At 60.9% G+C, this 229,495-nt stretch carries 215 protein-coding genes, 3 tRNA genes, 4 pseudogenes and 1 riboswitch (2 of these 223 cut by a window edge); of the genes and pseudogenes, 110 read left to right on the plus strand and 112 right to left on the minus strand.

What is annotated here, in order from left to right; genetic code table 11:
* Together ABH944_RS01600 and ABH944_RS01605 are read right to left on the minus strand one after the other, a co-directional pair.
* A protein-coding gene (locus ABH944_RS01600; RefSeq protein WP_404604069.1) for an ammonium transporter crosses the window boundary here: on the minus strand, positions 1–629 show its beginning. 850 nt of this gene lie to the left of the window's left edge; the window shows 629 of its 1,479 coding nt (coding positions 1–629); it begins with the start codon at positions 627–629; the stop codon falls past the left edge of the window.
* Positions 630–661: 32 nt separating this feature from the next.
* Positions 662–1,000 carry a P-II family nitrogen regulator gene (locus ABH944_RS01605; protein WP_062091092.1) on the minus strand — a complete coding sequence of 113 codons (339 nt, stop codon included), beginning with the start codon at positions 998–1,000 and terminating at the stop codon, positions 662–664.
* A gap of 464 nt (positions 1,001–1,464) precedes the next feature.
* Between ABH944_RS01605 and ABH944_RS01610 the strand changes: the two genes are divergently transcribed.
* The 3 genes and pseudogenes from ABH944_RS01610 to ABH944_RS01620 all read left to right on the plus strand — a co-directional run.
* Positions 1,465–1,731, plus strand: a complete 267-nt coding sequence (locus tag ABH944_RS01610; protein ID WP_062091091.1) for an accessory factor UbiK family protein — start codon at positions 1,465–1,467, stop codon at positions 1,729–1,731.
* Positions 1,732–1,834: 103 nt separating this feature from the next.
* Positions 1,835–2,395: pseudogene (locus ABH944_RS01615) on the plus strand (magnesium chelatase domain-containing protein); the annotation flags it as partial.
* 57 nt (positions 2,396–2,452) lie between these two features.
* Positions 2,453–3,359 (plus strand): annotated as a pseudogene (locus ABH944_RS01620) (YifB family Mg chelatase-like AAA ATPase); the annotation flags it as partial.
* Between the two features lie 387 nt (positions 3,360–3,746).
* On the opposite strand, the gene ABH944_RS01625 reads toward ABH944_RS01620, so the two are convergent.
* Positions 3,747–4,361, minus strand: coding sequence for a hypothetical protein (locus ABH944_RS01625; protein WP_404604070.1), 615 nt, complete (start codon positions 4,359–4,361; stop codon positions 3,747–3,749).
* A 240-nt stretch (positions 4,362–4,601) separates the two neighbouring features.
* On the opposite strand from ABH944_RS01625, the gene ABH944_RS01630 reads away from it, so the two are divergent.
* Positions 4,602–5,138: a peroxiredoxin family protein gene (locus ABH944_RS01630; RefSeq protein ID WP_404604071.1), complete on the plus strand. Its 537-nt coding sequence runs from the start codon at positions 4,602–4,604 to the stop codon at positions 5,136–5,138.
* 110 nt (positions 5,139–5,248) lie between these two features.
* On the opposite strand, the gene ABH944_RS01635 is transcribed toward ABH944_RS01630, so the two are convergent.
* The 6 genes from ABH944_RS01635 to ABH944_RS01660 all read right to left on the minus strand — a co-directional run bounded on the left by ABH944_RS01635 (position 5,249) and on the right by ABH944_RS01660 (position 12,862).
* Positions 5,249–6,589, minus strand: a complete 1,341-nt coding sequence (locus tag ABH944_RS01635) for a sigma-54-dependent transcriptional regulator (RefSeq protein WP_404604072.1) — start codon at positions 6,587–6,589, stop codon at positions 5,249–5,251.
* Between the two features lie 156 nt (positions 6,590–6,745).
* Positions 6,746–8,770 carry a sensor histidine kinase gene (locus ABH944_RS01640; protein ID WP_404604073.1) on the minus strand — a complete coding sequence of 675 codons (2,025 nt, stop codon included), beginning with the start codon at positions 8,768–8,770 and terminating at the stop codon, positions 6,746–6,748.
* 66 nt (positions 8,771–8,836) lie between these two features.
* Positions 8,837–10,144 (minus strand): dicarboxylate/amino acid:cation symporter, encoded by a 1,308-nt coding sequence (locus ABH944_RS01645; RefSeq protein WP_404604074.1) that lies wholly within the window; start codon positions 10,142–10,144, stop codon positions 8,837–8,839.
* A 453-nt stretch (positions 10,145–10,597) separates the two neighbouring features.
* Positions 10,598–11,608, minus strand: a complete 1,011-nt coding sequence (gene lipA, locus ABH944_RS01650; protein ID WP_404604075.1) for a lipoyl synthase — start codon at positions 11,606–11,608, stop codon at positions 10,598–10,600.
* A gap of 13 nt (positions 11,609–11,621) precedes the next feature.
* Entirely contained in the window at positions 11,622–12,380 is a 759-nt protein-coding gene (lipB, locus tag ABH944_RS01655; protein WP_404604076.1) for a lipoyl(octanoyl) transferase LipB, read from the minus strand.
* A gap of 155 nt (positions 12,381–12,535) precedes the next feature.
* A complete protein-coding gene (locus ABH944_RS01660; RefSeq protein ID WP_097260680.1) occupies positions 12,536–12,862 on the minus strand; it encodes a DUF2917 domain-containing protein in 327 nt (108 codons plus the stop codon).
* A gap of 122 nt (positions 12,863–12,984) precedes the next feature.
* On the opposite strand from ABH944_RS01660, the gene ABH944_RS01665 reads away from it, so the two are divergent.
* Complete coding sequence (locus ABH944_RS01665) at positions 12,985–13,965, plus strand: transcriptional regulator GcvA (protein WP_404604077.1); 981 nt, start codon at positions 12,985–12,987, stop codon at positions 13,963–13,965.
* Here ABH944_RS01665 and ABH944_RS01670 read toward each other — a convergent pair.
* The 9 genes from ABH944_RS01670 to ABH944_RS01710 form a co-directional block, all read right to left on the minus strand.
* Positions 13,949–14,221, minus strand: coding sequence for a DUF493 family protein (locus ABH944_RS01670; RefSeq protein WP_047895688.1), 273 nt, complete (start codon positions 14,219–14,221; stop codon positions 13,949–13,951). The genes ABH944_RS01665 and ABH944_RS01670 overlap by 17 nt on opposite strands.
* Before the next feature lie 100 nt (positions 14,222–14,321).
* Positions 14,322–15,533: a D-alanyl-D-alanine carboxypeptidase family protein gene (locus ABH944_RS01675; protein ID WP_404604078.1), complete on the minus strand. Its 1,212-nt coding sequence runs from the start codon at positions 15,531–15,533 to the stop codon at positions 14,322–14,324.
* A gap of 635 nt (positions 15,534–16,168) precedes the next feature.
* Positions 16,169–16,801 (minus strand): alpha/beta hydrolase, encoded by a 633-nt coding sequence (locus ABH944_RS01680; protein WP_404604079.1) that lies wholly within the window; start codon positions 16,799–16,801, stop codon positions 16,169–16,171.
* Between the two features lie 11 nt (positions 16,802–16,812).
* On the minus strand, positions 16,813–17,145 hold the full coding sequence (locus tag ABH944_RS01685; RefSeq protein WP_404604080.1) for a (2Fe-2S) ferredoxin domain-containing protein: 333 nt from the start codon (positions 17,143–17,145) through the stop codon (positions 16,813–16,815).
* Positions 17,146–17,199: 54 nt separating this feature from the next.
* Entirely contained in the window at positions 17,200–18,375 is a 1,176-nt protein-coding gene (locus ABH944_RS01690; protein WP_404604081.1) for a VanZ family protein, read from the minus strand.
* A gap of 93 nt (positions 18,376–18,468) precedes the next feature.
* Positions 18,469–19,137 carry an ABC-type transport auxiliary lipoprotein family protein gene (locus ABH944_RS01695; RefSeq protein WP_404604082.1) on the minus strand — a complete coding sequence of 223 codons (669 nt, stop codon included), beginning with the start codon at positions 19,135–19,137 and terminating at the stop codon, positions 18,469–18,471.
* 111 nt (positions 19,138–19,248) lie between these two features.
* Positions 19,249–20,208 (minus strand): MlaD family protein, encoded by a 960-nt coding sequence (locus ABH944_RS01700; RefSeq protein ID WP_404604083.1) that lies wholly within the window; start codon positions 20,206–20,208, stop codon positions 19,249–19,251.
* 84 nt (positions 20,209–20,292) lie between these two features.
* Positions 20,293–21,171 (minus strand): ABC transporter ATP-binding protein, encoded by an 879-nt coding sequence (locus tag ABH944_RS01705; RefSeq protein WP_404604084.1) that lies wholly within the window; start codon positions 21,169–21,171, stop codon positions 20,293–20,295.
* Positions 21,171–22,304, minus strand: a complete 1,134-nt coding sequence (locus ABH944_RS01710) for an MlaE family ABC transporter permease (RefSeq protein ID WP_404604085.1) — start codon at positions 22,302–22,304, stop codon at positions 21,171–21,173. The genes ABH944_RS01705 and ABH944_RS01710 overlap by 1 nt, the downstream gene beginning before the upstream one ends.
* Positions 22,305–22,489: 185 nt before the next feature.
* On the opposite strand from ABH944_RS01710, the gene ABH944_RS01715 reads away from it, so the two are divergent.
* Genes ABH944_RS01715 through ABH944_RS01725 form a run of 3 tightly spaced genes read left to right on the plus strand, consistent with a single transcriptional unit; the run spans position 22,490 to position 24,517 of the window.
* On the plus strand, positions 22,490–23,437 hold the full coding sequence (locus tag ABH944_RS01715; protein WP_404604086.1) for a biotin--[acetyl-CoA-carboxylase] ligase: 948 nt from the start codon (positions 22,490–22,492) through the stop codon (positions 23,435–23,437).
* Positions 23,434–24,264 (plus strand): type III pantothenate kinase, encoded by an 831-nt coding sequence (locus tag ABH944_RS01720; protein WP_404604087.1) that lies wholly within the window; start codon positions 23,434–23,436, stop codon positions 24,262–24,264. The genes ABH944_RS01715 and ABH944_RS01720 overlap by 4 nt, the downstream gene beginning before the upstream one ends.
* A 13-nt stretch (positions 24,265–24,277) precedes the next feature.
* On the plus strand, positions 24,278–24,517 hold the full coding sequence (locus ABH944_RS01725) for a hypothetical protein (RefSeq protein ID WP_062082005.1): 240 nt from the start codon (positions 24,278–24,280) through the stop codon (positions 24,515–24,517).
* 20 nt (positions 24,518–24,537) lie between these two features.
* On the opposite strand, the gene rfaE2 is transcribed toward ABH944_RS01725, so the two are convergent.
* Positions 24,538–25,020, minus strand: a complete 483-nt coding sequence (rfaE2, locus tag ABH944_RS01730; protein ID WP_404604088.1) for a D-glycero-beta-D-manno-heptose 1-phosphate adenylyltransferase — start codon at positions 25,018–25,020, stop codon at positions 24,538–24,540.
* Positions 25,021–25,184: 164 nt separating this feature from the next.
* Entirely contained in the window at positions 25,185–26,057 is an 873-nt protein-coding gene (locus ABH944_RS01735) for a ferritin family protein (protein WP_062082008.1), read from the minus strand.
* A gap of 890 nt (positions 26,058–26,947) precedes the next feature.
* Here ABH944_RS01735 and ABH944_RS01740 point away from each other — a divergent pair.
* The 4 genes from ABH944_RS01740 (at position 26,948) to ABH944_RS01755 (ending at position 30,918) form a co-directional block, all read left to right on the plus strand.
* Positions 26,948–28,243 carry an NAD(P)/FAD-dependent oxidoreductase gene (locus ABH944_RS01740; RefSeq protein ID WP_404604089.1) on the plus strand — a complete coding sequence of 432 codons (1,296 nt, stop codon included), beginning with the start codon at positions 26,948–26,950 and terminating at the stop codon, positions 28,241–28,243.
* Positions 28,240–29,067 carry a DUF1365 domain-containing protein gene (locus ABH944_RS01745; RefSeq protein WP_404604090.1) on the plus strand — a complete coding sequence of 276 codons (828 nt, stop codon included), beginning with the start codon at positions 28,240–28,242 and terminating at the stop codon, positions 29,065–29,067. Before ABH944_RS01740 ends, ABH944_RS01745 begins: the two co-directional genes overlap by 4 nt.
* A 133-nt stretch (positions 29,068–29,200) precedes the next feature.
* Positions 29,201–30,373, plus strand: a complete 1,173-nt coding sequence (locus ABH944_RS01750; protein WP_404604091.1) for a class I SAM-dependent methyltransferase — start codon at positions 29,201–29,203, stop codon at positions 30,371–30,373.
* 35 nt (positions 30,374–30,408) lie between these two features.
* A complete protein-coding gene (locus ABH944_RS01755) occupies positions 30,409–30,918 on the plus strand; it encodes a chalcone isomerase family protein (RefSeq protein ID WP_404604092.1) in 510 nt (169 codons plus the stop codon).
* 50 nt (positions 30,919–30,968) lie between these two features.
* Here the strand turns inward: ABH944_RS01755 and ABH944_RS01760 are convergent, their stop codons facing one another.
* The 4 genes from ABH944_RS01760 to ABH944_RS01775 all read right to left on the minus strand — a co-directional run bounded on the left by ABH944_RS01760 (position 30,969) and on the right by ABH944_RS01775 (position 34,948).
* Complete coding sequence (locus tag ABH944_RS01760; protein ID WP_404604093.1) at positions 30,969–31,703, minus strand: PhaM family polyhydroxyalkanoate granule multifunctional regulatory protein; 735 nt, start codon at positions 31,701–31,703, stop codon at positions 30,969–30,971.
* Positions 31,704–31,765: 62 nt separating this feature from the next.
* A complete protein-coding gene (locus ABH944_RS01765; RefSeq protein WP_062082020.1) occupies positions 31,766–32,593 on the minus strand; it encodes an enoyl-CoA hydratase/isomerase family protein in 828 nt (275 codons plus the stop codon).
* A gap of 24 nt (positions 32,594–32,617) precedes the next feature.
* Positions 32,618–33,802 (minus strand): ABC transporter substrate-binding protein, encoded by a 1,185-nt coding sequence (locus ABH944_RS01770; protein WP_404604094.1) that lies wholly within the window; start codon positions 33,800–33,802, stop codon positions 32,618–32,620.
* A 159-nt stretch (positions 33,803–33,961) separates the two neighbouring features.
* Positions 33,962–34,948: a fumarylacetoacetate hydrolase family protein gene (locus ABH944_RS01775; RefSeq protein WP_404604095.1), complete on the minus strand. Its 987-nt coding sequence runs from the start codon at positions 34,946–34,948 to the stop codon at positions 33,962–33,964.
* A 279-nt stretch (positions 34,949–35,227) separates the two neighbouring features.
* On the opposite strand from ABH944_RS01775, the gene ABH944_RS01780 reads away from it, so the two are divergent.
* The 6 genes and pseudogenes from ABH944_RS01780 (at position 35,228) to ABH944_RS01805 (ending at position 42,930) form a co-directional block, all read left to right on the plus strand.
* Positions 35,228–36,100 carry an IclR family transcriptional regulator gene (locus tag ABH944_RS01780; RefSeq protein ID WP_404604096.1) on the plus strand — a complete coding sequence of 291 codons (873 nt, stop codon included), beginning with the start codon at positions 35,228–35,230 and terminating at the stop codon, positions 36,098–36,100.
* Positions 36,101–36,283: 183 nt separating this feature from the next.
* Positions 36,284–37,534 carry a DUF3108 domain-containing protein gene (locus tag ABH944_RS01785; protein WP_404604097.1) on the plus strand — a complete coding sequence of 417 codons (1,251 nt, stop codon included), beginning with the start codon at positions 36,284–36,286 and terminating at the stop codon, positions 37,532–37,534.
* 701 nt (positions 37,535–38,235) lie between these two features.
* Positions 38,236–38,493 carry a BTH_I0359 family protein gene (locus ABH944_RS01790; protein WP_056358215.1) on the plus strand — a complete coding sequence of 86 codons (258 nt, stop codon included), beginning with the start codon at positions 38,236–38,238 and terminating at the stop codon, positions 38,491–38,493.
* 200 nt (positions 38,494–38,693) lie between these two features.
* On the plus strand, positions 38,694–39,770 hold the full coding sequence (locus ABH944_RS01795) for a homocysteine S-methyltransferase family protein (RefSeq protein ID WP_404604098.1): 1,077 nt from the start codon (positions 38,694–38,696) through the stop codon (positions 39,768–39,770).
* Positions 39,771–39,807: 37 nt separating this feature from the next.
* Positions 39,808–42,549 (plus strand): annotated as a pseudogene (gene metH / locus ABH944_RS01800) (methionine synthase); the annotation flags it as partial.
* Positions 42,550–42,705: 156 nt separating this feature from the next.
* A complete protein-coding gene (locus tag ABH944_RS01805; protein WP_404604099.1) occupies positions 42,706–42,930 on the plus strand; it encodes an acid-shock protein in 225 nt (74 codons plus the stop codon).
* Between the two features lie 147 nt (positions 42,931–43,077).
* Here ABH944_RS01805 and ABH944_RS01810 read toward each other — a convergent pair whose 3' ends face one another.
* A complete protein-coding gene (locus tag ABH944_RS01810; RefSeq protein WP_062082031.1) occupies positions 43,078–43,404 on the minus strand; it encodes a DUF1840 domain-containing protein in 327 nt (108 codons plus the stop codon).
* 481 nt (positions 43,405–43,885) lie between these two features.
* Here ABH944_RS01810 and argS point away from each other — a divergent pair, with 481 nt between their 5' ends.
* From argS to ABH944_RS01830, 4 genes are all read left to right on the plus strand, one after another.
* The gene (gene argS, locus ABH944_RS01815; RefSeq protein ID WP_404604100.1) at positions 43,886–45,670 is read left to right on the plus strand and encodes an arginine--tRNA ligase; all 1,785 of its coding nucleotides are present in this window, start codon (positions 43,886–43,888) and stop codon (positions 45,668–45,670) included.
* 210 nt (positions 45,671–45,880) lie between these two features.
* A complete protein-coding gene (locus ABH944_RS01820) occupies positions 45,881–46,645 on the plus strand; it encodes an SPOR domain-containing protein (protein ID WP_404604101.1) in 765 nt (254 codons plus the stop codon).
* Between the two features lie 199 nt (positions 46,646–46,844).
* Positions 46,845–47,498, plus strand: coding sequence for a thiol:disulfide interchange protein DsbA/DsbL (locus ABH944_RS01825; RefSeq protein ID WP_062082039.1), 654 nt, complete (start codon positions 46,845–46,847; stop codon positions 47,496–47,498).
* Positions 47,499–47,514: 16 nt separating this feature from the next.
* On the plus strand, positions 47,515–48,312 hold the full coding sequence (locus ABH944_RS01830) for an SDR family oxidoreductase (protein WP_404604274.1): 798 nt from the start codon (positions 47,515–47,517) through the stop codon (positions 48,310–48,312).
* Between the two features lie 145 nt (positions 48,313–48,457).
* On the opposite strand, the gene ABH944_RS01835 is transcribed toward ABH944_RS01830, so the two are convergent.
* From ABH944_RS01835 to motA, 13 genes are all read right to left on the minus strand, one after another.
* Positions 48,458–49,765 carry a DUF3443 domain-containing protein gene (locus tag ABH944_RS01835; RefSeq protein ID WP_404604102.1) on the minus strand — a complete coding sequence of 436 codons (1,308 nt, stop codon included), beginning with the start codon at positions 49,763–49,765 and terminating at the stop codon, positions 48,458–48,460.
* An 18-nt stretch (positions 49,766–49,783) separates the two neighbouring features.
* Positions 49,784–50,311: a DUF2844 domain-containing protein gene (locus tag ABH944_RS01840; RefSeq protein WP_404604103.1), complete on the minus strand. Its 528-nt coding sequence runs from the start codon at positions 50,309–50,311 to the stop codon at positions 49,784–49,786.
* A 288-nt stretch (positions 50,312–50,599) separates the two neighbouring features.
* Positions 50,600–51,292 (minus strand): protein phosphatase CheZ, encoded by a 693-nt coding sequence (gene cheZ / locus ABH944_RS01845; RefSeq protein ID WP_404604275.1) that lies wholly within the window; start codon positions 51,290–51,292, stop codon positions 50,600–50,602.
* 11 nt (positions 51,293–51,303) lie between these two features.
* Positions 51,304–51,699, minus strand: coding sequence for a chemotaxis response regulator CheY (gene cheY, locus ABH944_RS01850; RefSeq protein ID WP_062082045.1), 396 nt, complete (start codon positions 51,697–51,699; stop codon positions 51,304–51,306).
* Positions 51,700–51,778: 79 nt separating this feature from the next.
* Positions 51,779–52,888, minus strand: a complete 1,110-nt coding sequence (locus tag ABH944_RS01855; protein WP_404604276.1) for a protein-glutamate methylesterase/protein-glutamine glutaminase — start codon at positions 52,886–52,888, stop codon at positions 51,779–51,781.
* 2 nt (positions 52,889–52,890) lie between these two features.
* Positions 52,891–53,610: a chemoreceptor glutamine deamidase CheD gene (cheD, locus tag ABH944_RS01860; RefSeq protein ID WP_404604104.1), complete on the minus strand. Its 720-nt coding sequence runs from the start codon at positions 53,608–53,610 to the stop codon at positions 52,891–52,893.
* Entirely contained in the window at positions 53,607–54,554 is a 948-nt protein-coding gene (locus ABH944_RS01865) for a CheR family methyltransferase (protein ID WP_404604105.1), read from the minus strand. The genes cheD and ABH944_RS01865 overlap by 4 nt, the downstream gene beginning before the upstream one ends.
* Before the next feature lie 169 nt (positions 54,555–54,723).
* Entirely contained in the window at positions 54,724–56,517 is a 1,794-nt protein-coding gene (locus ABH944_RS01870; RefSeq protein WP_404604106.1) for a methyl-accepting chemotaxis protein, read from the minus strand.
* 66 nt (positions 56,518–56,583) lie between these two features.
* Positions 56,584–57,117 carry a chemotaxis protein CheW gene (cheW, locus tag ABH944_RS01875; RefSeq protein ID WP_404604107.1) on the minus strand — a complete coding sequence of 178 codons (534 nt, stop codon included), beginning with the start codon at positions 57,115–57,117 and terminating at the stop codon, positions 56,584–56,586.
* A gap of 47 nt (positions 57,118–57,164) precedes the next feature.
* Positions 57,165–59,444 carry a chemotaxis protein CheA gene (gene cheA / locus ABH944_RS01880; protein ID WP_404604108.1) on the minus strand — a complete coding sequence of 760 codons (2,280 nt, stop codon included), beginning with the start codon at positions 59,442–59,444 and terminating at the stop codon, positions 57,165–57,167.
* Between the two features lie 120 nt (positions 59,445–59,564).
* A complete protein-coding gene (locus ABH944_RS01885; RefSeq protein WP_404604109.1) occupies positions 59,565–59,945 on the minus strand; it encodes a response regulator in 381 nt (126 codons plus the stop codon).
* A gap of 74 nt (positions 59,946–60,019) precedes the next feature.
* Complete coding sequence (gene motB, locus ABH944_RS01890) at positions 60,020–61,015, minus strand: flagellar motor protein MotB (protein ID WP_404604110.1); 996 nt, start codon at positions 61,013–61,015, stop codon at positions 60,020–60,022.
* Positions 61,016–61,048: 33 nt separating this feature from the next.
* Complete coding sequence (motA, locus tag ABH944_RS01895) at positions 61,049–61,909, minus strand: flagellar motor stator protein MotA (RefSeq protein ID WP_404604111.1); 861 nt, start codon at positions 61,907–61,909, stop codon at positions 61,049–61,051.
* 768 nt (positions 61,910–62,677) lie between these two features.
* On the opposite strand from motA, the gene ABH944_RS01900 reads away from it, so the two are divergent.
* Entirely contained in the window at positions 62,678–63,748 is a 1,071-nt protein-coding gene (locus tag ABH944_RS01900) for a glycosyltransferase family 4 protein (RefSeq protein ID WP_404604112.1), read from the plus strand.
* A 194-nt stretch (positions 63,749–63,942) separates the two neighbouring features.
* Here the strand turns inward: ABH944_RS01900 and ABH944_RS01905 are convergent, their stop codons facing one another.
* On the minus strand, positions 63,943–64,248 hold the full coding sequence (locus ABH944_RS01905) for an H-NS histone family protein (protein WP_062082068.1): 306 nt from the start codon (positions 64,246–64,248) through the stop codon (positions 63,943–63,945).
* 295 nt (positions 64,249–64,543) lie between these two features.
* On the opposite strand from ABH944_RS01905, the gene aqpZ reads away from it, so the two are divergent.
* The gene (gene aqpZ, locus ABH944_RS01910) at positions 64,544–65,263 is read left to right on the plus strand and encodes an aquaporin Z (protein WP_404604113.1); all 720 of its coding nucleotides are present in this window, start codon (positions 64,544–64,546) and stop codon (positions 65,261–65,263) included.
* A gap of 347 nt (positions 65,264–65,610) precedes the next feature.
* Positions 65,611–65,895: a hypothetical protein gene (locus ABH944_RS01915; protein WP_404604114.1), complete on the plus strand. Its 285-nt coding sequence runs from the start codon at positions 65,611–65,613 to the stop codon at positions 65,893–65,895.
* Between the two features lie 137 nt (positions 65,896–66,032).
* Here the strand turns inward: ABH944_RS01915 and ABH944_RS01920 are convergent, their stop codons facing one another.
* Together ABH944_RS01920 and ABH944_RS01925 are read right to left on the minus strand one after the other, a co-directional pair.
* Positions 66,033–66,869 (minus strand): Cof-type HAD-IIB family hydrolase, encoded by an 837-nt coding sequence (locus ABH944_RS01920; RefSeq protein WP_404604115.1) that lies wholly within the window; start codon positions 66,867–66,869, stop codon positions 66,033–66,035.
* A gap of 39 nt (positions 66,870–66,908) precedes the next feature.
* A complete protein-coding gene (locus tag ABH944_RS01925; RefSeq protein WP_404604116.1) occupies positions 66,909–67,811 on the minus strand; it encodes a glucosamine kinase nucleotide-binding domain-containing protein in 903 nt (300 codons plus the stop codon).
* 263 nt (positions 67,812–68,074) lie between these two features.
* On the opposite strand from ABH944_RS01925, the gene ABH944_RS01930 reads away from it, so the two are divergent.
* The 3 genes from ABH944_RS01930 (at position 68,075) to ABH944_RS01940 (ending at position 70,145) form a co-directional block, all read left to right on the plus strand.
* Entirely contained in the window at positions 68,075–68,716 is a 642-nt protein-coding gene (locus tag ABH944_RS01930) for a DNA-3-methyladenine glycosylase I (protein WP_404604117.1), read from the plus strand.
* 482 nt (positions 68,717–69,198) lie between these two features.
* Complete coding sequence (locus tag ABH944_RS01935) at positions 69,199–69,624, plus strand: hypothetical protein (protein WP_404604118.1); 426 nt, start codon at positions 69,199–69,201, stop codon at positions 69,622–69,624.
* 161 nt (positions 69,625–69,785) lie between these two features.
* Positions 69,786–70,145, plus strand: a complete 360-nt coding sequence (locus tag ABH944_RS01940) for a phospholipase D-like domain-containing protein (protein ID WP_404604119.1) — start codon at positions 69,786–69,788, stop codon at positions 70,143–70,145.
* A 262-nt stretch (positions 70,146–70,407) separates the two neighbouring features.
* Here the strand turns inward: ABH944_RS01940 and rpsU are convergent, their stop codons facing one another.
* Complete coding sequence (rpsU, locus tag ABH944_RS01945; RefSeq protein ID WP_031357080.1) at positions 70,408–70,620, minus strand: 30S ribosomal protein S21; 213 nt, start codon at positions 70,618–70,620, stop codon at positions 70,408–70,410.
* A gap of 363 nt (positions 70,621–70,983) precedes the next feature.
* On the minus strand, positions 70,984–71,931 hold the full coding sequence (locus ABH944_RS01950; protein WP_404604120.1) for an aldo/keto reductase: 948 nt from the start codon (positions 71,929–71,931) through the stop codon (positions 70,984–70,986).
* A gap of 246 nt (positions 71,932–72,177) precedes the next feature.
* Between ABH944_RS01950 and ABH944_RS01955 the strand changes: the two genes are divergently transcribed.
* The 3 genes from ABH944_RS01955 (at position 72,178) to fliT (ending at position 75,698) form a co-directional block, all read left to right on the plus strand.
* Positions 72,178–73,692: a flagellin N-terminal helical domain-containing protein gene (locus ABH944_RS01955; RefSeq protein WP_404604121.1), complete on the plus strand. Its 1,515-nt coding sequence runs from the start codon at positions 72,178–72,180 to the stop codon at positions 73,690–73,692.
* Between the two features lie 138 nt (positions 73,693–73,830).
* Positions 73,831–75,378, plus strand: a complete 1,548-nt coding sequence (fliD, locus tag ABH944_RS01960) for a flagellar filament capping protein FliD (protein WP_404604122.1) — start codon at positions 73,831–73,833, stop codon at positions 75,376–75,378.
* A gap of 20 nt (positions 75,379–75,398) precedes the next feature.
* Entirely contained in the window at positions 75,399–75,698 is a 300-nt protein-coding gene (gene fliT, locus ABH944_RS01965) for a flagellar protein FliT (RefSeq protein WP_404604123.1), read from the plus strand.
* A gap of 118 nt (positions 75,699–75,816) precedes the next feature.
* Here fliT and ABH944_RS01970 read toward each other — a convergent pair whose 3' ends face one another.
* The gene (locus tag ABH944_RS01970; protein ID WP_404604124.1) at positions 75,817–76,827 is read right to left on the minus strand and encodes a sodium:calcium antiporter; all 1,011 of its coding nucleotides are present in this window, start codon (positions 76,825–76,827) and stop codon (positions 75,817–75,819) included.
* A 148-nt stretch (positions 76,828–76,975) separates the two neighbouring features.
* A riboswitch (yybP-ykoY riboswitch) is annotated at positions 76,976–77,153 on the minus strand.
* 244 nt (positions 77,154–77,397) lie between these two features.
* Between ABH944_RS01970 and ABH944_RS01975 the strand changes: the two genes are divergently transcribed.
* Positions 77,398–78,984, plus strand: coding sequence for an ABC transporter substrate-binding protein (locus ABH944_RS01975; protein ID WP_404604125.1), 1,587 nt, complete (start codon positions 77,398–77,400; stop codon positions 78,982–78,984).
* Positions 78,985–79,048: 64 nt separating this feature from the next.
* Here ABH944_RS01975 and ABH944_RS01980 read toward each other — a convergent pair whose 3' ends face one another.
* Positions 79,049–80,128: an MBL fold metallo-hydrolase gene (locus ABH944_RS01980; RefSeq protein ID WP_404604126.1), complete on the minus strand. Its 1,080-nt coding sequence runs from the start codon at positions 80,126–80,128 to the stop codon at positions 79,049–79,051.
* Positions 80,129–80,239: 111 nt separating this feature from the next.
* Here ABH944_RS01980 and ABH944_RS01985 point away from each other — a divergent pair, with 111 nt between their 5' ends.
* The 13 genes from ABH944_RS01985 (at position 80,240) to bioB (ending at position 93,656) form a co-directional block, all read left to right on the plus strand.
* On the plus strand, positions 80,240–80,704 hold the full coding sequence (locus tag ABH944_RS01985; protein ID WP_404604127.1) for a MerR family transcriptional regulator: 465 nt from the start codon (positions 80,240–80,242) through the stop codon (positions 80,702–80,704).
* Positions 80,705–80,866: 162 nt separating this feature from the next.
* On the plus strand, positions 80,867–82,666 hold the full coding sequence (gene aceK, locus ABH944_RS01990; protein ID WP_404604128.1) for a bifunctional isocitrate dehydrogenase kinase/phosphatase: 1,800 nt from the start codon (positions 80,867–80,869) through the stop codon (positions 82,664–82,666).
* Positions 82,667–82,687: 21 nt separating this feature from the next.
* Positions 82,688–83,482, plus strand: a complete 795-nt coding sequence (gene can, locus ABH944_RS01995; RefSeq protein ID WP_404604129.1) for a carbonate dehydratase — start codon at positions 82,688–82,690, stop codon at positions 83,480–83,482.
* Complete coding sequence (locus ABH944_RS02000; RefSeq protein ID WP_404604130.1) at positions 83,475–84,668, plus strand: acetyl-CoA C-acetyltransferase; 1,194 nt, start codon at positions 83,475–83,477, stop codon at positions 84,666–84,668. The genes can and ABH944_RS02000 overlap by 8 nt, the downstream gene beginning before the upstream one ends.
* A 21-nt stretch (positions 84,669–84,689) precedes the next feature.
* The gene (locus tag ABH944_RS02005; RefSeq protein ID WP_404604131.1) at positions 84,690–85,367 is read left to right on the plus strand and encodes an SDR family oxidoreductase; all 678 of its coding nucleotides are present in this window, start codon (positions 84,690–84,692) and stop codon (positions 85,365–85,367) included.
* Positions 85,368–85,427: 60 nt separating this feature from the next.
* Complete coding sequence (locus ABH944_RS02010) at positions 85,428–86,036, plus strand: glutathione S-transferase family protein (protein WP_404604132.1); 609 nt, start codon at positions 85,428–85,430, stop codon at positions 86,034–86,036.
* On the plus strand, positions 86,033–86,455 hold the full coding sequence (locus ABH944_RS02015; protein ID WP_404604133.1) for a YchJ family protein: 423 nt from the start codon (positions 86,033–86,035) through the stop codon (positions 86,453–86,455). The genes ABH944_RS02010 and ABH944_RS02015 overlap by 4 nt, the downstream gene beginning before the upstream one ends.
* 361 nt (positions 86,456–86,816) lie before the next feature.
* Positions 86,817–88,058: a dienelactone hydrolase family protein gene (locus tag ABH944_RS02020; protein WP_404604134.1), complete on the plus strand. Its 1,242-nt coding sequence runs from the start codon at positions 86,817–86,819 to the stop codon at positions 88,056–88,058.
* 362 nt (positions 88,059–88,420) lie between these two features.
* Entirely contained in the window at positions 88,421–89,206 is a 786-nt protein-coding gene (locus tag ABH944_RS02025) for an enoyl-CoA hydratase/isomerase family protein (protein WP_404604277.1), read from the plus strand.
* A 64-nt stretch (positions 89,207–89,270) separates the two neighbouring features.
* A complete protein-coding gene (gene bioA, locus ABH944_RS02030) occupies positions 89,271–90,632 on the plus strand; it encodes an adenosylmethionine--8-amino-7-oxononanoate transaminase (protein ID WP_404604135.1) in 1,362 nt (453 codons plus the stop codon).
* Positions 90,629–91,849, plus strand: a complete 1,221-nt coding sequence (bioF, locus tag ABH944_RS02035; RefSeq protein WP_404604136.1) for an 8-amino-7-oxononanoate synthase — start codon at positions 90,629–90,631, stop codon at positions 91,847–91,849. Before bioA ends, bioF begins: the two co-directional genes overlap by 4 nt.
* A complete protein-coding gene (bioD, locus tag ABH944_RS02040; protein WP_404604137.1) occupies positions 91,846–92,571 on the plus strand; it encodes a dethiobiotin synthase in 726 nt (241 codons plus the stop codon). Before bioF ends, bioD begins: the two co-directional genes overlap by 4 nt.
* Positions 92,572–92,606: 35 nt before the next feature.
* Entirely contained in the window at positions 92,607–93,656 is a 1,050-nt protein-coding gene (gene bioB / locus ABH944_RS02045; RefSeq protein WP_404604138.1) for a biotin synthase BioB, read from the plus strand.
* A gap of 217 nt (positions 93,657–93,873) precedes the next feature.
* Here bioB and ABH944_RS02050 read toward each other — a convergent pair whose 3' ends face one another.
* Together ABH944_RS02050 and ABH944_RS02055 are read right to left on the minus strand one after the other, a co-directional pair.
* On the minus strand, positions 93,874–94,881 hold the full coding sequence (locus ABH944_RS02050) for a sulfate ABC transporter substrate-binding protein (RefSeq protein WP_404604139.1): 1,008 nt from the start codon (positions 94,879–94,881) through the stop codon (positions 93,874–93,876).
* 84 nt (positions 94,882–94,965) lie between these two features.
* Positions 94,966–95,586, minus strand: a complete 621-nt coding sequence (locus ABH944_RS02055) for an RBBP9/YdeN family alpha/beta hydrolase (protein ID WP_404604140.1) — start codon at positions 95,584–95,586, stop codon at positions 94,966–94,968.
* 284 nt (positions 95,587–95,870) lie between these two features.
* Between ABH944_RS02055 and ABH944_RS02060 the strand changes: the two genes are divergently transcribed.
* Genes ABH944_RS02060 through ABH944_RS02080 form a run of 5 tightly spaced genes read left to right on the plus strand, consistent with a single transcriptional unit; the run spans position 95,871 to position 99,860 of the window.
* A complete protein-coding gene (locus ABH944_RS02060) occupies positions 95,871–96,812 on the plus strand; it encodes a 2-hydroxyacid dehydrogenase (RefSeq protein ID WP_404604141.1) in 942 nt (313 codons plus the stop codon).
* A gap of 46 nt (positions 96,813–96,858) precedes the next feature.
* A complete protein-coding gene (locus tag ABH944_RS02065; protein WP_404604142.1) occupies positions 96,859–97,782 on the plus strand; it encodes a hydroxymethylglutaryl-CoA lyase in 924 nt (307 codons plus the stop codon).
* 37 nt (positions 97,783–97,819) lie between these two features.
* Positions 97,820–98,320, plus strand: a complete 501-nt coding sequence (locus ABH944_RS02070; protein ID WP_404604143.1) for a YbaK/EbsC family protein — start codon at positions 97,820–97,822, stop codon at positions 98,318–98,320.
* A gap of 41 nt (positions 98,321–98,361) precedes the next feature.
* Positions 98,362–98,919 (plus strand): DUF1289 domain-containing protein, encoded by a 558-nt coding sequence (locus ABH944_RS02075; protein ID WP_404604144.1) that lies wholly within the window; start codon positions 98,362–98,364, stop codon positions 98,917–98,919.
* The gene (locus ABH944_RS02080; RefSeq protein ID WP_404604145.1) at positions 98,916–99,860 is read left to right on the plus strand and encodes an MBL fold metallo-hydrolase; all 945 of its coding nucleotides are present in this window, start codon (positions 98,916–98,918) and stop codon (positions 99,858–99,860) included. Before ABH944_RS02075 ends, ABH944_RS02080 begins: the two co-directional genes overlap by 4 nt.
* 230 nt (positions 99,861–100,090) lie before the next feature.
* Here the strand turns inward: ABH944_RS02080 and ABH944_RS02085 are convergent, their stop codons facing one another.
* Positions 100,091–100,984 (minus strand): alpha/beta fold hydrolase, encoded by an 894-nt coding sequence (locus ABH944_RS02085; RefSeq protein ID WP_404604146.1) that lies wholly within the window; start codon positions 100,982–100,984, stop codon positions 100,091–100,093.
* A 298-nt stretch (positions 100,985–101,282) separates the two neighbouring features.
* On the opposite strand from ABH944_RS02085, the gene ABH944_RS02090 reads away from it, so the two are divergent.
* On the plus strand, positions 101,283–102,248 hold the full coding sequence (locus ABH944_RS02090; protein ID WP_404604147.1) for an NAD(P)H-dependent flavin oxidoreductase: 966 nt from the start codon (positions 101,283–101,285) through the stop codon (positions 102,246–102,248).
* A 145-nt stretch (positions 102,249–102,393) separates the two neighbouring features.
* Here ABH944_RS02090 and ABH944_RS02095 read toward each other — a convergent pair whose 3' ends face one another.
* The 3 genes from ABH944_RS02095 to ABH944_RS02105 all read right to left on the minus strand — a co-directional run bounded on the left by ABH944_RS02095 (position 102,394) and on the right by ABH944_RS02105 (position 105,092).
* The gene (locus ABH944_RS02095) at positions 102,394–103,416 is read right to left on the minus strand and encodes a porin (protein WP_404604278.1); all 1,023 of its coding nucleotides are present in this window, start codon (positions 103,414–103,416) and stop codon (positions 102,394–102,396) included.
* Between the two features lie 798 nt (positions 103,417–104,214).
* Complete coding sequence (locus ABH944_RS02100; protein WP_404604148.1) at positions 104,215–104,610, minus strand: hypothetical protein; 396 nt, start codon at positions 104,608–104,610, stop codon at positions 104,215–104,217.
* A 272-nt stretch (positions 104,611–104,882) separates the two neighbouring features.
* Positions 104,883–105,092, minus strand: coding sequence for a hypothetical protein (locus tag ABH944_RS02105; protein WP_404604149.1), 210 nt, complete (start codon positions 105,090–105,092; stop codon positions 104,883–104,885).
* Positions 105,093–105,117: 25 nt separating this feature from the next.
* Here ABH944_RS02105 and ABH944_RS02110 point away from each other — a divergent pair, with 25 nt between their 5' ends.
* The 7 genes from ABH944_RS02110 to ABH944_RS02140 all read left to right on the plus strand — a co-directional run bounded on the left by ABH944_RS02110 (position 105,118) and on the right by ABH944_RS02140 (position 111,370).
* The gene (locus ABH944_RS02110) at positions 105,118–106,134 is read left to right on the plus strand and encodes a bile acid:sodium symporter family protein (protein WP_404604279.1); all 1,017 of its coding nucleotides are present in this window, start codon (positions 105,118–105,120) and stop codon (positions 106,132–106,134) included.
* A gap of 356 nt (positions 106,135–106,490) precedes the next feature.
* Positions 106,491–107,267 carry a PIG-L deacetylase family protein gene (locus ABH944_RS02115; RefSeq protein WP_404604150.1) on the plus strand — a complete coding sequence of 259 codons (777 nt, stop codon included), beginning with the start codon at positions 106,491–106,493 and terminating at the stop codon, positions 107,265–107,267.
* Positions 107,268–107,506: 239 nt separating this feature from the next.
* On the plus strand, positions 107,507–108,532 hold the full coding sequence (locus tag ABH944_RS02120; RefSeq protein WP_404604151.1) for a LacI family DNA-binding transcriptional regulator: 1,026 nt from the start codon (positions 107,507–107,509) through the stop codon (positions 108,530–108,532).
* Complete coding sequence (locus tag ABH944_RS02125) at positions 108,529–109,809, plus strand: AGE family epimerase/isomerase (protein WP_404604152.1); 1,281 nt, start codon at positions 108,529–108,531, stop codon at positions 109,807–109,809. The genes ABH944_RS02120 and ABH944_RS02125 overlap by 4 nt, the downstream gene beginning before the upstream one ends.
* A gap of 12 nt (positions 109,810–109,821) precedes the next feature.
* A complete protein-coding gene (locus ABH944_RS02130) occupies positions 109,822–110,733 on the plus strand; it encodes a carbohydrate kinase family protein (protein WP_404604153.1) in 912 nt (303 codons plus the stop codon).
* Positions 110,734–110,837: 104 nt separating this feature from the next.
* Positions 110,838–111,068, plus strand: a complete 231-nt coding sequence (locus ABH944_RS02135; RefSeq protein WP_062082158.1) for a hypothetical protein — start codon at positions 110,838–110,840, stop codon at positions 111,066–111,068.
* A 56-nt stretch (positions 111,069–111,124) separates the two neighbouring features.
* Positions 111,125–111,370 carry a hypothetical protein gene (locus ABH944_RS02140; protein ID WP_404604154.1) on the plus strand — a complete coding sequence of 82 codons (246 nt, stop codon included), beginning with the start codon at positions 111,125–111,127 and terminating at the stop codon, positions 111,368–111,370.
* A 32-nt stretch (positions 111,371–111,402) separates the two neighbouring features.
* Here the strand turns inward: ABH944_RS02140 and ABH944_RS02145 are convergent, their stop codons facing one another.
* Positions 111,403–112,053 carry a glutathione S-transferase family protein gene (locus ABH944_RS02145; RefSeq protein ID WP_404604155.1) on the minus strand — a complete coding sequence of 217 codons (651 nt, stop codon included), beginning with the start codon at positions 112,051–112,053 and terminating at the stop codon, positions 111,403–111,405.
* A 252-nt stretch (positions 112,054–112,305) separates the two neighbouring features.
* On the opposite strand from ABH944_RS02145, the gene ABH944_RS02150 reads away from it, so the two are divergent.
* The gene (locus ABH944_RS02150) at positions 112,306–115,875 is read left to right on the plus strand and encodes an indolepyruvate ferredoxin oxidoreductase family protein (RefSeq protein ID WP_404604156.1); all 3,570 of its coding nucleotides are present in this window, start codon (positions 112,306–112,308) and stop codon (positions 115,873–115,875) included.
* A gap of 113 nt (positions 115,876–115,988) precedes the next feature.
* Here the strand turns inward: ABH944_RS02150 and ABH944_RS02155 are convergent, their stop codons facing one another.
* Complete coding sequence (locus tag ABH944_RS02155) at positions 115,989–117,308, minus strand: sensor domain-containing phosphodiesterase (protein WP_062082168.1); 1,320 nt, start codon at positions 117,306–117,308, stop codon at positions 115,989–115,991.
* 428 nt (positions 117,309–117,736) lie between these two features.
* On the opposite strand from ABH944_RS02155, the gene ABH944_RS02160 reads away from it, so the two are divergent.
* From ABH944_RS02160 to ABH944_RS02195, 8 genes are all read left to right on the plus strand, one after another.
* A complete protein-coding gene (locus tag ABH944_RS02160; protein WP_404604157.1) occupies positions 117,737–119,416 on the plus strand; it encodes a Na+/H+ antiporter in 1,680 nt (559 codons plus the stop codon).
* 577 nt (positions 119,417–119,993) lie between these two features.
* Complete coding sequence (locus ABH944_RS02165) at positions 119,994–122,330, plus strand: tetratricopeptide repeat protein (RefSeq protein WP_404604158.1); 2,337 nt, start codon at positions 119,994–119,996, stop codon at positions 122,328–122,330.
* An 83-nt stretch (positions 122,331–122,413) separates the two neighbouring features.
* Positions 122,414–123,508 (plus strand): dTDP-4-amino-4,6-dideoxy-D-glucose aminotransferase VioA, encoded by a 1,095-nt coding sequence (gene vioA, locus ABH944_RS02170; RefSeq protein WP_404604280.1) that lies wholly within the window; start codon positions 122,414–122,416, stop codon positions 123,506–123,508.
* A 40-nt stretch (positions 123,509–123,548) separates the two neighbouring features.
* Entirely contained in the window at positions 123,549–124,517 is a 969-nt protein-coding gene (locus tag ABH944_RS02175) for a hypothetical protein (protein ID WP_404604159.1), read from the plus strand.
* Positions 124,514–125,080: a GNAT family N-acetyltransferase gene (locus ABH944_RS02180; protein ID WP_404604160.1), complete on the plus strand. Its 567-nt coding sequence runs from the start codon at positions 124,514–124,516 to the stop codon at positions 125,078–125,080. Before ABH944_RS02175 ends, ABH944_RS02180 begins: the two co-directional genes overlap by 4 nt.
* The gene (locus tag ABH944_RS02185) at positions 125,067–125,852 is read left to right on the plus strand and encodes a phytanoyl-CoA dioxygenase family protein (RefSeq protein WP_404604161.1); all 786 of its coding nucleotides are present in this window, start codon (positions 125,067–125,069) and stop codon (positions 125,850–125,852) included. Before ABH944_RS02180 ends, ABH944_RS02185 begins: the two co-directional genes overlap by 14 nt.
* A gap of 1 nt (position 125,853) precedes the next feature.
* On the plus strand, positions 125,854–126,594 hold the full coding sequence (locus tag ABH944_RS02190; RefSeq protein WP_404604162.1) for a class I SAM-dependent methyltransferase: 741 nt from the start codon (positions 125,854–125,856) through the stop codon (positions 126,592–126,594).
* Between the two features lie 9 nt (positions 126,595–126,603).
* A complete protein-coding gene (locus ABH944_RS02195; RefSeq protein WP_404604163.1) occupies positions 126,604–127,332 on the plus strand; it encodes a WbqC family protein in 729 nt (242 codons plus the stop codon).
* A 15-nt stretch (positions 127,333–127,347) separates the two neighbouring features.
* Here ABH944_RS02195 and ABH944_RS02200 read toward each other — a convergent pair whose 3' ends face one another.
* The 6 genes from ABH944_RS02200 to ABH944_RS02225 all read right to left on the minus strand — a co-directional run bounded on the left by ABH944_RS02200 (position 127,348) and on the right by ABH944_RS02225 (position 131,056).
* On the minus strand, positions 127,348–128,112 hold the full coding sequence (locus ABH944_RS02200; protein ID WP_404604164.1) for an LbetaH domain-containing protein: 765 nt from the start codon (positions 128,110–128,112) through the stop codon (positions 127,348–127,350).
* Between the two features lie 347 nt (positions 128,113–128,459).
* Positions 128,460–128,535: transfer RNA gene (locus ABH944_RS02205), tRNA-Ala, on the minus strand.
* A gap of 68 nt (positions 128,536–128,603) precedes the next feature.
* Complete coding sequence (locus ABH944_RS02210) at positions 128,604–128,939, minus strand: c-type cytochrome (RefSeq protein ID WP_404604165.1); 336 nt, start codon at positions 128,937–128,939, stop codon at positions 128,604–128,606.
* 14 nt (positions 128,940–128,953) lie between these two features.
* Entirely contained in the window at positions 128,954–129,757 is an 804-nt protein-coding gene (locus tag ABH944_RS02215; protein WP_404604166.1) for a BON domain-containing protein, read from the minus strand.
* A gap of 20 nt (positions 129,758–129,777) precedes the next feature.
* Positions 129,778–130,365 (minus strand): SIS domain-containing protein, encoded by a 588-nt coding sequence (locus ABH944_RS02220; RefSeq protein WP_404604281.1) that lies wholly within the window; start codon positions 130,363–130,365, stop codon positions 129,778–129,780.
* Between the two features lie 295 nt (positions 130,366–130,660).
* On the minus strand, positions 130,661–131,056 hold the full coding sequence (locus tag ABH944_RS02225) for a YraN family protein (RefSeq protein ID WP_404604167.1): 396 nt from the start codon (positions 131,054–131,056) through the stop codon (positions 130,661–130,663).
* Here ABH944_RS02225 and rsmI point away from each other — a divergent pair.
* Complete coding sequence (gene rsmI / locus ABH944_RS02230; RefSeq protein WP_404604168.1) at positions 131,055–131,948, plus strand: 16S rRNA (cytidine(1402)-2'-O)-methyltransferase; 894 nt, start codon at positions 131,055–131,057, stop codon at positions 131,946–131,948. The genes ABH944_RS02225 and rsmI overlap by 2 nt on opposite strands.
* Positions 131,949–132,032: 84 nt before the next feature.
* Here the strand turns inward: rsmI and ABH944_RS02235 are convergent, their stop codons facing one another.
* A complete protein-coding gene (locus tag ABH944_RS02235; RefSeq protein WP_404604169.1) occupies positions 132,033–132,671 on the minus strand; it encodes a septal ring lytic transglycosylase RlpA family protein in 639 nt (212 codons plus the stop codon).
* A gap of 678 nt (positions 132,672–133,349) precedes the next feature.
* Between ABH944_RS02235 and ABH944_RS02240 the strand changes: the two genes are divergently transcribed.
* From ABH944_RS02240 to ABH944_RS02250, 3 genes are all read left to right on the plus strand, one after another.
* A complete protein-coding gene (locus tag ABH944_RS02240) occupies positions 133,350–133,994 on the plus strand; it encodes an MBL fold metallo-hydrolase (RefSeq protein ID WP_404604170.1) in 645 nt (214 codons plus the stop codon).
* On the plus strand, positions 133,991–134,641 hold the full coding sequence (locus ABH944_RS02245; RefSeq protein WP_404604171.1) for a 3'-5' exonuclease family protein: 651 nt from the start codon (positions 133,991–133,993) through the stop codon (positions 134,639–134,641). The genes ABH944_RS02240 and ABH944_RS02245 overlap by 4 nt, the downstream gene beginning before the upstream one ends.
* A 94-nt stretch (positions 134,642–134,735) precedes the next feature.
* The gene (locus ABH944_RS02250; protein WP_031357026.1) at positions 134,736–135,194 is read left to right on the plus strand and encodes an Lrp/AsnC family transcriptional regulator; all 459 of its coding nucleotides are present in this window, start codon (positions 134,736–134,738) and stop codon (positions 135,192–135,194) included.
* 31 nt (positions 135,195–135,225) lie between these two features.
* Here the strand turns inward: ABH944_RS02250 and ABH944_RS02255 are convergent, their stop codons facing one another.
* From ABH944_RS02255 to ABH944_RS02265, 3 genes are all read right to left on the minus strand, one after another.
* Positions 135,226–136,419 carry a cation diffusion facilitator family transporter gene (locus ABH944_RS02255; RefSeq protein ID WP_404604172.1) on the minus strand — a complete coding sequence of 398 codons (1,194 nt, stop codon included), beginning with the start codon at positions 136,417–136,419 and terminating at the stop codon, positions 135,226–135,228.
* Between the two features lie 249 nt (positions 136,420–136,668).
* On the minus strand, positions 136,669–136,974 hold the full coding sequence (locus ABH944_RS02260; protein WP_062082271.1) for an H-NS histone family protein: 306 nt from the start codon (positions 136,972–136,974) through the stop codon (positions 136,669–136,671).
* A gap of 375 nt (positions 136,975–137,349) precedes the next feature.
* Complete coding sequence (locus ABH944_RS02265) at positions 137,350–138,015, minus strand: HugZ family pyridoxamine 5'-phosphate oxidase (RefSeq protein WP_404604282.1); 666 nt, start codon at positions 138,013–138,015, stop codon at positions 137,350–137,352.
* A 193-nt stretch (positions 138,016–138,208) separates the two neighbouring features.
* Between ABH944_RS02265 and ABH944_RS02270 the strand changes: the two genes are divergently transcribed.
* Positions 138,209–139,432 carry an MFS transporter gene (locus tag ABH944_RS02270; RefSeq protein ID WP_404604173.1) on the plus strand — a complete coding sequence of 408 codons (1,224 nt, stop codon included), beginning with the start codon at positions 138,209–138,211 and terminating at the stop codon, positions 139,430–139,432.
* A 157-nt stretch (positions 139,433–139,589) separates the two neighbouring features.
* Here ABH944_RS02270 and ABH944_RS02275 read toward each other — a convergent pair whose 3' ends face one another.
* Positions 139,590–140,735 carry a branched-chain amino acid ABC transporter substrate-binding protein gene (locus ABH944_RS02275; protein WP_404604174.1) on the minus strand — a complete coding sequence of 382 codons (1,146 nt, stop codon included), beginning with the start codon at positions 140,733–140,735 and terminating at the stop codon, positions 139,590–139,592.
* Positions 140,736–141,433: 698 nt separating this feature from the next.
* Between ABH944_RS02275 and ABH944_RS02280 the strand changes: the two genes are divergently transcribed.
* Complete coding sequence (locus ABH944_RS02280) at positions 141,434–142,129, plus strand: dienelactone hydrolase family protein (protein WP_404604175.1); 696 nt, start codon at positions 141,434–141,436, stop codon at positions 142,127–142,129.
* 78 nt (positions 142,130–142,207) lie between these two features.
* Positions 142,208–143,680 (plus strand): amidase, encoded by a 1,473-nt coding sequence (locus ABH944_RS02285; RefSeq protein WP_404604176.1) that lies wholly within the window; start codon positions 142,208–142,210, stop codon positions 143,678–143,680.
* 36 nt (positions 143,681–143,716) lie between these two features.
* Here ABH944_RS02285 and ABH944_RS02290 read toward each other — a convergent pair whose 3' ends face one another.
* From ABH944_RS02290 to ABH944_RS02305, 4 genes are all read right to left on the minus strand, one after another.
* Complete coding sequence (locus tag ABH944_RS02290; protein ID WP_404604177.1) at positions 143,717–144,802, minus strand: SAM-dependent methyltransferase; 1,086 nt, start codon at positions 144,800–144,802, stop codon at positions 143,717–143,719.
* 51 nt (positions 144,803–144,853) lie between these two features.
* Positions 144,854–145,636, minus strand: coding sequence for a DUF1295 domain-containing protein (locus tag ABH944_RS02295; RefSeq protein WP_404604178.1), 783 nt, complete (start codon positions 145,634–145,636; stop codon positions 144,854–144,856).
* A 329-nt stretch (positions 145,637–145,965) separates the two neighbouring features.
* A complete protein-coding gene (locus ABH944_RS02300) occupies positions 145,966–146,151 on the minus strand; it encodes a hypothetical protein (protein ID WP_062082288.1) in 186 nt (61 codons plus the stop codon).
* A 244-nt stretch (positions 146,152–146,395) separates the two neighbouring features.
* On the minus strand, positions 146,396–147,679 hold the full coding sequence (locus ABH944_RS02305) for an MFS transporter (RefSeq protein WP_404604179.1): 1,284 nt from the start codon (positions 147,677–147,679) through the stop codon (positions 146,396–146,398).
* Positions 147,680–147,982: 303 nt separating this feature from the next.
* Between ABH944_RS02305 and ABH944_RS02310 the strand changes: the two genes are divergently transcribed.
* From ABH944_RS02310 to ABH944_RS02325, 4 genes are all read left to right on the plus strand, one after another.
* The gene (locus ABH944_RS02310; RefSeq protein ID WP_047895387.1) at positions 147,983–148,195 is read left to right on the plus strand and encodes a hypothetical protein; all 213 of its coding nucleotides are present in this window, start codon (positions 147,983–147,985) and stop codon (positions 148,193–148,195) included.
* Positions 148,196–148,279: 84 nt separating this feature from the next.
* A complete protein-coding gene (locus tag ABH944_RS02315) occupies positions 148,280–149,344 on the plus strand; it encodes a serine/threonine protein kinase (protein WP_404604180.1) in 1,065 nt (354 codons plus the stop codon).
* A gap of 215 nt (positions 149,345–149,559) precedes the next feature.
* A complete protein-coding gene (locus ABH944_RS02320; protein WP_404604181.1) occupies positions 149,560–150,285 on the plus strand; it encodes a PepSY-associated TM helix domain-containing protein in 726 nt (241 codons plus the stop codon).
* A gap of 455 nt (positions 150,286–150,740) precedes the next feature.
* Positions 150,741–151,496, plus strand: coding sequence for a glycosyltransferase family 2 protein (locus ABH944_RS02325; protein WP_404604182.1), 756 nt, complete (start codon positions 150,741–150,743; stop codon positions 151,494–151,496).
* A gap of 60 nt (positions 151,497–151,556) precedes the next feature.
* On the opposite strand, the gene ABH944_RS02330 is transcribed toward ABH944_RS02325, so the two are convergent.
* The 10 genes from ABH944_RS02330 to mgrA form a co-directional block, all read right to left on the minus strand.
* Positions 151,557–152,576: an XdhC family protein gene (locus tag ABH944_RS02330; protein ID WP_404604183.1), complete on the minus strand. Its 1,020-nt coding sequence runs from the start codon at positions 152,574–152,576 to the stop codon at positions 151,557–151,559.
* A complete protein-coding gene (locus ABH944_RS02335) occupies positions 152,549–153,106 on the minus strand; it encodes an SRPBCC family protein (RefSeq protein WP_404604184.1) in 558 nt (185 codons plus the stop codon). Before ABH944_RS02335 ends, ABH944_RS02330 begins: the two co-directional genes overlap by 28 nt.
* Complete coding sequence (locus tag ABH944_RS02340) at positions 153,097–154,299, minus strand: vWA domain-containing protein (protein WP_404604185.1); 1,203 nt, start codon at positions 154,297–154,299, stop codon at positions 153,097–153,099. Before ABH944_RS02340 ends, ABH944_RS02335 begins: the two co-directional genes overlap by 10 nt.
* A gap of 6 nt (positions 154,300–154,305) precedes the next feature.
* Positions 154,306–155,193, minus strand: coding sequence for an AAA family ATPase (locus ABH944_RS02345; RefSeq protein ID WP_404604186.1), 888 nt, complete (start codon positions 155,191–155,193; stop codon positions 154,306–154,308).
* A 99-nt stretch (positions 155,194–155,292) separates the two neighbouring features.
* Positions 155,293–156,093, minus strand: a complete 801-nt coding sequence (locus ABH944_RS02350; protein WP_404604187.1) for an FAD binding domain-containing protein — start codon at positions 156,091–156,093, stop codon at positions 155,293–155,295.
* 12 nt (positions 156,094–156,105) lie between these two features.
* Positions 156,106–158,526 (minus strand): xanthine dehydrogenase family protein molybdopterin-binding subunit, encoded by a 2,421-nt coding sequence (locus ABH944_RS02355; RefSeq protein WP_404604188.1) that lies wholly within the window; start codon positions 158,524–158,526, stop codon positions 156,106–156,108.
* A 90-nt stretch (positions 158,527–158,616) separates the two neighbouring features.
* Complete coding sequence (locus tag ABH944_RS02360) at positions 158,617–159,093, minus strand: (2Fe-2S)-binding protein (RefSeq protein WP_404604189.1); 477 nt, start codon at positions 159,091–159,093, stop codon at positions 158,617–158,619.
* Positions 159,094–159,363: 270 nt separating this feature from the next.
* Entirely contained in the window at positions 159,364–160,761 is a 1,398-nt protein-coding gene (locus ABH944_RS02365) for a branched-chain amino acid transporter BcaP (RefSeq protein ID WP_404604190.1), read from the minus strand.
* Positions 160,762–161,122: 361 nt separating this feature from the next.
* Positions 161,123–161,893 carry a ferredoxin--NADP reductase gene (locus ABH944_RS02370; protein WP_089166527.1) on the minus strand — a complete coding sequence of 257 codons (771 nt, stop codon included), beginning with the start codon at positions 161,891–161,893 and terminating at the stop codon, positions 161,123–161,125.
* 598 nt (positions 161,894–162,491) lie between these two features.
* Complete coding sequence (gene mgrA / locus ABH944_RS02375) at positions 162,492–163,535, minus strand: L-glyceraldehyde 3-phosphate reductase (RefSeq protein WP_404604191.1); 1,044 nt, start codon at positions 163,533–163,535, stop codon at positions 162,492–162,494.
* Positions 163,536–163,795: 260 nt separating this feature from the next.
* Between mgrA and ABH944_RS02380 the strand changes: the two genes are divergently transcribed.
* A complete protein-coding gene (locus ABH944_RS02380) occupies positions 163,796–164,635 on the plus strand; it encodes a mechanosensitive ion channel family protein (RefSeq protein WP_404604192.1) in 840 nt (279 codons plus the stop codon).
* A 33-nt stretch (positions 164,636–164,668) separates the two neighbouring features.
* Complete coding sequence (locus tag ABH944_RS02385) at positions 164,669–164,872, plus strand: DUF3185 family protein (RefSeq protein WP_062082327.1); 204 nt, start codon at positions 164,669–164,671, stop codon at positions 164,870–164,872.
* A gap of 37 nt (positions 164,873–164,909) precedes the next feature.
* Here ABH944_RS02385 and ABH944_RS02390 read toward each other — a convergent pair whose 3' ends face one another.
* Positions 164,910–165,674, minus strand: a complete 765-nt coding sequence (locus ABH944_RS02390; protein WP_404604193.1) for a phytanoyl-CoA dioxygenase family protein — start codon at positions 165,672–165,674, stop codon at positions 164,910–164,912.
* 386 nt (positions 165,675–166,060) lie between these two features.
* Between ABH944_RS02390 and ABH944_RS02395 the strand changes: the two genes are divergently transcribed.
* Complete coding sequence (locus tag ABH944_RS02395) at positions 166,061–166,420, plus strand: hypothetical protein (RefSeq protein ID WP_404604194.1); 360 nt, start codon at positions 166,061–166,063, stop codon at positions 166,418–166,420.
* Positions 166,421–166,628: 208 nt separating this feature from the next.
* On the opposite strand, the gene metK is transcribed toward ABH944_RS02395, so the two are convergent.
* A complete protein-coding gene (gene metK / locus ABH944_RS02400) occupies positions 166,629–167,816 on the minus strand; it encodes a methionine adenosyltransferase (protein ID WP_404604195.1) in 1,188 nt (395 codons plus the stop codon).
* Positions 167,817–168,118: 302 nt separating this feature from the next.
* Between metK and ABH944_RS02405 the strand changes: the two genes are divergently transcribed.
* The 9 genes from ABH944_RS02405 (at position 168,119) to hslU (ending at position 177,846) form a co-directional block, all read left to right on the plus strand.
* Positions 168,119–169,003 carry a lipid A biosynthesis lauroyl acyltransferase gene (locus ABH944_RS02405; protein ID WP_404604196.1) on the plus strand — a complete coding sequence of 295 codons (885 nt, stop codon included), beginning with the start codon at positions 168,119–168,121 and terminating at the stop codon, positions 169,001–169,003.
* A 115-nt stretch (positions 169,004–169,118) separates the two neighbouring features.
* The gene (gene dapF, locus ABH944_RS02410) at positions 169,119–170,003 is read left to right on the plus strand and encodes a diaminopimelate epimerase (RefSeq protein ID WP_404604197.1); all 885 of its coding nucleotides are present in this window, start codon (positions 169,119–169,121) and stop codon (positions 170,001–170,003) included.
* Between the two features lie 29 nt (positions 170,004–170,032).
* Complete coding sequence (locus tag ABH944_RS02415; RefSeq protein WP_404604283.1) at positions 170,033–170,752, plus strand: DUF484 family protein; 720 nt, start codon at positions 170,033–170,035, stop codon at positions 170,750–170,752.
* 1 nt (position 170,753) lies between these two features.
* Positions 170,754–171,674 carry a tyrosine recombinase XerC gene (xerC, locus tag ABH944_RS02420; RefSeq protein WP_404604198.1) on the plus strand — a complete coding sequence of 307 codons (921 nt, stop codon included), beginning with the start codon at positions 170,754–170,756 and terminating at the stop codon, positions 171,672–171,674.
* Positions 171,675–171,850: 176 nt separating this feature from the next.
* Positions 171,851–173,053, plus strand: a complete 1,203-nt coding sequence (locus ABH944_RS02425) for a class I SAM-dependent rRNA methyltransferase (protein WP_404604199.1) — start codon at positions 171,851–171,853, stop codon at positions 173,051–173,053.
* Between the two features lie 185 nt (positions 173,054–173,238).
* The gene (locus ABH944_RS02430) at positions 173,239–174,318 is read left to right on the plus strand and encodes a CobW family GTP-binding protein (protein WP_062082340.1); all 1,080 of its coding nucleotides are present in this window, start codon (positions 173,239–173,241) and stop codon (positions 174,316–174,318) included.
* 781 nt (positions 174,319–175,099) lie between these two features.
* Positions 175,100–175,519, plus strand: coding sequence for an RNA polymerase-binding protein DksA (gene dksA, locus ABH944_RS02435; RefSeq protein WP_062082343.1), 420 nt, complete (start codon positions 175,100–175,102; stop codon positions 175,517–175,519).
* Between the two features lie 407 nt (positions 175,520–175,926).
* On the plus strand, positions 175,927–176,463 hold the full coding sequence (gene hslV, locus ABH944_RS02440) for an ATP-dependent protease subunit HslV (protein ID WP_404604200.1): 537 nt from the start codon (positions 175,927–175,929) through the stop codon (positions 176,461–176,463).
* 42 nt (positions 176,464–176,505) lie between these two features.
* On the plus strand, positions 176,506–177,846 hold the full coding sequence (gene hslU, locus ABH944_RS02445; RefSeq protein WP_404604201.1) for an ATP-dependent protease ATPase subunit HslU: 1,341 nt from the start codon (positions 176,506–176,508) through the stop codon (positions 177,844–177,846).
* A gap of 113 nt (positions 177,847–177,959) precedes the next feature.
* Here the strand turns inward: hslU and ABH944_RS02450 are convergent, their stop codons facing one another.
* Together ABH944_RS02450 and ABH944_RS02455 are read right to left on the minus strand one after the other, a co-directional pair.
* Positions 177,960–178,502, minus strand: a complete 543-nt coding sequence (locus tag ABH944_RS02450) for a response regulator transcription factor (RefSeq protein ID WP_047895363.1) — start codon at positions 178,500–178,502, stop codon at positions 177,960–177,962.
* Positions 178,499–179,833 (minus strand): ATP-binding protein, encoded by a 1,335-nt coding sequence (locus tag ABH944_RS02455; RefSeq protein WP_404604202.1) that lies wholly within the window; start codon positions 179,831–179,833, stop codon positions 178,499–178,501. Before ABH944_RS02455 ends, ABH944_RS02450 begins: the two co-directional genes overlap by 4 nt.
* Before the next feature lie 108 nt (positions 179,834–179,941).
* Here ABH944_RS02455 and ABH944_RS02460 point away from each other — a divergent pair, with 108 nt between their 5' ends.
* Entirely contained in the window at positions 179,942–181,651 is a 1,710-nt protein-coding gene (locus ABH944_RS02460) for a tetratricopeptide repeat protein (RefSeq protein WP_404604203.1), read from the plus strand.
* Positions 181,652–181,839: 188 nt separating this feature from the next.
* On the opposite strand, the gene ABH944_RS02465 is transcribed toward ABH944_RS02460, so the two are convergent.
* Positions 181,840–182,037, minus strand: coding sequence for a cysteine-rich CWC family protein (locus ABH944_RS02465; protein ID WP_404604204.1), 198 nt, complete (start codon positions 182,035–182,037; stop codon positions 181,840–181,842).
* 254 nt (positions 182,038–182,291) lie between these two features.
* Between ABH944_RS02465 and argB the strand changes: the two genes are divergently transcribed.
* The 6 genes from argB (at position 182,292) to ABH944_RS02495 (ending at position 188,254) form a co-directional block, all read left to right on the plus strand.
* Positions 182,292–183,191, plus strand: coding sequence for an acetylglutamate kinase (gene argB, locus ABH944_RS02470; protein ID WP_404604205.1), 900 nt, complete (start codon positions 182,292–182,294; stop codon positions 183,189–183,191).
* 53 nt (positions 183,192–183,244) lie between these two features.
* The gene (locus ABH944_RS02475) at positions 183,245–183,949 is read left to right on the plus strand and encodes a pyrimidine 5'-nucleotidase (protein ID WP_404604206.1); all 705 of its coding nucleotides are present in this window, start codon (positions 183,245–183,247) and stop codon (positions 183,947–183,949) included.
* A gap of 275 nt (positions 183,950–184,224) precedes the next feature.
* Positions 184,225–185,370 (plus strand): homoserine O-succinyltransferase MetX, encoded by a 1,146-nt coding sequence (gene metX, locus ABH944_RS02480; RefSeq protein WP_404604207.1) that lies wholly within the window; start codon positions 184,225–184,227, stop codon positions 185,368–185,370.
* Positions 185,367–185,975 carry a methionine biosynthesis protein MetW gene (gene metW, locus ABH944_RS02485; protein WP_404604208.1) on the plus strand — a complete coding sequence of 203 codons (609 nt, stop codon included), beginning with the start codon at positions 185,367–185,369 and terminating at the stop codon, positions 185,973–185,975. Before metX ends, metW begins: the two co-directional genes overlap by 4 nt.
* A 54-nt stretch (positions 185,976–186,029) precedes the next feature.
* A complete protein-coding gene (locus ABH944_RS02490; protein WP_404604209.1) occupies positions 186,030–187,316 on the plus strand; it encodes an AmpG family muropeptide MFS transporter in 1,287 nt (428 codons plus the stop codon).
* Complete coding sequence (locus ABH944_RS02495) at positions 187,313–188,254, plus strand: M48 family metallopeptidase (protein WP_404604210.1); 942 nt, start codon at positions 187,313–187,315, stop codon at positions 188,252–188,254. The genes ABH944_RS02490 and ABH944_RS02495 overlap by 4 nt, the downstream gene beginning before the upstream one ends.
* A gap of 5 nt (positions 188,255–188,259) precedes the next feature.
* Here ABH944_RS02495 and ABH944_RS02500 read toward each other — a convergent pair whose 3' ends face one another.
* The 5 genes from ABH944_RS02500 to gatC form a co-directional block, all read right to left on the minus strand.
* The gene (locus tag ABH944_RS02500; RefSeq protein WP_404604211.1) at positions 188,260–189,033 is read right to left on the minus strand and encodes an exodeoxyribonuclease III; all 774 of its coding nucleotides are present in this window, start codon (positions 189,031–189,033) and stop codon (positions 188,260–188,262) included.
* A gap of 24 nt (positions 189,034–189,057) precedes the next feature.
* Positions 189,058–189,894, minus strand: a complete 837-nt coding sequence (locus tag ABH944_RS02505) for a polyphosphate kinase 2 family protein (RefSeq protein WP_404604212.1) — start codon at positions 189,892–189,894, stop codon at positions 189,058–189,060.
* An 81-nt stretch (positions 189,895–189,975) separates the two neighbouring features.
* Positions 189,976–191,454 carry an Asp-tRNA(Asn)/Glu-tRNA(Gln) amidotransferase subunit GatB gene (gene gatB / locus ABH944_RS02510; protein ID WP_404604213.1) on the minus strand — a complete coding sequence of 493 codons (1,479 nt, stop codon included), beginning with the start codon at positions 191,452–191,454 and terminating at the stop codon, positions 189,976–189,978.
* A 2-nt stretch (positions 191,455–191,456) separates the two neighbouring features.
* Positions 191,457–192,950 (minus strand): Asp-tRNA(Asn)/Glu-tRNA(Gln) amidotransferase subunit GatA, encoded by a 1,494-nt coding sequence (gene gatA, locus ABH944_RS02515; RefSeq protein WP_404604214.1) that lies wholly within the window; start codon positions 192,948–192,950, stop codon positions 191,457–191,459.
* A 128-nt stretch (positions 192,951–193,078) separates the two neighbouring features.
* The gene (gene gatC / locus ABH944_RS02520) at positions 193,079–193,378 is read right to left on the minus strand and encodes an Asp-tRNA(Asn)/Glu-tRNA(Gln) amidotransferase subunit GatC (protein WP_404604215.1); all 300 of its coding nucleotides are present in this window, start codon (positions 193,376–193,378) and stop codon (positions 193,079–193,081) included.
* 380 nt (positions 193,379–193,758) lie between these two features.
* Between gatC and ABH944_RS02525 the strand changes: the two genes are divergently transcribed.
* From ABH944_RS02525 to rodA, 5 genes are all read left to right on the plus strand, one after another.
* Entirely contained in the window at positions 193,759–194,802 is a 1,044-nt protein-coding gene (locus ABH944_RS02525; protein WP_017772379.1) for a rod shape-determining protein, read from the plus strand.
* Between the two features lie 199 nt (positions 194,803–195,001).
* The gene (gene mreC, locus ABH944_RS02530; protein ID WP_404604216.1) at positions 195,002–196,105 is read left to right on the plus strand and encodes a rod shape-determining protein MreC; all 1,104 of its coding nucleotides are present in this window, start codon (positions 195,002–195,004) and stop codon (positions 196,103–196,105) included.
* The gene (gene mreD / locus ABH944_RS02535; RefSeq protein ID WP_089166503.1) at positions 196,102–196,614 is read left to right on the plus strand and encodes a rod shape-determining protein MreD; all 513 of its coding nucleotides are present in this window, start codon (positions 196,102–196,104) and stop codon (positions 196,612–196,614) included. Before mreC ends, mreD begins: the two co-directional genes overlap by 4 nt.
* A gap of 71 nt (positions 196,615–196,685) precedes the next feature.
* Positions 196,686–199,121 (plus strand): penicillin-binding protein 2, encoded by a 2,436-nt coding sequence (gene mrdA / locus ABH944_RS02540; protein ID WP_404604217.1) that lies wholly within the window; start codon positions 196,686–196,688, stop codon positions 199,119–199,121.
* A 21-nt stretch (positions 199,122–199,142) separates the two neighbouring features.
* Complete coding sequence (gene rodA, locus ABH944_RS02545; RefSeq protein ID WP_404604284.1) at positions 199,143–200,291, plus strand: rod shape-determining protein RodA; 1,149 nt, start codon at positions 199,143–199,145, stop codon at positions 200,289–200,291.
* Positions 200,292–200,357: 66 nt separating this feature from the next.
* On the opposite strand, the gene ABH944_RS02550 is transcribed toward rodA, so the two are convergent.
* The 14 genes from ABH944_RS02550 to def form a co-directional block, all read right to left on the minus strand.
* Positions 200,358–200,993 (minus strand): tetratricopeptide repeat protein, encoded by a 636-nt coding sequence (locus ABH944_RS02550; RefSeq protein ID WP_404604285.1) that lies wholly within the window; start codon positions 200,991–200,993, stop codon positions 200,358–200,360.
* Between the two features lie 35 nt (positions 200,994–201,028).
* Positions 201,029–201,811, minus strand: a complete 783-nt coding sequence (locus tag ABH944_RS02555) for an HpcH/HpaI aldolase family protein (protein WP_404604218.1) — start codon at positions 201,809–201,811, stop codon at positions 201,029–201,031.
* Positions 201,812–201,992: 181 nt separating this feature from the next.
* On the minus strand, positions 201,993–202,439 hold the full coding sequence (queD, locus tag ABH944_RS02560; RefSeq protein ID WP_062082379.1) for a 6-carboxytetrahydropterin synthase QueD: 447 nt from the start codon (positions 202,437–202,439) through the stop codon (positions 201,993–201,995).
* A 27-nt stretch (positions 202,440–202,466) separates the two neighbouring features.
* Positions 202,467–203,099, minus strand: coding sequence for a 7-carboxy-7-deazaguanine synthase (queE, locus tag ABH944_RS02565; protein WP_404604219.1), 633 nt, complete (start codon positions 203,097–203,099; stop codon positions 202,467–202,469).
* 2 nt (positions 203,100–203,101) lie between these two features.
* Positions 203,102–203,836, minus strand: a complete 735-nt coding sequence (gene queC / locus ABH944_RS02570) for a 7-cyano-7-deazaguanine synthase QueC (RefSeq protein ID WP_404604220.1) — start codon at positions 203,834–203,836, stop codon at positions 203,102–203,104.
* 269 nt (positions 203,837–204,105) lie between these two features.
* Positions 204,106–204,181, minus strand: a tRNA-Phe gene (locus tag ABH944_RS02575).
* Between the two features lie 89 nt (positions 204,182–204,270).
* Positions 204,271–204,987: a response regulator transcription factor EsaR gene (esaR, locus tag ABH944_RS02580; RefSeq protein WP_404604221.1), complete on the minus strand. Its 717-nt coding sequence runs from the start codon at positions 204,985–204,987 to the stop codon at positions 204,271–204,273.
* Positions 204,988–207,375 carry an ATP-binding protein gene (locus ABH944_RS02585; protein WP_404604286.1) on the minus strand — a complete coding sequence of 796 codons (2,388 nt, stop codon included), beginning with the start codon at positions 207,373–207,375 and terminating at the stop codon, positions 204,988–204,990.
* A gap of 31 nt (positions 207,376–207,406) precedes the next feature.
* Positions 207,407–208,015 carry a DUF4390 domain-containing protein gene (locus ABH944_RS02590; protein WP_404604222.1) on the minus strand — a complete coding sequence of 203 codons (609 nt, stop codon included), beginning with the start codon at positions 208,013–208,015 and terminating at the stop codon, positions 207,407–207,409.
* Complete coding sequence (gene rsmB, locus ABH944_RS02595; RefSeq protein ID WP_404604223.1) at positions 208,012–209,496, minus strand: 16S rRNA (cytosine(967)-C(5))-methyltransferase RsmB; 1,485 nt, start codon at positions 209,494–209,496, stop codon at positions 208,012–208,014. The genes ABH944_RS02590 and rsmB overlap by 4 nt, the downstream gene beginning before the upstream one ends.
* Before the next feature lie 216 nt (positions 209,497–209,712).
* The gene (gene htpX / locus ABH944_RS02600; RefSeq protein WP_062082392.1) at positions 209,713–210,570 is read right to left on the minus strand and encodes a zinc metalloprotease HtpX; all 858 of its coding nucleotides are present in this window, start codon (positions 210,568–210,570) and stop codon (positions 209,713–209,715) included.
* A 145-nt stretch (positions 210,571–210,715) separates the two neighbouring features.
* Positions 210,716–211,369: a LysE family translocator gene (locus ABH944_RS02605; RefSeq protein WP_404604224.1), complete on the minus strand. Its 654-nt coding sequence runs from the start codon at positions 211,367–211,369 to the stop codon at positions 210,716–210,718.
* 70 nt (positions 211,370–211,439) lie between these two features.
* Positions 211,440–212,432 (minus strand): methionyl-tRNA formyltransferase, encoded by a 993-nt coding sequence (fmt, locus tag ABH944_RS02610; RefSeq protein ID WP_404604225.1) that lies wholly within the window; start codon positions 212,430–212,432, stop codon positions 211,440–211,442.
* Positions 212,433–212,481: 49 nt separating this feature from the next.
* Positions 212,482–212,985, minus strand: a complete 504-nt coding sequence (gene def / locus ABH944_RS02615; protein WP_404604226.1) for a peptide deformylase — start codon at positions 212,983–212,985, stop codon at positions 212,482–212,484.
* Between the two features lie 212 nt (positions 212,986–213,197).
* Here def and dprA point away from each other — a divergent pair, with 212 nt between their 5' ends.
* From dprA to ABH944_RS02630, 3 genes are all read left to right on the plus strand, one after another.
* Positions 213,198–214,607: a DNA-processing protein DprA gene (gene dprA / locus ABH944_RS02620; RefSeq protein ID WP_404604227.1), complete on the plus strand. Its 1,410-nt coding sequence runs from the start codon at positions 213,198–213,200 to the stop codon at positions 214,605–214,607.
* Positions 214,595–214,972 (plus strand): thioredoxin family protein, encoded by a 378-nt coding sequence (locus ABH944_RS02625; RefSeq protein ID WP_062082401.1) that lies wholly within the window; start codon positions 214,595–214,597, stop codon positions 214,970–214,972. The genes dprA and ABH944_RS02625 overlap by 13 nt, the downstream gene beginning before the upstream one ends.
* Positions 214,973–215,207: 235 nt before the next feature.
* Positions 215,208–217,844 carry a DNA topoisomerase III gene (locus tag ABH944_RS02630; RefSeq protein WP_404604228.1) on the plus strand — a complete coding sequence of 879 codons (2,637 nt, stop codon included), beginning with the start codon at positions 215,208–215,210 and terminating at the stop codon, positions 217,842–217,844.
* A 141-nt stretch (positions 217,845–217,985) separates the two neighbouring features.
* Here the strand turns inward: ABH944_RS02630 and ABH944_RS02635 are convergent, their stop codons facing one another.
* Together ABH944_RS02635 and ABH944_RS02640 are read right to left on the minus strand one after the other, a co-directional pair.
* Positions 217,986–219,098 carry a LysR family transcriptional regulator gene (locus ABH944_RS02635; RefSeq protein WP_404604229.1) on the minus strand — a complete coding sequence of 371 codons (1,113 nt, stop codon included), beginning with the start codon at positions 219,096–219,098 and terminating at the stop codon, positions 217,986–217,988.
* A gap of 336 nt (positions 219,099–219,434) precedes the next feature.
* A complete protein-coding gene (locus ABH944_RS02640; RefSeq protein ID WP_404604230.1) occupies positions 219,435–221,288 on the minus strand; it encodes a phosphoenolpyruvate carboxykinase (GTP) in 1,854 nt (617 codons plus the stop codon).
* A 497-nt stretch (positions 221,289–221,785) separates the two neighbouring features.
* On the opposite strand from ABH944_RS02640, the gene ABH944_RS02645 reads away from it, so the two are divergent.
* Positions 221,786–222,799 carry a D-2-hydroxyacid dehydrogenase family protein gene (locus ABH944_RS02645; RefSeq protein ID WP_404604287.1) on the plus strand — a complete coding sequence of 338 codons (1,014 nt, stop codon included), beginning with the start codon at positions 221,786–221,788 and terminating at the stop codon, positions 222,797–222,799.
* Here ABH944_RS02645 and ABH944_RS02650 read toward each other — a convergent pair whose 3' ends face one another.
* The 3 genes from ABH944_RS02650 to ABH944_RS02660 are packed head-to-tail and all read right to left on the minus strand — an operon-like array spanning position 222,800 to position 224,585.
* Positions 222,800–223,276, minus strand: coding sequence for an OsmC family protein (locus tag ABH944_RS02650; RefSeq protein WP_404604231.1), 477 nt, complete (start codon positions 223,274–223,276; stop codon positions 222,800–222,802).
* 17 nt (positions 223,277–223,293) lie between these two features.
* On the minus strand, positions 223,294–224,169 hold the full coding sequence (locus ABH944_RS02655) for a patatin-like phospholipase family protein (RefSeq protein WP_404604232.1): 876 nt from the start codon (positions 224,167–224,169) through the stop codon (positions 223,294–223,296).
* Positions 224,170–224,180: 11 nt separating this feature from the next.
* Positions 224,181–224,585 (minus strand): PaaI family thioesterase, encoded by a 405-nt coding sequence (locus ABH944_RS02660; protein ID WP_404604233.1) that lies wholly within the window; start codon positions 224,583–224,585, stop codon positions 224,181–224,183.
* A 272-nt stretch (positions 224,586–224,857) separates the two neighbouring features.
* Between ABH944_RS02660 and ABH944_RS02665 the strand changes: the two genes are divergently transcribed.
* A tRNA-Lys gene (locus tag ABH944_RS02665) sits at positions 224,858–224,933 on the plus strand.
* A gap of 60 nt (positions 224,934–224,993) precedes the next feature.
* Here the strand turns inward: ABH944_RS02665 and ABH944_RS02670 are convergent.
* Positions 224,994–225,293 carry a hypothetical protein gene (locus tag ABH944_RS02670; RefSeq protein ID WP_404604289.1) on the minus strand — a complete coding sequence of 100 codons (300 nt, stop codon included), beginning with the start codon at positions 225,291–225,293 and terminating at the stop codon, positions 224,994–224,996.
* On the opposite strand from ABH944_RS02670, the gene ABH944_RS02675 reads away from it, so the two are divergent.
* Positions 225,217–225,384, plus strand: a complete 168-nt coding sequence (locus tag ABH944_RS02675) for a recombinase family protein (protein ID WP_404604288.1) — start codon at positions 225,217–225,219, stop codon at positions 225,382–225,384. The two genes, ABH944_RS02670 and ABH944_RS02675, sit on opposite strands and share 77 nt — an antisense overlap.
* A 746-nt stretch (positions 225,385–226,130) precedes the next feature.
* Here the strand turns inward: ABH944_RS02675 and ABH944_RS44620 are convergent.
* Both ABH944_RS44620 and ABH944_RS02685 read right to left on the minus strand, forming a co-directional pair.
* Positions 226,131–226,275: pseudogene (locus tag ABH944_RS44620) on the minus strand (transcriptional regulator); the annotation flags it as partial.
* Positions 226,276–226,486: 211 nt separating this feature from the next.
* Entirely contained in the window at positions 226,487–226,807 is a 321-nt protein-coding gene (locus tag ABH944_RS02685) for a helix-turn-helix domain-containing protein (protein WP_404604234.1), read from the minus strand.
* Positions 226,808–226,949: 142 nt separating this feature from the next.
* Here ABH944_RS02685 and ABH944_RS02690 point away from each other — a divergent pair, with 142 nt between their 5' ends.
* On the plus strand, positions 226,950–227,345 hold the full coding sequence (locus ABH944_RS02690; RefSeq protein WP_404604235.1) for a hypothetical protein: 396 nt from the start codon (positions 226,950–226,952) through the stop codon (positions 227,343–227,345).
* A 6-nt stretch (positions 227,346–227,351) separates the two neighbouring features.
* Positions 227,352–227,861 carry a hypothetical protein gene (locus tag ABH944_RS02695; protein ID WP_404604236.1) on the plus strand — a complete coding sequence of 170 codons (510 nt, stop codon included), beginning with the start codon at positions 227,352–227,354 and terminating at the stop codon, positions 227,859–227,861.
* A 187-nt stretch (positions 227,862–228,048) separates the two neighbouring features.
* Here ABH944_RS02695 and ABH944_RS02700 read toward each other — a convergent pair whose 3' ends face one another.
* Positions 228,049–228,204, minus strand: a complete 156-nt coding sequence (locus ABH944_RS02700; RefSeq protein WP_404604237.1) for a helix-turn-helix domain-containing protein — start codon at positions 228,202–228,204, stop codon at positions 228,049–228,051.
* Positions 228,205–228,510: 306 nt separating this feature from the next.
* Positions 228,511–229,495, minus strand: the 3' portion of a protein-coding gene (locus ABH944_RS02705) for an MFS transporter (protein WP_404604238.1). The gene runs 281 nt beyond the window's last position; the window shows 985 of its 1,266 coding nt (coding positions 282–1,266); the start codon falls outside the window, past its right edge; it ends in the stop codon at positions 228,511–228,513.

The raw sequence follows: 229,495 nt of genomic DNA on the forward strand, positions 1-229,495 counted from the left end.
ATCAGCGCCGGGGTGATGATCGCGAACGTCATCTGATAGACGAAGTAGACCGATTCCGGAATCGTCGGAGCCAGGTGGCTGACGGTCAGGGTGGTCGCCTTGTCGCCGTGGATGTAGTTCATGCCGTGCAGGAACACCCGCGAGAAACCACCGATGAACGCGTTACCCGGCGTGAACGCGAGGCTGTAGCCCACCACGGTCCAGAGGATCGTGACCAGGCAGCAGATCGCGAAGCTCTGCATCACGGTCGCGAGCACGTTCTTCTTGCGGACCATGCCCGCGTAGAAAAGCGCAAGCCCAGGGATCGTCATGAACAGCACGAGGGCGGTGGAAGTCAGCATCCAGGCGGTGTCGCCGGAATTGATCTTCGACGAATCAACAGAGAACGGTTCCGTCGGTGCGGCGGGTGCGGCCGCGGCATCGGATGCGCCGGAAGCCGGAGCGGCCGCCGCTGCTGCCGGCGCTGCCGCGCTGGCCGTATCTGGTGCGCTTGCAGGCGCCGCCGCAGTGGTGTCTGAAGCCGCGGCGGATGCAGCCGCTGGCGCGGATGCATCCTGCGCCATCACGGTGCCGACGCTGACTCCTAGCAGCGACCCCGCCATCAACAAGGACATCAATAATTTACGCATTCTTCTGTTTCCTCTTATCGCCGTGTCTTTTCTTAGAGAGCGTCCGCGCCGGTCTCACCGGTGCGAATGCGAATGACTTGTTCAATCTGGGTGACGAAAATCTTGCCGTCACCAATCTTGCCCGTGCGGGCCGCACGCTCGACCGCCTCGATCGCCTGGTCGACGATGTCGTCGGAAACCGCCGCTTCGATCTTCACTTTCGGCAGGAAATCGACCACGTATTCGGCGCCGCGATACAGCTCCGTGTGGCCCTTCTGGCGGCCGAAGCCTTTTACCTCGGTCACGGTAATACCCGAGACGCCAATAGCCGATAGCGCTTCGCGTGCTTCGTCGAGCTTGAACGGCTTGATGATTGCGGTAATGAGCTTCATGTATCCCTCGCTGTGGTGTCGAACAGAGTTGGCGCTTGAGCGCCTTAATCTGGTCCCATGCCTGATCCCTCGCTGCCTGATGTCCGTCGCGAGCGGCGTCTGATGCGCCACGCCGCATTGCCGACCGCCCGGAAAAGCGCGCACGGACAAGGCCCGGGGCACATATGCAACTCGTATGCCATGCGCGTGTCCTGGCCTGTCGAATTGCCTCCGAGGACCGGTATTGTGCGGACGTAGACCGGATGGCCAGCAACGCTTGCGTTCGCTGGCGCGCACCGTGGATCGTTGCTAGAGTGCTCGCAAGGTTCAAGCAGGCAGGGGTGTTCCACAGCGCAGGGGGTGCTGCGCCAAGCGTCTCGTGGTTCCGGCGGCACGTCAGAGTACGCACCAAAATGGATCATCCGGTTTGCCGGAGCACTGAGCTAACAATGAATGCACTTTTATGGTGCGCAAGAGGAAAACGTATGAAACAACCGAACGACGTATTCAATGACTTCCAGGCCAAGATGAGCGAGCTGCTCAAGAATTCGCCGGCAAAGGACATTGAACGAAATATGAAAGCCATGCTGTCCCAGGGTTTTTCGAAGCTAGACCTGGTGACGCGCGAAGAATTCGATACCCAGACGCAAGTGCTCGTGCGCACGCGCGCCCGGCTCGAGGAACTGGAGCAACGCGTCGCGCAACTGGAAGCGAAGCTGGGCGGCGGACCGTCGGCTAGCAACCAGGACTGAAGTCCTGATGTTCTAAAGCGTGTCATCGGCTAAGCGAGCCGTGATGTTGGATCATTAAGCCGATGGCTCGAATCAGCGAGGCAACGGCAGCGGGGAAAAAATCATGTCGCTTGCCGTGGTGCGCAGCCGCGCGCCCGCCCCTGGGCGCGCGCCCGAGGTGACCGTCGAGGTTCATCTCGCCAATGGATTACCTTCGTTTTCAATCGTCGGCCTGCCCGATCTCGAAGTTCGTGAAAGCCGCGAGCGGGTGCGCGCCGCACTCCAGAATTGTGGTTCCGATTTCCCCGTTCGCCGCACCGTCAATCTCGCTCCCGCCGACCTGCCGAAGGAATCCGGCCGCTTCGACCTGCCGATCGCATTGGGCATTCTTGCCGCGAGCGGCCAGATTCCCGCTGAGGCATTGCTGCATCGCGAATTCGCCGGGGAATTGTCATTGACCGGTGCGCTGCGTCCAATGCGTGGCGCATTTGCCATGGCCTGCGGCGCGGCGCGGCAGTACGCGGGAGCCGGGTCATCGCTGGACGGCGCAGCCATGCGCGATTCCGATCCTCGCATGCCCGAAATCTACCTGCCCCTGGGTAGCGCGGCGGAAGCGGCGCTGGTGCCGGGTATCGATGTATTCGGAGCCGCCGATCTGCCCGCTTTGTGTGCACACCTGAGCGGCTCGGTCGACGGTGCCTGACGCCCATTCGCGGCGCTGCGCCCGACTCTGCGCTGCGCAGGCGCGCGCCGGGCACTGGAGGTAGCGGCGGCGGGTGGACATCACCTGCTGATGGTCGGGCCGCCGGGCGCGGGCAAGTCCATGCTCGCCGCCCGGCGGCCCAGCCTTCTTCCGCCCATGACCGATGACGAAGCGTTGTCGTCAGCCGCCATTCTTTCCGCCAGCATGCTGGGATTCTCTCCCGCGCAGTGGCGCCAGCGACCGTTTCGCGCGCCCCATCATTCGTCGAGCTCCGTGGCGCTGGTAGGCGGACGCAATCCGCCGCAGCCCGGCGAGATCACGCTGGCTCATCTAGGCGTACTGTTCCTCGACGAACTGAATTCGACCGGAAAGTGCTGGAAACATTACGCGAACCGCTTGAGGCGGGGCGCATCACCATTTCACGCGCGGCGCATCAGGCGGACTTTCCGGCAGCGTGTCAATTGGTCGCAGCAATGAATCCCTGTCCGTGCGGCTGGCGCGGCGATCCGAACGGCCGCTGCCGATGCACACCGGACGTCGCCACCCGGCATCTGCGCAAGTTATCGGGGCCGCTGCTCGATCGCATCGACATCCAGATCGAATTGCCCGCGCTGTCGCCGGCGGAGTTGTCGGGGAGGAGTGCGTCGATTGGTGAAACGAGCGCAACCGTTGCGCGGCGCGTCGCAGACGCGCGCGACCGGCAACTTGAACGGCAGGGACGAATCGGGAACTGGACGGGCGCGAGGTGGACGCCGTCTGCCAGCTCGACGCCACCGGGGAAACGCTGCTTCGCGAAGCCGGAGAACGTTTCGGCTGGTCGGCACGGGCTTATTACCGCGTGTTGAGAGTGGCGCGCACGGTTGCCGATCTCGCTGCAGCCAATTCGCCAACGGCGACCCACCTCGCCGAAGCAATTCAGTATCGGCGGGCATTTTCGACCGCATAAACCACCACAGGAACGCCGGCGCCCGCAAAAAGAAAAATCGCCTGTCAAGACTTGACTTATGCACATTGCGTCGTTCTTGGTTTCTCTAACATCTGATCAAACACTTATTTTGGCAATGATCGGCAGCCCATTGATTTTATTGATTATTTTTGGCTGCACTGAATCAAGGCAAAGTAAGGAAAGCCGCGTCGGGCGGGCACTTGGCGAGGGTGCGGCGATGTTTTCCACAAAGTTATCCACAGCCTCTGTGGATAGTTTAAAAAACTGAGATAAATCCTAGTTTTAGCGGCAAATGCTTGTGCGATTTCTCATGCCCGAAACGTTTGCGAGATGTCGTTCGATTTGAGAAATATCCGCGAACGAATGGACTCACTTCAGGGCAAATACTTAAAAAAGTTTGAACGAGGAAAAAAACTGGTCGACTTGATCGGGCGGCGGCATCTTCGTCGAGACTATTGCAACTTGGTAGGCGTGGGTCCCTTTGGCGATAAAACGTGCCCGGATCTGACGGGTTTCGCTTTTCTGGCCATTGGGGCTTGTGCCGCGAACCACAATTTCCGAGCCGGACAAGCGGCCGCCTGCGGCCACTTCAATGTCAACCGGATGTGCGGCGGGTGCGGCGTTGAGATTGCGCGCGAGCCCCTGCTGGAGAAAATCGAGTGCCGCGCGCTGAGTCGCGAGGTCGGCATCCGGCAGGTCGACCGTACCGACGGCGAACACCGCGTCACCCGCCTCGGCCATCTGCATCCTCATATGCATCGGCTTCCCGGCGACGTCGATATCGCGGGCGTCGGAACGCGGCTTGGCCGGGAAGGTGACTTCGTAAGCGTCGTCGTTGTTCTGGATCGTGCGCCAGTCGTAGGCCGGCGTGCAGGCAAGCAGCGCCACGGTGGTGAACAGGAGTGCGGTGGTCGAAGCGGCCGATTTGAACAGTGTGCGCGGGTACAGCACGGCGGTACGAGAAAAATCGCGTTTCAAAGCACGTGGAAAAGATCTGATCATGGGAAAGCAGCGGGGAAAAACGTGATTATCCGCTGCCGGTGCTGAATACGTTGAAGGCACACGTTGACAGCAGGTTTCACTCGGGACAGCGCCCTGCCTTGCAAACGGCTCACAGCAAGCCGCACGCAGAACGCTTTCTCGAGATTGGGACTAAAATGCGGTCCAGGCTGGCGCTGTTGCGCGTTGTTGCAAATTTACCGGGTACGAACCCGTTACGAACCGAGCACGCTCGAGGTTTCCATGTCAGAAAATTCACAGGTTTCACCGGGGCGCAGCAAGAGCCCGCTGCGCTATATCTTGATGGCAGTGGTCGCAGGCGTGATCGCGTGCACCGGCTATTTCGCGTTCGGTGGCCAGCAACGTGTTCCGGATGCCACGTTCACGCTGCTGTCGGGGCAGAAAATCTCGACATCGACGGATCTCAAGGGCAAGGTCTACCTGATCAATTTCTGGGCGACCGACTGTGAAACCTGTATGAAAGAGATGCCGGCAATGGTCGACACGTACAACCGCTTCAAGGGCCGCGGCCTGGAATTCGTCGCCGTGGCAATGAAATACGACGCGCCCATGTACGTGACCAACTACGCGCAGACGCGCAACCTGCCGTTCAAGGTTGCCATGGATGACGGCAGCGCCGCGAAGCAGTTCGGCAATGTGCAATTGACGCCGACTACGTTTGTGGTGGACAAGGATGGCAAGATCCTGAAGCGTTACGTGGGCGAGCCGACGTTCTCGGAGCTCGACGCACTTCTCGACAAAGCGCTGAACGCAGCCTGAGGCAGCTTCGGCCTGACGCGGTACACGGTTAACAGCAAAATGCCCGCCGATTCATCGGTGGGCATTTTGCTTTTGGGGGCGGGAAGAATACGCAGAACACCAGACCTCGCCTAGCGCTCGACCTCCCCCTTCGCCGCGAGCCCATAGCGCTTGATCTTCTCGTAGAGCGTCGCCTTGCCGAGTTGCAGCCGGTCGGCTGCTGCAGCCACCACACCACCGCACTGCTCCAGCGCCTCCGCAATCACCGCGCGTTCGAACTGCTCCGTGCGCTCCTTGAGCGACTGTGTGGCGGCATCGAGGGGAACGCCGGTTTCATCGATGATTCCCAGCACCATCCGGTCGGCCGCGTTGCGCAGTTCGCGCGCATTGCCCGGCCAGTCGCGCTGCATCAGTTCGGCTCGCTGGCGATCGCTGAGCAGCGGCGCGGGGCGCTCGTATCGCACGGCGGCATCGAGCAAAAAGTGCTCGAACAGCGGCACCACGTCTTCGCGGCGCTCAGCCAGCGGCGGCAGCGTGATGGTCACCACGTTCAGCCGGTACATCAAGTCGCGCCGGAACGTACCCGCCGCAACGTGCTCCGCCATATCCCCCTTCACGGCCGCGATCACCCGGCAATTCGCGCGAATCGGCTGATTCGAGCCAAGCCGCTCCAGCACGCCGTCCTGCAGCACGCGCAGTAGTTTCACTTGCAGCGCGAGCGGCATGCTTTCGATCTCATCGAGGAACAGCGTGCCGCCCGACGCATGTTCGAGCTTGCCGATGCGGCGTTTCTGCGCACCGGTGAACGCACCGGCCTCGTAGCCGAACATCTCCGACTCGAACATCTGCTCGGGCAACGCGCCGCAATTCACCGCGATGAACGGTTTGTCCCGGCGCGGCGAGAGGTCATGCAGGCTCCGCGCGATCAGCTCCTTGCCCGCGCCGGTGTCGCCGTTGATCAGCACGGAGGCATCGGTGGGCGCGACGTTCGCAATCAGCTTGCGCACCTGTTCGATAGCCGGGCTGCGGCCAATGATTTTCGGCGCCACGCTGCTCTGGCCGGCTAGTTCACGCCGTAGCGCGCGGTTTTCGAGCACGAGCGTGCGACGCTCCAGCGCACGGCGAACCGCTTCGATCAAGCGCTCCGACGCGAACGGTTTCTCGATGAAATCGTAGGCACCGTCGCGCATGGCCTGGACCGCCATGGAGATGTCGCCGTGGCCTGTCACCAGGATGATCGGGACTTCAGGCGCCCGTTCGTGGCATTGGGCCAGAAGGTCGAGGCCGCTCGCGCCCGGCAGGCGGATGTCGCTCACGATCACGCCGGGGAAACTGGCGTCGATCAGGCGCGATGCGCCCTCCACGCTGCCGAATGCGGTTACGTCGAAGCCGGCGAGCTGGAGGCTTTGTACGCTTGCGCGGCGCACCAGTTCATCGTCTTCGATGAAGATCACCTGTAGGCCTGCGGTCATCGGTTTTTACTCCTGCGGGGTATTGCGGGGTATTGCTGTGTGTTGCCTGTTTTCAGCGCGAACTGCTGCGGATCGCTCGAACCGCTGTGGTCCGCTACGTATCCCGCATTTTCTCAGCATATGGAGCGTACTGCTGCAGCGCCGCTCACGCTCTTGTCACGCGCGATGCAGCGTAATCACGAATTCTGCGCCGTGCGAACGATCCGCATCCGCCTGCGTGCCGCCCTCGGGCCCATCCACTTCCATCTGCGGGATCAGATTGCGGGCGACCAGCGTGCCGCCATAGTCCCGCGCAATAGCCGATGAAATCGCCAACCCCAGGCCCAGTCCGTGGCCCATTTCCTTCGTCGTGAAAAACGGCTCGAACAGGCGCGGCAGGACATCGGACGGGATGCCCGGCCCGTTGTCCCGGACCACGATATCGACGGTCATTTCGTGCCTCACCAACTCGATCTCGATACGAGGCACATCGCACGCGACCACGGCATCCAGCGCATTGCCAATCAGGTTGATCAGGATCTGCTCGAGCCGCAAATCCTCGCAGCGCACATACAGCGGCGGCGGACTGGAGTCGGCGCGTTCGTTGGCATCGAAGGCGAGCACCACGTTTTTCATGCGCGGCTGCAACATCGCGAGCACGTTGCGCAACGCGCGGCCGACATCGGTGCGCGCGTTTTTCGGGCGGGCCTTCGCCACGAACAACTTCAACTGATTCGTGATCTTTCCCATCCGCTCGGTCAGCGCGGCAATTGCCTCGAGGTTCTCATGGGCCGCCACGTGATCGCCGCGTTCGATCAGCACGCGGGTGTTGTCGGAGAAACTGCGTAACGCGGCGAGCGGCTGGTTCAGCTCATGCGTAATGCCCGCCGCCATCTGACCGAGCGCGGCGAGTTTGCTCGCCTGGATCAGCTCGCCGTGCGCGGCGCGCAAGTCCTGTTCGGCCCGCGTGCGCTCGCTCACCTCCTTGGTGAGCAACGCATTCGCCTCCGATAAATCCGCCGTGCGCTCCGCGACGCGCTCGTTCAGCTCGGCATAGGCGGTCTGCAACAGCGCGCGGCTGCGGATCATTTCCCGCACACGGGCACGCCGCATACGCCAGTAAAACGCGAGCAGACACAGCGATACGAACAGCAGCGCCGTCACGATCGTCGCGCTCCACGCGGCATCGACCGCCGGATCGAGAGACACCATCGTCATCAAGTGCCAGTCGGGCTCGCCCAGTGCGCGCTGCGTAGCGAGAAAACTCGGCGCGTCGCGCCCGCCTCCCACGCGCACGATCTGCGCACCGCCCTCGAGCGTACGCACGATGGTGATCGGCAGTGCGGTGATCGGATGCTGCGCGTACTGCCGCGCGGAATACACCGACGCCTCGATATCCTTCGGCAACGGCCGAAGCGTGTGATATTTCCACGCCGGCACCGACGACAGGAAGATCACGCCGTGATCGTCGGTCACGAGCAGCGGCTCAGAGGCATCGGCGCCTTGCAGCCATTCGAGGTTCAGCTTGACCACCGCCACGCCGATAATGTCGCGCGTTCCCTCTTTGAATACCGGCTGCGAGATGAAATAACCTGGCTCGCGCGAGATGGTGCCGAGCCCGAAAAAGCGGCCGGTGCCGCCTTTGACGGCATCGACGAAATACGGCCGGAACAGATACTCCGCGCCGACGAAACTATCCGGGCCGTCCCAGTTGCTCGCCGCCACGCAGCGCCCGTTCGCCTGGATGATGTATGTTGCCGTGGCACGCGCGTGCGTGTTCAGGTCAGCGAGATATCGGTCTGCTCGTGCAGCGAATTGCGGGTTCGGATCGGCGAGGACTTCCTGCACGAACGGATGGCGCGAGAGCAGATAAGGCAGATATTCGTAACGGTCGAGCGTGCTTTTCAGCTCGGCCGTTGTGCGGTCGACACGTGCCGCCGCGTTTTGACGCAACGCGTCGAGGCCACGTTGCCACGCGATGCTCCACGTAAGCGCGCATACGCCGGCGAGCGCCGCGAAAAGAAGCAGGAATACGACCAAACGCCGCGTCACGTGAACGGGTTCCAGACGATGGGGACCCCCGATTGTGGCACGCGCCGCTTCGAACGAGGCTTCCGTCGACGCCTTCGCCGATGCACTCGCCGCCCCCGTCGTAAACGGACGCGGCGAAGCATCCGCAACGGAATGCTTCGCCGCTGTCATTGCTGTTGATTCCCTTTCGCGTGCACGTCGGTAAGCAGCACCTGGATTAGCCGCTGCTTCGCCCGATCACGACACGGTTTCGGCTTCGGTATCCACCGCGCCGTGCTTGAGCTGGTCGCGCAGCTTGTTGCGATCCAGTTCCTTTTCCCATGCCGACACAACTACCGTCGCCACGCCGTTGCCCACGATGTTCGTCAGCGCACGGCACTCGCTCATGAAGCGGTCGATGCCAAGGATCAGCACCATGCCCGAGAGCGGAATGGTCGGCACGACAGCGAGCGTTGCAGCCAGCGTGATGAACCCCGCGCCGGTCACGCCACTTGCGCCCTTCGACGTGAGCATGGTCACCGCGAGCAGCGTCAGTTGCTGCATCCACGTGAGGTCCGTGTTCGTCGCCTGGGCGATGAACAGCACGGCCATCGTCATGTAGATGTTGGTGCCGTCGAGGTTGAACGAATAACCGGTCGGCACCACGAGGCCGACGACCGAGCGCGAGCAGCCGAGCTTTTCAAGCTTGAGCATCAGTTGCGGCAAGGCAGCTTCCGACGAGCTCGTGCCCAGCACGATCAGCATTTCTTCCTTGATATATGCGACGAAGCGGAAGATGTTGAAGCCCACCATGCGTGCAATCGCGCCCAGCACGACGACCACGAACACGATCGACGTCAGGTAGAACGTGCCGATCAGCTTGAGCATGGGGATCAGCGAGCCGATGCCGTACTTGCCGATCGTGAACGCCATTGCCCCGAACGCACCGATCGGGGCGAGCTTGGTGATGATGCGCACGATGCCGAACAGGATGTGGGACAGCCCTTCGATAAACCCGGTCACCACGCGGCCCTTCTCGCCAGCCGTGGCCAGCACCGCGCCGAACAGCAGCGCGACCAACAGGATCTGCAGGATTTCGCCTTGCGCGAACGCCGACGAGATCGTGTCCGGGATGATATGCATCAGGAAGTCGGTGGTCGTCTGGCCGTGCGCCTTGGCGGCGTAGGAGGCAACCGCCTTGGCGTCGAGGGTGGCCGGATCGATGTTGAAGCCCACGCCCGGTTTCAGGATATGCGTGGCGGCGAGGCCGAGCACGAGCGCAAACGTCGAGACGATTTCGAAGTAGAGCAGCGCCTTGCCGCCCACGCGCCCCACCTTCTTCATGTCTTCCATCCCGGCAATGCCGGTCACCACCGTACAGAAGATGATCGGGCCGATCACCATCTTGATGAGCTTGATGAACCCATCGCCGAGCGGCTTCATCTCGGTGGCGAGCGCGGGGTAGAAGTGCCCGAGCGCAATGCCGATGGCAATCGCCAGCAGCACCTGCACGTAGAGGACTTTATAAAAGGGTTTCTTCACGGTTGTCACAGTTGTTCCGGGCATGGTCGGCGAGTAGCAAAGGGGTGAGACAAAAACGCGCCGGCGCTAGGCTGCGGCGATGCGCGTCTGGCGGTCGGCAAAATCAGGTGAAGCTGAATGGGATGGGTTGCATCGAATCGTCTCCCTGTCTTTTTTTGTGGCCTGTGCGGCCGCCCTTCATATTGCAAGGTCGATGCCAGTTTTTGACTCGCCTTGTACGTTGATTTTTAAGGGTTTTTTGTTGACTGGACGCCGTGAAAATCCGTGTTTCCGGAATTCGGGAATTGGACCGTCCGACCATCCGGACGGCATTCGGGTTATCCCTGAGCCGCTTTATCTACGGGCTTTCCCGAGGTTTTGGGACCATTGGGACGGGGTTCGGCAAAGGCGCTCGTTCCGGGCAATCAGAGGGGTTCCAAAACGAAAAAACCCACGTTTCCGCGGGTTTTTTTCGTAGCAGCCAAGTCAGCGGAAGGCTTACATCGCGCCAACCAGACCTGCGTCGTGAGCTTGTTGATCCGCGTGATAACTCGACCGCACCATGGCGCCGACAGCCGCGTGCGTGAAGCCCATCTTGTACGCTTCTTCCTCGTACATCTTGAACGTGTCCGGATGGACGTACGAACGCACCGGGAGATGGTGTTCGGAGGGCTGGAGGTACTGGCCGATCGTCAGCATGTCGACGTTGTGCGCGCGCAGGTCGCGCATGACCTGAAGAATTTCTTCTTCCGTTTCGCCCAGGCCGACCATCAGGCCGGACTTGGTCGCCACTTCCGGATGCAGCGCCTTGAAGTCCTTCAGCAGTTTCAGCGAATGCGCGTAGTCGGAACCCGGACGCGCTTCCTTGTACAGGCGCGGCACCGTTTCAAGGTTATGGTTCATCACGTCCGGCGGCGCGGCGGTCAGGATACCGATCGCGCGGTCCAGACGGCCGCGGAAGTCCGGCGTCAGGATTTCGATGCGCGTCATGGGCGAATGCTCACGCACCTGGCGGATACATTCCACGAAATGCGCTGCGCCGCCGTCACGCAGGTCGTCGCGGTCCACGCTCGTGATCACCACGTACTTGAGCTTCAGCGCGCCGATCGTGCGGGCGAGGTTCAGCGGTTCGTCGGCATCGAGCGGATCGGGGCGGCCGTGACCCACGTCGCAAAACGGGCAGCGACGCGTGCATTTGTCGCCCATGATCATGAAGGTCGCGGTGCCCTTGCCGAAACATTCACCAATGTTCGGGCAGCTTGCTTCTTCACAGACCGTATGCAGATTGTGTTCGCGCAGGATCTGCTTGATCTCGGTGAAACGCGAACTTCCCGTCGCGGCCTTCACGCGGATCCATTCCGGCTTTTTCAGCTTTTCGATCGGGATGATCTTGATCGGGATGCGCGCCGTCTTCGCTTGCGCTTTTTGCTTGGCGGTGGCGTCGTAGGGTGCGGCAGCGGGCGTCAATGCGTCAGTACTGCCAGCCAGATTTCCGGTTACGTCAGTCATTCGGTCGGTCCATTCAGACGGCCACGCCGTTCTGCGGTTGGGCGGCGGTCGCGCGATGGCCGCCGATATGGTGAGTGAGGTTTTCAGCCAGCGTTTGAGCCACGTTGTTCCAGTCTGCTGCCACGCCGAGTGTTGCCATGTCGACGGTTTCCAGTCCGGCGTAGCCGCACGGGTTGATCGCGAGGAACGGTTGCAAGTCCATTTTCACGTTGAGACTCACGCCGTGATAACTGCAGCCGTTGCGAATTTTCAGCCCGAGCGCTGCGATTTTTGCGCCCGCGTGGGCAAGCTGCAACGGCGTTGGCGCGACGTAGATGCCCGGCGCGCGCTCCTTGCGCTCTGTTGCGAGATTATACGATGCAAGCGTTTCGATCACGCCGGCCTCGATTCGCCGCACGAGTTCGCGCACCATCAGCTTGCGGCGGCGCAGGTCGAGCAGCAGGTACGCGACGACTTGTCCGGGGCCGTGATAAGTGATCTGGCCGCCGCGATCGACCTTGACGAGCGGAATGTTGCTGTTGGGGTTGAGCAGATGCGCGGGGTCGCCGGCCAGTCCCAGGGTGAAAACGGGTGGATGCTCGACGAGCCAGATTTCGTCCGTAGTCTCGGGCGTGCGCGTTTCCGTGAAGGCGCGCATGGCGTCAAAGCTTTCTGTGTAGGGCTCGAGGCCGCGCCAGCGGAAAATGACCGCGGGGGCCAAGGCGCCAGGGACCGCGCAATCCGCGCTATCTATTGACGCTGAGGGGGAAGTTATTACCGGCTGGGCGGACATAGTTCCGCTAGTTTACCGAAGTTCGGTCTCCCACGCCGGAGAGGGTACTTGTGCCAGTGGATCGGGGAATGACTGACGCCGGCGGGTTGGGGAGCGGGATCGCCGGCGATGACCCCGCCCCCTTCACACACGAGTGCTAACGAACAATAACGCTCTTAAACCGTCCTCCACCCCGACCTGAACCGACCGGCCAGCTTCTCGAAATTGCGCGCCAGCCATCCAATCGCCCGCTGATCCGGCCGCGGCGCCAACGTGAACACTACTTGTGCCGTGTGGCCCTTTTCCGTACTCAGCCACAGGCGCTCACGCTCACGCAGCTTCAGGCAATCGCCCGGCACAAGCCAGTAATCTTCCGTATCGTTGCTACGTGTAGCCCACACCGGCGCACCCTGAACGACCAACCGGACGCTGCGGCCAATCTTCATCGGCACAGTCTCACCATCGTTGATCTCAAACATGATGCTTGTGGATATTTCTCGCATGACAGCCTCCGCCAAAATTCGTATCGATGGCTAAAGCTTAGGCTCAGCATACGTTTCAGCAAAACGAGCAATTTTCTTCCGTTTGTGAGATAAATTCACATACGCAACCCGAGAGAACGCCCGTGGACCTCCGACAACTCCCCGCCCTTAACGCGCTGCGCGCCTTCGAAGCCGCCGCGCGCCACGAAAGCTTTTCACGCGCCGCCGACGAACTCTTCGTCACCCACGGCGCCGTCAGCCACCAGATTCGCGCGCTCGAAGCCGATCTCGGCGTCACGCTATTCGCTCGCGACGGCAAACGCGTCCGTCTGTCGGACATCGGCCGCCAATACGCCACCGAGGTTCGTGCGACGCTCTCCGCCCTCGCCGAAGCCACGCGCCGCCTGCGTTCAGGGGAGCGGGACCGGCGGCTGGTGGTGTCGATGCTCTCGTCGTTTTCAGCGCGGTGGGTGACGCCGCGGATTGGCGGGTTTATCGAGGAGCATCCGGAGATCAACCTGGAGTTGCTCTCCACCAACACACTGACCGATTTCACCCGCGACGACGTGGACGTCGCCATCCGTTTCAGCAGCCTGGGCAAATACGCCGGACTGCACGCGGAAGAATTGCTCGATGAAGTGTTTTTCCCGGCGTGCTCGCCGAACTTCAACGGCGGCAAGCTGCCGCGCACGCCAGCCGACATGGCCGATGTGCCGCTGCTGCGCTCGCATGACGAGCTCTGGAAACCCTGGTTCGATGCAGCCGGACTCGTGGACCTTCCTGAGCCCAAGCGCGGCGTTTTATACGAGGATTCGTCGAATTTGCTGCAGGCGGCCATTCAAGGCCAGGGGATCGCACTCGTGCGCCGGTCGCTTGCCATGCATGAAATCGTGGCGGGCCGGCTGGTGAGGCTGTTCAATGTGGATGGGCCGAGCCCGTGGAACTACTACTTTGTGTGCCCGCCCGCGTTGCTGGGGACGCAACGCGTGCAGGTCTTTCGCACTTGGCTCTTCGATGAAATCGCCCGCTTCAAGCAGCTCTACGAGTGCACGCCGGCGGCCTGCGATGCGCCTATGAAGTCACCGATGACCACGCCTGAACTCCGGCTCAAAGCACCACTTTGACCATCGGGTGGCCGGTCAGCGCACGATAGATATCGTCGAGATGCGCCCGGCTCTGCGCCCGTACGGTGACGGTCAGGCCGGTGTATTTGCCGCCCGACGACGGGCGCGTTTCAATGCGCTCGATGTCGAACTGGTCATCGAATTCGCGGATCACGGTCACGACGGCATCGCGGAATTCCGGATGCGTCGCGCCCATCACCTTGATCGGAAAATCGCAGGGGAAATCAAACAGGGCGTCGATATCGGGTGAGCTCATGGTGTTCTCCAGCACAGGACGCCCGGTCCACCCGGGCGTCGTACAGCAGGCATAGATGGAGCCGGATCACCTGAATCCAACTGCCGCCCTGCCTTGCCGCTTACTTCCTCTTTTGCCACATCATCAGCAGCGAGTCCCACGTCCGGCCGACAAAACCGGCTTGCGGCACGTCCTGCAGCGCGACCAGCGGAAACTGTGCAACTTCCTTGCCGTCCGCCATCATCTTCACCGTGCCGACCTCCTGACCCTTCTTGATCGGCGCGACGATGGTGTCGTTGTGCGTGACGGTCGGCTTCACCTTGTCGCCCATGCCCTTCGGCACGGTGATGTACTGATCCGTCTCCACACCCGCCTGCACCAAGTTCGTGGTGCCCTTGTAAACACGCGGCGACTCAATCACCTGACCGGCCTTGTACAGGCGCAATGCGTCATAGGCCGTATAGCCGTAGTTCAGCATCTTCAGGCTGTCCTGCACCCGGTTATGCTCTTTCGGCTCGCCCATCATGACGGCGACCAGGCGGCGGCTGGCGTCGGGTACGCCGTCCAGCGGACGTTTCGCCGTGGCGATCAGGCAATAACCGGCGGCCTGCGTGTGGCCGGTCTTCAAGCCGTCGACGGTGGAATCGATCCACAGCAGGCGGTTGCGGTTCGGCTGCTTGATCTTGTTATAGGTGAAATCCTTCACCGAGAAGATGCTGTAGTACTCGGGGAAATCGCGGATCAGGCGCGCGGACAGCACGGCCAGATCGCCCGCCGTGGTGTAGTGCTGCGGGTCGGGCATGCCGTTGACATCGGCGAAATGGGTATTCTTCATACCGATCTGCTTGGCCGCCGCGTTCATCAGCGAGACGAAGTTCGACTCGCTGCCGCCCACCAGTTCCGCCAGCGCAATAGCCGCGTCATTACCCGACTGGATGATCATGCCGTACACCAGGTCGTGCACGGTCACCGGCTTGTTCGCCTCGATGAACATGCGCGACTCGTCGGTGCCCACGCGGCGCACGGCCTCGCTCGGCATGACGGTCTGATCCATGTTGATCTTCTTCGACTTGAGCGCGTCGAAGACGAGATAAGCGGTCATCAGCTTGGTCAGCGACGCCGGCTCCGAGCGCTCGTCCGGGTTGCCGGAAGCGAGCACCTGGTTGCTGGTTGCATCGACGAGAACCCACGAGCGCGCGGTGACATCGGGCGGCGGCACTTGCGCAAATGCGCTCGCCGCGACAAGCGTCGCAGGCAGGACAATGGCGGCAGTGACAGCGCGGTGAATGGAGGAAGGAGCGACGAAGGACAAGCTCGAAGGGGAAAAGCGCATAGGTTCGGATCGGCAGAAAAAACATCGGCGAGTCAGGCGTTCCCTTCAAGGAAACACGCAACGCGCGGGTTGTACAGGCGGAGGGTCAGTCCAGTAGAGCGCTTGGGTGATGACGCCGTTGGACGTCGCGCAAAAAGCGATTAATTGGACTCGCCAGGACCGCCCGGGTTGCATCGGCTTACGTTTGACGGCTTCTTGATCGCGTTCGAACCACCGCTGAATGGCGGACAGTTTTAAACCACGGCATAAGGCGCGCAACACAGTAAAACCCAAGACAAACCCAACGCAGTCCGGTCGGATCCTTAATCCGCCGGCGCGGCATAAAACGCTCGCTGGACTGACCTCCGCGCGCTTCGATACTCGGGCGGCGCATGGGCTTTGCGTGCCCGCAAGACTCAATGCCGGACACGTGCCGCATGCGCTACGGCGAGCGCTGAACCGACAGGCGGTCGCGCAAAAGTCTGCGCCATTATACGCGTGCGCCAAACCGCTTTTGCCGCGAAAGTGGCTTGATGTGCCGGGGATTCGTGAATGAGGGGATAAAAACGGCAGCGGCGCAAAGCCTTTGAAAGCCTTGCGCCGCGCGTTTATTCAACAGAGGGTTTGTATCGGTGAAGCGAGAAACCGGAACGAACTCAACGCCATGCGTCGACGATAATCTTCTTCAGCACGTGCAGCTTGCGATGAAAGAAATGCTCGCCGCCGGGAATCACGACCACGGGTAATTCCTGTGGCCGCGCCCAATCGTAAACAGAGCCAATGGGTACGGTCTCGTCCACTTCACCGTGGATCACGAGCGTGTTGTCCGGTACTTCGGCAACCTGCCAGTTACTCGCCGCCGTGCCCGCGAATACCATCCGCTCAATGGCCTCGCCTGACTCGCGCAGATGCTTCGCCACATGCGACATCACGAAGGTGCCGAACGAGAAGCCGGCGAGCACCAGGGGGACATCAGCCTGCCCCGGTTGCGCTCGCATGTGCGCGACCACGGCCAGCAAGTCGTCACGTTCGCCCGTGCCGTTGTCGTGCTCGCCTTGCGTTTCACCCACGCCCCGGAAGTTCGAGCGATACGTGATGTACCCAAGTTGCACGAGCGTGCGCGCGAGAGTCTGCGCCACCTTGTTGTCCATCGTCCCGCCGTACAGCGGGTGCGGGTGAGCGACCAGCGCAATGCCCCGGGCGGGCGCACCGTCTGCGGGACGATCCAGCGCAACCTCAATCTTGCCCACCGGCCCGTCGATCAGAAACCTGTCGGTCTGTGCGTTCATTGCGTGAGCCCTCAGGCGACGGGCTGATCGATCAGCAAACGCTCGACGATCTTGCCGTTCACCAGATGCGAATCGACGATTTCATCGATATCCGCTTCATCCACATACGTGTACCAGGTCCCTTCGGGATACACGACCACGACTGGCCCCAGTTCGCAGCGCTCAAGGCAACCGGCCTTGTTGATGCGCACCTTGCCGTCGCCAGCGAGCCCGAGCTGTTTTACGCGCTTCTTGGCGTACTCCTGCATGGCCTGGGCATTGCAATTCGCGCAACTCGGACGCGCAGCGTCGGGGTCGCGCTGGTTGAGGCAGAAGAACACGTGATATTTGTAGAACGGGTCCATGGGCTTGGCCGGAAGATGTTCGATTCGTGGGGATTGTGTGTCGATTTTGGCCGATTATAACGACCGGCGCTTGTCGCCGCCGTCACGCCACCGGGCAAGAAACGCGCGCTCCGCAGTCGATGCCAGCCAGCCAAGTGCGGCATACGGCCACACCCACGCAAGCCACTGCGAAAGGCCGTTGAAATGCAGGTACCGCCCCTGGCGCCAGTCGGCGAGCACGATGTCGAAGTAGGGATTCACCGGCAACAGGTTCACCAGCACCAGCGCGACGATCAGCGCAAGACCAGCCAACGTCGCGCGCCACGGCCGTGAGCACCGGAGGGACAGCAAGCCCGCCAGCGCACCGCACGCAATGCCTGCTACTGCGCCGCCGGTGGCCCAGTCGAACGTGAGCCCGGAGCGTGACTGCAGGAACGTCGCCCCGGCCTTCGCGCCCAGTGTCGCGATCACCAGGCCGAACAGCAACCGCACGCGCGGCGCGCGGACGCGCATCGGCAAAGTGGCCAACACCAGCGCGGCAAACAGGTTGAGCGAAGTGATGAGCGTTTCCCACGCGTCGTCGGGGAGCATTGCGCCGAGATGCGCCGGCCATGCCGCGACGTTCCACGCCGCTGGGGTCCACGCGAGCAGTGCATCCTGCATGACCGGGTCGATGCGCAACCACAGCACGCGCGGCAAATCGCCGACAGCGAACAGGAACGGCGCGGGATACATGGTGGCAAATGGCCAGAGCCCGGACAAGCCGATCATGTACGCGGCATCGCGCTCGAACCACATGAAACGCATGCGCCGCAGCAGGCCGCGATCGAGCAGCATGCTGGTGGCGGGCGCAGTGAGCGCGGCGCCCAGCAATGCGCCAAGCGCATTGGCGGTCAAATCGAGATTCGATGCCACCCGCGTGGGCAAGTAGGTTTGCACGGCTTCCATCGTGCCGGACAGCATCGCCCCGCCGATAAACGCCACGCCCGCCGCGACCGCGCCGCGCCAGCGCGGATACAACGCGAGCACGGCCAGCGCGCCGAACGGCATATAACCGAGCACATTGGTGATGACGTCGAACGCGGTGAGATATTGCGGCAGCGGATCGGACAGATACGCGAACGGGCCAATCCCAAGCGTTCGCCAGCCGGAAAACGGATACAGAGAACCGTAGACCACCAGCATCGTATAAACCGCCAGCGCCTGCCGCGAAAGCGCAGACGGCCGACGCTGCCACTGCTTGACGATCATGCGCGCCGCCCTTGTCCTGTAGCGCGGCGCGCTTCGTCGACATGCATGGCAGTCACTGCACGGTCCCGGGCGCGTTCGCGGCTTTCAACGCTGTCACTGAGACGCGACCAGCGGCTGCACACCGAGCCATGCGGCCATCTGAGCGATCAGGTCGTCGGACGCGGCGGCAAGCGCACGCGCACCACCAGCGGCATCAGCCGTATACGAAGGCGCCCGCGCGATGAACGTGCGCTGACTGACCACCTGCCCGTGCTGCGACAACGTCACCCGCGCCGAAACCTCGCCGTGGCTTTGCTCGGGTGCATCGAAGACTTGCTCGAAGTCCGTCAGATCGACCTGCAACATGGGTGCGCGCACCGGGTCGGCGCCGGTCAGCACCGGCCCGCGCGAGGCGAGCGCCGCGCGCAGGCGCTGCGTAAGCAACTCCGCGGGCGACATGGTCCAGCGGCTGTCCGCATAACTGCCGGTGCGCTGCGCATCGGCATACTTCAGCCGATACACGAACGCGTCGGTATCCAGGTTCTTCGCTGCACTTACCGCCAGCACCTTTACCGGCGGCATGTTCATGGTGTTGGCCAGCGGCGCGGGTGCGCCCAAGTCATAGCGGATATTCGACACGGCCGCGGGCGGCCCTGACGCGCAACCCGCCAGTACGGCAACAATAGCTATGACAGCCGGACTGGTAAAACCGGAGCGCGCCCGCGGCAGCGGGCGCGCAGCGCGCTTGGATAAGCGCATCGCCTGCAAGATCGTGTTTGGCATCACAGTTCCCTATTTCAAGATCAAAAACGCCTGGACATCGAACTCTAGTCCGCCAAATTCCTGCGAGCAGCGGACCCGGTGCCGATGGTTCTTGCGCAATGTTTTACGACTTCATTTCGACGGTGCCGACGGCCACTGGAAACCCGGCTCGCCGGGCCCCGGCGCGGGCTGCGGCGCCCCAAACAGCACGCTGCGCGGGTTCCGGTTGAAAGTCTCCGCGGCGTGATCCACCGAACGCGCCGCACTGCCCACGTCGTCGGCCAGCGAATTCACGCGCGGCAATGTCTCGTAACCCACCCGCGCGGCCATTTCCTGCAACGACTCGTTGACTTCGTTCATCACGCGGCCTGCACGTTCGGCCGCGTCACCCGCCTTGTTCATGTTGGTGACAAACGGACCGTCCGCCCGGCTCAAACTGCTCGCGAGCGCATTGGTCGACGCGAGCGTCCGATCCAGTTGATCCAGCGTGCGCGGCAGTTGCTCCGCCACCGGGCCGACCTGCTTGCTCAGCACAGCAATACCGTCAGCGGCGCCTTGCAAGCTTTTCGCGGTCTGCAGCACCTGATCGCGCATGTCGTCGGACATGAATCTGTCTGCGTCGTCGGCAATCCGTTCAAACTTCTTGATCAGGATGTCGCCACGTTGCTGCAACTGGTCGAACAAACCCGGCCGCAGCGGCAGCGACGCGACCTTTTGCTTCGATGACGGCAGCGGCGCGGGATTCTTGCCGGTGTCGTCGAGTTGCACGAATGCAATCCCCGTCACGCCCTGAAAGCCGAGTGTGGCGAAAGTGGACTGCGTGATTGGCGCGTTCTTGTCGACCTCGATCCGGATGCGGATCTGCCCCGGATTTTCATGATCGAACTTGATGGACTCCACCTTGCCCACGCCAAGCCCGCGGTACCGGACGTCGGCGTCCGTGTACAAACCCGTCACATTGGTACGCGCGACGAGGTCGTACGGCACGCGCACAGTGCGGTCCACGTTGAAAAAGAACACCGCGATGCCGATAGCGGCCAACAGCCCGATAGTGAACAGACCGGCCCAGAACGCATGGGATTTGTTTTCCATCAGCAGGTTCCTTTTTTTACTACGACGTTCCAGAGCTTCCCCGAGAGCTGCCCGGAACAATTTCCACGAGACCGCCTGGAACGGTTAGAGCGCGGGACGGCATGGCGCGTCTTCCAGCGCGACCGCCGGCAATTTTGCGCGGCGCTCGGGCGGCAGCGCCTGCAGCGCGCGCCTGCCGCGCCGCCCGAGAAAATATTCGCGGATAAACGGATGATCCACGGCCACCGCTTCCTCCACGGGCGCCGCCACCAGCACGCGCCGCTCGGCCAGCACAGCCACCCGCGTGGACAGCGCGACCATGGTGTCAAGGTCATGGGTAACGAGAACCACGGTCAAGCCCAGCGCCCGGTGCAGCGTCGCGATCAGGTCCACGAATTCGTCCGACGCCTTCGGGTCAAGCCCCGCCGTGGGTTCATCAAGAAACAGCAGTTCAGGTTCAAGCGCGATGGCCCGCGCGATGCCCACACGCTTGATCATCCCGCCCGACAACGCCGACGGCATCTTGCTCATGTTCTTGCACGACAGCCCGACCATCTCGAGCTTGAGCATCACGAACTCGCGGATCAGCTCCTCCGGAATCTTGCCCAGTTCGCGAAACGGCTGCGCGATGTTGTCGTACACCGACAGCGACGAGAACAGCGCGCCCTGCTGGAACATCATGCCCGAGCGTGTGCGCAGGATGCGCGCGGTTTCGTCGTCCATGTTCGCCCACTCGTCGCCGAGCACGCGGATCGTGCCCGACGTGGGCGACTCCAGCCCAAGCATCTGCCGCACGAGCGTGGTCTTGCCGGAGCCCGATCCGCCGAGCAGCGCAAGGATCTCGCCGCGCCGCACTTCCAGGTTCAGATGCTCGTGAATCACCGTACGGCCGTAGCGCTTCGTCACGTCCACGACTTCGACCACCGGTTCAGCGGTGACAGGGGTAGGTTTGTTGCGAACGGCGGATGCAAGGGTAGCCGACATCAGATGCCCACCGACTGGAAGAGAATGGCGAACACCGCGTCAGCAAGAATCACGATGGTGATGGACGACACCACCGAGGTGGTGGTCCCCTCGCCCAGGCTCTGCGAATTCGCCTTGATGCGGAAGCCGAAATGGCACGCGGCCAGGCCAATCAGCATGCCGAATACCACGCCCTTGCCCAGCCCGATCCACAGGTTGGCGACCGGCACGACGGACGGCAGCGAGCGCACAAAAAAGGACAGGTCGATACCCAATACCAGCTTCGCCGCCAGCGCGCCGCCGAGGAGCGCCACCATGTTGGTCCACATGACCAGCAGCGGCATGGCAATGCCGAGCGCGAGCACGCGCGGCAGCACGATCCGCAGGCCGTGCGGGATACCCATGACCTGCATGGCGTCGAGCTCTTCCGTCACGCGCATCACGCCGATCTGCGCGGTGATGGCGGAGCCGGAGCGGCCGGCGACCAGGATGGCCGAGAGCACCGGCCCGAGCTCGCGGATCACCGAAAGCCCCAGGATATTCACGATGTACTGGTTCGCGCCGAACATGCGCAGTTGTTGCGCGGACAGATAACTCAGCACGATACCGATCAGGAACGCGACGAGCGCCGTAATGCCAAGCGCCTGCGTGCCCGCGGCATAGATGTTCGCGGAGATTTCAGTCCACGGAATGCGCTTCGGGCGCCGCACCAGCCCGATCAGGTCGAGCACGAAGCCGCCGAACATGGCGAGGCCGCCCTGCAGATGCTCGAAGAACGAGAACAGCATCAGGCCCAGGCGGGTGATGGGGTCGATACGATCAATCTGCTCAGGCTCTTCGCGATTCGCGTCCAGCAGCGCGACCCGTTCGAAGATTTCCCTTTGTGTGTCCGAGAGGGTGACACGCTCCGGCAGCTTCCTGCCCCACACACGCCACAGCGCCTGTCCACCGACGTGATCGAGCCGTTCGACAGGCAGCAGGTCCCACTGCCTGATTGCTTCCTGCCCGACGCTGCGCAGCCTGTCCACCACGCCACGCTTGGCGCTCGCGTGATCGCGCGCCAGTGCGAACGCCGTCCACTGGCCGGAAAGCCGGACAACCTTGCCCTGCTGACCGGACTCGACCTTCAGGCCGGGCGGAGTGTCGAAGTTCAAGGCTTGAAAACGCTCCAGGTAGGGTGACAAGGGAGAACCCATTGTAGCGAAGGTGCGTCATGGAATCTCGATCACGCGGGGCGTCGGCCGACCGGCCAGGGTTTCGGAGCCCAACCACCATGCAACGATCGGCGTGAGTGTTTCCCCGTCAAGGCTCCCGGGCGCCAGATCGCTACAATGCGGATATGAACTCATCCAACTCGTCTTTCCCGCTCGACGCCGCCTGGCGGATCGACCGCGACCGGCTGATGTCGCTCGCCGCGCGGCCGGTGCGCGACTGGCCGATCGAGATCGTCGATGAAACGGGCTCCACGAATGCCGACCTGATGGCGCAGCTCAAGGAGCAGCCCCGCAACAAGACATCGGCGTCGGCACCCGACTCGTTCTCGCCGCGCTCGACGCTGAAGGCCGCCGATGGCACGCCGTTCGTGCGAGTTGCGTACTTGCAGACAGCCGGCCGCGGCCGCCGGGGCCGCACGTGGGTTGCTCAGCCCGGCAACGCGCTGCTGTTTTCCACGGCCTGCGTGTTGCCCCGGCCGCTCGAAGGACTCGCGGGACTGAGCCTCGCGGTCGGCACGGCCGTGCTCGATGCGCTGAACAGCTTGCCGCTGACGGCATCGGCGAGACTGGCACTGAAATGGCCGAACGACATCCTGCTCGACGACGGCAAGCTCGCCGGCATCCTCATTGAAACCGCGTGGAACACGCCGCGGGCCAGCGCGGTCGTGATCGGCATTGGCATCAACCTGCACGGCGCGGCGGAATTGGCGGCCGAACTCGATGAAGCCCAGCGCCGGAACGCCCTTCCCGTGCCGGGCAATACGCCGGCGTCCTTGTCGCGCGCATGGCCCGAAGCGAATCTCACCGATACCCTCGCCGCCGTCCTGAACGCGCTGGACGCCACGCTGGCGCGTTTTGCCGCCGATGGCTTCCGCCCGTTCCGCCAGCAGTGGCTGGCGGCGCACGCCTACGCGGGACGCGAGGTGGTGCTGCTGGAACAGGGCGTGGAGGTGGCGCGCGGCCTGGCGGTGGGTATTGACGATAACGGCCAATTGCAGATCGATACGCCGACCGGCCTGAGGACCGCCACGACCGGCGACGTCTCGTTGCGGCTCGCGGAGCACCGGCCGTGAGTGGTGCACCGTTTCTGCTCATCGATGCAGGCAACAGCCGGATCAAATGGTCGCTGGTCAGCGCCACTCGGGAAACGCTGAATGGCGGTGCGTTTGAACATGTCGACGTTGAAACCGTGCTGGCGGATATAACCGATTGGTCCAGCTTGCCGCGCCCCGCAGGCGCATGGATTTCAAACGTCGCGGGCCCGCGCGTGGGCGAACGCATTGCGGCCCTTCTTGAGGCACGCTGGCCCGGCTTGCCCCGCACGATCGTGCGTGCACAGGCGCAACAATCGGGCGTGACGAACCGCTACACGGAACCGGCGGCGCTCGGCAGCGACCGGTGGTGCGGCATGATCGGCGCACACGCCGCGTACCCCGGCGAGAACCTGCTGATTGCCACTATCGGCACGGCAACGACGCTTGAAGCGCTATTGGCCGACGGCACCTTCACCGGCGGTCTGATCGCGCCCGGCTGGCTGCTGATGATGCAATCGCTCGGCACCCACACGGCGCAATTGCCCACGCTGCTCCCCGATACCGCTCGCCGCGCGATCAGTTCATCCAGCGACATTTTCGCGACGGACACGCGCACGGCGTTATCGACGGGATGCCTGCTCGCGCAGGCGGGTTTGATAGAGCGGGCGTGGCACGATCTGCGCGTCCAGTGGAACAACGACGTGCGCCTGATTCTCAGCGGTGGGGGCGCCAGCGAAGTGGCGGGCGCGCTAAAGGTGCCGCATACTCGCCACGACTCGCTAGTGCTCGCGGGGCTGGCGTTAATTGCCGATGAAGCCGCCCACGACGCTAGCCCCGAAGCTGCCGTTTCCCGTTCACCCGATTGATGGAGCGCTTTCCATGCTGCGCTGGCTGCTCGCCCTTTTATTTCTGGCAAATCTGTTGATGTTCGTTGTCGTGCAAGGCGTGTTCGGACCGCTGCCGTCGGCCGGTGGACGTGAGCCGCAGCATCTCGACCGCCAGGTGCACCCGGAACTGGTGAAAGTTCGCCCGATCAGTCCGGAAGAAGCCGCTGACCAGGCGGTGGTCGGCGGTCCCGCACCTTCGGCCGCAGTCCAGGCGGCCCCGCTCGCGCAATAAGCGGGTTTCCGGCTGCGCCCTTATCCCTGCGTGCGCACTTTCTTGAGCAATGCGGTCGTCGAGCGATCGTGCTCGAACGCAATCGCCAGCGCCTTGCCGCCCCAGCTCCGCACCAGCGCCGATTCCGCCAGCTTGTCCATGTCGTAATCGCCGCCTTTCACCAGCACGTCGGGATGCAGTTCGCCGATCAGTTCCAGCGGCGTCGATTCCTCGAATTTCACCACCCAATCCACGCTTTCCAGCGCGGCGAGCAGCGCCATCCGGTCATCTTCGCGATTGATCGGCCGGTCGTCGCCCTTGCCGAGCATGCGCACAGATGCGTCGCTGTTCACGCCGACGATCAGCGTTGCACCCAGCGTTTTGGCATCGGCGAGATAGGTCACATGACCGCGATGCAGGATATCGAAGACGCCGTTCGTGAAAACCACCGGCGACGTAAATTGCGGGCGTAAAGCGGCAAGCGCGTTGCGCGTCATGATCTTGCGTTCGAAAGGAGCGGGCATGGCGGTAAGCGATGAGAGATTCGGAAGGACCGTAGTGTGCCATGCATGGCGGCGCGCGCTGTGACGTTCAAGCGCGTCTGCGCCTGGGGAGCGCCCTTCAAAAACAAAACAGCCCGCCGGTCATCAACCAGCGGGCTGTCCAGGACGACATGCCGGGTTTGCGGTCAGGCCGGCTGTTGCGACGCCCCTTGCGCAGCCTGCAGACGCAGCACCACTTCCTTGCGATACCGGTTCAATTCCTGTGCCGTGGCAAATGAGCGCTCGAACAAAATGGACAGGTTATGCAAGATCCGTTCGACGACCTTCTTTTCCCAGCTGTCGTCAAAGCGAATTTGTTCGTCGAGCCAATGTTCGAGCCATTCCGGATCCGGCAAGCGCGACTGAATGGTGTCGCGCGGAAACAGCGCCTGATTCACGTGAAGATTGGTCGGATGCAGCGGCTTTTCCGTGCGCCGTGCCGATGCCATCAGGACACCGATCTTCGCGAATGCGGCCCGCGCGATATCGCCGGTTTGCGTCATCGCTTTCTTCATGTAGCGCAGATACGCACCGCCATGCCGTGCTTCGTCACGCGAAATGGTTTCGTAGATGTGCTTGATCACCGGTTCCGTGTGCCATTCGGCTGCGCGCCGGTACCAGTGGTTCAGGCGGATCTCGCCGCAGAAGTGCAGCATCAGTGTTTCGAGCGGGGGAGCGGGATCGAATTCGAAGCGGACAGCGTCCAGTTCTGCTTCGGTCGGCACCATTTCGGGCTTGAAGCGGCGCAGGTATTCCATCAGCACGAGCGAGTGTTTCTGCTCTTCGAAGAACCACACGCTGATGAACGCCGAAAAATCGCTGTCGTTGTGGTTGTCGCGCAGGAACATTTCCGTGGCGGGCAACGCGGACCATTCGGTGATCGCGTTCATCTTGATGGTCTTGGCTTGTTCGTCGGTCAGCAGCGCCGAGTCGAATTTGTCCCAGGGAATATCTTTCTCCATGTCCCAACGAACCGATTCCAGCGATTTATACAGTTCCGGATAAAGCATCGTGTTCATAGTCCACCCCTGGTTTGCAACGTAGTGCGACAGTTCTGTCTGTTGTAACTTTAGCCGGCTACGCGCGGGAACCCGCGCCGCCGGCAGCGAAGCTTTCAATTTTACGCGGGAATCAGGCGTTCAGATGCAAAAACGGTAAAGAAGCGCCTGTCGCGTCCTTCTGCGACTTTTTGCCCGTTGCAAACGTGCAGCCCAAGCCGCGTTGCAATGTCTACCGTGGGTGAGGAGCGAACCCTGTGCCTGAGGTAAGTACGAAGCACGAACTTTGATGAAGCTCGTTTAAAGCCTTTTTTGATACTTTGTAAAACCCTGTTGCTCGGCGAGGCGTTTGTTACCACCTTGCCAGACCTCAGCGGCTGAGCTGCTGCGTACACCGCGTGAAGCATGCCTTTCGTGCATGACAGGCGCAAGGCGCAATGTTGTTTTACGCCACACCGCCGGCCGGACCATGTATTGCGTACCCGCTCACGACCGTAATCACGCCCGGGCGGCTCCGCTGCGTCAACCCTGACGCGGCGCAGGCGATGCAGCAAACCGCCCGTCGATCATAGCATGGCGCTATAGCGCCACTCCGCTACAGCTTCTTCAACCGGCCCAAACCGCGTGACGTTCAACACGCCGCAGGACGGCTTGCGCCTTGATGCAGCGCCGCTGCCGCCGACCCGGATCGCCCCCTTCGCAGGCACCGCCTGGCGCAACCCACGAGTCCATTGACCACAACGTGGACAAAACATGATCAACGGGTAGCCGTCAAATTCCGGCTGCGTGCATCCATCGCGACCGGGATTGCGTAAATCACCTTGAACGCGGCACGAGCAACCGCCGGGAGTTCCAGACAAAAGAGCCGTCAGGCAGTCAACAAGAAAGAGCAAGACACACGGAGCAACGTCATGAAAGTTGCAGTAATCGGAGCGGGGATCTCTGGACTTGCGTGCGCGTACCGGCTGGCGAAGGCCGATTCGGGTATCGGCACAACGCTGTTCGAGGCAAACAGCTACTTTGGCGGTCATACAAACACGGTCGACGTGAGACTCGACGGCATCACGCACGGCGTGGATACCGGCTTCCTGGTCTTCAATCACCGTACCTACCCGAACCTGGTGAAGCTGTTCGAGGAACTTGACGTCTCCACCACCGCGACCGATATGTCGTTCTCCGTATCGCTGACGGACCGTCGGCTGGAGTGGGCGGGCAGCGGCCTGAACACGGTTTTCACGCAGCGCCGCAATCTGCTGCGCCCGGCATTCCTGCGCATGCTGGCCGATATCCTCCGCTTCAACCGCACGGCCACCGCTCTGGCGGTGGCTGGCAAGGACGTTCAACTCGCCGAGCCGGTGAGCCGTTTTCTCGAGCGCGAAAAGTTTTCGACAGCATTCCGCGACTGGTACCTGCTGCCGATGATCGGTGCGATCTGGTCATGCTCGACATCGCAGATGATGGCGTTTCCCGTCGGCACGCTGATCCGCTTTTGTCACAACCACGGCCTGCTGCAGGTCAACGAGCGGCCGCAATGGCACACCGTCAACGGCGGCGCACGCGAATACGTGCGGCGGATGCTCGCGGTGATGGGCGATGCCCGTGTCTGTGCGCCCGTGACATCGGTGAGACGCAGCGTACACGGCGTGGAAATAGACAGCACGCGCGGTACGGAATACTTCGATCACGTCGTGCTTGCGTGCCACAGCGACCAGGCGCTGGCTCTCCTCGCCGATCCCTCGCACGACGAATCGGCCGTGCTCGGCGCGATCGGCTACGCGCCGAATCACGCGGTGTTGCATACGGACACTTCGCTGTTGCCGGCACAGCGAGCATGGTCGGCATGGAACTACGAAAGCCGCACCGGCGGACTGGGCGGCGAGCCACGGTTATGCGTGCATTACCTCATCAACAAGCTGCAACCGTTGCCGTTCAAGACACCGGTGATCGTCTCGCTGAATCCGGTGCGTGAGCCGCGTCGAGACACGGTAGTGCGCAAGTTCGCCTACAGCCATCCCGTCTTCGATCAAGCCGCCGTGCACGCCCAACGCGCTTTGCCGTCGATTCAAGGCGCGCGCAACACGTGGTTCGCGGGGGCATGGACCGGTTACGGTTTCCATGAAGATGGCCTGAAGTCAGGGCTGGAGGCGGCCGCGAAGCTGACTGCCATCGCGGCATCGAACAGTAACGAACCTGCGCTTGCAGCATGAGTACGCCCGCCCCTCAATCCTTCGACGCCCCCGACCTGCTGCTCCTCGGATCCGTGCGCCACAAGCGGCTGCGCCCGGCGCGCAATGCGTTCTCCTACGGCGTATATATGTTGCGGCTACCGCTGCGCGCTCGTGCGACAAGGCTTGCACAAGGCATGCAGCGGGACTCGCGCTGGTTCGCTACCAATCGATTCGGCTTACTAAGCTTTTACGACCGCGATCATGGCGCCGAGGGACAAACGGCGCTGCAATGGATCGAGTCGATACTGCATGAAAATGGCATCCACGACGCCGCGGGCGAGATCTTCCTGCACACGTTCCCCCGCGTGCTGGGCTATGTCTTCAATCCAGTGAGCTTCTGGTTTTGCGAGCGCGCGGACGGCTTGTTACGCGCCGTGGTCTGTGAAGTGAACAACACCTTCGGTGAGCGCCATTGCTATCTGCTCGATCCGGGCAGCGGCATCCTGAATGGCACGCCGCTCACCGCCGCCAAGGTTTTCCACGTGTCGCCGTTCTGCAAGGTGCAGGGGCATTACACGTTCCGCTTCATGTTTGCATCGCCGAAACACGGTAAGCCGCTGCGCTCGCTCGCGCGCATCGACTACGACGACGGCGAGGGTCCGCTGCTCCTGACCAGCATCGCGGGGAGCGCACACCCGCTCGATGCGCGCAACGTGCTGCGCGTGTTCTTTGGCTATCCGCTGATGACGCTCGGTGTCGTCGCGAAAATCCACTGGCAGGCGCTCAAGCTGCTCTTCAAGCGCGTGCCGTTCCTGAGAAAACCCACTCCGCCGGCTGCGAACGTCTCGCACGAGCGGGCCTAATTGCCGACCAGGTGACTTGCAAATGTCGACACAGCCCTCCTCCCCCTCATCACTTCGCAGTCCGGCTGAATCATGGTTGATCCGGCCCTTGCTGCGGACTCGTCGCGCACTACGCAAACCCGCGGCTGCGCGCATGGTACTGAGGCTTTTGAGCCAGCTTCAATACGGCGTGCTCGATGTCCACCTCCCCGACGGCACCACGCGCCGTTACGGACAAGCAGCCGACACCCCCGGCAACCCTCCGCACGCGCGTGTCGTGCTGACCAACTGGAACGTGTGCGCGGCGGCGCTGAAGAGCGGCGATATCGGCTTCGCCGAAACCTATCTGGCGGGCGACTGGCATACCGACGATCTCGCCGCGCTGCTCGACATCATGGTGCGTAACCGCACGACGATCGAGGCCGTGGTCTACGGCTCGTGGCTCGGCAAGCTGACGAACCGCTTCCGCCATCTTCGCAACGCGAACACGAAGGAAGGCAGCCGGCGCAACATCCATGCGCATTACGACCTCGGCAACGCGTTCTACCAGCTCTGGCTCGACACCACGATGACCTATTCGAGCGCCCTCTTCGACGGCTCGCCTGACCAGACGCTAGACGACGCACAGCGTGCGAAATACCGTCGGCTGTTGAACGAGTTGAAGCTCGAGGGTCTCAATCCGAGCGTGCTGGAAATCGGTTGCGGCTGGGGCGGATTCGCGCAACTCGCCGCAAGCGAAGCGAAAGCGAACGTGACCGGCCTGACGCTGTCCACGGAACAACTCGCTTATGCGCAACAGCGCCTGGCAGACGCGGGGCTGGCCGCCAAGACCGATATTCGCCTGCAGGATTACCGCGATACCCACGGCCAGTTCGACGCGATTGCATCGATAGAAATGTTCGAAGCCGTGGGCGAGGAATATTGGCCGGGCTACTTTGAATGTCTCAAGCGCAATCTCAAGCGCGGCGGGCGGGCATGTGTGCAGACGATCACCATCGACAACGCGCTGTTCGATCGTTACAGGACCAGCACGGACTTTATCCAGCAGCATATTTTTCCAGGCGGTATGCTGCCTTCGCCTGCCGCGTTCGTGCAATCGGCGGAACGCCATGGGCTGAAAGTGGTCAACCAGTTCTCCTTTGGCCGCGACTATGCACGCACGCTGAGGATGTGGCGTCACGCGTTTGTTGCGCGGCTCGACGAGATTCGCGCACAAAGATTCGACGAACGATTCATCCGCTTGTGGGACTTTTACTTATGCTATTGCGAGGCCGCGTTCGCGCACTCGAACACCGACGTCATCCAGTTCACCCTGGAACACGCCTGATCGCCAGGATAGCCGCGCTTGCGCTGGTCCTGATCGTGTTACCGCTGCAGGCGTTTGCCTTTGACGCAGCATCGATCGTGCGCCAGACAATTCCGCAAGCGCGCGTGCAGGGCGAAGGCGAGTTGCGCATGTACGGTTTTCATATCTACGACGCCAAGCTGTTTGTCGGGCCGACAGGCCTGTCGAGCAAGGAATTGACGGCGCGGCCGTTTGCGCTGGATATTGAATATGCGCGCGCTTTCAAGGGCCCGGCGATCGCCAAGAGAGGCCGCGAGGAGATGGACGACCTCAAGGTGGCGAGCAAAGCGCAGACGGCGCAATGGCAAGAGCAGATGGAGAAGATCTTCCCGGACGTGCAGCCGGGAGATCATGTTATTGGCGTATTCGTGCCTGAACAAGGCACGACGTTCTATGCCGACGATAAAGTCATCGGCACGATTGCCGGCGACGACTTCGCCCGCGCATTCTTCGCGATCTGGCTCGATCCGCGCACGTCGGCGCCGGGCTTGCGCAACCAGTTGCTCGCCAACGGCGCGGTGCAGTAGCTTAGCGTTTCAAGCGCGCCGCAGAGCCGCCGAGCCACGTCAGGCGTGGATCAAAGCGGCTTCTTTCGTGGCGCCGCTTTCCTGGCGGGCGCTTTCTTCGCCGCAGCTTTCACGGGCTCGGGCGATGCGCCGGTTTCAGGCGGCGCGGCGGCTTCGGGCGGCTCTGCCTCATCGTCGTCATCGCCGTTCTCGTCTTCATCCGTGCTCATGCTTGGGGGCGCTGCGCCGGCATGTTGTTGCGCGAGCGCCAGGGTCGCAAGACTGTTAAATTGCGATTGAAGCATGTTCCACCAGCCGGAAGGATCGAATGAAGCGTCGTTTCCGCCGGCGTCACCGGACGCCGCCATACCGGGCTCCGGCTCCGCCTTCGGCTCTTCCCGGGGCGGCGCCGGCCACGCGGCAGCCGTCGATGATGCAGGTTGCGAAGCCCGCGCCTTCTCCACCGACGACTGCGCGAACGCGCCGAACGCACGCAATGTGGCAAGCGTCGCGCGCTGCACTTCCAGCGCCTGGATAGCCGATTGCAGCATGTTCAGGTTGAGCTTCAGCCATTGCTCGACCGCGCGCATGTCCTTGATACGCTTGTCGAGTTCTTCAACGTTCGTGAGCGGCGCGAGCATGTCGGACATCATCGACAGCGACGGGGATCCTCCCGGTACCGCGGCTGCCGCGAACGGGTTCAGCTTCATCATGTCCCACATCTTTTCCATCATGTCGCCCTGGGCGAAACCAGACATGCCTGGGATGCTTCCAAAGGGCGGCGTACCACCGGGCGTATCGGTCATAAGACTTTCTCCTTGATGCTGCGAGTAGGAATGAGAGAAACCACAAACTAGCCGATGCGGATCTAAAACGGCGATCCGCCCGGGAAATCCGGCGCGCGCCGCTCACGCAGCGACTTGATACCCTCCTGCACATCGGGCCCGGAAAAGCCCATGAATTCGAGCGCCAGCGAGGTATCGAAAGCCGGGCCGGCCGTTCGCAGCCAGTTGTTCAGCGCGTATTTCGTCCAGCGGATAGCGGTCTGCGACCCTTGCGCCAGACGATTCGCGACTTCGATGGCTTTCGGCATCAGTTCGCTTTCGTCCACCGCCAGCGACACCAGCCCGATGCGCTCGGCTTCCTCGCCGCTCACCGGTTCGCACAACAGCAGGTAATACTTCGCTTTCGCCATGCCGCACAGCAACGGCCACACGATTGCCGCGTGATCGCCGGCGGCCACGCCGAGCCGCGTGTGACCATCGATAATGCGCGCGGTTTTCGCGGCGATCGAAATATCGGCGAGAAGACCAGCTACCAGTCCCGCGCCGACCGCCGGCCCGTGCATGGCCGAAACAATCGGCTTGCTGCAGTTGATCACGTTATAAACGAGGTCCCGCGCCTCGCGCCAGACCCGCGCGCGGACCTCGAAGTCGGAGGCCATCTGTTCGACCAGACCCAGGTCGCCACCGCCCGAGAACCCCTTGCCCTCACCACGAATCAGCGCCACGCGCGTGTCCGGATCGCGATCTATATCACGCCAGATATCCGCCAGTTCACGATGCATGTTCGCGTCCGCGGTCGCAAGTCCGCTTTTGTTCGCGCCCGCGCCGCTCATCACGATTTCGAGCACACCGTGATCGTGCCGCCGCAATTCCAGCGACGTGTAATGCGCGTAAAGAGAAAGGTCGCTCATGGTCGTGCCTTAGCTAAAGAAAGATCAACGCGGTTGATAGATCCACTTGCCGTTCTCGATCTCCGCGATCACGCGGGCCCGTTGATCGAGGCCGATATGATCGTTCGGCGTCATGTTGACAAGGCCGTTCGAGTCCGCAAAATTCTTCGTGCTTTCCAGCGCGTCGCGCAGAGCGCCACGGAACTCGGGCGTGCCCGGCGCACCCGCCTTCAAGGCAATCGGCACCGCGCGGTTCAGCAACATGCCCGCATCCCATGCGTACGAACCGAACGCGGAGACAGTGCCCGCGCCGTACTTCGATTCATACAGCTTGATGTACTCGAGCGCGAGATGTTTCGCCGGGTGATCGTCGGGCAGTTGCGACGCGACGAGCACGGGACTCGCCGGCAGGAACGTGCCGTTGCAATCCACCCCGCACACGCGCAGGAAGTCGCGATTGCCCGTGCCGTGGTTATGATAAATCGTGCCCTTGTAACCACGTTCTTTCAACGTCTTCGGCGGCAGCGCGGCGGGTGTTCCCGCTGCACCTACGACCACCGCGTCCGGCTTCGCCGCGAGGATCTTCAGCACCTGTCCGGTCACGCTTGTGTCGGTCCGGTTGAAGCGCTCGTTCGCCACCATGGTGATGTGGTGAAGCTGCGCGAACTTGGCCACTTCCGCGTAGAAGGTCTCGCCAAGCGCGTCGGCCTGGCCAATGTACGCCATCGTTTTCACACCGTGATTGCTGGCATGTTCGGCAATGGCGGATGCCATCATCGCGTCGGTTTGCGGCGTCTTGAAGACCCAATGGCGCTTGGCATCCACAGGTTCAATGATCTTCGACGAAGACGCGAGCGAGATCATTGGCGTCTGGCTGTCGGCGACCACATCGATCATGGCAAGCGAGTTCGGCGTAATCGATGATCCGATGATCACGTCCACATGGTCTTCGGAGATCAGCTTCTTCGTGGTCTGGACGGCCTGCGTGGTGTCGGAGGCGTCGTCGAGAACAATGTAGTCCACCGGGCGCCCGCCCATTTCCTTCGGCAGCAACGCCACGGTATCGCGAGCCGGAATGCCGAGCGACGCCGCCGGCCCCGTCAGCGACAACACCAGCCCGATCCTCACATGCGGCGTCTGCGCCCAGGCTGCCGTTGAAAGTGAAAGTGTGATCAAGACACCCGCTGCCAACTGCCTGAACGCCGTTCCCCATCCGCCGCCTGACTGCATTGAAGTCTCCTTGTCATGGGCGCGCCGACGCCCAGGTTTTTGTAAGCTTTTTGACGCAATGCGGCTAAGTGTAGGGCGGCGCAGCATGCGAGCGCATCGGGCGAAACCCCTTACCGGTGGCGCCGCTTGTTCATCGGCTATTCATCGGCTATTCACCGGCTATTCATTCAGCGCCACGACCGACTGATCGATCGCGCCGAAAATCGACTTGCCGGCTTCGTCGAATATTTCGATCTTCACACTGTCTCCGAACTTCATGAACTCTGTTGTGGGCGCACCGTGTTCGATGGTCTCCAGGCAACGCTTCTCGGCGATACAGCAATAACCCCGCTTCGTGTCCTTGTTCGAAACCGTGCCCGAACCGACAATCGAGCCCGCGCGCACGTTGCGCGTCTTGGCCGCGTGCGCGATCAACTCGCCGAAGTTGAACACCATGTCCGTGCCGCAATCCGGCTGGCCGACTTTCTTGCCGTTCCAGTGCACGATCATCGGCCGATGCACACGGCCTTCATGCCACGCGTCCCCCAGTTCGTCGGGCGTGACCGCAACCGGTGAAAACGCCGTGGCCGGCTTGCCCTGGAAAAAGCCGAAGCCTTTGCCGAGTTCCGCGGGAATCAGGTTGCGCAGCGAGACGTCGTTGACCAGCATCAGGAGACGAACATGCCTGAGCGCGTCAGCGGGTTTGACGGCCATAGGCACGTCGGTGGTGATCACGGCAACCTCAGCTTCGAAGTCGATGCCATAAGCCTCCGACGCACACACGATATCGTCCGTGGGTCCGAGCAGATCGTCGCTGCCGCCTTGGTACATCAAGGGATCGGTCCAGAACTCGGGCGGCATTTCCGCTTTGCGGGCGCGTCGCACGAGTTCGACGTGGTTCACGTAAGCCGAGGCGTCCGCCCACTGGAACGCGCGGGGAAGCGGCGCCATGCAGGCTTTGGGATCGAAGGCGAATGCGTGGCGCGCGCGGCCCTGGTTCAGCGAATCCGAGAGATCCAGCAACTGCGGCGCGTAGAAAGTCCAGTCGTCCAGCGCGCGTTGCAGCGTCGGCACGATCGCGTCGGCAATGGCCGCCGTGCGCAAATCCCGCGATACAACGACCAGTTGGCCGTCGCGCGTTCCGTCCTTCAGCGTGGCAAGTTTCATAAAGCGTTTGTACGTTTAGTGACGATGGAGGAAATCTATTTTACGATGGTGAATCATGTCGGGACGGTTTTGGGATAATTCGGGCTGTTGCGGTGAATGGTTCGCTATGTTTGCCGACCCTTTTTCAGGGCTGGCAAACGTCCGTTTTGAGCGGTGATGGTATTTACCGCTTGCCGTTGCACGTAGGGCCCTTGGCTGTTTACCGCTGTTATCAAGGCCGCTCACGCGCCCGACCTAACCTTGTTTTGTGAACCGGCTCGCGCCGTCATCGATTTCTCCATGCCCTCTTCCAGCCGTCCTGCTTCGCCCGCGCTGCCCATATCCGAACAGGCCGAAGCCGACGACGCCCTCAACCTGGCAGATTCCTCCGATTCAACCGACACCGCCGAGGAAAAGTCCCGCTCCGGCATCCAGTCGATCGAGGTCGGCTTCCGCCTGCTCGATGTGCTGACCAACGAGCCACGCGCAATGATGCTGCGTGATCTCGCCCAGCGCGCCGGCATGAGTCCGGCGAAAGCGCATCGTTATCTGGTGAGTTTCCTGCGGCTTGGCGCGGTCTCGCAGGACCCGGTGTCGGGGCGCTATGAGCTCGGTGGTTTCGCGTTGCAGATGGGTTTGGCGCGGCTTGCCCGGGTCGACGGCGTGAAGCTCGCACGCATCGCGCTGACGGGATTGCGCGACCGGCTGGACCTGACGGTGGGGATCGCGGTGTGGGGCAATCAGGGGCCGACGGTCGTGCACTGGATGGAGTCGAGTTATCCGGCGAAGGCGGCGTTGAAACTGGGCGATGTCATGCCGCTGTTGTCATCGGCGACGGGTTTGCTGTTTGCCGCGTGGCTGCCGCGCAGCAAGACGCAAGCAATGCTCGATCGCGAACTTGCCGCCACGCGCCAGTCGATGGCGGATGTCGAGCCGGTGCTGGCCGAGATCCGCGAGCATGGCGCGGCGCGGGTCGAGGGCATGTTGCTGCCGACCATCCATGCGTTCTGCACGCCGGTGTTCGACTCGACCGGCGATCTTGCGCTGGGGCTGATCGCGCTCGGCCAAGAAGGATCGTTCGATACCCGCTGGGGTGGCGAAATTGACACCGCGTTGCGCGAGTGCGCCGGGCAGCTTTCTTACGAACTCGGGTACAAACCGGGCGAACGGTAAGGCCTGAGGATTGCGTGATGCTTCACGAGCACGGAACATCGCGGCGTGCCCTTGAGTCATATGCGTTTCGTGCGCATTTTTGCTTGGTCCAATGATCACTCGCGTTCTGTCATGATTGTTGCGGATTATTCTCCTGGCAGCGTTTTACCGCTTGCCTGACCACGCGCGTTTCCGAGCTAGCCGATGCCGTTCTCCCTGCTTCGCCGCCGTCGCGCCGTTTTTGGCGCATCGTCCGACAATTTGCCCGCTGACCATTCGCTTCGATGGGTCGTGTGGCTGGCCGTGCTGCTCGTTGTGCTGGCACTGCATTGGGTCGCCGGCCGATGGATGGAGAGGAACCGGAGCGCGTCGAATCCGGAGCCGGCTGAACATGTGCCCGTGCAGGTCGAGTTGCTGACGCCCAAGCCAGTAGCACAGGCACCAACGCCTGCCGCACCGCCTCCGCCCGCGCCCAAGCCCGTGCCGGTGCCGGTGCCGGTGAAGCAAGCCGAACCCACGCACGCCATCACGACAGCGCAAACTGAACAAGCGGCTCAAGCGGCTCAAGCGGCACAGGCGCTTCAAGCCGCGCAGGCAGCACAAGCCGAGCAAGCAGCCCAAGCTGCCGCACAAGCAGCAGCCCAAGCTGCGGCGAAAGCAGCAAGCGACGCCGCTGCCTCTCAAGCTGCGGCCGCGGCCGCAGCCGCAGCCGCCGCAAACGGCGATAAATTCAGCGTGCCGCCCTCGGGCGAACTTCGCTACGACACGCGGATCAATGGCGTGATGAACCAGGTCGGCAATATCCACTGGATCAACGACGGCCAGCATTACGAGATGGTCGTGTCCATTCCCTTGCCGTTCGTCGGACCGTTTGTATATTCCAGCAAGGGCCATATCGATGCTTTCGGCATTGCACCCGAGCAATACTCGGAGCAGCGGGGCCGGCGCGCCGCCGACATCACCGTCTTCGATCGCACCACGAAACAACTGGTCTACACCAAGACGCCGAACAACCAGCCGCTTGCCGATGGTGCGGAAGACCGTTTCAGCGTTGTCATGCAGTTGTCGAGTCTGGTGCGCGGTTCGCCCGACAAGTACAAGCCCGGCGTAGTTCGTCAATTCAGCGTTGCCGATAACGACAGCAACGAGATCTGGCCGATAGAAACCGTCGGCGATGAAAACGTCCAGACCGCTGACGGTAACGTACAGGCTCGCCATTTCACCCGTCTGCCCCGACGCGAGGGCGATCGGCGGCGTCTCGACATCTGGCTCGCACCCGACCTGGGCTGGCTGCCGGTGCGTATCCTGCAGACCGAGCCGAACGGCATGCAGATCGAAATGCTCTGGCGCGGCAAGCTGCAGCCGCCGTCGGCCACGCCGGGTCAATCCGGGGCAGGCACGGCAGATGCGTCTGAAGAAACAACACCTGCCGCGCCTGGATCCGACAAACCCTGATATTCGTTCGACGGAAAGCAAGGCGGGCCAAGATCAGGCAAACCCGGACGAGGACCAGAACGGGGTAAAGATTCGACGAAAAACTCCGTTAAACAGGTGACTTCGGAGCGTGTGCAAACGGGTAAGGATGGTTCGATCCCGAACTGAAACCGCATTCCAACGGGGCCAGTATGCAAGTAACGATTGACGGTATCGAAACGCGGCATGTTCTGTGCAACGAAGACTGAGCCCTTGACTGACGCCGTCCATCATCTGTCGGGCGAGGCGCGTCCGGAAGTGGTTGAATAGCCGGGTGACCGTAGGCGATTTGGTTGTACGTACATCGATTGAAGGGTTCGCGGGAGTCGCTGACGCAAGCCCTGATTTCGATGTGAGAAAAAGCAGAATGGCATAGATTAAGACGATCACACTGATAGCTGCAGTCCGGCACGTTGCCGGTTGCCACCGGGGCAGACGAAAGTGGTGGCGGATTCAATCATGAACGCAAGATTCGAAATAGTTGACGCGGCACATCTGTCCCCAGTAGAAGAAACACAGCGTTTCAGGGCACTTCTGGAAACATTTTTGCGGGAGAATGTCTAACAAAGGTCCTCGATGGGCTTTCGGACTCAACGTCGAGGCCACCCCTTGAATTCCAACCCAAACGCTCAATGTAAGACGGTGAAACGCCTTACGGGCAAACAGGAATAAGGAGTGTCGCCATGCAAATGATCTACAACAGCCCTAACTATTGTGTAGTCGAATTCCCGCCGCAGGACAATCATCTCGCGATGAAAGCAGGGGGTTACGAGATCGTGGACAAGACCATGCAGCGCGAAATCTTCATTGATGGCGCACTCGCGGCGCGTTTTCGCGAGCATGTCCAGAAGTTGATGCAGGAAGAACAATCGTTGGAGGACGTGGACGAGTTTCTCGGTCAGTTCGACATCTTGATGAACCAGCCGGTGATCCTTCATTAAACGTTGAACCCCGTGTTCCAGCTTAGTTAAGCGTAAGAACACTCAGCGACACCTCCCAAAACCCCGCCACGAAAGTGGCGGGGTTTTTTGTTCATGTCGCTTGATCGCCCGGCGTGAGGGAAAGCGCCATAGGAAAGCGTTCGTGCCCTACTACAGATACAATGTTGGGCTATTTCAGCCTGTTTGGAGCCATGTCAATCATGAATCCGTCCGCCACCGTTGACGCATCGAAATCTGCCGCAGAGCGCCGCCCGTACACACGCGGCGCAGTGTTGCCTGCCCTTTTGCAACAGCGGATTCTTATTCTCGACGGCGCGATGGGCACCATGATCCAGCGCTACAAGCTCGATGAAGCCGCGTATCGCGGTGAACGTTTTGCCGACTATCCCCGCGATATCAAGGGCAATAACGAGCTGTTGTCGATCACGCAGCCCCATGTGATCCGTGAGATTCACGACCAGTATCTGGCTGCCGGCGCGGACATTCTCGAGACGAACACCTTCGGCGCAACGACTGTGGCTCAGGCCGATTACGGCATGGAATCGCTGGCGGTTGAAATGAACATACAGTCGGCGAAGCTCGCGCGCGAGGCTTGCGACAAGTACTCGACGCCGGACAAGCCGCGCTTTGTCGCGGGTGCTATCGGGCCGACGCCCAAGACCGCGAGCATCTCGCCGGATGTCAACGATCCTGCAGCGCGCAACGTGACCTTCGACGAACTGCGCCAGGCGTATTACGAGCAGGCGAAAGCGCTGATGGACGCGGGCTGCGACCTGTTCCTCGTTGAAACCATCTTCGACACCTTGAACGCTAAAGCCGCGTTGTTCGCGCTCGATCAGTTGTTCGAAGACACAGGCGAATTGCTGCCTATCATGATCTCGGGCACCGTGACTGACGCGTCGGGGCGCATCCTGTCGGGGCAGACGGTCGAGGCATTCTGGAACTCGCTGCGTCATGCGCGGCCGCTGACGTTTGGTTTGAACTGCGCGTTGGGCGCGGCGCTGATGAGGCCGTATATCGCTGAATTGTCGAAGCTCTGCGATACGTATGTATCGTGTTATCCGAATGCGGGTTTGCCCAACCCCATGAGCGATACCGGCTTCGATGAAACACCCGATGTCACGTCCAGCTTGTTGAAGGAATTCGCGCAGGCGGGGCTGGTGAATCTGGCGGGCGGATGCTGCGGCACGACGCCGGAACATATTGCGGAAATCGCGAAGGCGCTGGCCGATGTGAAGCCAAGGAAGTGGCCGTCGCATTATCGTGAAGCGGCCTGACTGCTGACACAACGCCCGAGCCCTTCGACAAGACAATCACGCTGCACCGCCCAGAGACACCATGACCGATCACACCATGCGCCTTTCCGGCCTCGAGCCGTTCAACGTCACCGACGGTTCGCTCTTCATCAACGTGGGCGAGCGGACCAACGTGACGGGATCGAAGGCGTTCTCGCGCATGATCCTCAACAACCAGTTCGACGAAGCGCTGGCCGTCGCGCGCCAGCAGGTCGAGAACGGCGCGCAGATCATCGACATCAACATGGACGAGGCCATGCTCGATTCGAAAGCGGCCATGGTCCGCTTCCTGAACCTGATCGCCTCCGAACCGGACATCTCGCGCGTGCCGATCATGATCGACTCGTCGAAGTGGGAAGTGATCGAAGCCGGTCTGAAATGCGTGCAGGGCAAGGCAGTCGTGAACTCGATCTCGCTGAAGGAAGGCGAAGAAGCGTTCCGCCACCACGCCACGCTGATCCGCCGCTATGGTGCCGCCGCCGTCGTGATGGCCTTCGACGAAGAAGGCCAGGCCGACACCTACGAACGCAAGACGCAAATCTGCAAGCGCTCGTACGATTTCCTCGTGAACGAAGTGGGCTTCCCGCCGGAAGACATCATCTTCGACCCGAACATCTTCGCGATCGCAACCGGCATTGAAGAGCACAACAACTACGCTGTCGACTTCATCAACGCGACGCGCTGGATCAAGGAAAATCTCCCCCACGCGAAGATCAGCGGCGGCGTGTCGAACGTGTCGTTCTCGTTCCGCGGCAACGACCCGGTGCGCGAAGCCATCCATACCGTGTTCCTTTACCACGCGATCCAGGCGGGCATGGACATGGGCATCGTGAACGCGGGTCAGCTCGGCGTGTATCAGGATCTCGATCCTGAGCTGCGCGAACGCGTGGAAGACGTGGTGCTGAATCGTCGCGAGGACGGCACGGATCGCCTGCTCGAAATCGCCGATAAATTCAAGACCGGCGCCGCGAAGAAAGAAGAAAACCTCGAGTGGCGCAATCAGCCCGTCGATCAGCGCCTCGCCCACGCGCTCGTGCACGGCATCACGAACTTCATCGTGGAAGATACCGAGGAAGTGCGGGCGCGCATTGAAGCTGAAGGCGGCCGGCCGATCAACGTGATCGAAGGGCCGCTGATGGACGGCATGAACATCGTCGGCGACCTGTTCGGCGCGGGCAAGATGTTCCTGCCGCAAGTGGTCAAGTCGGCGCGCGTGATGAAGCAGGCCGTGGCGCATCTGATTCCGTACATCGAGGAAGAAAAGAAGCGCATGGCCGATGCCGGCGAAGACGTCCGGCCAAAGGGCAAGATCGTGATCGCGACCGTGAAGGGCGACGTGCACGACATCGGCAAGAACATTGTCTCGGTCGTGCTCCAGTGCAACAACTTCGAGGTAGTCAACATGGGCGTGATGGTGCCCTGCGCGACCATCCTCGCGATGGCGAAGGAGCAAGGTGCGGACATCATCGGCTTGTCGGGGCTGATTACGCCGAGCCTCGAAGAGATGGCCTACGTGGCGTCGGAAATGCAGCGCGATGACTATTTCCGCGGCAAGCAAACGCCCCTGCTGATTGGCGGCGCCACGACCTCGCGCGTGCATACGGCCGTGAAGATCGCCCCGCATTACGATGGTCCGGTGGTCTATGTGCCGGATGCGTCGCGGTCGGTGTCGGTGGCGTCGAGCCTGCTCTCCGACGACGGCGCGAAGAAATACCTCGAAGACCTCAAGACGGACTACGAACGCATTCGCACGCAGCACGCGAACCGCAAGGCGACGCCGATGGTCACCTACGCCGAGGCTCGCGCCAACAAGACGAAAATCGACTGGGCGAGCTACGAGCCGAAAAAGCCGACGTTCATCGGACGGCGCATCTTCAAGAACTACGATCTGGCGGAGTTGGCGAACTACATCGACTGGGCGCCGTTCTTCCAGACCTGGGATCTCGCCGGTCCGTATCCGGCCATTCTCAACGACGAGATCGTGGGCGAATCCGCGCGACGTGTGTTCTCCGACGGCAAGTCGATGCTCTCGCGCATCATCCAGGGCCGCTGGCTGCAGGCGAACGGCGTGGTGATGCTGCTGCCGGCGAACACGGTGAACGACGACGACATCGAGATCTATACCGACGATACCCGCACGCAAGTCGCCATGACATGGCGCAACCTGCGCCAGCAGACCGTGCGCCCGATCGTGGATGGCGTGCAGCGCTCCAACCGCTCGCTGGCGGATTTCATCGCACCGAAGGACTCGGGCGTGGCGGATTACATCGGCATGTTCGCGGTGACGGCGGGTTTAGGCGTCGAGAAAAAAGAGAAGCAGTTTGAAGCCGATAACGACGACTACAGCGCGATCATGCTGAAGGCGCTGGCGGATCGCTTCGCCGAAGCCTTCGCCGAAGCGCTCCACGCGCGGGTGCGTCGTGAACTGTGGGGTTATGCCGCCGGCGAAACGCTCGACAACGCCGCCATGATCGAAGAAAAGTATCGGGGGATTCGTCCGGCGCCGGGGTATCCGGCGTGCCCTGATCACCTGGTGAAGCAGGACATGTTCGACGTGCTGCAAGCGAACGAAATCGGCATGACGGTGACCGAGTCGCTCGCCATGTTGCCCGCGGCCAGCGTGTCGGGCTTTTACATCGCGCATCCGGAGAGCACGTACTTTTCGGTCGGCAAGATCGCCGACGATCAGGTGGAAAGCTTCGCGCAACGCATGGCGATTTCGAAGAACGACGCCGAACGCGCACTGGCGCCCCTACTCTAGGCAAAAACCACGCGCACGCAAATACCGGGAATCACAAAGACGCAATATTGGCGAAGTCAGTTACGGTTATTTTGACTTTCCTTACACTCGGAGGGGTGCAAAGGCCGTCATGGCGGCGGTCACGCATTCCTTCAATCGTCACGGAGAAAGTCGAAAATGATCAAGCTGACGCCTGTCCTCGCCGTTGCTGTTGCTGTTGCTGTGCTGTTCACGTCGGGAAGTCCGGCTGCCTTCGCGCAGGGCAACGCCAAGCCGGGTACGGGCGCAAGCTCGAGCACCGCGTCGAGCTATTCGCCGCCGGTGGTGGAGCACAAGAAAAAGCCCCGCAAGCCGCGTGCGAAAAAAGGCGCGAGCGCGCCGGCAGCCGGAGCCTCGCAATAACCGCGATTGGCGCCACACCCGGCTCTGTATTCATCGGAACAAAAAAACCCGCATCGGCGACGAGGCGGGTTTTTTTAATACTGACGCCATCGTCATTGGTTCGCTTCAGCCAGGCCGATGAGCCAATCCCGCTACGTCGCACGAGGCTCACACACCCCACAGGATGTCGCCTTCCGCTTCATGGGCGAGGCGCATCATGTCGAGGAACGGGTACGCTCGCTGCGCCAGACCGACCGGAATCTCGTGCGGTTCGTGACCGGGTTCGCCTTCGTGGAAATGTCCGTCGTGTTCGGCGCGTTCCTGCTTGTCAGTGGCTACTGCAGACTCAAGCTTCTGGATGCATGCAGGCAGCTCTTCATGCGTAATGACGCCGCGCTCGCCAAGCCGCTTGCCAATGATGCCAAGCAGGTAATCAGCAAGGTTGTCGAGCATCTGCACGTCCGGTGCAGCTCTGGTTTTGAATGTGATCAGCATGGCAAGGTCCTTTCCCTTTTGTTGGCCTTTTGTGGCTAATGAGCGAGATGCGCCAAGCGTGGTAACAACCCAGGCCACCACATCACACGCCGGCGCATTGTTTTAATTCCTGACTTGTTTCCCCGACTCGACCCTGATTCGACATATTAGCACCTGCTAAAATCCCGATTTACCCGAGCAAATGTTGCGTCGGTTACAAAACCCCGGTTCTGGCGGTACCGCCGTAACCGGCTCCGGCTATGCCTCCGGACGCGCATACGCAGTCCTGACCGAGCGTCCAGGGTCTTTTCCCGCGCCCGAACGGGCGTAATGGATTGAAACTGTACTGAAACAGTCGAGCACGCGTCACGTCGGCGTTTGACGCTCAACCGCACGTTTTTCTCGCGTTGCCGGCGAACACGTGGATTAAAGCCAGGATATCGAAGGAACGAAGCATCGCTGCATCGAACCAACAGCCCAATCACCGGATTTAAGAATCAGCATGCTGCCCGCACAAAAACACACACTCGAAACGCTGCTCGCCGACGCGGTCAAGCAGGTCGTACAGGCGTCGCAAGGCGCATCGGAAGCGAACTTCGTCGAGCCGGCCATCGTGCTCGAGCGCCCGAAAGTCGCGGCGCATGGCGACGTCGCGTCGAACGTGGCCATGCAGCTCGCCAAGCCGCTGCGGGCGAACCCGCGGCAACTGGCACAGCAGATTGTCGATGCGGTGCTCGGCTTGCCGGCCGCTCAGGGTCTGGTCGAGGCCGCCGAAGTCGCGGGTCCGGGCTTCATCAACTTGCGGCTGGCGGCATCGGCGAAACAAGCCGTGGTGCCGGCAGTGATTGTGGAAGGCGCGCGCTACGGCTACAACGCCCGCGACGAAGGCAAACGCGTGCTGATCGAGTTCGTTTCGGCGAACCCGACCGGGCCGCTGCATGTTGGCCACGGCCGGCAAGCCACGCTTGGCGACGCACTGGCGAACCTGCTCGGCACGCAAGGCAACGCGGTGCATCGCGAGTTCTACTACAACGACGCCGGCGTGCAGATCGGCAATCTGGCCATGTCCACACAACTGCGCGCCCGCGGTTTTGCGCCGGGCGACAAGGAATGGCCGGATAACGCGTACAACGGCGAGTACATCGCGGATATCGCACGTGACTATCTGGCCGGCGCGACGGTCGCGGCCAAGGACGGCGCGCCGGTGACGGCGAAGGGCGATGTGGATGACATTGACGCTATTCGCGTCTTTTCGGTGGCGTACCTGCGCCACGAACAGGATCTGGACCTGACCGCGTTCGGCGTGGACTTCGACCAGTTCTACCTGGAGTCGTCGCTGTATAACGAGGGCCGCGTGCAGGCCACGGTCGACGCGCTGATCGCCGCAGGCAATACCTACGAGCAGGACGGAGCGCTATGGCTGCGCACGACCGACGACGGCGACGACAAGGACCGCGTGATGCGCAAGTCCGACGGCACGTACACGTACTTCGTGCCCGACGTCGCATATCACGTGGCGAAGTGGCAGCGCGGGTTCACCAAGGTCATCAACGTGCAGGGCTCGGACCACCACGGCACCATCGCGCGCGTGCGGGCGGGGCTGCAAGGGCTTGGCATCGGCATTCCGAAGGGCTATCCCGACTACGTGCTGCACAAGATGGTCACGGTCATGCGCAATGGCGTGGAAGTGAAGATCTCGAAGCGCGCGGGCAGCTATGTGACGGTGCGCGACCTGATCGAATGGTCGGGCGGCATGACGCCGGGCGAAGAAGTCTCACCGGATCAGATCGATGAAGACACCATTCGCCGCGGCCGCGACGCCGTGCGGTTTTTCCTGATCTCGCGCAAGGCCGACACGGAATTTGTCTTCGATATCGACCTGGCGCTCAAGCAGAGCGACGAAAACCCGGTGTATTACGTGCAGTACGCGCACGCGCGGATCTGCACGATCCTCGGCGACTGGAAGACGAAATACGCCGGCAATGCCGACACCCTGCCGACCGTCGATCTCTCGCCGCTCTCGAGCGAACGCGCCATGGCGTTGCTGAACAAGCTCGCCGAGTATCCGGACATGCTCTCGCACGCCGCCAACGAACTCGCGCCGCATGCGGTCGCGTTCTATCTGCGTGACCTCGCAGGCGAATTCCACTCGTTCTACAATGCGGAGCGCGTGCTGGTGGACGAAGATGGCGTGCGTAACGCGCGCATTGCATTGCTTGCCGCCACACGGCAAGTGCTCGAGAACGGCCTCGCGCTGATTGGCGTGTCGGCCCCCGTGAAGATGTAGTTCCCGCGCCGGGCACTTCCGGCACGCCGGGTGTGTCATACGCCCGGCGTGCCGAAGTCACGCGGCACGCTTACGACGAGTGAAGACGGCTTGACGGCGGGTGCATGATGTAACGCAACACCGCGCAACACAACCACGGGCCACGCCGCGCTTAAGGCCGCCGTTATAATCGACGGCCATTCAGTAGACTTTTTGCAGGTTATTCATACGATGGCAAAACCACGCAGCACGTCGAAGCAGTCGAAGCAAACCGGGGGCACCTTTCTCGGTATCGTGCTGGGCTTGATTGTCGGCCTTGCAATTGCAGTGATCGTGGCGCTGTACATCACGCGCGCGCCCACGCCGTTCGTCGCGAAGGTCGCGCCGGCTCCTGTCGACGCAGGCTCCGCGCCCGCCGTCACCGGCCAGCCGTACGATCCCAATCGGCCGCTCCAGGGCAAGACACCCGGCCAGGCCGTGCCGCAAGCGGCACAGCCCGCACCGCCGAACACCGCGCCCGGACAGACGAACAACCAGACGCAGTCGTCGGGCATGCAGGACGAACCCGAGATCCTGGAAGTCCCGCCGTCGGCCGCGAACGGTACGGCCGTCGCACCGAAGCCGGCAGCCCCGGGCGCCGTGCCACCGGTCGCGAATGCGCCGGGCGGCTCGTCGAGCGCAACGCCTGGAAAGAAACCGGCTGAGGCCCAAGCTTCGTCGACCGCCAAGGTCACGCCGCCGGCACCCGGCGACGTCAATACCGGCTATTTCCTGCAGGTTGGCGCGTACAAGACCCAGGCGGACGCAGAGCAGCAGCGTGCGCGCCTTGGCTTCCAGGGTTTCGAGTCGAAGGTTACGCAACGCGATGCGGGCAACGTGACGTATTTCCGCGTACGAATCGGGCCGTTCACGAAGTTCGAGGACATGAACAACGTGCGTCAGCGTCTGTCCGACGCAGGCGTGGATACCGCCGTTATCCGCTTCTCCAAGCAGTGAGCATGCAGTAGAGCCCGCAGCCCGCACGGCCTTTCAGACAAGGCTGGCGCGGGTTGAAAAGCAGGGCCGGCCAGCAGCTGATTGCGGCCCCGCCGGTCGAGCCCGGCTTGCGCGGCCCATCCGGCTTAAGCGTCCTTTAAGCGTCGTGTGTTCCCCTTTCGCGTCTCCACGCCCTTTCTCGATCACTTTCTCGGTCATTATGAACAAACTCTTCCGCGCCCTCGCTCTCTCCATCGGCCTTGTAGCCGGCACCCTGGGCGCCGTGAATGCGGCGCACGCATCGCCGGCAGCGCCTGTCGCCGGTACCGACTACACGGTGCTGCAACCCGCGCAGCCCGTCGATGCCAACGGCAAGATCGAAGTGATCGAATTCATGTGGTACGGCTGCCCGCACTGCAACGAATTCGACCCGTACCTGGAAGCGTGGGTGAAGAAGCAAGGTCCCGACGTGGTCTTCAAGCGCGTGCCGGTTGCCTTCCGCGACGACTTCATCCCGCACTCGAAGATGTATCACGCGCTCGACGCACTCGGCCTGGCTGACAAGCTCACGCCCGCCGTGTTCAACGAAATCCATGTAAAGAAGAACTATTTGCTGACACCGGAAGCGCAGGCTACGTTCCTCGCCACGCTGGGTGTGGACAAGAAGAAGTACATGGACGCATACAACTCGTTCTCGACGCAAAGCGACCTGCAACGCGACACCAAGCTGATGCAGGACTACAAGATCGACGGCGTGCCGACGCTCGCGGTACAGGGCAAGTACGAAACGGGTCCGGCCACCACGAACAGCCTGCCGGGCACCATTCAGGTCCTCGATTTCCTGATCGCCCAGATCCGCGCGAAGAAGATGTAAAGGCGTGGGCGCCACTATGAAGGACACGCCGGGCGATGGCGTTACGCCGGCCCGGCTGAGAGTTTTCATCACCGGCGCATCAAGCGGCATTGGCCTTGCGCTCGCCGAGGAATATCTCCGGCGCGGTGCGGTGCTTGGCCTCGTCGCCCGTCGTGGCGACATCCTCGCGGCATTCGCCGCACGCTTTCCCTCCCATTCCATCTCGATCTATCCCGCTGACGTCCGAGACGCCGTCGCGCTCGGCGCCGCTGCGGCGCAGTTCTGCGCGCAGCATGGCGGCGCCGACGTGGTGATCGCCAATGCCGGCGTCAGCCGCGGTGCGCTGACCGGTCACGGCGACCTCGACGTCTTTCGCGACGTGATGGATATCAATTACTTCGGGATGATCGCCACATTCGAGCCGTTCGTCGCCCGCATGGTCGAGGAGCGGCGCGGGACGCTGGTTGGCATAGCCAGCGTGGCAGGCATTCGCGGGTTGCCGGGTTCGGGCGCGTACAGCGCGTCGAAATCGGCGGCGCTGAAATATCTTGAAGCGCTGCGGGTGGAGATGCGGCCGAAGGGGGTGACGGTGGTGACCATCGCGCCGGGTTATATCCGCACCGCGATGACCGAGCACAATCCGTATCCGATGCCCTTCCTGATGGACGCCGATGTATTCGCTGCCAAAACTGCCGATGCGATCGCAAGGAAAATCCGGTTTGCGACATTTCCCTGGCAGATGCGCGTAGCCGGCGCGCTGCTGCACGCAGTGCCGCGCTGGCTGTATGACCGCGTGATGGAGAAAGCGCCGAGGAAACCGCGCGCGGGGGAATGATCGTTTAGAACGGCATGCGTAGCGAAGCCGTGAACATAGCGAAACCGTGAACGCTTCCACCAAAAACAAAGCCCGGCGCAGGAACTCGCCGGGCTTTGTCGCTTTTCCTCGTCGCCCTAAGGCTATCGAGCTGAACTAACCACGCTTAAAACGCCACGTACGGCGAATTTCCGTTGGTCCCGAAGCCGAAATAAACATATCGTCCGAAGAAAAACGGCAGGCCGAAGTCGAACAGCGTCGGGAATGAACCAATGCTGCCGGCCAGTCCGTTAAGCGCATAACTCGTACCGCTGGCAGCCAGCGTCTGCGCGTTCTCGACCGTGAAATTCACCGTGCCCGTTACGCCATTCAGCCCGGTAACGGTCGCGGAAAGCGCCGTCGCATTGGCCGGACAGTAGAAGTCGGTGAACGTCGACGTGCAGGCCGGCAACGAACTGTCGGTGAAGAACAGACCGTTCGAACCCGAATCCACGATAGTCGTCACCGCCGAGCCCTTGTAGGTACCGGTGAGGTTGCCAAAACTCGTCGAGCGGTACGACGTCGCACCGGTCAGCGTATTGTTGCTCTGCGTGCCGATACCAAACACCAGCGTGCCCGTTACCGACGCCGCCGAGGTCGCCACCGGCGGCAACTGCACGATCACGCCGTTGTTGTCCACCGCGAACTTCGTGACCGGATTCACCACTTGCTGGGCAACCGGCACGCCAATGGCCGAGCAGTTGGTCCCGCTTGGGCACGAATAGTAGTTGCTGGTCCCGGCGTTCGTGCAGGCCACGCCGCAATCGGTCGCCGCCACGCCCACGCCGAGAATCCCGTTCGCGCCCAGTTGCCGCGAGGTGCTCTCGTTGCTACCGTTGATACAGCCGTTCAGCGGCACCGTGGAGTCAGGCAGATCGCCCACCACCTGGATAGGAATGCCGCTCGCGATTTCGCCGCCAATCTTGACGTCGGCGGTGCGCACGGTGCCCCACGTGAAGCCATCGGCGAATTGCGTGCATTCCGCCAGTTGACCACTGCTCGTCGACTGGGCCACCGGCAAGCTGCCGATAATCTGCGCCGCCGCGTCGCTTGCGAGACGCAAGCCGTACGAGCCGGTATCGACCTGGATGTTGTTGATGGTCTGGCAATTGCTCGTACCGGGCGCGCACACCGTCACGGATACGTTCGGGATATTGACGAAGTTCTGTGCACCGGGACCCACGGTGATAGGCACCGTGTTCGACGCTGTGGATGCAATCGGCTGCGCGCTGGGCGTGCTGCTGGAACCGCCGCCACTGCTGCCGCTGCTGCCACTACTACTGCTGCTGCTGCTGCCGCTGCTGACGGAACTGCTGCCGGAATCTCCGCCTCCGCCGCCGCAGGCAGCGAGTAATATCGACACGCTCAGCACGGCAAGCCAGCGGAACAGGCCCGAACGCAGGGGCACATTGGACGAAAAAATCGTCGGACGCATAGTAGAAGTCTCCGTCCGTTATTGGATGTCGCTGGGGCTGACGCCGGCGGGCAAGGACTGCGGCAGGTAAGCCTGCCCGGCGAATGCGCCCATGTGGCCGCCGGAGCGGACCACCAGCGCGCTGCCTGCTACGCTGACGGGGCCGCGGCCGCCGCCGTTGGCACGCTGATTCTGGATGCCTTGCACGTATTGGGGGAAATAGCTGCCGAGCAACGTCGGCAGATCGGGAATTCTGGGACCTTGCCACGCAATACCGAACACCACGCCATCCGAACCCACGTACTCGTTCACGACCGTCCCGACGGCGAGCGTCGTGGTACGAACCGTGTAGGAACTAGCCGCCGTGCTCTCAGCGGACGCAACCGCTGACGCCGCCGCATGCGACACGGCGTTGCTGACGGTGGCGCCGGCCGGCGGTGTCATCGGTGCGCCACCAAGCACAGCATAGGCCGGCGATACGGCGAGCAAGCTCAATGTCAGCCCCGCCGCCAGGCTAGCGAACGCGGATGCGCGTCGCGAGCTCAATGAAATGATCGAAGTGTTCACTTCGCCTCCCCGTTTCGATTATCTCAATATCCGCTATTTTGCCTTGTGCAACGTCCGCGCCACAAAAGCACTCGTAATAAAGCGCTGCCAGTATGCCAGCCGAATGAGGCGAAACAAGGAAAATGGCGCTTCGTACAAACGCGGATATCCAGCTGGGATGGATGACGGACGGAAGCCTGACGCGGGAGAAATGGGCCTGACACCCATGCGCCGGCAGATGCCGGCGCCTGGGTGCAGGTCATACGTATACGTGTTCTCAAGCCTGTCCGTGCCGAACGGCCCGGGTTGTCAGAAACCCAGGCTGGCGAGCAGATCGTCGACTTGAGTCTGGTCCTGGACTACGTCGGTACGGCCTTCCGGATTGATCTGCGGACCGTTCAGCAAGGTGTCCGACGTGCTCGATGCCGCCGCCAGCGCCGCCGCCTGCGCCGCAAACTGTTCACGCCGTTCGGGCGCAATGTTCTCGAGCAACACGCCGAGCAATTGCTGCTCGATCAAATGGACGACGTCCGTGATCTTCTTGATCACCTGACCGGTCAGATCCTGGAAGTCCTGCGCGAGCATGATTTCGAGTAATTGCTCGTTGGTTGCAACTGTATGTACCGGTACTTGCTGCAAAAAGCCCCGGGTATCAGTCAGCAAGGTCTTCACTTCCGCCTTTTCGAGCGGCGCGCCATACCATTGCTCCCAGCGTGCGTCGAGCGCCTGTGCGTCGCGCTGCATGGTTTCCTGCAGCGGCTTGGCCAGTTCGATCGCGTTCAACGCGCGCTCGGCAGCCTGCTCTGTCATTGTCGCAACGTACTTCAGGCGGTCGCGCGCGTCCGGCACCATCTCGGCGGCGGCTTCAACCTGTTTGTCGAGGCCGAGTTCGCGCATGGAATCGCGCAAGGTCCGTGTCAACTGGCCGATGCGCGCCAGGATGCGGTCGCTCGATGCATCGCCTTCTTGCTCGACGTCAACAAGCGTCTCGTGGTTCGTCATTTCGTTCACGGTCAGCTCCCGGCCTTAGCCATCTTTTCGAGAATCTTCTGCAGCTTCTCATCGAGGGTCGCCGCCGTGAACGGCTTGACCACGTAACCGCTCGCGCCAGCCTGGGCCGCGGCAATGATGTTCTCCTTCTTCGATTCCGCCGTCACCATCAGCACGGGCAGATGAGCAAGCGTGCTGTCGCCGCGGATCTGCTTGAGCATTTCCAGCCCGTCGAGGTTCGGCATGTTCCAGTCGGAGATGACGAAATCGAAACCGCCGCCGCGCAGGCGCGAGAGGCCGGCCGCGCCATCTTCGGCTTCATCGACGTTGGAGAAACCCAGCTCCTTCAGCAGATTTCGCACAATCCGGCGCATCGTCGGAAAGTCGTCGACGACCAAAATCTTCATGTTCTTGTCCATCTTCACTGCTCCTTGTATTCCCGTGTTTTCTTCAAGCGGCGCATGACGCCGCATTTTTATCCGAATTCTCTTGGGCGGACTAAACGCGTTGCGTGCGTTCACCCATTGAATTGAGCCGCGCCATCACGCGCCGGGTCATTTCCGCCAGCGGCACAATCTCGCTGACACCCCCCGTCGCGATAGCCTCGCGCGGCATGCCGAACACCACGCAGCTCGCTTCGTCCTGCGCGAAGGTGTACGCGCCGGCCTGCTGCATTTCCAGCATGCCCTGCGCACCGTCACGGCCCATGCCGGTCAGGATCACGCCCAGCACGTTCTTGCCGGCGTTCTGCGCAGCCGATCGAAACAGCACATCCACTGACGGCCTGTGCCGGTTGACCGGCGGGGCATCGGACAGATGCGCCACGTAGTTCGCACCGCTCCGCGCGAGCACCAGGTGGGCGTCGCCGGGTGCAATGTACGCATGCCCCGGCAAGACACGCTCGCCATGCTCCGCTTCCTTCACCGCGATCCGGCACAGGCCGTTCAGGCGCTGCGCAAACGACTTCGTGAAGCCCGGCGGCATATGCTGCGCGATCATCACGCCGGGTGCGTCGGGCGGCAGCGGAATCAGCAGTTCGCGGATCGCTTCGGTACCGCCCGTCGATGCCCCGACAATAATCAGCTTCTCGGTACTCACCAGCGGGTTGTTCAGGTTCGGCGTGGGTTTCTCGGCAGCGGCCGCGCCGCCGGCGCCATGCGCCGCGTGCACGACGTGAGGCGTCTGCCGCACCCGGGCCCGGGCGGCCGCGCGGATTTTATCGGCGAGCTTTTCGGAATACTCGAGCATGCCGTCGCGAATACCCACACGCGGTTTCGTCACGAAATCCACCGCGCCCAGTTCAAGCGCTCGCAGCGTGATTTCCGAACCGCGCTCGGTCAGCGACGACACCATCACCACCGGCATGGGCCGAAGCCGCATCAGCTTTTCAAGAAAATCGAGGCCGTCCATGCGCGGCATTTCGACATCGAGCGTCAGTACATCCGGGTTGTGCTGCTTGATGAGCTCACGTGCCACCAGCGGATCAGGCGCCGTTGCGCACACGTGCATGTCGGGCTGCGAGTTGATGATCTCGGTCATCAGGCTGCGTACCAGCGCCGAGTCATCGACGCACAGCACGCTGATCTTCGGTTCCGTACTCCGGGCCATCGTCATGCTTCCTCCGCCGTCTTCGTGCGGACGGTTCGCTGCAGGCCGGCTGCGGCACCGAATAATTCGATGCGGGGTTTATCGGTAGTTGTAGCTTTGGGCCGGCTGAACAGCTCGACACGCTCACGCGCCTTTGCAAGCCGTTCGCTACGTGCTTCCGGCGTTTGCCGCGCGAGCACCCGCTCACGCTCGACCACGGCCGGGTCTTGTTGCGTCATGAGTTTCTTGACCATCGCCTGGCCGGTGCGCGGCATGAACGCGACCTTGCGCGGATGCATGCCCTGCAAGTCCTCGGCCACGATACGAATCTTTTCCAGCGCGAGATACCGGCGCACGAACTCTGAATTGCGATCGCCGATATTGATCGTCGTCATGCCCGCCAGCACCGCGCCGCCGCCGAACACTTTCGCTTCGAAGCGTTCGCGCCGGCCGCCGCGCTTGATCATCTCGTTGATCAGCACTTCCATTGCGTACGCACCGTAGCGCATGGAATCCGAACTGGATTGCGACGCGTCGGAACCGTCGTCCGGAAGCATGAAATGGTTCATCCCGCCGATGCCCGCCGAGCGATCGTGAATGCACGCCGCCACGCATGAACCGAGCACCGTGACGAGCACCATGTCCTCGTTCGTCATGTAGAACTCGTTCGGCAACAGCTTCACGCCCGGAAGCTTGAAGTGGTTGTCGAAGTAGAGATTCGATGCGATCGGCAAGCCGCTCATGCCAGCTCCCCGGCGAGCGTCTTGCCCGCTTTCTTCGCTGCTGCCGCTGCCGTGGCCGCCGCCGCTGCGTCACGCGTCAATCCATAGACGGTCTGGCCGCGCAGCTTGAACGCCTGCGTCACATACGTGAAGTTCTCCGAATGTCCGGCGAACAATAAACCACCGCTTTTCATCAGCGGCTCGAAGCGCGCGAGCACTTGCGCCTGCGTGGGTTTATCGAAGTAGATCATCACGTTGCGGCAGAAGATCGCATCGAACTGGCCGGGCAGCGCGTACTTCGCGTCCGTCAGGTTCAGTTGCTCGAACTTCACCAACGCGCGCACTTCCGGGCGGATCTTCACCATCCCGGCATGCGCTCCCGTGCCCTTCAGGAAAAAACGCTTCAGGCGTTCGGTCCCCAGCGTCTTCACGGAATCGAGCGAATAGACACCCGCGTCGGCCTTCTGCAGGACCTGGCTGTCGATATCCGTCGCAATCACCGTGCAATGGCGCGCGGCGCTGTCGCCAAGTGTTTCCATCAACGTCATGGCGATGGAATACGGCTCCTCTCCCGTCGACGCCGCCGAGCACCACACCGAGAACGGCTGCGGACGGCTCTTCGCGAACGTGGCGAGGATCGGAAAATGATGCGATTCGCGGAAGAACGCAGTCAGGTTCGTGGTCAGCGCGTTGGTGAACGCTTCCCACTCGTCGCTATCCGGCTGCGCTTCAAGACGGTCGAGATAGATCCGGAACGTATCGATATTGCAGGCGCGCAGGCGTCGCGCGAGACGGCTGTACGCCATGTCGCGTTTGTGCTCGGACAACGAAATCCCCGCGCGCCGGTGAATCAGCTCGCGAATGCGGCCGAAGTCGGCATTGGTGAATTCGAAGTCGCGTTCCACTTCCGAACCATTTCTGGTCCGGTCGCGGGGTGTATCGACGGGCGGGCGCGTTGCCATCATCTAGCCTTTGTTCTGCTGGAACGTGCATCGGCTGCATCCCGTACGGGCGTTGCACCGCGTTTCTTCGACAACCACACAGCCCCTTGCCTTGCGCCCGGTTCGCACACTTCAATCAAATGCTCGTCAGGGAGCGCGATGCAATGGGGCGGCATGGTCGTCTGATACTGCTTTAAAAAGTTTCCCAGTCGCCGGACACGGCAACTGCAGGTTTCGCGGCGGGCGCTTTCGCGGCCGGTGTTGCCGGTGTTGCCGCGGCTGAAGCGGCAGCAGCCGGTGAGGCGATAAGCTTATTAACGGCGCGATTAGCCGCGACGTTAGGCCGCGCTGCAACTTTAATCGCCGGGCCGGCATGCGGCCGGGCGACGACCTTCGGTTCAAGCCGGGCGCGCGGGTCGGTGGAGGGCGCGTCGTTGCCGACCTGCCAGTGGCCGACCACGTCCTTCAACTTGCGTGTCTGCTCTTCAAGCGACGCCGCAGCGGCTGCCGCCTGTTCAACCAGCGCGGCGTTCTGCTGCGTGACTTCGTCCATCTGCCCGACGGCGCGGCTCACCTGTTCAATGCCTTGCGACTGCTCGTCCGATGCGGCGCTGATCTCACCCATGATGTCCGTGACGCGTCGCACGGCCTGCACGATTTCGTCCATCGTCTCGCCGGCGCGGCCCACCAGCATGGAACCGCTTTCTATCTTCGCGGCGGAGTCGCCGATCAGCGACTTGATCTCTTTCGCCGCTGCCGCGCTGCGTTGCGCGAGGCTTCGCACTTCGCCGGCGACAACCGCAAAACCGCGCCCTTCCTCACCCGCCCGCGCCGCTTCCACGGCCGCGTTCAGCGCGAGAATATTGGTCTGGAATGCAATACCCTCGATCACGCCGATGATGTCGACCACCTTGCTCGAACTCGATGAAATCGCGCTCATGGTGCCCACCACCTGCTCCACCACCTGACCGCCGCGCGACGCAATATCCGACGCGTTGACGGCCAGTTGCGAAGCCTGGCGCGCGTTCTCGGCGTTCTGCTTCACGGTGCTGGTGAGCTGCTCCATGCTCGACGCCGTTTCCTGCAGCGACGCCGCCTGTTCTTCCGTGCGCTGCGAGAGATCCGTGTTGCCGCTCGCAATTTCCCGCGCGCCGACATCGATGGATTCCGCACCGTGATGCACCGAGCCAACCATCGTGGTCAGGTTCGTTCGCATCCGCTCGATACCGGCAAACAACCGGCCGATCTCGTTGGTCTTGTCCGTGTGCGCCGACTTCGTCAGATCGCCTTGAGCGATGCGCTCGAAATGATCGACGGCGTCGTTGATCGGTTGCACGATCATGCCGCCCAGCGCGACACGCGTGCCAATCAGCGTGAGCACGGCCAGCACCATCACGCCCGCGATCACCTCGATCAGCAGCGTAATGTTCGCCGCCGCGTCCGCGCGCAACTGCTCGGCATGCTTCTGCGTCAAGTCGGACGTGATCGCCGTCGCCGCGTCGAGGGCGATGAACATCGGGCTGATCTTGGTGTCCGCAATGGCGTGATACGCGGCCATGTCGCCGGCGCGCATTGCCGCGAACTCGGGTTCGACGCCGTCATGCATCAGCGCATCACGTTTCGCCACGATGTCGTCCAGTGTCGCTTGCGGCAGCATCGGCTTCGGCGTCGCCAGGAACAGCTTCCAGCTCTCGTTCGACTTGTCGAGCAGGAACTGCCCACGATCGAGCACCTTCTTGGCTTCATCAGCGTTGTTCGCTTCGGTCAACCCACGGACGCGGTCAAGCGCCACGCGTGAGCGCAGCAGGTTCGACGACGCGTCGCTGAGTGCGCGCATGGACACCATGTCGCTGTCCGCCAGCAGGGAAAGCGAACTGCCCGCCGAGCGCAGGCCGTTCAGCGACAACGCGCTCACCACTGCTGCAAATCCTACGAACAGCAGGCCCACGAGCGTCAACGTGGTACGAATCGACCAGTTCTTAAGCATGTCTTCTTCCCGACCAGCGTGTTGGCAAACCAGTTACATAAAGTCTCAAGCGAGTCGCAAGCAGTCTCAAGCAGGCACGGCGACGGAGTCGATCAACTCCATCTCCTTGCTCGTCATCAACTTTTCGATGTCCATCAGGATCAGCATCCGGCCGTCGACCGTGCCGAGGCCCGTCAGGTATTCGGTGGTGAGCGTGGCGCCGAATTCCGGCGCCGGCATGACCTGGTCCGCTTGCAGCGTGAGCACGTCGGACACGCCGTCCACCACCATGCCCACCACGCGATGCGCGACGTTCAGGATGATCACGACCGTCTGGTTGTCATACTCCACGCGGCCGAGATTGAACTTGATGCGCATGTCGACGATCGGCACGATAATGCCGCGCAAGTTGATCACGCCCTTGATGAACGCCGGTGCATTGGCAATGCGCGTGACGTTGTCGTAGCCGCGAATTTCCTGCACCTTCAGGATGTCGATGCCGTACTCTTCCGCGCCCAGCGTGAAGACGAGGAACTCCTGTCCTGCCGCTTCTGCCTGGCTGACACGTTGAACGTCACGGCGTTGTGCCGCCGAAGTAATCGATTGGATGTCTGCTGCCACGTTAGCCTCCAAAAATTGGTTGGGTGTTCCGACTATCTGCTGTCTGACTAGTGCGTCAGCGCGCCATGCGCCGAGCGGTTTTCACGGTTCAGCGCCGCTACGTCGACGATCAGTGCGACGCTGCCGTCACCCAGGATGGTCGCCGCGGAAATGCCGTGCACCTTGCGGTAATTCGTTTCCAGGTTCTTCACCACCACTTGCTGCTGGCCGACCAGCTCGTCGATCAGCATCGCAAAACGGCGTCCTTCCGACTGGATGATCGTAATGATTCCCTGCGTGGGTTCCGTGCGTGCATCGACCACTTCGAAGACCTGGTGCAGTGCGACCAGCGGCAAATACTCGCCCCGCACGCGCACCACGCGCTCGCCGCCGGCGACCGTGTAGATATCGTCGGCAACGGGTTGCAGCGACTCCATCACGAAGTTCAGCGGCAGGATGAAAATCTCGTTGCCCACCTTCACCGACATGCCGTCGAGAATCGCCAGCGTCAGCGGCAACACGATCCGCGTGGTCGTGCCCTTGCCTTCACGCGACTGGATCTCGACATGGCCGCCCATCGCCTGGATGTTGCGCTTCACCACGTCCATGCCCACGCCGCGGCCGGAGATGTCCGTGACCTGCTCGGCGGTGGAGAAACCCGGCATGAAGATCAGTTGCCAGACTTCGTCGTCGGACATTTGCTCGCTGACCTGCATGCCTTGCTTCAGCGCCTTCGCAAGAATCTTGTCGCGGCGCAGGCCCGCACCGTCGTCGCTGACTTCAATTACGATGTTGCCGCCGTGATGTGCCGCCGACAGCACCAGTTGCCCCACCGCCGCCTTGCCCGCGACACGGCGTGCTTCCACTGTTTCAATGCCGTGATCAAGCGAGTTGCGCACGAGGTGCGTCAACGGGTCGATGATCCGTTCAATCAGGCTCTTGTCCAGTTCCGTCGCCTGTCCGAACGTGACGAGTTCGACTTCCTTGCCAAGCTTCCCGGCGAGGTCACGCACGAGGCGCGGGAAACGGCTGAAGACGTAGTCCATCGGCATCATGCGGATGGACATGACGGCTTCCTGCAAATCGCGCGCATTGCGTTCGAGCTGCGCCATGCCGTTGAACAGGCGGTCGTGCAATGCCGGGTCGAAGGTGCTCGTGGTTTCGGCCAGCATGGCCTGCGTGATCACCAGTTCGCCGACGAGGTTGATCAGTTGATCCACCTTTTCCACGCCGACGCGAATGGAACTGCCTTCCGCGGCTGCGGGCGCAGCTGCCGTGCGGGTTTTCTTGTCGCCTTCCGGTGCTTTCGGCGCGTCAGGCGCTTCTGCGACCGCTGCGCTTACGGGAGCCTTGGTGCGGGACTCGGCGGCAACAGTAGAAGCTGCCGCCGGTTCCGTCTTCTCAGATGCGGGTGCTTCTGCTGCCACCTCGTTCAACTCTTCCTGCTCTGCTGCGGCTTGCGACCCACCTGCAGATAGCGCATCCGCTGCATTGCCGCGGCTCACCGCGATCTGCGCTTCATCGATCACGAAACAGCACACGGCGACGATATCGTCGGAAGACACATCCGAGTCGAGCCACAGCGTCAAGTCGCTGCCCGACTTCAGTTCCCCGACGACAGTCCCCAAGTTTCCAAGCTCCTCGGTCAACAGAGCCTGATCCTTCTCTCCGACTCCCCGCAACGTAATCTTCAGATGAGGTCCATCCTGCCCGGCGCTACCGTCACCGTGGCTTGCATCCGGCGTGGCCGGAAGTTCGGTCGCCGGGAAAGCGGTCCACTCGCCTTCTTCCTCGACCGCTTCGTTGGCTTGCTCGACCACATGCGGCGGCGGTTCGTTCGGCCCGAGCGCCAGCGCGACCTGCGCGAGATCTTGTGCAATCGCGGCGGACTCGGCAGACGACGGCTCCGACTCTGGCTCCGGCTCCGCTACATCAGCGGCAGCGGTGCCATCGGCCGGATCGTTGTCGCGCAGGTATTCAAGCTTGGCGCAGATCGCCTTCGCTGCCGCGGCATCCGGCTCAGCGCTGGCGCGATACGCGCCGAGCTGATCCGACAGCACGTCCTTGGTTTCAAGGAACGTGTCGATCATGTCGCGACGCAAGACCAGTTCGTTATTGCGCGCCCGGTCGAGCAACGACTCGAGGATGTGCGTGGTCTCGGTCAGTGCCGAAAAACCGAACGTGGCCGCGCCGCCCTTGATCGAATGCGCCGCGCGAAAGATCGCGCCGAGATCCTCGGGATCGGGGCTCGCCAGATCCAGCGCGAGGAGCAATTGCTCCATATCCGCGAGCAGCTCGTCGGCTTCGTCGAAGAATGTTTGATAGAACTGCGTAATGTCGAGTGTCATGCCTGGGTCACCACCGGATGCCTTGTCTGTCGTCGCTATGCGCGTCGTAAAAGCTAGTTGTTCTTCGTGCCTGATGCTTAATGCCTGATGCGTCGTGCTTCATGCAAAAACCGGTTTGCTTCAGTGCGGGTGTTCCGCTTCCGACAGCCTGGCGACCAGATCTGTCAGCACGTCGGGATCGAACGGCTTTTCAATCCACCCCGTCGCGCCCACCGCACGCGCCGCCGCTTTGAAGGGCTCGCCCGATTCGGTCGTCAGCACGAGGATCGGCGTATTCGCATACGCGCGATGCCCGCGCAATTTCCCGATCAGCTCCAGGCCGCTCATTGCCGGCATGTTCTGGTCGGTGATCACCAGGTCAAACTGTTCGGCAAGCGCCTCTTCGTAGGCCTCTGCGCCATCCATGGCCACCACCACGCGATACCCCGCCGCGACAAACGTCGCCGAGAGGATTTGCCGCATGGCAGCCGAGTCGTCGATAGCCAGAATGTTCTTGATCATGATGTGTGCCGCCCTCTGTCCGATGTTCCTGTCGTGCTCTCGTGCTCTCGTGAGCGTGTTTCATCGTGCCGCTGTCATGGTGCAGCCGTCGCCGGCACAGTCGGCTTGGCCGGCAATGCCGGCGCCAGCGGGCCGAGGTCGGGCTTGAGCTCGCCCGGGCCGCCTGCGTTGCTGGTAATCGTGGTCGCCGGCATGTCCTCGCGTGTCATGGACTCCTCCGACCGGCGGTTCAATACAAGGATGCTGATACGCCGGTTCTCGGGATCGAAAGCATCCTGCTTGTTCAGGTTCTGCGTCGATGCGAGTCCAAGCACCCGCAACACCTTCGATTCGTCCATGCCGCCCGAGATCAGCTCGCGCCGCGACGCATTCGCACGGTCCGCCGACAACTCCCAGTTGCTGTAGCCCTTTTCACCGCCCGCGTACTGGTTGGCGTCGGTGTGCCCCTGCACCACGATCCGGTTCGGCACGTCGTTGAGCGCCTTGCCGATTTCGCGCAGGATGTCGCGCATATAGGGTTCCACGTTGTTGCTGGAGAGCGCGAACATCGGGCGCTTCTGCGTATCGACGATCTCGATGCGCAGCCCCTGTTGTGTCGAATCGATCCGGATCTGCTGCCTGAACTGGCGCAACACCGGATTCGCCTCGATCGCCGCCATCAGCTTGACCTGCAGGTCGTGCAGACGCGCCTGGTCGCGCCGTTCGAGTTCACCTTGCGCCGCCTTCAGCGTCTGTTCGTCGAGGCGGTCCACGCGCCGCGTACCGTCGCTCATGCGGGTCGTGCCCGGCTCGGGGCTTGAAATATCGCGCCCGCCGCCGTTGATGATGCTGGAGTCCATCCCGCTCTTCTGCCCACCCATGATCGCGTTCTTGAGCGGCATGTTGAAATACTCGGCAATCCCCTGCCGCTGCACCGGCGACACCGCGCTCAACAGCCACATCAACAGGAAGAACGCCATCATTGCCGTCATGAAGTCGGCGTACGCCAGCTTCCACGCGCCGCCGTGGTGCGCCTTCTTGTTCGATATGACGCGCTTGATGAAAATCGGGCGATCTTTGTTGGTCGGCATGTCGGGTTCCGGGCGCTCGGTCGCTGAAGGCGGTTACTTCGCCTTCACGCGGCGCACGTGTTCTTCCAGTTCGGAGAACGACGGACGCTCGGTGGAGAAGAGCACTTTGCGGCCGAACTCGACCGCGATAGCCGGTGCGTAGCCGTTCAGGCTCGCCAGGATCGTCACCTTGATGCACTGGAACATCTTGGTCGACTCGGCCACGCGCTGTTCCGCGACGCTCGCGAGCGGACCGATCAACCCATAGGAAAGCAAAATACCGAGGAACGTCCCGACCAGCGCCTGCGCAATCATTTCGCCAAGGACGGCCGGCGGCTGATCGGCGGACGCCATGGTGTGGACCACGCCCATCACGGCCGCGACAATACCGAACGCGGGCATTGCGTCGCCTACCTTGTGCAGCGCCTGCGCCGGGCCTTCGCCTTCTGCGTGATGCGTCTCGATCTCCTCGTCCATGAGGCTTTCGATCTCGAACGCGTTCATGTTGCCGCCGACCATCAGGCGCAAATAATCGGTAAGGAATTCGACGATATGCCGATCCGCCAGGATCTTCGGGTACTGGCCGAAGATCGGGCTTTTGGCCGGATCGTCGATGTCCGACTCCAGCGTCAGCGTGCCCTCTTTGCGTGCTTTTGCGAGCAGCACATAGAGCAGCGCCATCAACTCCATGTACACGTCCTTGTTGTACTTCGAGCCTTTGAAGAGCGTCGGGATCACCCGCAGCGTGGCTTTGATGGTCTTCATGCCGTTGCCGAGGATGAACGCGCCCAGACCGGCGCCCGCGATCATCAGGATTTCGACCGGCTGGACCAATGCGCCAAGGTGACCGCCTTCCAGCGCATAACCGCCGAAAACGGACAACAGCGTCACTAGTGTTCCGATGAAAATCAGCACAATCGAGCCCTCATGGTTGCATCGGCGAAACCGCCGTTAAGTGGTTTACGGCAAGTGGCTGGAAAACTTTGAAGGGAAATAGCGGACGGGCGGCCGGCCCGAACACCGGGCAACGTCTTTGTTGGCGGTGCATTCAAGCCAGCAAGGTGGTCCGCCGGATGAGGCTGTTTGATCGTTTGCCGGCTTCCAGCGCAAAGCCCAACGTTTTGCCGGCAAAAACCGGGTAAATATGCCGATCCCAGGCTTACAAATCGGCAATGAATTGTAAGCAGGCACTAGCGGGTTAGACCCCCGACAAGCCGTTCTCTCAGCGTCCAAAGGCTTATCGTCTGACTAACGGCGGACCGGGAAAAATCTTTACACGACGTGCATTTATTTTCATCACCAAGGGTTAGCACCAACGCGGAGAAGGCATAACCAGCACGCCTGGGCGGTGGCACGGGCATTGCTGCATCTGCCGTCCTGGGCAATGCATCCTGCACCGCGCAATTTGTTGACGGACGCGCAATCGCTTGCAGCACTTGGGCGTCCGCAATCCGCCGAGCTTCGTAATGGCCGGTGTTGCGGCCTGTAACAAGGTTAAGCGTTTGAAAAATGACTCGTTGATGAGGAGAGTCATCTCGATAATGGGACGTAAGGGATAACCCGATTCATTCGGGTCCTATTTTCAGGGGCGGCAGCATAGGCGCTGGCCCGTCTGCCAAGGCTTTACCGGTTTTCGTTTCGGAGACTGTGCGTCGAAGCCCTCACGAACAGGAGAGTCACGTTATGCGTATCGCACAAATTGCACCGTTGCACGAAGCAGTCCCCCCGAAGTTCTACGGCGGCACCGAACGCGTTGTCTCGTACCTGACGGACGCATTGGTCGATCTCGGTCACGACGTGACGCTGTTCGCGAGCGGCGATTCGCAGACCAAGGCGACGCTGGAAGCAGCCTGGCCGCGCGCATTGCGCCTCGATCCGTCGATCCGCGACTGGAATGCGCCGCACGCGCTGCTGCTTGAGAACGTCCGCCGCCGCGCGCACGAGTTCGACGTGCTGCACTTCCACCTCGACTACATGCCGTTCTCGGTGTTCTCGCAAATGGACACGCCGTTTGTGACCACGCTGCACGGCCGGCTGGATTTGCCCGAACTGCAACCGGTGTTCGACGCGTTCCCTGAGGCGTCGGTTGTCTCGATCTCGGATTCGCAACGTGTGCCGCTGCCGCAAGCCGCGTGGCTCAACACGATCTATCACGGATTGCCGGAAAACCTGTTGACGCCGCAAACGCACAAGAAGCCTGAATACCTGGCGTTCCTGGGTCGTATCTGCCCGGAAAAGCGCGCCGATCTCGCCATCAAGATCGCTGCCCAAAGCGGTCTGCCGCTGAAGATTGCTGCCAAGGTGGACAAGGTCGACCAGGAATACTTCAAGAGCACGATCGAGCCGTTGCTGGCGGAGTCGAAGGCCAGCGTTGAATTTGTCGGCGAGATCAACGAGCAGCAAAAGCCGGAGTTTCTCTCGGGTGCGAAGGCGCTGCTGTTCCCGATCGACTGGTCGGAGCCGTTCGGTCTGGTGATGATCGAGGCCATGGCTTGCGGTACGCCGGTGATCGCGTTCAATCGCGGTTCGGTGCCCGAAGTGATTGACCACGGCGTAACGGGCTACATTTGCGAGGACGTGCAGGGTGCGGTTGGGGCGCTCCAACGCCTGGACGAACTCTCACGCACCGAAATTCGCGCGCAATTCGAACGCCGCTTTAGCGCGAAAACCATGGCGCTGAACTACGTCGATGCCTACACCGCGTTGTTGCAAGCAGCGAAACGCCCGGTACTGCGCCGCGTTGCGGTCGGCTAATTTTCAGCTAATTTTTTCAGCCGCCTGAAGATTGGGCGCTGACTTGATTGGAAACGACGGTCGTATCGTTATCCGACACGTTATTGCAAAGCACAAAAAATCCGTCTGAAAGGACGGATTTTTTGCTTTGCCTTTCATGCTGACATTTTGCTTCTATTTTTGTCTGCGCTATTCGATGCCGCTGCCAAGCGCTTTTACGAATGCGCCTGACTAATCAGGAAGCGCTCGCGGTTCTTTCCCGCGATCCATTTCGGTGGTTTGCCGCGCCCGCTCCAGGTGCTGCCGGACTTGGGATCCTGATAGATCGGCGGTAGCGGCTCCTTCTTCGGTGGCCGGCCTCGCCGGACGACCGACAGCCCCAGGTCCTGGGCCGTCAGCCCATACTCCACAATCTTGCGCCGGATATCCGCCAGTACCGCTTCCAGTTCTGCGCGGCGTGCCTCTTCCGCCTGCTCCTGAAGCTTGGCGATCTGCGCTTTGAGCTCAGTGTATTGCGACATTTTCTCAACCCTTTCTAATAGCCCGCGATTATTGGGAAGCGTAACGGCATCGATTAAAAGATGCAACGTTTGAACATGCAATTGCAAAAAGTCCTAATGCGAATGAGAAGAGTCTTGAAACTATAGGGCATTCCTAATAAGAGTTCCCTTAGTTCATGGCGCTTTAACAATTCTTGACAATTAGTCTCCAGACTCGGATTACACTGCCTACCCGCCGCAGTGGTCCGTACAAATAGTCATGGTCACAAGCGCCGGAATTGTTTCGGTTTTTTATATACTTTTAGGACTTCGAATCATGCGATTAGGACAGCGCCTCGGCGCAGAAATGTTTGGTACGTTCTGGCTCGTGCTGGGCGGCTGCGGCAGCGCAGTGCTCGCGGCGGGTTACCCTCAACTCGGTATCGGTTTCGCGGGCGTGGCGCTCGCATTCGGCTTGACCGTGCTCACCATGGCCTACGCTATCGGCCATATTTCGGGTTGCCACCTGAACCCGGCGGTGAGCGTCGGTTTGACGGTCGCAGGGCGTTTCCCGGTCCGCGACCTGGTTCCGTACATTGCCGCCCAAGTGGTCGGCGGGGTGATCGGCGCGTATGTCTTGTCAGTGATCGCCAGCGGCGCGCCGGGCTTTGACCTCGTTGCCAGCGGCTTTGCCACCAACGGTTACGGCGATCACTCGCCGGGTCATTACGCCATGATCGCCGCGCTCGTGTGCGAAGTTGTCGTGACGTTCTTCTTCCTGTTTGTCATCCTGGGCGCTACCGATAGCCGCGCACCTGCCGGGTTCGCGCCGATCGCCATTGGCCTGTGCCTGACGCTGATCCACCTGATCTCGATTCCGGTCACGAATACCTCGGTGAACCCGGCGCGTTCCACCGGCCCGGCGTTGTTTGTAGGCGGCGCGGCAATGGAACAGCTCTGGCTGTTCTGGGTGGCCCCGATCATCGGCGCGGTCATCGCCGGCGTGGTTTATCCGTTGCTGACCGGTGCGAAAAAGCAGGCGCTTGCTGCGGCCTGAATTTAAAAACGGTGAAAGCCGATGAAAAACGGGCGCTCGACGCCCGTTTTTTTATTGCGCAATTCGTTTGTATCGGGTCCGTACAGCCGATCAATATGAATAATCTGCGACAAATGTAATGGCGGCTTACGGTCTGCGGGGGTGTTAAACGGCAATTTACTTATGCCCGGCTGAAGAAATGTCCGACAAGCGATAGCTGGCAAGACTTTGCGGGTATTTACTCCGCGGACAAACCCTGATTTCAACTTTCGCCATACTTTCATCTGCTAACAACTCGTCAATACCCGTAAAACGGTCATTGCGTAGATTGGAGTCATGCGACACGCGTCGCCCTAAAGGAGAACACCATGAAACGCATCGTCACTCATTTGCTGGTTGCCGCCGGTCTTGCAGTGGGCGCGGTTGGCGTCGCGCAGGCTCACACAGATCTCTCTATAGGACTGTCGCTTGGCGTGCCCGGGTATGTGCAGCCTGCGCCGGTTTATGTCCAGCCCGCGCCGTTCTATCGCGCGCCGCCGCCCGCCTGGGGTCATCGCGATGACCGCTGGGGCGGTCCGGACCGCGGACACTGGAACCGCACCGGCTGGGATCGCGGCGGCTACGGTCGTGACGGCTGGAATCGTCGCGGCTAAGTGATGCGGTTGTAGAGATTTGCCAAGGGTTGTTTGAGCAAAGGGAGCGGCCGGCATAGGCGGCTCCCCTTTTTCCTTCTATTCCCTACGTCCCGGCACCGCGGACGACCGCTGCCGCAATGACGCACTCCGCCCCGTTATTCGTCAGCGCGCGCCGGCGCGGCGAGTTCATCCGTCATGCCAAATAACGCGCGCAGTTGATGCGCAACACCCGCCTCGAAGTTGTTGCCGGTCCGCGGGACATTTGGCAGGCGTTTTACCAGCGCCGGATTCGCGTTGTTCATCATGAATGGCCGGCCCGCCGTTTCGAGCAGATCGATGTCGTTCATGTTGTCGCCGAAAGCGACGCAATGCGCAGTGTCAATATCGAGTCGGTCCAGCACGAACTGCAATGCCCGTCCCTTCGACACATCCGATGTCATCACCTCCAGGCAATCCGGCATCGAATAAGTGACGTAGATGGAGTCTCCAAATTCGCGTTGGAGATTCGCCGAAGTCACCTTGAGATCGTCTGGCTCGCCGATATACAGCACCTTCGCGATGTTCTCGCCGTTGTGCTCACGCAGGTCCATTACGTCGTAGTCGAAACCCGAGTCCTGATGAAGCACTAGCAATTCGGGTGCGTGGCGGTCGATCAACCAGGCGTCGTCGGCGAAGAGATTCACGATCACGCGCTCGCTTCCCGCCAGATCCGGCTGAACGAGACGGCGCACGGCCGCTGGAGCGATGTCGCGGGCGTAAATACGTTCATTGTCCGGTGCGTGAATGCGTGCGCCGTTCGACGTGATCAGATGAGCGTCAATGCCGAGCACTTTCCGAATTCCGACCACATCGCGATAATGCCGCCCCGTCGCGATGATGAAACGCACACCACGCGCTTCCAGTTCGCGGACCGTTTCGACGGTGAACGGGTCGACCAGATGGTCGTTGTTGAGCAAGGTGCCGTCAAGATCGGTAGCGATGATGGAATACATGGGAAGCGCTTTCCTTTAAGCCGTTAGGAACCTGACATTTTAGCCCCCAAGGAGCGATTTTCGGCTCGCAGCCCGGCGAGCCAGTTGCAGCGCGCCTGAAGCAGAGTCCGCTAGCGGCTGGCGCAACCGGCCGCGGAGCTCTTCCGGCACGTATGGTTCCAGTGGCACGGCCAGGCCGCCGCACAGCGCCACCGGCAAAGCGTGATCCAGATCCAGCGCCGACACCATTTTGGCGATCTCACGCCCCGCATCCTCCAGCAAACGCGCCGCGAACGGATGGTTTCTGTGCTCGAACACCGTGGGCGCCAGCGTCGCATAACCCGTTTGGTTCGCCGCGCACAGCCATACAACGAGGCTGTCCCGATCGGTCGCGTCCGTACGCTCGAGCAAGGCCGCGGACCAGTCGTCGGCGGGTGCCCGACCGTCCAGCACGTGCTGCAAATGGGCGGCCGCCCGCAAACCCAACCAGGCTCCGCTCGCCTCGTCGCCGCTCGGAAAACCATAACCCCCTGCGATCCTGAACTGACCGCTCGCGTCCAGCGACGCGGCAATGCTGCCCGTTCCCAGCGCCACGATCACGCCCGGCTCGCCTCCATGCGCACCGAGCAACGTGGTGAAGGCGTCGCTTTCGACGGCGAGCGCGCATCCATCGGGCGCTGTTGCGTGAAACTGCGCCAGCCACCCCGCGTGATTCACGCCCGCAAGACCGCAGCCAAGCGCGCATGCACGCCACTCGAACGGCAAGCCCGCTGTTTCAAAGACGCGCACGCACGCCGCTTCGATAGCGTCCCACGCTCGCTCGACGCCGAGCGCCAAGCCTGACGGCCCTCCCGTCGCACGGGCCAGTTCAATGCCGTCTGTGTCCGCGAGGACGACGCGCGTACCGCTGCCGCCGCCGTCGACGCCTATCAGGTACTTGTGTGTGTAAGTTGAAGTAGTCATGTCCGCAAGCTTAACGGCACGACCCGCGCGCCGCCACTCAGCCAAATGGGGTATGCGGCGCCACCGCACGGCCAACGCATCCGGCAAGCTCCTGCCGTGAGTCCGCTGATATTGGAGCCCGGTGTTAGCATCAATCAGGCCAACGCCGCAGGGAGCCGCCACACGACGGCCCACCCGGGAACCAGACCGATCGGCCGACTGTTCTCGCCTTGTCCTTCCGCCTATGCTGATCAAACGCCAACTACGCATGCCTGGAAGCCGACATGACGAACCCGAAAAAAAGCAGCCCGGATAACAGCACCGAGCCCCACCGCTGCGGCTGGGCAACAACCGAAGCACTCGCCCGTTATCACGATGAAGAGTGGGGCGTGGCGTCCCATGACGATCGCCATCTGTTCGAAATGCTCGTGCTGGAAGGCGCGCAGGCCGGGCTGTCATGGTCCACGATCTTGAACAAGCGCGAGGGTTACCGGGCTCTGTTCCATGACTTCGACATCGACCGGGTGGCTGCTTTCAGCGAAGACGACGCAGCCAGGCTGCTGCTCGACGCCCGCGTTGTCCGCAATCGCGCAAAGATCTCGGCGGCCGTCGCCAACGCGCGCGCCGTGCAACGCATCCAGGCGGACCACGGCTCGTTCGCGAATTTTGTGTGGTCGTTCGTCGGCAATACGCCTGTCGACACGCCACGCGCAACCTATGCACAAGCGCCCGCCTCCAACGAAATCTCCGACGCCATGAGCCGTGCCCTGAAGAAATACGGCTGCAAGTTCATCGGAACAACCATCTGCTACGCGTTCATGCAGGCAACCGGCATGGTCAACGACCACGAGGCTGCCTGTTTCTGCCGGTTCCGCGGCAACGCGGCCGCCCCGAAGCGAGAATCCGCCAGGCGTCGAACAAATTAGATAATTTGCTCCACTGACTTTCGAAACGTACATTGCGTTTTCGCAACGTTTTTCGCGATTTCATCTCTCATCAGGGAAAATCCTGACGATACCGGTACCAGCGGGGTGAATCACGCTCTGAAGCCTTTACTACAAAGCCTTTACGGGGATTCTGCCCCTGTGCAGGAAGGCGGGCATCATGTCAAAATTGCGGCCAACCGCACATAGCGGCACTTTTTTACCGGAAAGAACCGCTATAAATACGTTGTAAGCGGCTTTTTTCCGGCAAGCCGGATGACTCTGAAACGAGGCTGTCGCTTCGTACCGCTTACCAAGCGTATTCAGACCGTGTGAATGATCGCGGCGAAACAGACAGGCCGCTACATAACGCGGTTTTATGTGGTCGATCGCGCTTTGCCGACCAAGTCCGCGTCCGATACTGATAACGCTGTTAGATGAACACCCACTAAGCACCGCAATTGTCGGCGCAGGGGAGAACCAGAATGAAAAACCTCAACTTCTTGACGCACCAGGAAATCTTCGACCGTGCCGTCCATCACCTGTTTGGCCAAGGCCAGGCAGCGTTGTTGCCGCGCGGTGGCGGTGCATATCGCGGGTATTGCGGCGGTTGTCCCGTCGGCAGTTTCATCAAGGCGCGCGATTACATGACCGCCATGGAAGGCGTGCCCATTCGCTACGTCGGTAAAGGGCCGGAAACCGTGCCGCCGTACATGGATGTCGGCGTCGCAGCGCTGAAACGCGCACTCTTGCGCTCGAATATCAATGTCTACGATCCGACAACCGTCGAGTTGCTCAGCTGCCTGCAAAACGTGCACGACGTGTTTGGCAAGTGGGAATGGCGTGAACGCTTTGCGTCCATCGCCCGGCAGTTCAACTTGTCGGCGGATCGCCTTAAATCGGCCGCCTGAGCGCGAAACTGGCAGGGTTCCGCGGGGCTTCGCGAGTCAATCACGAAGCAGAAGCGATGACATCGCAAATGCCCCACGAATGAAGCGAGTCGGCGCTTACGTTGAACCAAGAAACGAGCATCGGACGATGCAACGCAATAATTAAAGTAACGAGCAATGCAATGTTAACGGCGAGAGACATCTACGAACGCGTAAGCAACCATCTGCTCGCGCAACGGGCTGTATCGGAGGATGAAAACGGTTCGTGCCGGCTACGCAGCGGCAATGGCCGCAAGTGCGCTATCGGGTCCCTGATCGCCGACGAGTTGTATCGGCCGGAGATAGAAGGAATTGGGATCTCGTACTACCGGCACGCGAAGGACGGCTCGTTGTTGCGCGCGCTGTATGCGTCGGAGGTGAATGCCTACGATCCGGAGATCGTCGAATTGCTGATCGAGCTGGAGGAAGTCCACGACGATTTCAGTGTGGACGAATGGCCCCAGCTTCTCGCGCGCGTAGGTGAACGGCACGCGTTTATCTAGGTGCGAGTAAGCATCCAGCGAGCGCCCGACGGCCCGGGTGACCCCCCGCCGCGCCCAAGACAAGGCACGCAGCCGAAAAAGCGGAAGATCCGCTCAACCGGGTCATACATAGACGACGCCAACAAGCCGAGCCGCAAGCCCGAATAGGGCCGCAACGTAAAAACAACAAACCGAACCAAGCAAAACGGCGATGCAACCCTTGCGGGCGGCATCGCCGTTTTGCATGGTGCAGCCCATCAACCGGGCTGCGACCTGCCAAGACTTAGTGAAGCTTCTTGGGCAGCATCTGGCTGCGCAGACGCTTGCGCAGACGGCTGACTGCTGCCGCTTTCTTGCGCTTGCGTGCCGTCGTCGGCTTTTCATACGACTGACGTTCGCGAAGTTCGGCGATCAGGCCGTTCTTTTCGATAGTCCGGCGAAAGCGACGGATCGCGACGTCGAACGGCTCGTTTTCTTTCAAAACAATAGTGGTCATGGATGTCCTAAATCGCTGATACGTTTTTCTGACTGCGCGGCGAAGCGTACTGCACAAGGCAACGCCGCGCGCCGGCACTCCGATCGTCCACCCAACAACAGCGGACACGAGCAAAGCGGCCACGGAGGCCGGAAAAGAGAGAGGTGGGATTTCACCGCCGATCACGGCATGCGCAGTCTGTCGAAAACGGAACAGCGCACTTCGGGCCGCCCGGCGTTGCTTGAAAATAGCTTCGCCATCGGGCAAAAATCTCGATTCGGGCGAGATGTTATCAGATCGGCGCCCAGTCGCCAACCCCGCAACACCTGTTTGCGGAGGTTTGCACAGGGGCAACCCCATGATCATGCGCGTTTTTTGCCGCTTTCAGTCCGGATTGCTCGCTTCGTCGAGGAGCGCGACGTCTTCTGGCGCCAAAGTAATTCGGGTCGCATGGGCGAGGGTTTCGAGCTGTTTGACCGAGGTCGCGCTCGCGATCGGCGCCGTTACACCCGGGCGCGCGATCAGCCATGCAAGTGCGATTGCCGCCGGCTCCGTGTCATGACGGTCCGCCACTTTAACGAGCGCGCTCACAATTCTCAAGCCCCGGTCGTTCAGATAACCCGCCACCTTCGCGCCGCGGGCGCTGTTCTCGGTATCGGTTTTGGACCGGTATTTTCCACTCAGGAAACCGCTCGCCAGGCTGTAATACGTCACAACCGATACCTTATGCGCCTTGATAACCGGTTCCAGATCATTCTCGTAGCCAGCGCGATCATAAAGATTGTATTCAGGCTGAAGCACCTGATAAGCCGGAATCCCTTCCTTCGCCGATATATTCAGCGCCTCTTCCAGCCTTTCACCGGTGTAATTCGACGCACCGATTACGCGCACCTTCCCCGCAGCAATCAGCTTTTGATATGCGCCGAGCGTATCCACGAGCGGTGTTTTGTCGTCGTCGCGATGGGAAAAATAAACGTCGATGTAATCCGTCTTCAGGCGCTTCAGCGAATCGTTCACGGCAGCCTCGATATTCGCCGCCGATAGCCCTGGCCGCGTGCTCAGCATGCCAACTTTCGTCGCCAGCACGATCTTGTCGCGCTTGCCGCTCTCCTTGAACCACTTGCCGATGATCGCCTCCGACTCGCCGCCCTGATGGCCGTCGACCCAGGCTGAATAGACGTCGGCGGTATCGATGAAATTAAGGCCGTGGTCGACAAAGGCGTCGAGGATGGAAAACGACGTGCGTTCGTCGGCGGTCCAGCCGAATACATTTCCGCCGAAAACGAGTGGCACGACCTTGAGGTCTGACGTACCGATAGTGCGGTGCTGCATGGGGACTCCCGGGTTGTTATAAACAAAACGTAATAACCGATCGGAAAAGAATACTCGCGAATCCTTTTACTCGCAGGCTGCGCGCCGATCGCTATTCCCCCTACAAATCCTTACCTAAGTCCTCAAGTTTTTTTTTCATGGGCCGCTAACCCAAGTAGGCGGCCGGCTACCTCGCTCGGAACCGCCAGGCAACAGGACCGTGCAGTAGCCAAGACAGCCCTTTTAGTTCTTTCAGGAGAAATCCAAATGATCGGTATCAATAGCAATATCAACTCGCTGATCGCTCAGCAAAACCTGAACACGTCGCAAAGCGCGCTGTCGCAGGCCATCACGCGCCTGTCGTCCGGTAAGCGCATCAACAGCGCGGCTGACGATGCAGCAGGTCTCGCGATCTCGAACCGTATGCAAACGCAGATCAACGGCTTGAACCAAGGCGTTTCGAATGCGAACGACGGCGTTTCGATGATCCAGACGGCATCGAGCGGTCTGGCGCAGATCACGTCGAGCTTGCAAACCATTCGCCAACTGGCCGTACAGGCATCGAGCGGCTCGCTGTCGTCGAGCGACCAGGCAGCTCTGCAACAAGAAGTGGCGCAGCAAGTTGCTGAAGTGAACCGCGTGGCATCGCAAACGACGTACAACGGCAAGAACGTGCTCGACGGCTCGGCTGGCAACGTGAGCTTCCAGATCGGCGCGAACGTCGGTCAGACGATCAGCCTGAACCTGACGCAAAGCCTGTCGGCAGCTTCGCTCGGCGGCGGTATCCCGCAAAAGGGCGCAACCATCGCCTCGATCTCGGGCGTCAGCCTGACGTCCGCCGGCGCTACTGCTGCTGCAGGGACCACCCCGGCCATCACGCAAGTCAATGTGCTCGCAGACGGCAACGGCGGCTTCACCTTCACCGACCAGAACAACCAGGCGCTGTCGACCGCCGCTTCCCAAGCCCTGTTCGGCACGAACACGACCGGCTCGACCACGTTGCCGTCCCCGCTGACGCTCGTCGGCCAAGGCGCGTTCGCCCCGACGGTTCAGGCAACGGCTCAAACCACTGCAGCGACCGCACTCGGCACCGCCAGCACGACCAACGGCGCAACGGGTACCGGCACGTACGCTGCCAACAATGCGAGCCTGGACCAGATCACCGGCGTGAATTTGACGACTGACGGTACGACGGCTGCGGCTGGCACCCCTGCAGCTATTACGTCTATCAACGTTCTCGCAGACGGCAACGGCGGCTTCAAGTTCACCGACCAGAACGGCAACGCGCTGAGCTCGGCAGCTTCGGCCGCCTTGTTCACGGTCACGGCTGGTACCGCAGGCGCAGGTTCGACCATCGGCTTCGTTGCGGGCGGCGCACTGGGCGCAACGGCTCCGAGCGGCTACGGCACGGTGAACTCCGTCGCGGGCAACTACGGGATCGCCACTGCCAACACGCTGAACACGCCGCCGTCAGTATCGGGCGTGAACGTCAGCACGACGGCAGGCGCGAACGCTGCAATGGAATCGATCGACAACGCACTCGCAACGGTCAACAACATCCAGGCAACCCTGGGTGCTGCTCAAAACCGTTTCACGTCGATCTCTTCGGCACAGCAATCGCAGTCGACCGACTTGTCGGGCGCCCAGTCGCAAATCACGGACGCCGACTTCGCGGAAGAAACGGCTAACCTGAGCAAGGCGCAAGTGCTGCAACAAGCGGGCATCTCGGTGCTGGCGCAAGCCAACTCCAACCCGCAGCAAGTTCTGAAGCTGCTCCAGTAATAGCTTTTGCAGTAACGGCCGGCGCATTGCACCACGCGTCGGTCGAATGTGTTGCTCGGGGAGGCTTGCCTCCCCTACCCGTTTTACAAACGTTTATCATTCAGGCTCAAAAGCAAAACCGACGTACGGAGCATCTCAATGTCGACGATTTCCAGCGCATCCACCACAGCCGCAGCCACGGCAGCCCAAACCGCTGCCGCCACCGCAGCAGCCGAAGCCTCCGCTGCGCAATCCATCATCAGCGGATCCACCGGTAATTCGTCACTGGATGTCTCGTCCCTCGTCACGAGTCTCGTCAACGCAAAGGTAGCAGGCCAGACCGCCACCCTGAGCGCGCAGCAGACGAACGACAACACCAAACTTTCGGCAATCGGCGCACTGCAGGCTGCATTGTCCGCGTTGCAGGCAGGCGTCCTGCCGCTGTCCAACGGCACGACCCTCGGCCAGTTCACCGCGACCGCGGACGGCACCGGACTGACGGCAACCGCCACCAGCGGCGCCACGGCCGGCGTCTATACCATCGGCGTGACGCAGATCGCGAACGCGCAGACGCTCTCGTCGGCGGCGTTCGGCGCGACCACGGCACTCGGCACCGGCACGATGAACGTCTCGGTCGGCGGCCAGTCGATGAGCATCGCCATCACGTCGGCCAACAACACGATCAGCGGCATTGCCAGCGCAATCAACTCGGCGGCGAACAACCCGGGCGTCACGGCCACGGTCGTCACCGGCACGGACGGCGCGCATCTGGTCTTGCGCTCGTCGGCCACGGGTGCATCGAACACGATCAGCGTGGGAGTCACCGGCGTGGCGAACGATGCCGGCCTGTCCAGCCTCGGCGTCACGTCCACGGCCGGCGCTAACGGGACCGCGTCGACCTACACGTCAGCGGTGAGCACGAGCGCGTGGACGCAAACCGCGGCCGCACAAGACGCCATGTTCACCGTCGACGGCACGGCGGGCACCAGCTCCAGCAACTCGGTGACCACGGCGGTCCAGGGCTTGACGATCAACCTGACCGCTGCGGCCATCGGCTCGCCGGCCGGCACGACGCAAACACTGACCGTGGCGCAGAACACCTCGTCTGCATCCAGCGCAATCAACAACTTCGTCAGCCTCTATAACGCCTTGGTCACCACCTACGGCCAGGTCGCGGGTTTCGACAGCACGCAGGCCGCCGGCTCGCAGGGCGGCGCGCTGCTTGGTGATTCAACGTTCAATACGATCCAGAACACGCTCGCGAGTACCGTCGCCGGCGGCGTGCCGGACGGCAATTCGACCGTCTCGCTTGGGTCTATCGGCATTACGCTCAACGCAGACGGCACCCTGACGGCCAACAGCACGACGCTCACGAATGCGCTCACGAGCAACCCGTCGGGCGTCTCGGCCCTGTTCAATTCGACAAACGGCGTAGCCGCGAAGCTGACGACCAGCCTGAACTCGTTCCTGGGTACGGGGGGCTTGGTCGCGAACAGCCAGAGCGCGATCAACACGGACCTGACCAGCATCACGACGCAGCAAACTGCCTTGACCGCTTACACGGCGCAGCTCACGAGCCAGTATCAGGCGCAGTTCACTGCGCTCAACACGCTGATGGCGACAATGAACAACAACTCGCAGTACCTGACGCAGTTGTTTGGCGGCGCCAATAGCGCGGGTGCGTTGGCATCGGCCAACAACACCTGATGGCGCAAGGATAAATCGACATGGAACAGAACAGCTTGATCGACCGCCTGCTTGAGCTGACGCTCGCAATCCAGCATGCGGCGGCCTTGGCGGACTGGCAGGAAGCGGCCCGCCTGACCGAAGAGCGGACCCCGCTTTTCATGGAGTTGACGCCGGAACAGGACGCCACGGCCATGGACGCGATCAAGCGAATCCAGGAAATCGATGCAGCCATTGCGGCCGATGCGAAGACGACGCAAGGGGAATTGCAGGTCGAATACAGTTCGGCGATGAAGAAGATCCAGGCGGCCAGCAAGTATCACCAGGCCGCCAAGTTCTGACGCAAGTTCGAAGCGGTACGCGGCCTTATCCTGGCTCTGCGAAGACAACCACGAAAACCAGGCGTTTGGCGCGATGCACCCCGGGCACCTATGTGCTTCCGGGGTGTTTTCTTATGGTCTAGCGCCCGAGCGTCAGCGCCAGATACAGCGCATAAAGGCCGCCGTTCACCAGCAGCGCCCACAGCACGATCCCGCCCTTCCTCGCGTTGATGCGCAGCCACGCGGCCGCCGCGAGCGTGATGAAAACGCCCGTCATCACCTCCACGCGCGGCTCCCACGGCGTCAGCATGATGCCGATGCCCGGCAGCAGGGTGCCCTGGAACACCATTGCGCCGGTGATATTGCCGAACGCCAGCGTATCCTTGCCGCGCCGCGCCCAGATGATGCTGTTGACCTTCTCGGGCAATTCGGTCGCGATCGGAATGATGATCAGCGAGAGCAGCAGCGCCGATATCCCCAGCACATGCGAGACGCCTTCCACGCCGGCGATAAACCCCTTCGCACCGCCAACCAGCAGCGCTGTGCCCAGGATCATCTGCAACACGATGGTCGCAAGCGAGGTCGGCAACCCGAAGCGCGAGATCAGCAGCCGCTCGGGCGCTTCAGTGCCGTGACCCTTCTCGACAAGAGCGGCGGACGCGCGAAACGTCGTCACCACGTACATGACATACACGCCGACCAGTCCCGCCGCAAACAGTGCGCGCACTTGCCATGCGTGATGGGGTACGTACATGGCGGCCGCCGCGATCAGGAAAGCACACAGGAAGAAGTTGAGATCGCGGGTGAAACCGCCGTGTTCGGGTGCGACGACCCCCTTGAGGCCGCGCGTCTTGAGCACGGCGATGGCCATCAGGCAGGTCGACAGGGTAGCGAGCATCAGCGGTGCGCCCAAGATTGCGCCCACACCGATTTCCTCGTTCACCGCGCGGCTGGCGGTGCCGCCCATCAACGCGATGATCGGCACGGTGGTTTCCGGCAGCGCCGTGCCAATCGCCGCAAACAGCGAACCGGTGACCCCTTCGGAGATGCCGAGCTTTTCGCCGAGATGCTCGAGCGCGTTGGTAAAGATCTCCGACGCCGCCAGGATCACCACGAGCATGACCGCGAGTTGCAGGAAAAGCATCGTCATGAATCACCTCGCGATAAAGCCGGCGAGGAAGCGAGGCAATGAGCAACGCAATAGGAATGACAGAACAGCGGTAGGGAAACCGGCGAACGCAGCGTATGGCCTGGGGCAGGCCTGAGGTGTTTTTGTTTTGGAGACACGATAAGTTCACGGTCGGACGTCAGCGAACCAGGACGCAATCCCGCGCCGTCCGACCGTGAACGACAAGATGCACCCATGGTCTCGCCAAACCTGACCGGTCGAACGCGCCACGGCTGACTAGCCGAGTATGTTGACGCGTCCTCCTCCCGTTGCGGAAGGAAGGCTACTCCCCAAAGACGGCCACGAGTTTAGCGTGCGTCCGCGGATTAGGCAACCGCCCGCGGCGGTCTTCAAAAAACTGTCACGAGCCCATATGGATATCCCGAATCGGTCGTTGTAGCGGAAATAACGGTTCAGTAAGCTACGGCCACGGAGGCCATTTCGTTGCGCTGACGCATCTGACGAAGCGCACCGTACAATAAGCCGCAACCGCCGTAACAAGAAACGTCTGACTGACTAACACTGACGACCACGTTCGTAACGGGAGATCCCATGCGCTTCAGAATGCTCGCAGCCGCTGTACTGGCCATCACGCCGGTGCTCGCGATCGCGAAACCGCTCACTGTGTGTACCGAGTCGAGCCCGGATGGCTTTGACGTCGTGCAATTCAATTCGCTGGTGACGACCAATGCATCGGCGGATGTGATCTTCAACACGCTCGTCTCCTACGATGAAGTCGCGAAAAAGGTCACGCCCGCGCTGGCCGAGAAATGGGACGTCAGCCCCGACGGCCTCACCTACACGTTTCATCTGCGGCCGAACGTGGCGTTCCAGACCACGGACTACTTCACGCCGTCGAGGAAACTGAACGCCGACGACGTGGTGTTCTCCTTCGAGCGCATGCTCTCCGACAGCAACCCGTGGCACAAAGTGGCGGGCGCAAGCGGCTTTCCGCACGCGCAGTCAATGGGCCTGGTCAAGCTGATCAAGTCCGTATCCAAAGTCGATGACAACACCGTCAAGTTCGAGCTCAACACGCCGAACGCGACCTTCGTGCCCATTCTCACCATGGGCTTTGCGTCGATCTACTCTGCCGAATACGCCGACCAGTTGCTCAAGGCCGGCCACGAAACCGACCTGAACGCGAAGCCGATCGGCACGGGTCCGTTCGTACTGAAGAGCTATACGAAAGACGCGGTGATCCGTTATGACGTCAACCCGACCTACTGGGGACCGAAACCCAAGGTGGACCGGCTGATCTACGCCATCACGCCTGACGCCTCCGTGCGCGCGCAGAAGATCAAGGCGGGCGAATGCCAGATCGCGTTGTCGCCGAAACCTCAGGACGTGGTCGACGCGCAGAAGGACAGTTCGTTGAAAGTGGTCGAGACGCCCGCGTTCATGACGGCGTTCGTCGCGCTGAACACGCAGAAAAAGCCGCTCGATAACCCCAAGGTACGCCAGGCGTTGAACATTGCCTTCGATCGTACGACCTATCTGAAGACGGTCTTTGAGAATACGGCTACGCCCGCTGTCAACCCATACCCGCCGAACACGTGGAGCTATGACAAGCAGATCACGGCGTACCCGTATTCGGTCGATCGCGCGAAGAAACTGCTCGCCGACGCCGGCTTTCCGAATGGCTTCGACACCACAATCTGGGTGCGTCCGAACGGCAGCGTGCTGAACCCGAATCCGAAGGTCGGCGCCGAGTTGCTTCAGGCGGATCTGGCGAAGATCGGTGTGAAGGCGCAGGTGAAAGTGATCGAATGGGGCGAACTGATCAAGGAAGCCAAGCAAGGTCAGCACGACATGTTGTTCATGGGCTGGGCGGGAGACAACGGCGATCCGGACAACTATCTGTCGCCGCTCTTCAGTTGCGCCGCGGTGCGCTCGGGCATCAACTTCGCGCGCTTCTGCGACCCGACACTGGACCGCATGATCGATGAAGGTAAGGAAACTGCGGACATAAGCAAGCGGACCAAGGCTTATACCGAAGCCCAGCAGATCATTCATGACCAGGCGCTGTGGATTCCGCTCGGTTACCCCACGGCGGCGGCAATCACGCGCAGCAATGTCAGTGGATATCGCGTGAGTCCGTTCGGACGGCAGAACTTTGCGAGCGTCGCGGTGCAATAGTCGCGGCGGTAGTTCACCTGCAGTTCAAGGCAAGGAAGCCGGGCGTGCGAACGCCCGGCTTCTTTCACTTCGGCGAGAAGCGGATCACACCGTCTTCGTTGTGCGTATGGCGCACGAGTTCGCCTTGCAGCCAGAGCAGGTGCAAATGCGCCAGCGCTTCGCCGAGCGCGAACGTCATCTGGTGGACATCGAGCGGACGCTTGAACATGAGCGGCACAATGTCAGCGGCGCTTTGCGGCTTGACCGCGCACGCTTCGCGCACTTCTGCCAAACGCGCGGCGTGGTGATCCCGAAGCTGCCCGATGCGCGTATGCATGCCGCGAAACGGCTTGCCGTGCGAAGGGAGCACGAGTGTATCGGCGGGAAGGGACTCGTAGCGGCCCAGTGAACCCAGGAACAGCGCGAGCGGATTCCCCTCCGGTTCAATAGCAAACACCGACACGTTAGTGGATATGCGCGGCAGCACCATGTCGCCGGAAATCAGCACCTTCGTCTCCGCGCAGAAAAACGCGCAATGTTCAGGGGAATGCCCGAACCCCGTCACCACTTCCCAGTCACGGCCGCCAATCGTCAGCTTGTCGCCATCGCGCAGCCGACGGTAAACCCGCGGGATTGCCGGCACCAAGGTCGGGTAATACGCATCGCGCTTGCGCAGCGCTTCAAGCGATACCGGGTCCGTCATTCCGTGCAGGGCGAAGTGTCGCGCGGCGCGCTCGCCGCCCGCGTCGGAACCGTCGCCGGCGGACATCACGCGGCCCATTGCGTACTCGCCGAGCGACATCCAGAGCCTCACCGGATCCCATCGTTTCTTCTCGCCGCCATTGCAGATCCAGTCCGCCAGCCCCAGGTGATCCGGATGGCAATGCGTGACGATCACGCGCAGCACCGGCAGGCCGTCAAGCAGCGTGTCGAAGGTGCGTTCCCAGTTCGCCCGGATCGTTTCGTCTGAAATACCGCAATCGATAATGGTCCATCCCGCCACGCCGTCGATCTCGTCGCGCATGACCCACAGGTTGATGTGATCGAGCGCGAACGGCAACGGCATGCGCACCCAGAACACGCCGGGCGTGACTTCCATCGTGTGGCCGCTGTCAGGAAGACGGTCTGCGAAAACGTAATCGAGTTGCTGTTCGAGCGGATTCATGCGGGTCGGGTCTCCGGGTTGTCAGTTGTTGCATTGCCGCCAAGTTGACGCTAACGTTAACCTGCATTTTAACGTCGGCTTCAGAAAAGCGCTGGGAACCTTGCAATTTCAATGACAGACATGCGCTACACCATCACCGAACTGGCACGCGAATTCGAGATCACGCCGCGCGCGATCCGGTTCTACGAGAACCAGGGCTTGCTCACGCCGGCGCGCGAAGGCACGAACGGCATGCGCCGCGTGTATTCGGCGCGCGACCGCACGCGGCTCAAGCTGACGCTGCGCGGCAAGCGGCTCGGGTTCACGTTGCTCGAGGTGAGCAGGCTGCTCGATCTCTACGATTCACCGACCGGGACGGCCGCCCAATTGCATGCGTTCCTTGACACCATCGCGGCACATCGGGCCGTTCTGGAGCGGCAACTGGAAGACCTGAACGCAACGCTCGCCGAGCTCTCAGCCTACGAGGTGCAAGGGCGCGCACTGCTTTCAGCGAACGCTGAAAAGCGCACGCGCCGGGCGGCGGTTGTGGCTGCATCGGCGGATACAGGCGCGAAGAAAGGCGCGAAGGTGCCTTGAGCGTGCAATGGGCAGGAACCGCGGTGAAGGGAGAAGCGAAAGCGTCCGGCGATACAATATCGGCCGGGTTCCAAGCCGGGTTTGATGCTTATAACGTAAAGACGTAATCACGTAGCGCACCTGGCGTACGTCGGACGACACCACACGAAGTGCAGAGTCGATATGAATCACTTTCCCAAGTTGCTGTCGTCGCAGATTGGCTTCGATGTCGCGGAAACGCTGCTCGAAGGCTTCGACCGTCACTATCGCGTGTTTCGCGATGCGGCCATCGCGGCGAAGGGGCTATTCGAAGCCGGCGACTGGCACGCGCTGCAGCGGCTGGCGCGCGAGCGCATCACGTCGTACGACGATCGGGTGGAAGAGTGCGTGATGCGCCTGGAAGACGAGTACGACGCCGAGAACATAGACGATGAAATCTGGCAGCAGATCAAGCTGCATTACATCGGCCTGCTGACGTCGCACCGGCAGCCCGAGTGCGCGGAGACGTTCTTCAACTCGGTGTGCTGCAAGATCCTGCATCGTTCGTACTTCAACAATGACTTCATTTTCGTGCGGCCCGCCATTTCGACGGAGTACATCGAGAACGACGAACCCGCGGCCAAACCGACCTATCGCGCGTATTACCCGAGTAAGGACGGGCTCGCGGCAACGCTCGAACGGATCGTCACGAACTTCCAGCTCGAGCCGCCGTTCGAAGATTTGCAGCGCGACGTCCAGTGCCTGATGCAAGCCATTAACGAGGCGTTCGGCGAATTCAAGGCCGCGCCAAATTTCCAGATTCATGTGCTGTCGTCGCTGTTCTTTCGCAATAAGGCGGCGTACATAGTGGGCCGGATCATCAACGGTGATCTGGTGGTGCCGTTCGCCGTGCCCGTGCGTCACGCGTCGCCCGGCCTGCTCGCGCTCGATACGGTCCTGCTGCAGCGCGAGCAACTGCTGATCATCTTCAGCTTCTCGCACTCATACTTCCTCGTGGATATGGAAGTGCCCTCCGCGTATATCCAGTTCCTGCGCTCGATCATGCCGGGCAAACCGAAGGCGGAAATCTATACGTCGGTGGGATTGCAGAAGCAGGGAAAGAACCTGTTTTATCGCGACTTGCTGCATCACCTGTCGCATTCCAGCGATAAATTCGTCATCGCGCCCGGCATCAAGGGGCTTGTGATGCTGGTGTTCACGCTGCCGTCTTTTCCGTATGTGTTCAAGCTGATCAAGGACAACTTTCCGCCGCCGAAGGAAACCACGCGCAAGAAGATCCAGGACAAGTATCAGCTCGTCAAACGTCACGACCGTCTCGGACGCATGGCCGATACGCTCGAGTATTCGAGCGTCGCGTTACCGCTGTCGCGCCTCGACGATGCGCTGCTCAAGGAGCTCAAGAAGGAAGTTGCTTCGATGATCGAATACGAAGGCGATAACCTGGTGATCAGGCATATGTACATCGAGCGGCGCATGACACCGCTGAACCTGTATTTGCAGAACGGCACGCCGTCGGAAATCGAGCATGGCATCAAGGAATATGGCGACGCGATCAAGCAACTGATCCAGGCGAACATCTTCCCCGGCGACATGCTCTACAAGAATTTCGGCGTGACGCGCCACGGCCGCGTGGTGTTCTACGACTACGACGAGATCGAATACCTGACTGATTGCAACGTGCGCAAAGTGCCGCAAGCCCGCAACGAGGAAGACGAGATGTCGGGTGAGCCGTGGTACACCGTCGGGCCGCATGACATCTTCCCCGAAACCTACAACACCTTCCTGCTCGGCGACCTGCGCGTGCGGGACGCGTTCATCAAACATCACGCCGATTTCTTCGACCCCGCTCTGTGGCAAAAGCATAAGGAAGAAATCCTTAACGGCGAGCTCGCCGACTTCTTTCCGTACGAACACGGCATTCGTTTTTGCGTTCGTTATCCTGAGCGTTTTCTGGACGGCGCACCCGCTGCACGCGCCGCATGAAACCTATCCGCACTGAATCCCATGTCCAATATCGACAACACAGACAACCCTGAAAGCCACGAGAACAACCCGCTCTCGCACCTGTTCGATAACAACCTGAAATGGGTCGATCGCAAGCTCTCGGAAGACGCTGAATATTTCTCCCGCCTGGCGCATCAGCAAGCGCCCGAATATCTGTGGATCGGGTGCTCAGACTCACGCGTGCCGGCCAACCAGATCATCGGCTTGCCGCCGGGCGAGGTGTTCGTGCACAGGAACATCGCGAACGTGGTCGTTCACTCGGACCTCAACTGCTTGTCCGTGATCCAGTTCGCGGTTGATCTGCTGAAGGTCAAGCACATCATGGTGGTCGGGCATTACGGCTGTTCCGGCGTGGGCGCGGCGCTCGTGGGCCGGCGCGTGGGTCTTGCGGACAACTGGCTGCGTCACGTGGAAGATGTGCGCGACAAGCACTCCGCGCTGCTCGAGGAATGGCCGATGGGCGAGGCGCGGAATCGTCGGCTGGTGGAGCTGAACACGATTGAACAGACGGTGAACGTATGCCACACGACCATTCTGCGCGATGCGTGGGCGCGTGGCCAGGAGATCACGGTGCATGGCTGGACCTACGGCGTGCATGACGGCCGTGTGCGCAACATGGGCATGATGATCAACGGGTCGGAAGAGGTCGAGCCGACCTATCAGCAATGCATCGCGGCGCTGGTTCGCGGTGGCGCGCATTCATCGGCAAACGATGTGCTTGCCTCCGATGCCGCCCGTCTCGGCGATGTCCCGGCTATTGTGAAAGGTGTGATCAAGGAGCTGAAACATGACTGATTTCGTCACTGATCCGGTGGTGATCGTATCGGCTGCACGTACGCCGATGGCCGCGTTCCAAGGCGACTTCGCCACGGTGACGGCGCCGCAACTCGGCTCGGTCGCCATCCGCGCCGCCGTGGAACGCGCCGGCCTCAAACCCGAGCAGATCGAAGAAGCCGTGATGGGTTGCGTGCTGCCCGCCGGACTCGGTCAGGCGCCCGCGCGGCAAGCCGCGCTCGGCGCAGGCCTGCCGCTGTCCGTCGGCAGCACCACGGTCAACAAGATGTGCGGGTCCGGCATGCGGGCCGCCATGTTCGCGCACGACATGCTGCTGGCCGGCTCGGCGGACGTGATAGTCGCGGGCGGAATGGAGAGCATGACCAATGCGCCGTACTTGCTGCCCAAAGCACGTGGCGGCATGCGCATGGGCCACGGCCAGGTACTCGATCACATGTTCCTCGACGGCCTTGAAGACGCGTATGAAAAAGGCCAGCTGATGGGTACGTTCGCGGAGCAATGCGCCGGGTCCTACAAGTTTTCGCGGGAAGCGCAGGACGCGTTTGCGGTCGAGTCGCTGCGCCGCGCGAAGCGGGCCAATGAAGACGGTTCGTTCGCTTGGGAAATCGCGCCGGTGACGGTCGCGGGACGCAAGGGCGATACCGTTATCGATCACGACGAACAGCCGTTCAAGGCGAATATCGACAAGATTGCTACGCTCAAACCGGCCTTCGCCAAAGATGGCACGGTAACGGCGGCCAATTCATCGTCTATCTCGGACGGCGCCGCCGCGCTCGTGATGATGCGGGCATCCACGGCGAAGCGCCTCGGCGTCACGCCGCTCGCGCGAGTGGCCGGGCACAGCACCTTCGCGCAGGAACCGGCGTTGTTCACGACTGCGCCTGTTGGCGCAATCCGCAAGTTGCTCGGCAAGAACGGCTGGCGCGCGGACCAAGTCGATCTCTTCGAGATCAACGAAGCATTCGCCGTCGTCACGATGGCCGCCATGCGGGAACACGACTTGCCTCACGACAAGGTCAACGTCAACGGTGGCGCGTGTGCGCTCGGGCATCCGATCGGCGCATCGGGTGCGCGGATTCTCGTGACGTTGATCGGCGCGTTGCGTCAGCGCGGAATGAAACGCGGCGTGGCGAGCTTGTGCATCGGCGGCGGAGAAGCGACGGCGATGGGTATCGAACTGATTTAGTGCAGCGTGCAGGAGAGCCTCATGAAAACCGTATTGATCGTGGGCGCGTCGCGCGGGCTCGGCCACGAATTCGCGCGAGCCTATTGCCGCGACGGCTGGCGCGTGCTCGCCACCGCTCGCAACGCGGCGTCGCTGGAAGCACTCAGCTCCATGGGCGCAAAAACCTTCTCCGTCGATACAACCCAGCCCGAGCAGATCGCGGCGCTGGGCTGGCAACTCGATGGCGAGAAACTGGATGTCGCGATCATCGTGTCGGGCGTGTACGGTCCGCGAACCGAACACGTGGAAACCGTGTTGTCGGAGGATTTCGACCAGGTCATGCACGCCAATGTCCGCGGCCCGATGCAACTGCTGCCCATACTCCTGCCGCTCACCGACGCCGCGCACGGCGTGCTCGCGGTGGTGTCGAGCAAGATGGGCGGTATCGCGGAGATGAACGGAACGGCGGGCTGGCTGTATCGCGTGAGCAAGGCCGCAGTGAATGCGGCGCTGAAGGCGGCATCGCTGGAGGTGCGCGGCTCGACTTGCATCGCGCTGCATCCGGGATGGGTGCGCACCGAAATGGGCGGCTCGTCGGCGGCGATCGAACCGGCGCACAGCATTTCCGGAATGCGCGCGGTGATCGCGGCGGCCGCCGCGAACCCCGGGAAATTCAACGGCTCGTTCGTGCAGTACGACGGTACGCCGCTCGCGTGGTGAGTGCGGTACATTGATACGGCTTCCGAAGTGCGTGCTTCAATCAGACAAAGAGGACATGAAGTGGCATATCAGGTACATGGCGTGGCGTCGTCGGGGAATTGCTACAAGGTCCGGCTTGCACTGGAACAACTGCGGCGGCCGTATGCATGGCATGAAGTAGACATGATGAACGGCGCCACGCGCACCGAGGCGTTTCGTCAGTTAAATCCGAACGGCAAGGTGCCGGTGTTGCAGATCGATGAGCATACATGCCTGTTCGAATCGGACGCGATCCTCTATTACCTCGCGGAAGGCACCCCGCTGCTGCCCACGGACCGTCTTTCGCGGGCGCGCGTCCTGCAATGGATGTTCTTCGAGCAATACAGTCACGAGCCCAACATTGCGGTTGCGCGCTTCATTCTTCAGTTCGTTAAACACCCCGACGATCCTCGCCTGCCCGAGAAAACCGCCGGTTCTTATCGCGCGCTCGATGTGATGGAAACGCATCTCGCCACGCGAACCTATTTCGTCGACGAGCAATACACCATCGCGGACATTGCGCTGTATGCGTACACCCATGTCGCCGATGAAGCCAACCTGGACCTCGACCGGTATCCGGCCATTCGCGCATGGCTGGCACGCGTGAAGGCGCAGCCGCGACACATCGAGATGCCGGGCGTCGACGCATGAAGCAAGCCGGTGAATGCCCGTGCGGCGGCGCGTCGCAGGGATCGGGCAGCGCTAAACGTCCGCCGGGCTACGTGGAATGCTGCGGGCGCTTCATAGAAGGCGGCTCACCGGCGGGCAACGCAATGGAACTGATGCGCTCACGCTACACCGCCTACGTGCTCGGCAACACAGCGTATCTGCGCGCGACCTGGGCCGCGGCCACTTGCCCCCGCGATCTGGAAACCTCCGCCGATCCCGCCACCCGCTGGCTCGGCTTGCAGATAAAACGCTTCACACCGATTGACGCTGATCACGCCGAGGTCGAATTTGTCGCTCGATACAAGCTCGGCGGCCGGGCGTTCCGGCTGCATGAGACGAGCCGCTTCGAACGCGATACCAACGGCCGGTGGCGTTATGTCGACGGTGATCTCCGCGATTGAAACGTCGTAGCGACGAACCTGGCTGCATCGACGGCAATAATTTCCTTAACGTCTGCTTTCGCCAAAAATTAGTGTGCCGCGCGGGTACTTTCTAATTGCGCCTATTGATTTTGTCCGGGTACCCTAGCTTTTCGCCAGTCGCTGGCGAATGATATTAAGTTGCTGTTTCATAAGCCAAATATCTGTCGGCGCGTCGGTGTTGCATATTGAAGCCCATTGTCTTGTCTATTCGGGACATGACTTGACGATCCAACCAGCGATACTGATTGACAGTACAGGCGCGCGGATCGATGGATTGTGACAATAAGCTGGCTCGTGCTTTGGGAAATCAGCCGGGTCAAGAGTGGGTGGGGTTTCGGGGATGGCATTTAGGCATGTGTTGTCAGGTGGTGTAATGGCGTGTGCGCTCGCGGGGATGTCCGCCTCGGCGCTTGCAGATCCGTTCGCGGGTGCGCAGCAGTACGCGAAGCTCGAGGCCCCTGCTTTCGGCACAGTGCCGCAGTCGCTCGGCTCATCCCTTCCGGTTGTTGGGTCAAATCTCAACGAGTCCGTCATCGAAATACCTTCAGGCGGCGTCTCGCTTGAAACCACCATCTTCAAACCTGATGGCCCGGGTCCGTTCCCCATGGTCGTCTTCAATCACGGCAAGCTTCCTGGCAATGCGCATGACCAGCCGCGCGCGCGTCCGATCGCGTTTGCGCGCGAGTTCGTGCGCCACGGGTATGTGGTCGTCGTGCCGAATCGTCGTGGCTTTGCGGAATCGGGCGGCGAATATACCGGCAACGGGTGTGATGTCGAAGCCAATGGCTTCACGCAGGCACGTGATGTGGCTGCCACGGTGGCTTACATGAACAAACAACCGTTTGTCGACAGCGAGCATGTGGTGGTGGCGGGTGCGTCGCACGGCGGGCTGGTGACCATGGCGTATGGCGCTCGCGACGCGCGTGAGGCGAAGGGTGTACGTGGCCTGATCAATTTCTCCGGTGGCCTTCGTCAGGACGAGTGTCCTGGCTGGCAGAAAAACCTGACGAGCGCGTTTGGTGCGTACGGTGAGCATGTGAAATTGCCGTCGTTGTGGATGTACGGGAGCAACGACTCCGTGTGGCAGGGCAACTTGCCTGATGAAATGTTTGCTTCATATAGCGCGCACGGTGCCCAGGCCGACATGGTGAATTTCGGCGCTTACAAGAACGATGCGCATCGGCTGATTGGGGATCGTGACGGTGTGTCGATCTGGTGGCCACGGGTGAAGACGTTCCTGGCCGGTATTGGCATGCCGACGGATCGTGAGTACCAGGTTTCGGATCCGCAGGCGCCTTCGCCAACGGGTTATGCGAGCGTGGACGCGGTGACCGCGGTGCCGTTCCTCGATGAACATGGCCGCGAAGGTTACGAAAACTTTCTGCATCAGTATTCGAGCCGCGCGTTCGCGGTGTCGGATTCGGGCGCGTGGTCGTGGGCGGAAGGGGGCGATGACCCCGTGGCGGTGGCGTTGGCGGGATGTCAGAAGCAGAGCAGCGATCCCTGCCGGTTGTACGCCGTCAACAACGCGGTAGTCTGGAACGATCGCAATGTCAGTCAGACGCAGACAGCGTCGCGATAATGCCTTTGGCTGGGTGGCTGGAGGAGTTCGCTGCTCCGGCTGCAGACAAGCCCGCCGTGACTAAAACGCCCCGCGCTGGGCGCGTACCACTCTGCACGAAATAGCCAACCCCCTCCCCACCCGAGCGCAAACAAAAAACCTCCGGCCGGGTGCCAGCAGGAAATAGCCTCTGAACCCCGCAAAGACCCTCCACGATAAGCGAAGTTAGCCGCATCACCACGTGATCGCCGAACGCGCCTCAGGTCCGCCGCAGGTCTCCGTACGCCTCAAAATCGAATCCCGCGACGAATTTAGAGATAATTGGTGCTGAGCGAAACACCGAGTCGCGCACATCGAGATCGAGAACCCCCATGACCGATGCAATGAACCTGCAGCGCCTGAAAGTCACCGTCGACGGCTACGTGGCACGCGTCACACTCGATCGCCCTGACGTCCGCAATGCCTTCGACGAGGCCACGATCGTCGAATTGACAGCGGCATTCCGCGCGCTCGCTGACGATGCCTCCATCCGCGTCATCATCCTCGCGGCGAACGGCCCCGCGTTCTGCGCAGGCGCCGACCTCAACTGGATGAAACGCATGGCAGCGTACACGGACGCGGAAAATCGCGCCGATGCACTCGGCCTCGCCACTATGCTCAACACCCTCTACGCATGCAGCAAACCGGTGATCGCGCAGGTCCAGGGTGATGCGTACGCGGGCGGCATGGGCTTGGTCGCCGTTGCCGACATCGCAATCTGCGCGGAATCGGCGCACTTCTGCTTGTCCGAGGCGAAGCTCGGGCTCATGCCCGCCACCATCGCGCCGTATGTGATCCGGGCAATAGGCGCGCGCGCATCGCACAGATACTTCGTGACCGCCGAACGTTTCGATGCCGCCGAAGCACTGCGTATCGGCCTCGTCCATCAGGTCGTTGCGGCAGACGCGCTCAATGCCGCGGTCGATGCCGTCGCGGCCGCGATCGTCGCCAATAGCCCGAACGCCGTGCGCGAGTGCAAGCAACTCGTCGTCGATCTGGCGGACAAGCCAATCGATGAAACGCTGATCTCGGACACCGCCGACCGTATCGCACGAATCCGCGCCTCGGATGAAGGGCGCGAAGGCGTGCGCAGTTTCCTGGAAAAACGCAAGCCGTCGTGGCTTGCCTGAATGTGATCGGGAGCGGCGCCTGAATTCGCCCAAGCGCATGATTGGCCGCTCCCCTGGAGTCGTTTTGAACCTGAACAACCCGCCAAAGCCTGCACCCGATGACTGGGTTGCACGCTCGCTACGCGCCGTATGGCACCCGTGCACGCAAATGAAACATCACGAGCGCACACCGCTCGTGCCCATCGCACGCGGCAAAGGCGCGTGGCTCTATGACCACGACGGCCATCGCTATCTTGATGCCATCAGCTCGTGGTGGGTCAACCTCTTCGGCCACGCAAATCCTCACATCAATGCGGCGCTGAAGGATCAGCTCGACACGCTCGAACACGCCATGCTCGCCGGTTGCACGCACGAACCTGCCGTCCTGCTCGCCGAGCGTCTGCACGCGCTCACGCAGCACACGCTGGGCCATGCGTTCTTCGCCTCCGACGGCGCATCGGCAGTTGAAATCGCGTTGAAGATGAGCTTCCACTTCTGGCGCAACAGCGGCCGTGCGGAGAAGCGCGAGTTCGTCTGCCTCGCGAACAGCTATCACGGCGAGACTATCGGCGCGCTCGGCGTGACCGACGTCGCGTTGTTCAAGGACGCCTACGATCCGCTGATTCGCCATGCGCACGTAGTGACATCGCCGGATGCCCGCCAGGCCCGCGAAGGCGAGACGGCACGTGATGTCGCGCAACGCGCGCTCACCGATATGAAAACGCTGTTCGATGCCAAGGCCTCGCAGCTTGCAGCCGTGATCGTCGAGCCGCTGGTTCAATGCGCAGCCGGCATGGCGATGCACGATCCGTCATATTTGAAAGGACTGCGTGTTTTGTGCGATGACTACGGCGTGCATCTCATCGCCGATGAAATCGCTGTCGGGTGTGGCCGCAGCGGCACGTTTTTCGCATGCGAACAAGCGGCGATCTGGCCGGATTTCCTGTGTTTATCGAAGGGAATCAGCGGCGGCTATTTGCCGTTATCCATCGTGCTCACACGCGATGAAATCTACGCCGCGTTCTACGACGACGACATGACGCGCGGTTTCCTGCACTCGCATTCGTACACGGGTAATCCGCTCGCGTGCCGGGCCGCCCTCGCGACGCTCGACCTGTTCGAAAGCGCTAACGTGCTTGAAGAGAACCGCCGGAAATCGTCCGTGTTGCGCGCTGCGCTGAGCCCGCTGCAAGATCATCCGCACGTCAGGAACCTGCGTGAACGCGGCACGATCTTCGCGTTCGATGCGATCATCGAAGACCCCGTCCAGGCACGCTCATTCTCGCGCCGTTTCTTCGAAAAGGCCTTGAAACACGAGCTATTGTTGCGACCGATAGGCAAGACCGTCTATCTGATGCCACCGTACATCCTCAGCGACGACGAACTCGCGCTACTCGCCGAACGCACCCGCATGGTCTTCGACGCCACGTTATCGGAGGCTGCATGAGCACTACATCGCCCGCTCTTTTCGAGACCCTTGAACAAGGGCTCGCCGATATCGAGCGCAACGGCTTGCGTCGTCGCCGACGCATCGCCGACAGCGCCTGCGCCGCTCACATGACGGTGGACGGACGCGAGATCATCGGCTTTGCCAGCAACGATTACCTCGGGCTCGCCGCGCACGAAACCTTGCGCGAAGCACTCGCGCAAGGCGCACGAAAATACGGCGCGGGCAGCGGCGGATCGCATCTGCTCGGCGGCCATTCACGCACGCATGCGAAGCTCGAAGACGACCTCGCGGCATTCTCCGGCGGATTCGTCGACCAGGCGCGAGCGCTGTACTTCAGCACCGGCTACATGGCGAATCTCGCGACGTTGACCACGCTAGGCGCTGCGAACAAGTCAGGCGGCCGCGACACCCTGATGTTCTGCGACGCGTTGAACCACGCGTCGCTGATCGATGGTGCTCGCCTGTCGCGTGCGCAGATTCGCATCTATCCTCACGCTGACGCCGAAGCACTCGGCGCAATGCTGGAAGCATCCGCGAATGACGGCGGCACGAAGATCATCGTCACGGATTCGGTCTTCAGCATGGACGGCGATATCGCTCCGCTTGGTTCGCTGCTCGAGCTGGCGGAGCGTCATGGCGCATGGCTGGTTGTCGACGATGCGCACGGCTTCGGCGTCCTTGGTCCGCAAGGCCGCGGCGCGCTGGCCGAGGCTGCGTTGCGCTCGCCGCATCTCGTGTACGTGGGCACGCTGGGCAAGGCAGCGGGCGTGTCCGGCGCGTTCGTGATCGCGCATGAAACGGTGATCGAATGGTTCGTGCAGCGCGCGCGTCCGTACATCTTTACGACGGCATCGGCGCCAGCGGTGGCGCACGCGGTATCGGCCAGTTTGAAGATTATCGAAGGACAGGAAGGCGATGAGAGGCGTGCGCATCTCGCTACGTTGATCGAGAGTACGCGGGCCATGCTAAAGCGCACGCGATGGTCGCCCGTGGATTCGCATACGGCGGTTCAGCCGTTGATTATCGGCGGCAATGAAGAGACGCTGAGGCTTGCCGCCGCACTCGATGAATACCGCATGTGGGTGCCCGCCATCCGGCCGCCGACAGTTCCGGTTGGCACATCGCGCCTGCGCATTTCGCTTTCTGCGGCGCATAGCCACGACGACCTCGCCAAGCTCGACGAGGCACTGCAAACCTTGAGCAACCGATCATGACCACGCCGCTCTCGCTCTTCGTCACCGGCACAGATACCGAGATCGGCAAGACGCTCGTATCCGCTGCGTTGCTGCATGGCTTTGCCGCACTCGGCCTGCGCGCCGCCGCGATGAAACCTATCGCGGCGGGCGCGTTCGAACGCGACGGCGAGTGGCACAACGAAGACGCCGATCAACTCGATGCCGCCGCGAACGTTGCGCTGCCGCCGGCCATACGCACGCCGTTCCTGCTGAAGGAAGCCGCCGCGCCGCACATTGCAGCGGCGCGCGAGAATGTGTCGCTGGATATTGCGCGGATCGTGGAAGCGCATCAGTTCGCCGTGCAGCAAGCGGACGTGGTGGTGGTGGAAGGCGTGGGCGGATTCCGCGTGCCGCTCACCGATGTCCACGATACCGCCGACCTCGCGTTCGCGTTGAACCTGCCGGTCGTGCTGGTGGTCGGCATGCGGCTCGGCTGCATCAGCCATGCGTTGCTGAGCGCCGAGGCAATAGCCGCGCGAGGCTTGCACCTGGTGGGCTGGGTGGCTAACCAGATCGATCCCGCCATGCTGTTTCCTGCTGAAAACATCGAAGCAATCCGGCTGCGGCTGGACAGTCAATACAACGCGCCGCTGCTCGGCACCGTTCCCCGCCTTACGCCGCCCGATGCTCGCGCGGCCATGGCTTACCTCGATACCTCCCTGCTGCTGGACACGCTTCGTTCGGCGGGCTCGGGCCAGTAATTCATCGTTATCCGCAAAACGAAAAGGATCCTCACATGACGCAAGTGCAATCCACCGACAAGACGGCTCAACCCGCCACACCGCAAACGCTGGCTCGCTGGCGCGTGGCGGATATCGTCGCGCTCTATGACCTGCCGTTCAACGACCTGCTGTTTCGTGCACAGGGCGTGCATCGCGAACACTTCGATGCCAACACGGTTCAGCTCTCCACGCTGCTGTCGATCAAGACCGGCGGTTGCCCGGAAGACTGCGCGTATTGCCCGCAGTCGTCGCATCACGACACGGGGTTAAAGGCCGACAAGCTGATGGCCGTCGATGAAGTCCTGAAGGCTGCCGAAATCGCCAAGTCAAACGGCGCGACGCGTTTCTGCATGGGCGCGGCGTGGCGCAATCCGAAGGACCAGCATCTCGAACCGATCGCCGACATGATTCGCGGCGTGAAGGCGATGGGCCTGGAAACCTGCGTGACGCTCGGCATGCTGGAAGCGCATCAGGCGGAACGTCTGCGCGACGCGGGGCTGGATTACTACAACCATAACCTCGATACATCGCCGGAGTTCTACGGCCAGATCATCTCGACGCGCACGTATCAGGATCGCCTGGATACGCTCGAACATGTCCGCGATGCCGGTATCAACGTGTGTTGCGGCGGGATTGTCGGCATGGGCGAATCGCGGCGCGAGCGCGCCGGGCTGATCACGCAACTGGCGAACATGGAGCCGTATCCGGAATCCGTGCCTATCAACAATCTGGTGCAGGTCGAGGGCACGCCGCTGACGGGTACGGCTTTGCTCGATCCGTTCGAATTCGTGCGCACGATCGCGGTTGCGCGAATCACGATGCCCAAGGCAATGGTGCGCTTGTCGGCGGGACGCGAGCAGATGGATGAAGCACTGCAGGCGCTGTGTTTCCTCGCCGGCGCGAACTCGATTTTCTACGGCGACCAGTTGCTGACGACAAGCAACCCGCAGGCTGAAGCCGACAGGAAATTGCTGGAGCGGTTGGGAATGCAGGCGCAAGCGTCGCAGCAGACGCAGGCGGCAGAGGCTTGTGAGGTCAAGTGCGGGCACGCACAGGTGCAGTGACGAGTAGGTCGTTTTGCCGCGACGGCGCGGTGAACTGCTGTTGATGTACGGAATCCCCCGCGATCAATAGATTCCGGGGGATTTTTTTTGGTCGCGCCGTACCTGCTCTCCGCAGGAGGCAAGAAGGTACCCACTAAGCGGCTCAAACGAACTTAAGGGGCAATAAATTGCCCCTTAAGTTATGTGTTCTTTTCAAGCAAAGCGGTCAATCACCCCTTTAATTCTTATCCACGATCACCTGATCGAACGTGCCGCCATCGGAGAAATGGGTTTGCTGCGCTTTCTGCCAGTTGCCGAAAACCTGCTCGACCGTGAACGTCTTGATCGGCTTGAATTCGCTTGCGTGCTTCGCCAGCACCTCTGCGTTACGTGGCCGCAGATGATGCTGCGCGATGATTTCCTGTGCCGCCGGCGTCCACAAATAATCCAGGTACGCCTGCGCTTCCTTGCGCGTGCCGCGCTTGTCCACGACCTTCGCAACCACCGCGACCGGCGGTTCGGCCAACAAACTCACCGACGGATACACCGCGTCGAAATCCTTTCCACTCGCGCCCGCGTTCATCAGCGCCACTTCGTTTTCAAATGTCACGAGCACGTCGCCAATACCCCGTTGCGTGAACGTCGTCGTCGCGCCACGCCCGCCCGTGTCCAGCACCGGCACGTTCTTGAAGATGGCTTTCTCGAAGTCCTGAGCCTGCGCGTCGGTCGCGCCCTGCTGCTTCTTGTAACCCCACGCGGCCAGATACGCATAACGCCCGTTACCCGAGGTCTTCGGATTCGCGATCACGACCTGCACGCCGGGGCGCGCGAGATCGCTCCAGTCCTTAATGTTCTTCGGGTTCCCATGACGCACCAGAAACACCATGGTGGTCGTGTACGGCACCGCGTTATTCGGCAGAAGCGTGCGCCAGTTGGCCGGCACCAGGCCGCCGCGCTCGACCAGCAAGTCGATGTCGTTCGGCTGATTCATCGTCACCACGTCAGCCTGCAGACCCTGCATCACCGACAACGCCTGCGCACTCGACGCCCCATGCGACTGGCGCACGGAAAGCGTCTCGCCGGTCTTCTGCTTGTAGTCGGCAATAAACGCGGTATCGATATCCTTGAACAACTCGCGCGTGACGTCATAAGAGACGTTGAGCAGCGCTGTATCCGCGTGAGCGAACGTGGTGAATGTAGCGAAACCCAGCGCCGCGATTGCTGCCCAATGCTTCAAACCCGCCATACATCCCCCGATTATTCGAATAGTGAAAACCGCTGCGAAGCGGCGATTCTATCGAAAAGCCGGGGCTGTATTGCATCGGACAACTCATCCATACGCCGCCTGTTCGAAATGCTCGAAGCGGTCGAACACGTCGGGTTGCTCAGCGAAATGCGCGGGGGCTGCGCAATGAATCAGGGTATCGACAAAATATTTTGCGCGTGGCCACGGACCGAACCCCGACGCCGTATTGATGTGCCCGGCATCGCCCAGGTTCACGAACGCGCTGCCCAGCTGGCTCGCGAGACGCATCGCCTGGTCGAAGGGCATCCACGGGTCGGTCATGCTCGCAATCAGCACCGACGGCACCCCGAGACGGCGCGGTTCGAATGCACCCGCGAACCTGAACTTGTCCGGGCTTGCCGGTGCGACAAACAGCACACCGGCAACGGCGTCGCCGGTCAGCCCCTGCCCGATCGCATGTGCGGCCGCGAGGCAACCGAAGCTATGCGCGGCGAGAATGACGGGACCACGGACGCTGGCCACCGTATCTGCAACGGATTGCGCCCACACGTCCAGTCGCGGCGCGTCCCAGTCCTCCTGCTCCACGCGGCGGGATCTCGGTAATTGCCGCTCCAGCCACGTTTGCCAGTGCGCACCCTCGCTGCCGTGCAAGCCCGGAACGGTAACAAGCCGCGGCGGCCAGGCCGATGTACTGCATGAATTCATGTGAACCTCGCTGCCGGCCCGTAGCCCGCATGGTGAGGAACAATTCTGCTGCGTAAGCGCCCCGGCGCGAACCAAGTTTTCGTCATTTGGTTATCGGCGGCGATCGGGCGATGGTCGGGGCTTAGTCCCCGGCATTACGCGTGTTATTGGGAGAAACCGCAGCAAAACCGCGGAGAAACCGCGACGAAGCCGAGGCGAAACTGCGGCGAAACCGTAAAATGAGCTTAGTTTCGGACACAATTCAACGATCCGCGCGCCCTTATCCCCGTGAACACGAACCTTCAATGAAGATCATTCTCTACGAGCACCACACCGAGGCCTCGCTCTGGCTTGACGATCTGGCCCGCGCACTTCCCGGCGCCGATGTGCGCCTGTGGCAACCCGGCGACACCGCCCCCGCCGACTACGCGGTCGTCTGGCGCGCGCCGCCCGAGCTGTTCGCGAACCGGCCGGACCTGAAGGCGGTGTTCAACCTCGGCGCAGGGGTAGATGCCATCCTCGAAGTCGAACGCAAGCAGCCCGGCACACTGCCGCCCAGCGCGCTGCTCGTACGCCTGGAAGACAGCGGCATGGGCCACCAGATGGTCGAATACGCGGCCCACACGGTGCTGCGCTACCTGCGCCGCCTGGACGAATATGACGCGCTCCAGCGTGAGCATCGCTGGCAAAAACTACCGCCCTTTGCGTTGAAGGACTTCACGGTCGGCGTGCTGGGCATGGGCGTGCTCGGCGCGCGGGTCGCGCAAGCGCTGGCGGCGTTCGGCATGCCGGTGCGCGGTTTCAGCCGTAGCAAGCGGGATGTTGAAGGCGTCAGGACTTTCGCCGGCGACGAACAGTTCGAAGCCTTCCTCGACGGCACGAGGGTGCTCATCAACCTGCTGCCGCATACGCCGGATACCGAAGGCATCCTGAACCGGCGCACGTTCGAACGGCTCGCGCCGGGCGCGTATCTCGTCAATCTGGCGCGCGGCGGACATCTGGTGGACGACGACCTGCTCCACGCCATGCAAACGGGCCAGATCGCCGCCGCGACGCTCGACGTATTCCACACCGAACCGCTGCCGGACAACCATCCGTTCTGGCGCACGCCGCGCCTCACGATCACGCCGCATATCGCGGCCGAAACGCTGCGCGAAGAAAGCATCGAGCAGATCGCGAACAAGATCATGGCGCTCGCGCGCGGCGAGCCAATATCCGGCATAGTCGATGTGAAACGCGGGTATTAAGGGTCATCGATCCGCAAAGACAGACACGTATTCAAAGGAGACAGCCATGCTGCCGGCCAAGGTAAAAATCGTCGAAGTGGGGCCACGCGATGGCCTGCAGAACGAAAAGGAATTCGTTTCGACCGAGGTAAAGGTCGAACTGGTAAACCGGCTCGCGAACGCGGGTTTGCAGAACGTCGAATCAGCGTCGTTCGTCTCGCCGAAATGGGTGCCGCAAATGGCCGACGGCGCAGCGGTGATGGCCGGTATCGAGCGGCGTCCGGGCACGATTTACTCGGCGCTCACGCCGAACCTGCGCGGCTTCGAAGCGGCGCTGGAAGCGAAAGTCGATGAGATCGTCATCTTCGGCGCGGCCAGTGAGGCGTTTTCGCAGAAGAACATCAACTGCAGCATTGCGGAAAGCATCACGCGCTTCGAACCGGTCGCGAAGGCGGCGAAAGAAGCGGGCTTGCGCGTGCGCGGCAGCATTTCGTGCGCGCTGGGCTGCCCGTACCAGGGCGACGTGCCGATAGGCGCCGTGGTCGATGTCGTGCAGCGCATGAAGGCGCTCGGCTGCGATGAAATCGATATTGCCGACACCATCGGCGTGGGCACCGCGGGCCGCACGCGTGACGTGATGGCGGCGGTGTCGAAGGTGTTCCCGCGCGAACGGCTCTCCGGCCATTTCCACGATACCTATGGTCAGGCGGTTGCGAACATCTATGCGTCGCTGCAGGAAGGCATCGAGATTTTCCACGCCTCGGTGGCGGGACTCGGCGGCTGTCCGTATGCGAAAGGCGCGACCGGCAACGTCGCGACCGAGGACGTGATCTTCCTGCTGAACGGACTCGGTATTGAAACCGGTGTCGATCTCGATCAGCTCGTGGAAATTGGCGACTTCATTTCGCGGGCGATCGGCAAGCCGAGCGCATCCCGTGTCGGACGCGCGTTGCTCGCGAAAAAACGCGACGGCGTGGCGCCCTGCGTTTGATCGTCAACTCAAGCTCATTAATCCGGAAACGAACGCAATGAACGAAACACTCGACGCCCTGCCAGAATCCGCCCGCCGCGTGGCGCTCCTGCTGCAGGAACGCGGGCACACCAGCCCCGTCGTCATGCTCGCCGAAACCGGCAAAACATCGGCCGAAGCGGCAGCCGGCCTCGGCTGCTCGGTTGCCCAAATCGCCAAATCAATCCTGTTTCGCCGTAAGAAAGACGACGCACCGGTGCTCGTCATTGCGAGCGGCGTGAATCGCGTCGATGAAAAGAAAGTGGCCGAACGTGTAGGCGAACTCGCCCGCGCCGACGCCAAGTTCGTCCGCGAGAAGACCGGCTACGCAATCGGCGGCGTGTGTCCGATCGGCCATGCCACAACGCCTCTGACGCTGATCGATGAAGACCTGCTCGCGCTTGACAGTCTCTGGGCCGCCGCCGGTCATCCGCACGCGGTCTTCAATCTGACGCCGCGGGAACTGGTCGCGCTGACGGGCGCGCCGGTCGCCGATGTCGCGCTGCGCGAGACTGCGTGATGTCTGAGGCCGCTGCATCACCGTGTATCGATGTATGCAGGATGAATCCATCGACGGGGCTTTGCGACGGCTGTTTTCGCACAATCGATGAAATTGCCGGCTGGTCTTCGTTCGATGACGCGCAAAAAGCGGCGGTCCTGACGCAAGCGCAGGCACGCAGGAAAGCGCCGCGACTGGTGCATATCGGCGAGCGCTTCACGGCCACGCTGGCGTTGCCGCCCGATTCGATCAAGTCGTTCGCCACGCTGGTGAACGATCACAATCCGCTGCATCACGACGATGCCTACGCCGAAGCCAGCCGCTTCGGATCGCTGATCGCATCGGGCACCCAGCCCACCGCGCATTTGATGGCGATGCTCGCCACCCACTTTTCCACCTACGCCCAGCCGCTCGGCCTTGAATTCGGGATCAAGCTCGCGCGCGCGGTCAAGGCGAACGACGTGCTCGCGATGAGCTGGCAAGTGACCGGGGCCCACTGGAAACCGAGCTTGAACGGCGATCTCGTGAAGCTGGAAGGCCAGGCGCTGAACCAGCATGGCGAGGTCATGGTCAAGGCAAGCGCGACCATCGTCGTGATGCCGAAGGAGCCGGACGCATGATCACGTTTCCGGCATCCATGCGGGTGTTTGAGCGCGGCTGGCTGTCATCGAACAACGTGCTTTTCATCGATGACGAGCGTGATGGAGATGACGGCCGTGACGCGCATGGAATACACACCGCGCTGGTCGATACCGGCTATGCGATACACGCTCCGCAGACGCTGGCGCTCGTGCGGCAAGCGCTTGGCAACGACCGCACACTCGATCTGATCGTAAACACGCATCTGCATTCGGACCATTGCGGCGGCAATGCGTTGCTGCAATCGAGCTTCATCTGCGAGACGCTGATTCCGCAAACAGAAGCCGACGCCGTGCGTGAATGGGACGAAGACAAACTCACGTTCCGCGCGACCGGGCAGCGTTGCGAGCGCTTCGGTTTCACCGGCACGATTGCCCCGGGGGCAACGCTCCGGCTTGGCGGCCTCGACTGGTCGGTGCTCGGCGCGCCCGGTCACGATCCGCATTCGCTGATGTTGTATTGCGCTGAACAACGGCTGCTGATCAGCGCCGACGCGCTGTGGGAAAACGGCTTCGGCGTGATCTTTCCCGAACTGGAAGGCGAAAGCGGCTTCGCGGAGCAACGCGCGGTGCTCGAGTTGATCGCTACGCTGGACGTGCGTGCAGTGATTCCCGGCCACGGCGCGCCGTTTACGGATGTATCGACGGCATTGGATATCGCTTTCTCGCGAATCGACTATCTGCGTGCCGACCCCGTGCGTAACGCGAAGAATGCGCTGAAGGTGATGATCGTGTTCAAGCTGATGGAGTTGCGCTCAATGCCGCTCAGCGCATTGCTGCTGCTCGTAGATAAAGCCGGAGCAATGCGCGCCGCCGCGAACCTGCTCTCCAATGACCGTCCGGGATTAGTGCGCAAGTATCTGGCCGAACTGGCGGCGAGCGGTGCGCTGAGGGTGGAAGGCGAGACAGTAAAGATCGGCTGAAAGCGCAGGCGCACCATGCGAAAACCCGCAACAACCTGCAACAGCCAAAAAGAAAGCCGCTTGTCAGCTATCGACTTTTCATCGAACGGCCAGGCCCAAGCGGCGGAATTTTGTTGACGTGATCAGCGCCGACTGCATCGTAGCGCGCCTGTTTTTGAGATGCATCGGTGCTTTCCCTACAGAAAAATAACAGCCGCTTGAACGCGCCATGACGCGAACGTGCTGCACCCTTATGCCTCCTCGCTTGCCTCGAAAAAAGCGAGCATTTCCGCGAGCAATTCGTCGGGTACTTCTTCCGGAATATAGTGGCCCGAAGGCAACGCGCGGCCACTGACATCGCGTGCGACACGACGCCATTCGGCCAGCGGCTCGAAGCATTGTTCGATCACACCTTCCTGCCCCCACAACACTCGCAGCGGACACGCGAGCCGCTTGCCGCACTCGATATCCGCGCGATCGTGGTCGAGATCGATCGTCGCCGACGCCCGGTAGTCCTCGCACATCGCATGCACCGCGCCGGGCTGGCGCAGCGCGTCGCGGTATGCCTGCAACGCATGCGGCGCAAAGGGTGCAAGACCTGCGTGGCGACTGCCCATCACGCGCTCGACATAGGCATCGGGATGCGCGCCGATCAGCAATTCCGGCAAGGGCTCGGGCTGGATCAGGAAGAACCAGTGAAAATATGCAGTGGCGAAGGCGCGATCGGTAGCTTCGTACATGGCGAGCGTCGGCGCTATGTCGAGCAGCATCAGGCGGTCGACAGCCAGCGGGAAATCCAGCGCCATCCGGTGCGCCACCCGCGCGCCGCGATCGTGCGCACAGACCATGAAGCGCTCGAAGCCGAAGTGCCGCATGACCGCTACCTGATCGGCGGCCATCGCGCGTTTGGAATAGGGGGTGTGCCGCGCGTCGCTGACCGGTTTCCCCGATGCGCCGTAACCGCGCAAATCCGTCGCGATGACGGTGAAATGCTGCGCCAGGATGCCAGCCAGCCGATGCCAGATCTGATGTGTCTGCGGGTGGCCGTGAAGCAGCAGAAGCGGCGGCCCGTTGCCGCCCTTCATGCCGAAGAGTTCGACGCCCGCGGCATCGAAGGTGAACGGCTCGTAGTCTTCAAACGGCATGGCTTGAATAATTCAGCGTGACGGGAAAAACATTGTAGGCGTCCTCGCCGATACTAAACTGCTTGCTGGCAGGCGCTTTCGTAGAAGCTGAAGACTTCTTCCAATGTCCCTGGTAATCGCGAATCAAAAGATTCGCCTATAATAGAACGGTCGTTCGCATGCATTCAGTGCGTGCGCTTGAGCAATGCCCAAGTCCGGCGGCAATCGCCGTGCGCAGTTACCGTGCAGTTATTGTGACCCCACATCAGATGGACGCACGCGTATCGCGGGCTTTCACATTCATCAGGAGACTCGTGTCATGGCACTTCCCGCCGCTTTGCAACACCTCGCGCTGCCTGTCATTGCTTCACCCATGTTCATCGTCAGCTATCCCGAGCTCGTGCTCGCGCAATGCAAGGCGGGAATTGTCGGCTCGTTTCCTGCGCTGAACGCGCGGCCGGCCGAGTTGCTAGATGAATGGCTCACGCAGATTGGCGAGGGAATCGAGGCGCACAAGGCAGCGAATCCGGGCGCGCCGGTCGGTCCGGTTGCCGTGAACCAGATCGTGCATCACTCGAACGCGCGGCTTGAGGCGGACGTGCGTGTGTGCGTTGAGCATCGCGTGCCCATCTTCATTACAAGCCTGCGCGCGCCGGTCAAGGAAATGATCGACGCCGTGCACAGCTACGGCGGCATCGTGCTCCACGACGTGATCAATTTGCGGCACGCAGAGAAGGCGCTGGAGGCGGGCGTCGATGGCCTGATCCTCGTCGCGGCCGGCGCCGGCGGGCACGCGGGCATGACGTCGCCGTTCGCGCTGGTGGGCGAAGTGCGGCGTATTTTCGATGGTCCGATCGCATTGTCCGGCGCCATTGCCAACGGCGGCTCCATTCTCGCCGCGCAAGCCATGGGCGCGGATTTCGCGTATATCGGCACACGTTTTATTGCCACGCGCGAAGCGCATGCGCTGGAGGAGTACAAGACTGCGATCGTGGGATCGAAGGCTGCCGACATCATCTATACGAACCTCTTCACCGGCGTGCACGGCAACTATATTCGTCAGAGCATTCTCAACGCCGGACTCGATCCGGAAGCGCTGCCGGAATCGGACAAGGCGGCGATGAATTTCGGCGACTCGGCGATCAAAGCCAAGGCGTGGAAGGAAATCTGGGGCGCGGGACAAGGCGTCGGTCTGATGGACGACGTGCCGACGGTGGCGGAACTCGTGTCACGGCTAAAGCACGAATACGACGACGCAAAAGCGCGCCTGGGTATTGCGCGATAACTCACCCATGTGAACGGCTGGTTCACGAACCCTTGGACCGCCTGCACGTCTGACAACAAAAACGCCGCCCCTTGGTTTCAGGGCGGCGTTTTGCATTGCCGGACGCCAGCGCGTAATGCTCGCTGTCCTGGCTCGCTGTCTTCGCTTAGAACTTGGTGCGAATGCCGACGCCGTATGTGTCCCCGCTCGACATGCTCGTGTACTTGTCGTTCAGGTACGCGGCATAAACGTCGGTGCGCTTCGATATCGGATAGTCGTAGCCGACCGCCCAGCTCTTGTGGGTCTGGTCGAGGCCGCCGTTGCTGCGCGAATACGCATACGACGCCATCACCGAACCCACGCCAACCGGTATGGTCACGCCGCCCTGGCCCGTGTTCACGTGGAACGAACCCGGATCGATGTCGTTGTGCGTGTACATGTACTGAGCGAAGAACTTGACGAACTTCATGTCGTAGGACGCGCCCAACTGACCTACGCTCTGGCTCTTGTAACCGGCCACGAACGACGTCAGGTCACCCGGCGTCGCGCTGAAATTCACATACTGATACACGCCGGTCGCTGCAAACGGGCCGTGGAAATAGAGGAACTGCGCGCTGTATTTCTTCGCGCCGTTTTGTCCGGCCTGGTTACCGAAGCTGTACATCGCGCTACCCGACAAACCGCTGAAATCAGGCGTGGTGTATTGAACCGAATTGTCCCAACCTGAATCTCCGACCACACCCTGGTCCGTTGTGTACGTCGGGAACGTGCTCTGGCCGAGGAACACGTGATACACCATCGGCGAGAACGTGTACGAATCGATGAACGGATTAAACAGAATGGTCGATACAAACAACTGGGTGGTCAACCGGCCAGCGGTGACCGTACCGTATGGAGACTCAATACCGACATATGAGTTGCGCGCGAAAAACGTATCGCCCTGGAAGCGGCCGTAGTTACCGTTCTGGGCGCGAAAGAAGCTTTCCAACGTGAAGATCGCCTTATAGCCGCCACCCAGATCTTCACTGCCTTTCATGCCCCAGTACGACGTCGACATACCGCCGCCACCCACATTCCAGGCCGTGCTGCCGCCCGGGAATTTCGTGGCTCCCACCCATTCGTCAACCTGTCCGTACAACTGGACACTCGATTGCGCGTAGGCGGAACTGGCGGCAAGCAAGCCGAACATGCCGGCAGTAACGGTGGCCTTGGCCGCGGCCTTAAGCGCGCGGTTCACGGGTGGCTTCATGGACTCTCCTGTCGTATTAACGTTAAACGGAATTCGGCGAGGGACCTTGCCTCGCTTAATCGGACTGTTCTTATAAATGTCCGCTATGCATGCAGATGGCTTAGGGCGGGACCATCTTTACGGATCATTTTTCCGGACAAAAATAACTTTCCTTATGCTGTCTATAGCGATTTGAATACATTGCGCGAGGCAAACTTTTGCCGGCCGATGTAACGCGATATGAAAAACGCGTTTGAAGGGATGCCCCGCCTGCAGGTCGATAGCCGGCGATGCTATATGCCACGGTGCCGCTGGGCAATCTGGATTCCGGCAACAATAAAAATGCGATGAGAAACGCCAGCGGGCCGCATTGTTAATGCGACTAATTTTGAGAGGAACGGGAGTGGGGCGCGGGCAATGAAACTGTGGCGGGATTACGTCATTGCGACGCTTGCCATAGACGGAGGAATTGTTTTTTGTTTTGCACTCGCAAGCAAGTTGCGGCGAGTCAGCCCTTGTTTCGAGATCGCACCTCGGAATTGGGTTTAGAACTGGCGGGCGGGCATTGCGCGACCGATAAGCTGGAAGCACGGCATTGCTGGCGAGCGGCTAAGCCAGACGAGACGAGCGCGACTCCCTGAGGATCGGCGGGCAGCGCGTTTCGGTATCTATATGAACGCGATCTCTTGATGCGCGCACGTGAGTGCGCGATTGCGCGTGAAGATGCGACGGAACATATGGGTCCGGCCGCTTGCGTCTTTAATTCCGGTAAGCGGAATTCGCTGGCGAGCGAGGATCGTCGGCCTGACGACCCGACGGACGAGGGCTGCTTCGCTCTTCGTTATAACGAGCGATGTCCGCGCGGATCGATCCGCCGGTGCGCAACTGCGCGGCCTGCTCGGCACGCGGTCCGCCATGCACCTCTGCGCTGACCGGCGTCAGGCCAGAGCCTGCGGCCACTCGTTGATACCGGAACGGCTGAGCACCACGATCAACGTCGACCACGCGCATTGCATGCCGGTTCGCCGCAGGCCACTGGCCGCGGTTGTTCTCGCCGGCCATTGCCAGCGACGCACACAACGCAGACGCCGCAACCAGACCGGTAGCGGCGGCGAAGATCAGGCGAGCGGTAGATCGAAATCGGGTGAGCAACATGTCGATACTGCGAAATGTCCGACTCTGTTCGAGCGCGTTGGAGGGAAGCTGATACCCCTCAACATCGCCGACCGGTCAATTGTCGGAGCATCAGGCCTGCGTCACCATTTCACAACGCAACCCTGCCGACCGGTCTGTCATTCAATTTATTGCGCCGCGCGACTGGAGTCGAGGCAAAAAGTGTTAGGTCTTCCTGAGGGTTGTAACACCATGTTACTTCACGCTTTTTGGCCTCTTTTCGAGATGTTGTGCAGTGCTTCCGTCTGATCAAATCAGCTTGATTCCGTTTGCTGAGCAGCGGTCCGCAGGCAGACCTCCCAAGCGCCTGAAATCTCATTTTCATGCGTTTTACACATCAATAAATCACTTAAATGAATTTGCATCTTGAATCGCTCTGCGCTCAAAATAGCGATCGCGACAGCTTTCGCGCGTTTTCGTTCGCCTTTTTGAAGGCCCAGAATGGGACCGCCGGAAGCCGTCATGCACTTTCATGAACATGCGAAGCCGATGACCCGCCCCAAGTTTCTCCCCGATAATTTCACCCTCGCACTCGTAGGCACGGTGATCCTTGCCAGCCTGCTGCCCTGCCGTGGCGCAGCGGCGGTGGGCTTCAACTGGCTGACCAACATTGCCGTCGGACTGCTGTTTTTCCTGCACGGCGCAAAGCTCTCCCGCGAAGCGATCGTGTCAGGCATGACGCACTGGCGTCTGCATATCGTCGTATTGCTCAGCACCTTCGCGGTGTTTCCGCTGCTTGGCCTGGCGCTGAAACCCATCCTCACGCCGCTCGTCACGCCTGCGCTGTACATGGGGATCCTGTTCCTCTGCACGCTGCCCTCCACCGTGCAGTCGTCCATTGCGTTCACGTCCATTGCCAAAGGCAATGTGCCGGCCGCGGTTTGCGCAGCCTCCGCGTCGAGCCTGCTTGGCATCTTCATCACGCCTGCGCTGGTCGGCCTGGTCGTAACGGACGGCAACGGCCATGGCGGCTCGGCGTGGCACACGGTCGGCAATATCGTGCTGCAATTGCTCGTGCCGTTCATTGCCGGGCAACTGCTGCGGCCAGTGATCAGCAAATGGCTCGACAAGAACCGCAGCGTCCTGCGTTTCGTCGATCAAGGCTCGATCCTGCTGGTCGTCTACGTCGCGTTCAGCGAAGCGGTAAACGAAGGCATCTGGCACACCATTTCCCTGCAAACGCTCGGCGGACTTGTTGTAGTGAACGTGGTGCTGCTCGCCCTCGCGCTGGGGATAACGGCGTTTGCCAGTAAGCGGCTGGGCTTCAACCGGGCGGATCAGATCACGATCATTTTTTGTGGATCGAAGAAAAGCCTCGCCTCGGGGATTCCTATGGCGAAGGTGATTTTTGCCTCGCATGCAGTGGGCGCGGTCGTGTTGCCGTTGATGCTCTTTCACCAGATCCAGTTGATGACATGTGCTGTGCTCGCGCAGCGCTGGGGCGCTCGCAACACTTCCGGCGAGCAAGCGCCGCAGCCAGAAGGCGCCCGCCCGCAGGTTCGTTAGCAAGTCCGCTGCTAAGCCCGTCAATAAGCGCCGCCGTACGGCCACGGGTAGTTGTGTGAAAACACCTTGCATGACTGATTCTCCTGACCATATCCCAAGCATGAAGCCGCCCTGTGCGGCTTTTTTCCTATTTGGAACGTGTACAGGCGCTCTGTCGATTCAGCCAAAAGGCCTGTGACTTGACGTGCTGAGCCGGCAAATGCGTTTCGTTTCTTCATAGCCGCTATGCCGTTCGACGGACTGGTGATCGGGCACGTGCCTTGCCACACTTGCGTTCATGAGCTGCCGGATTTCAGTTGCACCGAACGGGATGAAGCCGCGCTTGCTGAACGACTAATCAATAGGGATGGCGGCACATGGAACCTGTAGTCACTCACTGGGCAGACAACCGGGCTATCAAGGGAAACGGGACGTCGGAAGCCGTGTGGCAGAACTCCGGACTGCTCTCGAGCTTGCCCGAAGTCGATCCGGCGATCCTCGTGCCGCCCGGCGCTCGCGCCGTGATAGTTGCGCCACATCCGGACGACGAAATTCTCGGCACGGGCGGCCTGCTGGCGCAATTGTCCGATCTCGGTCGCAAGGTGCTGATCATCGCGGTGACCGACGGCACCGCGAGCCATCCTGATTCGGCGGAATGGCCGGCAGCGCGACTCGCCGCCACCCGTCCGCAAGAAACACGGGACGCGCTACAGCGCCTGCACATGAAGCACGTTGCGATGGTTCGGTTGCATCTTCCGGATGGCGGCGGAGAAACGTTCGAGTCGCAGTTGACGGAAGCGTTGAAAGCGCACCTTGAACCAGGCGACATCGTGTTCGGAACCTGGCGTTTCGACGGTCATCCCGACCACGAATCGGTCGGCCGGGCCGTGACCACCGTTGCGGGCGCGCTTGACCTGCCCTGCGTGGAAGTTCCCGTGTGGACCTGGCACTGGGCGACGCCCGAGGATTCACGCGTACCCTGGAGTCGCGCCCGCCGCATTGTGCTGGATACGGCCACGCTTGCCCGCAAGATTCACGCGATCCAGGCATTTCGCAGCCAGATCGAAGCCGACCGCTCGACAGGTCGTACACCCATCCTGCCCGACCATGTGCTCGAGCGTCTCACCCGGCCTTACGAGGTCGTGCTGATATGACGCCAGGCGTGTTTAGTTGAATTATTGTGGTGCGCTGACTAAACAATAAAGACAACTGAAAGCCTTATCGATAAACCGTTTACGGGTTTTCTCTAGGAATCCCCGGGGGAGTTTTTGCGTGTTTTACTATACACTCGCTAAGTCATGCGAATTCGAGTCCGTTAGTAAACACACCACATGCGAAAACGCTTCGGTGCCTATAAACAGTCAATCCAGGCAATGCGGAGACGAGAAACCCGATGGCCACAACCATTCGCGATGTCGCGCGCGCAGCCAGTGTGTCGATCGGCACAGTATCGAGAGCGCTGAAGAACCAGCCGGGCCTGTCGGAAACTACGCGCGAGCGCGTGGTGGAAGCGGCGCGGCAACTTGGCTATGACGCTGCCCAGCTTCGCACCCGAATCCGGCGCGTCACGTTCTTGCTGCATCGCCAGCACAATAATTTCGCGGTCAGCCCATTCTTTTCGCACGTCCTGCATGGCTTCGAAGAAGCGTGCCGCGAGCGCCGGCTGGTGCCGTCGGTACTGACCGCCGGTCCTACGCACGATCTCGCCCAGCAGATGCGCCTTCACGCACCGGACGCCGTAGCGGTCGCCGGATTTATCGAGCCGGAGCTGCTTGCTCATCTGCGCTCCATGAACCGGCCGGTCGTGTTGATCGATTTGCGCGCGCCGGGTTTCCGCTCCGTCAACGTCGACAACGCCCGCGGCGCCGCGCTTGCCATGCAACATCTGTTCGCCCTCGGGCGCAAGCGGATTGCGTTCATTGGCGGATCGCTGGCCCACTACAGCATCTCGCAGCGCGCAATGGGTTACCGGCTGGCGTACTTCGAAGCAGGCTTGCTCTTCAATCCAACGCTCGAGGTCACTACACAGCCGGCTATTGACGCCGACGTGGCCGCCGCCGACGCCATGGAACGCCTGATCGCTCAAGCGCGTACGCAATCTGCACCGCTGCCCGACGCCGTTTTCGCCTATAACGATGCAGCGGCCCTCGCTGCCATGCGCGTCTGTCTTGCGCACGGTTTGCGGGTGCCGGAAGACATCGCGTTTGTCGGTTTCGACGATATACCCGCCGCAGCCCAAAGCACGCCGCCGCTCACCACGGTCACGGTCGACAAGGAAGCGCTGGGGCGGCGCGGGGTGGAATTGCTGCTGGAAACCGCACAGAGCCACGATGACGCGAACACCACCGACACGCTCGTGCCCGTGCACCTGATCCCTCGCGCGAGCTCGGCCATAACACGGACACAGACATCGGTATGAACTCAACCGCTCTGAGCGTGGCGAGTCCGGCAGAACCGGACTTTCGCAGCCGCGACTTCCTCCTCGATCACGTTCGTCACACACTTGCGTTCTACGCACGAACCGCCCGCGACGACTCGGGCGGTTTTTTTCACTTTTTCAAGGACGACGGCACGGTCTATGACCGCACCACGCGTCACCTTGTCAGCACCACGCGCTTCGTCTTCAACCACGCGATGGCCTTCCGTCACTTCGGCGGACAGCAGCACCAGGACAACGCCCGGCACGCGTTTGCGTTCCTGCGCAACGCGCATTGGGACGCGGTAAACGAAGGCTACGACTGGGAAATCGAATGGCGTGACGGCGCGAAACGCACGCTCGACGGCACGCGGCATTGCTACGGCCACGCGTTCGTTTTGCTGGCGTGCGCGCACGCGGCAATGGCGGGTATTGACGAAGCCAAACCGTTGATCGATGAAACCTTCCAGTTGATGGACAAGCACTTCTGGGACGCGGGCGCCGGTCTGTACGCAGATGAAGCCACGCCCGACTGGCAGTTGTCGCCGTATCGCGGGCAGAACGCCAACATGCATGCAACCGAAGCGCTGCTCGCCGCATACGAGGCGACCGGCCACGTGCTGTATCTGGATCGCGCGGAAAAAATCGCCGGTAACATCACGTTGCGTCAGGCGCGGTTGAGCCACGGCCTGGTCTGGGAGCACTTTCACGCCGACTGGTCGGTTGACTGGCATTACAACGAATCCGACAGTTCCAATATCTTCCGCCCGTGGGGTTTCCAGCCCGGGCATCAGACCGAGTGGGCGAAGCTGCTGCTGATCCTGGAGCGGCATCGGGCGTTACCGTGGCTCGCGCCGCGCGCGATCGAACTATTCGACGCCGGCTTCAACCGGGCGTGGGACGAGCAGCATGGCGGCCTGTATTACGGCTTCGGCCCCGACAACTCCATCTGCGATCACGACAAATACTTCTGGGTGCAGGCCGAGACCTTCGCCACCGCTGCGCTGCTTGGCAAGCGCACCGGTCTGGAGCGATTCTGGGATTGCTACGACGAGCTCTGGCGGTATAGCTGGGCGCATTTCGTCGATCATGAATACGGTGCGTGGTTCCGCATCCTGACCTGCGACAACCGCAAGTACGGCGACGAAAAGAGCCCCGCCGGCAAGACCGATTACCACACGATGGGTGCGTGCTACGAGGTACTGAACGCGATAAACCCGGCCGACACGGCCCGGCAAAGCCGCGACGCAACGAAAGAGACAGCGAAAGAGACAAGCTAAACGGTGAGCACGATGACCTCCAATTCGACCTTCCCCCAATTCGTCTCCGCCGGCGACATTCTGACCGACCTGATTCGCACCGGCCCCTCCGACTGGCTGTCGCGCCCGGGTGGCGCGGGTTGGAACGTCGCGCGCGCGGTCGCGCGTCTCGGTTTGCCGACGGCATGTGCCGGTTCGCTCGGTACGGACAATTTCTCCGATGACCTCTGGAACGCGAGCGTTGCGGCCGGCCTCGACATGCGCTTCATGGAGCGCGTCGAGCGGCCGCCGCTGCTGGCGATCGTCCATAAGACGCAACCGCCGACCTATTACTTCATGGGTGAAAACGGCGCGGATCTCGCGTTCGACCCCGCCCTCCTGCCGTCCGGATGGATGGACGCCGTGAAATGGGCGCACTTCGGCTGTATCAGCCTTGTTCGCCAACCGCTTGGCGACACGCTTGCGCGCCTCGCCGCGCAACTGCGGGAGCACGGCGTAAAGATCAGCTTCGACCCTAACTATCGAAACCTGATGGAGCATGGCTACGAGCCGACCTTGCGCAAGATGGCGGCGCTTGCCGACCTGATCAAAGTCTCGGACGAAGACCTGCAAAAGCTCTTCCCGTCCATCCCGAACGAAGCCGACGCCATCGCCGAAATCCGAGCAATGAATCCTCAGGCCACGGTGCTTGTCACACGAGGATCAGCCGAAGCTACGCTGCATGCGGGCGAAGAAAGCTGGCAGGCACGTCCGCCCAAAGTCGATGTCGCCGATACGGTCGGCGCCGGCGATGCATCCATTGGCGGCTTGCTCTACAGCTTGATGGCACGCACCGGCGGCTGGCCGGACCATCTGCGTTTTGCACTGGCGGCAGGTGCGGCGGCGTGCCGGATGTCGGGGGCGCATTCGCCTTCGCTGGAAGAAGTCGAGGATTTGCTGGCCTGACGTCCAGGTCTTATCCATAGGGCGGCCGCCCGGCAATGAGAGACGGTCACACGCGCGATAAATGCGCGTGCTAGCATCGTTTCAACCTTTGCCGGAGGTGCATCATGGAAGACACGATCTACACGAAAGGCATCTACACCGCGACTATCGGCGCGCACGCCGTAGACGGCGGCCAGTTTCGAGGCGCTGTCACGCTGGTGCGGGACGACGGTGAAGACGGCGAGGATTCCGAGCCGAAACAATACGACGTCACGGCCACCTCGCTCTCTGAAGAAGAAGCGCTGGAAGAAGCCCGCGCGCTCGCGCACCGGATCCTCGGCGAACTCGAGTTGTAAAAAACGGCAGCGTGCAGATTGCTCGCCGCCGTTGTCGCTTGAACGGGAGAACCACCATGTCTGAACAACTCTTCCTCTATGGCGTCTACTCTATCCACGTGCGGCCCATCGAATTACAGGGAACACGCTGGGACGCCGAATACGAAATCCGCCACCTCGATAAAGCCGTGCAGGCGTGGAAGACGGTTGGCGGCGATAACGGCTTGTCGACTCCCACCGACGCGATCAACGCCGCGCATGTGCAAGCCGTGTCGGACATTGAAGCCGGTGCCGGCATTCCCAAGCCCAAGACCTTCCCTTGAGCCCGAGCCCTGAGCCCTGAGCCGCTACAGCGTCAGGGCTTCAGACTTGCCGTGCCCGTCTGCTGCGAGGCGGTTGACGGCGCCTTTTGCGCTTCCTGTTTATCGATCGATGCCGCGCGTTCGTGTGCCTCCCGCGAAGTCGCGCGCGCGACGTAATCCGACAGCACGCCTCCCGGTTCGATCAGCTTCGCCATATAGGCTATCTGCAGCGTGCTCGAGACGAGGATATCGGCGGCGGTAAAGCGTTCGCCCAGCAGCCAGGGACTGTCGGCCAGCGCCGATTCGATCGCCTTCTCCACGCGGCCCAGATCGCCCCAGCCGAAACTCACGCTGTTGCCCGGTGCGCCCGTCATCCGTTCAGCCATTGCGGGTTCGAGACAGGCGCCCGTGAAAAACATCCATTGGAGGAAACGGCCTCGCAACGGGTTGCCGACCGGAATGCCCAACTCCGCTTGCGGGTATTTATCGGCGAGATAAAGCAACACCGCGCCCGATTCCGCGACACACACGCCGTCGTCATCCAGCGCAGGCAACTTCGACATTGGGTTCACCGAGCAAAACGCCGGCGCGTTTTGCTCGCCGGCCCGAATGTTCACGTACGCGAACTCGTACGGCACGCGCAATTCCTCGAGCATCCATAGCGCACGAAATGCGCGCGTCTTCGGCCAGTAGTAGAGCTTCATGAGCAAATTCCTTCTCGTGGCGCGGCATTGTCAGGGAGCATCCAGATTACCCGCTCCCGAGGGTTTCGAGGCGCGGGTTAACCACACGTTAGCCATTCGGCAGGTGATTTCCGCTCCTGTATCTCAATAAAGATCGATTTTTTTTCCGGTACGAGCGTTCGATCGCCAAGAACGCAAAAACCTTCCGGCTATGTCGGGGAAGAATGGCGATATTCCCTCAATTCGCACGATAAGTAGCCGGAGACCCTTTACATGAACGCGCGTGTGCCTTTTGCCGACAACCCTCCGCTAGCGAATTACCAACTCACCGATAACCTCAACGCCGCGCACGGCCGGATCTTCCTCACCGGCACGCAGGCATTGGTGCGGCTGGTTCTGATGCAACGCCAGCTGGACCGCGCCGCCGGGTTGAATACGGCAGGATTTGTGAGTGGTTATCGGGGATCGCCGCTGGGTATGGTCGATCAGCAGTTGTGGAAAGCGAAAAAACTCCTCGCGTCGCATGACGTGCGTTTTCTGCCCGCGATCAATGAGGAACTGGGCGGCACGGCCGTGCTCGGCACGCAGCGGGTGGAATCTGACCCCGAGCGGACCGTGGAGGGCGTATTTGCGATGTGGTACGGCAAGGGACCGGGTGTGGATCGGGCCGGCGATGCGCTCAAGCACGGCAACGCGTACGGGTCCTCGCCGCACGGCGGCGTGCTGGTTGTGGCGGGCGATGATCACGGCTGCGTGTCGTCGTCCATGCCGCATCAATCCGATCAGGCGATGATCGCCTGGCACATGCCGGTCGTGAACCCGTCGAACATCGCCGATATGCTCGAGTTCGGTCTCTACGGCTGGGGGTTGTCGCGTTTTTCGGGTGCGTGGGTGGGGTACAAGGCGATATCGGAGACGGTGGAATCCGGGTCGACCGTCGACCTCGACGCGTTCCAGACCAAGTGGCCGGCGCCGCAGGGTTTCGTCGCGCCGGAAGGCGGTCTGCACAATCGCTGGCCCGACTTGCCAAGCTTGACGATTGAAGCGCGTCTGGCAGCGAAGCTTGACGCCGTGCGCTATTTCTCCAGGACCCATTCCATCGATAAATGGATCGCTCCGAGCGGGCACGCGAACGTCGGCATTGTCACGTGCGGGAAGGCGCATCTCGACCTGATGGAGACGTTGCGCCGTCTGGACCTGACCGTCGATGACCTCGATGCAGCGGGCGTGCGCATCTATAAGGTGGGGCTGTCGTTTCCGCTGGAAACCACGCGTCTCGATACCTTCGTGGAAGGTCTCTCCGAAGTCCTGGTGATCGAAGAAAAAGGCCCGGTGATCGAGCAGCAGATCAAGGACCATTTGTATAACCGGGCACAAGGCGCGCGTCCGATCGTGGTCGGCAAGAACGCTCAGGATGGGGCAATGCTGTTGAGCGCGCTCGGCGAACTGCGTCCATCGCGTGTGTTGCCTGTGTTCGCGGACTGGCTCGCGCGGCACAAACCCGAGCTGGATCGTCGCGATAAAGTCGTGGATCTCGTCGCGCCGCAAATCCTGTCGAACGCCGCCGATGCCGTCAAACGCACGCCGTATTTTTGCTCGGGCTGTCCGCACAATACATCAACGAAAGTGCCTGAAGGGTCGATCGCGCAGGCGGGGATTGGCTGCCACTTCATGGCCTCGTGGATGGAGCGCGATACAACGGGCCTGATCCAGATGGGCGGAGAAGGCGTGGATTGGGCGTCGCATTCCATGTTCACGAAAACGCCGCACGTGTTCCAGAATCTGGGCGATGGCACCTACTTTCACTCAGGAATCCTTGCTATTCGCCAGGCGGTCGCGGCGAAGGCCAACATCACGTACAAGATCCTCTACAACGACGCCGTCGCGATGACCGGCGGCCAGCCCGTCGACGGCAGCATTTCCGTGCCGCAGATCGCGCGGCAAGTGGAAGCCGAGGGGATCGCGACGCTGGTAGTCGTCAGCGATGAACCCGAGAAATACGACGGCCATCACGATCAGTTTCCGAAGGGTACGACATACCATCATCGGCGCGAACTTGATGACGTACAGCGGCGTTTGCGCGATATCAAGGGCGTTACCGTACTTATCTACGATCAAACCTGCGCGGCGGAAAAACGGCGTCGCAGGAAGAAGGGCGAATTTCCTGACCCCGACAAGCGCTTGTTCATCAACGAAGCCGTATGCGAAGGCTGCGGCGATTGTGGCGTGCAAAGCAATTGTCTATCGGTAGAGCCGGTGGAAACCGAACTCGGACGCAAGCGCCGGATCGACCAGTCGTCGTGCAACAAGGACTACTCGTGCGTGAACGGTTTCTGCCCGAGCTTCGTTACGCTCGAAGGCGCGAAGCTCAAGAAAGCCGCGGGCACTGTATTCGATCCTGAAGCGCTCGCGGCTCGCGTCGATGCATTACCGGAACCCAGGCTCGAACTCGATAACGCGCCATATGACATTCTGATTACCGGCGTTGGCGGCACGGGCGTGGTGACGGTTGGCGCGCTCATCAGCATGGCGGCGCACCTGGAGGGCAAGAGCGCGTCCGTGCTCGACTTCATGGGCTTTGCGCAGAAAGGCGGCGCGGTGCTGTCGTTCGTACGATTCGCTTCCACCGATGCGTTGCTGAACCAGGTCCGCATCGATACCCAGCAAGCCGACGTGCTGCTCGCGTGCGACATGGTGGTGGGTGCGAGCGCTGACGCGCTGCAAACAGTGCGGCATGGACGCACGCGGATTGTCGTGAATACGCACGCGATTCCGAACGCAACGTTCGTGCAGAACCCCGACGCCAATCTGCACGCCGGATCGCTGCTGGAAAAGATGCAGCACGCGGCGGGTGCGGAGCGCATGAACACGTGCGACGCGCAGGCTTTGGCGACGCGTTTCCTTGGCGATACTATCGGCGCGAATATCCTGATGCTGGGTTATGCGTGGCAACTCGGACTTGTGCCCGTGTCGCACGCAGCGTTGATGCGTGCGATCGAGTTGAACAACGTCGCTGTGCCGATGAACAAACTGGCGTTTGCTATCGGCCGGCTGGCTGCGGCTGATCTGGATGCGCTGGAAGCGCTGCGCAAAGCTGCCTTTACGCCGCGAGTCGAGATGGCTGCCATGCCGCTGGACGCATTGATCGCAGATCGTGAAGCACGGTTGCTGGCTTATGGCGGTTCGAGTTATGTGACGCGATATCGGGCGCTGGTTTCGGCTGCGGCGGCGCATCGCAGCGAGGCAGTGACGCGAGCGGTGGCTACGACGTTTTATCGGCTGCTGGCGGTGAAGGACGAATACGAAGTCGCGCGGCTTCACACCGATCCGGCATTCCGCGCTGCGCTGGAAGCGCAGTTCGAAGGCACGGCGGGTCAGGATTTCGCCGTGAAATTCAATATGGCCCCGCCGGTTTTATCGAAGGCGAAGAACGGCGGGCAGCCACGCAAGATGACGTTCGGGCAATGGTTGTGGCCGGTGCTTGGGATGATGTCGAAGGTTCGCGGGTTGCGCGGCACGGTCATCGATCCGTTCGGCAAGTCGCTCGAGCGAAAGATGGAACGGGAGCTTCCCGGAGACTACGAAATCACCATTCGACGCGCGCTTGAAGTGCTGACGCCCGATAACGCGAAAGATGTCGAAACGCTTGCGCTGCTGCACGAACGCATTCGCGGTTATGGACATGTGAAGCTCGCGAACCTGTCGATGGTGAAGCGGCGCGAACGGGAGCTTGGGGTGAAGTTGGGGATCGAGGTGGAGACCGGGCGGTATGTGAAGGCATCGCTTGATGAGGTGAAGGGTGCGGGGGCGTTGAGGGGTATCCCGGTGGTGGTGGCGAAGTGACGACCGTACCCTAAGCGGATCGATATCCGAACCGTCGGCCAACCATAGCCCGCAAGAACGAAAAAGCCCGCAGCGAGCGGGCTTTTTCGTGATGCCATGGAAATCGAAACTGATTACTCTTCCTCCTCTGCAATCCAGTCGATATCCCCGCACAGCACGCACTGTTGTCCGCCTATGCGCGTCTCGACCGACAGCGTGACGCACGGCAGCGCTTCGTTAATCGACAAATACGGCTTCGTCACATGCACGCGGTTCGGGTCGCCCAATGCCGCCCGGAAATACGGCCGCCGCAACCAGTTCGCACCTTGTGCATCGATAAGCGGCAGCAGCCGCGCTTCATGCGCCGCGCGATCGGCCCTTAACACGACATTGCGCCCGGCCTGCCGCCCGTTGGCATCGAGGAGAAAACACCGCGCCGCGTTATCCAGCGCCAGGAAATTCCAGCACACTTCCTCCAAGGGCTCCCCCGCGGCCAGCCGTTCCGCCGCACGCTCGAACGCACGCACATAGGGCTGCAGCCGCGTCGCCACGCGACGTTCCTTAGCCTCAGTCTGCAACCGGAAACGCTCAGTCAATTCGCTCATCAACGTGTGCGCCTGCGCGGCGTCGGCGAGACCGGGGTTGGGCCGGCCGAAGAAAAAGCCCTGCACGAAGTCGGCACCGCTCGAGAGCGCCAGTTGCGCCTCGTGCTCGGTCTCCACGCCTTCGATCAGCACCAGCTTGCCCGCCTCGTGGAGCAGCGACACCACGCCGCACAGGATCGCTTCCATGTTGCGCCGCTGCTTCAAATGACTCGTCCCATGCACGGAATGCGCCGAGTGCGCGGCATGCGACAACATCACACGATCCAGCTTGACGATATCCGGATCGAGTTGCCAGATCCGTTCGATATTGGAATGCCCCGCACCGAAATCGTCGAGCGCGATCAGGAAGCCATGCTCGCGAAAATTCAGCACGGCGTCCGCGAGTGTTTCGATATCGTCAGCGCGTTGCTCCAGCACCTCCAGCACCACGCGGCGCGGCTCGATCTGCAAGCGCTTGAGGTTCGCCAGCAACGCGGCCATGTGATACGGCTCGGTCAACGCGGCCGGATGCACGTTGAGAAACAACCACTCGTTCTCGGTGCCGAGCACATTGAAATTCTCGAGATGCAGCGCCTGCGACAATCGGTCGACCTGCATCGCCTCGCCCACGCGCGCGGCCTGGCCGAATACATCGAGCGGCGACACCACGCGGTCGAGCGCGTCGTGCGCACGCAGCAAGCCTTCGTAACCGACCGCCCGCATATGCGACAGGCTGAACACCGGCTGAAACACGCTCGACAGCGTCCAGGCGCCGTGCTCAACCGAATACCGGTCGAATCCCGACGTCACGCTCAGTTCAAATGTCCGGGGCGAGACCGGCTTCACCTTGTCAGGATTTGCTATTGCCATCTTGCCTTCCCCGTCCGCATACCCGCACTGGATCCTTGTCCCTGCTGCCGGTCATGGTCGCGGTCATTTTGCATTCGACATCGCGCAACCGGCACCCTCAATCCTGATTTCATACCCTGCCCTCGTTTATCTGCAAGCGGAATCTATCCGTCCCGTCCCCTTCGATAAAGCAAGCTCCGTGCTCACCCAAGCCCAAGTGTTTCAAGACCGCCCGCCCGCATGTGCACCGCCACGAGACGCCGGGCTCACGGCACGACGTGCGAACGCACCAAAACAGTGCAAATCTCGATGCCAGGTTCAGCGCGGTCCTGATTCGTCAAAACGTCCTTCCGCAACCCTTGAAACATGTCCACGCTAAACTTTGGCCCTTCCTTGTTAAAAGGGAGCGTCGCAAGAGACTCGCCGCGCTCCAGTTGGATTGTCAATCTATGGAAATCGTTTTCACTGTCTTGATCCTGATGCTGGCGGTCGCCCTGTCCGGGTTCGTCACCAGCCTCTTGCCCACCGCATTGCCTTTCACGCTGCCGCTGCCGCTGATCCAGATCGCGATAGGCGCATGTCTCGCATGGCCGGGATTCGGCCTGCATGTCACATTCGATCCCGAGCTATTCATGATGCTCTTCATCCCGCCGCTTTTGTTCGCTGACGGCTGGCGCATCCCGAAACGTGAATTTTTCATGCAGCGCCGCGCGATCCTGCTGCTTGCGCTGGGCCTCGTATTCATGACCGTGGGCGCACTTGGCTGGTTCCTGCATTTCATGATTCCCGCGATGCCGCTGCCAGTCGCATTCGCGCTGGCCGCGGTGTTATCACCGACGGACGCCGTTGCGCTCAGCGGCATCGCGGGCAAGGGCCGCATTCCGGCGAACCTGATGCACATCCTGGAAGGCGAAGCGCTGATGAACGACGCGTCCGGCCTGGTCGCGCTGAAATTCGCCATTGCGGCGGCGCTGACGGGCGTGTTCTCGCTGCGCGCGGCGGCGATCAGTTTCGTGCTGATCGCGGTGGGCGGCCTGGTGATTGGCGCGGCAATCAGTTGGCTCGTGACATCCATTCCTGGGCGGGTCGTGAAGATGTCCGAAGACGACGATCCGGCCGCCGGCGTCGTCCTCACCCTGCTGATTCCATTCGCGGCGTATCTGATCGCCGAGCGGTTCGGTTGCTCGGGCATTCTGGCGGCGGTATCCGCAGGGATGATGATGAATTTCCAGAGCCTGCGCGAAGGTATTCCCACGGCAGCGCGAATCCGCATGACCAGCACGTGGACGATGATCGAATTCGTGTTCAACGGCATGGTGTTCATCCTGCTCGGGTTGCAGTTTCCGCACATTATCGGCCGTGCGCTGATCGAAGCGCATCACGACGGTCTTCAGCAGGTCGGCTTGCTGCTCGGTTATGTGGCCGCCGTGGTGATCGCGTTGTACGGGCTGCGTTTCGCGTGGGTCTGGGTGCTGCGCTGGGTCGCGAGCCGCGGCGCCGCGAAACACGGCGTGGCGAACGCGGTGCCGGGCGTGCGCACGGTCGCGATGACCACCATCGGCGGTGTGCGCGGCGCGGTCACGCTGGCAGGCGTGCTGTCCTTGCCCGAAGTGCTGCCAAACGGCATGCAGTTGCCCGGACGCGATCTTGCGGTCTTCATTGCATCCGGGACCATCCTGATGTCGCTGCTGATCGGCGTAATCGGTTTGCCGATCCTGCTGAACGGCCTGAAACGACGCGCCGATCCGCACGCCGCCGAGGAACGGATCGCGCGCCGGCATACGGCGCAGGCGGCTATCCGCGCTATCGATACGGCCCAGGAAAACCTCAGTGTGCAGATGGACGAAGCGGCGTCCGCCCGTTGCACGGATTCGGCCGCGCGCGTGATGAGCTTGTACCGGCGTCGCCTGGAAGGGCTCGGCGAAGAAGACGAACCCCGCCGGGCGGCGCGTCAAAGCGAGATGGTCGAGATGAAGCTGAGAATGGCCGCATTGCGCGCGGAGCGCTCGGAGTTGCTCAAGATGCGCACGCGCCAGGCAATCAACGACGTAACCTTGAACAAGCTGATGCGCGAAATCGATTTGTCGGAGACGGCGATCGTGAATCGGAAGAAAGGGACGAGCACCTGAGCGAGCGTTACCTCATATCACGGCGATCCTCTATGCCTGGCCCTCTGAGTTTCGGGTTTCAACGCAATGCGCGCGAACGAAACGAAATGCTTAACTTTTAAGAGTTTTCGTATTCGTCGCCGATACCCAACGCCCCATACTTCCTCTCATGCGCAGGCCATGAATGCGCATGATGTCGTTGTAACTCTCCGATCTTGTCCGCTCACAGCTCCCCGGCTCTGAGCGGTTTTTTTGTGTTCTCCGGTGCGCGACAGCTGCACCGGTCCTCTAGTTTTTTGGCAGGTTCCAACCGCCGCGCCAACTCCATTGCGCACAGGCTACGGTCAGGGCTGCAGCACGCGCGAAGGCAGAAACGCTCACGAGGACGCCTGGTCCGCGCATGCTTTGGGATTGTGAAGCCAATGCTGAATTGGGCACACCGGCACGTACTCTTCGGCGTTGCGCACGCCCCGCTCGCCGACGCGCCGGAGTCTCTTGGATCGGGCGAACAGACCCGCTTTTCAGGCTCACTTCCGACCTTCGCTTCTCGTCCCCGCCCGGGATAATCCTTTCATCGACAATCCCATTGAAAGACGCCATGAACGATTCCGTCGAGCTTCCCGACTCGAACCTCTCCGCGACCGACCCTGATTTCGAGCAGGCACTCGCCGAAGTTCGGGCGGCGGCGCTGGAGCATCATCGGAACGGCCGGATAGACGATGCGGAGAGCCTTTACCACATGGTCCTCGATGCGCGACCGGGCGACCCCGACATCAACTTCAACATGGGCGTGATTGTCTCCGCGCGGGGGCAGTACGCCGCGGCCGTTCCCTACTTCGAAGTGGCTGTTGGCGCAAATCCGAATCAAGGCCAGTATTGGTCCAGCTATATAGAAGCCTTGACGAACAGCGGCGAAACCGCAGCGGCCTGGATCGTGCTGGAAATGGCGCAGCAGCGCGGGTTGACAGGCCCGGTCATCAATACGCTGATCGCCGGGATAACGGCCGCCACCAAGGCAAGAGAGGTGGCCGATCAAGCAACTTCCGCCCCGTCTGTGGGCACGCCCGCGCCGGCGCAGCCAGTCACCGCTTCCGCTGGAGCTACCGCGAAAACCAGGCTGGGTGCCACCGCTCCTACGCCGCAAGAGGTCAACCGGACCGTGACCCTTTACAACCAAGGGCGCGTGGTCGAGGCCGCCGCGCTCGCGCGCTCGCTGGCGGAGCGTTTTCCGACGCATGCGCCGAGCTGGCGGGCTTTCGGTATCTCCATGCATCGGCTTGGCAGGATGCGGGAGGCGATCGAGCCGCTCGGCCGCGCCATCGACCTGGTGCCTGCCGACCACGAGTCACGCCGCCTTCTCGCCGACTCATTGCGGGACCAGGGTCTGTATTCGCAGTCCGAGGCTCATTGCCGGCTGATCGTGGAACAAGACCCGCAACATGCTGAAGCGCATCGGCTGCTAGGCATGGCGCTCGAGGCGCAAATGCGCTTTGGCGAAGCCGAAGCGAGCTGCCGCCGCGCGGTCGAGCTGGCGCCCATGTCGGTGGATGCGGGGAGCACGCTCGCCGTGACTCTCATCGGCCAGGGTCTTCTGGCTGAAGCCGAGTTTGAATTGCGGCGCACGCTTGCTTTCTCTCCGGCCCACCCCAAGCTGCACGAGAACCTGTTGTTTTGCATGAACCACAACGATAGCGTGGGTGCGGATGCGCTATTCGCACAGCATTTGCAGTTCGGCGAGCAATGCGAAGGTCAACTGCGCCAGCGCTGGAAAAAGCATCTCAACTCCCGCGATCCGGAACGCCAGTTGAATGTGGGGTTTGTATCCGGTGACCTCTGCGGACATGCCGTCGCGTCGTTTGTCGAGCCGCTGCTGCCCCATCTCGCGAACGACCCGGCCTTGAAGCTGCACGTGTACTACAACCATACATTGCAGGATGAGACGACCCTCCGGCTCAAGCAGCATGTGCAGGACTGGAACGACATTGCGCGCCTGAGCGATGAAGCCCTCGCCGATAAAATCCGCGCGGATCGAATCGACGTGCTGATCGATCTCTCCGGGCACACTGGCCGTAACCGGCTGCTGACTTTCGCTCGCAAGCCGGCTCCTCTGCAGGCAAGCTGGATCGGCTATCCCGGCACGACCGGCCTGCAGGCGATGGATTACTATCTCGCCGATCGTTTTCTCGTGCCGCCCGGCCAGGCAGAGAATCAATTCACCGAAAAGCTTGCCTACCTTCCGGCTTGCTCGGTGTTCTCGCCCTATCCGGCCTCGCCGCCGGTCAATAGCTTGCCGGCGTTGCGCAACGGCTATTTCACCTTTGGCAGCTTCAACCGCGTTAGCAAGATTCGCCCGGCCACCGTCGCGCTGTGGGCCAAGCTGTTGCGCGCGATGCCCGACTCGCGCATGTTGCTTGGCTCCATGCCGTCTGGCGGGGATTATTCAAGGCTGATCGAATGGTTCGAAAGCGAGGGCATTGCGCAGGATCGGCTCGACTTCCGCACTCGCTCCGAAGAGCCCGTTTATTTGCAGCAGCACCATCATGTCGACCTGTGCCTCGACACGTTTCCGTACGCCGGCGGCACGACCACCATGCACGCGACCTGGATGGGCGTGCCCACGCTCACGCTGTCCGGCGACACGATACCGAGTCGCGCCGGCGCGACGGTCATGTCCCATGCCGGCCTGTTTGGTTTCATCGGTTCCGATGAAGACGACTTCCTTGCCAAGGGTCTCGCGATTGCCTCGGACCTGAAGGCGCTCGCCGGGATTCGAGCAGGCCTGCGCGAGCAATTCCGGACATCCCCGTTGTTGAATTCGCAATTGATCGCCGAAAGTTTCTCGCTCGTGCTGCGCGACATGTGGCGACGCTGGTGCGCCGGCCAGCCCGCGGCGCCGCTCGAAGTGTGCGCCACGGGCGTGCTGGGCAGCCATTGATGCCGTTGCTGCAACCCCATGTGCTCCCGGAGGAAACCTTGAGCCATCCCATTCGCATCGTCGAGCCGATAGTCGACGAACGCATGTACGTCACGCAACCGCATCTTGCGCCGCTCGCCGAATTCATTCCCTATCTCGAAAAGATCTGGCAAAGCAAGGTCCTGACCAACGGCGGACCGTTCCATCAGCAGTTCGAGAAGGCGCTCTGCGAGTACCTTGGCGTCAAGCACCTGGCGCTGTTCACCAACGGCACGCTCGCGCTTGTCACCGCACTCCAGGCCCTGCGAATCACGGGCGAGGTGATCACGACACCGTACTCGTTTGTCGCGACCGCTCATTCGTTGCTCTGGAACGGCATCAAGCCGGTATTCGTGGATGTCGATCCCCATACGCTCAATCTCGATCCCGCAAAGATAGAGGCGGCCATCACGCCGCAGACGACCGCGATCATGCCGGTGCATTGCTATGGGCATCCGTGTGACGTCGAAGCAATCCAGAAGATCGCCGACAACTACAACCTGAAGGTGATCTACGACGCCGCCCATGCGTTCGGCGTGCAGACCGGGAACGGCAGCGTGCTGCAACATGGCGATCTCTCCGTGCTCAGCTTCCATGCTACAAAAGTCTTCAACACCTTCGAGGGCGGCGCCATTATTTGCCCGGATGCCAAGACCAAGCAGCACATCGATCATTTGAAGAACTTCGGGTACGTCGACGAAGTGACCGTGGTCGCGTCGGGCATCAACGGCAAGATGAGCGAAATCAATGCGGCGTTCGGTCTGCTGCAGTTGAAACACATCGACGTGGCGCTCGCGCGCCGCAAGGAAATCGACGCGCGGTACAGGACGTTGCTGCGCGATGTGCCGGGCGTTCGCTGCGTGAATGACGCAGGGGAAAAAACCGCGAACTACTCCTATTTTCCTATCCTCGTCGAGAACGACTATCCGCTCTCTCGCGATGCCTTGTATCAGAAATTCCGCGACCACGAGATCATCGTGCGACGCTATTTCTATCCGCTGATTTCCGAATTTCCCATGTACCGGGGAACGCCCTCGGCGCACCGCGACAACCTGCCCGCAGCGTCTGAAGCAGCACTCAAGGTATTGTGTATTCCTATCCATCCCGGGATGTCGGACGAAGATGTCGAGAGGGTTGTCGACATTATCGCGAGCGCTTGATAATGAAGCCGGCCGCCATGTTGAAGGAGTGGACAAGCACATGAGCGAAGAAGCCATCGGGGGGTATCTGCAGCTTGAGCTGCCGCGTGCCGGAGCGGAATATCACCGTGACGCGCTGCGCTTTCAATCGTCCCGCGCGGCGTTCCTGGCGCTGTTGGGTGCTGGCCGGCCCTCAGCGGTCTGGATGCCCTGGTACATCTGCAGGAGCATGCTCGAGCCGCTCGTCATGGCCGGCATTCCAGTCAAACGGTATGAACTCGACGAACGCTTGCGCGTGAAATCCGCGGAACCGGCGGACGGCGAGTGGCTGCTGTACGTGAACTATTTCGGCCTTTGCGATAACAACGTCGACGACATACTCGACCGGTTTCCGCGAGAACGGGTCGTGATCGACAACGCACAGGCGTTCTTCGCGCAACCACGCGAATGCCTGGCTACGCTGTACTCGCCGAGGAAATTCGTTGGCGTGCCAGACGGCGGCTATCTCGTCACGAACAAGGCAATCAGTGCGCCGGAGACGGTCGATAGCGGATCGCTGGATCGATGTGCGCACCTGCTCAAGCGCATTGCCGAAGATGCGGAGTCCGGCTATACCGACTATGCGGCGGCCGAGGAAAGCCTGAAGCTACAGGAACCCAAGCGCATGTCCGCGCTCACGCGGCGCCTTCTCGCTGGCATCGATTATGACGACGTGCGCGCACGACGCGTTGAGAACTTCGCGTTTCTCCACGAGAAGCTGCAACGCCACAACCGCTTCAGCTTCAAGGCTAACCCCGATGCGGTGCCGCTCTGTTATCCGTATCTCGGTGCGCCTGCTGGTATGCGCGAGGAACTGCGAGCGCAGCGCATCTATACACCGAGTTACTGGCCCGAAGTGGCCACGACTGAGTCGATGCCGGACTTCGAGAGGAAGGTGCCGGGATCGACGGTATTCCTGCCCTGCGATCAGCGGCTTTCGCGTGCTCAACTCAACATGATGGTGCGATCTTTGTTGGACCGACTGGCATGATCAACGACGAAATATTCCTCCGCGAACTCGAACGTCGCGACCTTTCCACCGTCAACGCATGGCGTGCCGACCGCGAGCTGGTTGGTCTGCTGGGCGGCAGCTTTCGTTACGTGGGTAGCGAGATCGATGAAAAATGGTTCGATGCCTATCTGGCTTCGCGCACGCATAGTGTTCGCCTCGCGATCTGTCTCAAGTCCACGGGCGAAGCGGTGGGTGTCGCCTATCTGCTGGGTATCGACTGGGTCACCCGCTCTGCCGAATTCTCGATCCAGATCGGCGTGGAATCGGCGCGAGGCCGCGGAATCGGTGAAGCAGCGACGCGCTTGACGCTCCAGCATGCATTCGACGACCTGAATCTGCACCGCATTTCGCTGACGGTACTGGCGTCCAATGCGCGCGCGAAAGCGCTCTACGAGAAAGTGGGCTTTCGTGCCGAAGGCCTGTTCCGACAGGCAGCCTATAAACGCGGCCGCTATCTCGACGTCATCCCGATGGCCTCGCTCGCCACCGACCGGCCAATTCCATCGCCCACTGCGCGCCACCCCGTTCATGAACCCGATTGATCCACACCACCAAGCCGCGCTTACAACCACCGGCTGGACCGTGCTTCCGCGCCTGATTCGTACCGATCTGATCGACACGCTCGTCGAGGCACTTGCGCCGTCGCTCAGCTTGCGCGACGACATTCGGCGTCGCAACGGCGTGCTGGAAAACAGTGCCGGTACCTTGCACCATTTGCTGATGGATAGCGCATGCTACGTCGAGTTGCTCGCTGAATTCAACGTAATGGAGCCACTTTTCAAGGCATTTTTTGGCGGCAACTTCATCCTGAATTCGTATGGCGGCGTGATCAATGAACGCGGCGCGCACGCGTATGTGCAGAAGGTGCATCGCGATATCCGCTTCGGCTCCGATTCGCGGCGGTTCATGCTGAACGCGCTCGTGATGCTCGACGATTTCACGCTGGAAAACGGTGCGACGCACATCCTGTCGCATTCGCAGAACCAGCCAGAAGCTCCCGACGACGACCGTTTCTACACGCAGGCATCGCGTGCGACCGGTGAACGCGGCTCCGTGCTGCTATTCGATTCGCGCATGTGGCATGCTGCCGGCTGCAACACGACGAGCCAGCCGAGAAGAGCGCTGACGCTGACGTTCACCAGCCCGTTTTTCAAACCGCAACTCGACTACGCGCGGCTGGTCGGGTATAGCGATCTTGCGCGCCGGGACGCATGGTTGCGTCAGGTAATCGGCTTCAATGCGCGGGTGCCTGAATCTCTTGAGGAGTTTTATGTACCGGTCGAGCAGCGCAGTTATCAACGCGGACAGGACTGACATGGCGGGCAGAGACTATAACGCGGAAGCTCGCGATCATCCTGAACACCGGTACGCGTACGAATTCGACTACCTGATGCATGGCTATATGCTGAAAGCGTTCGCACCGTTTTTTGTGGGCAACGACGTGCTCGAACTGGGCTGCTTCGAGGGCCACTTCACGAAGCTGCTGCAAAAGCAGTTCGCGGCTGTCGAAGTGGTCGAGGCATCATCGGACTGCATAGCAATCGCCTCGGCCAATGTGGGTAACGAGGTCAGGTTCCATCATTCCACCTTCGAAACTTTCGAGCCCGAACGGCGTTACGACAACATCTTCCTGATTCATACGCTTGAACACCTCGACCACCCAGTCGAAGTGCTTAACCGTATTGGGGGATGGCTCTCGGAGCGTGGTCGTTTGTTTGTCGCCGCACCAAATGCACGAGCGGCGTCGCGTCAGATCGCTGTCAACATGGGGTTGATTGATCATGCCGCCGCCGTGACTCACGCCGAGGCCGAACACGGCCACCGTGTGACGTACTCGTTGGATACGCTTAAGGCCGACGTGCGGGCGGCGAAACTGCGGCCGGTTACGCAAGGCGGCGTCGTGTTCAAAGGCCTGGCGAACTTCCAACTCGACGCCGCGCTCAAGGCCGGCATCATCTCGAAAGAGTACCTCGACGGCTGCTTTGAACTGGGACGAGTCTATCCCGACCTCTGCTCGAGCATCTACGTAATCTCCGAACGTGGCGCCGACTTCTGAATCAATACGATGAAAGTAGCCATCATGCAGCCGTACTTCTTTCCGTACATCGGCTACTTTCAGCTGTTGAAGGCGGCAGATGTCTTCGTGGTGTACGACAACATCAAATACACGAAGAAGGGCTGGTTCAATCGCAATCGCTTTCTTCAAAATGGAACGGACGCGTTTTTCAGTATTCCCCTGCAAAACGACTCGGATTCGCTGGATGTAGTCGATCGGACAATCGCGCCGGCATTTGATAAAAAGAAACTGCTCAATCAATTGCGTGCCGCTTACGCAAAGGCGCCGCAGTTTGAGCGCGCGTTTGCGCTTTTCGAGCAGTGCATCATGCATGGCGAGTCCAATCTTTTCCGCTTCATCTTGCACGCGCTTGAGCAGACTGTCGCTGAACTCGGTATCGGAACCCGGATTGTAGTGTCGTCTTCCGTGCCGATCGATCACTCGCTTCGGGGGCAGGACAAGGTCCTGGCGCTATGCGAGGCGCTCGGTGCCACGACCTACATCAATGCCATCGGGGGAACAAGTTTGTATGGTGCCGAGGCCTTTGAAGCGCGAGGGATCGATTTGCGTTTTCTCCGATCGCGGCCCGTCACCTATCCGCAATTCGGCAACACGTTCGTCCCTTGGCTGAGCATCGTCGATGTCCTCATGTTCAATGAAATCGGCACAGTCCGGGCCGTGCTCGACGAGTACGACCTGATAGCGGGACCAGTCGAGAGAACGCCCGTTGCCGCTTGAATCGTTCCGGCGCGGCTACCGCTGCGCAGTGACAGGGGCTGGGGCAGAGGCAGAGACAGAGGCCACGAGCTTCTTCCCGAGGGCGGCGTCTTTGGCTCGCTGTGCTTCAGACAGGGTTTCGAGAGCGCGGCCTTCATCGACGGTAAGATCCACGAGGAATGCATCGTTGTTCGCCTTGATCCAGTCCAGCGGCATATCCCACCAGGCTAGCTCAAGCAACTTTTCACGCACTTTCTCCGGGAACCGAAAACGCAGCAGACGAGCCGGTGAGCCGGCGTACACACCGTAAGGCTCGCTACGAAAGTTTGGCGGCACGACCGCGCGTGCGCCAATGACGCACCCGCTCGCGACTACGCTGCCGCCAAGAAACAACGCCTCGTCCCCGATCCAGACGTCGTTGTGGATCACTGTGTCGGCATATTGCGGCATGGGCGGACTGATGATGCCGGTGCCGTAGCCACTGAACATGGTTGTCGACATGGTCCGCGTCTCATGCTGTCCATTCAGGAGGAACCGAAGTCGCAATCCTCCTGCGACGTTCTTCCCAATGACGAGTTTTTGAGCTGCTCCGTCGTACTTGACGATGGAACCGACACCCAGCCCTGAACAGCGGCCGATGTGAAAGTCGCCGAATTGCGGCTCTTCGTCCAGCCAGTCTCTGAAGAAACGGTTGGGAATGCATGAGAAAGCACCGTCCTTGTAACCGATCATGATGAAATGTTTTGACCACGGATGGTCCGGCATGATGCCGGTGCAGTCATCAGATGTAACAAGGTTCATTGGTATTGGATGGTTTGGTGCTTGGCGGCAATTGGCCTGCCGGATGTCGCTTTCGCCAGATCCGGGGCCCGGCTGGAAGCGGAGTGCTCCAATGGAGCGGAGGCCGGCGTGGGGCCTCATTGCTCCTCTGGTACGTGCAAGACAGCTAGAGGTTAAGCCCGGTCGGTCAAAGCAGGTACCGTGAACAAAACAGCTTTCTGCCTTCTGTTCAATCCATGCGTAGGCCATTTGTTCGAGAGAACCACAATGGGACGCGCCGTGAGGAATTGTGAGGACGCGGGAGGAAGTATTGCAGACGAAAAAAAACCCGCAGAGCCAGAAGCTGTGCGGGTTTTCGGAGAATCACTTGGTGGAGAGGAGGAGGATCGAACTCCCGACCTTCGCATTGCGAACGCGACGCTCTCCCAGCTGAGCTACCCCCCCAACGTTTTCTGATTCTAGCACAGCCTTAAGACCGTCTGACAAGGCCCAAACGCGGCCTGCAGCGCATCTTATTTCGACGGTGAGCCCGCGAGAATCCAGCCAACAACCGTCTTGATATCGGCCCCGCTCATGGATCGATGCGACGGCATGGGCAAGACGCCCCATACTCCGCTGCCGCCGTCCCTCACCTTGGTTTCGAGCCGCGCTTGCGCCTGCGCGTCGCCCTTGTACTTCCCGGCTATCTGCTGAAACGACGGCCCGACCAGCTTGCGGTCCACCGCGTGACATCCCATGCAGGCATTCTTGCGCGCAATGTTGATCGCGTCGGCGGGAGAAGAAACTACGGGCGCGTCAGCTGCCAGAGCGCCCTGGCTGGCCGTGATCGCCATCGCGAACACGGTCATGGAAAACCACCGTTTCATTTCGCGGCGGGCGCGGGATTGCCCGGATGTACGTCCGAGTTCTTGACCGGCGCGGGTGCCTGCACATCCAGCGGCGTCGAACTCACGGATGAATCAGGCACCGCACCGACCGTCGCATCGCTGTTCGCAGGTGCAGCCGCCGCACTCGCGCCCGACGCTGCCGCGGCCGACAACGCCTGAGCTTCCTCCGGCTTGATGTACTGGAACACCTTGACCACCTGCGCAACGCCCGGCACCTGTGCCGCCACATTCGCACCGGCATTGCCTTCCTCACGCGTGACGAGGCCCATCAGGTACACCGTGCCGCGCTCGCATACCACCTTGTAGTAGTTCGCTCGCAGATCCTTCTCACCCACCAGCGCACCCTTCACGCGGCTCTCGAGATATGCATCGTTAGTCCGCGACGACAACGAACTCGCACCCTGGATAGCGAGCTCATTCACAATGCTGTTCACATTGTTGATGCCGCGCACCACCTCTTCGGCCTTCTGTTTCCATTGATCAGCGGGTACTTCGCCGGTCAGCAGCACGCGCCGGTTGAACACGGTCACGCTGACGTGGGCCTGGTCGGGCAGGCTTTCACCGATGCGCGACTTGGCTTTCACCTGAATCTCGCGATCCTCGGTTTGCGCGCCGAGCGTCCGCCGGTCAGTGGCGACGAGCGTGCCGCCGCCCACTGCGCCGCCCATTGCACCGATCACCACAAGCGGACAACCTTGCAGGGTCAGCGCGACGCCTGACAACAGGCTCGCCAGCAACGTGGCTCTGGCTAGCGTCGACCTGACGCGGGTCTTTTTCATCAACTCGTTCCCCTTAAGAATCATTCGTCCCCCAGCAGCATCACGTCGATGCCATCGCACAGGCAGTGAATGGTTAGCAGATGGACTTCCTGGATTCGCGCCGGCCGTTCGGACGGCACGCAGATATGGATGTCGGTGTCGGCAAGCACTTCGCTGATCACGCCGCCGCCCGCGCCCGTCAACGCGATCACGAACATCTCGCGCTCATGCGCGGCCTGGATTGCCGCCAGCAAGTTGACAGAGTTGCCCGAGGTGGACAGGACGACCAGCACGTCGCCGGCTTGCCCGAGCGCACGGATCTGCTTCGCATAGATCTCTTCGAACGCCGAGTTATTGCCGATCCCCGTGAGCGTCAGGACATTCGCATCCAGAGCAGTGGCCGGCAAGCCAGGCCGCTCGCGCTCGAAATGCCCGACCAGCGCAGACGCAAGCCTCTGCGAGTTGGCCGCGGATCCGCCGTTCCCGCACGTGAGGATTCGCGAGCCGTTGGCGAGCGCGCCGAACAGCACGTCAATGGCTGCGGCGACAGGGAAAGCAAGCGTGTCGAGTGCTTCGCGATGGACTGCCGCGTTTTCGCGGAAATGTTGCTGGATACGTTCGACGGACATCGACTCTCGGTTATCGGCCGCGCCATGCGCGGTGGTTCGTTGACGGACTGCTTCGATGATCTGCTTCAATGACTTGCCTCGGCCGCTTGCTGCCAAACCGATGCTGCACCACTTGAATACTTGAGCTTCGGCGCGTCACGGTACGCGGTTGGCAGCAGCGCGCTTTCGCATAGCGGTTGAACACGGCAGCGATTAACCCGGCGCGCAGGCTCCGCGCAGTTTACCGCACTCACTGTCCGCGTCACTTAAGATGCGGCCATTTTCACGACGTATCGGAGCGAAAAGCATCGCGTAACTACACGATACGGCCCGCGTCGAACGCAATCACGTCGAAGCGGCACACCGGCAACGCCCCGCGCCACGTCATCAGGTAGTGCTGCGCCGCGAGCACGAGCCGCCGCTGCTTATGCGCGCCGACACTCGCTGCCGCCGCCGCGAACTGGCGGCTGCGGCGCGCGCGTACCTCCACGAATACCAGCGCACGCTGACTGCCGATCTCACGCATCACGAGATCGATTTCGCCACCGCGACAGGAGAAATTACGCGCGACAAAACGCAGGCGTTGCCGCTGCAGGTATTCAAGCGCGCGTTGCTCGAACGCGCTTCCGATCGTTTTCGACACTCCGTTCCCCAAAAAGTTGTCCTTCATCGCATGGCACAATGGCGTTCTCCGCCTGCCACCCGCCCTCATGACTCCTCTCTCCGAATTGGCCCTTGGCCAGCAGTTTCCGGCTGGCGCGCTCTATATAGTCGCGACGCCCATTGGCAATGTCGCGGACATCACGGTGCGTGCGCTGCACGTGCTCGGACTCGTAGACCGGGTGGCGGCGGAAGACACGCGCAACACGTCGCAACTGCTGTCGCGCTACGGCATTTCGAAGCCGACCATAGCCGTGCACGAACACAACGAACGCAGCGCCGCCGAGAACGTGATCGCGCATCTGCGCAATGGCGAACGCATTGCATGTGTCTCCGACGCAGGCACGCCAGGCATCTCGGACCCCGGTGCAAAGCTGGTCGATGCCGTGCGCGAAGCGGGCTTCCCCGTCATTCCGTTACCGGGCGCAAGCGCGCTCACCACCGCGCTCAGCGTAGCCGGCGCATGGGTTCACACGTTTTCGTTCATCGGCTTTCTTGCCACCAAACCCAAGCAGCGCGACACGCAATTGCAGTCCCTGCTCACGCACACGCCGGCGCTCGTGTTCTACGAGGCACCGCATCGGATTGTGGAAACGGTGCAGGCGCTTGAGCGCGCATTCGGTGGCGAGCGGCAATTGCTGATTGCTCGTGAGCTGACCAAGTTACATGAGAGCATCCATCGCTGCACCCTGGCCGAAGGGCCAACGTGGCTATCCGGCGATGCAAACCGGCAACGCGGTGAATTCGTTCTTGTGGTGGAAGGCGCGCCGCAGAAGGAAGCGCCGGACGACGCCCATGATGCGTTGCTCGCGACCCTGCTGGAGGAGTTGTCGGTGAGCAGCGCTGCGAGACTGGCCGCAACATTGACGGGTGCATCGCGCAACGCGCTTTATACGAGGGCGCTGGCAATGGATAAGGCGCGTGGCGAACAAGAGCGCGAATAAGACGTGCAAACGCGCGGCGCAATAAAAAAGCGGGCCGTTTCGACGGCCCGCTTTTACTAAGACTCGGCAATCAGCAGACGATGATCAGTCGACTGGGTTGAGTGACGCCAGCGATTGATCTCTTGCCGCCGCCCGCCCTTCCTGTGGCGTCAAGCCCTCGATCTTCACCTTTCCGACGCCCGCGCCACGCATGCCCAGCACGGCAGCAGCTGCATAGGAAAGGTCGATCACGCGGCCACGCGCGTACGGGCCGCGGTCATTGATCTTGACGACCACCGTTTTGTGATTCGCCTCATTGGTCACACGAACCCACGAAGCAAGCGGTAACGTGCGATGCGCCGCAGTGAGCGCGTGCATGTCGTAACGTTCGCCGCTGGCTGTCTTGCGACCGTGGAAACCGCGTCCATACCAGGACGCGCGACCCTGCTGCTCGAAGTCGCTGACGTCAGGCCCGGCGGTGATGGGCTCCGCGTTGGCGAGCGAAGATTTATCGGACGAATTGCCGGCCGACGGAGGCAATGCATTCAACCGCGAGTCGTAGGCAAGCGGTGCAGCCAGACCTGCCGAACCTCGGCCCGAATTCGCGGCGTTGCTTGCGGTGCTCGACTGCGTGCCGGTTCTCAGCGCGCTGGCCTGATCGCCGCCGCTCGGCGGCATGGCGCAACCCGTGAGGATTGCGAAGACCAAAAGACTCCCGAGATGTCGGGTTAGTCGTACATTCATAGAGGTGTAATCAACGGTTCGAGCCGCCTCAACCGTCCGACAAAACGCGGACGTGCGTAGGCAGCTCAAGGCTTTTTCCGCGCAAAGATACGCACCGCTCGATTGTCGAACGGCGAGCCAGTGCTCGGGTGCGGCGTACCTCGCCGCAAATGCCCGGTTAGTTTTCACGTCTGGCGCAACCTGTCCCCGGCAGCCTGACCAGACCCCACATGCCGCCATCGAACGTGGATCACACGTTCTTGCGCGCTCAACTGCGCAGGAACGGCGGCGTAGGCCCCATCCAGCGTAACGGCAGCTAAGGCCGTTGGCAGGTGCATCGCACCTGGCTGGACAAGACGTGTACATCGGCCGAAACCGATGCTTGATTGCGACTTCGAAGCATCTCTGCTCCGAATTGCGTACTTGATGACAATTGTAAAAACGCGCTACTCGTGTTTCTCATTGCCCATTGATGGCATGCTCAAACCATGCACAAGTGAGCCGATTATACCCAAACGCATAGGCGGGCCACCCGGAGACGAACAAAATGTTACTCATTTTCTCCATTGGCGTAAAAATTGCGGTTTCTGCCTGTTTTTTGGGCACATTTCGACCGTTCGGCCAGCGCTTGGCGCGGTGCCGCAGCGCTGGTTTTCGCCCGTTACAATGGACGTTTTTACACGCTCCGGTCGCCCAGCCATGAAGGTCACCCTTATTCCCGTGACACCGTTCCAACAAAATTGTTCAATCGTCGTGTGCGAGACTACCGGCCGCGCGGCCGTTGTCGACCCGGGCGGTGAAGTCGAGCGGATTATCAGCGCAGTCGAACAACTCCATGTGACCGTTGACAAGGTGTTGCTCACGCACGGACACCTGGATCACTGCGGCGGAGCAAAGGCGCTCGCTGATCACTACGGCGTGGAGATCCACGGACCGCACGCCGAAGACGCTTTCTGGATCGATCAGTTGCCGGCACAAAGCAAGCGCTTCGGCTTCGGCGACGCGCAGGCCTTCACGCCCGACCGGTGGCTGCAAGAAGGTGACTCGGTTCAGTTCGGCGACGAAACCATGGAGGTCTATCACTGTCCCGGACATACCCCGGGCCATGTGATCTTCTTCAGCCGGGCGAACCGCCTGGCCTTGGTCGGCGACGTGCTGTTCGCCGGCTCGATTGGCCGTACTGATTTTCCGCGCGGCGATCATTCGGACCTCGTGCGCTCAGTGCGGGACAAGCTGTGGCCGCTGGGCGATGACGTCACGTTCGTGCCGGGCCACGGCCCAACCTCCACGTTCGGACATGAACGCCGCACCAATCCGTTTGTCGCCGACAGGATGAACGCATGAGCATCGCCATTCCTGAAATCTACGTCAGCACAGATGTCGAAGCTGATGGCCCCATCCCCGGCCCGCATTCCATGCTGAGTTTTGCGTCGGCGGCCTACACGGAACACAAGGAACTGATCGGCACGTTCTCAGCCAATCTCGAGACCCTGGAAGGTGCGGCGCCTCACCCTGTTCAAGCCGCGTGGTGGAAAACCCAGCCTGAGGCATGGGCTGCATGCCGGACCGACTTGCAGCAGCCGCTCACCGCTTTGCGGGCGTACGTGGAATGGGTCGAGGCGTTGCCCGGCAAGCCGGTGTTCGTCGCCTATCCGGCGGGTTTCGACTTCACCTACATGTTCTGGTACATGATGCGTTTCGCTGAACGCTGCCCGTTCTCATGGTCGGCGCTCGACATCAAGACGCTCGCGTTCGCGCTGACCGATCTGCCCTACCGGAAGGCGATCAAACCGCGTTTGCCGAAACACTGGTTTGACGAACTCCCGCACACGCACGTCGCGCTCGATGACGCCGTTGAACAAGGTGCCCTGTTCTGCAACATGCTGGCCGAATTGCGCACTCAACGGGCGCTTCTGGCGTCGCTGAAAGCGGCTGGCGAAACGCCGGACGACAAAGACATCGAAGGACAAAACGCGCAGTCTGGGCGCTGAGTTAGGCAATATTGCTCACTGCAGGCGTTTGACATTGCGCTTCTTTTCCGCCGCCTCTACTATTGGAGTTGGTAGCAACCGAAAGGAGGCGCAGTTGACTCTCGACACGTTTTCACAAAAAATCCTGCGGCTTCTGCAACTGGACGCCCGCCGTTCGGTTCAGGAGATATCCGACCAGGTCGGGCTGTCGAGCACTCCGTGCTGGCGGCGTATCAAGGATATGGAGCAGTCGGGGGTGATCCAGCGCTACACCGCATTGCTGGATCGGGAAAAACTCGGTTTGCATGTCTGCGCACTCGCTCATATTCATCTCACCCGTCACACAGAAGGCGGTGTCGAGCAATTCGAACGCGAGATCACTACGTGCCCGGAAGTGACGGAATGCTATAGCACCACGGGCGAGGCGGATTACATCCTGAAAATTGTCGCCCCGGATATCAAGTCCTACGACGCCTTTCTACACGACCGCATCTTCAAGATTCCGGCAGTCGCGCAAGTCCGGACCAGCGTGGTCCTGCGCGAAATCAAATTCGATACGCAATTGCCGCTTTAAGATAGCTTTCAAATACATGAATATTGCCGTTTTAATCAGGGTGCGAAACGGCAGCCGATTCAGCATCGACCATGTTCGGCCTATTTCTTACAGTTCGAGCAAACCGAATCTCTCGTGCGCCGAGTTTTCGCTTGAGCGCGTCAAAATCGCCGGGTTCCAGACTGGCCAGTTGGTCGTCGCTTAAGTCTGCGGGAAGCGTCACGTCGATATCGAAGCCGCTGCTCAGATAATGCAGGTTCAGCGCGTTGTACGTGAGACCATGAGCTCCGAATACGGCGCTTACGGCATCGCTGACATCCGAGCGCGTGGGCATTCTGCCCGGCGGTGGGTTGATTTCATCATTTTCCGGATCGACGTGAATCAAGGCGTCGACGACATGGGTATTCGTCAACAAGCGCGCTCGCGCCGATTCCGCAATGTAATGACCCTCTGAAACTGAAATGAGGGGATCGACGAGAATATGCGCGTCGACAATGGCGAGATCTCCCATTTTCCGGGTACGCAATTCATGTACGCCGCGAACACCTGGCGTGCTGGTCAACAGCATGCGTAACTTATCCGTTTCGGCAAGATCCAGCGCGCGATCGGACAAATCCTGCAGCGCATCCCATCCGAAAGTCCAACCCATCCGTGCCACCATAAATCCGACAATGGCGGCCGCGATAGGGTCCAGCAAACGCCAGCCGGCCATACTCCCAATAATACCGATAGCAACGACCAGCGACGACGCCGCGTCCGAACGTGCGTGCCATGCGTTCGCGATCAGGAGTGCCGATCTCACGCGTTCGGCAGCGCGGAGCATATAGCGAAACAATAACTCCTTGGAAATCAAAACGATCACTGCAACTATCAGCGCACTTGCGTGAACCGCCGGGATGTCTTGAATATTGGTAATACGTTCACCCGCTCGCCATAACATCCCCACGCCGACAGCTATTAAAAGCGCGCCGAGAAATAATGAAGCGACCGTTTCATAACGACTGTGGCCGTAGTTGTGATCGCTGTCAGGGGTGGCGTCACTATGCCGATTGGCCAGAAGAACGATGAAGTCTGACACCAGATCCGACAGCGAATGAACGCCATCGGCAATCAAGGCCTGGGAATGGGCAAACACGCCGACGACAATCTGCGCGGCCATCAGCACAGAGTTCACCGCGATACTCGTGAAAGTTGTTTTGCGAGCTACATCCTGCTTTTCTGTGGCGCGCGCTGTTGATAGCGACATGTCATCACTCGAAGTTATCGTGTGACGAATTTTACCAAGCCAATGCACCGCATTCACTTAAAAACTAAAAAATCCTATAAAAATCATCCATTTAACTTAAACACGACGCGTTCTCAGTTGTGTCTTGAATATCATCACAATGCCGTGCGGCAGGCTGGTTTCAATCGTGCCGGCTATCGGCGCGCAGACTCGGAGGCACAAAAAAAAGCCACACCTTTTAACGGTGCGGCTTTTTCAAACAATCCGGTTTCACTTCTGGATCAGGAAGCTGTCGCGCTCTTGACCCGCAATCCATTTCGGCGGCTTGCCGCGGCCCGACCACGTGCTGCCGCTGTCCGGGTCACGATACTTCGGTGCAACGCCCGCGCGCGGACGCGTGGCATTTTTCAGATTTTTACCGCCGCGGCCACCTGCCAATTCAGCAAGCGTGATGCCGTAGTCGGCCATCTTCTGCTTGATTTCATTGAGAACTTCGGCATATTCCCGCGACTTCGCTTCTTCAATCTGTCGTTCGAGATTTTCGCGCTGCGCGAGAAGTTCCTTGTAAGACGGCATGATGATTTCCTTTGTGGTTTGCAGTGTACGAGTCGTCGCCCGTTCCGGTTATAACATAAAGCCTCTCAATAGATCGCAGATTAACACAACCAGGATTTTGCGCACGTTTCTACACTATCGATTTAAATCGATTGAGTCGAACGGGCGTCCGTAACAATTGGTGTGATTCGATGAATCGTTGCCGAAACTCTGCATTCATCTTACTTACATCGTTAAATTAAGCCACAAAGTCTTTCATCAAATGAAAATAAGCCGAGACATATCGGTTAAACCTTCCATCCCGTGCGAGTTTGCCCAAAATGCTTCATTGCCGTAACGCCATCTTGTAATTTATTGACATAAAGACACACATCAGGCGATTGCAAGTTCAGACAATCACCTATGCCGTTCAATACAATCGATCAACGCAGCATTCAGTTCCGCGCGAGTTTGTTTCGGTTTATCGAAGGTGAAACGATTGCGCGTTCCGGGAGTCCGCAGGTCGCAACCATACTTGTCGATACCCATTAGTTCGAGTCCCGCCGGTCGCGCGGGAGAATCGGCAAATAATTCCAGGAACCGAAGCTCATTCTGCTCGGATAACGGTTCGAGTGGATCGAGCGCCGTTGCATCCAGCCAGCCCATTGCACCAAAGCCGCCTATATAACGCATGCGTTCGAGCGACATGATCCAGAACGTGAAGTCGCCCAATTCGAGATAACGGGCCGCATCCGGGTGATATCGCAGATAACGGCGCGCCAGTTCATCGACGGATTCAGGCGGCGCCGGAGAAAACGAGCCGAGCATCGTAAGACGCTGGCCTTCGAGAATAGCGTCGCTGCCCGAATGAGTAATCAGAAAACCCGCGCGCGCGTCGAGTTGCAGATTGCGCGTGTGCTCCGCCAGATGGCTAATGAGCACCATTGGCAAGTGGCGGGCGGTCGGCGCGAACGGTAATGCCGTGGGGTAAGGAAAACCGCGCGGCTCACGCGAGTGAGTGGCAAGCGTGCCGTGCGGCACTTGATGCAATAGATGCAACGGAGCATGCGACGGGATATTCAAAGCGGACCTCACGAGAGAACTCATCACCGGAACTCACCAGCGGTCATACGAGCGGACCCATGAGAAACGCGGGCGCCCTTTACGATCTTAAAGCACTAAAACCAGGTCCGTCCGCAACCCGATAGAATTGAAAGCTTCCTCGGCCGCCGAAAGAACCGGCCGTCAAAACAAAAGCAGACAGAGAGCGATTCCCGTGTCCGAATCCGTTTCAGCTGCCCGCGCCGTCGGGCACGACACCCCCAACGCCGTGCATCGGCGGCTTCCCGCGGCAAAACGCGAGCGAGCGCGCTACGCGACGATGGCCGTGTTTTTCATCGCAGGGATGTTGTATGCCTCCTGGGGCGTGCACGTGCCTACGGTGCGTGACAAATTTCACCTGAGCCCCGGATCGCTCTCCATTGCGCTCCTGGCGGTTGCCGCCGGCTCGATCGTCGCCATGCTCACCAACGGTCCGTGGATCACGCGTGTCGGCACTCGCCGCGCGTGCATGGCCGGCGGTATCGGCATGACGATCTGCGGCGCGCTGATCCTGGTCGCGCCTTTCTACTGGATGCTGCTGGTCGTGCTGACGCTGTTCGGTTTCAGCATGGCCACACTCGATGTCGCGATGAACGCGGAAGCCAGCGCCGTTGAAGAAGCGCTCGAGCGGCCGATCATGTCGTCCCTGCACGGCATGTTCAGCGTCGGCGGGATGTCGGGTGCCGCAGCCGGCGGCGCGCTGCTCGCGCACGGCATGCCGCCGGAGATGCATCTCGCGCTGGCGTCGGTGGTGAGCGTGATCGTGCTGCTGGTGTCCATGCCCGCCGTGCTGCCTCACGTCCCTCACCCAGACAATGTGCATGGCAGGTCGTCGTCGAATCGCTGGCGCTCCGGAGCGTTGTGGGCGCTCGGCGGCATGGCGTTGGTCGCGTTGATCGCCGAAGGGGCCATGTACGACTGGGCAACCGTCTACATGCGCGACGTTGTACTTGCCACTCCCGCGCTGTCCAGCGCGGCCTACGCGGCGTTCACCGGCGGCATGGCGGCCGGGCGCTTCGGCGGCGACGCGGTGCGCGCCCGCTTCGGTGCGCCTCAGCTCATCTTCGCGAGCGCGGCGCTGGCGTTTATCGGCATGGTGGCGGCGCTGTTGCTGCCGAACGCGGTCGTCACGCTCACGGGGTTCACGCTGATGGGGCTCGGGCTCGCGAACATGATGCCGGTGCTGTTCGCCGCTGCGGCGCGTGTGAAGGGCGTGAGCCCGGCTGAAGGGCTGGCGCAGGTGGCAGGACTGGCTTACTTCGGCATGCTGTTCGGGCCGGTACTGATAGGCGGCGTGGCGCAATTGAGCACGTTGCCGATCGGGCTGTCGGTGGTCGCCGCCTGCGCAGCGCTGATCGCTCTCGCAGGCCCGAGAATCATGAAGCAGTTGAAGCTGTGAACGGACCGCGAACGCCCGCCATGACTCGCCAAACCGACGGATGAAAAAAAACGCGCTGACCGAAATCAGCGCGTTTTTTTAAGAATGAAGATCATCGGGGGCGGTCTTCATCGAGACATCGATGACATCGAAGCTCGACCAGGACCGCCAGCGACAATTACATCTTGACCACGTCCAGCAGCGTCTTCTTGCCTGCCTTGTAGTTGTACAGCGAGATCACGCCGTGCTTCAGGTCGCCCTTCGAGTCGAAGGTCGTTTCGCCGATCACACCCTTGTAATCCGTATTCGGCATAGCTGCCAGAATCTTCGCCGGATCGGTGGAATTGGCGCGCTTCATGGCATCGACAATGATGTACACCGCGTCATACGTGAACGGAGCGTAGATCTGGATCGGCTGGCCGAAACGCTTCTGGAACTTGGCTTCGAACTCCGCGCCGCCCGGCATCTTCTCGAGCGCCATACCGGCTTCCGAGCAGACGATATTGTCGGTTGCATCGCCAGCGAGCTGCGACAGCTGGTCGGTACAAACACCGTCGCCCGCCAGTACCTTGGCACGCAGGCCGAGTTGCTTGGCTTGCTTGGCGAACGGGCCGCCGGTTGCGTCCATGCCGCCGAACATCACAGCGTCAGGATTTTCACCCTTGATCTTCGTCAAGATTGCGCGGAAGTCGACAGCCTTGTCGTTGGTCGCATCATGCGACATCACGTTCATGCCGAGCGACTTGGCAGTCTTTTCGAACTCGTTCGCGAGACCCTGGCCGTAAGCGGTCGAGTCGTCGACAATCGCGACGCTCTTCAGCTTCAGTTCCTTCGACGCGTAGTTAGCGAGTGCCGGACCTTGTTGTGCATCGGTCGCCACAACGCGATACGTCGTCTTGAAGCCTTGTTGCGTGTACACCGGGTTCGTTGCCGACGGCGAAATCTGCACGATGCCCGCATCGCTGTAGATCTTCGAAGCCGGGATCGAGGTGCCCGAATTCAAGTGGCCAACCACGGCGACGACTTTGTCGTCGACCAGTTTCTGCGCCACTTGAGTAGCCGTACGCGGGTCGGCTGCGTCATCTTGCGCGTCGAGTTGAAGCGTGACCTTCTGGCCGCCGATCGTCAGACCCTTGGCATTGATTTCTTCAACTGCGAGGCGTGCGCCGTTTTCGTTGTCCTTGCCCAAGTGGGCAATACCGCCGGTCAACGGTGCAACGTGACCGATCTTGACGACCTCATCGGCCGTAGCGGTTGTTGCCATCGAGGCGAACAATAGCGCTGCAGCGCTGATAGGCAACAGTTTGTGAAGCTTGGTGTTCATGTAAGTCTCCAGTTTCGGTCCCAAAAACAACGGTGTCGCCCTGTGCTCCGTCTTCGTCACGTTTCGCTCAGCCCCGTGGACGACCACGCCGGATGCATCGTCATGCACTTGGCTTGTACTTCCGCAAGCCGTTTTTGACGACCAGCATCCGTACTGCGCGCAAGTGTAGGGTTGTCAAATTAATTTGGGGAAGTTTTTTAAGATACTGGTGCGACTACTAATAAGACAGGTGTTGAGAAGCCATTGAAAGTGTGCTGGTGCGGCGCGCAAAGGTCCTGTTCATGCGGTTCTTCAGCAGATTGGCAGACTTCCCCAAGTGACCGCGCGCGGCATTCTAGAGGCAACTCTTTAGTTTTACCCGGCCATGCCGTTATTATCAGGCCCGCTTGTTTCAGGTCAATTGCGCGGGTTAAGAAATCGGTTAAGGACTCAGATAAGCATTGGGGTTAGCACTCGGGTTAGCACTATTAACTAGTCGTGGATTCAAGGCCTCACGGCGTGCGGCAAGACGGCGGGTGAAAGATGCGGAAACGCCCGTAAAAACGCGCCGCCGCGTGCACGGCCTACAGCCGCTTTACAGCCGGTGCCCTTGCCAGCAAGGCGGTTCGAATGGTGGCACACTGTTTGGCTGCAATTCGTCCTCTACCGTCCCCCATCATTTCGCCCTCAACATTCAGGCATCTGCCAGGAGCTTCATCATGACCGTGACATCCCGCTGGATCGACATTCCTGCCAACGGCGACACCTTCCAGGGCTATCTCGCGTTGCCCAAAGCCGGCAAAGGCCCGGGCGTTGTCATCATCCAGGAGATATTCGGCGTGAACTCGCACATCCGCGCCGTGGCCGACCAATACGCGGCCGATGGTTACGTCGCGCTCGCACCGGACATTTTCTGGCGCGTGCAGCCGCGCGTCGAGCTTGGTTATGACGGCGCAGACCGCGAGAAAGCAATGGAAATCTACGGCAAGCTCGACTTGGCGCACGCTGTTGCCGACGTGTCCGCCGCCGCCGCCGCGCTGCGTTCGCTCCCGGAAGTCACGGGCAAGGTCGCGGCTGTCGGATATTGCCTCGGCGGCCGGCTTGCCTATTTGTCGGCGGCGCAGGGTGCGTTCGATATCGCCGTGGCCTACTACGGCGGCGGCATCCAGAACGAACTCGACCTGGCCGACAAGATCAAGGTGCCGATGCAATTCCACTACGGCGCAATCGATGCCCACATCCCGTCCGACGCGGTCGACTCGGTCAAGCAGCGGTTCGCGGGCAAGGACGCTCAGGTCCACGTGTACCCGGGCGCCGATCACGGCTTCAATTGCACGGACCGCGCGTCGTACAATCAGGCGGCATCGGCACTGGCGCACGGCCGCGCGCTCACGTTTCTCGGCGAGCATTCGTAACCCGGCGCATAACGCCGCGGACTGCGCGGTTGGCCGCCTGAGAAGACGGGACACAACCGCATCAGAAAAGGGGGAACCGTGCAGTCCGAGTATCTCGACTACGATGCGATCGGCCTGGCCGAACTCGTGCGCAGCGGTCAGGTCAGCGCGCGGGAATTGATCGACACAGCGATCTCGCGTGCCGAAGCGGTTGATCCGGCGCTCAATGCCATTGTCCTGAAGGACTATCAGGCGGCACGCGACCGTGCGAGCGGGGGCGGCCGCAATGGCTCCGACACCTTGGGCGTTGGTCCGCTCGCGGGTGTTCCCTATCTCATCAAGGACCTGGGCGCGCCGGTCGCGGGTTTGCGCATGTCCATGGGATGCCGCCATTTTCAGCATTTCACGCCCACTGAAGATTCGCTGATCGTCGCGCGCTCGAAGCAGGCCGGGCTCAATATTTTCGGCAAGACCAACACGCCTGAAATAGGCCAGATGCCGTACACCGAACCGGAATTGTTCGGACCAACGCGCAATCCGTGGGCACTCGACTACACCACGGGCGGTTCCAGCGGAGGAGCGGCCGCGGCCGTGGCGGGCGGCGTCGTCCCGTTGGCGCACGCGGCGGACGGCGGCGGATCAATCCGCATCCCGGCGTCGTGCTGCGGGCTCTTCGGCTACAAGCCATCCAACGATGTCCAGCCGCAACCGCTGCCCTCTGCCGGCGATCTGGCGGTGGATCACGCCGTGTCGCGCAGCGTCCGCGACAGCGCCTTGCTGCTCGACCTCACCTCGTCGGGCAAGCCGGGCATTTTCTTCCGTGCCGTGGCCGAGCCGTGCGCGCCGTTGCGCATCGGCTACATGGAGGAGCCGCAGCTCGCGGGGGCGTTATCGGCGGATGTAAAAGCCGCGCTGGACGATGCCGCCAAGCTCGCTGAATCGCTGGGTCATCGTGTGGAACCGGCTTCGTTCGGGCTCGACTTCAACGCGATTGCTCACGCGTTCCTCGTCATGTGGTCAATACAGGCCAAGGAAATCGTGCTGCACGCCGATCGCATCAGCGGACAGAAGCCCAAACGCGCGGATTTCGAGATTGCATCGTGGGCGATGGCGCATATCGGCCGAAGGATTGGCGAGCGCGATCTCCCGGCAGCGCTGGAAACCCAGCGTCAGGTCACCGCGCAGATGGCTGCGTTGATGACTCGGTATGACGTGTTGTTGACACCAACGCTTGCTGCCGCGCCGTTCAAGATCGGTGCCAAGCAGCCAACGCAATTCGAGCGTTTCCAGATGCACGTTCTGTCGGCGATTCCTATTGAACCGTTGTTGCGGCGGATGCTGTCGGTTTCTGCCAAGAAGGCGTTCGACTGGGCGGGTTGCACGGAGCTTTTCAACTTTACCGGCCAGCCGGCCATGTCCGTGCCGCTTTACTGGAACGCCCGGGGTATGCCGATCGGCGTGCAGTTTGCCGGACGGTTGAACGACGATGCGACCTTGTTCCGGCTGGCGGCGCAGCTGGAGGCCGCGAGGCCGTGGTTTGCGCGCCGTCCGGCGTTGATGACGGCGAGGTGACGGTGGTGACTCGTTAGCGTCCAGGCGAACGAAAACCTACCCTGGGCGCTTGGAAAAGCGGTAATGCGCGACGCCCCATTCGTTACCCCCGCCATAGCCGAACAACTCTGCGACGGCCATATAAAACATGCGCCAGCGCTGAAACCAGATGCCGGCATTGGCGGCGCCGTACGTCTGGACCATCAGCGGCATTAACTCGCTGCGCGCCGCATCCAGATTTTCAAGCCAGTGATTCGCTGTCTTTTCGTAGTGCGCGCCGCTCACCCACCATTGACGGTCAACCCTGAGATCGTCCTGGAAATGCAGTAACAGCGCTTCCGACGGCATCGTCCCGCCCGTGAAAAAGTACTTCGACATCCAGTCGCGGCCGTCCTTCACTTCGAAGTGATAAGCCAGCGTCCGATGCGCGAACACATGCACAAAAAGCTTGCCGTCTTCGCGCATCCAGCCTGAAATCTTGTTCAGCAATAACCGATAGTTCTTCATATGCTCGAACATCTCGATCGACAAGACGCGGTCGAAGCCATCAGCAAGCAATGCCGGATCAAACTGGTGATCGACGATATTCCCCGTCACCACGCTCAGATTGGTGATGCCTCGCTCGGCCGCCTCGGCCTCGATGAACTCGCGCTGCCCCCGCGAATTCGATAACGCCACGATCTGCGAGCGCGGATAGGCTTCCGCCAGCCACAACGAGAGCGAACCCCAGCCGCAACCGAGATCGAGGATGCGCTGGCCGTCGGTGAGTTGCGCGCGCACAGCATATTCCTCGAGCATTGCGCGCTCGGCCTGATCGAGCGTCTCCTTTCCCGTTCGATACAAACAGCACGAGTACTTCAGATGCTCGCCCAGATGCCCGTGGAAAAACGCCGCCGGCACCTCGTAATGCTGCGCGTTTGCGGCTTGCGTTTCGATCGCGATCGGGCTTGCCCGCAGTTCATCGACCAGACGGTTGAAGCGCTTCGAGCGCGCTTCGCCGTCGTCGATACCTTCATCGCGCAGACGCTGTTTCATCAGCCGGCGCATCCCCAGGCGCACGAGCGAGTCCGGAAGCCGGCCGCGCTCGCACCAGTCGATCAGCCAGCTCTCCGCCGGCACTTCTTTTTCTTGTGGTTCTGACATAACCGCTCGGGATGGCAGGTCGCTCATATGGAAACTCCTCGCTATTATTATTTAAGGATGACGCGGCGGCCATGGAATCAATGCGCTGGTCGTACGCATATAGTCGGCGTACCCTGCGCGTTTTTTAGCCGATTCCGCTTCGACCAGGGGTACGCCCGAGACTTTCATCAGCAGCCACGCCATCAGGACAGGTGGTAACAGCATGGCGAAAATCCATGCGCCAACGCCAATAGCCAGCGGAATGTACGCGACCCAATGCACGCATTCGAAGAAGTAATTCGGATGCCGTGAATAGCGCCACAGGCCTGCGCGACAAATGTTGCTGCGATTCGACGGGTCCGCCTTGAACACGCGCAATTGATGATCCGCGAGCGCTTCTCCGGCAATCGCAATCACCCAGATCACCGCCGCCAGCGCGACCCAGGCAGCACCCGGCGGTGTAGCACGATAGGCCGGGACGAAAAACGCGAGCGACAGCAGCATCGAAATCATGGCTTGCAACTGGAAAAACCAGAACATTTTCTTGTTGGCATGGTCGCCCCATTGCTCGCGAAACTTGTGATAACGCGGATCTTCGACTTGGCCTGCATTCCGCTTCCATAGGTGCAGACCGAGCCGCACGCCCCAGACGAATCCGCCCGTTCCCACCACAACCCGCGTGTGCGGATCGCCCGGCGCGAGTGCTGCAACCAGCATTGCGGTCAAGCCGAGCGATATCGCCCAGACGGGATCGATCATCCCGGCATTCTTCGATTTAACCTGCCACGCCCAAACCGCCGCGAAAACAACAATGAGCGCGATAAAAGCAATAACGGCAACGGCGAGCGGCGACATGAAGTCCTCGATGTCGATTTTTTGCGTTGAATATGGATGGCATCGGCCGGAGAGCGATTGCAACTGCGACCTGGACTACGGCTTGGACTAATTACGCACGTTGGCCTCCGGCGGATGCGCCGGAACAAGGTGGCAAAAGCGGGTGGTAAAAGCGAGAGCGGAAGCGAATCAGACGTCGACGTCCGGAACGAACACGAGCATGGGATATTCCCGAAGATGAGCGGCAACGCAGGAACGGCGCGCTTTTGAGCGCCCTGTTCCTGTCCGGCAGGCGTGGAAGCCGAAGCCTTCCCGGCTCAACTCACCGCGCCGATCAGCCCATCGGACTGCTAAACCAGCGCCGGCAATCCTTCCACCAGCAGGAGTGCAACCAGCACGCCGAGCAGCGCGCCAAATACGCGTAGGGTATTTTTCCGGAACTGCGTGGCGCAAGGTACCGCGCCAAGGAAGAGAATGCCTGCAAGCGCCATCGGGATGATCAGGATGAAGTCGCCGATCGTGAAGTAGGTGTTCATACTCGTCTCCCATCGTCCGTGCTCAGCGTCCACCTGATTGCGTGAGACGTCGCACTGTCGATTCGAGTATAGGACGTTGTTCAAGCTTTATTCATGCTGCTTTGCGCAAACGTTAGCGAACGATTAACGAAATGCCTTACAGGACGGGGCTTCCCGGTCGCATGTTGTAAGCGGATACGGAAAAACCCTCGCTTGTTAGTGTTTACGAAGAACTTTCGTTACGTCCGCACGTGTATCTAAACGATCAGGCATTCACGTGCTGTTCTCGCCGACGCAGGTAATCCGCGCCGCCCAAGCCGATCAGCAATAGCGCAAATACGAAGCCGCTTACCCCCGGCCATCCGGCGATGGTCCAGAAGTGTCCGCCCCAGGAGCCGAGCACACTCGACCCGATGTAATACGCGAGCAGGTACAGCGCGGCTGCCTGACCTTTAGGGCCTTTCGCCAGCAATCCGATCCAGCCGCTTGCGACCGAATGGCCGGCAAAAAAACCGAACGTCATGCACGCGATGCCCGCAATCACCACGGGCAACGAACTCGACAACGTCAACGCCACGCCAAGGATCATCAGCAAGAGCGCGGCGATCAGGACGCGGCCACGGCCAAACACATCGGCCATTTTGCCGGACCACGGCGACGCCACCACGCCGGTCAGATACACCACGAAAACCGCACCAATTTCCGTCTGGCTCAGATTGAACGGCGCCGCGATCAACCGATACCCGACGTAGTTATAAAGCGTCACGAAGCTGCCCATGAGCACAAAACCCATCAGGAACACGAACGGAAGACTGCGGTTTTTCAGATGCCCGGCCAGCGCCGTCCGATGATGGCGAAATCCCATCCCCGCGCGCGGCACAAAACGTCGCGACGGCGGCAGGAGCGTCCGGAACGCCAGCGTGGCGAGCAGCCCGAGCACCCCGATTCCACCGATAGCCACGCGCCACGAGAAGAAGTCCGCGAGAATCCCGCTGATCACGCGCCCGGCCATTCCCCCTATGGCAGTGCCTCCGACGTAGAGTCCCATGGCGAGGCCGAGGCCATCGGGATGCACTTCCTCGGCGAGATAGGCCATGGCGACTGCCGGCACGCCGCCAAGCGCCAGCCCCTCGAGCGCGCGCACGAACAGCAGCGCGGGCCAGCTCGGCAAAAACGCCACGATGACCGTCAGTAGCGACGAAGCCGTGAGCGACAGTGTCATCAACCGGTGCCGGCTCCAGCCCTCTGAAACAAAGCCGGCGATAAAAATCGCCACGGCGAGCGTTGCCGTCGTCACCGATACCGACAGTGCGCTTTGCGCCGGGCTGACGCCGAAGGTCTTGGTGAATTCCGGAAGGAGTGGCTGCACACAGTAGAGCAGCGAAAAGGTGGCGTAGCCTGCAAACAGCAGGGCAATTGCAGCATGCCAGTAAGCACGCGATCCGCGGTCGAGGTACGGCAGGGGATCGGGGGGAAGCGAGGAGGACGAAGCTGACCGGGGCGGCGCCGGCGATGAAGTCACAAAGATATCTCCGGAGGCGAAGGCCATAACGATACCGTGATCGTCAGGGTTTTGCCGGACACCGCGCCCGGTGCTTTCAACCGACTTGCGAAAGCGATTGGCATGCGATTGCGTTGTTTCATTACCAATGCAACTTTTCGCCCCACGAGAATTGATGCGCTAAAGTAGAACATCGTTTCAGCCGAAATCATCGGAACACGCTGCAATTTGCAGGCATTCGAGGAATTCACGGGCGCACTGAAGTCTCGCGCACAGGAGGTCATATTCCTGTGTTTCATCCAGAACCGACCGGCAAGTCTTTTGTTGTGCCGGCAACCTCGGGGAGTAATCATGCAAATCGGTTCAATCGTTCGCTCCGTCCATATTGCGGTGCCTCAAGGCGCACGCGGGATCGTCATGCGGATTCTCGGCGACATGGCCATGGTCGCCTGGTACGCGGACGAACCCGGCACGTCTGAACTACTAAACACGGAGCCGTTCTTCCTCGAAGACCTGATCGATACCGGCGAACTGGTTCGCCCCACTAACGCGCTCATGCATTAAGGAATTAGCGCGTTTCAGAACGCTGTTTCGCTGTATCCGCGCATCGCTGATGCTTCCGCCCGCGATGCGCGTCACAATGCAGGGATGAACCCGAACCCTTCCGATGCATCGCGCGCGTCTGCGGACAGCCTTTCTCTCCCCGGCGACGACGCTGATCTCCCGCCCCCGCCTTTCGCGGATCTCACGCCCGAGCGTGTGCTCGACGCGCTCGACAGCGTGCTCATGCCGCTTGGCGAACGCACCGACGGCGGCATGCTCGCGCTCAACAGCTATGAAAACCGTGTGTATCAGGTTGGCATGGAGGACGGACCGCCGATGGTCGCGAAGTTCTACCGGCCGCTGCGCTGGTCCGACGACGCCATTCTCGAAGAGCACGCTTTTGTTTCGACGCTTTATGAACGCGAGATTCCGGCGGTGCCGGCACGCGTGCTGAATGGCGCGACGCTGCATACATTCGACGGTTTCCGGTTCTCCATCTTCGAACGGCGCGGCGGGCGTGCGCCGGATATCGACAGGCCGGAGACGCTGGAATGGCTCGGGCGCTTTATCGGCCGGATTCACGCGGTCGGGCAGATCAAGCCGTACATAGAACGGCCGGCGCTTGATATCCAGACCTTCGGTTACGAACCGCGCGAGTTTTTGCTCACGCACGGATTTGTGCCGAAGGACGTGCGGGAAGCGTATGAAACCGTGGTGAAGATGGCGCTGGAAGGTGTCGAGCGATGCTACGAACGCGCGGGCGACGTCAAAAGCATCCGGCTGCACGGAGATTGTCATCCAAGCAACGTTTTGTGGACGGACGCGGGTCCGCATTTTGTCGATTTCGACGACAGCCGCATGGCGCCCGCTATTCAGGATCTATGGCTGTTGCTGCCGGGCGATCGTCCGGAGGCTTCGCGCGCATTGGGTGATCTGCTGGCCGGGTACGAGGATTTCTGCGATTTCGAGCCGCGTGAGCTGCATCTGGTCGAAGCGCTGCGCACGCTGCGGTTGATTCACTACGCTGCCTGGCTGGCACGCCGCTGGAACGATCCCGCGTTTCCCGCCGCGTTTCCATGGTTCAACACGCAGCGATATTGGGAAGACCGGATTCTGGAGTTGCGCGAGCAGGTCGGCGCGATGGAAGAAGGGCCGCTCTGGCCAGTTTGACGGTAGTTTGCCTGATGTCTTGTTGCATGGATCGGCGCACCCCCTGCGCCGGCCGCGTTACGCGGCTATTGAAGATTTTCAATGATCATGTAATGATAACTATTATCATTTGAAAGTTTGACTCTGCCGGTGAGCTTGTTGGCCACCCGTTGGCCGTATCGGTGAGAGATCCATCGGCAGCATCCCCTTATTCGCTATGCCCTCCGGAGAGACGCGTGAACGCGCCTGAAACCTTTGAACCCGCGTCCAACGTGACCACGATGCCTTACGCGCCGCGCAGCGGCCGCCCTGTCGGCGATGCCGAACTCAACGCCCGCAAGCAGCGCTCGCGCCGTGCGACTTTCGTGAAATGGTTGCGCAAGGTGCATGGCTGGGTTGGCTTGTGGGGAGCCGTGCTCGGGCTCTTATTCGGCACGACCGGTTTTCTGCTGAACCATCGGGCTGGGCCGCTGAAGGTTTCGACCGGAGAGCCGCAGGTGTCGCAGATGCAAATGGCCGTGCCCGCACACGGTCTCAAATCGCCAATGGAACTCGGCAAGTGGCTCAAGCAGGAACTCAAGCTCGACGGCAATATCGGCCGGCCGAAACGTGAACCGGCGCACTTGGTGGGCTGGGGTGATCAGAAAACGATGCAGCCGGAGTTGTGGACCGTGGCGGTGGCGTCACCCAGCGGATCGGTAGCGGCGGAATACTGGGTAGGGAACGGGTTCGTAGGGGTGAAACGCACCGAGAACAGTTTTCTCGCGACCATGACCAATTTGCACAAAGGCGTGGGATTGAGCGTGGGCTGGGTGCTGCTCATCGATACGCTGGCGGGCAGCATTATCCTGCTGTCGCTGACAGGCGTGTTGCTGTGGACCGAGCTGAATAAACGCAAGACCGTGGGTGCGGTGATAGTGATGGCGTCGATTGTCGCGATGGTTTGGATGGGGTTGATGTGAGGCGGCGCTTCGTTGCGACCCCTTGTGTTTGAAGACGGACCCCGCGCAATGCGGGGTTTTTTGTTTTTGAGCGAATGCAGATTGCGCACCCGTGATGATTGACGGCGCTGCAGCCGATATCCGCACTGCATGAACTAAAACTTCCGGTGCACGAAGCCAATCGGGAAGAACTTCGATGCATCAAATTATTACCTTCGATCCGGGCTTGCAAGCCGCTGCCGCGATTAAGATCGTGACCACACTAAGAGCCGCGTTCAACCCACGGACAATTTTCACGGCAGTCCGTTAAATGAGCGATCGCATCGTCGTCATTTAGTTGACTAGTGATGGCGGAGTATTTCCTGAGTTGCAACACTTTGGATAATTATTTGCATTACTAACTTTTTTGCAATCTTAGCCGTACCCGTCTCCGTTGACCAAGCGCAAACTCAACCACTCTCATACGGACACCTTCCATGCCCTCTCCCCACGTCCTCATTTGCCTACCCACTTACAGCGAAGAAGTGCACATCAATTTCGCCTTCTCTCTACTGGACCTGACACACGCATTAACCAATTCGGGCGCGACCTACGAAACGTTGCATGTCGCGTCGTCCCAAATCATTCGCGCGCGCAACTTCTTCGCGAATTATTTCCTGAGCCGGCCTGAATTCACCCATCTGCTTTTCCTCGATACAGACATGAAGTTTCCCGCCAAAGCCGTCCTCAAGCTTTTGGCTGCGAACAAAACCCTCTCGGGTGTTGCCTATCCATTCAGACGTTTCGATCTGGATCGTTCAATAGCACCCGCCGATTCCGGCCTCTCCATGCGCCAATGGCTGGAAAAGCACGCCGACTACACGTTTGCGCCCATTACGAATGCGGACGGAGATCTTGATTTCGTGAATGGATTTGCTGAAGCGCGGCATATTGGTACCGGCGTTTGCCTGGCGCAACGAGAAGCGTTCGAGGTAACAAAACCCTTTTCAGAATGCTACTCGCCGCCGAAACAATATGAGTCGCTGTTACCCAGCGGAAAGTTCTACGGGTTCTTCGAAACGATTGAAGAAGACGGCGTTTATCTGGGTGAAGACGTGTCGTTCTGCATCCGCGCGCGTCAGGCGGGATTATCGATTTGGGCGTTGATCGATCAGACGGTCGTCCACTACGGCGCGTCGGAGGTATCAGGTCAATACCTTCAGTCCATGCGACTCAACGGCAAGGTGACCTGATTTACACGAACGCCGCGCTGATGATCAAAGCGGTTCAAAGCGCGGCAATGCTGCATCAATCTAAATCCCGCAAACCTCGCCCGTCCCTTCAAGCTCACGCGCCGCTTTCGCTCCTTCAACCTGCAAAATGGTCGGCAACGAAACGCCGTTTTTAGCCGCCGTCACCTCAGCGAGAATGGACACCGCAATCTCCGGCGGCGTCCTGCTGCCAATGTAAATTCCCACCGGCCCATGCAGGCGAGACAACTCGGAATCGGAGAGATCGAACTCCTTCAGCCTCTCACGCCGCGCCGCGTTATTCTTCCGCGATCCCAACGCGCCGACATAAAACGCCGGCGTCTTCAACGCCTCCATCAACGCCAGATCGTCCAGCTTCGGATCGTGTGTCAGCGCAATCACCGCACAGCGCTCGTCGAGTTTCATGTCCATCACGGTATCGTCGGGCATGGTGCGCACGATCTTCGTGCCCGGCACATCCCACTCGTCCGTGTACTCCTCGCGCGGGTCGCAAACCGTCACGTGATAATCCAGCCCGACCGCGATACTGCATAAATACCGCGACAACTGCCCCGCGCCGATCACGAGCATTCGATACCGCGGCCCGTGAATGGTCGAGAGCGCGGTTTCATCGAACGTCACACCATCCGTTGCCTGCGCCGGCTCCAACTTGACCGCCCCGCTGTTCATATCGAGCGTGCGTGTCACCAACCGTCCGGCAAGAACGGCATCGCACAATTCAGCAATGCCGCTCGCCATCGACAACGGTTCAAGCACCAGTTGAATGGTGCCGCCGCAAGGCAGTCCGAACCGATGCGCCTCCTCCGCCGAAATGCCGTATTTCACGCTCTCGGGCTTCGTCTGCTCAATCCCGCGTTGCCTGACGCGCTCGATCAAGTCGTCTTCGATACAGCCGCCCGACACTGACCCCATCACCGCACCGTCGTCGCGCACGGCGAGCATCGCGCCTTCCGGCCGCGGCGACGAGCCCCACGTCTTGACGACAGTCACCAGCAACACACGATGCCCGCGTTCGAGCCATCGTGCACTGTTTCTCAGGACTTCGAGATCCACGCTGTCCATGATCTTTTCCTCTTCTTCCCTTCACCTGCGCCGTCGGCAGCCGCCGCATCGGAATCACCCTCTGGCTCACCGGCGGGCTCGTCATTCTGCGTCAACTGCGCACCGAAGCGCTTGAAAAATTCCCCGGCAATCTTCCTGGCCGCGCCATCCACCAGCCGCGAGCCGATCTGCGCGAGCTTGCCGCCCACTTGCGCATTCGCCGTGTAAGACAAGGTGGTTGAGTCCGCATTCTCGCCCGGTTCCAGGTTCACCTTCGCCTGCCCCTTGCCGAAACCGGCCGTCCCGCCCTGTCCTTCAAACACGATGGTGTACGTGTGCGGCGCGTCGATGTCCACCAAATTCATGCGCCCTTTGAATTTCGCTTTCACCGGCCCCACCGACGCCGTCATGGCCACCACATAGGCATTTTCGCCGTCGGCTTCTATGCTTTCGCAACCTGGAATGCACGCGCGCAATATTTCAGTATCGTTCAGCGCCTCCCACGCCACATTCTGCGGCACCGGCAGATTATGCGTTTCGGTCAATTCCATGACGTGTCTCCGGCTGATTTCCGGTCCGCACGACGCGTCACCGCCGCCAGCTCCCGGCCGACAGCGTTCAGGCTGTCGAGGTTGTGAGCCGCAAGCATTGCGTCGACATGCGGCAGGATCGCCCGCACGCCCCGGGCGCGTGGCGTGAAATCGGTGTACCGAAGCAACGGATTGAGCCACACCAGCCGATGCGCAAAGCGCCTCAGGCGCAGCATTTCGGTATCCAGGACGTCGATTGCTTCGTGATCGAGTCCGTCCGTGACGAACAAAACCGTCGCGCGGCCGTTGAGCACGCGCCGCGCCCAGCGCCGGTTGAATTCGGCCAGCGCCGCACCGATCCGCGTGCCGCCCGACCAGTCGACCACCTGATCGGAGATCGCGGCAATCGCGACGTCGGGATCGCGTTCACGTAACGCCCGCGTGGCGTTGGTCAGGCGCGTACCGAACAGGAAAACCTGCAGGCGTTCACGCGATTGCAGCAATGCATGGCAGAAGTAAAGCACAGCCCGGGAATACGCGCTCATCGACCCGGAAATGTCGAGCAGCAGGACAAGCGGTGGGCGGCGTTCAACCACTTTCTTGTATTTCCACGTGGTCCAGTCGCCGCCCGAGCGCACGGCGCTGCGGGCGCTGGCACGTAAATCGGCGTGCGTGCCATGCGATGCGGTTTTTAAACGCCGTGTCGGCTCCGTGGCCAGCGGCATCCTATGCGAACGAATTTGATGTCGAAGCGCGCGCCATTCGTCGGATGTAAGCGTGTCGAAATCGCGATGGCTCAGGCGCTCCTGCGCGCTGAACGTGATGCGCGCGTGGAGATGTTCGACGTTGTCCGGCTGTTGGTCAGCCGGCTTCAATGCAGCCGCGCGTGCGGCGAGGGCATCGGCGAGACGGTTGTTGCGCTTGGGCGGCGGCACGCCATTCGTCACTTTCGGCAGCAATAGCGCGCGCAATTTCCCTTCCCAATCGGGATCGCGCCAGAAAAGATCGAAGGCCTGATGGAAGAGTTCGCGCTCATCGGGCGCATGAACAAGCAGCGCGGCGAGCGCGGCGCGGACATCGTCACGACGGGTAATGTCGATCCAGCGCAACGCTTCGAGCGCATCGACGCTATGCGCCGGCGACATCGCGAGGCCCGCGCCGCGCAGCAATCGCACGAAATGCACAACGTTATGGGCAAGCGTTGGTGTTTCCATGTTCGTTCACACCGGCGCGGCGAGGCACTGTGCGATCTCGGCGGCGTCCACGCGGGCGAGATCGTCCTGGTACTTCAGCAGCACGCCAAGCGTGTCCTGCACCGACTGAGGATCAAGTTCGCTGACAGAAAGCGCCGCCAGCGCACGGCACCAGTCGATGGTTTCCGCCACGCCCGGCGCCTTGAACAAGTCGAGCGTCCTCAGCCGATGCACAAACGCCACGGCCCTCGCCTGCAAGTCCGCGCCGGCTTCGGGCGCGCGTGCCGCGACTATCTGCAGTTCCACATCGCGTGCCGGATACCCGATCCATTGATATAAACAGCGCCGCTTGAGCGCGTCGTGAACCTCGCGCGTGCGGTTCGACGTCATCACGACCAGCGGCGGCCGTTCGGCGCGCACGGTTCCATACTCGGGAATCGACACCTGGAAATCCGACAGCAACTCGAGCAGAAAAGCTTCGAACGGTTCATCGGCGCGATCGATTTCATCGATCAGCAGAACGCGTTGCGCGGCCGGATTCAGCGGGTCGGGCATAAGTGCCTGCAGCAGCGGGCGCTTGAGAAGGAATTCGCTTTTATAGAGCGAATCGTTCGATGGTTGTTCGCCGGCCGCCTCGGCAAGCCGCAGCGCCATGATCTGGCGCGGGTAGTCCCATTCGTAGAGTGCGCTGGCAGTGTCGAGCCCTTCATAGCATTGCAGCCGCAGCATTTGCGTGCCGAGGACACCGGCGGCCGCTTTCGCCAGCTCGGTCTTGCCGACGCCCGGTTCGCCTTCGAGGAAAAGCGGGCGCTGCATTTTCAACGCGAGGAAAAGCCCCGTTGCGAGTTCACGGCTGGCGAAGTATTGCTGCCCGCTCAGCGCGACGAGGGTTTCGTCGATGGATGCCGGGTCCATGAGGTTCCTGGGTCTGGATAGGTCAGTGTTTATTTCGCTCGCGCCGGGAGAACCCCAGCCCGTTCATCGGCGCGAGCAAAAATCGGGGCGAACGAAACGCTAAAACGCATTGGCCCGATCGACCGCCCTCCCGGCAAGAATCGGGATCAAATGCGCCCGATACTCGGCACTCGCGTGCATATCGTCGTTGAGCGTATTGGCGGAAATGGATGTGCTGCGCGCCGACGCAATCGAGAAATCCTTCGATAAAGCCGCTTCAAGCCCGGACGCCCGGAACACGCTTGAAGCAGCCCCGGTCACGGCCACCCTCACACCACCGGCATGCTTCGCAACAAACACCCCGACCAACGCAAAGTGCGACGCAGGGTTCCGAAACTTCTCGTACGCGGCGCGCTCGGCAATCGGAAACTCAACCGATGTAATCAGCTCGTCCGGCTCCAAAGCCGTCTCATACATCCCAAGGAAAAAGTCGTCGGCGGCAATACGCCTTCTGTCCGTCACAATGGTCGCGTTCAACGCCAGCACAGCCGCCGGATAACACGCCGCCGGATCATCGTTGGCGAGCGATCCGCCAATCGTCCCGCGCTCCCGAACCTGCCGGTCGCCAATATGGCCGGCAAGATCAGCCAGCCCCGGCAACGCACGCTGCACCTCGGGATTCGCCGCAACCTGCGCATGGCAAACCGCTCCACCAATGGTCACTTTGTCGCCTGTCACGGTGATGTCCTTCATCGAACCGATCCGCGTCACATCCACCAACGCCGATGGCTGCGCGAGTCGCAAACGCATGGTCGGCAGCAAGCTCTGCCCGCCCGAGAGATATTTGGCGTCATCGTGCTGCTTGAGAAACGCCACCGCTGCGTCGGACTTGTCAGGCCGTTGATAATCGAATGAGTACATGTCGAAGTCCTCTCAAGCGGGAGTCGAAGCGCCACGAGCGGCCGAAGCATCGGCGGCGGCATGCATCGCAGCCCATACGCGATGCGGCGTGGCAGGCATCTGCAGATCGGTCACACCGAGCGGCGAAAGTGCATCGATGATCGCGTTGATCACCGCCGGCGGCGAGCCGATCGCGCCCGCTTCGCCGCAGCCTTTTACCCCCAGCGGGTTATGCACGCACGGCGTCCCTTTCGCGGTTTCCACATCGAAGTTCGGCAGGTCGGACGCGTGCGGCATTGCGTAGTCCATGAACGAACCGGACATCAGCTGGCCGCTCTCGTTGTCGTACACGGCGCGCTCCAGCATGGCCTGGCCAATGCCTTGCCCAATCCCGCCATGCACCTGGCCTTCGACGATCATCGGATTGATGATGTTGCCGAAATCATCCACGGCGGTGAACTTCTGGATGCGTGTTTCGCCGGTATCCTGATCGACTTCCACTTCGCACAAATACGCGCCCGATGGATACGTGAAGTTGCTCGGATCGTAGAACGCATTTTCGTTGAGGCCCGGTTCGAGCTTGTCGAGCGGGAAGTTGTGCGGCACGTAAGCCGCCAGCGACACCTCCGCGAACGCCTTCGTCCGGTCCGTGCCTGCCACGCGGAAAATGCCGTCTCTGAACTCAATATCTTCCGCCGATGCCTCCAGCAAATGCGCCGCGATCTTCTTGGCCTTGTCCTCGATCTTGTCGAGCGCTTTCATGATCGCCGAGCCACCCACCGCGATGGACCGCGAGCCGTACGTGCCCATGCCAAACGGAATCCGGCCGGTGTCGCCGTGGACGATCTCGATGTTGTCCATCGATACCCCCAGCCGGTCCGCCACCACTTGCGCGAACGTGGTTTCGTGCCCTTGCCCGTGGCTATGCGAGCCGGTGAACACCGTGACCGAACCCGTGGGATGCACGCGAATTTCTCCGGCTTCGAACAAGCCTGCCCGTGCGCCTAACGCACCCGCCAGGTTCGATGGCGCCAACCCGCACGCCTCGATATAGCAGGAATACCCGAGCCCGCGCAGCTTGCCGTTTTTCTTCGATTCCTCTCGCCGCGCAGCGAACCCTTTTACATCGGCGATTTCCATCGCACGGTCGAGCAACGCCGAATAATCGCCGGAATCGTAGGTCAGGCCAACCGGCGTGGTGTACGGCCACGAGCGGATGAAGTTGCGCCGCCGCAATTCCGCCGGATCGATGTTCATCTCGCGCGCCGCCGTCTCCACAATACGTTCCAGCACATACGTCGCCTCGGGACGTCCGGCGCCGCGATAGGCATCGACGGGGACCGTGTTCGTGAAGACCGCTTTCACCTCGGCATAGATCGCGGGCGTGGCGTACTGGCCTGCGAGCAACGTGGCGTAGAGGATGGTCGGAATTGCGGACGCGAAGGTCGACAAATACGCGCCCATGTTGGCCGTCGTGTGCACGCGCAGGCCGAGAAACTTGCCATCGGCGTCCATCGCGAGTTCGGCTTTCGTCACGTGATCGCGGCCGTGGGCATCGGAAAGAAAAGCTTCCGAGCGCTCGCACGTCCACTTGATCGGCCGGCGGACTTTCTTCGACGCCCACGTCAACGCCACATCTTCCGCATACAGATAAATCTTCGAGCCGAACCCGCCGCCCACGTCCGGCGCAATGATCCTTAGTTTCGACTCGGGCAAGGACAACACGAACGCCGCCATCAGCAAACGCTCGACGTGCGGATTCTGGTTCGCGACGTAGACGGTGTAGCTGTCGTCGGACTTCGAATAACTCGCGTTCACGGCGCGCGGCTCGATCGCGTTCGGCACCAGGCGCTGGTTCACAATGTCCAGCGTGGTCACATGCGCGGCTTTGGCGAAGGCGGCGTCAGTGGCGGCTTTATCGCCGTGGCCCCAGGTGTAGCAGAGATTGTTCGGCGCTTCATCGTGGACTTGCGGCTGGCCTGGGTCGGCGGCGGTGGCGGTATCGACAACAGCCGGCAGCACGTCGTAGTCCACCTCGATCAACTCGATCGCGTCCTTCGCTTCCTTCACCGATTCCGCGATGATCAACGCCACCTGGTCGCCCACGTGACGCACTTTCGTATGCGCCATCACGGGGTGCGGCGGTTCGTTCATCGGCTTGCCGTCGATGTTGTGGATCAGCCAGCCGCACGGCAGTCCACCGACGCTCTCGCCGGCCATGTCCGCGCCGGTGAAGATCGCGACCACGCCGGGCGCTTCTTTCGCAGCCGTGATGTCGATGTTGCGGATCGTCGCGTGCGCGTACGGCGAGCGCAGGAAGACGCCATAGGTTTGGCGCGGGAGGACGACGTCATCGGTGTACTGGCCGTTGCCCGTCAGGAAGCGATAGTCTTCCTTGCGTCTAATGGCAGCGCCAATCATGTGATGGGTATCGGGTGTCTCGGGGGCGTTCATCGCGGACTCCTGTTCAGGCGCGAATCTTCATCGTTATCGGAAAGGTGAGTGCGGCTTCGCAACAGCTTCAGTTGAAGCGCGGGCGGCGGCTCAGGGGGCGGCCTTCATGGCTTGCGCGCCCTGCACTATGGCTTTCACGATGTTGTGATACCCCGTACATCGGCAGAGGTTGCCGTCGAGTTGTTCGCGGACATCGGCTTCGGTGAGATCGGGCTTTTGCGCGGCGAGGGAGGTCGCGCTCATCACCATGCCGGGTGTACAGAAGCCGCACTGCAGCCCGTGGCACTCCTTGAACGCCGCTTGCATGGGATGGAGTTCGCCATCCTTCGCCATTCCTTCGATAGTCGTCACCGACGATCCGTCGGCCTGCACGGCAAGGATGTTGCACGACTTGATCGCGCGGCCGTCCAGGTGAACCGTGCACGCGCCGCACTGGGCGGTGTCGCAGCCGACATGCGTGCCTGTGAGACCCAACTCTTCGCGGAGAAACTGGACTAGCAGGATGTGGGGTTCGACGGTGGCGGTGACGGCTTTGCCGTTGACCGTCAGACTGATGCTGAGTGCCATGCTTCTGTCTCCTTCGGGGGATAAACAGCCGAAGCTCACTCACCGCTTTTGTTTCACTGGCCTTGCGGACTTCACGAGTGTGAGTGTCTGGCTGGGTTCGTGTTTATTTGTTGTAGCAATGAGTAAAGCACAAAATGAAGACGGTCGCTATTGGGCTAAAGGTGGGGTGGGGCGTCACTACGCCTGCGTTTTACACCGCGAAAAGCGCGCGTAAAAACGCCGCCTCAATGGGCGGCGCCTAGCTAAACGGCTTTGTTCAACACCGACGTATCACTCCACGCCGCGGCCCAGTTTCGAATGCCAGCGCGAGTAGCCGAAATAGATTGCCAGCCCGATTGCCAGCCATACCACGAACGCAATCCACGTCACGGCTTGCAGATTCAGCATCAGGAACAGGCAAGCCAGAACGGCCAGCACCGGCACGACCGGCACGCCCGGGCAACGGAACGCACGGGGCATATCGGGGTGCGTACGGCGCAGGATCAGCACGGCAATAGACACCATCGAAAACGCAGCCAGCGTGCCGATATTAATCAGCTCAGCCAGCACGTTCAGCGGCACGAGCGCGCCGATCAGCCCAAAAAACAGGCCCACGAGCCATGTCGTAAAGAACGGCGTGCCGTACTTCGGATGGACCTTCGACAGACGCGCCGGGAGCAGGCCATCGCGAGACATCGCGTAAATGATGCGAGTCTGGCCATAGCTCATTACCAGGATCACGGTCAGCATGCCGAGCACCGCGCCCAGATCGATGAAACCCGCGACCCAGGTTTGCCCCACAACCTGCAGCGCGTACGACACCGGATGCGAGATATTGGCGAACTGCGCCGCCGGGACAATACCCGTCACCACCGCCGCCACCGCCACATAAAGCACGGCACATACAGCCAGCGACGAAATAATGCCGATCGGCAGATCGCGTTTAGGATTCTTCACTTCTTCGGCCGCCGACGACACCGAGTCGAAGCCGATAAACGCAAAGAACATCACGGCTGCCGCGCCGAATACGCCGCTCCAGCCATTCGGCATGAACGGATGCCAGTTAGCCGGCGTGACGTGGAACACGCCAACGCCGATCACCATCAGCACGACTGCGACCTTGATCGCGACCATCACGTTGTTCACGCGCGCCGATTCCTTGATACCGATCGACAGCAGCGACGTAATCACCATCATCACGAGAAATGCGGGCAGGTTGAACAGCGTGAATTGTCCGGGCACGGCGCCGGGCGCGGCCGTGAGCACCGTGGGCAACCCAATGCCAAAGCCCCACAAAAGCGACTGCAGATAACCCGACCAGCCGACTGACACGGCGGAGGTCGCCAGTCCGTATTCCAGCATCAAATCCCAGCCAATAACCCATGCGGCCAGTTCGCCGAGCGTGGCGTACGAATACGTGTAGATGGACCCGGCAACGGGAATTGTCGATGCAAACTCGGCATAGGCGAGCGCCGCGAGCCCACACGCAATGGCGGCGAGAATAAACGACACCATCAGCGCCGGACCGGCTTGAACCGCGCCGGTCCCGGTGAGCACGAAAATCCCCGTGCCGATAATCGCGCCGACACCCAGAAACGTCAGATCGAGCGCCCCCAGCGTTTTTTTGAGTCCGGCGCGTTGCGCGCCGGCGAGCATGTGCTCGATGCTTTTCTTGCGGAACAGGGACATGAACAGGTGACTCCTCAAACCTCGGGCACAGGGCGCCAAATCGATTGGAAAACCCGGGATTTTATCGGAGAGGAGAGGACAGGCGTCGCAAAACGTTGCAGATAACCTAATTTTGACTTCGCTTTTTCAACACAATTTTTGTGAAAACGTTCAAAAATTGCGTATTTGAGCAAATTTTAGATAAGTTCAGCTTCTGCAAACGGAGTCAGCGGACGAAGCCGCTTTTTGAAGCGTTTTGTCGCAACGAGGAATTGCGTATCGCGATGGGTTGATCGACTGCTCAAATGAAAAAACCGAAGCGCGAGGGCTTCGGTTTTCGTTTTCCAGCAGGCCGGCAAGACGGCAAGACGGCACGCCAGGCTCAGCCGACGAACGCCTTCTCGACCACGTAATGTCCCGGATGATTGTTGCTGCCTTCCTGGAAGCCCATTTCATCGAGGAGCTGACGCGTGTCGCGCAGCATGTGCGGGCTGCCGCAAAGCATCACGCGGTCGTTTTCCACCGAGAACGGCGCCACGTCCAGATCGGCGAACAGCTTCTTCGTTTCGATCAGGTCCGTGATCCGGCCGCGATTGGCGAACTCTTCGCGGGTAACCGTCGGGTAATACACCAGCTTTTCCTGGATCAGCTCGCCCAGATGCTCGTGCGCCGGAAGGTGCTCGGTGATGAAGTCCTTGTACGCGAGTTCATCGACGAAACGGCAGGTATGCGTGAGCACGATCTTGTCGAAACGGTCGTACACGTCCGGGTCCTTGATGATCGACATGAACGGAGCCAGGCCCGTACCGGTCGACAGCAGCCACAGCGTTTTGCCGGGCAGCAGGTTGTCGGCGACCAGCGTGCCCACTGGCTTCTTGCCGATCAACACCGGATCGCCGACCTTCAAGTGCTGAAGACGCGATGTCAGGGGACCGTCCTGCACCTTGATGCTGAGAAATTCGAGGTGCTCTTCGTAATTTGCGCTCGCGAGACTATAGGCGCGCAGCAGCGGCTTGCCATCGACTTCCAGGCCGACCATGGTGAACTGGCCGTTTTCGAAACGGAACGCGGAATCGCGTGTGCAAGTAAAGCTGAACAGCGTGTCGGTCCAGTGATGGACGCTTAGAACGGTTTGAGGATTAAGGTTGCTCATGGCTTCATGGATAGTGCGGAATCAGGGCGGCGCAGTAGTGCGTTCCGGTGGCCGCTGTAAAAAACGCGGGCTCGATTCCGGCGACAACACCTCGAAGGCGCAACGAAAGCAATGCGTGATGCTAAAGCGGAATTTCTGGCGACACGCGAGAACCGGGCCGATTGCTGCTGATTGCGGCTAAGACCCGCGCGCTCGGAGCGAATGTTCCGCATTCCCCGCATCCTCACGCGTAATCCGCTATTTTACCGCACACGCGATTTCCGGGTTTAAGGCGCGTTTTTTTACACGCTGAACGGGAATGTCCAGCCGATTGGCCGGAACCGCAGGCTGGCTCGTCCGGGCAACGGCGCGTGAAATCAGACAACAGGCTCGATCGCGAACAAACAAGACATTCCGGAGTCCGCATGATAACAACGTCATGGCGCAGCAACGCAAAGGCCCTGCTGCCTTCAGGCTGGTTTCAGCGACGCGGGAAGATAAACAGTGCCAGTGCCTGGATTGCCAGCCGGGTTTTTCGCGAACCATGCAGCAGGTCAGGGAGCGCGGCGATCACCGCGCCCCCTTATGCTCACCGTTGCGGATTCAAGGATTCAACAATTCAAACCCGCTGATCCGTCGACGGCTTTTCCCACAGGTTGATCCCGCCTTCCGTCGCGTGCTGATCGATCTCGGCGAGTTCTTCCTTCGAAAACTCCAGGTTCTTCAACGCGCCGACGTTCTCCGTCACTTGTTCCGGACGGCTCGCACCGATCAGCACCGACGTCACGCGGCCACCGCGCAACGCCCACGCCAGTGCCATTTGCGCGAGACTCTGACCGCGCCGCTGCGCGAGATCGTTGAGCTTGCGCACATGCTCGATATTCTTATCGCTCAAATGCTCCTGCTTGAGCGATCCGCCGCCCGGCTTGTTGACGCGGGCATCGGCGGGAATGCCATTCAGGTATTTACCCGTCAGCAGCCCCTGCGCCAGCGGCGTGAACGCGATACTGCCTGCCCCCACCTCGTCGAGCGTGTCGAGCAGGTCTTCCTCGATCCACCGGTTCAGCATGTTGTACGACGGCTGATGAATCAGCAGCGGCACTTTATGCTCGGCCAGCAGCTTCGCCATTTCGCGCGTTTTAGCCGATGAATACGACGAAATGCCCACGTACAGCGCCTTGCCGGAATGCACGGCGGTCGCGAGCGCACCGGCGGTTTCTTCGAGCGGTGTGTCGGCATCGAAACGATGCGAATAGAAAATGTCGACGTAATCCAGGCCCATGCGCTGCAGGCTCTGATCCAGCGACGCCAGCACGTACTTCCGCGATCCGCCGCCCTGCCCGTAAGGGCCCGGCCACATGTCCCAACCCGCCTTCGACGAAATCAGCAATTCGTCGCGATACGGCCGGAAATCGTCCTTGAACAACCGTCCGAAATTCGTCTCCGCACTGCCGTACGGCGGGCCATAGTTGTTCGCCAGATCGAAGTGCGTAATGCCGAGATCGAACGCGGTGCGCAGGATGTCGCGCTGCGTGGAGATCGGCGTGGTGTCGCCGAAGTTGTGCCAAAGACCCAGCGACAACGCCGGCAACTTCAGGCCGCTCTTGCCACAGGTGCGGTAAGCCATCTGCGAATAGCGTTCGGAAGCTGCTTCGTAAGCCATGACGGAATCCTCGAATTGGTGAAGGGACAATAGGGGTGCGCGAGCGCTAACCAAGCGCAGGCAGCCAACAATCGCGCGGAACATGTCGTCTGACGTGCGCCGAGTCCGTCATGTTAGCGAATCACGCCGCGTCGCGTTGACCTTGACCCGAACAAATCAGGGCTATCCCGATATTCGGGACGTGACCGAATGGCCAGCAAGGGGAACGATTCGCGGCTGGACCCAGACCAACCCTGTTCATTCGAACGAGGAGAGGTTTCATGGACCCGCTGGACAAACTACGCCCTGTCTACGATTTTTTACTGACAGCAGGCGTGACGTACGGATTCAACGTACTGATGGCCGTCCTGATTTTGCTGGTCGGCTGGTGGGTATCGAACCGTGTGGCGAACGCGGTGAAACGCGCGCTCGGCCGCACGAACGCAGACGCCACGTTCACGCCTGTGATGGCAAGCCTGGTGCAATGGGCGATCCGGGTGGTCGCCATTGTTGCGGCGCTGGGCAAATTCGGCGTTGCGGCGGCCAGCATCCTGACCGTGCTCGGTGCGGCCGGACTGGCTATCGGACTCGCGTTGCAAGGCACCTTGCAGAACATTGCCGCGGGTTTGATGCTGTTGCTGCTGCGGCCTTTCAAGGTCGGCGACTACATTGAAGGGATTGGCACAACGGCCGGAACCGTCAACGAAATCGGCCTGTTCACCACTCGTCTGACCAAAAGCGACGGCGTCATCATGTTCGTGCCGAACAGCGCGATCTGGGCGAACCCGGTCACTAACTTCACCGTGAACGACCGCCGCCGCGTAGTGCTGAATGTGATCATTCCGGAGGATCAGGACATTGAGGAATCGTTGGCGTCGCTGCATCGGATTGTGGAAACGGATCCTCGCATCATCAACGACGACAAGAACAAACCGTGGATCGCCGTTTCCGATTACACCGATACCGGCGTGAAACTGAACGTCGGCGTGTGGACGAGCCGGACGGATTACGCGAGCGTCCAGGCGGACTTGCTGCGGCAGATCAAGCCGGGGATCAAGCCAGCCCCGAAACCACCTGCACCTGGAACTGCGGCGGCGCTGGACGCACCCGGCCAGGGCTAATAAGCTTGCGGTCCGCACACTGAAGAGATTTTCATGACCAAGGCGATTTCCATTGCACTGATCGTAGGCGGCGTCGTGCTGCTGTATTTCGGTGGCCAGTCGTTCCATTCGCTGAGTAACGACGTCTCGCGTTTCTTCACCGGCTCGCCGACGAACAAGACAATCTGGCTGATCGCCGGCGGCATGGTCGCCATGCTGGCCGGGTTGATCGGACTGGCTATCCCGGCCAAGCGCTGACGCTTTCAGGCGCCTTCGGGCGCCTTCTGGCGCGGTGTCAGATCAACGGCACGTCTTCCTTCGACGCGGACCGCGTTCCCGGCAACGGCAGGTTGCTGGCGCCACGATAGGTGTAGACCAGCGAGAATTTCACCTGGTCGGTGAGATTCTTGCCGGCGGAATGCAGCGTGTTGCAGTGGAAAAAGACCACGTCGCCGGCATTCAGTTTTGGCGACACCGCGCTGCGAATCAGCACTTCGTTCTCGGGCAGGTCGGAGCGGAAGAATTTGGCTTTATCGAAACGTTCGGACGTGAACGGCAACTTGTGCGACATCGGCACAAACCACAACGCGCCGTTTTCGACCGTCTCGTTACCGAGCGCCACCCACGCCGACACCAGGTCGTCCCGCTCGAAGTTCCAGTAACGCACATCGCGATGCCAGCCGGTCAGGCTGCCGTAAGCGGGATGCTTCGTCATGACGCAGTTGTGATGGGCGCGCGAAAGGGTTGGCGCCTCACCGAAATACACTTCCATCCAGCCGCGCACATCGGGCGACGTGGCCCAGGCGGCGAACCGTGGATCACGACCGTATGCGTCGAGCAACCGCCGCACCGTATGGCCGCCGGGCGCGTCTTTCGAATTCGGCGCGCCCGGATATTGCAGGTCGGCCTCGAACTCCACCGGCGCCGCGGCTTCTACCAACTGCTGCTGCGCCACCTTGCGCATCGCTTCGCAGCGCTCCGGCGTGACGAGGCCCGGCACCACCACGTAGCCGTTCTCACGCAACGCGCGGACTTGTTCCAACTTCGATTGATTCGGCATATCGACTCACAGGGAAAGCATCTGGCCGGCTGGGCTTCTTCACTACGTAAACAAATGGTAAGAAAGCCGGCTAATTAGGGCGAATACATCAATTGTAAATCGCCCGGGCCATGCGGCGCTCCATCCTGCGGGTTTCGGGACGTCGAGTACTGGGCCGAACACCCGTGCGGGAAAATGCCGACTTCCGGCAGTAACATTTGTTCTATAACCTGCCGACGTGCATTGAGAGAGCCCATCGAAAATCCCTTTCGATGAAAATCTATTAAATAAGTGCGCGCTTCAAGCTCGCAACTTTTATTGCGTTCAATTGATCAAACTATTGAACGCTTTTTTTGATCCGACTAATGTCGGGTTGCAGTCATTGCAACCCCGAGCCTGTGAAATCCATGAATATCCGTTTCACGAATCGTCTTACCCGTGCCGCCGTCCGCGCGGCACGTCCTGCGGGGCGCGGCGTTGTTCGCGCGTTGCGTCATCATTCCGCGCGCACGCAATTTCTTGCGGGGCAATTCAGGAAAACCCATCCCGTCGATGGTATTCGCTCCTGGTTTCACGGGTTTTTTTCGAATCTGCGATTAAGGGCGGCATCGCGACAGGCTGCCTTTAAGGCGTTATTGCGAAAACCGGCGCAGTTACGCGCACCCGTAGCCAAATTGAAATTGGCCCCCGGCGTAATTAATACGACAAGCCGTCGTCCGCGCAGGCTTTCGACCAGCGACGGATGGTTTGCGTTTGCTGCCCGCTGATTATTCCTGACGCGCGCAAAACCCTGGTCCGGACCCGGCTTTACTCATGCGTGCGCGGTTTTGCCGCTGTGAGTGCCGGGTGAAGCGGAGCATTGCGCCCGGCGGACACGGCAACGTCCAGACGCATGGATACATGTGCTGACAACAGTCAAAAAAAGCCCGCTGAGCGTAACGCTCAGCGGGCTTTTTAATCATTCAAACCAGACACTCAGGCGGTTTCAACAACCGGTTCCGTTCCGGCAGCTTCGGCCAGCAGCAGCGCCTTGTCCGTGGCTTCCCAAGAGAATTCCGGCTCTTCACGGCCGAAGTGGCCGTACGCTGCTGACTTCTCATAGATCGGACGCAGCAGGTCGAGCATCTGGATGATGCCCTTCGGACGCAGGTCAAAATGCTCGAGCACGAGTTCCTGGATCTTTGCATCCGACACGCGGCCCGTGCCGAACGTGTTGACCATGACCGAAGTCGGACGCGCCACGCCAATTGCGTAGGACACCTGGATCAGGCAACGCGTAGCGAGCCCTGCCGCGACAATGTTCTTCGCGACATAACGGCCGGCGTAGGCTGCCGAGCGGTCGACCTTCGACGGGTCTTTGCCCGAGAACGCGCCGCCGCCATGAGGCGCCGCGCCGCCGTATGTATCGACAATGATCTTGCGGCCCGTCAATCCGCAATCGCCTTGCGGACCACCGATCACGAAACGTCCGGTCGGATTCACCAGGAACTTGATGTCGCCCTTGATCAGGTCGGCCGGCAGGACCGGCTTGATGATCTCTTCGATCACGGCTTCACGCAGCGCCTTCAGTTCGATGTCCGGTGCGTGTTGCGTGGAGAGCACGACGGTGTCGATGCTATGCGCCTTGCCGTCGACATAACGCACGGTCACTTGGGACTTCGCGTCCGGACGCAGCCAGTTCAGGCGGCCGTCGCGACGCATATTCGCCTGACGCTCGACCAACCGGTGTGCCAGGTGAATGGGCAGCGGCATCAGTTCGGGCGTTTCGTCGCATGCGTAGCCGAACATCAGCCCCTGGTCGCCTGCGCCCTGATCGAGGTTGTCGTCATGAGCGGCGTCCACGCCTTGAGCGATGTCGCGCGACTGTTTGTCATACGCGACGAGCACCGCGCAACCGCGATAGTCGATGCCGTATTCCGTGTTGTCGTAACCAATGCGCTTGATGGTGTCACGCGCAACCTGGATGTAGTCGACGTTCGCCTGCGTGGTGATTTCGCCCGCGAGGACCACGAGACCCGTATTGCAAAGGGTTTCGGCCGCGACACGCGAATACTTGTCCTGAGCCAGGATGGCGTCGAGGATGGCGTCGGAGATTTGGTCCGCTACCTTGTCCGGGTGGCCTTCGGAGACGGATTCAGAGGTAAAGAAGTAATCGTTTGACACGCTTCAGACTCCATTTGAGTACGGGTAGGTTGCTCACGTAGCCGACTTCGTCTGGAGTCTGAAGCGGCGACGCTTTAGCGGAAAACATGGTCCGGAAAGCGCCGTTAAGCACCATCCAGCTTCGCCCCGCAAGTTGTCCATTAACTCGGCGAAGGTTTTATTATAGCGGCTTCTCTAATTTGTCACAGAGCCGAACGTTTGCTGCCATCCCAGAAATACCCTAGCCCCCACCGCCGTCATGCCCGGAACGCTCCCCGGCAAAGTCGAAAAACCATCTTCTTCCGAATCCATGGGAGCGTCGCATGTTAGGTCGCATTGGCGTCGCGCTGGCGGTGGGCTTCCTGAAGCTGCTCGCCCTCATTCCCTATGGCATCACCGCACGTTTCGGCGACGGTCTCGGCTGGCTGCTTTATCAAGTCCCGAGCCACAGGAAACGGATCGTGCATATCAATCTCGGCCTGTGTTTCCCCGAATGGACGCCCGAGCGCCGGGAAGAAGTCGCACAGAAGCACTTCCGGCACGCGATCCGCAGTTACGTGGAGCGCAGCGTGCAATGGTTCGGCTCGGCGGAGAAGCTCGCCAAGCTGATCCAGGTCGACAGCGAGGTTGATCTCCTCGATCCCGACATGCCGCCCACCCTGCTGCTCGGTTTTCACTTCGTCGCGATCGAAGCGGCTTCGGTGTGGATCAACTACTCGCTGCACAGGCCCTGCGGCTCGCTGTATCAGCCAATGTCGAACAAGGCGCTCGACGACATAGCGAAGAAACAGCGTGGCCGTTTCGACGCCGAAATGGCAAGCCGCGCGGACAGTGCGCGGATCGTGCTGCGCTGGCTGCGCGATCGCAAGCCCGTCATGCTCGGCGCCGACATGGACTACGGCATGCGCAACTCCACCTTTGTGCCGTTTTTCGGCGTGCAAGCGTGCACGCTGACGGCGGTAGGCCGCCTGGCCAAGACCGGCCACGCGCAAATCATGCCGTTCGTGGGCGAAGTGCTGCCGAACTACAAAGGCTACAAGCTGCGGGTATTCAAGCCCTGGGACAACTACCCGACCGGCGACGACGCCGCCGACGCCCGCCGCATGAACGCGTTCCTCGAAGAGCAGGTCCGGCTCATGCCGGAGCAGTACTACTGGGTGCACAAGCGCTTCAAGACACGGCCGCCGGGCGAACCGGGCTTTTATTGAATTATTGAGTCATCCGGGTGTCCGGGAAACGACGGCCGAAGCGCCGCACAAGCCCGGACTCATCCCCTATCAGGTCTAGTGCATGCCCTTGCAGCATGTCACTTACAATAGCGCCATGAAACTCGAATTCACCAAAATGCACGGCGCGGGCAACGACTTTGTCGTGCTCGACGGCTACTCCAAACCAATCTCGCTGAGCGGTGCGCAGGTGCGCGCGCTCGCGGACCGACATTTCGGCGTCGGCGCGGATCAGTTGCTGCTGGTCGAAAAACCGGACATTGAAGGCGTTGATTTCAAATACCGCATCTTCAATTGCGACGGCGGCGAGGTGGAGCATTGCGGCAACGGCGCGCGCTGCTTTGTGAAGTTCGTGCGCGACCGGGGCCTCACCAGCAAATCGAGCGTCCGGGTTCAGGTTCATCAGGGCGTGATCGTGCTGACCATGCAGGAGAACGGCGACGTGGTGGTGGACATGGGCCGCCCGGAGTTCGAACCCGCTTTGGTGCCCTTCAACACGGAAGGTTTGCAAGGCCGCACGGAAAGCGCAGACACCCTGTGGCCGCTCGACGTGCAAGGTGAAACACGCTGGGTCTCGGTGGTATCCATGGGCAATCCGCACGCCGTGCAGATCGTGGCCGACGTGGAAAACGCTCCGGTGTTAATTGAAGGACCGGTGATCGAACATCACGCGCGCTTTCCGAAACGGGTGAACGCGGGATTCATGCAGATCGTGGATCGCGGTGCGGTGAAGCTGCGCGTTTTCGAACGCGGCGCGGGCGAAACGCTGGCGTGCGGCACAGGTGCATGTGCAGCGGTTGCCGCGGGTATTCGGCGCGGTCTGCTCGACTCGCCGGCACAGGTCGAGACTCATGGCGGTGTGCTGACCATCGCCTGGGAAGGTGCGCACGACGCCGCGGCGCCGCTCTTCATGGCCGGCCCCGCCACCACCGTATTCGAAGGCAAGATCGAGCTTGATCCCAAACTCGCTAACGCCGACTGACTGTCAGGAACCCGATGCTGCCCGATACCATGAATGAACGTGAAGTCGCCGACTACCTGATCGCCAATCCTGATTTCTTTGCCGAGCACGCCGAGTTGCTGGCTGCAATCCGGCTGTCCAATCCGCATGGCAAGTCCGCGGTGTCGCTGCAAGAGCGCCAGATGCAAATGCTCCGCGACAAGAACAAGCAGATCGAACGCCGCTTGGCCGAACTGCTGCGGTACGGGCATGAGAACGACAGCATCGCTGCGAAGTTTCATCGATGGACCATTCGTGTCATGTCCGAACGTGATCCGCATGCGCTGCCGAAGACCATCCCGGCCGGCCTGTGCGAAATCTTCGAGGTGCCCCAAGCTGCGCTACGGGTGTGGGATGTCGCCGAGCCCTACGCGCAAGCCGAATTCGCGCGGACCACGAGCGAGGAAGTCCGCTCTTTCACAAGCAGCCTGACCACGCCGTATTGCGGATCGAATACCGGCTTCGAGGCGGCCCAGTGGCTGACATCGGCGAGTTCGGTCTCGGTGGCCTCGGCTACAACAGATGGTGTCGTAGACACGGCGAACACCACCGAATCCATCACGCTGATTGCCTTGCGCGATCCGGTGGCCGGTCCGGAAGCGCCCGCGTTTGGCTTGCTGGTCATGGGTTCGCCCGATCCGCGCAGATTCCACGAGGGCATGGCCACCGACTTCCTCACGCAGATCGGCACGCTTGCCAGCGCCGCGCTCAGCCGCTTGCTGCCCCACTGAGATGACCGACGATCCGGTAAGCGCCTATCTGTCGATGCTCGAGCACGAGCGGCGGTTGTCGGAACATACATTGCGCGGATACACGCACGAACTTGACGAGCTGAAGAAGCTTGCCAACGGCCGGGCGCTGGAGTTGCTGACCGCCGCGGACATGCGCGGCGCCGTAGCACGCGCTCACGGCGGCGGGTTATCGGCGCGCTCCATCGCGCATCGGTTATCGGCGTGGCGGGCGTTTTATCGGTGGCTGGCGGAGCAGGTTGAAATGCACGCCAATCCGGTGGCGACCGTGCGTGCGCCGAAACGCGCAAAGTCCTTGCCCAAGGCGCTTTCCGTCGACGACGCCAATGCGCTGATGGAAGCGCCGCAAGCCGACACGCCCGAGGCTCTACGGGACCACGCCATACTCGAACTGTTCTATTCGTCCGGCTTGCGGCTCGCCGAACTCGTCGGGCTGGATGTGCATTTTGTGCAATCCGAAGGGTATTCATCGGCCGGCTGGCTCGACCTCGCCAGCACCGAAGTCAATGTGCTCGGCAAGGGAAACCGGCGGCGGTCAGTGCCGGTGGGCAGCAAGGCAATTACAGCGTTGCGCGCCTGGATTGACGTACGCGGGCAGTTTGTAAAGGACGATCCACACGCGCTGTTCTTGTCTGTACGCGGTAACCGGATGTCGCCGAACGTGGTGCGTGACCGCGTGAAACGCATGGCGCTGCTGGCCGGCGTGCCGTCGAACGTGCATCCGCACGTCTTGCGGCATTCGTTCGCCACGCACGTGCTCCAATCCAGCGGCGACCTGCGGGCCGTGCAGGAACTGCTCGGCCACGCCAGCATCACAGCCACGCAGGTTTACACGTCGCTCGATTTCCAGCACCTGGCCCGCGTCTATGACCAGACGCATCCGCGCGCAAAAAAACGCGACTAAGCAAGCATGGCCGCAAGCAAGACGTTGCGGGCATGCCGTTGCACCCTGAAAAATGGCTGACGCGGTGCGAGTCCGGTGTAACTGCCGGATTCGCTCGCTGCTCATGAAACCGCGGCCCGATACCTCCACAGCGTTCACTTCCCTTGGGCGAGTCAGCGCTTTCACCGAAGCCCCGCATGAACACCATTACGCTGAAACCGGAGAAAGACAAGTCGCTCGCGCGCCGCCATCCGTGGATCTATGCAAACGCAATTGAACACGTGGAAGGCAAACCCGCGCCCGGCGCAACCGTGCTGATCCGCGCTCACGACGGGCGTTTCCTGGCACGCGCGTCGTACAGCCCGGTCTCGCAGATTCGCGCGCGCGTGTGGAGCTTTGACGAGACCGAGCCAATCGATCACGCGTTTTTCAAGCGGCGCGTGCAGCGGGCGATCGCGCACCGGCAAACCATGGTGCGCGACACGGGTGCCACACGGCTGATTTTCGGTGAGGCTGACGGACTGCCGGGCCTGATCGTCGATTACTACATTGCCGACGATGAAAGCCGGCGCGGCCAGTTGGTCTGCCAATTCATGGCGACCGGCGTGGAACACTGGAAAGAGCCGATCGTGAAGGCGCTGATCGGCACAACCGGCTGTCCGAATGTCTATGAACGCTCGGACGTGTCCATTCGCCAGAAGGAAGGACTCGAGCAGATCACCGGTGTGCTGGCGGGTGATCCGCCGCCTGCCACCCTGATCGCGAATGAGGGGGGCGTGCGGTATCACATCGACGTCGAACGGGGCCATAAAACCGGCTTCTACGTCGATCAACGCGACAACCGCGCGCTTGTCCGCGAATACGCCGGCGACCGCGACGTCCTCAACTGCTTCTGCTACACGGGCGGTTTTTCGCTGGCTGCGTTGAAAGGCGGCGCGAAACGCGTAGTGTCGATCGACTCCTCCGGCGACGCGCTGGCGCTCGCCCGGCAAAACGTCACGGCGAACGGTTTCGACCCGCAACGCGCCGAATGGCTCGACGCCGACGCGTTCAAGACCCTGCGCCGCTTGCATGAAGAGGGCGAACGTTTCGACCTGATCGTGCTTGATCCGCCCAAGTTCGCTCCGTCGCGTGAGCACGTGGACCGCGCCGCGCGCGCCTACAAGGACATCAACCTGACCGGCTTCAAGTTGCTGCGCCCGGGCGGCCTGCTGTTCACCTATTCCTGCTCGGGCGCCATTGACGCCGATCTGTTCCAGAAGATCGTGGCGGGCGCAGCGGCCGACGCGAAAGTCGATGCTCGTATCCTGAAGCGCCTTGGCGCAGGTGTCGATCACCCGCTTTTAACCGCGTTTCCCGAAGGGGAATACCTGAAAGGCCTATTGTTGCAAATCGCCTGATCGCCCATAGTTGAGCGCTTCGGACAGCGCGCGTTCAGGGGAGCACAGAGCGTCCGCTTGACAAATATGTTTCAATAATCGACCGACCGCATGTTTTCGAGCATTGGCGCAGCCGCCGCGGGCCACGCCCGTAGCCCGAAAACATGCCGCACGATCCTTCGACTTTAAAGAACAGGGCGACCATCATGATTCCCGTTACCATCCTGACCGGCTTTCTGGGCAGCGGCAAAACCACGTTGCTCAAGCGCATCCTGAACGACCAGCACGGCATGAAGATCGCCGTGATCGAGAACGAGTTCGGCGAAGAGAATATCGACAACGAGATCCTCGTCCAGGAAACGAACGAGCAGATCATCCAGATGAGCAACGGCTGCATCTGCTGCACGATCCGCGGTGACCTGGCGCGCGCGCTGGAAGATCTGGCCGAGCGCAAGAAGGCCGGCACGCTGAACTTCGATCGCGTGGTGATCGAGACGACCGGCCTCGCGAATCCGGGCCCGGTTGCCCAGACGTTCTTCATGGACAACACCATCGCGGACGAATTCCTGCTTGACGCCATCATTACGCTGGTCGACGCCAAGCACGCCAACCATCAGCTCGACGAGCACGAAGTCGTGCAGCGCCAGGTGGGCTTTGCGGACCGGCTGTTCATCACGAAGTCGGATCTGGTCGACGCCGCAGCGCTCGACGCACTGAAGCACCGCCTGGTTCACATGAACCCGCGCGCCGCGATCAAGGTGGTGAATTTCGGCGATGCGGACATCAAGGAAATCTTCGACCTGCGCGGCTTCAATCTGAATTCGAAGCTTGAAATCGACCCGGATTTCCTGGCGGAAGACGATCACGCTCACGATCACGCCGGACATGACCATGCGCACGACGACGATCACGACCACGCCACCTGCGGCCACGATCACAGCCACGACCATGAGCATGGCCACGCGAACCACCACCATGCGCACCACGACGACAAGATCAAGTCGTTTGTATTCCGCAGCGACCGCGCGTTCGATCCGAACCGGCTCGAGGATTTCCTCGGCGGCATCCTGCAGATCTATGGCGAACGCCTGCTGCGCTACAAGGGCGTGCTGTACATGAAGGGCGTCGATCGCAAGGTCGTGTTCCAGGGCGTGCATCAGATGATGGGCAGCGATCTTGCCGCGAAATGGCAGCCCATCGAAAAGAAGAACAGCAAGATGGTGTTCATTGGCATTGAGTTGCCGCAGGACCTGATCATCGACGGGCTGACCGCCTGCCTGGTCTGATCCCGGCTGATCAAGGAAGCTGAAACCAGCGAAGCGCGGAGCCCTTTAAGGCTTCGCGCCGCCCGCTCCATCCGAAAACCTGCGTTTTTGGCATAGTTCTCGCTATTTCTCTCCTGAAGCGCGACCGTTGCGACACGCTGGCGAGGCTAAAATCGCTGCGCCTTTGGCCGCGGGCGCGTGTCGCCACGAACGTCGTTGCAATATGTGTTCACGCCCACCAAGAACCATCGCTTTTTAAACGTCAGCGCGTTATATTTTTGAGATAACGAACGAATCGAGCCAGTGTTTTGCTCAGGTGTAGTACACGTTTGCGATTCAGTTACAATACAGCCCCACTGGAGAAGCTGGTACTCCGTCCAGCCTTGACTGCAAAGCCCGGCGCGAGTGCCACCGAAGTGACTGGAAAGCGGGTTTGAAAAGCGCTCCCGCCAGCGCCGCGCGCAACGCCCATCGTGGTTTCGCAAGCCCCAGGCGAGAGAGTGAAAGTGAAAGGTATGGTGTTGTTCCGAACATCGGGCACCGGTCGATTCGCTTGAAAATCAATCCAGACGAATCGGTTTGGATGCGCGGTCTGGATGCAGTGGTCCAGATGCATCGGCCCCGCGTGGCGCCGTCAAGCGCCACGGGAGTCGCAGCCCGTTTGGCGTAGTAAGTGCATGCAGTAGTAATTGTTGGCGAGTATCGCTGAAGTGCGGGTAATCCGGACAACAGCGGCGGCGAGCGCGGCGAGCGACCGCGAAGATGGCGAACAACATCGCCCCACATTGAAGAAGCAAGCCAGATGACGACGAAACGATTGTTGACCGAAGACGAAATCCTGAAGATGGGCGACAAGGATTACATGAACGAGGATCAACTCGCGTTCTTCAGGGTCCGACTGGAACAGTTGCAGGCCGACATTCTCAAGAATGCGGGCCAGACGACGGAAAACCTGCGGGAAACCGTCATCGTTCCGGACCCGGCTGATCGCGCGACGATCGAGGAAGAGCACGCGCTAGAACTGCGCACGCGCGACCGCGAACGCAAGCTGCTGAAGAAAGTGCAGCAGTCGTTGGCGCGTATCGAGTCTGGCGACTACGGCTGGTGCGAGGAAACGGGTGAGCCGATCGGCATTCCCCGCCTGATCGCGCGCCCGACCGCGACGCTCTCGCTCGAAGCGCAGGAACGACGCGAACTGCGCCAGAAGCTGTTCGGCGACTGATCTGCCGAAGCAGCAAGCGCTGCGGTCACGGCCGCAGCGGGAAACCTGCCGGCCCGGATTTGGGTATCGAAGAGATTAAAAACGCTTGAAAGCACAAAAAGGCACACGATTTTCGTGTGCCTTTTTGTTTTTGTGCACCGTTTTTGCCGCCGGCGACGCTTATTGCGCAAGGCGGGCAAGCCTCCGCCGCCGTCGCACACAAGATGCCACAAGAAGCGTCTTGATAAATTCCGCAGCGCCCTAAAATGAACTGGACGCGCGCCAGTGGCGCGGGCATGGCGAGAGTCCGTTAGAGCGCAACGTTGCAGCGCAGCCGGGCTCTTCCCCTCCCTCAAGGATTCCCCGGCGGCGCGGCGGCACACAGGTCTTCCGGCTGCCGCGCCCACTCCGCTTTCAAAGGATTGCACATGGAACAATTTCACGGCACGACCATCGTCTCTGTGCGACGCGGCGGCCAGGTCGCCCTCGGTGGCGACGGCCAGGTCACGCTTGGCAATATCGTGATGAAAGGTGGCGCGAAGAAAGTGCGCCGGATCTATGGCGGCAAGGTCCTGGTCGGTTTCGCGGGCGGCACGGCCGACGCGTTTTCACTCCTCGATCGCTTCGAAGCCAAGCTGGAAAAGCACCAGGGCAACCTGACGCGTGCCGCCGTCGAGCTGGCAAAAGACTGGCGCACGGACCGCATGCTGCGCCGGCTGGAAGCCATGCTGATCGCCGCGGACGCACAAACCACGCTCGTCATCACGGGTAACGGCGACGTGCTCGATCCCGAAAACGGCATTTGTGCGATCGGTTCGGGTGGCGCATATGCGCAGGCCGCGGCGCAGGCACTCGTCGAAAACACCGAACTCTCGCCGCGCGATATCGTCGAAAAGGCACTGACAATCGCGGGCGATATGTGCATTTATACGAACCACAATCGCGTCATCGAGACGATCGAGTAACTCCGCTTTCGCGAATTCGCGAGCACAGGACAAGGACCAACGATGACCACCATGACTCCAGCCGAGATCGTCTCGGAACTCGATAAACACATCATCGGCCAGGGCCGCGCAAAAAAAGCGGTCGCCGTCGCGTTGCGCAACCGGTGGCGGCGTCAGCAAGTCGCCGAACCGCTGCGCCAGGAAATCACCCCGAAAAACATCCTGATGATCGGACCGACCGGTGTCGGCAAGACCGAAATCGCCCGGCGTCTGGCGAAACTCGCTGACGCGCCATTCATCAAGATCGAAGCAACGAAGTTCACCGAGGTCGGCTACGTTGGCCGCGATGTGGACAGCATCGTGCGTGACCTCATCGAAATTTCGGTCAAGCAGACGCGCGAAAGCGAAATGCGCAAAGTGCGTTCGCGCGCCATTGACCGCGCCGAGGACCGGATCCTCGACATCCTGCTGCCGAGCGCGCGGCCGACGGCGGGTTTCAGCACGGCCGAGTTGCCCGACGACAGCACGAACAGCACGCGCCAGACGTTCCGCAAGCGTCTGCGCGAGGGTCTGCTCGACGACAAGGAAGTGGAGATCGACATTGAAGCGCCTCAGGCGACCATGGACATCATGGGGCCGCCGGGCATGGAGGAAATGACCGACCAGATCCGGTCCATGTTCGCGAATATCGGCGGCGGGAAGAAGACGCAGCGCAAGGTGAAGGTCAAGGACGCGCTGAAGATGCTCACCGACGAAGAAGCCGGCAAGCTGCTCAATGATGAAGAGGTCAAGACGAAGGCCATCCAGAACGTCGAGCAGAACGGCATCGTGTTCCTGGACGAGATCGACAAGATCGCGTCGCGCAGCGAGATGGGTGGCGCGGAAGTGTCGCGTGCCGGCGTGCAGCGCGACCTGCTGCCGCTCGTGGAAGGCACGACCATCAACACGAAATACGGGATGATCAAGACCGATCACATCTTGTTTATCGCCAGCGGTGCGTTCCATCTGGCCAAGCCGAGCGACCTGATCCCCGAACTGCAAGGGCGTTTTCCGATTCGCGTTGAGCTGGATTCCCTGTCCGTGGAAGACTTCGAGTCCATCCTGAATACCACCGATGCCAGCCTCGTGAAGCAGTACACGGCGCTTCTGGCAACCGAAGACGTTCAGCTGGAGTTCAGCACGGAAGGGATTCGCAGGATGGCCGAAATCGCGTTTTCGGTGAACGAGAAGACGGAGAACATTGGTGCGCGGCGGCTTTATACCGTGATCGAAAAACTGCTCGAGGAAGTGTCGTTCGCCGCGGGCAATCACGCGGGACACCCCGTGAAAATCGATGCCGCTTATGTTGATAAAGCGTTGAACGACGTAGCCGAGGACGAAGATTTGTCGCGCTACGTGCTCTAGTCCAACACAACCCGGCAGGCGGCCCGGCAAAGGTCCAGCCAGGAAAAAGGGCGGCTCACCATTCCAGGAAAGTGCTGGAGCGGGGAGCCGCCCTTCTACGTTCTACAGAACGTTTATTGCCGCACGGGTTTCTTCGCCAGCTTGCGCTGCAGGGTCCGCCGATGCATGTTCAACGCCCGCGCCGTGGCTGAAATATTGCCGCTGTTCTCGGCCAGCACACGCTGGATATGCTCCCACTCCAGTCGTGCGACCGACAGCAGCGCCGGGTGCTCGATAGCCTCTTCGGCGGTCTGCTCGCTCGCTTCTTCCTGCAGCGCGGACAGGATTGTCTCCACGTTCGCCGGCTTGGCCAGATAGTTGTCCGCGCCGTCTTTCACCGCCTGGACTGCCGTCGCGATGCTCGCGTAACCCGTCAGCACAAGAATCCGTGCGTCGGGCTGAAGGTCACGCAGCGGCGCAACCAGCGTCAGCCCGGAATCGTTGCCGAGGTGCAGGTCGACCGTGATCTGCCCGAACTTCTGCGTGTTCGCCAATCTCAGCGCCGTGGCGGCGTCGTGCGCCTGATGCGGCGTATAGCCGCGGCGCGTCAGACCGCGCGCGAGGATGCCCGAGAAAACCTCATCGTCGTCGATGACCAAAAAATTTGTATCGCTCATGCTCTTTTCTCCGTGGTGACGGAACCGGCGATGCCGCCGCGGCCCGTCCTTGCTGCTTTTTCCCGCGATTCGGGGGCGCTTGTGTCGGCGAGACGCAAGATGGCGTGCGTGCCGTGCGGGCTGGCCGGCGTAAGCTCGATCGATCCGCCAAGCCGTGTTGCTGCCGAGAATGCCAGATACAAGCCAACGCCGTGGCCGCCTTGCGTGCTGTCGACGGGCATTGCACCGAGCGATCCCCGCAATGCCGCCGGAATGCCGGCGCCCTGATCGCGGACATCGAATTGAATCACAGGCTCGCCAAGATGCCGGCTCGCGGACGTTGTGAGCGTCACCGAATCGCGGCTGGCCCGCGCCGCATTATCCAGCAGAATGGTCAGGATTTGCCCCACCGCGACGGGATCGCTCAGAAACAGTCCGGCGCGTTTTTGCTCTTCCGCTTCGATCAACTCGAAACGCACGTGCGGATGACGCAACCGCCATTGCTCGACAAACCCATGCAGCCAGTCATCCAGCGGTTGCCGCGGCGCAGGCCCGGTCGCACGGCTGCGCAGGCGCGCGAGCGCGGACGTGCATAACGTCATTTGCTGCTCGAGGAGTTCGATATCGGCGGAATACGGTGCGAGATGCGGGTCGTGGCGAACGGAATCACGTAACTCCTCGCTCAGCATGGCGATGGTGGACAACGGCGTGCCGATTTCATGCGCGACCGTGGCCGCCTGAACGCCCAGTGCAACAGCGCGCTCGTCGCGCAGAAGCCGCTCCTGGGCGTCGGCCAGCGCAAAATCCCGCGCTCGCAGCGCCCGCGACATGCGCGCCACGAACCAGCCGATCAACCCCACGCTGACAATAAAGTTCACCCACAACCCGATGCGGAAATATTCGAATAAATTCAGCGGATCTTCCATGTTCAGCGGCACGTAGCTGAACGTCAGGAGCGAATAGCAGGCGACGGCAAACAACGCGAGCCAGCCCATCAGGCGCCACGGCAGCACGGCGGCGGCAATCGCGAGCGAAGGCAGATAGAGCGTGACAAACGGGTTCGTGGCGCCGCCGCTCAGGAACAGCAACGCCGACAGCGCGCCGAGATCCACCCAGAGTTGTCCGAACAATTCAAGGTTCGTTTCGGGCTGTGCGCGTGCGACGCGTATCCATGTCAAGGCGTTGAACAAGACCTCGAGCGCGATGATCGTCAGCATGGCAGCTAACGGGAGATGTGCGCCATAAAAGGCCTGTACAACGGCAATTGTCACCAATTGACCGATGATTGCCAGGCTGCGAAGCCAAAACAGATGTCCGAGATTGACGCGGCCTGTGTTCGTTATTCGATGCATCGCGGTGAATCTCACCTCAAATTTCAGAATAGTCTAATGGTTCGGTAAAGCGGATTGCCGCACCATCGAATGTTGTCTCGTACAGGACGGCCAGGCCGCTTACTCAAAATGACCAATAGCCCATCCCCCCGCCCCGATCAGCTTCTCAGCGAGGCACCGCAAGCGGACGCCCTTCAAGACGCCATTATCCCGCGTGCGCTGAATGCGTTCATTGACAATGCCTGTGCCGCGAACGCGCAGGGCAATCAGGTCGAGCGCGCCGTATGGCTGCAGGCGGCCATGATGTTGCAAGCCGATCGGCCGGAGACGGGCTTCGACCTGATCGATTCACTGCTGAAGCAGAACCGCATAACCGACGGTATCCAACTCGCGGCTCACCTCGTCGACCGTCATCCTCAGCACGCGCTCGCGCTCTGGCATCTCGGTTACGCGCTCCAGCTCGCGGGCCGTCACGCAAAAGCAATCCCTTTCTACGAACGCGGCCACGCGATCGATCCGGCGGTCCCGACCCTGCGCAACAATCTGGCAGTCGCCTACGAATTGACGGGCGGTGACGCCAAAGCCCTGGCCATGCTGGAAGAGGCTGTCGAGGCGAATGCCAACGAGATCGAAGCATGGACGAATCTGACGCGCATGTATCTGCGCCGCTGGGAGCTCGAGCGTGCGCTCGCGGCCGGTCAGCGCTCGGTCGCCATCAATCCGTCGAATTCGCTCGCGTTATCGAACTACAGTCTCGCCTTGAAAGAGGCCCAGCGCTGGCCGGAGGCTACGGAAGCCGCCATGAACGCCGCCGGGATCAATCCCGGAATACCGCGTCTTCTGTTCAACCTCTCGATCCTCGATCTGGTGCAGGGCAACTACGCCCGCGGTTGGGGAAATTTCGAAGCGCGTTGGGACGGTTCAAACGAACTGCACAACGCACATCCCGACTTCCCGGTGCCGCGATGGAACGGCGAAGCATTGCGCGGCAAGACCTTGTTGTTATGGGGTGAACAAGGTTTCGGCGATGTGCTGCAGTTTTCGCGTTTCGTCCCGATGCTCGCGAAAAAGGTTCATGCGCAGGGAGGCACGCTGGTGTGGGCCGCATTCAAGGCCGTGCATCCGCTGATGGCACGCATGGCGCCCAAGGGAGTCGAATGCCTGCCGCACGACGCGCAAATGCCCGCGTTCGACTTCCATTTCCCGCTATTGAGCCTGCCGCTGCATTTCGGCATCGACGCGGACGCCATTCCGGCGAAGCGCGCGTATCTTTCGGCCGATGCCGACCTTGCCGCCGACTGGCGCGCCGAATTCGCCGCCGACAAACGCCTGCGTGTCGGTCTGGTGTGGAGCGGCAGCGAAGGACATCAGCGCAACATGTTCCGCAGCGTGGGTATCGAACGGTATGCGAAGGCGTTCGCGGGAATTGAAAATGTTGCGTTCTTCTCGCTGCAGAAGGATGCATCGGGCGCGGTATCAACGGCTCGGGACGGCGGCTTCGAGATCGCGGACCGCACGGGAAAATTTGAAACTTTCGACGACACAGCTGCATTCATCGATTCACTCGATCTCGTGATTACCGTGTGCACGAGCGTGGCGCATTTGGCAGCGGCGCTCGGCAAGCCGACCTGGATTCTCCTCGACGCCAATCCGCACTGGGTCTGGCAACTGGAGCGCACGGACAGCCCGTGGTATCCGACCGCAACGCTCTACAGGCAGAAGGAATTCTCGAAGTGGGAGCCGGTCATGGCTGAGCTCGCGCGTGATCTGGCAGCGCTCGCGGCCACGCACACGGGTGCGGCGCCGCGCAAACGGGCGGCGAAGAAAGCAGCCGCGTAAGCCATTTCGAAGAGTTTTAAGTCACTACGCAAAAACAAAGCAGCGATTCGGCAACGAACCGCTGCTTTTTTGCACCCGGCTTCCTCACCTCAACCGCCCCGCCTGCGCGAAAATCACGTATTCGCGGATTCCATCCAGCACCGCATCCGAGCCCGTTTGCCGGACAACACCCACAAAAACCGCGACGTTCACCTGTTTATGCTACGTTGCGTTTCTTCACGCAAACAATCCGGACAGAGGCATGTCATGTCCGGGTTCAGGCGCTCGACCGGCAAAGCGGGCAGCGACGCGCACCAGCACTGCGCATCGCCGGTTTGCCGGGCGCAGTGGAAAAGCGCTCCGCACAGAGCGCAGCGTTGAGGAGCGGAGTCGGTCGAACTCATCATGGAGGCTCAGACCTTTGAAAACGAAACACGCCGTCACGGGCAGTTTTGCGCGCAGTGCGGCCGTTGCCGAAGCGCGACGTTTCGACCTGCACAGGCACGCTCGATCACATTATTATTTCACGCGCCAATCCCATACTGGTGCGACCAAAGGCTAACTTTCACCCGTCACCGGAATGCTATCGGAAACGCATGATGCAGCGCGTCAGTCCTGTACAATTCCGCCTGTTTAAACTGCTCCTCGCCTTATCGCCGCCATGTCCGAGCTTCCCGACCTTACGCAGATCGCGCCGACCCTGAAAGCCGAAATCCTGGCCGAGGCGTTGCCCTATATTCGCCAGTATCACGGCAAGACGATCGTGATCAAATACGGCGGCAATGCCATGACCGAGGAGCGCCTGAAACAGGGCTTCGCGCGCGACGTGATCCTGCTGAAACTGGTCGGGATCAATCCGGTGATCGTGCACGGCGGCGGTCCGCAGATCGACCAGGCGCTCAAGAAGATCGGCAAGCAGGGCACGTTCATCCAGGGCATGCGCGTCACCGACGAAGAGACCATGGAAGTGGTCGAATGGGTGCTCGGCGGCGAAGTGCAGCAGGACATCGTCACGCTGATCAATCATTTCGGCGGCCATGCGGTCGGACTCACCGGCAAGGACGGCGGGCTGATCCACGCGCGCAAACTGCAAATGCCGGATCGCGACAATCCGGGCGAATTCATCGATATCGGTCAGGTGGGTGAAGTCGAAGCCATCAATCCGGCTGTCGTGAAGGCGCTGCAAGACGACGCGTTCATTCCGGTCATCTCGCCAATCGGCTTCGGTGAAGACGGTTTGTCGTACAACATCAACGCCGATCTGGTCGCGGGCAAGCTGGCCGTGGTGCTGAACGCCGAGAAGCTCGTGATGATGACGAACATCCCAGGCGTGATGGACAAGGAAGGCAATCTGCTGACCGATCTCTCTGCACGCGAGATCGACGCGTTGTTCGCAGACGGCACCATCTCCGGCGGCATGCTGCCGAAGATCTCATCGGCGCTCGACGCGGCGAAGAGCGGCGTGCGCTCGGTGCATATCATCGACGGGCGAATCGAGCATTCGGTGCTGCTCGAGATTCTGACCGAACAGCCGTTCGGAACAATGATCCGTTCACATTGAACGTGGATCTCGCCGGCGCTCGAGCCAGGTTGTTGCGCTCCTCGAAGCGCCGGATGAACACGCACGGCCACCCTGTATGGCTGTTCGACCTCGACAACACGCTGCACCACGCGTCGCATGAGATTTTCCCCGCGATCAACCGCGGGATGACGCAGTACATCATCGACCGGCTGGGCGTGGACGTTGACGAAGCCAACCGCTTGCGGACCGGTTATACCCAGCGATACGGCGCCACCTTGCTTGGCCTCGTGCGCCATCATCGCGTCGATGCCACGGACTTCCTGGACGTCGTGCATACCTTTGCCGATCTCGGCTCTATGGTTCGGGCCGAACGCGGCCTCGCGCGAATGATCCGCGGTCTGCCGGGACGGAAGATCGTGTTGACCAACGGGCCTTCGGTTTATGCGCACGCCGTGCTCGACGAACTGGGTATTGCCAAGCTGTTTGAACGCGTGATCGCCATTGAAGATATGCAGGACCGAAGCGGCTATTGGCGTGCCAAACCCGATGCTGCCATGCTTCGGCGCGCAATGCGGCGCGCTCACGTGCCGCTCTCTGACGCCGTTCTTGTTGAAGACACACGCGGGCATCTGAAGCGCTATAAGCGCCTGGGAATTCGCACGGTCTGGATCACGGGATATCTTCCGTCGGTTCTCAATGCCAGCGGAGCGAAGTCGCTTCGGTCCCCCGCCAGCGGACGCCCGCATTACGTCGATCTCAAGATCCGGTCCTTGAAAGGCTTGCGCGGTCTCGGCTAACGTACGGAAGTAGTACGGACTTCAAACTTCATCGCCAGGGTCTGGCGCTCCGGGCGTATCCGTGAGCACCCTCCGCTCCCTTTCCCGTTTTTCCTATATACTTCACTGCTATCTTGATTTGTTTCAACGCGCCGATTTGCTGACTCGATTGCGGGCGCGCGAACCCTGACCGGTTCACTATAAATGCGGCTAAAGAGGTTGTCAGCCGCGCCGCTCAGGTATTCCAGCGCATCGCCGACGCCGTTTAGCCGCCCTGTTTTCTCTAGGCGGAATGAATGGAATCAATCGGCATCGTCACTCCCCAAACACTGCATTTCACTGAACCGCTGCGCATGCAAAATGGCAGCTTGCTCGGTGACTATGATCTCGTCGTTGAAACCTATGGCACGCTCAATGCCGCGCGCTCGAACGCGGTGCTCGTCTGCCATGCGCTGAACGCCTCGCATCACGTGGCCGGTGTCTATGCCGACGACTCCAAGAACGTCGGCTGGTGGGACAACATGGTGGGTCCGGGCAAACCGCTAGATACCAACCGGTTTTTTGTCATCGGCGTCAATAACCTGGGCTCGTGTTTCGGTTCAACAGGCCCCATGAGCGTGAACGCCTCCACCGGCAAACCCTACGGCGCGAGTTTTCCCGTCGTCACGGTTGAAGACTGGGTCCACGCACAAGCTCGCGTAGCGGATCTATACGGTATTGAACGCTTTGCCGCGGTCATGGGCGGCAGCCTGGGCGGCATGCAGGCGTTGGCGTGGAGCATGATGTATCCGGATCGCGTGGCGCACTGCATTGTGGTGGCATCGACGCCGAAACTCTCCGCGCAGAACATTGCATTCAACGAAGTTGCGCGCTCCGCCATCCTCTCCGATCCCGATTTCCACGGCGGCGACTATTACGCACATGGTATCAAGCCACGTCGCGGATTACGGGTCGCGCGCATGATCGGCCACATCACGTATCTGTCCGATGACGACATGGCTGCCAAGTTCGGCCGCGCGTTGCGTCGGGCGGAAGGCGCCCTGGATGCGTACAACTTCAACTTCGACGTCGAGTTCGAAGTGGAGTCGTACCTGAGATACCAGGGCGATAAATTCGCCGAATACTTCGACGCCAATACGTATCTGCTCATCACCCGGGCGCTGGATTATTTCGATCCCGCCAAAGCCTTCGATGGCGACCTGACCAAGTCGCTCGCTCACACCACAGCGAAATACCTGATCGCCAGCTTCTCCACGGATTGGCGCTTTGCGCCCGCGCGCTCGCGCGAACTGGTGAAAGCGCTGCTCGATCACAAACGCACGGTGAGCTACGCCGAAATCGATGCACCGCACGGCCACGACGCCTTCCTGCTCGACGACGCGCGCTATCACAACCTGATGCGCGCCTATTACGAACGCATTGCCGCCGAGGTGGGCGCATGAACCAAATCACGCTGGACTCTCTCTCCCTGCGCTCGGACTTTCGGGCAATCGCGCGCTGGGTTGAACCGAGCTCGTCGGTACTGGATCTGGGCTGCGGCGATGGTTCGCTGCTTTCGCTGCTCACCGAAGAACTCGATGTGACAGGTTATGGCATTGAAATCAACGACGCCGGCGTGCTCGCCTGCGCTCAGAAAGGCGTGAACGTCATCCAGCAGAACCTGGAAGACGGTTTGCGCCTGTTCGAAGATGACAGTTTCGACTTCGCGATCCTGTCTCAGACATTGCAAACGATCCATCAAACCGCCGCGATCCTGCGCGAAACCGTACGTGTGGGACGCGAATGCATTGTGTCGTTTCCGAACTTCGGTTACTGGCGGCATCGGTTGACGGTGTTGCAGGGACGCATGCCCGTGTCGAAAACGCTGCCGTATCAATGGCATAACACACCGAACGTGCGGGTTCTCACTATTCGGGATTTCGAGGCGCTGGCGCCGGAAGTGGGTATCGAGATCCTCGATCGTGCGGTGCTGCATGGCGGACAGTCCATCCGGTGGGGGGCGAACTGGCGTGGTAGCCTTGCGGTCTATCGCGTGAAGCGAAGCTGAACTGAGCTTGCCGGTTCGTCGCTCGCGCACCGCTTACTGCTTCGAATCGACCCTATGTCCAACTCGCCACACGAGGCGCCCGCTCTTACCGCTCACGAAGACCACCCCGGCTGGCGCGCGTTTCTCAACAAACGCATGTTGATTTGCGTGTTTATCGGCTTCACGTCGGGGCTGCCGCTCTTCACGCTCGTCTATCTGGTCCAGGCGTGGTTACGCACTGAAGGCGTGAACCTGAAGGAGATCGGCCTGTTCGCGCTGATCCAGTTTCCCTACACGTGGAAATTCATCTGGGCGCCGCTGATGGACCGCTATGTGCCGCGCCTGCCTGGCTGGCGGCCTGGGCGACGGCGCGGCTGGATGATCGTCACGCAGTTGCTGGTGGCGATGGCGATTGGCGCGCTTGGGTTCATATCGCCGAAAGACCAGATCTGGACCGTCGCCGCGCTGACCGCACTCGTGGCGTTTTTCGGCGCGAGCCAGGACATTGCGATCGATGCGTATCGTCGCGAACTCCTCGCGGACACCGAGCAGGGACTCGGCAACGCCGTCTTCGTGAACGCGTACAAGATTGCGGCGCTTATTCCCGGCTCGCTCGGGCTGATTCTCGCCGATCACCTGCCGTGGTCCACCGTCTTCCTCGTCACGGCGGCGTTCATGCTGCCGGGCATGGTGCTGACGCTCGTGGTCAAGGAACCCGAAATACACGGCACGCCGCCCAAGAATCTACGCGACGCCATCATCCAGCCGTTTCGTGAATTCATCGCCCGTGACGGCTGGCGCACGGCGCTGCTGATCCTTGGTTTCATCTTCCTGTACAAGCTCGGCGACACGATGGCGACCACGCTCTCCACGTCGTTTTTCCTCGATATCGGCTTCAACAAGACGCAGATCGGCGTGATTGCAAAGACCGTCGCGTTCTGGGCGAGCCTGGCGGGCGGGATTGTGGGTGGCGTGTGGCTGGTGAAGATCGGTATTGCACGCGGGCTGTGGATCTTCGGTGCGCTGCAGATCGTTTCCACGCTCGGCTTTGCGTGGCTTGCGAAAATCGGGCCATCGGCCGTGGCGCTGGCCGCGCTCTACGGGTTCGAAACCTTTGCCACCGGCCTCACCATGGCCGCATTCGTGGCCTATATCGCGAGCACGACCGATCCGCGTTATACCGCCACGCAGTTCGCGCTCTTTACGAGCCTTGCATCGGTGCCGCGCACGCTGGCGTCGGCATCGAGCGGCTTTGTGGTCGCGCAAACCGGCTGGTTCGAGTACTTCATGATCTGCGCTGCGCTGTCCATTCCAGGCATGTTACTGTTGCCGAAAATCGCGCCCTGGAGACCTGTCCAATGAAGGTGCACGCCTTGATCCGCGTCGCAGCTTGCGCCGTGTCGCTACATGCCGGCGTGAGCTTCGCAGCGTCCGCGGCGTCCGGGACTTCCGATGCTACGCAGGCTGCAGCGGCCAACGCACAACCGCCCTATTCCGCTGCCAGCGACCAGATCCGGTTCGGCAATGCGGCTTTGTTCCGCAACCTGATTCCATCGGCGACATTGGAACAGCAGTCCGCCGACGAATACGCTCAAATCCTGGGCGAGGCGCGGCGCATGAAACATCTTCTTGGCGACGACAATCCGCTGGTCAAGCGTGCACGCGAAATTGCCAATCGCGAGATTCCGTTTGCGCTGAAGTGGAATGACCGCTCGAAGAACTGGAAGTGGGAAGTCAACGTGGTGCGCTCGGACGAGATCCGCATGTATTGCCTGCCGGGCGGCAAGATTGTGATTTATAGCGGACTGATAGACCGGTTGGGTCTTAACGACAACGAACTTGGCATGATGATCGGCCATGAGATCGCGCATGCGCTGCGTGAACATGCCCGTGACCGGCTGGGACGCCAGCAGGCGGCGCAATTGAGTACGGGAACGATTCCGCCGCTATTCGGTTTCGCCGATATCAGCTCCACCCCGCTCGGAATTGGCGAGCAATTGCTGGCCATGCGATACACCCCCGCCGATGAAACCGAAGCCGATGTAATCGGCAGCGAGATTGCATCGCGGGCGGGTTACGATCCGCGCGCCGCCATCACGTTATGGAAGAAGATTGATGCGCGCACGCGGCGCACGCCAAACGGATTTATCTGGATGCACCCGTATGGCGCTGCCCGCGTACACGATCTGATGAAGCGCTTGCCGGACATGATGCCGTTGTACGCCAAGGCGCTTGGCAAGACCGTCGACCAATTGCCCAATTATCAGGGAATGGGCCGGTTTAAAAAGCCGCGGCTTTAAAAAATCTAAATCTTCCAGTCGTAGTCAATGATCAGCGGCGCGTGGTCGCTGAACTTGATGTCGCGGAAAACGGAAGTCGCCGCCGCCGTGTCCGCAACGCCCTTCGTCGCGATCTGGTAATCAATCCGCCACCCGACGTTCTTCGCGTAAGCCTGGCCGCGATTGCTCCACCACGTATACTGCTCGGGGCGCTGGTCCAGCGTTCTGAAAACATCCACATACGCTTTTTCGTCGAAGAGTTGCGTGAGCCACGCGCGCTCTTCCGGCAGGCAACCCGAGTTCTTCTGATTACTCTTCCAGTTCTTGATGTCGATTTCTTTGTGCACGATATTCACGTCGCCGCACAAGATCACTTCGCGCTTTTTGGCCAGCGTCTCCAGATGCGGCATGAACTCGTCCATGAAACGGTATTTGGCCTGCTGCCGTTCCTCACCGCTGGACCCCGACGGCACATACACCGAGATCACCGATAAATCCCCGAAGCGCGCTTCCACATAACGCCCTTCCGGATCGAATTCCTCGCTGCCGAATCCGATGATCACTTCATCCGGCTCGTGCTTCGTATAAAGGCCCGCGCCGGAATAGCCCTTTTTCACTGCATGCTGGAAATAACCCTGAAAGCCGTGCGGCGCGAGAAATTCCGGCGTGAGATCGTCCTGCGAGCACTTGATCTCCTGGACGCAGACAACGTCAGCATCCTGCTCGCCAAACCAGTCGAAAAATCCCTTCTTGGCGGCCGACCGAATGCCGTTCAAATTAGCGGTGATGACACGAAACATGAAGCATCCTTGTATGTTGGTGAACTACTCGACCTTGATCCCTTTCAGCGACTCTTTCGCCGGCGGATATTCGAGCTTCAAACCCTGCAGTATGCGCACCATCAACTCCGCAACCATCACGTTGCGGTGCGTCTTTGAATCAGCGGGAATCACGTACCACGGGGCAATGTCCGTCGATGTTGCCCCAAGGGCGTCTTCATAAGCCAGGCGATAATCGTCCCAGAGTTTGCGGGCATCGAGATCCGATGGATCAAACTTCCAGTGCTTCTCGGGATTGTCGATGCGCGCCTGCAAACGCACCTTCTGCTCGTCCTTCGATATATGCAAAAAGCACTTCACGATGGTCGTGCCGTTTTCGGCAAGCATCGCTTCGAAGTCGCGAATCTGCCGGTAGCGGCGCTGCCACCCTTGGCTGTCGATCTGTTGCAGCACACGCGGCACCAGCACGTCTTCGTACTGGCTACGATTGAAAATGGCGAACTCGCCGGCAGCCGGAACCTGTGAATGAACACGCCAGAGAAAATCGTGCGCAGCTTCGGTTTCGGAGGGCGCCTTAAACGGCACGACCCGCAAACCGAGCGGATCGACGTCGCGAAAGACACCGCGAACCGTGCCGTCCTTGCCGCTCGTATCCATGCCTTGCAGGATGAGCAGGATGCGGTGCGCGCGTTGTGCATGCAGCTTTTCCTGCAATCCATCGAGTGCGGTGCTCAACTCGCTCAGCCGCTCGCGATCCGCGTCTTTCGCGCCGGACGAAAACGGCTTCGACGCGGTGTCGATGGAAGCCAGGTCAAACGGCTTGATCTTCTTGCCGTCAAAATACGGCACGCGATAATCGTCAAGCTCAGGTTTTTTGGCCACGCGTGCGTCCCCCGTTGATAAAAGAAAGGGTTGCTGCCAGACAGGAGCCGGCAGCAACCCGCGAATAGTCCAGCCCTCAGCTCAAGAGGATAGTTTCTTCTTCAAAAGCTCGTTGACCTGCTGCGGATTCGCCTTGCCTTTCGTCGCTTTCATCGCCTGACCGATCAGTGCGTTAAACGCCTTCTCCTTGCCCGAGCGGTACTCATCGACGGACTTCTGGTTCGCGGCCATTACTTCGTCGATGATCGCTTCCAGCTCGCCCGTATCCGAGATCTGCTTCAAGCCCTTCGCTTCGATAATCCGGTCGGCGGCGGTGTCGTCGGTGGCTTTCTCTTCCCAGATCGCCTGGAAGATATCCTTGGCGATCTTGTTCGAGATTGTGCCGTCGGCCACGCGCTGAATCACGAGTCCAAGCTGTGCGGGCGACACCGGCGAGCCGGCAATATCGAGCGAGTCGCGGTTCAGTTGCGACGACACTTCGCCCATCAGCCAGTTGGCCGCAAGCTTCGCATGCGCCGGACCCACCACGGCAACAACCCGTTCGAAATACGCCGACATGTCCTTCGATGACGTCAACCCCGCTGCGTCATACGGCGTCAAACCGTACTGCTCGACGAAACGCGTTTGCATGGCTTCCGGCAACTCGGGCAGTTCGCTGCGAACCCGCGCGATCCACGCTTCATCGATGACCAAAGGCATCAGGTCGGGATCAGGGAAATAGCGGTAATCGTGCGCGTCTTCCTTGCTGCGCATGGAACGAGTTTCGCGCTTGTCGGGATCGTAAAGACGCGTTTCCTGCACGACCGTCCCGCCGTCTTCGATCAACTCGATCTGCCGGCGCACTTCGTACTGAATGGCTTCTTCGAGAAAACGGAACGAGTTCAGGTTCTTGATCTCGGCGCGCGTGCCGAATTCGGCCTGACCGACCGGGCGCACGGAGACGTTCGCGTCGCAACGGAACGAGCCTTCCTGCATGTTGCCGTCGCAGATACCGAGCCATTGCACAAGAGTGTGCAAGCTCTTCGCGTAGGCCACGGCTTCGGCGGCGCTGCGCATTTCGGGTTCCGTCACAATTTCGAGCAACGGCGTGCCGGCCCGATTCAAGTCGATCCCCGTCATGCCCGCGAAGTCTTCGTGCAGCGACTTGCCCGCGTCTTCTTCCAGATGCGCGCGCGTCAGGTTGACGGTCTTTTCGTAAGCGGCCATGCCGGTTTTTTCGTTGGCCGGAACCTGGATCGTGACGCTGCCGCCCTGCACGACCGGAATCTCGAACTGGCTGATCTGATAACCCTTCGGCAGATCGGGGTAGAAATAATTCTTGCGGGCGAAAATGCTGCGCGGTGAAATGGTCGCGCCGATGGCGAGGCCGAGGCGAATCGCACGCTCGACAGCGCCACGGTTCATCACAGGCAACGAACCCGGCAACGCCAGATCGACGGGACACGCCTGCGTGTTCGGCTCAGCGCCGAACTGCGTGGGCGCACCCGAGAAAATCTTGGAGACGGTCGATAACTGCGCGTGCGTCTCCAGTCCTATAACAACTTCCCATTGCTTGCCCATACTCATACTCCTGCCGGTGATTGCACGTGCCAGTCTGTCGCGCGCTGAAACGCGTCGGCGACCTGGAGCAACCGGGCTTCGTTGAAATAGTTGCCAATGATCTGCAGGCCGACTGGGCGCGTGGCATGCGCGCTGCCCGCAGCGCCAAAACCGCAGGGCACGCTCATGCCCGGCAAGCCGGCGAGGCTGATCGACAGCGTGTAGATATCGGCTAGGTACATCTGGACCGGGTCATCGGCTTTTTCGCCGAGATTCCATGCCACCGATGGCGCCACGGGTCCCATGATCACGTCACAGTGATTGAAGGCTTCCTGGAAATCCTGCGCGATGATGCGACGGATTTTCTGCGCCTGAAGGTAATACGCGTCGTAATAACCGTGCGACAGCACGTACGCGCCCACCAATATCCGGCGCTTCACTTCCGGTCCGAAACCTTCGGCACGCGACTTCTTGTACATATCGAGAAGGTCGGTGTATTCAGCCGCGCGATGCCCGTAACGCACGCCATCGAAACGCGACAGGTTCGACGATGCTTCCGCCGGCGCGATGATGTAATACACCGGAATGGACAGCTCGGTCTTCGGCAACGACACCTCGACCAGCGTGGCACCCAGTGCTTCGTATTGCTTCAGCGCAGCATCAATGGCGCTGCGCACTTCGGCGCTCAATCCCTCGCCAAAGAATTCCTTCGGTAAGCCAATACGCAGGCCGGCGAGCGGTTTGGCCACGTCCGTGCCGGACCAGTTCTGGCCGATATAGCGCGTGTAATCTTCGTCCTCGCGCTGCAGGCTGGTCGAGTCGCGCGGGTCGAACGACGCAATGGCGTTGAGCAACAGCGCGCAATCCGAGGCGCTGCGAGCCATGGGTCCGCCCTGATCGAGCGACGAGGCGAACGCGATCATGCCGTAACGCGAAACGCGTCCGTACGTTGGCTTGATTCCGGTAATGCCGGTGAACGACGCGGGCTGGCGAATCGAACCGCCGGTGTCCGTGCCGGTGGCAGCGGGCGCCAAGCGTGCGGCGACCGCGGCGGCCGAGCCGCCCGACGATCCACCCGGAACAGCTTTCAGATCCCAGGGGTTCTTGACCGGGCCGAAATACGAATTCTCGTTGGACGAACCCATCGCGAATTCGTCCATATTGGTCTTGCCGAGCGTCACCACGCCTGCGTTCTTGAGGCGTTCCACAACGGTGGCATCGAACGGGCTCGCGTAATTGGCGAGCATTTTCGAGCCGGCCGTGGAGGTCCAGCCGCGGGTGACAAACACGTCTTTATGCGCGATCGGCAGCCCGGTCAGCACACCCGCTGCGCCCTTGGCGATCAGCGCATCCGCCGCTTTGGCCTGCTCGAGTGTGAGGTCGTGGTCGACACTGATAAACGCGTTGAGATCCTTGGCCGCATCGATGCGCTGCAAAAAGAGCTGCGCAAGTTCGACAGCGGAGAGGCTCTTGGCATCGAGTGCCGCGCGCAGTTCGGTCAAGCTTTTTTGATGCATTGCGTTCTTCCTGATGGGCGCCGGTATCGGATATCGGATGCCGGGTACCGCGCGCCTTTTTGTTTTCGTGCGTATATTGCATTGCCTCAAATACGTTGCTCGAGAGGCGCTGTCTCAAGGCACGACAGTTACTCGATCACCTTGGGCACGAGATACAGCCCGTCGCGCACAGCAGGTGCGGGGCGTTGGAACTCTTCGCGGTTAACGTGCTCTGTAACAACATCGTTTCGCAACCGCAGTTCGGCTTTCTCGATCTGTTCGATCGGATGAGCAAGCGGTTCGACACCCATGGTGTCCACAGCCTGCATTCGCTCGACGAGACCGAAGAAGTCGTTCAGCCGCGCAAGCGTGGGTTCGGCCTCGTGCTCGGGCAATTCAAGCCGCGCGAGGTGCGCAATGCGTTTTACATCGGTCAGGGTCAGGGACATTCGATCACCGGTTTTTTTCGACTTACGCGCTGACAAACAGCGCGACTGCAATTCGAGCTGCAATTCGAGATAAAGGAGCCCTAAAAAGCAGGCTTGACGGCGGCAAAATGTACCGTCCTTTTCCTTCGAACACCCCAAAATTATAAGGTATCATTACGCGTTCGACCCAAATCCGGATCGACTTACCAGCGGCCTACTCTTAGTTACAGATTTTTCAGAGAAGTGCGCGCCTGGTTCGCTCGCATCCTCCGGTAGATTTCTTCGCAGTCTTGCAATTTGCGTGGCCAGAAAATGGGTCCCCGCTGCAGGCTGTCATTTTTTCCGCTGCCGTCCTTTGGCGCTCGAAGCGAGGCACGGCTCCCAGCGAGACAGGATTTTGAATGTTCGGTTTTTTGCGCAGCTACTTTTCAAACGATCTGGCGATTGATCTCGGCACCGCCAACACGCTCATCTACATGCGGGGCAAGGGCATCGTCCTTGACGAGCCCTCGGTGGTCTCCATTCGCCAAGAAGGCGGTCCGAATGGCAAGAAAACCATTCAGGCCGTTGGCCGCGAAGCGAAGCAGATGCTCGGCAAGGTGCCGGGCAACATTGAAGCTATCCGGCCTATGAAGGACGGGGTGATTGCCGACTTCACCGTCACGGAACAGATGATCAAGCAGTTCATCAAGACTGCGCACGAATCGCGTATGTTCTCGCCTTCGCCGCGCATCATCATCTGCGTGCCGTGCGGTTCGACCCAGGTCGAACGCCGCGCGATCAAGGAAGCAGCCCACGGCGCCGGTGCGTCGCAGGTGTATCTGATCGAAGAACCCATGGCTGCGGCCATTGGCGCCGGTTTGCCGGTGTCCGAGGCAACGGGCTCCATGGTCGTCGACATCGGCGGGGGCACGACCGAAGTGGGCGTGATTTCGCTCGGCGGTATCGTGTACAAGGGTTCGGTGCGCGTGGGCGGTGACAAGTTCGACGAAGCTATCGTCAATTACATCCGTCGCAATTACGGCATGTTGATCGGCGAACAGACGGCTGAAGCGATCAAGAAGGAAATCGGTTCGGCTTTTCCGGGCTCCGAGGTCAAGGAGATGGAAGTCAAGGGCCGTAACCTGTCGGAAGGCATTCCGCGCAGCTTCACCATTTCGAGCAACGAAATTCTCGAAGCACTGACCGATCCGCTGAACCAGATCGTGTCGTCGGTGAAAATCGCGCTGGAACAGACGCCACCGGAACTGGGCGCCGACATTGCCGAGCGCGGCATGATGCTGACGGGCGGTGGCGCGTTGCTGCGCGATCTCGACCGGCTGCTGGCGGAAGAGACCGGCTTGCCGGTGCTCGTCGCTGAAGATCCGCTGACGTGCGTCGTACGCGGTTCGGGCATGGCGCTCGAACGCATGGACAAGCTCGGCAGTATCTTCTCCTACGAGTAAGTCTTGACGCCTTTCACTAAGGCGCCAACAGCACGCACTCGCTCTATGCAGCAACGGCGACGTGCGCGAAGTATGCGACTTGCGCAATGGTTCACGTGGTCCGGCTTGGTCCGGCCCGCGGGGAACAGCGCTGGGCAGGGCCGCGCCACTACGCGGACCCGCAGCATCGAACCAACCGATCACGCCCTCGGCGCCGACCATGGAATACAGTCCGCCGCCACTTTTTAAGCAAGGTCCATCCGCTCTCGCGCGATTGATCTTCTTCGTGGTGCTCGCCCTTGCCCTGCTGATTTCCGACGCACGCTTCAACACGCTCGAGATCGTGCGCGGCGTGCTGGGAGCGGGTTTGTATCCGCTGCAGCGCGCCGCGCTCGTGCCGCGCGATATTTTTATGGGCGCGGCCGATCTGGCCGTCACCAGCGCAACCCTACGCAATGAAAACACCAAACTGAAAGAAAAGAACCTCGAATTGTCGGTGAAAGCGGGCGATGCCACCCAGCTCAATGCCGAAAACGCGCATCTTCGCGCGCTGCTCGAGTTGGGCTCGCGCGCCAGCACGAAAACTACGCCTGTCGAAGTCCAGTACGACACGCGCGATCCTTTCACTCAAAAAGTCGTCATTGGCAAAGGTGCGCAGCAAGGCATCCAGAACGGCGCGCCGGTGGTCAACGAAGACGGCGTTATCGGGCAGGTGACGCGTGTGTTCCCGCTGCAATCGGAAGTCACGCTGCTCTCCGATAAAGACCAGGCCGTGCCCGTGCAGATCGTGCGAACCGGATTGCGCAGCGTGATCTACGGCACGCCGAAGGGCGACACGCTCGATCTGCGTTTCGTGCCAATCAGCGCCGACGTGCAAACCGGCGACGAACTCGTGACCAGCGGCCTGGATGGCATTTATCCGCCGGGACTGCCGGTGGCGAAGGTAGTTCGCGTCGATAAACAAGCAGATACCGCCTTTGCCCGCGTAGTTTGCCTGCCGGTCGCACCGGTCCGAGGCGCGCGCCAGTTGCTCGTGCTGCACTATGAGGTCAACCAGCCGCCAAATCCTGAAGAGGCCGAGGAAGCTGCTGCGGCGAAGGACGCGAAGGACAATAAGGGTAAGAAGGGCAAAGCGGCGGCACCGGCGAAAAGCGCCAGCGCGGGCGCCCCTGCGGTGGCGGCGAGTGCGCCCGCCGCGAAAAAACCCGAACCGCCCGCGGCAGTAAAGAAAACCGAACCCGCCAGCGCGAAGAAAGCTGAAAAATCCGGGCACGCCAGGAAAGCTGAACCTGCCGTCAAGTCCGAGCCCGGAGCAGCACCATGAACCGTCCGCAATACATCCTGCAGCCGGTCAATCCGTACTTCATTACGTTCAGTCTGGCCGCCGCGTTCCTGTTGAACCTGATGCCCTGGGGCAGGACCTTCGGCATCCCGGATTTCGTCGCGGTCGTGCTGCTGTTCTGGAACGTCCATCAGCCGCGTCGCGTGGGCATGGGCATCGCGTTCATGCTCGGTATGCTCATGGACGTTCACAATGCCAGTCTGCTCGGTGAGCACGCGCTCGCGTATACGCTGTTGTCGTATGGCGCCATCACCATTCACAGGCGCGTATTGTGGATGTCTCTGCCCGTGCAAACGTTCGTGGTCGCGCCGTTGCTGATTGGCGCGCAAATCGTGCCGTTCGTGATCCGCCTGCTCACCGGCGCGGCGTTTCCCGGCTGGGGGTATCTGATCGACGGGTTCGTGGAGGCTATCTTATGGCCGCTCGCGAGTTTCCTGTTGCTGATTCCGCAGCGCCGCGCCACCGACCCCGACGACACGCGGCCAATCTGAGTTTTAGTTAAGCGTCTGCCGCAACCGCTGCACGCTGTATACGCCACACACGCGGTCCCCGCGAACATTGCATGACCGAATTTCAGAACGCCGAACAACAGTTATCGAAGTTTCGCCTGCGTGTGGCTGCCGCCGGCCTGTTCGTGTTCGTCTGTTTCGGGCTGATCGGCGTGCGCTTCCTGTATCTGCAGGTCTGGCATTTCAGCAAATACTCGCTGCAAGCCGATGAAAACCGTATCTCGGTCGCGCCCATCGTGCCGAACCGCGGCATCATCACCGATCGCAACGGCGTGGTGCTCGCGAAGAACTATTCGGCCTACACGCTGGAAATCACGCCATCGAAGATCGACACCACGCTCGACGATGAAATCGACCGTATCGCGACCGTTATTCCCGTCGATCAGCGCGACCGGCGGCGCTTCAAGAAGCTGCTGGAGGACTCCAAGAATTTCGAGAGCCTGCCAATCCGCACCCGCCTCACCGACGAAGAAGTCGCCCGTTTCACCGCTCAGCGGTATCGCTTTCCGGGCGTGGAAGTACGCGCACGGCTGTTCCGGCAATACCCGCTTGGGCCCACGGCGGCGCATGTGATCGGCTATATCGGGCGGATTTCGCAGCGCGATCAGGAACGTATCGACGAAGCGAGCGACCAGAACGACGCCGACACCGATCACTACGATCCGCGCCTGGACGCGAACAACTACAAGGGCACGGACTACATCGGCAAGATCGGTGTGGAGCAGAGCTACGAAACCGAGCTGCACGGCCTGACCGGTTTTGAGGAAGTGGAAGTCACCGCGGGCGGGCGGCCGGTGCGCACGCTCTCGCGCACGCAGGCGACGCCGGGGAACAACCTGGTGTTGTCGCTGGATATCGGTTTGCAGCAAGTCGCCGAGCAGGCGTTCGCGGGCAAGCGCGGTGCGCTGGTGGCTATCGAACCCGCAACGGGCGATGTGCTCGCGTTCGTATCGGCGCCCAGTTTCGACCCAAATTCGTTCGTCGATGGCATCGACCAGCAGACCTGGGATTCCCTTAACAATTCGCCCGATCACCCGCTGCTGAACCGGCCCCTGCACGGCACCTATCCGCCCGGCTCGACCTACAAGCCGTTCATGGCACTTGCCGCGCTGACGCTGCACAAACGCACGACCAGTTGGGGTTTCCAGGACCCGGGTTCGTACACGTTCGGCGGCCACACCTTCCGCAACGACGTGCGCGCGGGTCAGGGCTGGGTCGATATGAACCGCGCGATCGTGGTCTCCAACGACACCTATTTCTACATGTTGGCGCACGATCTTGGCGTGAACGCCATGGCCGGCTTCATGAAACCGTGGGGATTCGGCCAGATCACGGGTATTGATATCAACGGCGAAGCGCGCGGCATCCTGCCGTCCACCGAGTGGAAAAAGAAGGCGTACCGGAAGCCGGAACAACAGCGTTGGTATGAAGGCGAGACGATCAGCCTGGGTATCGGGCAGGGTTATAACTCGTTCACGATCCTGCAACTCGCGCACGCCACCGCGACGCTCGCGAACAACGGTGTGGTCATGAAGCCGCATCTGGTCAAGGAAGTCGAGAATCCGATCAGCAAGGCGATCCGCGTCACCGTGCGCGATCCGAGCGACAAGATCGCCGTCAAGCAGGCGGACGTCGACTTCATCAAGCACGCAATGGAGGGTGTGGTGACTACCGGTACGGGCGCCAAGATCTTCCGCGGCGCGCCCTATCAGGCCGCTGGTAAAACGGGTACGGCGCAAGTTTATTCGCTGCAAGGCGCGAATTATTCGCACAACGCGATCGCGGAACGTTTGCGTGATCACGCGTTGTTTATCGCGTTCGCACCGGCGGATCATCCAACTATCGCGGTTGCGCTGATCGTGGAAAACGGCGGCTGGGGTGCGGAATCGGCAGGTCCGATCGCGCGCAAAGTGCTCGATTATTATCTCGTCGACCGGCTGAAACCAGGTGCGGAAGCGGCGGCCGTGGCTGCAGCCGCATCGGCGACGGAAGATGCGGGCGCACCCGTGATCGGGGGCGCGCAAAGCCCGGTGGACGCTGCGCTGCCCGCATCGGTGACGGGTGTATCGCCAGCGTTCAAGCCGCAGGCGGCGTCTGATTCAGCGGCCGCGAGTGCGGGCGCGGCAGCATCCGGCTTGGCAGCATCGGCAAGCAGCGGCGCCGATGCTGCATCGAGCGCGCCGGCTGCATCGGCGGCGCCAGCCGTTCCTGCGGCGCCGAGCATGCTGCGCGCGCTGGAAGCGCCGCGCGTGCCGGTCCAGCCGATCGCTACGGAAGCACGCGAAACCGTGCGCCCAGCATCGGGGTCGAAAGCACCGGGCACAGCCGGCGCGAAGGAAACAAGCCGTACCGCCGAGGTTCGCCGGACACCGGCCGCACCAACGCCCCCGTCGCGGCCGAAAGAACCCGCGCCCACTGTCGCCATCCCCCGCGACACCAGCAAAAGCGCTGTCCAGACCTTGACACCGTCTGGCGGCATCGACGAGTAAAGGAGAATCGCCATGCAAGCGCTGCAATTCGACAAGCGCGTCTGGCTCGAACGCGCCAAGCGCATGTTTGCGGGCTTCGATAAACCGCTCGCACTGATCGTGTTCCTGCTGTTGTGCGTGGGCATTGTGACGCTGTATAGCGCGAGCCTGGATGTCCCCGGCCGTGTGGAAGACCAGTTGCGCAACATCATGCTGACGTTCGGGCTGATGTGGATTCTCGCCAACGTGCCGCCGCCCACGCTCATGCGTTTCGCCGTGCCGCTTTATACCATCGGCATGGCGCTGCTGATCGCGGTCGCCACGTTCGGGCTGACCCGCAAAGGCGCGAAACGCTGGCTGAACGTGGGCGTGGTGATCCAGCCCTCGGAGATCATGAAGATAGCGATGCCGCTGATGCTCGCATGGTATTTCCAGCGGCGTGAGGGCGGTATCCGGTGGTGGGATTACATTGTCGGCTTCCTGATCCTGATCCTGCCGGTCGCGATAATCGCCAAGCAGCCGGACCTCGGCACTGCCGTGCTGGTGTTCGCGGCGGGCCTCTTCGTGATCTATTTCGCGGGCCTGAGTTTCAAGCTGATCGTGCCGGTGCTGGTGGCCGCTGTGCTGATGGTCGCGAGTATCGGCGTATTCCAGGAACGCATCTGCCAGCCGGAAGTGAACTGGCCGCTGATGCATGATTACCAGAAGCACCGGATCTGTACGTTGCTCGACCCAACCTCCGATCCGCTCGGCAAAGGCTTTCACACCATTCAGGCTGTCATTGCGATCGGCTCGGGCGGGACCTTTGGAAAAGGTTGGTTAAAAGGCACGCAGTCGCATCTGGAATTCATCCCTGAAAAACATACCGACTTCATTTTCGCAGTGTTTTCGGAGGAGTTCGGGCTCGCGGGCGGGCTTGTGCTGCTATTCCTTTATATGGCATTGATCACGCGAGGGCTGTTTATCGCGGCCAACGGAGCGACGCTGTTCGGACGCCTGCTCGCTGGATCGCTGACCATGGCGTTCTTTACCTACGCGTTCGTGAATATCGGCATGGTGAGCGGGATCCTGCCGGTGGTCGGCGTGCCGCTGCCGTTCATGAGTTACGGTGGAACCGCGCTGACAACGCTGGGGGTTGCGGTGGGGCTCATCATGAGCGTGTCACGACAAAAGCGTCTGATGAAAGGCTAGCGTTTTTCGGTTCTACGCGTGGCAGTTGCGAAGCCCACAATGATGATTTCATTGTGGGCTTTTGTTTTATTGCGGCCGTTCGTGCGCAAGTTGCGCGCTGAGCTCCTGGAACTTCAGCTTCGCCGCGGGATCGCCCTGCGCCGCCGCCGCCGCGTAGTACGCGCGGGCCACGTTGATGTTCTTCTTCACGCCGTCGCCACCGCGCTCGTAAAACGATCCGGCCACGTATTGCGCGGTCATATCCCCGCCTTCGGCGGCCTTCTTGTACCAGACGAACGCCTGCGCGTTGTCGCGCGGCGTGCCGCGGCCATCGAGGAACTGATTGGCCAGCGCGAGCTCCGCCAGGACATGGCCCTGGTTCGCCGCCCGCAAGAACCAGCGATGCGCCTCAACCGGATCACGCCCGACAAACTCGCCATCGTCGTACATCTTCCCGTACACGTACTGCGCTTGCGTCATGTTGGCGTCGGCCGCTTTGCGCAGCCATTTCTTGCCTTCCTCCACATCGGCCGGGCCACCTTCACCGTTCACCAGCATCATCGCGTAATTGAATTCGGCGAGACGGCTGCCGTTCTGCGCCGCGTGCAAAAACTCCGAGCGCGCAGCGCCGAAGTTGCCCGCGTTGTAATCGGCGACGGCGTTTTGCGTCGCCATGTCACTGCCCTTGACGGTCTGCGCGCTCGCCGCAGCGCACACAATCATCAACGCTACGGATACTGCGCCCAATATTCCGGGTTTCATGCCCTTGCCTCCTGCAACGCCTGTCGCGTCGCTTTTAACAGCCAGCCCACATCAGCCGACAACGCGACAACCTTCACGCCGGCTTCCGCATATGACCGCGCACTGGCGACATCGAGTGCGAAAATGCCGCTCGCGATACCTGCGTGTTTTGCGGTATCGATAATTTTCGCGATCGCCGCCTGCACGTCCGGATGTTTGGTATCGCCGAGGTGGCCGAGGCTCGCAGCGAGATCGGCAGGCCCGATGAACAGGCAATCCACGCCCGGCGTCGCCGCGATCGCTTCCACATTCGCGAGCGCCTGCTCGGATTCGATCTGCACGATGGTCGATATCTGCGCATTCGCCGAACTCACATAATCGCGCCGGATGCCGTACGCCGCTGCGCGCACCGCGCCGGCGGCGCCGCGCAGGCCGTCGCGGGCATCGGCGTTCGGATACTGCGTGAGACGCACAACGTGTGCCGCCTCTTCCGCCGTTTCCACGTTCGGGAACATCAGGGTGCGCGCGCCCGCGTCGAGCACGCGCTTGACCAGCCAGCCTTCATGCGCCGGCACGCGGACGATCGGCTCGGTCGGCAGGTGCGCGGCGGCAATAGCACGGAGTTGCGCGACGACATCATGGCTGTCGTTGGGCGAATGCTCCATGTCAATACACAGCCAGTCGAACCCGGCATGCGCCACGGCTTCGGCCACGTCCGCGCTGCCGAGCGACAGCCACATGCCGTACAAGGTGCCGGATTCGGTGAAACGCTGTTTGAGGAGATTGGTGTAGGTGCTCATCGCGTGGTCCCAAGTAGGTCACGCGCGGCGGAATGGCTGACAGGCATGTCTCGCTCCGGTAGGGCTATCTCATTGAATGCGCCGCAGCAAAAAATGTGCGGCTTGTTCAAAGATCATACCGTGACAAAAGAGCGCTGGCAGGAGCCTGCCTTGGGGCCTTGGAGACTGAACCGCTGAAGCGTCAGACGCCTTCGACGTCCGCCCAGCAATTCGGCGTTTCGTAGAGACGCACGCGCTTCAACTTCAGATCGACGCCGTAGTGGTCGTTGTAGACGCCCGAGAGAATCCGGAACGCTTCGGCAGCGAGATTTTCAACGGTGGGAATACGGTCCAGCACGACGGTCTTGTGGTCGGCCATCTGCTCAAGAAAACTTCGCACGACTTCGTCGCGCGCATAGACGATAAACGCGTGGTCCCACTTGTTGACGAGATGCTCCATGGCCAGCGCCTTGACGTCGGCGAAGTCCATCACCATGCCGCGATCCGGCGCGCCTTCCGTTTCGACGAGTTCACCTTGCAGCGTGATTTCCAGCACATACCGATGACCGTGCAGATTGCGGCACTGGCTGCGGTGATCGGGGATGCGGTGGCCCGCATCGAATTCAAGTTTTCGGGTAATCGTCTGCACGTCGGCTCAGCTTGGGCTTGATTCGCGTTAGGGGATGTTCAGGTACTTGTGCGTCTGCATGGACAGGCGCCATTGCGGATGCCGCTTGCACCAGTCGATCGCGAGCTTCGTATTGATGTCGCGCGACGGGCCGTCCATGGGTTGCACGAGGAAATACTCGAAGTCGAGTTTTGCGTAGTCGGCCAGCGGCTGATTGTCTTGCGGCACGACGACCTTCAACTCGTTGCCCTTCGTCACGACCAGCGGCGCGCCGGCCTTCGGGCTCACGCAAATCCAGTCGATGCTGTCCAGCACCGGCAGCGACCCGTTCGTTTCAATCGCCATTTCGAAGCCTGCTGCATGCAAGGCATCGACGAAAGGCGGGTCGATCTGCAGCATGGGCTCGCCGCCCGTACAGACCACGAACTTGTGTGCTTCGCCTTCCGGCCATTGCGATGCAATCATGGCAACGAGCTCCGCAGGCGTTTTGTACTTGCCACCGTTCTCGCCGTCCGTGCCAACGAAATCCGTGTCGCAAAATTGGCAAACGGCGTCCGCGCGATCTTCCTCGCGACCCGACCAGAGATTGCAGCCGGCGAAGCGGCAAAACACGGCCGGGCGGCCGGCATTTGCGCCTTCGCCCTGCAACGTGTAGAAAATTTCCTTTACTGCGTACGTCATGATCAGACCGGTTCGGTGGTGACTTGCTCACCCGACTTGTAGGCTTCGTAGCCGCGCTTGCGCAGCTTGCATGCCGGGCATTGGCCGCAGCCGAAACCCCACTCATGCAACTCGGCGCGCTCGCCGACGTAACACGTGTGAGTCTCGACGCGCACCAGTTCCACCAGCGCCTCGCCGCCTAGCTGTTCGGCCAGGCGCCAGGTGTCGGCTTTATCGAGCCACATCAGCGGTGTCTCGAGCAGGAAGCGGCTGTCCATGCCCAGGTTGAGGGCGACTTGCAACGCCTTCATGGTGTCGTCGCGGCAATCGGGGTAGCCCGAGAAATCCGTTTCGCACATGCCGCCGACGAGCACCTTCAAGCCACGCCGATAAGCAATGGCGGCGGCGATCGTCATGAACATGAGATTGCGGCCGGGCACGAAGGTGTTGGGCAAGCCGTTCGCGCTGGCTTCAATTTCGATCTCGCGCGTCATGGCGGTGTCGCTGATGGCGCCGAGTACGGACAGGTCGATCATGTGATCTTCGCCGAGCCGTTCCGCCCACCGCGGAAACTGCTGTTTCACCGATGCCCGAAAACCTTCCCGGCATTCGAGTTCCACGCGATGGCGCTGACCATAGTCGAAGCCGAGCGTCTCGACGCTCGTAAAGCGATCGAGCGCCCAGGCCAGGCATGTGGCCGAATCCTGGCCGCCGGAAAACAGCACCAGTGCGCTGTCTTTAGCGTCTGTCCGAGTCACCGTGAAACTCCAATGGAGAAGAGGGGATGTGCGATCTGGCTAACGTTCAGGAGAGGCCGCAGCGCGCGGTTTTATCCCGGTCCTATCTTAGCCAAGTCTTTGAAGAACCAAGGATTTTATCATGAAGAGGGTATTCGCTCGTGGATGAGCCTTGACCCAACCGGAGAACGCTCGGGATAGCTTGGCGTCCGGCGCGCATCCAGTGCGCGCAAAAACAAAATGGAAAATGCCCGGAAACCTTGCGGTTTTCCGGGCATTTTTTGCAACTGTGGTGGCCTGGGACGGAATCGAACCATCGACACGCGGATTTTCAATCCGCTGCTCTACCAACTGAGCTACCGGGCCACGAAGAACGAAAGTATATCAAAGGGGATTATGTCGCTCAAGTGCTTTTTGCCACCTTTTTACTGCAACGATCCTGGAACGCCCGCCAGTCAAGCCTCGCTCTTGTTCTTGCCCAGATCCACGCCAAGCTGCTTGAGCTTGCGATACAAGTGCGTACGCTCCAGTCCCGTCTTTTCCGCCACTCGCGTCATGCTGCCGTTCTCACGCGCCAGGTGATACTCGAAGTACGCGCGCTCAAACGCATCGCGGGCATCGCGTAACGGAATGTCGAAGGAGATGGATGCCGTTGCACCCGCCGGACCTGCTGCACCCAGCGCGCCGGCGTCGCCACCCGCCAGGTTCAACGACGCAGCCACCGGCAACGCAGCAGAAGCCGGCACGGTCGAACCGCTCGACGGCAAGGCCGGCCGCGTGGCCGCATTCGCGATTGGCGCCGCAGCCGTGCCGCGAGCCAGACCCTGCTCGACCGCCTTGAGCAATTTCTGCAGCGCGATCGGCTTTTCGAGGAAGTTGAGCGCACCAATCTTCGTGGCTTCAACCGCCGTATCGATAGTCGCATGGCCCGACATCATGATCACCGGCATGGTGAGCTTGCCCTGCGCCGCCCACTCTTTCAGCAGGGTCACGCCGTCGGTATCGGGCATCCAGATGTCGAGCAGCACGAGATCCGGCGCCTGCCGCAACCGGTACTCCCGCGCATGCTGCGCATTTTCTGCCGTCTCCACCACGTGACCTTCGTCGCTCAGGATCTCCGAGAGTAATTCCCGGATACCCATTTCGTCGTCTACCACCAGGATGGTTGCCATTTACGCTGCCCTTGTCTGCACTAATGCTTTTGTCGTTCCGTGGCTCGCCGCCGCCGAGGGCGGCGTCGCGCCCGGTTCGGCGGTATCGTCCGCGAGTTGCAGGAACAGAATCGAGATCTGCGCGCCTTCGATCACGTCAGGAGTCTTCGAACGGTTGCGGATGTCGATGCGCGCGCCATGCTCGTCGACGATCTTCTTCACCGTTGCAAGACCCAGACCCGTGCCCTTGGCCTTCGTTGTTACATAAGGCTCGAACGCACGCGAGAGAATTCGCGCGGGAAAACCAGGACCGTTATCCGATACCGTCAACCGCACCGCCACGCGGGCATGTCCGGAGGCATCGGAATCGCCATATTCTACTGTCTTCGTTTCAAGCAGCACGCGCGGTTCGGCCACATCGGCCACCGCATCCTGCGCGTTCTGCAAGAGATTGTGAATCACCTGCCTGAGCTGCGTGGCGTCGCCACGAATCACCGGCAATTTTGTCAGCTCCACGGTGATATGACTCTTACCCTCTTCAATGCCATACAGGGTCAGCACCTCGGTCACGAGATCATTGAGCTGCAGATTGCCCAGGACAGCCGGCGGCGTGCGCGCGTATTCGCGGAAGTCGTCGACCATCTGCTTCATTGCCTGCACCTGGTTCACGATGGTGGTCGCGCCGCGCTTGAGCACGTCGGCATCGGCGGGAGCAAGCTTGTCGGCCAGCTTCATCTGCAACCGTTCCGCCGATAGCTGGATCGGTGTCAGCGGATTCTTGATCTCGTGCGCGAGCCGCCGCGCCACTTCGCCCCATGCGACCGAACGCTGCGCCGAGATGACGTCGGAGATGTCGTCGAATACGACTACGTAGCCGGTTGTCTCGGCGTCGTCGGTATCGCTTTCGGTCAGGGTCAGCAACTGCGTGCCGCGTACCAGCAAGGTCAGCGGATCAGTCTCGCCCGCTACCGGTACGGCAAGCTGCTGTTGCCAGTGCCCACGGTCGCCAATGGGCCGGCCGCTGCCGCTCGCGGCTGCATCGCGATCTGCAAATGCCTTGCGCACCATTGCACCAAACTCGGACAGCACGCCAATCTGTTCAAGCGGCAGGTTCAGCGACGCATTGAACGGCTGCCGGAAGATCCGCTCCGCGCCGCGATTCGCCGTGGTCAATCGGAACTGCCGGTCGAACACGAACACGCCGGCGGTCAGGTTCGCGAGAATGCTCTCGAGATACGCCTTCGAATGTTCGAGCGCGATCCGGTTGTTCTCCACTGCCGCACGCGCCTCGGACAACTGCCGCGTCATGGCGTTGAACGACTGCGTGAGAAAACCGAGTTCGTCACGCGACTTCACTTCGCGCTTGGGTGTGTAATCGCCCTCGGCGACTTCCTTCGTGCCTTGCGCGAGCAGGAACAACGGCCGCGCGAGCTGATTGCCAAGTGCAAGCGCCAGCATCATCGCAATGAAGGTGGCGAGGAACAGCGCGAGCGTCAGCGTGCCGATATACATCTTGCGCAAGCCGGTGCGCCCGAGCGCCTTCTCCTGATACTCGCGATACGCGCGCTGCACGGCGTCGGCATTGCGGGCGAGCCCGGTACTGACCGGCTGTTCGATCTGCAGGAAACGTTCGGCCGGCTGCAATTCAGTAGTCGAGCTGTCGGGGATCTTCACGATCACCCGCAGCCTCAATGCGCCCTTTGGCCCGGTCTGACTTGAATCGCCATCGACCTCGCCTTCAATAGCCCCGTACGGCCTGCTACGCGCCTGATTCAATTGCAGCGGAGTGGGCAGGTCGTCAGGCACGAGCGCCGCGAAATTACTCGATGCCTGCGCCACCACACGCACGTCGGGCGCGGTACCGGAGCCGCTTCTCGCCGGTTCGACGATGGTCGCGTCCTGCACGTTGAACTGATCGCGCAAGCGCAACAGCGTGAGCGTGAGGCTGGTCGGATCGGCGCTTGCAAGCTGGTCGCCCATCAGGCGGCCCTTGTTCTGCAAATCGGACAACGATGCATCCAGCATGCCGCGCCCGAGATTCAGCCCGGATGTGAGCGCGGTTTCCACGTTCACGTCGAACCATGACTCGATACTGCGCGACACGAACTGATACGACACCACATAGATGATCGCGCCCGGCACTACGCCCACGAGCGCAAAGATGAACGCGAGTTTCGCGAGCAGCCGCGTGCCGAACTTGCCCTGCCTCACACGGGTGATGATGATTGCCAGCAGCCCGATCACGATCAGTATCAGCACGACCGCCACCGCGAGATTCGCGGCGTACAGCCACTGGTAATAACGATCGAAGAACTCGGTGTTCGCGCTGGCCAGGGCCAGCATCACGAGCAGCAGAATGGCCGTGAGCGCAACCGTTGTCACGAGCACCCGAACCACGAGGCCCGTCATGTTCGTGCGGCGTAGCGGTCGGCGGCGTAGTTTATTTAGCACTGGTCGCCGCCGTAAAAGTAAAACGCTTCCAGTCGGAAGAGAGATTCCAGTCGCGGTTGTTGACCGCGTCGATCTGGAACGGCTTGGGCATCAGTGCAATGTCGAGCTGCATGCGCACTGAAGCGTTATATGTCTCGCCGGGCTTGACCTGGTTACGATCGATCACGTGCCACGATGTCACGTGCTTGATGACTGCGAGCGCTTCCTCAAGCGTGGCGAAACCGAGCTGCAAGCCCCCGGTGGAGACACGATATTCGCGTGTCAGGGGCTGAAACGAAAGCCGGATACTTTGCGACACGCTCACCGGTTCTTCGTCGAACCAATACCAGCGCGGCCGCGACAGATCGAAATCCGTTGTGAAATACAAAGGCACGCCCTTGTTCACGGCGTCTTCAAGGCTGCTGTTGAGATCGAAGTCGAAACGGGCGTCGAGACTCCAGCCCGATCCGTCCGCCTGCAGCGACGCGCGCTGCACAGCAATGGGATCGGCCTGCGCGGCCGAAACGGGCATGAACGACAGCGCAAAGCTCAATAGCATGGCCAGCACGGCCTGACCGGCAGACGCGAGCCGCAGCGGGAAAAAGCGTTTGATCGTCACCGTTTCTGAAAGCGCGCGTAGAAGAATCCGTCGTGGTCCGCAAAGGCTTCCGCGTCCCGCGTCAATGCTGAACGGGTACGTTGCGCCTCGCCTGAATTGTCCGTCAGCGAGTTCGTGACCGGGTCCGGTGATACTTGCCCACCAGCCGCGCCGGTGCGGCTGGCTGTCGGCAATAATTGCCCCGGCGCGTCCAATCGTACCGCATCTTCGTGCACCTCTCCAAACCACTGCGCCTGCAACTCGCCCTCTTCCGGAAAGATTGAGCACGTAACGTAGAGCAACTCGCCGCCGGTTGCGACCAGGGGCCAGAGCGCCGAAAGGATGCGCCGCTGCTCTTCGACCAGCGCGGCGACGTCGGTGGGACGGCGCAGCCAGCGAATGTCAGGATGACGCCGCACAATGCCCGATGCCGAGCACGGCACGTCGGCAAGAATGCGATCGAACGGATCTCCGTCCGACCAGCCCGACGGCTCACCGGCATCGCCTACGCGAATTTCCGCGTGCACATTCAGGCGCTGCAGATTCTCTCCGATACGCCGCGCGCGCCCCGCATCGCTTTCCACCGCAATCAACTCGACGTTCGCCAGTTCCAGCACGTGGCCCGTCTTGCCGCCGGGTGCAGCGCAGGCATCGAGCACGCGCATGCCGTCGCGTGCGTTCAGCAACTGCGCGGCGAGCTGTGCGCCGGCGTCCTGAACCGAGACGACGCCGTCGGCGAAACCGGGAATCTTGTCGACCGCCATTGGCGTCTTGAGACGCACGGCATGAATGCCGGCGGCTTCGGCTTGCATGTTCTCGGCTTTGAGGACGTCGAGATATTGCGCGACGCTCATACGCCGTGCGTTCACGCGCAACGTAAGCGGCCCTTGCCGGTTACCGGCGCCCAGGATGTTTTCCCATTCGTACGGGTGACCGCGCTTTACCGCGTCGATCCACCATGCGGGATAGTTGAAACGCGCGACAGGATCGCTTTGAACCTCGGCGAGTAAAGCTTCACGTTCACGCAGGAACGAACGCAATACGGCGTTGACCAGACCCTTCGCAAACGCAAATTCGCGCCGCGCGGCGATTGCGTTGACGGCTTGATCGACAACGGTAAATGGCGTGTACGCGGCCTCGGCTTCGTCGTCCACCAGAAGGGCGAACGCGCAAGCCATGACATTCGATACATGCGGCGGCGGCGCTTTGCGCACCAGTTTCGCGAGCAGCGCGTCGGCCACGGCGAGGCGCCGCAACGTGCGGTACGCGATGTCCTGCGTTGCCCCGCGCGAGACCGCCACGTGCGTGGCCGCAATGACCGTCTGCAAGGCTGCGGGCAGCGCGGAACCGGCACGCACCGCGCCGACCGCTTGCGCGGCGGCATCGAGCGCGAACGCAAGGGAGTCGGGAGCGAGGGGTAGCGTGGCAAGCCGGGCGTCGGACGACGCTCGGCTGCTTTCCGCCGATGAAACGGCGCGGCGTCGGGAATGCTTTTCGGTCATGTCGGGGCGAAGGCGTTCGAGCCGGCCGATGCCGGTCCGCACAAACGAAGCATTGTAACTTGCGAGGGGTTTGGGTCTGAGATTGGGACTGGAATGCTGGCCGAACGGGCAGGGTTGGAGCCAACCCGCTGTTTATGACAGGTGTCATGGTGTGACAAAAGACCCATCGCCGCTTACGCTGCGATGGGTCCATAACTATGCCTTAGACAGCTCCTATCACTCCATCCGGCCGGTTCGCGCCATCTCCATCAGGCGCGCAACGCGTTCCTCGGTCGCCGGGTGCGTGGAAAAGAGCTTCGAGATTCCGCCACCGGCCAGCGGGTTCATGATCATCATCTGCGCCGTGGCGGGATGCTGCTCAGCGGCGGGGAACGGCACGCCCGCGGCATACGCGTGGATCTTCTCGAGCGCGCTGGCGAGCGCTTGCGGATCGCCGGAAATCTGCGCGCCGCCCCGATCAGCCTCGAATTCCCGCGCCCGCGAAATAGCCATCTGGATCAGCGCACCGGCCAGCGGAGCCAACATGGCTACCGCAATAGCGGCGATCGGATTCGTGCGACGGCCTTCGGAATCCCGGCCGCCGAAGAACATGGCGAAGTTGGCCAGCGCCGAGATAGCACCGGCCATGGTGGCCGATATTGTCGAGATCAGGATGTCGCGGTGCTTCACGTGCGCGAGCTCATGCGCCATCACGCCGCGCAACTCGCGCTCAGACAACACCCGCAAGATACCGGTAGTCGCTGCAACAGCCGCGTGCTCCGGATTACGCCCGGTTGCGAATGCGTTGGGCGCATTTTCGTCGATGAGATACACCTTCGGCATGGGCAGCTGCGCCCGCGTGGCCAGCTCGCGAACCATCCGGTAAAACTGCGGCGCGCTGGCTTCGTCGACTTCCTGTGCGTTGTACATCTTCAGCACGAGCTTGTCCGAGAACCAGTACGAAAAGAAATTCATGGCGAGGGCGACGATCAGCGCAAGCATCATTCCCTTGCTGCCGCCGATCATTCCTCCGATCACGACAAAAAGGGCCGTGATCGCTGCCATCAGCATCGCCGTTTTGACCCAGTTGAACATGTCTTGAACTCCTCACCCAATATCAATGCGCGTTAAGCGCGAGCGGCCGAAGCGGCCTTTTTGCCTGACCAGACAATCTGCCCGCAATTGCCCGGCCTCAGATTGTAAGCAAAATGTTAGATAAGGGCATCCCGGAAAAATTCAATCACCTGTGTGAAGTCGCCAGCTTGATGCCCAGTCCGACGAATGCACTGCCCACCACCCTGTCCAGCCATAGCTTGACGCCGGGTTTGCCTGAGAAGCGTTGCGTCACGCTGCCCGCGATCCACGCCACGAACGTGTTCCAGAAGGTGCTGACCAACACGAACACAAAACCAAGCGCGAGGAAGGCGAGGGTTTTGTGTTCGCTGTCGACGGCAACGAATTGCGGAATGAACGAGACGAAAAACAGCACCACTTTCGGGTTCAGCACATTCGTGACGAAACCTTGCGTGAAGACTTGCTGGAGCGACTTCGGTGCGGCGCGAACGCGGCTCGCTTCGCTCGGCTTGTGGCTGGTTTTCGCGGCCGCCGGCTTGGCGAAGATCAGCCGCACGCCGAGATAGATCAGGTAAATCGCGCCCGCGAACTTGACGATGGTGAACGCCGTCACCGATGCCGCCAGCAACGCCGTGAGCCCGAATGCGCAGGCCAGCGTATGCACAATGCAGCCGAGCGCAATGCCCAGCGCCGACACCACGCCCGCGCCACGCCCCTGTGCGACACTCCGGCCGACGATGTACGCCGTATCCGGCCCCGGCGTAACGCTCAGCAACATGACGGCAACGATAAACAGCGTGAAACCGGTGATTCCAAGCATTGCGTGACCTATGTTTTTTGACTGGTTTTAGCCGTCGCAACGACGGCGCGGCAAATACGCAGACACCGTTTCAGGCATCCGGCGCGACTTCCCGAAGTTCGAATCGTTGCCCTTTAACAATAGGCGATCCCGCAAGAAATTCGCGCACAGGCAGTCGTTTGCCGCCAGGCTTTTGCAACTGCGTGAGACGCAAGCCGCCCTGACCGCACGCAACCACGACACCTTCCGCACCGCTTTCCACAATCACGCCGGGATCGGCATGGCCCGTCAGTGGCACCGGCTCTGCGGCCCAGATCTTGACGACAACGCCATCGAGCGTTCCAAACGCGCCGGGAAACGGATCGAAGGCGCGAATCTGACGCGCGAGCATGCTCGCCGGACGACGCCAGTCGAGCGCCGCTTCGTGCTTGGCGATCTTCTCGGCGTACGTCGCGCCGTCCAGTGGCTGCGGCGTGGCGGGCAAGGCGCCATCCCGTTCGAGATCCCGCAATGCTTCGACGATCAGATCAGCACCGAGCCGGGCCATCCGATCGTGCAGCGTGGCCGTCGTGTCCGCAGACGTGATCGCCATGCGGCCTTCCCGGATCATTGCACCGGTATCGAGCCCCGCATCCATCTGCATCAGCGTGATGCCCGTCTCGGCGTCACCAGCTTCGAGCGCACGATGAATGGGCGCTGCGCCGCGCCAGCGAGGCAACAGCGAACCATGAATGTTGATTGCGCCCAACGGCGGGATGTCCAGCACTTCCTGCGGCAGGATCAGCCCGTACGCCGCAACCACCATGACGTCGTGCGGCGTGGCCTTCAGCAGATCAATAGCGGCGGCCGCTTCCTCGGGATACTTGCCATTGCGCCGCAACGAGGTCGGCTGCGCCACCTGCAAGCCATACTCGACCGCCAACCGCTTGACCGGCCCGGGAGCCAGTTTCAAACCGCGCCCGGCGGGCCGGTCCGGCTGGGTCAACACGAGCGGCACATGAAAACCCGCCGCGTGAATGGCAGCCAGTGCGGCAGCGGCAAATTCAGGTGTTCCGGCAAATACGACACGCAGCGATTGAGTCATCGATTCAGCAACCTGCAAATTCCAGCATCCGTCTTGGTGAATCGACCCGTCATAGCGCCTTTTCGAGCTTTTTCATCTTGCCGCGAATTCGCGTCTGCTTCAGCGACGACAGGTATTCGACAAAGACGCGTCCCATCAGGTGATCCATCTCGTGCTGGATGCACACCGCAAGCAGCTCTTCGCAGTCGATTTCGAACGTCTCGCCCTTCTCGTTCAGCGCGCGCACACGCACCTTTTCCGGTCGCTCGACGAAGTCGTAGATGCCCGGCACCGACAGGCAGCCTTCCTCGTGATCCTTCTTCTCGTCGCTCGACCAGATGATCTCCGGATTGATGAAGACCTGAAGCTGGTCGTGCGTGTCCGACGTGTCAATCACGATCACGCGTTCATGCACGTCCACCTGGGTCGCGGCAAGGCCGACGCCTGGCGCCGTGTACATGGTTTCCGCCATATCCGCGACGAGCTTGCGAATCCGGTCATTGACGACCTCTACGGGCTTCGCGACCTTGTGCAGCCGCTTGTCCGGGTATTTGAGTATGTTGAGCAGAGCCATGATTCAGATTATCGACGCACGCCGCGGCGCGCGATAGTCGGCCATTCGGCCAGGTTGTAAAAGAGTGCCGGTATCGAGAAGATGATTGGGCCGAAACGCGGCGCTTCAACGTCGTTTCAGTGCCGCTCGCGGGGCGGCAACGCGTTGTCCGAAAGGCCGGAACCAAGGCCCTTCGACAATCCTTTCGTATTTCGGGATATGAAAATTTTAACATGACGCCTTTCCTGTTGCCGACGGCCGACGCCAAGCCCTGTCTGGGAGAAACCGATTTGCAGGACGTTTCAGCCTGGCTGCGGCTGGCGAACGCGAGCGGTTTGCCGCCCATCGCGCTGCGTGCGTTGCTTGCCGAATTCGGCGGGCCGCAGGCGGTGCTGAACCAGTCATTCGGTGCGCTCGCCGTAATCGCCGGAGAGAAAGCGGCCTGTGCGATGCTTGGGCCCCCGCCGCGCTCGGAACTCGGTCCATTCGACGAATGCCTTGCGCGCACGCTTGAGTGGGCGTCGGTTCCGGGCAACAGGATCGTCACGCTTGCGGATTCAGCGTACCCGCCAGCGCTCCTCACCATGCCCGATCCGCCACCGTTGCTATATGTAAAGGGACGGCTGGACCTGCTTCAGGCCCGGGCAGTGGCGATTGTCGGCAGTCGAAGCGCGACGCCGCAAGGCGTTGACGACGCCCGCCGCTTCGCGCAAGCCCTTTCGGATGCGGGGCTCGCGATTGTGTCGGGGCTCGCGCTGGGTATCGACGGCGCGGCGCATCGCGGAGGACTAAGCGGTCCTGGCGGCACGATTGCGGTCATTGGAACGGGGGCGGATCTTGTCTATCCGCCGCTGCACCACGCGCTGGCGCACGAAATTGCGACAAACGGCACGATCGTGTCGGAATGGCCGCTCGGCATGCCGGCCCGGCCTGTAAATTTTCCGCAGCGTAACAGGCTGATCGCGGGGCTGGTGAGTGGCGTGCTGATCGTCGAAGCAGCCATGCGTTCGGGTTCGCTGATTACCGCCCGGCTCGCCAACGAAATGGGGCGCGACGTATTCGCTATCCCGGGCTCGATCCACGCGCCGCTGTCGCGCGGGTGTCATCGGATGATCAAGCAGGGGGCGAAGCTTGTGGAAACGCCCGAGGACATTCTCGAAGAGTTCGGTTTTCCGGTTCCGAGCGAAGCAGCCGTGGCACCTGTTTCGAAGCCGCGAAAGCGTGGGAAAGCAATTCCGGTGGAAGAAGCTGGCGCCGAACCGGCAACAAGCGAATTCGCACTGGAACTTCAAAGCGCGCCGGGGTCGGGAACCGCTGCACGTAGCAAACCGGCGAGCGCGTCGTGGGCATCAGCGTCGATAAAACTGGCCAACCCCGAAACCGACCGCCTGCTCGAAGCACTCGGGCACTCGCCCGCGACGCTTGAAATTCTTGCCGAGCGGACCGAAATGGATGGTGCGACGCTACAAAGCCTGCTGTTGCAACTCGAATTGTCGGGACGGGTTGGCGCGTTGCCGGGGGACGCTTTACCCGGCTTGAACGCTGATTTTTCGGCACCATGCTACATTCGCGACAAAATCCGCTTCTTGCAAACCCAACAAATGACTGACGAAAAGGACCGCAAGGATCCATGCCCGCGTTGAATCTCGACACCGACGCCGATCAGATTGCCGAGCGCCTGACCAGCGCCGGCACGCTACTCGTCGCTTGCCTGTGCGCCGAATGGTGCGGGACGTGCCGCGATTATCGCGAGGGTTTCGACCTGCTCGCCGACGCCCATCCGGACATCTGCTTTGCATGGATCGACATCGAAAACCAGGCGGATCGCTTCGATGACCTCGATGTGGAAAATTTTCCGACCGTCTTGATAGAAGACGCTGTGACAACCCGTTTCTTTGGAACGGTGCTGCCGCAAACGTCCATTGTCGCGCGCATGTTGACCGATTTGAGCGCGTTGCCGGGGATGGTGGGCGCACCGAAGATCCGGCCCGCACTCGTCGCCGCATAAATCGAATCAAGCGGCAAGACCAATATGCGCAACTGAGCGCACTCGTAAGCTGAAACGGCTTTCGCGCTTGCATCACAAAGCGCCCACATTCACCGTTCGGCATCCCGCGTTTCATTAAATGCCAGACCGCGCGCCGCACGCCATATGCTATAAAGCGGACGTTAACGGGTCCGAACCGCGGTGGCGCAAGCCGCCCAAACCCGGCCTCATGCCAGTCCCTAACTAGAATCGAGTCATGTCCAAAGCCCTGATCATCGCTGAAAAGCCTTCTGTCGCGAACGACATCGCGCGCGCTTTGGGCGGCTTCACCAAGCATGACGAATATTACGAAAGCGAAGACTACGTGCTGTCGTCGGCGGTCGGCCACTTGCTCGAAATTGCCGCGCCGGAGGAGTACGAAGTCAAGCGCGGCAAGTGGAGCTTCGCCAACCTGCCCGTCATTCCGCCGCATTTCGACCTGAATCCGATCGCCAAAAGCGAATCGCGGCTGAAGGTGCTGACCAAGCTGCTCAAGCGCAAGGACGTCGATCGCCTGATCAACGCCTGTGACGCGGGGCGCGAAGGCGAGCTGATTTTTCGCCTGATCGCGCAGCACGCGAAAGCCAAGCAGCCTGTGCAGCGCCTCTGGCTCCAGTCGATGACCGCCGGCTCCATCCGAGACGGTTTTGCGAATTTGCGCAGCGACGCCGACATGCAGCCGCTCGCCGACGCCGCCCGTTGCCGCTCCGAAGCTGACTGGCTCGTGGGCATCAACGGCACCCGCGCCATGACCGCGTTCAACAGCAAGGGCGGCGGTTTCTTCCTGACGACGGTTGGCCGCGTTCAGACGCCAACGTTGTCTATCGTTGTGGAACGCGAGGAAAAGATTCGTCGTTTCGTGCCGCGCGATTATTGGGAAGTGCGTGCTGAATTCCTCGCCGAGAAGGGCATGTACGAGGGCCGCTGGTTCGACCCGAAATTCAAGCGTGTCGAGGGTGACCCGGAGCAGCGCGATTCGCGTCTCTGGAACTTGCCCGACGCTGAAGCCATTGTCGCGGCCTGCCGCGGCAAGACCGGCACAGTCACGGAAGAAGCGAAGCCGTCCACGCAAATGTCGCCGCTGCTGTTCGACCTGACCAGCTTGCAGCGCGAAGCCAACGGCCGCTTCGGCTTTTCGGCCAAGAACACGCTCGGCCTGGCTCAGGCCCTGTATGAAAAGCACAAGGTGCTGACCTACCCGCGTACCGACGCGCGCGCGCTGCCGGAGGATTACATCCCGACGGTGAAGGACACGCTCGCGATGCTCAAAGAGAGCAACAACTATCTGCCGCATGCGAAGCAGGTGTTGGACAAGGGCTGGGTCAAGCCGAACAAGCGCATCTTCGACAACTCGAAGATCAGCGATCACTTCGCCATCATCCCGACCCTGCAGGCGCCGAAAGCGCTGTCCGAACCGGAGCAGAAGCTTTATGACTTGGTCGTGAAGCGTTTCCTCGCGGTGTTTTTCCCGGCAGCCGAATACCTGGTCACCACGCGGATCACCGAAGTCGCCGAGCATCGTTTCAAGACTGAAGGCAAGGTGCTGGTCGAACCGGGCTGGCTGCAGGTCTATGGCAAGGAAGTGGGTGGCGAAGACGCCAATCTCGTGCCGGTTCAGAAGGACGAGAAGGTCGGTGTCGAGAAGGTCGCGGCGCTCGGTCTCGTGACGAAGCCGCCTGCGCGCTACAACGAAGCGTCGTTGCTCTCCGCTATGGAAGGTGCGGGCAAGCTGGTCGAAGACGAAGAGCTTCGCGAAGCAATGGCCGCGAAGGGCCTCGGCACGCCGGCCACGCGGGCGGCGATTATCGAAGGGCTGCTGGGCGAAAAGTACATGGTGCGCGAAGGCCGTGAGCTGATTCCTACGGCAAAGGCCTTCCAGTTGATGACCTTGTTGCGCGGTCTGGGCGTAGAGGAACTGACGGCGCCTGAATTGACCGGCGAGTGGGAGCACAAGCTCTCGCAGATGGAGCGCGGCAAGCTCCCGCGCGACGAGTTCATGCAGGAAATCGCGCGCATGACGCAGACCATCGTGAAGCGTGCGAAGGAATACGACTCCGACACCATCCCCGGCGATTATTCGACGCTCGAAACACCGTGCCCGAATTGCGGCAGCCAGATTAAAGAGAACTATCGGCGATTCGCTTGTACGAAGTGCGAATTCTCGATGTCGAAGATTCCCGGTGGACGGCAGTTCGAGATTCCGGAAGTCGAGCAGCTGATCAAGGATAAAACCATCGGGCCGCTGTCGGGTTTCCGCAGCAAGATGGGCCGGCCGTTTTCCGCCATCCTGAAGCTGTCTTTCGACGACGAAATCAAGAACTGGAAGCTCGAGTTCGACTTCGGTCAGGATTCAGGCGGCGAAGACGGCGAACCGGTAGATTTCTCGGAGCAGACGCCGGTTGGCGCGTGTCCGAAGTGTCAGTCGCGCGTGTACGAGCACGGCATGAGTTATGTGTGCGAAAACTCGGTGGCGAATCCGAAGACCTGCGATTTCCGTTCGGGCAAGGTGATCCTGCAGCAGGAAATGTCGCGCGAGCAGATGACGAAGCTGCTCGAAGAAGGACGCACGGACTTGCTGACGGGCTTCAAGTCATCGCGCACGGGCCGTAACTTCAAGGCATTTCTCGTGAAGCAGCCGGATGGCAAGATCGGCTTCGAATTCGAGAAGAAAGAGCCGAAACCGGGTGCCAAGCCGGCCGTCAAGCGCGGTGCCGCGGCGCTTACTGAAGCGGAAGACGAAGGTGACGGCGACGTCGCCGTGGCGGCCAAGAAAACGACCGTCAAGCCTGCGGCGAAGAAAGCCCCTACGAAGAAGGTGGCGGCCAAGAAGGCGCCGGCTCGCAAGGCGGGTTAGGTTTCAGGTTTCAGGGTTTGAGGGCCGCCAGGTCAGGCCCCGTAGCATTAAAAAAGCCCGCGAATCATTCGCGGGCTTTTTTTCGTTCATCGTGCTGGACAACGCTTGATCGCCCAATGAGCCCCACCACGGCGGCGGCCATCAGAACGGCGAAGGCATGGCCGGCGTCGCACGCGAGCGCGACTTCACAGGCTTGCCACCGACCTTGTTGTCATCGGCGGGAGGCGCTTCGAATCGTGCGCCGCCTTCTGCTTCCGCGTACGCCGCATGCGCAACCAGCGGCTCGGAATCGCGCTCATCGATTGCCGGTGCTCCCGGCTTGACGAAGCCGTCCTTCACCCACTGCTCACCCAGCTGATGATTCGGCGTCTGGCTGAAATGCTCGACAAGGTGATCGATGAACGTGCGCACCTTCGCCGGCAAATGGCGCCGGCTTGGATACGCGACGTTGATCTCGACCTGCGGCAGCTGATAGTCGCTCAGCAGGCGCACCAGCCGGCCGCGCGTGGTGTCGTTGCCGATCAGGTAACTCGGCAGGATCGCGATGCCCATGCCGAGCAGCGCGAACTGGCGCAGCATCTCGGTATTGTTCGCGACGATCACGTTCGTCGGCCGCACGCGCACTTCGCCTTCCGGGCCGGTGAACACGCGCTCATCGCCGAAATATTCGGACGGCAAACTCAGCGACGGATGTTCGGACAAGTCTTCGGGCCGCGTCGGCACACCATGCGTTTCGAGATAGCCGGGCGTCGCGCATACGGTCAGGCAACCGGTCGTCAGGCGCCGCGTGACAATGCTCGCGCTGCGCATCTGGCGCGCGATCACAATGCCCACGTCGAAGCCCTCTTCCACCAGATCGACTTGCCGGTCGACCAGCGTGACGTCCGGCACGACTTTCGGATAGCGTTGCGTGTAGGTCTGCAGCACGGGAGCGAGGTTGTGCAGGCCGAACACGACGGGTGCGACAATTCGTAGCGATCCAACCGGCTCGTGGTTACGTGCAACCACCATTTGTTCGACGTCCTCGAGCTCGTCGAGGATCTGGCGAGCGCGTTCCAGGTACACCTGGCCGGACTCGGTTAGCGACAAACTACGCGTGGTGCGGTTGAGCAAGCGGGTGCCCAGGCGCCCCTCCAGGTCAGCAATATGACGTGTTGCCACTGCATTCGAGATATCCATTGCGCCGGCTGCGCGGGCGAAACTGCCGAGATCCGCCACTCGGACGAATACTTTCATCGACTGCAAATGATCCATGAGACAACTCCTGCTGCTAGACGGCCTCTTTTAAATTCCAGAAGCAATTCGGAATTATCCTAGGACTCCGTCTTTCGTGCAGAAGTTGCCGGAAATGTGACTTTTTACGACAAAAAATTTCGGCTTTAACATTCAGTAAGGTGAAACAGAGTGCATTGTTGCAAAATTCGGAACGATGTAGCTCTCAAGCGAGAGCCGGCATAATTCTGAAAAACTGGCTGAAGCAATTTTGGCGCAGTAGAGCGGGAAATGCATAAGGGCCGCTAATGCGGCCCTTATTTCATCGATTATGTCGACTTCCGTCACTAATCGCGTTAATCGTGCGGTAACAGAAAGTCAGGCCGAGAGTCTTTTTTCGATCCCGGCTTTCGTCTCTGCAAGCTCGTCGGGCAGTCCCTGGGCGAGTTTCGTGAACAACTCATCGTGTAATTCGAGCTCAGCGCGCCATGCCGAGTCCTGCACGGAGACCACGCGTTCGAACTGTTCCCGGGTGAAGTCGAGCGCACCCCAGTCTATGTCCTCAAAGCGCGGCGACAGCCCGAACGCATGTTCCTCACCCTTCGCGGTGCCTTCAATACGGCCGATCATCCAGCTCAGCACGCGCATGTTGTCGCCGAAACCCGGCCACACGAACTTGCCGTCGTCGCCCTTGCGGAACCAGTTCACGCAGAAGAATTTCGGCAGCCTGGCGTCGAGTTTCTCCAGCCGCTCGCCCACTTTCAGCCAGTGGCCGAAATAGTCGCTCATGTTGTAGCCGCAGAACGGCAGCATGGCAAACGGATCGCGCCTGACCACGCCTTGCTGGCCGGCTGCGGCGGCGGTGGTTTCGGAGCCCATCGTGGCGGCCATGTAGACGCCCTCGTTCCAGTTGCGCGCCTCGGTCACGAGCGGTACGGTGTCGGAACGACGGCCGCCGAAGATAAATGCATCGATCGCCACGCCGGCCGGATTTTCCCAGTCGGCATCAATAGATGGGCATTGCGCGGCCGGCGCCGTGAAGCGCGCGTTCGGATGCGCCGCCTTCTTGCCCGACTCGGGTGTCCAGTCGTTGCCCTGCCAGTCGATCAGATGCGCCGGCGGTGTGTCCGTCATGCCTTCCCACCAGACATCGCCGTCGTCGGTAAGGGCAACGTTCGTGAAGATCACGTTCTCCTTGAGCGTCGCCATGGCGTTGAAGTTGGTCTTTTCGCTCGTGCCGGGCGCCACGCCGAAATAGCCCGCTTCGGGGTTGATCGCGTACAGCCGGCCGTCGCGGCCCGGTTTGATCCAGGCGATGTCATCGCCGATGGTGGAGACCTTCCAGCCCGCCATGTCCTGTGGCGGGATCAGCATCGCGAAGTTGGTCTTGCCGCACGCCGATGGAAACGCGGCCGCGACGTGATACTTGCGCCCTTCCGGCGACGTCACGCCGAGAATCAGCATGTGTTCGGCGAGCCAGCCTTCATCGCGTCCCATTGTCGATGCAATCCGCAGCGCGAAACATTTCTTGCCGAGCAGCGCGTTGCCGCCGTAACCCGAACCAAAACTCCAGATCTCGCGGCTTTCCGGAAAATGGACGATGTATTTCGTGTCATTGCACGGCCACGGCACGTCCTTCTGCCCCGCCTGCAATGGCGCGCCAACCGAATGCACGCAGGGAACGAACTCACCGCCGGCGCCCAGCACGTCGTACACCGCGCGGCCCATGCGCGTCATGATGCGCATGTTGGTGACCACGTACGGGCTGTCGGTCAGTTCCACGCCGATGTGCGCGATCGGCGAGCCGAGCGGGCCCATCGAAAAGGGGACAACGAACATCGTCCGGCCGGTCATGCAGCCGTCGAAGAGACCGTCCAGCGTAAGACGCATTTCCGCGGGATCGATCCAGTTGTTCGTCGGACCGGCCTGGCTCGCGCGCGCCGAGCAAATGAACGTCCGATCCTCCACCCGAGCGACATCGGACGGGTCCGAGCAGGCGAGATAGGAATTGGGCCGTTTGGCGGGATTGAGGCGTTTGAGCGTGCCGGCATCGACCATTTGCTGGGACAGGCGGTCGTATTCCTCCTCCGACCCGTCGCACCATTCAATCCGGTCCGGCTTCGTCAGCGCGGCGACCCGCTGCACCCAGTCGATGAGTTTTTGGTTTTTCACATACGACGGTGCGTCGCGGTCGGCGACTACGTTTTGATCTACTACTGCGGGCTGGTTCATCGAGCACACTCCGTTCTTAGATGAGAAAACGGTTTGCAACCCGCCGGCGCTGCTCGCGAGAGGCGCATTTCAGGCCGCCGGTTTTGCCTGCACGGCGGAACTCACGTGACAGACGGCGACACAAAAACAAGGCATGCGTCGGGGAGTTGACTAGTCTGGTGGCGACTGCCGTCTGAATCGCGGCTTGCGTCGGCACGGAACATACTGTTAAAAAGGAATAGGAATTGTCTCCATCGTTGCCGGTTTTCCGGCGCTCGTGACGCGTGAATGGCTAAACTGCCCTATTCCGCATTCGAATTCTTTCAGATACCCATTCGGCGACCGGTAAATTCGCCGTGCTACACCAGCAGCTTAACGCGACGCGATGCCCGTATTTCGGCGAATTTCTACGTAATTACCCGATAAATCCGTAATTACCCGAACTTACCGCGTTGATTCCTGTCCATCCTCGAATTTCTGCAGCACGTTTGATGCCTATCAAAAGCCAATCCATGCCAATCAAAATTGCCATCCTGGACGACTACCAAGACGCCGTTCGCAAGCTAGATTGTTTCAGTCTGCTCGCCGATCATGAGGTGAAAGTATTCAATAACACGGTGCGCGGACTCGGACAGTTGGCTAGCAGACTTTCGGAAGTAGAAGCGCTCGTGCTGATCCGCGAGCGCACCCGGATCAGCTCGCAACTGCTCGACAAACTGCCGCGGCTGCGCATGATCAGCCAGACCGGCAAGGCAGGCGGCCACATTGAGCTCGATGCGTGTACCGAGCGCGGAATCGCAGTGCTCGAAGGCACCGGTTCGCCGATTGCGCCGGCCGAGCTGACCTGGGCGCTGATCATGGCCGCACAGCGCCGGATACCGCAGTACGTGGCGAACCTGAAGCAGGGGGCGTGGCAGCAGTCCGGCCTGAAAACTTCCGCGTTGCCGCCGAATTTCGGCCTGGGCCAGGTGCTTCGGGGCCAGACGCTGGGGATTTGGGGATACGGAAAAATTGGCCAGTTGCTTGCCGGCTACGGCAAGGCATTTGGCATGAAAGTGATGGTCTGGGGCCGGGAGCATTCCCAGGCCGCCGCGCGTGCTGACGGCGTGGATGTGGCCGCGAGCCGCGAAGCACTGTTCGAACAGAGCGATGTGCTCTCGTTGCATCTGCGGCTGAACGACGAAACGCGCGGCATTGTCACGGCCGCCGATCTGATGCGCATGAAGCCCACCGCGCTGTTTGTGAATACCAGCCGCGCCGAACTGCTCGAAGAAAATGCGCTGCTCAACGCGCTGCATCACAACCGGCCGGGGATGGTTGCCATCGACGTGTTCGAAAGCGAGCCGATCCTGCAGGGTTACAGCCTGCTGCGCATGGAAAACGTCATTTGCACACCGCACATCGGGTACGTGGAGCGCGAAAGCTACGAGCTCTATTTCACGGCGGCGTTCAAGAACATCCTCGCCTTCGATGCCGGCGACACCTCGAGCGTCGCCAATCCGGAAGCGCTGGTGGGCGGACGCCGGCGATAGTTAAAGCGTGGAAATGTCCGTGGACGGTTCGCATCGGACGGGGAAATTGACCGAGTTCGCGATAAAGCAGAACTTATGCGCTTCCTCGTGCAAACGGTCGGCCAGCTCCACGTCGCCGCCCGCGCCAATAGTCACTTGCGGGCGCAGGACGACGTCGGTGAAGCGACCGCTTCCTTGGGCCGTTTCCTCCATCGTGCCAACGGGGTCATCCACGTAACCCGTCACCACAATGCCGTTCACGGCGCACAGGTGCAGGTACCAGAGCATGTGGCACGACGAAAGCGACGCGACGAACAGCTCTTCCGGGTTGTGGCGCGTGGCGTCGCCGCGAAACGCCGGATCACTCGATGCCTCGATGGCCACCTTGTTCGCTGCACGAACCAGGTGGTCGCGGGAGTACGCGTCGTAGCGCGAGGTGCCGGAGCCTTGGTTGCCCGTCCAGGCAACTTGCAGCGTGTATTTGTGGTGTTTGGCCATCGGTTCGATACTCCTTCTTAGAGATGCGCGGCTGCGCCCAGCAGATCGGGCAAGCGTGTCAGGAATTGCTCGCCGTCGGCACGGCCCAGGTCGTATGCGGGCCGCATCAGCGACGGACTCGTGTAATCCCACGCCGAAATCGGCACCTTGCGCGACGGCTGCACATAAATGCGACGCTGGTCGCGGTTCGCACCGTGCTCCACGACAAACATCTGCGGTCGCGGATACACACGCGTCACCATCACGAGAACCAGTCCCGGCGACGCATCCAGCGCGCCGACGGGCACATTGTCGACCATGCCGCCGTCGAGCACCGGCCGGCCGTGCCGACGCATGACCGGCGTGAACGGCGGCGTACAGGACGACTGCAGGATCAGCTCGGCGAGGTCTTCGACCGTCGCGCACGATTGCGCTTTGACGAATTCTGGATGGAAACCGAGAGATTGACCGAGCGTGGGATGCAGCTTCTTGCGCACGTACTTTTCGATGTTATAGGCGATCAGCCCCGCCGCTACCGCGCTGCGGGCACCGAGCCAACGCGGCAAATGCGATAAGCCGATACGAATTTCCGGCGCGTCCTGCAGCGATGGAAATTCGGCGCCGTAGATATCGAGTAAAGCCTGGCGATAGATCCGATAGTGCGGAAACACCGATTCGCTGCGCAGCAGATTGCCCCAATACGCGTTTTTCGAATTGTCACGCAGCACGCGCGCGTAGTAATCCATCACCCATTCGGCATGATTCATGTACAGCATGCACGCCGTGGCCGCGCCGGCCGAGATGCTGGTGATCACACGCGGGCGCAGCTGGAGTTCTGGCTGGACGACGTCCCAAAAACCGGCTTGCCACCAGCAGCGGTTGCCGCCGCCGGCGAATACGACTTGATCGAACATGCTGGCTTGTTCTATGAGAGGAGCATGACCGTGGTGGTCGCGTGAGCTGCGAGCGCGCCGGTTTCATCGTGGAGTTCGATTTCGCCGAAGACCAGGTTGCGGCCGCGGCGCAGGATTGACGCGGTTACCAGGACATCGCCGGTTTTTATCGGACGCAGGAAGCTTGTGGTGAGCGAAACGGTGGTCATCGGCTCAAAACCTCCCAGCGCGTGCGCGATAGCGACAATCATCGCCGTGTCGGCAGCGGCCATGAAAACCTGGCCGCAGATCACGCCGCCCGCGTGGCGGAGCTTGTCCGTGTGGGGCAGGCGCAGGGTGACGCTGGTATCGGTGGCGCTTTCCGGCGCCAGGCCCAGGTCGCGGATCCACGGCGCGAAGGTGGTGTCGAGCAGAGCGCGGATGGCGGATTCGTCCATGGAGTTGGTTGGGTGATGTTGGTCTCGCGGCTGTTCTTGTGGCTGCTTTCGTGCGATTGCCGGTGCCGCAACGAGCGCGTGTTTCACGCGTTCGTCATGATAACGGCTCGTGACAATTGCCCGAAGCGAGGCTTTTTTTGAGACGGACGATGAACGTCCACGCCATGTGCCGCGCGGCTCTCGGGCATCAGCGAGACGGTATTTTCAGGTTTTGCATTGCAGACAGTTGCGTAATCGGCGAAAACGTCGCTATAATTCGGATTCAGTTTTTCGGGGCGTTAGCTCAGCTGGTAGAGCAGCGGACTCTTAATCCGTAGGTCGACAGTTCGAATCTGTCACGCCCCACCACTTACCCTTGGGTAGGAAAATCAAGCACTTGCGCGTAGGCGCCGGTGCTTTTTTTTCGTCTTAAGTCACGTGCACCGGCGTCAAAAACTGGCCTTTGCCGGAAATCTGCCGGAGTTCGAGAATCCAGACCAAGCGTTTAATAACGACCTCTGGAGTTTTGAAATGGGATACATCAACCAACGCGGTGCGTACTGGCGCGCTGAGATTCGTCGACGCGGGTACAAGCCGGCCTATCGTACTTTTGATACAAAGCAGCACGGGGCTGGCAAAGGCAATCGAGTACGTGCGCGATAGCGACACATTGGTCGTCCATTCGCTGGATCGACTTGCACGCAACGTCGAGGACTTGTTGCGCACCATGCGCAACCTGAACGCGCGTCGATCTCAGCCTGTTGCCCCGTTTTCGGGACATCATGTAATGCTGCCGTACTCGTTTGGAAGCGCGTCGTGAAGGGAGAAAGCGGATTTCCCGACCTTCGCTGGCACGCCCTGCGGCATGAAGCGCCCAGCCGCTTGTTCGAAAAGCGGCTTCGCCCGCTTGAGGTCGCAGCGTTACTGGACATAGATCTATGCAGATGCTCAAGCGGTACACCCACCTGAATCCTGCGGATCTCTTGGCGACGCTCGGCTAATCCCTTTTGGCGGGAAGCCGTTTCAACCCAACTTCGTATGTGCCAAGCAGGCACAAGACTCAACCGCAAGATGTTGAACGACGACAGGAGACATAGTCTGATTAGCTTGCATCCGATCATGACAACCGCTACTTGTCGTCTCTCTTACCTTTTGGCGTAAAGGGCTTGGTTTTTCCCGCGCAAGCCTCGGCACGCCCTTGCAACGTATCGACTACGAATGATCGAGGCAAATCTGGATTGTCGCGAGCTGCGCGGTCTATCGCGGCTTCGTCAATCTTGAGCGGCGCGTCGAAGTCGGCCGACATGCCGACCTGGCCAGCCAGTGTGCCGAAACGACGACGCGGTGCGCCTTCGATGCCCGGTTGAGTGCCGCCGAGATCGGCAAGTCGGGTGGCGGCCTCTCTGGCCACGCCGGCGTCACACGGCAATCGATCAGTAGCCGGTTTCATAGCCTCAACCGATCCTGGCGCAGGATTGATTTTGCGTGCCTGCAATTGCGCAATGGAACGCCCCAGGTCCGTAACGTTAGCCGGAGAGCGCAGTAGGTGCGCCGTCTCCATCAAGCTCTCATAATGCTCAATGAGGATGCTCAGTACCTCCAGCCTGTCGCCTTCCGATGTGCCGGGTTCCGGGTCGAGGTCGACCAGTGCCGACACTTCTGCCAGCGCTGCGCGATAGTCATCTTCAGTATGCAGTGGTCGAATGTCCATTGTGATCCCGAGGCGTTGGATACAGGCCAGTGTAGCGGGCCGTCGCCGTTAATAGGGCGACCCTCTCTTGCCCGGCCGAGTCCCATGCTTCGTTGTCATCGTGTCTTGCGTCGATTCAACATCGGTCAGCACAGCGTGTGGCAAGAAGGACCTAACCGGACGGGGTGCCTGCGGTGGCCGCTATCTGGTTAGACCCTAAACAGCCATGAGCCTATTCTTGCGGTAAGCCAGTAAACGCCTCAATTAGCGCCAAGAGCGCTGCACGTTTGCCTGCGTCGAGCTCACGAAGTCCCGTAACTATTCGCTGTTCATCTTCATTCTCAAGACGAGATGCCTTTTTTCCCGTTAGGAGATAGTAGGCATCCACGCCCGCCGCAGTAATTGCGCTCAGGTAATCGGAATTCGGTCGCCTCATGCCCTTCTCGTACTGAAACTGCGCGTGCTGTTTCACGCCGCCTAAGGCTGCAAACTCCGCCTGATTCAAGCCCAGACGCGACCGCTCACTCTTTAGCCGCTCCCCGAACACATCCATTTGACAGGTTTTCCTCTTGACAAAGTATCAAACGATACTAAAATTGACTCTGAAGACATTCGATTGATATATTTCCCCGCGCCCGGCAGCCGGTCTCCATCCGTCAATCGGTCGTCTCGCGCTCCCGTTCCGAGAGGGCACCATGCCAGTCAATTACGAAATACGTGGCACGCTACCGGTTCGCGCCGACTTCAAGCACATCCACGCCCAGCAGTTCGCCGAAAGCATCGCCAACCCCGCTGACGTCTACTTCGCGACCGACTCTGTCACCCACTCGCTCGTCCTGCGCATACGGGGCGCGCTTCACCAAAGCGACCAGCAATCGGTCGAAGAAGCCCTTGAACAGTTCGCACGCAAATGGGCCATGGCCGGCGCGATCTTCAGCCGCCTCCGATACGGTGAACCCTCGTTCGTCCCACTAGGCCTTTCGCATCACGTCGATCTGCTCGCCGAGCTCGACGACCTTCACGCGCAACTGAATGCGCTCCTGGAGCGCCAGGCATTCATCCTCAAGCGGTTCCTGGCACCTGACCGGTAAGCGGCAATGGCAATCACCCAAATGGTCGAATGTATGGCGGTCATCGCGAGGTCTACATTGGAGAAATGGTCATATGTCCTCTCGGGTTCGATGTCGGTACAGGACGATATCGAGGCGGAAGACATCGAAAGCGTCTCACGGCATCTGGGCGGCATCGCAGAAGTATATCTTTCGCACGACAAGGTTTCGCACACCGTTTCACTGCGCATCGCAGGCACCATTGCTCGAGACGATGTTCGTGTCATCGAGAAACGCATCGAGAGATTCGCCGAAGAACACGGAACGACCGGCACCATTCTACTGAGCGAATGGAACGGCCTGACAGATTGGCTCATGGTCGGACTAAACTGGCATGTCCAGTGTCTCATCCGGCTCGGTGCCGTACAGGAACAACTCGCGAAGCTCACGGAACCAGACGTCGACTTTCTCGTACGGCTTGAGCCGCCTGGCGAAAATGCAATCTCGCGCGGGCAATCCATCATGCGTGTGGCATTGGATACGCCCCAACGCTCATAGACGGGGAAGAAGAGCCTCCACCTCGGCTGGTGACAAGTCGGCCTGGCGCGGTCAGCGGGTGAAAGCGGTGGCCTACGTACTGCCGAGCTTACGCGGCAAGCTCGGCTGTCAGTTCAGGATACTTGATAATCAAACGCAACAGGCACAGCACTGCACCCGACGGTGCAAAGCGGCGCTGCTCCCAATCTCACCGAGTGGCAACTGGCGTACCGATGCGCTCAGCAAATGCGGCCTGAGTCAGGCTGGATGCCTCGCGCGCTTGCCGCACGAGCATCTGTTCAGGGCTCGTCACGCGACCAACATGCGCCTTGGCTTCTTCAGGCGTATGGCGCAGATCCGGCATCGGCCTCGATGGCCTTGGTGATTTTCTCGATGTTCATCACGCCACCTTTTGGATGTCCTTGGGCAGCAAGTTCTCGCGCTCGGCCTCGGACCAGACACGCTCGGCTTACTTCTGGAAGATCGGGGTTTCGATCACGGCCGTGGGAAGTCTTGCCATGCAGCCAAAGAGAGCGGATGCGCCGCCGCAGCCCTTCGGATAGATTTACGCAAGCCATCCCACTACACCATCAAAAATCATCGTTGCAAAAATGGGCGTGACCATAGATTTGCTTTGTGGCTTTTGGTTATCGCCAGAGATATTCGCCCTTCAAACCACCGCATCACCGTCATCGATACTAAACCGCAGCCTCCCTGCGTCGATGAACACTCGCAACTGGCGGTACTTCGCCAAATACCGAATCCCGACGATAGCCGCTGCAAACCCCGCTGCCGCTGCAACGCCAAGCGCCCAGCGCGGGCCAAACCTGTCGGCGACCCAACCCACCACCGGCGCACCCAAGGGCGTGCCGCCCAGCGCGATCGCCAGAAAGATCGCCATCACGCGACCGCGCATGGCGGGTTCGGTGGATAGCTGCATGGTGCTGTTCGTCGTCGTGGTGATGGTTTGCGCGGACACGCCAATGACCACGAGCGCAAGACCAAAGAATGCATAGCCCGGCGCGATTGCTGCCAACGCACAGCCGGCGCCGAAGATCGCAGTGCTCGCGAACAGCACACCGATATGCGGTTTCGTCCGCCTCGCGGCGAGCAACGCACCTGCGACCGTGCCTACCGCCATGACCGACGACAGGAGTCCGTATTGACTCGCGCCGGCGTGAAAGACGGTGACGGACATCGTGGAAATGAAAATCGGGAAGTTCAGTCCAAACGTTCCGATCAGAAACAGCATGAGCAGCACCGCTTTCAGATCGGGTCGCTTCCAGACGTATCGAAACCCTTCCGCAAGACTCCCGCGCGCCCGGACAGCCCGCTTGCTCTGATGAAACTCACGCACGCGAAGGAACCCCAGCGAGCAGAGCACCGCGACAAACGACGCCGCGTTGATCAGGAAGACCCACCCGGTCCCCACCGATGCAATCAGCACGCCTGCAATGGCCGGCCCGATCATCCGCGCGGCATTGAACGATGTGGAGTTCAACGCGACCGCGTTCGACAGATCGGTTTCCCCCACCAATTCGGCGACGAAGGTTTGACGGGCGGGGGCATCGAACGCACTCACGCTGCCGAGCAAGAACGCAAACACGTACACGTGCCACAACTGGACCCATCCGGCGACAGTGAGAATGCCCAGC

The sequence above is a fragment of the Caballeronia udeis genome, from assembly GCF_044909315.1.
Taxonomy (GTDB): Bacteria; Pseudomonadota; Gammaproteobacteria; order Burkholderiales; family Burkholderiaceae; genus Caballeronia; species Caballeronia udeis_A.

Coding starts and splice junctions, on each gene's coding strand:
- ABH944_RS01605 (WP_062091092.1), bottom strand. CDS start 1,000: ATGAAGCTCATTACCGCAATCATCAAGCCGTTCAAGCTCGACGAAGCA.
- ABH944_RS01610 (WP_062091091.1), top strand. CDS start 1,465: ATGAAACAACCGAACGACGTATTCAATGACTTCCAGGCCAAGATGAGC.
- ABH944_RS01625 (WP_404604070.1), bottom strand. CDS start 4,361: ATGATCAGATCTTTTCCACGTGCTTTGAAACGCGATTTTTCTCGTACC.
- ABH944_RS01630 (WP_404604071.1), top strand. CDS start 4,602: ATGTCAGAAAATTCACAGGTTTCACCGGGGCGCAGCAAGAGCCCGCTG.
- ABH944_RS01635 (WP_404604072.1), bottom strand. CDS start 6,589: ATGACCGCAGGCCTACAGGTGATCTTCATCGAAGACGATGAACTGGTG.
- ABH944_RS01640 (WP_404604073.1), bottom strand. CDS start 8,770: ATGACAGCGGCGAAGCATTCCGTTGCGGATGCTTCGCCGCGTCCGTTT.
- ABH944_RS01645 (WP_404604074.1), bottom strand. CDS start 10,144: ATGCCCGGAACAACTGTGACAACCGTGAAGAAACCCTTTTATAAAGTC.
- lipA (WP_404604075.1), bottom strand. CDS start 11,608: ATGACTGACGTAACCGGAAATCTGGCTGGCAGTACTGACGCATTGACG.
- lipB (WP_404604076.1), bottom strand. CDS start 12,380: ATGTCCGCCCAGCCGGTAATAACTTCCCCCTCAGCGTCAATAGATAGC.
- ABH944_RS01660 (WP_097260680.1), bottom strand. CDS start 12,862: ATGCGAGAAATATCCACAAGCATCATGTTTGAGATCAACGATGGTGAG.
- ABH944_RS01670 (WP_047895688.1), bottom strand. CDS start 14,221: ATGAGCTCACCCGATATCGACGCCCTGTTTGATTTCCCCTGCGATTTT.
- ABH944_RS01675 (WP_404604078.1), bottom strand. CDS start 15,533: ATGCGCTTTTCCCCTTCGAGCTTGTCCTTCGTCGCTCCTTCCTCCATT.
- ABH944_RS01680 (WP_404604079.1), bottom strand. CDS start 16,801: ATGAACGCACAGACCGACAGGTTTCTGATCGACGGGCCGGTGGGCAAG.
- ABH944_RS01685 (WP_404604080.1), bottom strand. CDS start 17,145: ATGGACCCGTTCTACAAATATCACGTGTTCTTCTGCCTCAACCAGCGC.
- ABH944_RS01690 (WP_404604081.1), bottom strand. CDS start 18,375: ATGATCGTCAAGCAGTGGCAGCGTCGGCCGTCTGCGCTTTCGCGGCAG.
- ABH944_RS01695 (WP_404604082.1), bottom strand. CDS start 19,137: ATGCCAAACACGATCTTGCAGGCGATGCGCTTATCCAAGCGCGCTGCG.
- ABH944_RS01700 (WP_404604083.1), bottom strand. CDS start 20,208: ATGGAAAACAAATCCCATGCGTTCTGGGCCGGTCTGTTCACTATCGGG.
- ABH944_RS01705 (WP_404604084.1), bottom strand. CDS start 21,171: ATGTCGGCTACCCTTGCATCCGCCGTTCGCAACAAACCTACCCCTGTC.
- ABH944_RS01715 (WP_404604086.1), top strand. CDS start 22,490: ATGAACTCATCCAACTCGTCTTTCCCGCTCGACGCCGCCTGGCGGATC.
- ABH944_RS01725 (WP_062082005.1), top strand. CDS start 24,278: ATGCTGCGCTGGCTGCTCGCCCTTTTATTTCTGGCAAATCTGTTGATG.
- rfaE2 (WP_404604088.1), bottom strand. CDS start 25,020: ATGCCCGCTCCTTTCGAACGCAAGATCATGACGCGCAACGCGCTTGCC.
- ABH944_RS01735 (WP_062082008.1), bottom strand. CDS start 26,057: ATGAACACGATGCTTTATCCGGAACTGTATAAATCGCTGGAATCGGTT.
- ABH944_RS01740 (WP_404604089.1), top strand. CDS start 26,948: ATGAAAGTTGCAGTAATCGGAGCGGGGATCTCTGGACTTGCGTGCGCG.
- ABH944_RS01745 (WP_404604090.1), top strand. CDS start 28,240: ATGAGTACGCCCGCCCCTCAATCCTTCGACGCCCCCGACCTGCTGCTC.
- ABH944_RS01750 (WP_404604091.1), top strand. CDS start 29,201: ATGGTACTGAGGCTTTTGAGCCAGCTTCAATACGGCGTGCTCGATGTC.
- ABH944_RS01760 (WP_404604093.1), bottom strand. CDS start 31,703: ATGACCGATACGCCCGGTGGTACGCCGCCCTTTGGAAGCATCCCAGGC.
- ABH944_RS01765 (WP_062082020.1), bottom strand. CDS start 32,593: ATGAGCGACCTTTCTCTTTACGCGCATTACACGTCGCTGGAATTGCGG.
- ABH944_RS01770 (WP_404604094.1), bottom strand. CDS start 33,802: ATGCAGTCAGGCGGCGGATGGGGAACGGCGTTCAGGCAGTTGGCAGCG.
- ABH944_RS01775 (WP_404604095.1), bottom strand. CDS start 34,948: ATGAAACTTGCCACGCTGAAGGACGGAACGCGCGACGGCCAACTGGTC.
- ABH944_RS01780 (WP_404604096.1), top strand. CDS start 35,228: ATGCCCTCTTCCAGCCGTCCTGCTTCGCCCGCGCTGCCCATATCCGAA.
- ABH944_RS01785 (WP_404604097.1), top strand. CDS start 36,284: ATGCCGTTCTCCCTGCTTCGCCGCCGTCGCGCCGTTTTTGGCGCATCG.
- ABH944_RS01790 (WP_056358215.1), top strand. CDS start 38,236: ATGCAAATGATCTACAACAGCCCTAACTATTGTGTAGTCGAATTCCCG.
- ABH944_RS01795 (WP_404604098.1), top strand. CDS start 38,694: ATGAATCCGTCCGCCACCGTTGACGCATCGAAATCTGCCGCAGAGCGC.
- ABH944_RS01805 (WP_404604099.1), top strand. CDS start 42,706: ATGATCAAGCTGACGCCTGTCCTCGCCGTTGCTGTTGCTGTTGCTGTG.
- ABH944_RS01810 (WP_062082031.1), bottom strand. CDS start 43,404: ATGCTGATCACATTCAAAACCAGAGCTGCACCGGACGTGCAGATGCTC.
- argS (WP_404604100.1), top strand. CDS start 43,886: ATGCTGCCCGCACAAAAACACACACTCGAAACGCTGCTCGCCGACGCG.
- ABH944_RS01820 (WP_404604101.1), top strand. CDS start 45,881: ATGGCAAAACCACGCAGCACGTCGAAGCAGTCGAAGCAAACCGGGGGC.
- ABH944_RS01825 (WP_062082039.1), top strand. CDS start 46,845: ATGAACAAACTCTTCCGCGCCCTCGCTCTCTCCATCGGCCTTGTAGCC.
- ABH944_RS01830 (WP_404604274.1), top strand. CDS start 47,515: ATGAAGGACACGCCGGGCGATGGCGTTACGCCGGCCCGGCTGAGAGTT.
- ABH944_RS01835 (WP_404604102.1), bottom strand. CDS start 49,765: ATGCGTCCGACGATTTTTTCGTCCAATGTGCCCCTGCGTTCGGGCCTG.
- cheZ (WP_404604275.1), bottom strand. CDS start 51,292: ATGACGAACCACGAGACGCTTGTTGACGTCGAGCAAGAAGGCGATGCA.
- cheY (WP_062082045.1), bottom strand. CDS start 51,699: ATGGACAAGAACATGAAGATTTTGGTCGTCGACGACTTTCCGACGATG.
- ABH944_RS01855 (WP_404604276.1), bottom strand. CDS start 52,888: ATGGCCCGGAGTACGGAACCGAAGATCAGCGTGCTGTGCGTCGATGAC.
- cheD (WP_404604104.1), bottom strand. CDS start 53,610: ATGAGCGGCTTGCCGATCGCATCGAATCTCTACTTCGACAACCACTTC.
- ABH944_RS01865 (WP_404604105.1), bottom strand. CDS start 54,554: ATGATGGCAACGCGCCCGCCCGTCGATACACCCCGCGACCGGACCAGA.
- ABH944_RS01870 (WP_404604106.1), bottom strand. CDS start 56,517: ATGCTTAAGAACTGGTCGATTCGTACCACGTTGACGCTCGTGGGCCTG.
- cheA (WP_404604108.1), bottom strand. CDS start 59,444: ATGACACTCGACATTACGCAGTTCTATCAAACATTCTTCGACGAAGCC.
- ABH944_RS01885 (WP_404604109.1), bottom strand. CDS start 59,945: ATGATCAAGAACATTCTGGCTATCGACGACTCGGCTGCCATGCGGCAA.
- motB (WP_404604110.1), bottom strand. CDS start 61,015: ATGCCGACCAACAAAGATCGCCCGATTTTCATCAAGCGCGTCATATCG.
- ABH944_RS01900 (WP_404604112.1), top strand. CDS start 62,678: ATGCGTATCGCACAAATTGCACCGTTGCACGAAGCAGTCCCCCCGAAG.
- ABH944_RS01905 (WP_062082068.1), bottom strand. CDS start 64,248: ATGTCGCAATACACTGAGCTCAAAGCGCAGATCGCCAAGCTTCAGGAG.
- aqpZ (WP_404604113.1), top strand. CDS start 64,544: ATGCGATTAGGACAGCGCCTCGGCGCAGAAATGTTTGGTACGTTCTGG.
- ABH944_RS01915 (WP_404604114.1), top strand. CDS start 65,611: ATGAAACGCATCGTCACTCATTTGCTGGTTGCCGCCGGTCTTGCAGTG.
- ABH944_RS01920 (WP_404604115.1), bottom strand. CDS start 66,869: ATGTATTCCATCATCGCTACCGATCTTGACGGCACCTTGCTCAACAAC.
- ABH944_RS01925 (WP_404604116.1), bottom strand. CDS start 67,811: ATGACTACTTCAACTTACACACACAAGTACCTGATAGGCGTCGACGGC.
- ABH944_RS01930 (WP_404604117.1), top strand. CDS start 68,075: ATGACGAACCCGAAAAAAAGCAGCCCGGATAACAGCACCGAGCCCCAC.
- ABH944_RS01935 (WP_404604118.1), top strand. CDS start 69,199: ATGAAAAACCTCAACTTCTTGACGCACCAGGAAATCTTCGACCGTGCC.
- ABH944_RS01940 (WP_404604119.1), top strand. CDS start 69,786: ATGTTAACGGCGAGAGACATCTACGAACGCGTAAGCAACCATCTGCTC.
- rpsU (WP_031357080.1), bottom strand. CDS start 70,620: ATGACCACTATTGTTTTGAAAGAAAACGAGCCGTTCGACGTCGCGATC.
- ABH944_RS01950 (WP_404604120.1), bottom strand. CDS start 71,931: ATGCAGCACCGCACTATCGGTACGTCAGACCTCAAGGTCGTGCCACTC.
- ABH944_RS01955 (WP_404604121.1), top strand. CDS start 72,178: ATGATCGGTATCAATAGCAATATCAACTCGCTGATCGCTCAGCAAAAC.
- fliD (WP_404604122.1), top strand. CDS start 73,831: ATGTCGACGATTTCCAGCGCATCCACCACAGCCGCAGCCACGGCAGCC.
- fliT (WP_404604123.1), top strand. CDS start 75,399: ATGGAACAGAACAGCTTGATCGACCGCCTGCTTGAGCTGACGCTCGCA.
- ABH944_RS01970 (WP_404604124.1), bottom strand. CDS start 76,827: ATGACGATGCTTTTCCTGCAACTCGCGGTCATGCTCGTGGTGATCCTG.
- ABH944_RS01975 (WP_404604125.1), top strand. CDS start 77,398: ATGCGCTTCAGAATGCTCGCAGCCGCTGTACTGGCCATCACGCCGGTG.
- ABH944_RS01980 (WP_404604126.1), bottom strand. CDS start 80,128: ATGAATCCGCTCGAACAGCAACTCGATTACGTTTTCGCAGACCGTCTT.
- ABH944_RS01985 (WP_404604127.1), top strand. CDS start 80,240: ATGACAGACATGCGCTACACCATCACCGAACTGGCACGCGAATTCGAG.
- aceK (WP_404604128.1), top strand. CDS start 80,867: ATGAATCACTTTCCCAAGTTGCTGTCGTCGCAGATTGGCTTCGATGTC.
- can (WP_404604129.1), top strand. CDS start 82,688: ATGTCCAATATCGACAACACAGACAACCCTGAAAGCCACGAGAACAAC.
- ABH944_RS02000 (WP_404604130.1), top strand. CDS start 83,475: ATGACTGATTTCGTCACTGATCCGGTGGTGATCGTATCGGCTGCACGT.
- ABH944_RS02005 (WP_404604131.1), top strand. CDS start 84,690: ATGAAAACCGTATTGATCGTGGGCGCGTCGCGCGGGCTCGGCCACGAA.
- ABH944_RS02015 (WP_404604133.1), top strand. CDS start 86,033: ATGAAGCAAGCCGGTGAATGCCCGTGCGGCGGCGCGTCGCAGGGATCG.
- ABH944_RS02020 (WP_404604134.1), top strand. CDS start 86,817: ATGGCATTTAGGCATGTGTTGTCAGGTGGTGTAATGGCGTGTGCGCTC.
- ABH944_RS02025 (WP_404604277.1), top strand. CDS start 88,421: ATGAACCTGCAGCGCCTGAAAGTCACCGTCGACGGCTACGTGGCACGC.
- bioF (WP_404604136.1), top strand. CDS start 90,629: ATGAGCACTACATCGCCCGCTCTTTTCGAGACCCTTGAACAAGGGCTC.
- bioD (WP_404604137.1), top strand. CDS start 91,846: ATGACCACGCCGCTCTCGCTCTTCGTCACCGGCACAGATACCGAGATC.
- bioB (WP_404604138.1), top strand. CDS start 92,607: ATGACGCAAGTGCAATCCACCGACAAGACGGCTCAACCCGCCACACCG.
- ABH944_RS02050 (WP_404604139.1), bottom strand. CDS start 94,881: ATGGCGGGTTTGAAGCATTGGGCAGCAATCGCGGCGCTGGGTTTCGCT.
- ABH944_RS02055 (WP_404604140.1), bottom strand. CDS start 95,586: ATGAATTCATGCAGTACATCGGCCTGGCCGCCGCGGCTTGTTACCGTT.
- ABH944_RS02060 (WP_404604141.1), top strand. CDS start 95,871: ATGAAGATCATTCTCTACGAGCACCACACCGAGGCCTCGCTCTGGCTT.
- ABH944_RS02065 (WP_404604142.1), top strand. CDS start 96,859: ATGCTGCCGGCCAAGGTAAAAATCGTCGAAGTGGGGCCACGCGATGGC.
- ABH944_RS02070 (WP_404604143.1), top strand. CDS start 97,820: ATGAACGAAACACTCGACGCCCTGCCAGAATCCGCCCGCCGCGTGGCG.
- ABH944_RS02075 (WP_404604144.1), top strand. CDS start 98,362: ATGAATCCATCGACGGGGCTTTGCGACGGCTGTTTTCGCACAATCGAT.
- ABH944_RS02080 (WP_404604145.1), top strand. CDS start 98,916: ATGATCACGTTTCCGGCATCCATGCGGGTGTTTGAGCGCGGCTGGCTG.
- ABH944_RS02085 (WP_404604146.1), bottom strand. CDS start 100,984: ATGCCGTTTGAAGACTACGAGCCGTTCACCTTCGATGCCGCGGGCGTC.
- ABH944_RS02090 (WP_404604147.1), top strand. CDS start 101,283: ATGGCACTTCCCGCCGCTTTGCAACACCTCGCGCTGCCTGTCATTGCT.
- ABH944_RS02095 (WP_404604278.1), bottom strand. CDS start 103,416: ATGTTCGGCTTGCTTGCCGCCAGTTCCGCCTACGCGCAATCGAGTGTC.
- ABH944_RS02100 (WP_404604148.1), bottom strand. CDS start 104,610: ATGTTGCTCACCCGATTTCGATCTACCGCTCGCCTGATCTTCGCCGCC.
- ABH944_RS02105 (WP_404604149.1), bottom strand. CDS start 105,092: ATGACGGCTTCCGGCGGTCCCATTCTGGGCCTTCAAAAAGGCGAACGA.
- ABH944_RS02110 (WP_404604279.1), top strand. CDS start 105,118: ATGACCCGCCCCAAGTTTCTCCCCGATAATTTCACCCTCGCACTCGTA.
- ABH944_RS02115 (WP_404604150.1), top strand. CDS start 106,491: ATGGAACCTGTAGTCACTCACTGGGCAGACAACCGGGCTATCAAGGGA.
- ABH944_RS02120 (WP_404604151.1), top strand. CDS start 107,507: ATGGCCACAACCATTCGCGATGTCGCGCGCGCAGCCAGTGTGTCGATC.
- ABH944_RS02125 (WP_404604152.1), top strand. CDS start 108,529: ATGAACTCAACCGCTCTGAGCGTGGCGAGTCCGGCAGAACCGGACTTT.
- ABH944_RS02130 (WP_404604153.1), top strand. CDS start 109,822: ATGACCTCCAATTCGACCTTCCCCCAATTCGTCTCCGCCGGCGACATT.
- ABH944_RS02135 (WP_062082158.1), top strand. CDS start 110,838: ATGGAAGACACGATCTACACGAAAGGCATCTACACCGCGACTATCGGC.
- ABH944_RS02140 (WP_404604154.1), top strand. CDS start 111,125: ATGTCTGAACAACTCTTCCTCTATGGCGTCTACTCTATCCACGTGCGG.
- ABH944_RS02145 (WP_404604155.1), bottom strand. CDS start 112,053: ATGAAGCTCTACTACTGGCCGAAGACGCGCGCATTTCGTGCGCTATGG.
- ABH944_RS02150 (WP_404604156.1), top strand. CDS start 112,306: ATGAACGCGCGTGTGCCTTTTGCCGACAACCCTCCGCTAGCGAATTAC.
- ABH944_RS02155 (WP_062082168.1), bottom strand. CDS start 117,308: ATGGCAATAGCAAATCCTGACAAGGTGAAGCCGGTCTCGCCCCGGACA.
- ABH944_RS02160 (WP_404604157.1), top strand. CDS start 117,737: ATGGAAATCGTTTTCACTGTCTTGATCCTGATGCTGGCGGTCGCCCTG.
- ABH944_RS02165 (WP_404604158.1), top strand. CDS start 119,994: ATGAACGATTCCGTCGAGCTTCCCGACTCGAACCTCTCCGCGACCGAC.
- vioA (WP_404604280.1), top strand. CDS start 122,414: ATGTACGTCACGCAACCGCATCTTGCGCCGCTCGCCGAATTCATTCCC.
- ABH944_RS02175 (WP_404604159.1), top strand. CDS start 123,549: ATGAGCGAAGAAGCCATCGGGGGGTATCTGCAGCTTGAGCTGCCGCGT.
- ABH944_RS02180 (WP_404604160.1), top strand. CDS start 124,514: ATGATCAACGACGAAATATTCCTCCGCGAACTCGAACGTCGCGACCTT.
- ABH944_RS02185 (WP_404604161.1), top strand. CDS start 125,067: ATGAACCCGATTGATCCACACCACCAAGCCGCGCTTACAACCACCGGC.
- ABH944_RS02190 (WP_404604162.1), top strand. CDS start 125,854: ATGGCGGGCAGAGACTATAACGCGGAAGCTCGCGATCATCCTGAACAC.
- ABH944_RS02195 (WP_404604163.1), top strand. CDS start 126,604: ATGAAAGTAGCCATCATGCAGCCGTACTTCTTTCCGTACATCGGCTAC.
- ABH944_RS02200 (WP_404604164.1), bottom strand. CDS start 128,112: ATGAACCTTGTTACATCTGATGACTGCACCGGCATCATGCCGGACCAT.
- ABH944_RS02210 (WP_404604165.1), bottom strand. CDS start 128,939: ATGACCGTGTTCGCGATGGCGATCACGGCCAGCCAGGGCGCTCTGGCA.
- ABH944_RS02215 (WP_404604166.1), bottom strand. CDS start 129,757: ATGAAAAAGACCCGCGTCAGGTCGACGCTAGCCAGAGCCACGTTGCTG.
- ABH944_RS02220 (WP_404604281.1), bottom strand. CDS start 130,365: ATGTCCGTCGAACGTATCCAGCAACATTTCCGCGAAAACGCGGCAGTC.
- rsmI (WP_404604168.1), top strand. CDS start 131,055: ATGACTCCTCTCTCCGAATTGGCCCTTGGCCAGCAGTTTCCGGCTGGC.
- ABH944_RS02225 (WP_404604167.1), bottom strand. CDS start 131,056: ATGAGGGCGGGTGGCAGGCGGAGAACGCCATTGTGCCATGCGATGAAG.
- ABH944_RS02235 (WP_404604169.1), bottom strand. CDS start 132,671: ATGAATGTACGACTAACCCGACATCTCGGGAGTCTTTTGGTCTTCGCA.
- ABH944_RS02240 (WP_404604170.1), top strand. CDS start 133,350: ATGAAGGTCACCCTTATTCCCGTGACACCGTTCCAACAAAATTGTTCA.
- ABH944_RS02245 (WP_404604171.1), top strand. CDS start 133,991: ATGAGCATCGCCATTCCTGAAATCTACGTCAGCACAGATGTCGAAGCT.
- ABH944_RS02255 (WP_404604172.1), bottom strand. CDS start 136,419: ATGTCGCTATCAACAGCGCGCGCCACAGAAAAGCAGGATGTAGCTCGC.
- ABH944_RS02260 (WP_062082271.1), bottom strand. CDS start 136,974: ATGCCGTCTTACAAGGAACTTCTCGCGCAGCGCGAAAATCTCGAACGA.
- ABH944_RS02275 (WP_404604174.1), bottom strand. CDS start 140,735: ATGAACACCAAGCTTCACAAACTGTTGCCTATCAGCGCTGCAGCGCTA.
- ABH944_RS02280 (WP_404604175.1), top strand. CDS start 141,434: ATGACCGTGACATCCCGCTGGATCGACATTCCTGCCAACGGCGACACC.
- ABH944_RS02290 (WP_404604177.1), bottom strand. CDS start 144,802: ATGTCAGAACCACAAGAAAAAGAAGTGCCGGCGGAGAGCTGGCTGATC.
- ABH944_RS02295 (WP_404604178.1), bottom strand. CDS start 145,636: ATGTCGCCGCTCGCCGTTGCCGTTATTGCTTTTATCGCGCTCATTGTT.
- ABH944_RS02300 (WP_062082288.1), bottom strand. CDS start 146,151: ATGAACACCTACTTCACGATCGGCGACTTCATCCTGATCATCCCGATG.
- ABH944_RS02305 (WP_404604179.1), bottom strand. CDS start 147,679: ATGGCCTTCGCCTCCGGAGATATCTTTGTGACTTCATCGCCGGCGCCG.
- ABH944_RS02310 (WP_047895387.1), top strand. CDS start 147,983: ATGCAAATCGGTTCAATCGTTCGCTCCGTCCATATTGCGGTGCCTCAA.
- ABH944_RS02315 (WP_404604180.1), top strand. CDS start 148,280: ATGAACCCGAACCCTTCCGATGCATCGCGCGCGTCTGCGGACAGCCTT.
- ABH944_RS02325 (WP_404604182.1), top strand. CDS start 150,741: ATGCCCTCTCCCCACGTCCTCATTTGCCTACCCACTTACAGCGAAGAA.
- ABH944_RS02330 (WP_404604183.1), bottom strand. CDS start 152,576: ATGGACAGCGTGGATCTCGAAGTCCTGAGAAACAGTGCACGATGGCTC.
- ABH944_RS02335 (WP_404604184.1), bottom strand. CDS start 153,106: ATGGAATTGACCGAAACGCATAATCTGCCGGTGCCGCAGAATGTGGCG.
- ABH944_RS02340 (WP_404604185.1), bottom strand. CDS start 154,299: ATGGAAACACCAACGCTTGCCCATAACGTTGTGCATTTCGTGCGATTG.
- ABH944_RS02345 (WP_404604186.1), bottom strand. CDS start 155,193: ATGGACCCGGCATCCATCGACGAAACCCTCGTCGCGCTGAGCGGGCAG.
- ABH944_RS02350 (WP_404604187.1), bottom strand. CDS start 156,093: ATGTACTCATTCGATTATCAACGGCCTGACAAGTCCGACGCAGCGGTG.
- ABH944_RS02355 (WP_404604188.1), bottom strand. CDS start 158,526: ATGAACGCCCCCGAGACACCCGATACCCATCACATGATTGGCGCTGCC.
- ABH944_RS02360 (WP_404604189.1), bottom strand. CDS start 159,093: ATGGCACTCAGCATCAGTCTGACGGTCAACGGCAAAGCCGTCACCGCC.
- ABH944_RS02365 (WP_404604190.1), bottom strand. CDS start 160,761: ATGTCCCTGTTCCGCAAGAAAAGCATCGAGCACATGCTCGCCGGCGCG.
- ABH944_RS02370 (WP_089166527.1), bottom strand. CDS start 161,893: ATGAGCAACCTTAATCCTCAAACCGTTCTAAGCGTCCATCACTGGACC.
- mgrA (WP_404604191.1), bottom strand. CDS start 163,535: ATGGCTTACGAAGCAGCTTCCGAACGCTATTCGCAGATGGCTTACCGC.
- ABH944_RS02380 (WP_404604192.1), top strand. CDS start 163,796: ATGGACCCGCTGGACAAACTACGCCCTGTCTACGATTTTTTACTGACA.
- ABH944_RS02385 (WP_062082327.1), top strand. CDS start 164,669: ATGACCAAGGCGATTTCCATTGCACTGATCGTAGGCGGCGTCGTGCTG.
- ABH944_RS02390 (WP_404604193.1), bottom strand. CDS start 165,674: ATGCCGAATCAATCGAAGTTGGAACAAGTCCGCGCGTTGCGTGAGAAC.
- ABH944_RS02395 (WP_404604194.1), top strand. CDS start 166,061: ATGAATATCCGTTTCACGAATCGTCTTACCCGTGCCGCCGTCCGCGCG.
- ABH944_RS02405 (WP_404604196.1), top strand. CDS start 168,119: ATGTTAGGTCGCATTGGCGTCGCGCTGGCGGTGGGCTTCCTGAAGCTG.
- dapF (WP_404604197.1), top strand. CDS start 169,119: ATGAAACTCGAATTCACCAAAATGCACGGCGCGGGCAACGACTTTGTC.
- ABH944_RS02415 (WP_404604283.1), top strand. CDS start 170,033: ATGAATGAACGTGAAGTCGCCGACTACCTGATCGCCAATCCTGATTTC.
- xerC (WP_404604198.1), top strand. CDS start 170,754: ATGACCGACGATCCGGTAAGCGCCTATCTGTCGATGCTCGAGCACGAG.
- ABH944_RS02425 (WP_404604199.1), top strand. CDS start 171,851: ATGAACACCATTACGCTGAAACCGGAGAAAGACAAGTCGCTCGCGCGC.
- ABH944_RS02430 (WP_062082340.1), top strand. CDS start 173,239: ATGATTCCCGTTACCATCCTGACCGGCTTTCTGGGCAGCGGCAAAACC.
- dksA (WP_062082343.1), top strand. CDS start 175,100: ATGACGACGAAACGATTGTTGACCGAAGACGAAATCCTGAAGATGGGC.
- hslV (WP_404604200.1), top strand. CDS start 175,927: ATGGAACAATTTCACGGCACGACCATCGTCTCTGTGCGACGCGGCGGC.
- hslU (WP_404604201.1), top strand. CDS start 176,506: ATGACCACCATGACTCCAGCCGAGATCGTCTCGGAACTCGATAAACAC.
- ABH944_RS02450 (WP_047895363.1), bottom strand. CDS start 178,502: ATGAGCGATACAAATTTTTTGGTCATCGACGACGATGAGGTTTTCTCG.
- ABH944_RS02455 (WP_404604202.1), bottom strand. CDS start 179,833: ATGCATCGAATAACGAACACAGGCCGCGTCAATCTCGGACATCTGTTT.
- ABH944_RS02460 (WP_404604203.1), top strand. CDS start 179,942: ATGACCAATAGCCCATCCCCCCGCCCCGATCAGCTTCTCAGCGAGGCA.
- ABH944_RS02465 (WP_404604204.1), bottom strand. CDS start 182,037: ATGATGAGTTCGACCGACTCCGCTCCTCAACGCTGCGCTCTGTGCGGA.
- argB (WP_404604205.1), top strand. CDS start 182,292: ATGTCCGAGCTTCCCGACCTTACGCAGATCGCGCCGACCCTGAAAGCC.
- ABH944_RS02475 (WP_404604206.1), top strand. CDS start 183,245: ATGAACACGCACGGCCACCCTGTATGGCTGTTCGACCTCGACAACACG.
- metX (WP_404604207.1), top strand. CDS start 184,225: ATGGAATCAATCGGCATCGTCACTCCCCAAACACTGCATTTCACTGAA.
- metW (WP_404604208.1), top strand. CDS start 185,367: ATGAACCAAATCACGCTGGACTCTCTCTCCCTGCGCTCGGACTTTCGG.
- ABH944_RS02490 (WP_404604209.1), top strand. CDS start 186,030: ATGTCCAACTCGCCACACGAGGCGCCCGCTCTTACCGCTCACGAAGAC.
- ABH944_RS02495 (WP_404604210.1), top strand. CDS start 187,313: ATGAAGGTGCACGCCTTGATCCGCGTCGCAGCTTGCGCCGTGTCGCTA.
- ABH944_RS02500 (WP_404604211.1), bottom strand. CDS start 189,033: ATGTTTCGTGTCATCACCGCTAATTTGAACGGCATTCGGTCGGCCGCC.
- gatB (WP_404604213.1), bottom strand. CDS start 191,454: ATGGGCAAGCAATGGGAAGTTGTTATAGGACTGGAGACGCACGCGCAG.
- gatA (WP_404604214.1), bottom strand. CDS start 192,950: ATGCATCAAAAAAGCTTGACCGAACTGCGCGCGGCACTCGATGCCAAG.
- gatC (WP_404604215.1), bottom strand. CDS start 193,378: ATGTCCCTGACCCTGACCGATGTAAAACGCATTGCGCACCTCGCGCGG.
- ABH944_RS02525 (WP_017772379.1), top strand. CDS start 193,759: ATGTTCGGTTTTTTGCGCAGCTACTTTTCAAACGATCTGGCGATTGAT.
- mreC (WP_404604216.1), top strand. CDS start 195,002: ATGGAATACAGTCCGCCGCCACTTTTTAAGCAAGGTCCATCCGCTCTC.
- mreD (WP_089166503.1), top strand. CDS start 196,102: ATGAACCGTCCGCAATACATCCTGCAGCCGGTCAATCCGTACTTCATT.
- mrdA (WP_404604217.1), top strand. CDS start 196,686: ATGACCGAATTTCAGAACGCCGAACAACAGTTATCGAAGTTTCGCCTG.
- ABH944_RS02550 (WP_404604285.1), bottom strand. CDS start 200,993: ATGATTGTGTGCGCTGCGGCGAGCGCGCAGACCGTCAAGGGCAGTGAC.
- ABH944_RS02555 (WP_404604218.1), bottom strand. CDS start 201,811: ATGAGCACCTACACCAATCTCCTCAAACAGCGTTTCACCGAATCCGGC.
- queE (WP_404604219.1), bottom strand. CDS start 203,099: ATGACGTACGCAGTAAAGGAAATTTTCTACACGTTGCAGGGCGAAGGC.
- esaR (WP_404604221.1), bottom strand. CDS start 204,987: ATGGCAACCATCCTGGTGGTAGACGACGAAATGGGTATCCGGGAATTA.
- ABH944_RS02585 (WP_404604286.1), bottom strand. CDS start 207,375: ATGACGGGCCTCGTGGTTCGGGTGCTCGTGACAACGGTTGCGCTCACG.
- rsmB (WP_404604223.1), bottom strand. CDS start 209,496: ATGACCGAAAAGCATTCCCGACGCCGCGCCGTTTCATCGGCGGAAAGC.
- htpX (WP_062082392.1), bottom strand. CDS start 210,570: ATGTTCAACTGGGTCAAAACGGCGATGCTGATGGCAGCGATCACGGCC.
- ABH944_RS02605 (WP_404604224.1), bottom strand. CDS start 211,369: ATGCTTGGAATCACCGGTTTCACGCTGTTTATCGTTGCCGTCATGTTG.
- fmt (WP_404604225.1), bottom strand. CDS start 212,432: ATGACTCAATCGCTGCGTGTCGTATTTGCCGGAACACCTGAATTTGCC.
- def (WP_404604226.1), bottom strand. CDS start 212,985: ATGGCTCTGCTCAACATACTCAAATACCCGGACAAGCGGCTGCACAAG.
- dprA (WP_404604227.1), top strand. CDS start 213,198: ATGACGCCTTTCCTGTTGCCGACGGCCGACGCCAAGCCCTGTCTGGGA.
- ABH944_RS02625 (WP_062082401.1), top strand. CDS start 214,595: ATGCCCGCGTTGAATCTCGACACCGACGCCGATCAGATTGCCGAGCGC.
- ABH944_RS02630 (WP_404604228.1), top strand. CDS start 215,208: ATGTCCAAAGCCCTGATCATCGCTGAAAAGCCTTCTGTCGCGAACGAC.
- ABH944_RS02635 (WP_404604229.1), bottom strand. CDS start 219,098: ATGGATCATTTGCAGTCGATGAAAGTATTCGTCCGAGTGGCGGATCTC.
- ABH944_RS02640 (WP_404604230.1), bottom strand. CDS start 221,288: ATGAACCAGCCCGCAGTAGTAGATCAAAACGTAGTCGCCGACCGCGAC.
- ABH944_RS02650 (WP_404604231.1), bottom strand. CDS start 223,276: ATGGCCAAACACCACAAATACACGCTGCAAGTTGCCTGGACGGGCAAC.
- ABH944_RS02655 (WP_404604232.1), bottom strand. CDS start 224,169: ATGTTCGATCAAGTCGTATTCGCCGGCGGCGGCAACCGCTGCTGGTGG.
- ABH944_RS02660 (WP_404604233.1), bottom strand. CDS start 224,585: ATGGACGAATCCGCCATCCGCGCTCTGCTCGACACCACCTTCGCGCCG.
- ABH944_RS02670 (WP_404604289.1), bottom strand. CDS start 225,293: ATGGTGCGCAACAAGTCCTCGACGTTGCGTGCAAGTCGATCCAGCGAA.
- ABH944_RS02685 (WP_404604234.1), bottom strand. CDS start 226,807: ATGGATGTGTTCGGGGAGCGGCTAAAGAGTGAGCGGTCGCGTCTGGGC.
- ABH944_RS02690 (WP_404604235.1), top strand. CDS start 226,950: ATGCCAGTCAATTACGAAATACGTGGCACGCTACCGGTTCGCGCCGAC.
- ABH944_RS02695 (WP_404604236.1), top strand. CDS start 227,352: ATGGCAATCACCCAAATGGTCGAATGTATGGCGGTCATCGCGAGGTCT.
- ABH944_RS02700 (WP_404604237.1), bottom strand. CDS start 228,204: ATGCCGGATCTGCGCCATACGCCTGAAGAAGCCAAGGCGCATGTTGGT.